This window comes from Streptomyces crystallinus (assembly GCF_039521265.1).
GTDB classification, from domain to species: Bacteria; Actinomycetota; Actinomycetes; order Streptomycetales; family Streptomycetaceae; genus Streptomyces; species Streptomyces crystallinus.
Map to the genome: position 1 here is coordinate 394,469 of NZ_BAAACA010000014.1, position 227,210 is coordinate 621,678.

A 227,210-nucleotide genomic window follows, 5' to 3' on the forward strand; every position below is an offset into this window, starting at 1 on the left:
CGCTCGGGGTGGCCCCGGCCGGCGCTCTCTTCGACGCGCCCGACTTCCTGCGCGCCCTCGCCCCGCACATCTCGGTCGAGCTGGGCGAGTAGAACCCGTCCTCACGGAGCGGTGAGGGCTCGCGTCTCGGCCGCGTAGAGCTCCGCGGGGTCGAGCCCCATCCCGGTGAAGTGGCCCGCGAGTTCCAGGGACAGTACGCCGTGGAGCCTGCTCCAGAACAGCAGGGCGCGGCTCAGCGCCGAGGGCGCGACCCGGTGTTCGGGCGCCCAGGTCCGGTGCTCGGCGAGGTGGCCGTCCAGCTGGTCGTCCAGGGAAGCCGCCGCGGCTTCCGGCGCGACGGCGGCGCAGGCGCCGAGGAGGACGTCCATGATCTCGGAGGCGATCGCGGTGGTGTCCTCGGGCGCCCGGTACCCGGGGACCGGGGTGCCATAGACCAGGAAGTACCGCTGAGGGTCGGCCAGGGCCCACTCCCGCAGGGCGCGGGCGAGTTCGGCCAGGTCGGCGCCGGTGGCGGCGCGGGCGCGGAAGGCGTCGGCGAGGCTGCGGTAGGCGTCCTTGACGAGCTCGGTGATCAGCTCGTCCCGGTTGGCGTAGTAGCGGTAGAGCGCGGGGCCGCTCACCCCGATCTGCTTGGCGATGGCGTTGAGGGACAGCGCCGAGGCCCCGGCGGCGGCGATCTGCTCCCACGCGTGCTTCTTGATCTCCTCGCGCACCTGGGCGCGATAGCGCTCCCGCGGAGTCCTCGCGTCCGACTCAGCCACGTACGCCTCCTGAGCTGCCGGTTCCTGCGCTTCACGGGTTACGGGCCGACACCCTCACCCTCCAGTTAGAGGCTATCACTTTCCCTCTTGACTCTCACCGAAGCTGCCAGTTATAACTTCTAACGAACACAACAGCTTCTTCCACTGAGCAGCTACCGAGAGGGGTCACCATGACCAGCGAGCGCCTGACCGAGGTCGTCCTGCCGGGCATCGTCGCGCCGGAGGGCCTGGAGATCCGCCACGGAGCCGTGCCGCGGGCCGGCCGGGGGCAGATCCTCATCGCGATGGAGGCGAGCGGCGTCTCCTTCGCCGAGCAGCAGATGCGCCGGGGCCGCTATTACGACCAGCCGCCCTTCCCCTTCGTGCCCGGCTACGACCTGGTGGGCCGTGTCCAGGCCATCGGAGAGGGCGTCGACCCCGGCCTGGCCGGCCGACGGGTGGCCGTGCTGGTGAAGGTCGGCGGCTGGGCCAGCCACGTGGTGACCGACGCCGAGGACGCCGTGCTCGTCCCGGACACCCTCACGGCGGCGCAGGCGGAGACCGTGGTGGTCAACGGCATCACGGCCTGGCAGATGCTGCACCGCCGGGCGCGGGTGCGCGCCGGGCAGACCGTCCTGGTGCACGGCGCCGGCGGCGGAGTGGGCTCCGTCCTGGCCCAGTTGGCGCGGGCGGCCGGTGCCGAGGTGATCGGCACGGCGTCGGAGCGCCACCACGAGGCCCTGCGCGAGCTCGGCGTGACCCCGGTCGACTACCGCACGGGAAAGGTGGCGGCCCGGGTCCGGGAGCTGGCGCCGGGCGGGGTGGACGCGGTCTTCGACCACGTCGGCGGGCGCAGCGTGATCGACTCCTGGCGGCTGCTCGCCCCCGGCGGCACGCTCGTCGCGTACGGCAGCGCCTCCACCCGCGACGACAGCGGGTCCAAGCAGCTGCCCGTGCTGAAGATCCTCACCCGCACCTGGCTCTGGAACACCCTGCCCAACGGCCGCCGCGCCTACTTCTACAACATCTGGGCCGGGCGCGCCCTCGGCAAGGACCGCTTCCGCGCCCGCCTGCGGGCCGACCTCACCGAGGTGTTCGCGGCCGTGGCCCGGGGCGACGTGAACGCCCGTATCGCCGCGCGACTCCCGCTCGCCCGGGCCGCCGAGGCCCTGCGTCTGGCGGAGTCCGGCACGGCCAGCGGCAAGGTCGTCCTGACACCCTGAAGCGGTGGCGGGCGGACCCCTGCCGAAGCCGGTACGTGCCGCACCCGGCCCCGCAGGACGGGTTCACACGGACGGCGCCGGCCTCCCGCGTCCGTTCGTGGAGGGCCCGCTCAGAACTCGCGGTCGATCCCCGTGACGGCGGCGGGCCCCAAGGGGGCGTCGTCCTCGGTGAATCCGCTGTCGCGCAGGGCGGCCGAGACCAGCCGCACCGCGTTCGCCTCGGCCTCGCTGCGGCTGGCGGCCTCCACTTCCAGGCGGACGGAGAACATGTCGCCCTCCTGGACGGTCAGCAGGCTCAGCTCCTCGTTCTCCCCGAAGTCGGTGTTGGCCGGGTCCTGCGGCCGCAGCCGCCGCTCCACCTCGGAACGCTGGGCGTCGGTGACGCCGTGCACGAACGTGCCCGGCACCGTGATGACGTAGTCGGTCATGAACACTCCTGCGTGCGGGCCCCCGCGGGTGCCAGGGGCATCCTCTTGGAATGCCCCGCGACGGGGATACCAACCACCCCGCTCCCCCACCCGGGTGGACACCGCGGCGAGCGCACATTGTGAGCCGAGTATGCTCAGCGGCCCATCTGAATGGAACAGCTTTCTAGAACGAACCTCTAGCTGGTGAGAGCCCCAAAGGCCGCTGCCGGGTCGACCGGCCATGGTGCGGCCTGGCGCGAAATCACCCTTGACTCCGTCGCGACGACGCGGCCACGCTCGATCCGGGTGTTCGCTGCGGCTGAGGAATCTCGCTGACCGGCAAGAGCGGCCACAGCGCATTTCGGCTCACTCACGGGGGTTGTTGTGCCGAGCTTGTCCGACGCTGCCCGCGCGGCGATTCAATTCACCGGCGACCAGCACATCCTGTTCTCCTCACCAGATCTCTCACTGCTCGGAGTCGAGCAGGTGGCCGAGTATTCCGTCCGCCCCGGCCAGGACGTTTCCGACCTCTTACGGGACGGGGACGGCGTCGGTTTCGTCGCCTTTCCCTTCCGGCGCGGCGAACCCGTCAGGCTCGCCGTTCCGGAACGCACCCTGCGTCTGGAACCCGGCTGCGACCACCGTATGCTCCTCGATTCCCTGGGCCCTCCACCGAAGCCGGACCGTGCGGCACGGACCTATTCCTTGCGGCCGGTCGAGCAGCCCGAGGAATGGTGCGGGAACGTCGCCGACGTGGCCGGTGCCGTACGGCGCGGCGAGCTGCGCAAGGCGGTGCTCGCCCGGCGGGTCGAGGTGGTCACCGACGCCGTCATCCAACCTCCGCAGGTTCTCGGCAGGCTGGCGCAGACCTTCCCCGGCGCCTATCTCTTCTCCGCGTTCGGCCTGGTCGGAGCCAGCCCCGAACTGCTGCTCTCCAAGCAGGGACGGTATGTGGAGTCCAAGGCCCTGGCCGGCACGGTCCGCCGCGGCGGTGACGAGGCGGCGGACCGCGAGCTCGCCCGCTGGCTCGTGGAGTCCCCCAAGAACCAGCAGGAACACCGCATTCTGCGCGACATGGTGCTGGAAACGCTCGCACCGCACGCACTCAGCGTGCAGGTCGCGAAAGAACCACAGATCCTCAAACTCGCCAATGTGCAGCATCTCATGACGCATCTGACGGTCGAACTGAAGCCGGATCACCCGCCTTTCCTGGAACTGGCGGATTCCCTGCATCCGACCCCCGCCGTCTGCGGCTGGCCGCGTGACGCGGCCTATGAAGTGATCGACCGCGTCGAGGACTGGGACCGCGGCCTTTACGGTGGCGCGCTCGGCTGGGTAGACGCGGAGGACAACGGGTGTTTGTGCGTGACCATCCGCTGCGCCGAAATAGACGGGGCACACGCGACGGTCTTCGCGGGAAGCGGCATCGTGGCCGATTCGGATCCCGCCGAAGAACTGGCGGAGACCCGCGCGAAACTCGACGCCCTGCTGCCCGCGCTCATCGCGCCCTGACCGGAGGAGTGAGTCATGGCATCGACCACTGCCGAATTCTCCGGTGCGCACGCCCCGGACCTCCCTTTCCCGGCCGATAGGCGAACCCCTCTGGACTGGTCGGTCGTCCCGGTCGCCACCCCTTCGCAGGGCGGCCCCACCGTCCTGGAGCCGCCCACGGGAGTGGCTGCCGCCGAGGGGCGCCTGCGGCTGACGGTCGCCTGCGATCTACGGGGAGCCGTACGCGTACACGTACGCTCGGCGAAGACGAACCGGCCCCTCGCGGCCTACGACATCCGCTACCCCGACTGCCACCAGCCCTACGACGCACCCCTGGACCGGGAGGCGACACGGCTCGCTCTCGCGGAAGGTGTGTCGCTGAGCCTGTCCGAACCGCCGCCGCACGACCGGGACTTCGCCGACGACTCGCCGCCGACACTGTGGATCTTCGCGGGCCCCAAGGCACCCCCCGAGCGCCGTCCCGTCCTGCTCCTCGACGGCGAGCCCGGCCCGGCCGCCCCCGCCACCGCACTCCACCGCACCCTGACCGGCATCGGCAGCCTTCAGCCGTTCGGCTGGATGGAGGGGTGTGTCCTGGACGCCCTGTACGACCTGACCGTCACGTTCCCCGGGGACGGCCGGGCGCGCCGCGCCCTCGCGGACCACCTCGCCGTCTACTTCCCCGACGGCACCCTGCGCTACGAGGATCCGCGCGGCCGCCCGGCCGACCACCGGCTCTACGGGATCGAGGCCACGCTCCCGTACGCGGTCCTGGCCAAGCGCAACCCGCTCGACCCGGCGCTCGCCCGGGCCGTGGAGTCCTGGCGGGTCCGGGCCGACGACGAAGGGTGCGTCAAGGACGCGCCGACGACCGCCGAAGGCTCGTACACCGTCGCCTACCCCATGGCGGTGATCGCGCGGACCACCGACGCCCCGCTGCGCGAGAGCGCCCTGCGGCAACTGCGGCTGCGCCAGGCCAGGTTGTGCAGGGGCGGGGACCTCTACCTGCGTCTGCTCCCGGACGGCTCCCGCGTCTACCGCAACTGGGCCCGCGCGTACGCCTGGTATCTGCTGGGTCTGGTACGCACGCTGACCGAGCTCGGCGAGCGGGCGGACACCGCCGGGCTGTGGGAGGAGGCCCGGCGCGTCGCGGCCCTGGTCCTCTCCCGCCGCACCCCCGAGGGCATCTGGGACTGCTTCCTGGGGGAGCCGCAGACCGGCACCGAGACCTGCGGGTCGGCGGGGATCGCGGCGGCACTGGCCCTGGGCACCGAGCAGGGCCGGTTCGACCCCGACCGCGAGGGCGCGGCGGCGCTGGAGACCTGGCAGGTGCTCACCGAGCGCCATCTGACCGACGACGGCTGGCTGACGGGTGGTTCACCCTCGAACAAGGGCGGCGAGGAACTGCAACGCGGCGGCTACCGCATGCTCTCCGGAGTCGGCAACGGCCTGATGGGGCAGCTCGGCGCCGCCCTGGTCCGGCTGGGCACGCTGGCGGACTGGACCCGGCCATGAAGATCTCCGAGACCTCTCCCCCCAGGCGCGTCGGCCCGGCCGCGGCCTCGCCCGCCGCCACCGGGAGCGCCGTCGCGGAGTCGGATGCCGGACGCGTCCAGGCCACCTTCGCCGCCACCCTGGTCGACGAGTGGGTACGGTTCGGGGTCACCGACGCGGTGGTCTCACCCGGCTCCCGGTCGACACCGCTCGCCCTGGCGCTCGCCGCCGACGGCAGGCTGCGGCTGCACATCCGGCTCGACGAGCGCTCGGCGGGTTTCTTCGCGCTGGGCCTCGCCCGCCGCACCGGAAGGGTGCCGCTGGTCCTCACGACCAGCGGCACGGCGGCGGCCGAACTGCACCCGGCCGTCGCCGAGGCCGATCTCGGCGGAGTGCCGATGCTGGTGTGCACCGCCGACCGGCCGCCCGAGCTCCAGCAGGTGGCGGCGCCGCAGACGATGCGGCAGCCGGGGCTGTACGGGTCCGCCGTCCGCTGGGCCGCCGACCTCCCCGTGCCCGAGCCCGGCCAGGGGGTGTACTGGCGGTCGCTGGCGGCGAGGGCGGCCGCCGAGGCCGGGTACGGCCCGGCGGGACCGGGCCCGGTCCACCTCAACCTCGCCTTCCGCGACCCCCTCGTCGCCGCACCGGGACCGCTGCCGCCCGCCCGCGCCACCGGCCCTTGGCACCGGGTCGCACGCGGTGTCGCCACCCCGCCTCCGGAGGCCGTACGTGACCTGGCGGCGCGGGCCGGGGAGCGCGGTGTGATCGTCGCGGGCAGTGGCGCCGGCGCCCCGGAAGCGGTCCGGGCACTGGCGGACGCGCTCGGCTGGCCGCTGCTCGCCGACCCGCGCTCGGGCGCCCGTACACCACACGGCGCCACCGTGGCCGCGGCCGACGCGATCCTGCGCGCCCCCGCGGCCCGCGAGCGGCTGCGGCCGACGACCGTGCTGCACCTGGGCGAACGCTGGGCCTCCCGCGTCATGGCCGACTGGCTGGCCCAGCCGGCCGTCGAGCATCTGTCCGTCGACCCGGACTGGCGTTGGCGGGATCCGCAGCGCACCACCGACACTTTGCTCCGCACCGATCCGACCACCCTGTGCCGTGCGGTGGCCGAGGCGGTGCCCGACGCGGCTCCCCCCGCCTGGCGGGCCGCCTGGGCCGCTGCCGAGGCCGCCGCGCAGCGCGCCATGGACCAGGTGCTCAACAGCTACGGGGACTGGACCGAGCCGCGCGTGGCGCGCCAGCTGTGGGCGGCCCTGCCCTCGCACACGGCGCTGGTCGTCGGATCCTCGATGCCGATCCGCCACCTGGAGTGGTTCACCGCACCACGGCACCGGCCGCCGTCCGTTCTGTCCAACCGTGGTGTCAACGGCATCGACGGAGTCGTCTCCACCGCGCTCGGCGCGGCGGCGGCCGCCACCGACCCTGTGGTCGCGCTGCTCGGCGACCTCACCTTCCTGCACGACGCCGGATCGCTGCTGGGGGCCGCGGACGCCGGGCTGAGCTGCACATTCGTCGTGGTAGACAACCACGGCGGCGGTATCTTCTCCTTCCTCCCACCGGCCCGCGAGCTGCCCGCCGCCACCTTCGAGGCGCTGTTCGGCACCCCGCAGTCCGCCGACATTCCGGCCATCGCGGCAGCGTACGGCGCCACGGTCCGCTCCGCGGGCGACCACCGCCAGCTCGACGCCGTACTGGCCGAACTCGTCGGAAAACAAGGGGTGTCGGTGATCCACGTCCGCACCGACCGCGAGGCGAACGTCGCGGTCCACGAGTGCGTCCACTCGGCCGTCGCCGAGGCCGTGGCCACCGCCCTCGAACGGCTCGGGTGACGCCGTGATCCAGATCGTGGACGGCGCGGCGCCCGGCGTCCGGACCCTTCTGCTCGACCGGCCCGGGTCCCGCAACGCGCTGACGACCGCGCTGGCCGACCGGGCCGCCGACGCCGTGGCGGACGCGGCTGCCGACACCGGCGTACGGGCCCTGGTCATCGCCACCACGGGCGAGGACTTCGGTGTGGGCGCGGACCGCCGTGAACACCTGGACGCGCCGGGGCGGGCGCGCCGGATGCGGGCCTTCTCCCGGCTGCACCAGGCGGTGACCACCGCGCCGAAGCCGGTGGTGGCGGCCGTCGAGGGGCGGTGTGTCGCGGTCGTGGCGGAGCTGGCCGCCGCCTGCGACATCCGGGTGGGAGGCGAGGGCAGCTCCTTCCGCTTCCCGGGCGCCGAGCTGGGCATCCCGATCGGGGCCGCCAGACTGGTCGGTGTCGTCGGACCGGCGGCCGCCAAGGACATCCTCCTGACCTCCCGGTGGATACCGGCCGAGGAGGCCTACCGGATCGGTCTGCTGCAACGTCTGGTCCCACGCGGCGAGGCACGGGCGGCAGCCGTCGAGGTGGCCGCCCTGACCGCTCGCGCCGACCCCGCTACGACCTCGTACCTCAAGCGGCAACTACAGCTGTTCTGCGGCGACTTGGAGCGCACGGAAACCGAGATGCGCACCTTGGAAGCCTTCTTCGGCCCGGAGGGCGGGCTCTGATGACCATGCAACTGACCGGCATAGCGGGAAGCACGGCCCTCGTCACCGGGGCGGTCGGCGGCATCGGCTCCGCCGTCGCCTCCTGTCTCGCCGCCGCCGGGGCAGCCGTGGTGGCGGCCGACATCGACGGAGCAGGGGCTGCCGCACTGGCGGAAACCCTGCGCGGCCAAGGGGCGTCGGCGCTCGGCCTGCGGCTGGACGTCACCGACCACGCCGAGGTGGAACGGGCCGTGGACACCGTCGAGCGTACGGTCGGCCCGATCGGCATCCTGGTCAACGCGGCGGGCGTGCTGGGACGGGTCGCCGCGCTCACCGAGTACGACGACGCGGAGTGGCAGCGGGTCTTCGCCGTCAACGCCCACGGCCCGTTCAACTGCATGCGCGCGGTGGGACGGCGGATGGCGGAGCGCCGGGCCGGCCGTATCGTCACCATCGGCTCGAACAGCGCCGCCATCGTCAAGACCGGCCAGGGTCTGTACGGCGCCTCCAAGGCGGCGGCCCACTACCTCACCAACTGCCTCGGGCTGGAACTCGCGGGGCAGGGTGTGCGCTGCGTCGTCGTGGCGCCGGGCACCACCGAGACGGCCATGTCCCGGGCCAACTGGCATGTCTCCGGGCGACGCGAGGCCCTGCTGCACGGCGAGCCGGACCGCTATCGCGTCGGCATCCCGCGCGGGCGCTTCGCCGATCCACGGGAGATCGCCTCCGTGGTGGCCTTCCTCGCCTCCGACCAGGCCGCGCACCTCACGGTCACGACGGTGACCGTGGACGGAGGCTCCTCCCTCAGACCGTGAGCCGCCGTCCCCCCTCCACCCCACGGCAGTCGTCCACCAGGCGGGAGCTTCCGTATGCGCATCGACCAGATCGACCTGTACGTCATCGAGCTGCGCCTCAACCACGTCTTCCGGGCCAGCACCCACGGCGCGGGCACCCTGCGCCACGTGGTGGTCCGGGCCGAGGCGGACGGGCTGGTGGGGTGGGGCGAGGCACCCACGCCGGTGGACCCCTACTACACGGGCGAGACCACGGACACGGCGTGGTCCGTCCTGCACGACTTCCTCGCACCCTCCGTACTGGGCCACACGTGGGACACCGTGGAGGAGTTCACGGCGCTCTACTCCCGGGTGAAGGCCAACAACTTCGCCCGCGGCGGCCTTGAGACGGCCGCCTGGAACCTGCTGGCCGCCGCCCATGAACGCCCGCTGTCCGCGCTTCTGGGCGGCGCCGCCCGCAGCGCCGTCGAGGCCGGTGTCAGCATCGGCATGGACCGCGATCCGGGGCGCCTGTGCGACACCGTCCAGCGCCATGTGGACCAGGGCTACCGCCGGGTGAAACTCAAGATCGGCCCGGGCGCGGACCTCGACGTGCTCGAAGCCGTACGGGCCCGCTTCCCCACCCTGCCGCTCATGGTCGACGCGAACTGCGCCTACACGCTCCAGGACACCCCCCACCTCCAGAAGCTCGACGCCTTCGACCTGATGATGATCGAACAGCCGCTCGCCTGGGACGACTTGGCGGACCACGCCGTGCTCCAGCGGAACCTGCGCACCCCGCTCTGCCTCGACGAGAGCCTCACCTCCGCCAAGCGGACCCGGCGCGCCCTGGAACTCGGCAGCTGCCAGGTCGTCAACATCAAACCGGCCCGGCTGGGCGGCCTGCGCGAGGCAGCCCTCGCCCATGACCTCTGTCTGGCGGCGGGCGTGCCCGTCTGGTGCGGCGGAATGCACGACTTCGGCATCAGCCGCGCCGCCAACATCGCCCTCTCCGCCCTGCCCGGCTTCACGCTGCCCGGCGACAACTCCGGCTCCGACAAGTACTTCGACCGCGACATCGTCACACCGGAGACCCGCGCCGAGCACGGCCTGATCGCCGTCCCCGACCGGCCGGTCCCGTACGAGGTCGACATGGGCTTCCTGGCCGCGCACACCCGCAGGCACGCGCGACTGACGGCTACGGACTCTCCTGCCGTACGCACTCGATGAGGTAGTCACCGGTGTCCGCGTCGACGACCACGCCGTGGGCCTCGCTGTGGAAGCCGGGGAAGGCGCGGTCGAAGGCCTCCAGGGCGCCGAGGTAGCGAAGCACCGGGCCGTCGGGGGCGCCTAGCGCCTCGCCGGGCATCAGGACGGGGATGCCGGGCGGGGTGACCGTGACCATGGCGGCGGCGACCCGCCCCGAGGCCTCGCTCAGGCGCAGTCGCTCGGTGCCGCCCCGGATCAGCTGCTGGTAGCAGCGCTGGGGCGGGGCGACGGGGTGGGGCAGATCGCGGAAGGCGGTGTCCAGGGCGTCGATCAGGTCGGCGTGCGTGAGGTGTTCGTGCATCTCCTGGCACAGGCCGCGCAGAGTGGTGTGGCCATAGCGCTTGGGGTGGCGCTCGACCAGGTCGGGCAGCACCCGCCGCAGCGGCGTCTCGGCGTCGTGGAACGCCTTGAAGTCCATCAGGGCGTCCATCAGCGTGCCCCACTTGCCCTTGGTGATGCCCATGGAGAAGAGGATCAGCGTGGTGTACGTGTCGGTCTTCTCCACCACGATGCCGCGCTCGGCGAGGTAGGAGGTGAGGACGCGGGCGGGGATGCCCCACGGCTCGCCGCGGCCCGACGCCGTCACGCCGGGGCAGGTCAGCGTCACCTTGATGGGGTCCAGCATGCACTGCCCCTCGCTCAGACCGGAGAAGCCGTGCCAGTCGGCGTCGGGGTCCAGCTCCCAGCACCCCGGCTCGGTGGCGAGCAGGGCCGGGGAGGCGTCGGCGAAGGGGGTAGGGGACCCGGTGTCCGGGTCGAGGACGGTCTCGGGCTGCCAGACGCCGAAGAACCAGGCCGGACGGTCACCGGCGGCGGCGATACGGCGCCCGGTGCGCACCACGGTCTGCCGGAAGCGGATGGCCTCGGTGACGGCCTCGGTGATCAGCCACTCACCCTGCGGGCCGTCCATCATCGCCGCGGCCACGTCGAGCGAGGCGATGGCGGGATACAGCGGCGACGTGGTGCCGTGCATCATGAACGCCTCGTTGAACCGGTCGTGTTCGACCGGGGCGCGCGGCGAGGACCGTACGTGCACCATGGCCGCCTGGGACAGGGCGGCCAGCAGTTTGTGGGTGGACTGGGTGGAGAAGACGGTGGGCCGCTCCTCCCCCTCGAAGGTGTCCGCGTCCACGGCCATGCCGTAGCGACGGGCGTAGAGGGGGTGGAAGCGGGCGTAGGCGAACCAGGCCTCGTCGAAGTGGAGGCGCGGTGTGCTGGGCGCCAGGGCACGTGCGGTCTGCACGGTGTCGTAACACAGGCCGTCGTAGGTGGAGTTGGTGATCACCGCGTACTGGGCATGGGACGAGACCGCCCCCGGGGTCAGGGGGTGTGCGGCGATCCGGGCGGCCACCGCGCCGGGCGCCGTCTCGCGGGCCGGGAGCGGACCCGCGAGACCGTAGCCGTTGCGGGTCGGCACGAGGTAGACGGGGCGGGCGCCGGAGATCACGAGTCCGTGCAGCACCGACTTGTGGCAGTTGCGGTCCACCAGGGCGATCTCGTCGGTGGTGACGCAGTAGTGGCCGACCATCCGGTCCGCGGTGGAGTCGCCGTGCAGGACGAAGTACGTACGGTCGGAGCCGAAGATCCTGGCCGCGTTGCGCTCCGCGTCGCCGATGGGCCCGTTGTGCTCGAAGAGGGAACCCAACTCCCCTACGGAGATGGAGAGATCCGTACGGAAGAGGCGCTCCCCGTAGTAGTCGAAGAAGGCCCGGCCCACCGGTGACTTCAGGAACGCCACCCCGCCCGCGTGCGCGGGGGTGTGCCAGGAGTATTCGTGGGCGTCGTCGAAACGCCGGAGCGCCTTGAAGAACGGGGGCAGGACGGACTCCCCGTAGGCGCGCGCCGCGTGGGCGACGCGGCCGGCGATGAAGGCGGGGGTGTCCTCCAGCGGCCAGATGTATCCGACGGCGGTCTCGGCCACCCACAGGGGCAGTTGCTCCAGGCCGTGCTCGGAGTCCTCCACCATGACGACGAAGACCGGCAGGTCCTTGAACCGGCGGGAGATCTGCCGCAGTACGGCGGCGCCACCGCCTTCCGCGCCGTCTCCAGCCGGCGGTTTGCCGTCGGCGCAGGGCAGCTCCCACGCCACCACGGCGGCGGCCAGCCCGGCTTCGGTCCGCAGGGCCGCGCAGGCGCCCTCGGAGGTCCGCGCCCAGCGCAGCTCCAGGCCGCGGTTCTCCAGTTCCTTGCCGATCCGGCGCAGTTGCTCGGCGCCCACCCCACCGCCGAGGGGATCCTCGCGCAAAGCCAGCAGGACACTACCGTTCGCCATGGCCGACTCCATCCGCTCGTGCTGGACCGCTCGGGTGGCAAGCATCCTGCGCGGACCGGGAGGAGGGCGGGTGACGGGAGTAAACCACCCGTACGGGTACAGCGCACTCGTCTTCGGCGCACGGGCTCGCCTGGCCGAAAGTCGTCGGCGCCGGCTCAGCGGCGCCCGTCCTCGAAGAGCCGGCGGACCGCGTTCCGGTCCGGCTTCCCCACACCCCTCATGGGCAGCTCGGCCAGCAGACGTACGGCCTTGGGCGCGGCAACCGCTCCGAGCGTGGCCCGTACGGCGTCCGCCAACTCACCGTGCGCGCCCGCCCCGAGGGCTCCTGGCTCGGCGGGCACGACGGCCGCGGCCACGATCTGCCCCCAGTGCCCGTCGGCCACGCCGACGACACAGGCGTCGCCCACCCCGGGCTGCTCGCGCAGCACGGCTTCCACCACCGCCGGGGAGACCTTCACCCCGCCCGTGATGACCACGTCGTCGGCCCTGCCGAGCACGTCCAGACGCCCGTCGGCACTCCACCGCCCCAGATCGTCCGTACGGAACCAGCCACCCGCGAAGGCCTTGTCCGTCAGCTCCGGCTCGCCCAGATATCCGGAGGCCAAGGTGGGCCCGCCGAGGAGTATCCGCGCACCAGGCGAATCCCCTGTCCCGGCCTGCCGATCCCCGCCCTCGACGATACGCACACGCACCCCGTCGAGCGGCACCCCGTCGTACACACACCCCCCGGCGGTCTCACTCATCCCATACGTGGTCACCACCCGCACCCCGGCCGCCCGGGCCCGTTCGACGAGCTCGGGCGGCGCACTGGCGCCGCCCAGCAGCACCGCGTCGAAGGCGCACAGCGCCTCGGTGGCCGCGCCGCCCGCGCGCAGCAGACGGACGAGCTGGGTGGGCACCAAGGCGGTGTACCGGCAGTCGGCCGGACGGAACGCCTCGGCGCGGAAGCCGTCACGCAGGTCGTGCAGGACCGGCGCGGCCCCCGCGAGCAGCGATCTCACCACGACTTGCAGTCCCGCGACATGGTGGAGGGGCAGTGCCAGCAGCCAACGGCCGGGTCCGCCCAGCCGGGCGTGGGTGGCCGTGGCCGAGGCGCGCAGGGCGTCCGCCGAGAGGAGCACGCCTTTGGGGTGGCTCGTCGAGCCGGAGGTGCCGACGACGGCCGCCGTCCCCGCGGGCACATCGGCGGTGACGTCGAACGACGGCGTCGCGGCGGCGGCCGCCACCGGCAGGACGGCGGGCCCCGTACCCTCCAACGCGGCACCGACCGCCGAGACCAGCCCGGCCGTCGACTCCGGCGACCCGTCACACGGCAGCGTCACCAACATCGTCGCCCCCCGTCGGGCGCCTGCGGACGCCCACCGTCACGCCGTGACTCATTCCACGCCCGAGTCTAACTCCCTGAGAAATAAAGGGCGTTGGGCGCACAAGCCAGCCCTGCGACAGCCGCCCTCCCTTGCGGGGGATCCCCTACCGCCCACCCACTGCTTGAACCTCGTCCACCAGCTCCGGCCCGTTGTTGCGTACGCTGTTCACCGCCGGGGACACCGGGCGGGCGTCCAGGTGGCCGCCCGCGGGCTGGGTCAGCAGGGCTCGTAGTTCGTCGGGGTCCTGGTGGTGGGGATCGAGCCAGGCGTCGTAGTGGTCCTCGGTCAGCACCAGTGGCATGCGCGGGTGCACTCGCCCGGCCGCGTCCGTTGCTTCGGTGGTGATGATCGTGCAGGTCACCAGCCAGGCGGCGGGGTCGTCGTCCTGCTCGACCGACCGGTCGCGCCAGTACGCGTACAGCCCGGCCAGCGCCATCACCTGGTCGTCCTCGGGGTGGATGAAGTACGGCTGCTTACGGGCCTTGCCCGTGGCCTCGTCCTTGACCTGCTGCCACTCGTAGAAGCCGTCGGCGGGCAGCAGACAGCGGTGCCGGAGGAACTCGCGGCGGAACGCGGGCTTCTCGTGCACGGTCTCCACCCGGGCGTTGATCATCCGGGCGCCCGCCTTCACGTCCTTCGCCCACGAGGGCACCAGACCCCAGCGCAGGGGCCGCAGCTGTCTGCCCCGCGACGAGCCGTCCCTCTTCCCGCGCGCGCCGCGCTCGAGGACCGCCCACACCTCGTCGATCGGCGCGACGTTCCAGCTGGGCGCCAGCCGCTCCTCGGTGCGCCAGTCGGTGACCTGGAAGAGCTGGACGAGGTCCTCGGGGCTGCGGGTGGAGACGTAACGGCCGCACATGAAACCACCGTGCCACACATGGGCGGGACTCGCGATCACCCTGACGCGTTCCCGGTCCCTTTCCGCAGGAGCAGGTGCTCCTGCGGAAAGGGGTTCCCGAATTACGGGTAGGTGAATATGGCGGTGGCCACCCAGGTGCCATTCTCCCGGTAAGCCGCCACATAGGCGTGGGATCCCGGCTTGGCGGGGCCGTAGCGATACGCCCCCTTCGAGACCTCGAAGGTCACCTCTCCGTCGGCGGTGGCCAGCTTGAGGTGACCGCTCTGGAATTCGATGACGCGGCCACTGAATCCGACGGTCTCGGCCGCCGTCGACACGACGCTGCCGCCGCTCACCTGCGCGGCATGCGATGCCGGCGCCGCCTGTGCCCCCGCTCCGCAGACGGCCAGCACGCCCGCTGTGGCGACGGCGAGGACCGCCACCTTGGCAAGCTTCCCAGAATTTCGCATGTGTATGCCCTTTCTTTCAAGCTTCAGGAGTATTCGATGCGGCGATGGCGAATCCGTCGGATCCGGCCGCCGCTCGGACGCTAGCAGCGCCCCGGACACGTACGCGATTTTCTTTCGCATTGCTTTCAGAATTCGCCGCGACGGATCGTGAATTATTCGCCGGCAGGCGGGGCGAGACGGCGCAGTTCCAGCCGCCCCGGGGCCAAGTTCCCCCCCCGGCCCGGGTGAGTTACGAGCGCGGTCCCGCCCGGACCCTGGTCTGCGTCAGGTGCCGCCGTCATAGTGGGACCACCGCGCGCCACGCGGTGGGGACGACGGGCATCGAAGGGGGACGGGGATGCCAGGTGCGGCAGCTTCGACGAACCTGCTCAACTCGACCACGTCGGGGGGATGCGCCTGCAAGATCCCCCTCGACCGGATGGAGGCCCTGCTGGAGTCGCTCGGGGCGCACCCGGCCGCGTTCGGCGGCCGTACGGACAACCTCGTGCCGGGCACACAGCGCGACGACGCGGCGCTCTACCGGCTCACCACGGACCTCACCCTCGCCTTCTCCACCGACTTCGGCACCCCCGTCTCGCAGGACGCGGAGATCTGGGGCCGTATCGCCGCGATGAACGCGGTGTCCGACATCTACGCGATGGGCGCGGAGCCGTTCCTCGCGCTCGGCATCCTCGGGTGGCCGCCCCAACTGCCCCAGGAGACGGTGGCGCAGCTCATGCGGGGAGCCGTGCGGGCCCTGGCGGAGTGCTCCACCCAGCTCGCCGGAGGCCACTCCATCGCCTCCGAGTCCCCGGTCTTCGGTCTGTGCGTGATCGGCGCGGCCCAGCCCGGCCAGGTCATGCTCCAGAGCAACGCCCGCCCCGGCCACCGGCTCATCCTCACCAAACCGCTCGGCACCGGCATCGTCATCGCGGGCCAGAAGGCCGAAGTGGCCTCCGCCGAGGCGGTGTCGGAGGCCGAGCGCGTGATGCTCGCCTCCAACCGCATCGCCTGCCGGCTCGCCCGCGAGACCGGTGTCGACGCCGCCACGGATGTCACGGGCTATGGCCTCATCGGCCATCTGCGCACCATGCTGGTGGCGTCGGACTGCGCGGCGACGGTGTTCCCCGAGACGGTGCCGATGCTGCGGCACGCGGTCGAACTCGCCGAGGAGCACGGGATCGTGGCCAACAGCGCCGAGCGGACGTACTTCACGCTGGAGGACCGGGTGGACTGGGCGGACCTGCCGGTGGCACGGCGCATCGCCCTGTGCGATCCGCAGACCTCGGGCGGGCTGCTCCTTTCGGCCTCGCCCGAGCGGGCCCGGATGTTCCTGGCCCGAGGTGCCGAGTACGGTCTGACGGCCGTCGAGATCGGGGAGGTCACCGGGGCCGGCTCTGCCGGGACGATCGCGATGAAGCCGCTGGGACGCGGCGCCGGGGAGGGGACGCCCTCGTGACGCCGTCCGTCGTGCACCAGAAGTTCCTCTACCTCTGCGCCGCGCTCGGGTTCGCCGTGCTGGTCTCGGGGCTCGCGGTCGGCCTCCTCACCGAGAGCAGGCTGTGGGCGCTGTCGGCGGTGGTTCTGGAGTCGCTGGGATCCGCTGTGCTCTTCCCGATCCTGGTGTCGTTCTCCTACGACCGGCTCAAGGAGAAGTGGCTCGGGGACGAGGTGTGGCGCATCTTCAACGAGCTGTCGGACGCCGGGATCAGCCGTGTCTACAAGGACCGGGAGATCTCGCCCCGCCGCGACAACGCGCAGACGCGGCTGTCGGAGGAGTTCCGCAGCTTCGAGAACGGGGAGATCCTGATGATGGGCGTCTCCCTACGGGTGTTCTTCAACCCCCTGGGGCCGTTCTACCGCGACATCGAGACGATGCTGCGCGAAACGGGCGGCCGGGTCCGTATCCGGGCGATTGTCTGTGACCCGGCCAACCCCGATGTCCCGGTGCGCGCCGCGGTCGAGGAGGCCGGCCGCAGCCCCGAGCACACCTCACAGCTGGAGCGCGACATCGAGTCGACGCGGGTGACCGTGGCCGGTCTGCGGGCCACGATGGGGCCGCACGTCGATCTGCGGCTGGCGACCTCCGCCCCGTACTGCACGACCGTCATCTTCCCGCACGTCTGCTACTACTCCCCCAACCTCCTCGCACCCAAGGCCCCGGTGGGTCTGCCGATGATCCTCTTCCGGTCCGGGGCCCACGGCTACAAGATGATCCACGCGTCGTTCGGGTACGTGTGGGAGCTGCCGTCGACACGTGATCCGGCGGGTCGGTAGTACTTGCGCGCGGCCCAACTCGCCCCGCCCACCCGTCCGGTCGGCCGGTCAGGTGGCGGAGCCTTCACCGGTGGCCTGGGAGGAGCTCCCTCTCACCTCACACGCCGCGAACCACGGACAGGCGCGGAGAGGTTTGACCTCAAGTCATATGGAGGTTTTACGGTCGCCGTATGACGATCAAGGAACACTCGCAGGAGACGCTCGCCGCCCAGCCCATCGGTTACTGGACCAGAGAGGCCGCGGGCCTGGTCATCGGTGGTCTGCGTACCGCCCTCGCCGAGGAGGGCCTCACCCAGCCGCACTGGTGGGTCCTGAACCACATAGCGGGCGCCCCGGGGGGCTGGACCCGGGCCGCGCTGGCCGGGAAGCTGGCCCGCTTCGACGACCAGGGCACCGACTTCGACGCCGTCTTCGCCGACCTGGCCTCGCGCGGCTGGACCGCCGAGACCGACGCCGCGTTGACGTTGACCGACGCGGGTGAGGCGGGCCGTCTGCGTGCCCGTGACCGCAACGCCGAGGTGCACGCGCGGATGCGGGTCGGCATCGACGACGCGGCCTACGCGGCCACCATCGACGTCCTGCGCCGCGTCGTCGACAACCTCGGCGGCGACGGCGAGCTCCCCTGAGCCGACGTCAGCCCGCCGCCCCGGCCCCGTGTGCGCTCACGCGGGGAGCCGGGCCGGGCGGCCGTTGAGCAGGGCCGCGCCCAGCGGGGTGAGGGTGTGCAGGGTGGTGTTGTGGTGGCGTCGGCTGTCGATGAGTCCCGCCTCGCGCAGGGCGGTGAGGTGGCGACTGGCGTTCGGCACCGTGGTGTGGACGCGTCGGGCCAGCTCGCTGGTGGTCGCCGTGCCGTCACCGGCGCTCTGGAGGAGCCGGGCCCGTACCGCGCCCAGCAGGTTCTTGAGCGGGCGCACCGTTTCGTCCGGGGCCGGGGAGGCGTGCGGGGAGGCCCAGTGCGCCGGGTGCTCGATGGGATAGACCAGCACCGGCGGCAGATCGGGGTCGAAGAAGCTGGTGGGCTGGTAGCGGCAGAAGAAGGACGGCTGGAGCATCAGGCCCCGGCCCTGGAGGTGGAGATCTTGGTCGACGGGGTAGTCCAGCTCCAGGACGGGATACCGCCAGCGTGCCGTGGGGTGCAGGCCGGCCAGGACCGATTCCCAGCCGCCCTGCGCCAGCAGCGCGGTGCGCCGCATGCGGTCCTGGGTGACCGCGCTCGCGATCCGCTCCCAATACGGGTGCAGACAGGCGTCGAAGTACGAGGTCGCCGCCTGGGCGAGACGGTTGAGCACCCCGGACTCGCCCGCGGCCAGCCGGGTCGTCCACGAGGGCAGGCGCCGGCCCGGGTTCTGGCGGCGGAACTCGTCGAGCTCGGCCCGTACGACCGTCCGGGGAGTCGAGCGCAGGACGTGCGTCTGGACGGCGAGGCTCTCGCCCGAGGGCGGTGGGGTCAGGAAGTCCAGGCAGTAGCCCTTGGGCGGCGCCAGCGGGGACAGCAGCCGGACGGCGGGCGGGATGTGGGGCAGCACCTGGGACCGCCACGGCCCGAAGACCACACTGGTGTCACGGCGCTGGAGCCGGTGCAGGCTGATCGACACCTCCCAGAGCGGATCGGGCGTGCCGGCCACGACGGTACGCGCCAGGTCCTCGCCGGTGAAGTGGATCCGTAGCACCTGTGCACCTCCGAAAAGGGAGTCTGCGCTCAGACGTACAGACGTACCGGGGTGGGGCCCGGTGGTCCGGATTTTCCGAGGCACCCGCGTGCGCGGGTCCGGCCGGGGGCACGGCGCGGGGCGGCGGACGCACCCAAGCTAGGAAGCGGGTGGGTGGCGCGGCAAGCGACGTCTCGGCCAATACGTGCCCCGGTCCAGACCTTCTCCCGGTGGCCGGCGGCCGGTGCCGCGAAGCCGCGCCCGTCGTGGACGGTGGAGCTGCCCGGCCCGGACCCGCACCCCCGTGGCGCGTCCGGGCCGGGTGGTCGGGGTCAGGGCCGCTGGATTTCCGCCGGGGGCGCGGGGTGCTTCAGCCGGGCGGCCAGGAAGGCGAGGATCTCGTCCCTGGCCCTGACGGTGGGGTGGCCGTCCTCGTCCACCAGGTGGGCGGTGACGACGCTGTGCGGGGAGGCGACCACCTCGGCGAAGAACGGCGGCGGGTCGGTACGGGCACAACCGCCCGCCAGCACCCGGCCGTCGAAGGCGTCGCCGAGGAGTCTGCGGTAGGCGGCGAACCGCTGACCCGTGCACCAGCGGTCGTCGTCGAAGCGGTAGGCGAGGACCGTGAGCCCGTCGCGTACGAGACGGTCGCGCACCGCCAGGGCGTCCTCGTCGCTGATCTCCAGCCCCGCGGGATCGTCCAGCGGCAGGGAGGGGTGGTTGACCACCGGTGCGACGACGGCGGGTTCCAGCGCCATGGTGAGGGCGAAGTTGCCGGTGAAGCACAGCCCGATCGCGCCCACTCCGGGGCCGCCGCACTCCGTATGGGCCTGGCGCGCGAGGCCGCGCAGCCATGCGGTGACGGGGCTGGTGCCGCCCCCCGCGAACGCCCGGAACTCGGCGCTCACACAGGCCCGGCGCACGATCTCGCGCCCGCGCTCGGCCGTGGGGTGGGCGCCGTCGACGCCGAACAGCGAAGGCACGTGAACAGTGAAGCCGGCCTCCCGGATCCAGCGCGCCAGCCGGAGGACGTCGGGGCTGATGCCGGGCATCTCCGGCATCAGCACGACGGCGGGCCCGGTGCCCGACGCGTACACCGTCTTCACCGTCCCGTCCACCTCCACAAGCCGGCGGGAGAAGTCCGTGATCGCGTCGTCATGGCGGGAGTCGGCAGTGTTCATGGGGAACAGCGTGGCCTGCCACCCCCTCACTCCCGCAGGGGCCGGATCGCCATGGACGAAGGTAATCTCGCCAGCAGCCGGTGCGCCGCGTCCGGCGGGGAGGCGAGCATGAGCGCGTTGCGTGTGGGCGTCCTGGCCTATCCGGGCTGTTTCGCGTCCGAGGTGTTCGGCGTGCCGGATCTGCTGACGATGGCCATGCACGTCGCCGGGCCGGACCACGCGGGATACGAGGTGGCGGTCGTCTCGCCGCGCCGTCGCGTCACCGCGTCGGGCGGCGCGGCCCTGGCCGTCTCTCCCCTGCGCGAGGTCGACGTCCTGGTGGTGCCGGGCTTCGAGCTCGTACCGGGCCTGGATCTGGACGACCGGCTCGCCGGCCTCGCCCCCGAGGTGGCGGCGATCCGCGCGCACACCGCCGAGGGCCACGCGGTGGTGTCGATCTGCGTCGGTGCGTTCCTGCTCGCCGAGGCGGGACTGCTCGACGGGCGCCGGGTGACGACGTCCTGGCTCTTCGCGGACGAACTGGCGCGGCGCCGCCCGGACGCCGACGTCCGGCCCGACCGTCTGGTCGTCACCGACGAGGGGGTGACGACGACGGCCGCCTTCAGCGCCATGTACGACTTCGCACTGGAGCTGATCCGCGGGCACAGCGGCGCCGAGGTGGCGCGCACCACCGCGCGGGTGGCGCTCGTCGACGACGCGCGTTCGTCCCAGACCCCGTACGTCGACGCGCGGCTGCTGCCGCGCCCCGGCGACGAGTTCTCCCACCGGGTCATGCGCCGGCTCGACCAGACCCTCGCCGCCCGGTACGACCTGACCGCGTTGTCGCGGAGCTTCAACGTCAGTACGCGAACGCTGCTGCGGCGCTTCGCCGAGGAGACGGGCCACAGCCCCCTCGCCTACCTCCAGGCCTCCCGCGTCCGGCGCGCCCGCCACCTCCTGGAGACGACGGAACGCACGGTCGCCAGCATCTCCACCGCGGTCGGCTACCAGGACCCCGCGACCTTCGCCGCCCTGTTCGCCCGTCACACGGGCCGCCGGCCGAGGGACTACCGGGCGGCGTTTCGGCGGGGCGGCGCGACGACGGGGGTCACGCGGCCCAGATAGGCGGGGTATGCCCGTACGCCCGTACGCCCGTGCGCCCTGTGGCACTCTCCCGCGCACACCGCCGCGCCGCGGCCCCGCCCATGCCGCATCGTGAAACACCCGAGCCCCACCTCGTACCCATGTGCGACACTCCCCGGCATGCTGGGTGTAACCGATCTTCCGACATACCTCGTGGGCCTGGTGCTGATCATCTTGGCGCCGGGGCCCAACTCCCTGTACGTCCTGTCCGTGGCGGCCCGGCGCGGTGTGCGTACGGGATACGTCGCGGCGGCGGGGGTGTGGACCGGGGACACGGTGCTGATGACGCTGTCCGCGCTCGGGGCCGCCTCGCTGCTGCAGACGACGCCACTGCTGTTCGCCGTCGTCAAGTACGCCGGCGCCGGGTATCTGTCGTGGATGGCGATCGGCATGCTGCGCCAGGCTCTCGGGATGTGGCGCAACCGCCACAAGGCGGTGGAGCCCGGTGCGGGAGACGACCTCCAGCCGGAAGCCTCCGTCGAGCGGCCCTACCGCCGCGCGCTGATGCTCAGCCTCTTCAACCCGAAGGCAATCCTGTTCCTGGTCTCCTTCTTCGTGCAGTTCGTGGACCCGGGATACGCCTATCCGGCGCTGTCCTTCCTGGTGCTCGGCACCCTGCTCCAGCTGGCGAGCTTCCTGTATCTGTCCACGCTGATATTCAGCGGCACCCGGCTGGCCGCCGCGTTCCGCCGTCGCAGGCGGCTGTCGGCCGGGGCCACCTCGGCGGCGGGCGTCCTCTTCCTCGGCTTCGCCGCGAAGCTGTCGCTCAGCGGGGTGTGAGCCGACCGGGTGTGAGCCGACCGGATACGAAACGGTCGGCTGCGGGACCGTTGGGTGTGAACGTGGTTACCCGCCGGTAAAGAATTGATCAAAGACCCTGGCGGGGCAGTGTGTGATGCGCGTAGATCTTCCTTTCATGCGCACTGTCACCAAAACCGCAGCAACCGCCGCCGCCCTGGCCCTCACCGGCGCCGCCTTCTACGGCGCCGGCGCGGCCACCGCCGGCGACGGCACGCCCAAGAGCGACAAGGAGATCCCCAACATCACCAAGGTCGAGGACAAGATCAACGCCTACTACGGCGGTGCTCCCGACTCGACCGGCGCCTACCAGGCCTCCCCGACCAGCAACTACGCCAAGCAGGTCGCCTCGATCGAGGCGCGCGCCAAGCGCCGGATAGCGCACGCCGCCGAGCACCCCGGGCGGGACGGCCGCAAGCCCGCCATCGTCCTCGACGTCGACGACACCACCCTGCTCACCTACGACTACGAGAAGAAGAACGGCTTCGCGTACAACGCCACCGCCTTCAACGCGTACGTCCAGAGCGCCCGGTCCATCGCCGTCTTCGGCATGCCCGACCTGGTCAACTACGCGGCCAAGAAGGGCGTCACCGTCTTCTTCCTCACCGGCCGCGACGTCTCGCAGCGCGACGCGAGCGCCACCAACCTCACCAAGGCCGGCTACGCCGTCCCGGTCGACAGCGCGCACTTCTTCCTCAAGGACAAGGCCAACCCGCCGGCCTACCTGAGCTGCGGCAAGCCCACCTGGACGTGCTCCACCGTCGACTACAAGGCCGGCACCCGCACGCACATCGAGAGCCTCGGCTACCGCATCGTCGCCAACCTCGGCGACCAGTACACCGACCTCGCGGGCGGCCACGCCGACCAGACGTACAAGATCCCCAACCCCATGTACTTCCTGCCGTAACCGTCCTGCCGGGGTGCGCGGCGCCGCGTCGGGCACCCCGGTATGCCGCACTCAGTTCGTGGCCGCGCCGAACCACCTGGGCAGTTGGGCCAGCAGCTCGTGCTGGTCATCGCCCGCCCACGCCACATGGCCGTCCGGCCGCAGCAGCACCGCGGGTACGTCCAGCTCCTCGCTGACGTCGACGACGTGGTCGACCCGGTCCGCCCAGCCCGCCACCGAGAGCCGCCCGGTCTGGTCGAGCAGCAGTCCGCGTCCGCCGTGCATCAGCCCGTACAGACGCCCCTGCTTCAGCGTCAGGTCCCGCAGCCGTCGGCCGAGCAGCTCATGGCCCTCGCCGAAGTCGTACGCGACGTCGACCGCGGTGATCATCCCGGTGATGTACCGGTTCACCTCCTCGAAGTCCATCAGCTTCGCGAACAGGTTGCGCAGCGCGGTCGGGCCCGGCTCGGTGCCCATCAGGGCGATCTGCGCCCGGGTGTTGTCCAGCACGGCGGCGCCCACCGGGTGCCGTTCGGTGTGGTAGCTGTCGAGCAACCCCTCCGGCGCCCAGCCCTCGACCGCGGCGGCCAGCTTCCAGCCGAGGTTGAACGCGTCCTGCACACCCAGGTTCATCCCCTGCCCACCGGTCGGCGGGTGGATGTGCGCCGCGTCCCCGACCAGGAACGCCCGGCCGACCCGGTACCGCTCGGCCTGCCGGGTGGCATCGCCGAACCGGGAGAGCCAGCGCGGCGAGTGGACACCGAAGTCGGTGCCCGCGAACGCCCGCAGCTGCCGCTTGAAGTCATCGAGGGTCGGTTCGGTCGCCCGGTCCTCGGCCACCCCCTCGGCGGGCACGACGACACGGCACACACCGTCCTCGTCCGGCGGGGTGACACCGAACCGCAGCTGGGTCCGGTGGACTTCCGCGACGGCCGCGGCGATCGTCGCCTGGTCCTCCGTCACCTCCATCTGGCCCACCAGCGTCTCGACCGTGGCGGGCTCGCCCGGGAAGCCGACACCGAGCAGCTTGCGCACGGTGCTGCGGCCGCCGTCGCACCCGACGAGGTAGCGCGAGCGCAGCCGTGTGCCGTCCGCCAGCTCGACGTCCACCCCCTCCTCGTCCTGGCTCAGACCGACCACTTCGCACCCGCGCCGGATGTCGGCGCCGAGCTCCAGCGCACGCGCGTGGAGCAGTTGCTCGGTGATCGGCTGCGGGGTGGCGACGCCGTACGGGTGCGCGGTGTCCATCCCCGCCGGCCACGGCTTGGCGATACCGCCGAAGAGGCCGCCGACCTGGTACTTCTCACTGACCGCCAGAAAGCGGTCCAGCAGCCCGCGCTGGTCCATCAGCTCGACGCTGCGGGCGTGCAGGCCCTGTCCGCGCGACTGCTTGGTCGGCTCCGTCAACTTCTCCAGCACGACCACCCGTACGCCGTGCAGACGCAGCTCACCCGCGAGCATCAGACCGGTCGGTCCACCGCCGGCAATGATCACGTCGATCGTCAAGGTCTTCTCATTTCCGCAGGTCCTGGCTTCGAAGAGGCATTCTGCGGGACGACCGGGGCCTTGCCGCAAGCCCCCCGGTGCGCTATACATTGAGAGTGGCGAGGAGCCGGTGAGCTCCTCGCCTTCGTCGTCTTCCGGCCCCGCCTCCGTCGTCACCGACGCCTGGCCCACGCCCTTTCCCGGCCGCTCGGTCAAGCGAGTGAACCTCCCGTCCCGGGCGCGCGGGATCGGACTCCACCGGTTTTCATGTCCATATGACCAACACCAAGAAGTATGTGCTCGCCGCCCTTGTCGGCACCGCCCTCACCTTCGGCTCCGTGGCACCCGCCATGGCGGCGGACCACGGCCCGGACCGCGGTTACGGCGACCACGACGACCGCTACCGCGACGGCTCCGACCGAGGGGAGTGCAGCAACCACGGCAGCGCCTACGCCGAGGGGTATGTCTCCCACTCCCCCGGCCTTCTCTCCGGCAACCTGATCCAGATCCCGATCAACATCCCCATCAACATCTGCGGCAACCACATCCTCTGAGCAGGCGAAACCCCGCTCCGACCCCCGTCAGTCCAGAAGAAGGGGGTTGGGCAGGACGGCCCCGGGGTGCATACGCAGAAGAGTGTGGAGCACCCCGGACAGGCCGGACATCAGGCTCGGCGAGAACGCCTCGCGGGCCAAACCCCCCACCGGGCCGCGCTGTTCGAGACCGGTGAGGATCTCGCCGTCGAGGTCGTCGGCGTCGCCGAGGCCCAGGGAGGTCAGGAACTCCCACAGGCCCAGGTCGCCGTGGCAGAGCGTATGGCTCCAGCCGAAGCCCTCGGCGGCGCAGGCGTGTCCGGCGCGCCGGGCCATGTCGAGGTGGGCCGGATCGCCGGTGCGCCGGTGCAGATCCAGCATGCCGATACCGATGCCCGCGCTGCCGTGGCACCAGCTGGTGAAGAAGTCCTCCTCGGCTCCGACGCGTACGTCCTGCCAGTTGCCCGCCTCGGGACGGTAGAGCGACTCCTGGAAGGCGAAGGCCCGTTCGGCCAGATGTCTCCAGTCGCGGCGCTCGGCGGCGGAGCCCGCCTCGCTCAGGGCGAGCCGGGTCAGCGCCCAGCCGATACCGGTGGCGCCGTGGGCGAAGCCGCCGATGCCCTCGGGGTTGAGCCGGGTGGTCCAGCGCGCGCCGCTCGCGTCGAGGGTGGCCAGGCCGGTGAGCCGGCGGCCGATGTGCGCGGCGGCATCGAGCCAGCGGTCCTGGCCGGTCGCCTCCGCCAGGCCGAGCAGCGGAACCACGCCCCCGGCCGCCCCGTTGAGCAGGTCCACCTCCACGTCGTCCTCGACCAACCGCCCCTGTGCGAGCAGCAGGGCGCGCTGGGCCGCCCGCTCCACCAGCCAATCCTCGCCGAGCACCCGGTGCAGCGCCAGCCACGTCCACACCTGTGAGGCCGCCCCGCTGAACGCACCGGCGGAGGGTGTGGGTGTGTGGTCCTCGGTGCTGATGAGGACCCGCAGCGCACCCTCGAACGCCTCGGTGACGCCCGGCACTTCGTCGGCGCGCCCCGCCCGCACCTCGGCCGCGTACTCCGCCAGTGTCAACGCCACACCGCCCTGCCCGGTGTACAGGTCGGCGGGCAGGACCCTGATGGACCAGCCGGCCGGGGTGAAGACCGGGCTGATCCAGGTGACCGTGCCGTCCTCGCCGCGCACCGCGCCGTCGCACAGCCGCCGCACCATCCGCGCGGCCAGCTCGCGGCGCCGCCGCTCCCGGTCGCGGGCGTGCGGCTCGCTGGCGCCCTCCTGCACCCGCTGGGGCAGCGAACGCTCGTTGAGGTACGCGCCCACCAGCGCGTCCTGGATGACGGACTCCTCCAGCGGCAGGTCGGCGGTGTGCCAGTCCTCCACCGTGGTCCGTACGGCAGCCGCGTCCACCACGAAGGTGGACATCGGTACGTCCCCGGCGAGCAGGTCAGCGATCTCGCCGTCGATGGCCGCACGGTCGGTGGGAGCGCCGGGCAGCACCTCGGCGTTGCGCCGCAGGATGTCCCGGGCCCGCTCGACCGCCGCCGCCTCGTCGTGCAGGGACGCGGGGTGCCACAGCATCCGGCCGATGTCCACGTACGCCTGGGTCGGCCGCAGGATCCGCCGCGCCTGCGCGCCCTCGAAACGTCGCAGCAGCCGGTACGGGTCGGTCCCGGGCCGGCGCAGGTGGGCGGTCATCTCGCGGAACCCGGCGAGGATCCGGTCCCAGTACGCGCTCAGCACCGGGGTGGGGCTGGGGTGGTTGCCCGCCGTGGGCATGGCCACCAGGTCCACCTCGAAGCGGGCCGCGGCCGTGCCGCCGTCCGCGATCACGGGGTTGGGGATCAGCGGCTGCTGGCCGGGCAGGGCCCCGACCCCGGAGATGTCCACACCGCCCAGCGCGAACCCGGTGCCGCGCACGGGCAGCAGTCCGGTGCGCAGTACCGTGCGGCGGATGGCCGCCGCGGCCACGTCCACCGCGTCGCCCCGGCCGCTGGCCGGGAAGGGCGCGGGGGCGTCGAAGAGGGTCTCCGCGTCGACGATCACCGGCACCGGCCCTGCCGCGATCATGTTCTCGGCGTGCATGTCGGTGCCGCCGGTGAAGCGCAGCACGGCCAGCCAGTGTCCGACGTTGCGGTAGAACGTGGCGAGTTCACCGTCGTCGGCGCAGTAGCGGTGGCGTACGAACGCGGACCAGCCGTATCCGTCGCGTACCAACGTACGCGGCACCCGGATGCGTTCGTCCGGCGCCGGCGCGTCCGGGAAGTCCGCGAACAGCTCGTCCAGCAGCTCGCCCAGCGCCACGTCCGCCTGGGACGGCCGGGGTTTGTACATCACGGTGCCGCCGTCGAAGTCGACCCTGCTCACCGTCAGGCCGCCCCGGTGGGTGTCACCCTCCCCGAAGGTGACGGCCCGTATCTCTCCCGCGGGCGCGCCGAGCAGGGGCCGCAGCAACTCCCGGTCCGCGGCGAGGCGTTCCGCGAAACCGGCCGTGGCCGCCACCGACAGCCGCGCCACCGACGCGACCCGCCGGCCGAGCGTCGGGTAACGGTCGGCAAGAGCGTCGAGATAGCCGTCGTCCTCGGCCTGCTCGATGAACGCGGCCCAGGTCGCCGTGTCGTCTCCGGCCCGCCCGCCGCCTTCCGCCATGCGCAGGGCGTGCAGTTCGATCAGGAACAGCCGCGACAGCTTCGCGTGCAGGGATCCGAGCAGGGCGGTGTGCCCGGCCTCCAGCACCACGTCCCGCTCGGCACCGCTCAGCGCGTCCACGGCGTCCAGCCGCCGGGCCAGCTCCTCCCGCCACGGCCGGGCGATGCTGCGTACCGGGCGGACGAACCACTCCGCCTCGTCCTTCGCCTCGTCCCTCTTCTCCGGCGCCGATCGGTCCACGGCCCGCCCCTCCCCAATCCGTCGCACGTCGGCGCCGTCGAGGCGCTCCCCTGGGTGCCGCGCAAGGCGTGGGGAACCGCGACCGACCTCGGCGGACACAGGCGGCCGGGGCGTGGTGAGCGGCTCCCCACTCGTCTTTCCGTACTCTCTGTCCGCACGGGACTGGATGTCCGCACGAGCTGTCCGCGACCGTCACTCAGCGGCGGTGCGCCGCAGGGGTGCCCTCCGCAGGACGGTCAGCAGGAGCGCCCCGCAGAGGGATCTCCGCGGCGGCACCGGCTGGTGGTCAGCAACACCAGCTTCCGCGCGAGCCACTCGGGCTGGAGCAGAAGCCGTAGAGGGAGTCGCTCGGGTCCGTGAGCGCTGCTTCGGCGGCGGCGCCACCGACGTACAGCGGGCCAGCGGGGTTGGACTGGCCGTACGCGCTCTCGGCGCCCGACAGCCAGGCGTTGAGCACGGCGGTTGCGGGAACACTGGTCTGGGGCATCTGCGGCCTCCGGACGTAGGAATCGGGACGGATTGCCCAGTGCCGAGTATTGCCGGATCCGAACACCTGTCAGATGACTAATCCGGCCACACTCTCGGGCTGTGTCTGCGCGGTATCGCGGGCCGTGGGGCGGGGTTTGACGGCAGTACGGCGAGCGAGCGGGCCCGCCCACGGCCTTCAGGGAGGCTTCTTCAGCCTTTGCCCTGATCAACTCGCGTGGCCGCATTGCGCCTTGACGCGGGAGGGCGGTCCGCCCATCACGGGCGTCTGTCCCTCCGCCGACGGTGCAGTCCACGTCATTCCTGGACCTCGCCTCCACCGCCGCCGGGACACCGGCTCGGTGAGCGATCTCGACGGCGGTACGAGGAGTGCGCAGCGGGAAGGAAGAGGGTGTCTGCCCGCCGCCCGATGGCGGGCAGACACCCGCGGTGTACGCCGAGACGGGGGACCTCCGCGTTCACCGCATCCGACGGCCGGGCCAGGAGAAAGCCGCGCCGCCGGAGTCACTGGGGCTGAAACGAGCGTGACAGCCGCCGTCCCCGCCTAAACAGCACCCCCTCGGCCAACAAATCCCCGGTCGTGGCCGACGCGCGCAAGGTGGCGCCGCTCATCCGCGTTCGGGGGGGCGTGACAGGGCGGTCACACCAGCTGCTGGGGCACCGGGCGTTCACCGAGCCAATCGGAGGAGCCCCCTCCAGCCGCCTCCGCGACGATTCCGCGGGAGCGCATGGTGAAGGATGGCCGTCATGACCTCTGTTTCGCGCGCTCTCTCCTTCAACTCCGCCGCCGCGCAGTACGCCGCGAATCGCCCCTCCTACCCGCCCAGCCTCTTCGACGCGATCGAGGAGGTCATGGGACGCCCGCTGACCGGCGCACGCGTCGCCGACGTCGGCGCGGGCACGGGTATCGCGACCGCGCTGATGCGGGAGCGCGGCGCCGATGTCCTCGCCGTGGAGCCGGGCGACGGCATGGCCGCCCAGTTCCGACGCGCCCTGCCCGAGGCGCCGATCGTCCGGGGCGATGGCAACGCCCTGCCGCTCGCCGACCTGTCCTGCGATCTGGTCACCTACGCCCAGGCCTGGCACTGGACGGACACGAGCCGTTCCGTACCGGAAGCGCTGCGCGTGCTGCGGCCCGGCGGCGCGCTGGCGCTGTGGTGGAACACCACGGCCGCCGACGTGCCCTGGGCCGCCGCCCAGGACGAGCGCATCGCGCACTGGTGCGGCGTGGCCCCCAAGGACCGCCGGCGCCCCGACGACGTCCGCGCAGGCCGCCTCGCGGGTCTGTCCGGTCTCTCCCACACCCGGCGCCTGCTGCGCTGGAGCCGGACCGTACCGCTCGACACCCACCTGGCGAACGTCACCAGCCACTCGGCGTTCCTGATGCTGGGCGAGGGAAGGACCGAGGAGTTCCTGACGGCAGAACGCGCGCTGCTGAGCGAGGCCTTCCCGGACGGGATGGTCGAAGAGACGTATGTGGTGGACCTGTTGGTGGTACCCAAGCCCTGACCGGCCGGGGCTCCCGGTCAAGGTCCCGGCCGCCTCGGCTCAAGCGCTCACGCCGCCCCCTCAGCGGACCGTCTGCATCACGAGCTCAACTGACCACCTGCTTCACGAGGTCAGCCGACCGCCTGCTTCACCAGCGCCGCGATCCGCGCCTCCACCGCGGCCGTCACCTCGGTCAGGGCGAAGGCGGACGCCCACATCGTGCCCTCGTCGAGCTTGGCCTGGTCGCTGAAGCCGAGGGTGGCGTAGCGGGACTTGAACTTCTCCGCGCTCTGGAAGAAGCACACGACCTTGCCGTCCAGCGCGTAGGCCGGCATTCCGTACCAGAGCTTCGGCGCGAGCGTGGGGGCGTTGGCGGTGACCACGGCGTGGACGCGCTCGGCCATGACCCGGTCCGGCTCCGGCATCTCGGCGATCTTCGCGAGGACGTCCTGCACCGCCTGCGCCGCCTTGTCCGCGCGCGAACCGCGCCGCGCGGACGTCTTCAGCTCCCGGGCGTGCTCCTTCATCGCGGCCCGCTCCTCGGCCGTGAACCCCTCGTACCCACTGCTGTTCGTGCTGCTCATGGCGCGTCTTCCCCTTGCCGATCCCGATGTTGCGGCTCTTGGAACGGACCTTAGCCGGGGGCACTGACAACGGGGCTCGACGCTGACCGGGACGGACACCGCGTGTCCGTCCCCGAGCCGGGTTCACGACGCGGCGAGCGCCTCGCGCCAGGCCGGGCTGTCGACGTAGTGGTTGTCGTAGCGCTCCGAGGACTCCGCGATCTTCTTCGGGTCGGTCTCGCCGCGCATCACACTGCCGAGCAGCCGCAGGTAGTCGAAGCGGCCCATACCGGGCGTGAAGGTGAACAGGACATCGGCCTCGCAGCCCGGCGCCGCGGCGAAGGCGTGCGGGGTGTGCGGCGGCACGGCGAGGAAGTCCCCGGCGTTCAGGGTGCTGATCTCCTCCCCCACCAGCACCTGGAGGGAGCCGCTGATCACGAAGAAGAGCTCCGTCGCCTTGGTGTGGAAGTGCGCGGGAGCCCCGACGGCCCCCTTGGCGAAGGTGGAGCGGTACGAGGTGAATCCGCCACCCGGCCCGTCCGTGTCGGCCAGCAGCGTCATCACGCTGCTCGGGTCGGCACAGGTCTCCGCCTCGGCGGCGCGGGTGACGAAGGCGTCGGAGCCGGTGTTCTTGCTGTTCATGGTGGTTCCCCTTCGGTTTCTCAGCCGACTCGGTGTCGCTGTGATCACTACTTTATGGAGCGGAAAGACCCTCCGTATGGTGCAATTCAGCGCTGGAAACAGAGGTCAATCAGGTCGCGTTTCCGGCCTCTGCGCCCCGTCATCGCCGTCTCCGACTGGCTGATTCGCGACCGTGGGCCGCCCGTCGGCGCGACTGCCCGGAGGTGGGGCCCTAGAGTGCGATGGGTCAGTGGAGTCCACGAAGGGGACACCCGATGACCATCGCGGTGACCACACCGACCGGACATGTGGGTTCACGCGTCGTACGGCTGCTGCTCCAGGCCGGCGTCCGCCCGCGCGTCCTGGTCCGCGAACCGGCCCGGCTCGACGAGGAGACCCGCGCGCGGGTCGATGCGCGCCAGGGCGATCTGACCGACGCCGGGTACGTCCGCGAGGCGTTGGCGGGTGTACGCACCGTTTTCTGGGTGGATCCCACGCCCCCCACCACGGCCGACCCGATCGAGGTCTCACTGCGGACGGCGGCGCCACTGGTCGAGGCCGCGCGGGCGGGCGAGGTGGCGCGTGTCGTCCTCTTGAGCAGCATCGGGGCCGAGAAGCGGCACGGGGTCGGGCACATCGACGCCCTGGCCGGGATCGAGGAACGGCTCGACACCACCGGAGCGGACGTACTGCACCTGCGCTGTGCCTACTTCTTCACCAACCTCCTGTTCGACCTGGAGGGGCTCGCCAAGGGCGTCCTGACCACGGCGTTCGATCCGGACCACCCCATGCCGTGGGCCGATCCGCGCGACATCGGCGACGTGGCCGCGGCCCGGCTGCTGAGCGACGCCTGGCGGGGGCGAGTGGTGCAGGCCGTTCACGGGCCACAGGACCTGACCTTCCGTCAGGTCGCGCGCATCCTCACGGAAGCGCTCGGACGCCCGATCCGGCTCAACCCCGTCAGTGACGACGCGACGCGGGAGACACTGCGCGCGGCCGGGCTGCCTGCCTCGGCGGTGGAGGGCATGGTGGGGATGACCGCCGGATCGCGCGACCTGGTGCCCGAACAGCCCCGGGACCTGCTCACCACCACGCCGACCCCGCTCAGCGGCTGGGCTCATGCCCATCTGCGTCCGCTAATGGAGAAGTGACAAGCCTGTTCTGCGTCTGCATCTGCGCCCGACTGATGGAGCGTCAGCCCTCGGCCCCCCTGCGGGCGCGGAACGCCGCCGCCTTGGTGCGGTTCTGGCAGGCCGTGGAGCAGAACTGGCGGGCGGCGTTGCGGGAGGTGTCGACGTACACCCGGTCGCAGCGCTCGGCCCGGCACACGCCCAGTCGGCTCGCGAGGCCGCCGCCCACCGCCAGGGCGAGCGCGGTGGCGCAGCTCGCGCTGCTGCCCGCCGCGAACGAGTCGTCCGGTCCGTGGAAGTGCATCTGCCAGGACCCGGATCCCGCCCGGTCCAGCCGGGGCCGGGCGCCGGTGTCGTACAGGAGGTCGTTGACGGTCTCGGCGGCAGCGTCCGCCCGGCCGTCCTGCATCGCCTGGAACACCTCGCGCATACGCCGTGCCGTCCCGGCCAGGTACGCGGCCTGGTCACCGTCGACGGACCGGGGCAGCGAGGACATGTCGCGCGGGATCGCGGCGTCGATGGCGTCCGCCAGCTCGGCACCCCGGGGCGCGGTGTAGGGGCGGCCGCGCGCCTGCCCGTCGGTCAAGGTGTTCACGAGCGAGACGGCTTGGTCGAGCAGCACCGCGACGTGACTGTCGAACATCACTTGACCGGTCACTCCTTCAATGGTTAGCGTCGGCGATGTCGGTAACTGACATTACTCGATACGACAGTTACATGGGGGTGGCGGCTGTGCCGCGAACGGTATGGCTGCTCGTGGCGGCACGGGCGATCAACCGGCTGGGCGCGTTCTCGCTGCCCTTTCTGACCGTCCTGATCAGCGACGACTTCGGTGCGAGCACCACGACGGCCGGGTTGCTCTCGGCGGCCTTCGGCCTCGCGACGATCCCCTCCCGCCTCGCGGGCGGCCATCTGGCGGCCCGCCTCGGACGCCGCCGTACGATCGTCGTCGGACTCACCGGCTGCGCGCTCGCGCAACTGGGCATCGCCTCCGCCGGTTCCCTGGCAGCGGTGGCCTTCTTCGCGATCCTGCTCGGTCTGGCCTTCGAGCTCTACGAGCCACCGAGCCAGGGGATCATCGCGGACACCGTCCCGGCCGCCGAGCGGGTCCGCGCGTACGGCCTGCTCAACGCCGCCCTCGCCGCCGGAGGCACCGGCGCCGGCCTCATCGCGGCCGGTCTGGGCCGCTACGACCTGCGCTGGCTCTTCGCCGTCGACGCGTTCACCTGTCTGGCGTGCGCGCTGACCCTGCACCTCGCCCTGCCCGCCGACCGGCCACGCCCAACGGCCGCAGGCAACCGCCCACTCGACCTACCGGTCCATCCCTGGCGGGACCGCGCGCTGTGGGCGATGTTCGCGTCCGGCACCGGGTTCGCGCTCGTCGCCATGCAGGTGGTCATGGCGCTGCCGCTCACCCTGGACCGGCGCGGATACGAGGCCGCCGACGCGGGGTTGCTCTTCACCACCTCGGCCGTGACGGTCGTCGTCGCCCAACCCGTTCTCCGTCTGCGCCGCCTCACCGCGCTCTCCGCCCCCGTGGCCCTCGCCCTCGGCTACGCCCTGCTGGCGGCGGGCCTGAGCGGATACGCGATCGCGCGCGGCCTGCCCGCGTTCCTGCTCGCGACCGCCGTCTGGAGCCTGGGCGAGGTCATCATCCTCGCCCGGGCCATGAGCGTCGTGGCCGACCTGGCCCCGCCCGGCGCCAGCGACCGCTATCTCGCCGTGTACGGAATCAGCTGGGGCATCGCGACCACCGCCGCGCCCGTCACCGCCACGCAGCTACTGGACCACACCGGAGTCACCGCGCTGTGGTCCGCCACCGCGGCTTTCGCCCTCGCCCTCGCGGCCGTACAACTCCTCGTCGTCAAACCGCTCATCGGGCCCGGGGGAGGCGGCGATGGAACTTTCCGGTCGACCACCGTTGGCACCCCCGCCACGGCGGAGGGACTGCCGCGTCCACAGGCGTGAGCGTCAGCGCCCGCCTGCCCGGGCCGGACGCGGCACCCGCCCCGCGGCGGTCCTCCGGCCCGTCCGCCGCCGCTCGGCGAGGTCGCGGGCGGCCTCGGGCCAGGTGCCGTGATCGAAGGTGAAACCCTCGTCGAGGAGGCGGCCGGGAACGACCCGGCGGCTCTTGAGCAGGAGTTCGGTGTCCGTGCGCAGGACGTACGCGCCGAGCTCGGCCATGCCCTTGGTGGCGGGCAGCCCCACCGGGACCCGCCAGGCGGCACGCAGGGCCCGCATGAAGGCGCGGTGCGGAAGCGGGGTGGGGGCGGCGAGGTTGACCGGGCCGGAGATGTCGTCGCGCTCGATCAGGAACCGCACGGCGCGGACGAAGTCGTCGTCGTGGATCCACGACACGTACTGCGCGCCGCCCGCGACGGGTCCGCCGAGGCCGAGCCGTGCCATCCACGACATCACGTCGAAGACTCCGCCCCGGTCCGGGCTCATGACCATGGCGGAGCGCAGCGCGACCTTGCGCGTGTGCGGGGCGTCCGCCTCCTCCTGGGCCCGCTCCCAGGCCTTGGCGATCTCGACGCTGTAGCCCCAGTACGCCGGGACACCGGCTTCGGTACCGCCGATCACGCCGGTGGCCTCGTCGTGGGGTGCGTCGTAGCGGTGGGCGTAGAGGGTGGCGGTGCTCATCTGGAGCCAGAGGCGGGGCGGCCGGGCGGCCGCCTCGACGGCGCCGCCCACGGCCTGCGTCGAGCGCACCCGCGAGTCCATCATGGCCTTCAGGTTGGCCGGGGTGTACCGGCAGCTGACACTGCGACCGGCCAGGTTGATCACCACGTCACTGCCGTCGATCTCCCGGACCCACTCCCCCGCGCTCTCCCCGTCCCAGTGGACCTCACGCTCCCCCACGGGCCGCCGAGTGAGGATCACGACCTCGTGGCCCGCGGCGGTCAGAGCACGGTCCAACACGGCACCGACCTGCCCGGTTCCACCGGGAATGACTATCTTCATCGACTTCCCCTCCTCTGTCGCACTGAGCGTAGAGGAGGGGTTGAACGCGTTCAAATTCGGGGTGGCCGCCGCCACGCGGGGCACCGCCCCCTGATGGCGGCCACCTCATCTCACCAGGTCTTACCCGCCTGCTCCCGCGTCGTCCGGTTGATCCGGTTGAAGAAGTTGGTCACCGCGATCTCCAGGATGAGCGCGGACAGCTGCTGCTCCGTGAAGTGGTCGGCGGCGTTGTCCCAGATGTCGTCGGTCACGCCCGGCGCGCCGTCCTGGACGCGGGTGGCCGCCTCGGTCAGTTCGAGGGCCGCGCGCTCCTCGTCGGTGAAGAAGGGCGTCTCGCGCCAGGCGACCACGCTGTGCAGGCGCTCCTCCGTCTCGCCCGCCTTCTTCGCGGCGGCCACACCGGCGAGCACGCACGGGCTGCACTCGTTGATCTGGCTGGCGCGCACATGGACCAGCGCCAGCAGACGCGGGTCGACTCCCCCGGCGTGGATCGCCTTGTGCAGATGCTGGATCGCGGTGACCAGATCCGGGTTTCCGGCGCCCTTCATACGTGCTTCCATCAGCTCTGCTCCCTCATCGGTTACGTGTGCCCCACCGGGCTCGTCATCCCCATGACGGAGCGGTTCTGAGGAAGGTAACAACGACATGTCCGACACCAGCCCGACGGATCCGGTGGCCGAGGTCTTCGAGTCCCAGCGCGACCGGCTGCGCGCCGTCGCCCACCGCATGCTGGGCTCGTACGCCGACGCCGAGGACGTGGTGCAGGAGGCGTGGCTGCGGCTCTCGCGCCAGGACGCGGGGACGATCCACAACCTGGCCGGGTGGCTGACCACGGTGGTCGGCCGGATCAGCCTCGACGCCCTGCGGGCACGCCAGAGCCGCCGGGAGGCCCCGTACGACGACCGGCTGCCCGAGTTCGTGGTGACGCTCGACGACGGGCTCGCGCCGGAGGACGACGTGCTGCTCGCCGACTCCGTCGGGCTCGCCCTCCTCGTCGTCCTCGACTCGCTCCGCCCGGACGAACGGCTGGCGTTCGTCCTGCACGACCTGTTCGCGGTGCCGTTCGCCGAGATAGGCCAGATCCTCGGCAAGTCCACCGACGCCACCAAGATGCTCGCCAGCCGGGCGCGCAGGAAGGTGCGGGCGACCGAGCGGCCCGCAGGCGTCGGGCGCGAGCAGCGCCAGGTGGTCGAGGCCTTCCTCGCGGCCGCTCGCCACGGGGACTTCGAGGGGCTGCTGCGCGTGCTCGACCCGGACGTCAAGCTGGCCGTCGACACCCCCGTCGGCCTGGTCGTCACCCTCGGCGCCACCGAGGTCGCCGCCGGGGCGAAGCTGTCCGCCACGGCGGCGGTACGCGGACACGCCGTGTTCGTCAACGGCCGCCCCGGGGTCCTCTCCTGGCACGAGGACGGCACCCCGTTCACCCTCCTCGCCTTCACCGTCGGCGGCGGCCGGATCACGGAGATCACGGCCGTGGTCGACCCCGCGAAACTCGCCCTGATGGATCTGCCGGTTCCGGTGTGACACGTGCGGGACGCCTCACCGCGACTCCATGGCGCACTCCTCCCGCACACTGGAGAAGTGACCAGTCAGCAGAGGGAGAGGATCGCACCGTGACGGAGCAGTCGGACGCAGTCGCCTCGGTCTGGGAGGACATCGAGCAGTGGTACGCGGCCCAGGGCGGCCCGCATCTGCTCCTGCCGCCCGCCCGCGACGAACAGATCGACTCCGTCGAGGCGACGCTCGGCGTCCAACTCCCCGAGGAGGTACGGACTTCACTGCGGCGGCACGACGGCACCGCCGACGGAGGGTGGCCGAAGGGCAGGCTGCTGTCCTGCGACGGCATCCTGAGCGAGACGGGCGTATGGCGGGAGCTCCTGGCCGACGGGACCTTCGACGACCTCAAGGGATTCCATTCCGGGGGCAAGGCGCTCAAGCCCGGGTGGTGGAACACCGGATGGGTCTGCGTCGACGCCGACGGCGCGGGGAACGGCTCCGCGCTGGACCTGTCGCCGGGGCCCGAGGGCAAGGTCGGCCAGGTGATCGACATGGATCACGAAGTGGGTCCGAGCGGGCCCATCGCGGGCGACTTCGTCGGATACCTGAGGGATATCGCAGCGCGGTTGGAGGAGTTCTCGGTGGTCGACGGGCAGTACGTGGAGGAACGGTAGCGCCCCCGCCGGAGCCCCTACGCGCCCACGGTCCCGGCCTCGACGCCGGGACCGGCCGGTCGTCTTCGAGGACCCGCCCCTCGACGTACTCCACTCCCCCGCGCCGAACGGCCTCGCCGGAGCCCTCCCGGTGAAGCCTTTCGATGACGCCCTACCGCGGGCCCTGTTCCCTCGGCACGAGCTCGGCGATGATCTCCATGCCGAGTGCGTAGGCCGGCACGCCCGCCGTGATCAGCGCGGTCTCGGCCACACCGACGAGGTCGGCGATCCCGGCTCCGGCGTGGAGTGCGCCCTGGGCGTGGATGCGGGCGGGGTGGTCGCGGCCGAGCGCCAGCAGCTGTCCGAAGTGGACGAGCTGCTGCACCCGCCCGCCCAGCGGACTGTCGGTCAGCACGATGTGCCGCAGGGCCGCCAGCGCCTCCTCGGTGGGCAGCCGGTCGAACTCCCCGGCCAGCCGCAGCCGTTCCTGCACCCCGCCGGGAACGGCGCCGAGGGTCGAGCGGTAGCGGTCGCGTACCGCCTCCGTACGCGCGTCGAGGCCGTCGTCGGTCATGACGCGACCCGCGCGATCGCGGCGCGTACGGCCTCCTGGGCACCCGGCGGGAAGTCCACGGCCCCGCCGATGGCCGCCGCGGCGATCTCGGCCTCGGCGCTCTCCTCGATCGCCACGATCAGACGGGCGGTGGCCGCCGAATCCGGGCCGAACGCCAGCAGACCGTGGTTGGCGAGCAGGGCGGCGGCCGTCGTCGGGCGCTGTCGCAGGATCTCGGCGATCCCGCGCACCGAGACGTCCGACCCGCGCGGCCCCCAGGGCACCACCGGCACCTCCTCGGCCTGTCCGGACCTCAACATCGGCTCGGTGCGGCACGGCAGCGGCCGGTGCGCCACGGCGAAGGCGGTCGCGGACGGCGAGTGGGTGTGGATGATCGCGCCCACATCGGGGCGGGCCCGGTACACCACGCTGTGCATGGCGATGATCTCGGCGCTGACGGACTGCAACTCGCCCTCCAGGACCTGCCCGTCGAAGCTGACGACGGCCAGGTCCTCGGGCCGTATCCCGCGCACGTATCCCGGGGTCAGCAGCAGGCGGTCGCCGTCGAGCCGGGCGCTCAGGTTGGCGTGCCCGGAGTGGGCCATCACCCCGGCCGCGAAGAGGCTCTCCGCGGCTGCCACCAGCTGGTCGGCTCGCTTTTTTGCTATGTACGCATCGCTCATGGCGGCATCTCCACATGTGCTGCCAGCGGCCGCTCGTCCGCCGCTGTCCTCGTGCCCACCACTCTTCAACTTGAACTAAGGTTCAAGTCAAATACCGGGTCGCAGAAGGAGCAGAAGGAGGAGCAGAAGGTGCGGAACGCGGGGATGACGATCGGCCGGCTCTCCGAGATCACCGGGGTGCCCGCCTCGGCCATCCGGTACTGGGAGCGCCACGGCCTGCTGCCCGCGCCCGAGCGTGAGAGCGGGCAGCGGCGCTATCCCCCGGAGGCGGCCGAGCGGATCACGGTGCTGCGCAAGTACCAGCAGGCCGGGCTGACGCTGGTGGAGATCAGCGAGTTCCAGCGCGAACAGCCGCGCCGGGAGGCGATGATCCGCGCCAAGATCGCCGAGATCGAGCAGCGGATGGTCGACCTCGACCACGCCCACCAGCTTCTGACCCACGCCCTCAAGTGCAGTGAGCAGGACATCGTCAGATGTCCGAAGTTCCGGGAGCAGATGGCGCAGTGGCAGACGCCGGAACAGGCGCCGTGAGCGCGGGTGGTGGGCCTGGCCGGATCACCGGCGAGGCCCACCACTGTTCCCTCACTTGCCGAAGGACAGGAGCGTGCGGTCCTTGTGCTGCGGCGTGGGGCTCTTGACGCGGCCGTTGAGCAGGAAGAACCTGCCGCCGGACCAGGTCATATGAGGGGTGAGGAAGAAGCCCTGCTCGGTGGCGGTCGCCGCGGCCGGGGTCTGGAGCAGGGTCCGGGGGGCGCCGCCGGTCGCCGCGATGGTGGCGATCCCCGCGGAGTCGCTGGGCCCCTTGCCCGGCTGGACGTACACCACGGCCTTGCCGTCCTCGACCGCCAACGGCCTCATGGCCCGGCCGCGCGGCTCCTTCGTACGCCACTTCTCCTTGCCGTTGCCCAGATCGATCGCGACGACCTCGTTGGTCTCCGGCTCACCGACCACCGCCCCGCCCGAGCCCGCCGTACCGAGGTAGAGGGTCGCCGAGTCGACGGCCGCGAAGGTGCAGGCGTGCAGGTCCCCACTGCCGTCGCCGAACCCGTCGCACGCACCGGTGACCTTGAACTTCGGCTCGACCTGCCAGCGGACCTTGCCGTCCGGGCCGAACGCCGTGATGTTCCACGTCATGGTGTCGTTGTTGTGCGCGGCGACGACCAACGGCTCGGTGGAGTAGACCCGCCCGACGGTCCACCCCGGCGCGTACTTGTAGTTCCACCTGGACTTGCCGGTGGCCGGGTCGAGTTCCTCGATCAGCTGCTGCGACTTGGTGGCGTCGCCCGAGCTCGTACAGAGGGCCACACCGACGAGTCTGCTGCCGCCGCCGATGGAGTAGGGGCTGCAACCGGACGTCTTCCAGGTGCCGAAGAGCTTCTTGCCGTCGGCGGCCGAGAAACCGGTCGCGTAGGCGCTGTGGGTGACGGCGACGGTGTTGCCGGTGACCGCCACCCGGAACTCGTTCGTGAAGTCGAACTGGTTCTCCTGCGGCACCTCCACCTTCCAGCCCGCCTTGCCGGTGGCCAGGTCGATCTGCTGGAGGTACTTGCAGTGGGCGCGTGCGGTGTTGTTCTCCAGGGTGGCGATGAACAGCTTGCCGCCCGCGCCCAGGTGGTGCGCGGCGCCGCACACCGGTGTCTCCAGCGCCAGGCTCCACTTCTGGGCGCCGTCGGCCACCGCGTGACCGGTGACCTCCTTGTACATGGCCCTCGCCACGATGTCACCGACCAACCAGGGGCCGTACTGCTGGCCGCCCGCGGACGTCAGCTGCGTCGCGTTCTCGCGCACCCAGATACGCGCCTCGCCGGGTTTGATCCCGTCGTTGAACCCGTCGCCGCCGCTCGCACCGCCGTTGCCGCTGCCGGTGCCGTCACCGAGGTCGGCCGTGGGAGACGCCGACGGTGTGGCGGGTTCACTGGCGAGCGCGGCGGGTTTGCCCGGCTTGCCGTCGTCACCGGAGGCGAGGTACACACCTCCACCCACGACCAGCAGCCCCGCGACGACGGCGGCCACGATCGCAGCCGGCCTGCGGTGGAAGGGCCGCTGTCCACCGCCGCCCGGTGGGGCGGGCGGGACCGGTGGTGGCATCTGGGGGTACGGGGACGGGCTCGGCGGGCCGTAGCCGCCGGGGTAAGGAGGTTGCGGTGGATGACCGGGGGCGGCTGCGGGAGGTTGGCCGTACCCGCTGGGCGGGCCGTACCCACCGGCCTGGCCGTACCCGCCGGCCTGGTCCGCGCCCGGCTGTCCGTAACCACCGGGCTGGGCATAAGGGTTGCCCGGAACCGGCTCCTGCGGCGGTTGGTGACTTGGCGGTTGGCTCACAGCGATATTCCCCCCGAATTCGCCAGCGACATCACTACGTTGAACACTCGGGGCCTTTCTATCACCCGCCCCCCGCGTCCCCGCTCGCCCGCCTCTTCTATACAGCGCTCGCCGGAGCTCAGCCCTTGCTGATCCGTACCGTGTCTCCCGCCGGGCCGCCCGCCAGGACGTCGATGCGGACGCCGGTTCCGAGGTCGGTGAAGCTCTGCCCCGGAGTACGGGCCGCCAGGTCCAGCGCGGTGCCGGGAAGCGGCGGCAGGACACGGACCGGGCCTTCGCCGGTGGCGGCGGACGAGTCGATTCTGTAGACGAGGACCCCGGTGGAGCGGGCGCCCCGGTCGTTGCCCTCGGCGCGGCGCGACTCCGCCACGTACGCGGTGGTCTCCCCGGTGCGCAGGACGGCGATCTTCGTGCCGCCGGGGCGTTCCACCGGCGTGAGGCGCACGGTGCGCCGGCCGAGGCCGGCCAGACAGGCGACCTGGCCGTCGTGGATCCAGCCGAGCTTCCAGGAGTGCCAGCCGAGGTACTGCGGGGCGGCCCCCGCGATGTTTCCCATGACGTCCCAGCCGCCCACGTACTGGTGGGTGTCCCCGGTGAAGGAGTACAGGTCCGGCAGGCCGAAGGTGTGGGCGGTCTCGTGGGCGGCGACCTTGAAGCCCCAGTGCCACATGTCCTGGCCGAAGGTGACGGCCCACTTCACCCGGGTGCCGTCCGCGGTGACGCCCCCGGTCGCCGGGTCGAAGAGATAGGTCGGCGAGAAGGGGATGGCCGTCGCCGCCTTGGTGGGGACGACATAGACCATGTCGTACCGCGAGAAGTCGGCGTAGGGGTCGGCCGCCGTGACCGCGTCGCGCAGGTACTTCTCATGGGCCTCGAAGGTCAGGCCGCGTGCGAAGTCGTACGAGGTGGAAGCGGCGGGCATCCGTATCCAGCGGCGCAGCGGGGTGACGGCCAGACGGGCGCGGCCGTGGCTGGCCGTCCGCATCCAGTCGGCGGCCGGGGCGAGTTGCGCGGCGTACGGATCGGTGGGGCCGGTCGCCGGCGCGTCGGGGAAGTCGACGAACAGGGTGAGGACGCGGTGGGTGCCGGTGGGTTTCTGGAACTGGGTGCGGTCGGTGTCGTGCCCCTCGTCGGTCCAGCCCGTGCGGCCGGGCAGCGCGCAGTCGGCGGGGGCCGTCCGCTGCGGCACGGGTGCGGCGGTCGCCGCGCCGGTCCCGGCCAGGCACAGGGTGAGGGCGACGGCGGCGGTGGCGAGGGGACGCGGTGACGGAACGGGCATGGCTCCTCCTGGAGGGTGGGCGGTCAGGCGCGGCCGGCGGCCAGATCCATCAGACGGGAGAGGACCCGGTCGCCGGAGGCGGTGAGTCCGTCGTGCTCCCACTCGTTGGTGACCCAGGCCCGGCAGGCGCCGACCGCGCGGGCGGTGCCCAGCGAAAGCCCCGCGTCCACGTACATGTCGTCGTGGTAGACGACCGCGGCGAGCGGGACCTCGTTGGCGGCGAGGCGGTCCGTGTCGTACAGCGGCGCCCAGTCGGTGCGCCGGGCCAGCAGGTCGGCGGCCTCGGCGAACGGCCGCAGGGCGGTGATCTCCTGGAACATCCAGGGATAGATCATCTCTCCGGTGAGGAGAAACGGGTCGGCGCGGTCGGCGAACGCGGGGAAGTCACCGAGGGCGCGGTCGGCGGCCCAGTTCGTCGCCCCGGCGCCCTGGCCGTAGAGGGTCTCCTGGAGAACGGCGAACAGCGGGTTGCCGGTGAAACCGGTCATCTCCGCCACCTGGTGGAGGAAGACATCACTCAACTCTCCCTCAGCGTCGCGGGCTTCGTCGAGCAGCCAGTGCACCCGCTCGAAACCGTCGCCCATGCCGAGGGCCAGACCGAGGGTGCGCAGCCGCCGGGGCGTCAGCCGGTCCCCGTCCGGCAGCCGTACGTCGGTGGCCGCGAGGAGGTCCGCGGTCTCGCGCAGCCGGGTGGCGTCGCCGGGATAGCGGGCGTAGAAGTCCAGGACGCGGTCGCGCACCCGGGGGTAGGTGCGGGCGTATACGTCGTCGGCGGTCGCGGTGAGGCCGGGCAGCCCACCGGCGACATAGCAGGCACGCAACCCCTCGGGGGCCCGGGACAGATAGGTGAGGGTGAGGAAACCGCCGTAGCTCTGGCCGAGGGTCTCCCAGGGCTCGTCGCCGCACAGCCTGCGCCGGATGAGTTCGGCGTCGGCGACGATCGCGTCGGCACGGAAGTGCGCCAAGTGGGCGGCGAAGGCGGCCGGGGAGGCGAACCGCGCGGCCGTACGGCCGGTCACGGGGGTGGAGCGGCCGGTGCCACGCTGGTCGAGCAGCAGCACCCGGTGGGTCTTGAGGGCGTGCTCCAGCCAGCCCGGCGAACCGGTGGACGGCCTGGGCGACTTGCCGCCCGGACCGCCCTGGAGGTAGAGGAGCCAGGGCAGCCGCTCACCCGCGCGGGAGCGGTCGACGACCTCGCGGGCGAAGACCTGGAGGGTCGGGCCGTGCGGGTCCGCGTGGTCCAGCGGAACGGTGAAGACGTGGTCGACGGTTGTGTACGCCGGGTTCATGGTTGCCTTTCGCGGCGCGGACGGGCGTGCGGAAACAGGCTCTGAGGAGCATGGCGCGGGCGGCCTCCGGCGAGGAGCCCTCGTCACGGCATGACACCGCGTCATGCGGAGCGCCGGAGGCCGTTCGCGCCGAGGGGCGCGAGATCACAGGGACCGTGCGGGCGCGAGGGTGTAGGTGCGGCTGGAGGTGTAGAAGTCCAGCGCGGCCCGGCCCTGTTCGCGCGGTCCGTGGCTGGACTCCTTGGTCCCGCCGAACGGCAGGTGGAAGTCCACGCCGGTGGAGGGCGCGTTGACGCGGATCATGCCGGTGTCCAGCCGGTCGCACCCGTGCAGGGCGGCGTCCAGGTCGGCGGTGTGCACCGAGGTGACCAGGCCGTACGGGACCGAGTTGGTGATACGTACCGCGTGGGCGAGGTCGTCGGCGGGCAGCAGGGCGGCGATGGGGCCGAAGACCTCTTCACGCAGCAGCGGATGCGCCGGGTCGGCCTTCTCCACCAGGGTGGGGGCCGTGTACCAGCCGGGGTGCCGGGGCGCCGTCCCGCCCGCGAGGACGCTCAGCCCGCGGGTGGCCTCGCCCACCCGGTCCCGGGCGCGCTCGCTGATGAGCGGGCCGCAGACGGTGCCGGGGGCGGCCGGGTCGCCGACCGGGAGCGCCCGCAGCGCCGCGACCAGGGCCTCACGCAGGGGGTCGAGCGCGGCGCCGACAGCGATGACACGGCTGGTGGCGGTGCACTTCTGGCCCGCGTACCCGGCGATCGCGGCGGCGATGTGGGCGGCGGCCTGACCGATGTCGGCGTCCGGCAGGACGATCGCGGCGTTCAGACCGCCCATCTCCGCCTGGACGGCGACACCCCGCTCGGTGGCGGTACGCGCCACCGACCGGCCGACGGCCGTCGAGCCGGTGAACGAGACGACGTCGGCACCGCGGACGAGCGCGTCCCCTTCGGCGGCGCCACCGGGCACCACCGTCAACACCCCTGCCGGAACGGCCTGTTGGATCACCTCTGCCAGTCGCAGAGCACACGCCGTCGCCTCCGGGGCGGGCTTGAGCACCACCGTGTTGCCCACGGCGAGCGCGGGGGCGGCCTTCCAGCTCGGGATGGCGAAGGGGAAGTTCCACGGGGTGACGAGCCCGGCGACACCGTGGGGCCGACGGCGGGTGAGCAGCAGCCCGGACCCGGCGGCGGGCTCGTGGACCGCGCCGACCGGCTCGTAGGGGGCCTGGGCGTAGTAGCGCCAGATGGCGACGGTACGGGCGACCTCGGCCCGGGCCTCGGCGAGCGGCTTGCCCACCTCGCGCACGGCGAGCGCGGCCAGTTCCTCGGCCGCGGCCTGGATCGCGTCGGCGGCGGCGCCGAGCGCGGCCGAACGCGCGGCCGCGCCGCCGTTCAGCCACCCCGGCTGAGCCGTACGGGCCCGCTCCACGGCGTCGGCGGCGGCACGGGCCCCGGGAGCCGGGATCCGGACGACGACGTCGGCGGGGTCGGCCGGGTTGCGGGAGATGAGGTCGGTGACGTCTGCGGTCACGGGAGGTTCCTCCAAGGATGGTGAAGTACGGGTCGGTTGGGGCCGGCGCGGGCAGGCGGCGGAGTTCGTCGCGCCGCCTGCCCGCGCGGTGGCGGCGTCCGGGACCGGCCGGGCCGCCGGAGGGATCAGCGGTGCCCCTCGGCCACCACCTTCTCGGTGGCCAGGCGCACCGCCGCCTCGATCTCCCCGACGAGGGAGGCGCGCGGTGGGCGGACGGGGCCGCCGGGCCGTCCGGCGATGTCCATCGACAACTTGATGGCCTGCACGAACTCGGTCTTGGAGTCCCAGCGCAGCAGCGGGTGCAGCGACTTGTACAGCGGCAGCGCGGTCTCCAGGTCACCGGCGACGGCCGCGTGGTAGAGGGTGGCGCAGGCGGTGGGCAGCGCGTTGGGGTATCCGGCGATCCAGCCCACGGCGCCGGCGAGGGCGAGTTCGAGCAGGACGTCGTCGGCGCCGATCAGCAGGTCGATTTCGGGGGCGAGTTCGGCGATCTCGTAGGCGCGCCGCACGTCGCCGCTGAACTCCTTGACGGCGACGATGCTGCCGTCGCGGTGAAGCTCGGCGAGGAGCCCAGGCGTCAGGTCCACCTTGGTGTCGATGGGGTTGTTGTAGGCGACGACCGGCACCCCGGCCCGTGCCACTTCGGCGTAGTGGGCGCGGACCGCGCGCTCGTCGGCGCGGTAGGCGTTCGGGGGCAGCAGCAGGACCGAGCCGCAGCCCGCCTCGGCGGCCTGTTCGGCCCAGCGGCGCGATTCGGCGCTGCCGTAGGCGGCGACGCCGGGCATCACCCGGGCTCCGTCGCCCGCCGCTTCCACGGCGACCCGCACCACTTGGGCGCGTTCCTCGTCGGTGAGGGTCTGGTACTCGCCCAGCGAGCCGTTGGGGACGACGCCGTCGCAGCCGTTGTCGATCAGCCAGCGCACATGCGCGGCATAGGCGTCGTAGTCGACGGACAGATCGTCACGCAGGGGCAGAGCGGTGGCGACCATGATGCCGCGCCAGGGGTGGGTGGGGTTCCAGGTGGTGGCCATGGTGGCGACCCTTCTATGCGATGTGACATTTCACTGATGGTTAAAGGTCTGTCCGGGCAACCCCGAGGGCTGGCCCGTGGGTCAATCTCCGGCTGCCGGGGGCGGGTCGGGTACGAGGTCGTCGAGCGAGGCGAGCGCGCGGAGCGGTACCGGCACGGCGAGCGGCCGCCGCTCGGCGGGGGGATCCGCCAGCGGGTCCGCGTCACCGTGCCGCGCGGCCAGGCAGGCCACGGCCGCACCGCACATACGGCCCTGGCACCAGCCCATCCCGGCCCGGGTGAACAGTTTGACCGTGCGGGCGTCGCGCGCCCCGAGGTCGTCGACCGCCTCCCGGATGCTGCCCGCGCTCACCTCCTCGCACCGGCACACGTCGGTGTCGTCGGTGAGCCACTGCGGCCAGCGGGTACCGGGCGCGTGCTCGACGGCCATGGCGTCGGCGAAGGCCCGCATCCGACCCCGGGCGCGCTCCAGTTCGCGGACCCGGCCGGGGAGGGCGGGGCCACCGCGCAGCCGGTCGGCGATCGCGAGTCCCGCCAACTCGCCCTCGACATAGGCCAGTCGGGCACCTCCCACCCCGCCGGTCTCCCCGGCCGCCCACAGATTCCGTACCGAGGTCTCCTGACCGGCGTCCAGGAGCAGGGCGGTGGTCCGGTCGGGAGTGGTGCGGGTGGCGCAGCCCAGGGTGGTGGCCAGTTCGATCTGCGGCGCCAGACCGTGGCCCACGGCCAGTGCGTCGCACGCGATCCGGCGGCCGCTGCCCGGCACCGGCCGCCAGTCGTGGTCAAGCCGGGACACCGTGACCGCCTCCACGTGGTCGGTGCCGTGCACCTCGGTGACGGCGCTGCGGGTGCGCAGCCGTACCCGGTGGCGCACCAGCGCCGTGCCGTGCACGGCCGCCTCGGCCAGTTTGCGCGGGTTGACCGCGAGCGCGTACGGGTGGCGGGCGTAGCCCAGGTAGCCGGCCGCCTCGACGACGGCGGGCACCCGCGCCCCTGCCGCGGCGAGCGAGGAGGCAACGGCGAGCAGCAGCGGGCCGCTGCCCGCCACCACGACCCGCCTGCCCGGCAGCACCAGACCCGACTTCAGCATGGCCTGCGCCCCACCCGCACCCACGACGCCCGGCAGCGTCCAGCCCGGGAACGGGAGTTGACGCTCGTACGCACCCGTCGCCAGCAGCACCGCCCGTGCCCGCACCCGTACCGGCCGATCCTCGCCTCCGTCGGCCCCGGTGGTGGCGTGCACCGACCAAGGGCCTCCGTCGCCGTCGCGGGTCACGGTCCACACATGATGGCCGCCGAGGAGGTCCACCGCGGTGGCCTCCAGGCGGTGGCGGAGCCCGGTGAAGAGGGACCAGTCGTGGTGCAGGGCCTCGGGGCGCGCCGCCCCGGTGGCCGGTGCCGGATGCCGGAAGAACTGCCCGCCGATCTGGGGCGAGGCATCCAGCAGGGCGACGCTCAGGCCGAGTTCGGAGGCGGTGACGGCGCCGGAGAGCCCGGCGCAGCCCGCGCCGATCACCGCGAGGTCGTACGGCTCGGGCGGGGTGTCAGCCGAGGGACGCATGGCCGTGTCCTTCCTGGGGAGTGACCGTGTCGCCGGGGCGGGCGGGCACCAGGCAGGCTCTGCGGTTGGGCTCCCCGTTGATCGTGGCGAGGCAGTCGTAGCACTGCCCGATGCCGCAGAACGCGCCGCGCGGACGGCCGGTGGCGCGGGTGGTGCGCCACGCGAGGATGCCCGCGGCCCACAGCGCGGCGGCGACGGACTGCTCCGGGCGTGCGGGCACGCGGCGGGCCCCGAAGGTGATCTCGAACGACGAGCCGGTGCGTACACCGACCAGATCGGCGGGGGTTCGGGGCACGGAAGCCTCCTTGTGCGGCGGAGCGGGGCCGATCGCGGGCAGGTGCCGGGGAGCACAGCAGTAATATTTCACATTGCACTGCGTTGACCAAGAGCCCGGTCTAGTCGAAGTCGAGCGCGAGGGGGGTGCGGAACGGCGGGTCAAGCACCCATCCGAGGAAGCCCGTTGGACACGAGTGGATAAAGGAGGGGCCAGGGGGTTGTCAGTACAATTTCACATTACTATGTTACAGGTCACATTCCAGCCGCTCTGGCTGTCGGACTGCTCTCGCGCTCTCGGAGTGACCACTGATGAACAAGCGCACCCTCACCGCCCTCGCCACCGCTCTGGCGGCGTCCCTCGCCCTCGGGGCCACCGGCTGCTCGAAGACCGAGCACTCGGACGCGGGCCCGGACGCCAAGGGCAAGAACCCGGCGACCGCCAACGCCGGCACCGTGGTGGGCGGCACCCCCCAGAAGGGCGGCACCCTGACCGTCCTGTCCAACCAGGACTTCACCCACCTCGACCCCGCCCGCAACTGGGTCATGAACGACATGGACTTCGGGACCCGGATGCTCTACCGCACCCTGGTCACCTACAAGGCGGCCCCCGGCACCGGCGGCGGTGAGCTGGTGCCCGACCTGGCCACCGATCTGGGCACCTCCTCCAACGGCGCGAAGACCTGGACCTTCCACCTCAAGCCGGGCGTCACATACGAGGACGGCAGCCCGGTCACCGCCCAGGACGTCAAGTACAACGTCGAGCGGTCCTTCTCCCCTGACCTGCCCGGCGGCGCCGACTACGCAGCCCGCTACCTCGCCGGCGCCGAGGGCTACCAGGGCCCCGCCCAGGGCAAGCACCTGGACTCCGTGAAGACGCCGGACGACCACACCATCGTCTTCGAACTGCGCAAGCCCTTCGCGGAGTTCCCCAACGCCACCGTGATGCCGACCTTCGCGCCGGTCCCCAAGGCCCAGGACAAGGGGCCCCAGTACGACAACCGGCCGTTCTCCTCGGGCCCGTACAAGATCGAGTCGTACGCTCGGGGCAAGAAGCTGGTGCTGGTGCGCAACACTCACTGGGACGCCGCCACCGACCAGGTGCGCAAGGCCTACCCGGACAGACTCGTCATGGTCATGGGGCTCAAGGCCAACCAGATCGACGACCGCCTCATCGCCTCCCAGGGCTCCGACGCCTCCGCCGTCTCCTGGGGCGCCCTGCGCCCGGAGAGCGCGGCCAAGGTGCTGCCGAGCGCCGAGGTCCGCAAGCGGCTGATCGCCGAGTCCACCAACTGCACGGACATGGTCCAGATGAACACGGGACATGCCCCGTTCGACGACGTGAAGGTCCGTCAGGCCGTGCAGTACGCCCTCGACAAGGACGCCGTCCTCACCGCGTCCGGCGGCCCCGCCTTCAACGACCCCTCCACCGCGTACATGCCCGCCTCCCTCTTCGGCGGCAAGCAGCCGGACACCGTGAAGGTGCCCGTGGCCGGTGATGTGGCCAAGGCCAAGCAGCTCCTCAAGGACGCCGGGAAGGCGGACGGGTTCACCACCAAGATGACCGTCTCCAGCGGCGACAAGGGGCGCGGCGAGGCAATCCAGCAGGCGCTCGCCAAGGCCGGGATCAAGGTCACCATCGAGACGGTCGACCCGTCCGCGTTCTACGCGACGATCGGCGACACCAAGAACCGCACCGACATCGTCTACACGGGCTGGTGCCCCGACTACCCCTCGGGCTCCACCTTCCTGCCGTTCGTCTTCGACGGCCGCTACATCAAGGAGAAGGGCAACTCCGGCAACCACTCGCTCTTCCGCGACGAGGCGACCATGAAGCGGATGGACGAGATCGCCGCCCTCACCGACGCCAAGCAGGCCAACACCGCCTGGCAGCAGCTGGACGGCGAGATCCTCGCCAAGGCCCCGGCCGTGCCGGTCCTGGTGCGCCGCTGGCCGCTGGTGCTTGGCACCAACATCGCGGGCGCCTATGGCCAGACGTCCTTCGGCGGTCAGCTCGACTACGCCACGGTCGGCCTCAAGGACCCCTCGAAGAGCCAGGGCTGAGGGCTTAGCCGACCATGACCACCACCCTCGCACCCGAGGCCGCCGCCAAGGGCCAGGGCCCCTGGCAGCTGGCCCGTACGGAGCTGCGCCGCCGCACCTCCGTCAAGATCTCCCTCGCGGTCGTCGCGCTCTTCGCCGTCATGGCGGCCGCCGCCCCGCTGCTGAGCAGGCTCGGCGGCTGGTCGCCCGAGGAGTTCGACAAGACCGCCGTCGACCCGTACCTGGGCGGCCAGCCGCTGGGCACCCTCGGCGGGATCTCCGCCGACCACTGGCTCGGCGTGGAGCCCGTCACCGGGCGCGACCTGTTCGCCCGGGTCGTGCACGGCGCCCAGGTCTCCCTGCTGATCGCCTTCACCGCGACCGCGATCGTCGTGGTCGCGGGCACGGCCGCCGGGATCGCGGCCGGCTACTTCGGCGGGCGCACCGACGCCGTCCTCAGCAGGCTCATGGACCTGACCATGTCCTTCCCCTCCCTCATCTTCATGATCGCGATGATGTCGGTCGCCAAGGACGTCAACCGCATCGCCCTGATGACCGCGGTGATCGGCCTGTTCGGCTGGCCCGGCATCGCCCGGGTGGTGCGCGGCCAGACCCTCTCGCTCAAGCACCGCGAGTACGTCGACGCGGCCCGGGTCAACGGCTCCGGCCCCTGGCGGATCCTCACCCGCGACATCCTGCCGGGCGTCGCGGGGCCCGTCATCGCGTACACCACCCTGATCATCCCCGGCATGATCGCCACCGAGGCGGCGCTGAGCTATCTCGGCGTCGGGGTGCGCCCGCCCACGCCCTCCTGGGGTCAGATGATCGCCGAGAGCGTCGCCTTCTACGACACGGACCCCATGTACTTCGTCATCCCGAGCAGCTGCCTCTTCCTCACGGTGCTCGCCTTCACCCTGCTCGGCGACGCGCTGCGGGACATCCTCGACCCGAGGGGAAGCCGCTCATGATCCTCTACCTCGGCCGCCGGCTGCTCGGCGTGGCCGGCGTCCTGGTCGCCATCGCCGCCGTCACGTTCACCATCTTCTACGTGCTGCCGTCCGACCCGGCCGCCGCCGCGTGCGGCAAGTCGTGCAGTGTCGAGCGGCTGGCGGCGATCCGCACCCACATGGGCCTGGACCAGCCGTTGTGGCGGCAGTTCTGGGACTTCGCCTCCGGCATCTTCACCGGCCGCACCATGGGCACCGGGCAGTACGCGCTGCACTGCGACTTCCCGTGCCTGGGCTACTCGTACGAGAACAGCGAGTCCGTGTGGGGCCTGCTGATGGACCGGCTGCCCGTGTCCGCCTCGCTGGCGCTCGGCGCGGCGGTCCTGTGGCTGGTGCTCGGGCTGTCCGCCGGGGTCACGGCGGCGCTGCGCAAGGACACGCTCACCGACAAGGTCCTGATGGTCGGCGCGGTCGCCGCCGCCTCGCTGCCCGTCTACTTCACCTCCATGATGCTGATCTACGGCCTGATCAGGACGGCCGGCCTGCTGCCCTATCCGCAGTACGTGCCCTTCGGCTCGGACCCGCTGCACTGGGCGTCCAACCTGCTGCTGCCCTGGCTGGCGCTGGCCGTGCTGTACGCGGCCATGTACGCGCGCCAGAGCCGCAGTTCGATGATCGAGACCATGGCGGAGCCGTATATCCGCACCGCCCGCGCCAAGGGCCTGCCCCGGCGCACGGTCGTCGTCAAGCACGGGCTGCGGGCGGGGATGACGCCGATCCTGACCATCTTCGGGATGGATCTGGGCGGGCTGCTCGCGGGCGCGGTGATCACCGAGTCGATCTTCGGGCTGCCGGGCATCGGACGGCTCTTCTACGGCGCCCTCTCCAGCGGGGACCAGCCCGTCATCCTCGGGGTGACGCTGCTCGCCGCCGCCTTCATCGTCGTCGCCAACCTGGTCGTCGACCTGCTCTACGCCGTCGTCGACCCGCGAGTGAGGTACTGATGGACGCGCCCCGCCCCACCGCGCCCGCACCCCAGCGGACCCGCGCTCCCCAGACGGGCGAACCCCTGCTGTCCGTACGGGATCTGAGTGTCACCTTCCCCACGCCACGCGGCCCCGTACGGGCCGTCGACTCGCTCGACTTCGACGTCCACCGGGGCCGCACCCTGGGCATCGTGGGCGAGTCCGGCTCCGGCAAGTCCGTCACCTCCATGGCCGTCCTGGGCCTGCACACCGGCGCCCGGGTCACCGGCTCCATCGCGCTGGAGGGCCGGGAGCTGGTCGGTCTGACGGAGCGTGAGCTGAACGGGCTGCGCGGCCGCCGGATGGCGATGATCTTCCAGGACCCGCTCTCCAGCCTGCACCCCTACTACACGGTCGGCGAGCAGATAGCCGAACACCACCGCGTCCACTTCCGTTCCGGCCGCGCGGTGGCCCGCCGCCGTGCGGTGGAGATGCTCGCCGAGGTCGGCATCCCGGAGCCGCGGCGCCGGGCGGGCGAGTACCCGCACCAGTTCTCCGGGGGTATGCGCCAGCGCGTGATGATCGCGATGGCGCTGGCCTGCGAGCCCGAGCTGCTGATCGCGGACGAGCCGACCACCGCGCTCGACGTCACCGTGCAGGCCCAGATCCTGGAGCTGATCGCCCGGCTCCAGCAGGAACACGGCCTCGCCGTCGTCATGATCACCCACGATCTGGGCGTGGTGGCCCGTGTCGCCCACGAGGTCCTGGTGATGTACGGGGGCCGGGCCGTCGAACAGGCCCCGGTGGACACCCTGTTCGCGGCCCCGGCCCACCCCTACACGCGTGGCCTGCTCGACTCGCTGCCCCGGCTCGACGACCCCGACGACGCACCGCTGCGGGCCATCCCCGGCAGCCCGCCGTCGCTGCTCGCCCCGGCTCCCGGCTGCGCCTTCGCACCCCGCTGCGCCCGGGCCGCGGCGGCGGGCGCGAGCGAGCGGCTGCGCTGCGAGACCGAGCCGCCGCTGCTGTCCGGGCCCGCCGGCCACGCGTCCGCCTGCCACCTCCCCACGTACGAAGGCGCTCCTTCATGACCACAGCGACCCAACCCCTGCTGTCCGTACGGGACATGACGAAGGTCTATCCGGCCCGGCGGCGCGGCGCGGCCCCCGTACGGGCGGTCGACGGCATCAGCTTCGACGTGGCACCCGGCGAGACGCTCGGCCTGGTCGGCGAGTCCGGCTGCGGCAAGTCCACCACCGGCCGCACCATCGTGCGCCTCCTGGAGCCGTCCGCCGGTTCGATCGCCTACGCCGGCCAGGACATCAGCCATCTCTCGCAGCGCGAGCTCAAGCCGCTGCGCCGGGAGATCCAGATGGTCTTCCAGGACCCGCACTCCTCGCTCAACCCGCGCCAGACGGTCGCCCGGATCATCTCCGACCCGCTGCTGGTGCAGGGGAGTTCGGCGGTGGACGCGCGTCGGCGGGCGGCCGAGCTGATGGAGCTGGTGGGGCTCATCCCCGAGCACATCGACCGCTTCCCGCACGAGTTCTCCGGCGGCCAGGCCCAGCGCATCGGCATCGCCCGCGCCCTCGCCACCGGGCCGCGGCTGGTCATCGCGGACGAGCCCGTCTCGGCGCTCGACGTCTCCGTGCAGGCCCAGATCGTCAACCTGATGGAGCGCCTCCAGCGCGAACTCGGTCTGGCCTACCTCTTCATCGCGCACGACCTGTCGGTGGTCAAGCGGGTCTGCGACCGGGTCGCCGTGATGTATCTGGGCCGGATCGTGGAGATCGGCGCGAAGGAGCGGGTGTACACGGCCCCGGCCCACCCCTACACCCGCGCCCTGCTCTCCGCCGTGCCCCTGCCGGACCCGGCCGCCGAGCGGGCCCGCGAGCGCATCACGCTCCTGGGCGACCCGCCGAGCCCGGCCGCGCCGCCGCCGGGCTGCACCTTCCACCCCCGCTGCCCCAAGGCCCAGGACCGGTGCCGCAGCGAGGCGCCGGTGCTGCGGATCGCGGCGCCCGGCGAGGCGCGCCAGGTCGCCTGCCACTTCCCCGAGGCGGCCTGACCAAGGGGTGTGCCCCGGGAGCCTCGAAGGCTTCCGGGGCACATCTTTTAGGGGCGCGGGGAACTGCGCGAGAAGCGGGCACGGTCCGCAGACGAAGACGGGTTTCAGGGCGCAGGGAACGGCACGGGCAACCCAGCGCGGTCCTCAGCTCACCGCGGCCCGCCCTTGCCTCCCTTCCCCTTCCCCTTGTCCGGTTCGCCGCGCTCGTTCGCCAGGCGGACCTCGACGCCCTGGTCGGCGTTGGCGGCCGTCACCGTGTACGGGCCGGTCACCGGCTGCGCGGGGAGGCGGTAGCCCTCGGGGACCGCCGTCTCACGCAGGTAGTAGGTGGCCGGTGCCAGGCCGGTGAAGGTGCAGTGGCCCTGGCCGTCGGTGGCGCAGGCCGCGCCGTGCTTGGTGTCGGGGGTGGCGCCGCCCGTCTGGAGTCCGGCCGTGCCGTTCGTCTCCTGCCACAGCTCGAACACCGCGCCCCGCAGCGGCTCCTGGGACGTGGCGTCCCGCTTGAGGATCCTGATCCTGCCCTGGACCGGCCGGTTGTCGACGGTGACCGAGACACCCTGCTCGGCGTTGCCCACCGTCAGGTGCAGCGGCCCGACGACGCCGGGCACGGGCAGGACGTGGCCGTCCGGAGCCTTGGTCTCCTGCCAGTAGTACGTCCCGAGCGGCAGGTCCGCGACCGTGCACGTGCCGTTCCCGCCCGTGGTGCACACGGCGCCCTGCCGGGTGTCGGGGGTGGCGCCGCCGGTCTGGAGTCCGCTCTGCCCGTTGGTCTCCCGCCACAGCTGGAAGACCGCACCCGGCAGCGGACGTCCCGTACCGGCCTCGTGCTTGACGACGCTCACCCGGCCCTTGGGCGGGATGTAGTACCCGGCGTCGTGGGTGTGGTCGTTGTCGCCCGCGGCCCCGGTGGTGAGCCGGTCGACCTGGGTGCGCGGGTCGGGGTCGGAGTCGATCGAGCGGTTGTGTCCCTGGTCCCGCTCGGTGGGTACGAGGTCGCCGGGCGCGGGCCGCTCGGGGATGCCGCCGGTGTTCGCGGTGGTCACATCGAACTTGATCCGGTACTCGGTGTGCGGCTTGACCTGGAAGTAGTACTCGCCGCGCCCATTGGTCCGGGTGCTGTCGACGACGTCGCCGTCCTTGTCGAGGAGCGTCACCGTCGCACCGGGGATGGGCTCCTCGGTGGGGCCCTGGATGCCGTCGCGGTCGCGGTCGAACCAGACCCGGTTGCCGATCTGCACCGGCGCCTCGTCGCACAGGAGCTCCAGGTCGCCCAGGCCGTTGGCCTTGCCGAACGAGCCGGTCCCGCCGTCCACCTGGTAGTCATCGGAGGGCGCGCCGGTGGCGTTGTCGAGCTTGCGCACCCCGCCGGAGAAGATCGTCAGCGGGTCGACGATGGTCGACACGGTCTTGGTGAAGCGGGGAGCGAACGCGAGGCCGCCCTGGAGCGACTCCGCGAGCTGGCCGAGGGTGGAGTCGCCGTAGTAGTACTCCCTGACCCCGTCCTGCTGCGGCGGCGCGCTGCCGTTGACGAAGTGGTTGGGGCAGTCCGGCGACTCGCTGTCCCACACCCACCCGGTGCCCTTCCTGCACACCCGGGTGAGGTCGCCCATCGCCGGGAACAGCGAGCGCTGCGCGGTGTCGTTGGTGGCTCCCTCGGGCGGCAGGGCCTGGTAGCCCGCCTGGTCGCCGAGCCGGTCCCGGAAGCCCAGCATCATCGAGCCGTCGCGGTCGAAGACGATGTCGGACAGCAGCGGCTGGGGGAAGTTGGCCTGCTGGAACCAGGCGTACGGGTCCCAGGTCCTGAGCCAGTGCCGCCAGTGGGTGTCGCCCTTGACCGACGAGTACCCCATGCCCCGCTCGAAGGCGAGGTCGTGCGAGACGACGGTGGAGAACGAGCCGCCGCTCAGCTTGAGCACATACGCCCGCAGGTCCGCGTCCTTCTGCGACGACTCGGCGCTGCACGTGCCGCCCACGTACAGGGCGCCGTCGTGGAAGCCCAGACCGTACGGACGCCAGTCCTCCGGGCCGCTCGGACAGCCGGGGTCGGGGATCGGGACGGTCCGCTGGGGCCGGGCCGCGGGCCTGCCGGGTCCGGCGCCGGTGGTGTCGTACACATACAGGCTCTTGGCCTTGAGCCCCACCGCGTACAGGGTGTGGCCGTCGTCGGAGAGGTCGAGGTCGCCCAGCCCCTCCTTGCCGACCGCGTCGTTGATCTCCATGGTGTCGCGGGTCAGGTCGGCGGAGTGCTTGGCGTCCCCGGCGTCCGGGACGGTCGCGAACAGCGAGGTCTGCTTCGTCCCGCGGTCCACGACGTAGATGCCGCCCGGCCCGGCCGGCCCGTACGGCATCAGCCGCTTGGTGAGCGCGCCGACGAAGAGCTGGTCGGTGTCGCGCTTGTGGGCGAGGCCGTAGGTGGCGCCGATCTGCTCGAACGTCGCCTCGTCGGCCGGTGGCGGGCTGTCGCCGGTGCGGTCGTAGGGCCAGGACACCAGCGCCTTGGTGCCCACCGCGCCGGGCGCGCTCTGGTGTGAACACGGCGTGGCCAGGGTCGGGTTGGCCTGGCAGTAGTCGGCCGGCACATGGACGCCGGTCACCACCGAGGCGTGCTTGCCGTCGGTCACGTCGACGAACTCGACCAGCGACGACAGCGCCGGGGCGGGCCCGCCCGCCTGCGCCGGGCGCAGGAACCGCTTGTCGGGCGGGATGACCGCCTCCACCCGGTAGCGTCCGCCGGTCAGCCCGAGGGCCGAGGGCGCGAAGTGCACCTTGCCGTCGTCCGCGGTGACCGCGGTACGGGTGGTGCCCGCCGCATCGGTGACCGTGACGGGGATGCCCCTCTCCCCAACCTCCAGGGCCGGGGTCCAGCTGCCGTCCGAGTCCACGTCCCGTACCACCGTGACGTCGACCGTCCCGTCGACGCGGCCCGAGGAGCCGTGCGCCGACGTGGTGGCGGCGAGGAGGGGGGCGGCCAGCATGAGGGCGGCGCCGCCTGCCGCCCAGTACCGGATCCGGCCCGAGGCGGACCGTGCGGGATGGTGCATGGTGATGTCTCATTTCGCCGTCACCTGATACGACGAATCGAATGAACATCACACCGCCGCTCCGGCCTGATCGACAGAAGTGATCATGCCGAGGGCTCACCCGTGTGCCACGGCGGATTCACCCGGCCGGTCCTTCACGTCGCCGGTTTGCGGCCCCAGATGAAGACGGCGTCGCCGACGTCGACGGTGTTCCACAGCAGCTGGGCGTCGGGCAGACGCAGATTGATGCAGCCGGCCGAGCCGCCGCCGTTGAAGAGGTCGCCGTAGACGCCGTGGAAGGCCTGCCCGCCGGAGAAGTACTGGGCGTAGGGCATGGGCGCGTTGTCGTACAGCTCGGAGTGGTCGTCGATACGGCGCTCGGTGATCTCGTGCCAGCCGTTGCGGGTCTGCTGGCCCCAGCGGCCGGTGCGGACCGCCACCGCCGGGTAGACGACCTGGCCGCCGCGCTGCACCCACAGGAGCTGGCGCCCCAGGTCGACGCAGACGAGCCGCTCTTGTCGGGTCGGGCACTCGCCCTTCTTGTTCGGGGCGCGGCGCTCCTCGATGACGAGGGTGGCACGGTAGGTGGCCAGACCGGCGAATCCGTCAGCGGGGACGATGCCGTTGCGCTCCTGGAAGGCGCGGATCGCCACGCAGTCGGCTTCGGACTGGCGGCCGTCGGCGGGCAGGTGCAGATACTGCTCCAACTCCCACTGGTACGGGCCGGTGTCCGCGGTGCACGCGGGTGCCGGCGCGGCGGCCGAGGAGGTCGGGGCGCCGACCCCGACGAGAAGGGCGGCGAGGGCGGCCACGAGTATCGGCACCCGCGGGCGGCGGCGTATGAGCGCGGTCACGGCGGCTCCTGCTGGCTGCGGCGACGGCATCGGGCACCGTCGCCCTGTCCGCCATTCGAGCACGCCGGACCCGGCGCCACCGTGGCGAAGGGGCCATCCGGGTGTCACCCGCGCCACGGCTGCCGCGCCTGAACGGCCCACCCGGCCGTGTCACGGCGCCGCGGCGCGCGCCGGCGGTGGTGTGCTGAGCCGGTGATGGGACATACGGTCCGCCGCGCCCTGCGCCACGGCGGAAGCGCCGCGCTGCTCGCGGCGGCGCTGCTGATGGGAACCACGGCGTGCGGCACACCGGACGAGCACCGGCCGCTCACGCCGGACGAGGCCCAGCGCCTCGCCCTGGCCCGGCTGTCGGTGTACGAGCGCGGCCCCGCCTCGGTCCGGCTGCGGGTGCCCGCGGCCGACACCGACGTGGGCGTGGACGCGGTCGTCGACTACGCGGCCCACCGCGCGCTCGGCAGCTACCGCGCCCTGGGCCGCGAGGGCAGGGTCGCCTGGGACGCGGCCGGGGTGTCGGTCGCACCGGGCCACGGCCATCCGGGGGGCCGGGGCGCCGCCACCCGCTGGTCCACCCGCGCCTACACCCGCGACCCGGTGGACCGCGCGCTGCGCCTGGTGCTCGCCCTGGGCAGCGACCGGCCCGAGAACGCCCAGCTCCTGGCCCAGTCCGGTCCCCGGTGGCTGGGCGAGCGACGGCTGCGGGGCCACACCTACACGCTGTTCGCCGGCCCCCGCCCCGCCCCCCACGGGCCCGGTCGTACGGCGCCGTCGGAGCCGCCCGTCTCCCCCGTGACGTACTGGATCGACGAGACGGGCGCGCTCGGCCGCGTCGAGGCCGTCCTCACCAGCGGGGCCGACCCGGTCACCGTCGACTTCACCGGGCGCCGCTCACCGCTGCCGCCGGGGCCCTGGCCCGCCCCGGCGGGCCCGGCGCGGCCCTGACGCCGTTAAGCGGACCCGGACGGCAGCAGGTAGCGCTGGGCGTCGGGGCGCCCGGGCAGGCCCACGGCCGCCCGGGCGGGCGCGGACGAGGCGTGCGGCATCGACCGCTGCGGCGCCGGGGCGGGCACGAGCCGGAAGGAGAGCCCCGCGGGCGCGGCGACGGCGGGCACCGACCCGGGCACCCGCCACCGCCCGGCGGGTCGCCCGCAGCGCGCGGCCTCGGTGAGGCCCGCCGGGGACACCCGCTCCAGCTGGTTGGCGTCGAAGCAGTTGCCCGCGAGGGCGGAGGTGGCGAGCACCAGGTCGGCCCCGTTGCCCGTGACCCGGTTGCCCCGTACCGCGTTGCGGGCGGCCGGATACCCGGTGACGTCGGAGAGCAGCACCCCCGCTCGGCGGTTGCCGCTGATGAGGTTGCGCTCGACGGTGTTGTCCGTGCCCCCGCCCACTCCGATCCCGATGCCGTAGCCGCCGTCGGCCTGCTCGGGGCTGCGGGCGTCGTTGTTGTCGGTGAGGGCGTTGCCCGCGAACACCGCGCGGTGCTGGGGCGCCAGGGACTCCAGGTCGTTGGAGTTCACGGTCGCCCCGACCCGGTTGTGGCGGGCCGTGTTCCCGAGGACGTACAACTCCTCGGAGGCGTTGGTGACTTCGATGCCCACGGCGTTGTGCTCGACGGTGTTGCGCCGCACCGTGGTGAGGCAGGGGCGGCACTGGCCCACATAGATCCCCGAGTCCGCCTGGCCGGAGGCGTACGAGTCCTCGATGAGCCCCTCGCGGGCGTCGAACGCGTAGATGCCGTACAGCGCGTTGTTGTGGGCCGTCACGAAGGACGCGCGGAAGCCCTTGAGCGGTGGGTACGCCTTGGTGTCCAGCCGTTCGTAGCCCGCTCCCCCGGCACCGCCGGTGTGCCGGGCCGCGTCGGTGACACCGGTGAACAGCACACCGTTGGCGAGGTGGTTACGGACCGTCAAATTCTCCACGGCCGAGCCCGCACCGGTCACGGTGACGCCGTTGGCGCGGCGGAACTCGCCGTCGATGACCGTACGGTTGCGGTCCGCGCCGCGCAGGACGACCCGGGGTGCGGCGACCGTGACGCTCTCCCGGTAGACGCCGGGCGCGACCAGCACCAGGTCCCCGGGGTGGGCGTGGTCGACCGCCTGCTGGATGGTCCGGAAGTCCCGCGGCACCCACAGGGTGGCGGCCGGGCCCCGCTTGGGCGGCGCGGAGTCGTCCACCGGGCCGGAACACGCCGGGACGAGCAGGAGCAGCGCGGCGAGGGGCAGGCCGAGCCGACGCCGCGGCAGAGCAAGACGAGAAGCGAGAGCGAACACGGTGCCAGGTGTATCGTGCCAAGCGCCGCGAATGCGAACTACACCCCTTATACGACTACTTGCCACGTGAGGGCGGGGAGGGGCCGGGGATGAACAGCGAGCCTGACGGTGTGACCCTGTCACCCGACCTGACCCAGCCAACGGATACATGCCGTCCAACCGGCCCGGCCCAACTGACCAGCCCGGCCCAGCCAACCGGCCCGGCCCGGCCAACCGGTCCGGTTGAGCCAACCGGTCTGGCCGAGCCACCCTGCCCGGTCCTGCCCACCGGTCCGGCCCAGCCAACCGGTCCGGCCCGACCAACCGGTCCGGCCGAGCCACCCTGCCCGGCCCTGCCCACTGATCCGGCCCAGCCCACCGACCCGGCCCGATCGGTCGGTGCCGGCGGGCCCGCCCGGCGCGGGCTGCTCGGTGGGCTGGCCGCTCTGGGTACGGCCGCCGCCCTGGCCGGCTGTCAGGGGTCCCGGTCCCCGGCCCCCGCCGCGCCCTCCCCTCCCCCTCGCCAGCCGGGCGTGACGGACCCGCAGCCCGCCCGGGCCCTGCTGCTGTCGTACGACGTGAGCCCCGGCGTCCACGGCCCGGCGGGCCGGGAGTCCGTACGCCGGATGTTCGCCGCCTGGACGCCCCTGCTCACCGCCCGCGACGGCCCGACCGTCACCGTCGGCCTCGGGCCCGCCCTCTTCCCCCGTCTCGGGGCGCACGCGCCGGAGGCGCTCCGCGATCTGCCCGCCTTCGCCGGGGACCGGCTGCGCCCCGAAGCCGGGGGCGGCCAGGTGTTCCTCCAGATCTGCGCGGCCTCCCCGGCGGCCTGCGCCGACCTCGCACGGCGGCTGGAGCGGACCGCGCCCGGCGTGCTGCGCCCGCGCTGGCAGCAGGCGGGCTTCCTCCCCGAGACGCCTCGCGGGGAGACCCCGCGCAACCTGTTCGGCTTCAAGGACGGCACCGCCAACCCGAACGCGAAACAGGCCGATCGGTGGGTGTGGCTCGGTCCGGGCCCCCACCACAACGCCACCTACCTGGTGGTACGCCGTATCCGCCTGGCGACGGCCGAGTTCGGTGAGCTGCCCGTGGAACGCCAGGAACGTGTGATGGGCCGCCGCAAGGCACACGGCGGCCCTCTCCAGGGCGGCCCCGAGCACGCCGAGCCCGATCTCTACGCCAAGACGAGCCAGGGCGGCTATCTGCTCCCGGCCGACGCCCACGTCCGCCTCGCCCACCCCCGTTTCGACGGCGGCGCCCGGATACTGCGCCGCGGCTACTCCTACGACAACGCCCCCGACGACCAGGGCCTGCTCTTCCTGGCCTATATGAACGACCCGGACCTGTTCGCCCGCGTACAGCGCCGCCTGGCGGGCCATGACGCGCTGGGCCCGTTCGTCGAGCACTACGGCTCGGCGGTGTTCTTCGTCCCGCCGGGAGCGGGGCCGCAACGGCCGTTGGCTGAGGGCGTGTTGTAGGAGCCGGCACCCGTGGCAGAGGTCAGGCGGGGAGGGCCTCCACCGTGGGGACCACGACGCCGAACAGGTCCGTGATGGTGGTCAGCGCCGCGGCTTGGAGGGTGGAGGCGGGCACGAGCGTGCCGTCGGGCGCGGCGAGCGGACGCGTCGCGGTGGCCTCGGCGACGACCGTGGGACGGTAGCCGAGGCAGAAGGCACCCTGGGCGGTGTAGTTGACGCACATGTGCGTCATGAACCCGGCCAGGATCAGATCCTTGCCACTGCCCGGCGCGGCGCCCAGGGCGGTGAGGGTCTTCTCCAGCTCGGTGGCGTGGAAGGCGTTCGGGACCTGCTTGACCACGACCGGCTCGCCGTCCACCGGTGCGACCTCGTCGACGATGGCACCGACGTGGGCGCGGATGTCGTACGGAGTGTTCTCACCGCCGTCGTTGACGATGTGCACGACCGGGATGCCCGCGGCGCGGGCCCGCGCCAGCAGACGGGCACCGGCCTCGACGGCCTCGTCCGCGCCCTCCAGGGCCATGACGCCGGTGCGGTAGGTGTTCTGGAAGTCGACCATGACGAGGACGGACTCGCTCAGCCGGGGCGGCTGGTCGTCCAGGCCCACCACCGCGCGCAGGGTCGCGGAGGGCTGGGTGGCCACGGGGTTGTTCGCGTTCATCAGAAGCCTTTCTGGGGTGAATCGGGCATGGCGCGGCGAGCCGTGTCGCGCTCGCGCGTCAGAGGGGGACGAGTGGAAGGGGCAGGCGGGTCAGGTGGTGCGGAACCGGCGGCGGTACGCCCCGGGTGTGGTGGCCAGTTGGCGTCGGAACGACCGGTGCAGGGTCTCCGCCGAGCCCAGTCCGGCCGTGGCCGCGACCTGGTCGAGCGGGCAGTCGGTGGTCTCCAGCAGCCGCCGGGCCGCCTCCACCCGCGCGGCTTCGACATAGGTGGCGGGACTGGCGCCCGTCTCCTGTGTGAAGATACGCGCGAAGTGCCGCTCGCTGAGGCACATCCGGGCCGCCAGGACGGAGGCGGACAGGTCCTCGTCGAGGTGCTCGGCGATCCACAGCCGCAGCTCGTCGATGTCACGGCGAGAGGCGGCGGGCCGGCTGAGGGGGACGGAGAACTGGCTCTGCCCGCCCTGCCGCTTGAGGTACATGACGAGTTGCCGGGCCACCGCCAGCGCCACGTCCTCGCCCAGGTCCTCGGCCACCAGGGCGAGCGCGAGGTCCAGGCAGGCGCTGATCCCGGCCCCGGTCCACAGCCGCCCCCGGTCGGCGCGTACGAAGATCGGGTCCGGGTCGACGGTGACCGCCGGGTGGTCGGCGGCGAGCTGGGCGGCGGTCGACCAGTGGGTGGTCGCCGTCTTCCCGTCCAGCAGCCCGGCGGCCGCGAGCACATGCGCGCCCACGCACACCGAGGCCACCCGCCGGGCGTACGGGGCGGTCTCCCGCACCCACGCCACGACGTCGGCGTCGATACGGGCGACGGGCCCCTCGTCGGTCACGTCGACCGCACCGGGCACCAGCAGGGTGTCCACCTCCGCGCCGACCTCGGCGAAGCCCAGATCGGCCAGCAGCCGCACCCCCGCCGACGTCCGCACCTCCCCCGCCACCGGCCCGGCCAGCCGCACCCGGTACCCGGCCCGCCCCGAGGTCTCCCGGTTGGCCAGGGCGAACACCTCGGCCGGGCCGGTGACATCGAGGAGGTCGACGTCGGGGAAGACCGCGATGACGACGCGGTGGGTGAGGGGCATGAACACATCCTCACCGGCGCCCCCGATGACCGCAATGACGATCCCCTGTCACATCCGGACACGCCGCCAGCCACAGGTGCCAGGCGATCCCGGGCGCCTGAATCACGGTCACATAACGAGTAATGCACGCGTGTGACATGTGCCATTGCACATGTCACATCATTCATCTCGGGCCCTTCGCCACCGTGGCGGGCCCGACCCCGTCGCGTCGCCCCGGCGCGCCGACTGAGGAGGGCACATGCGAAGACCTCTGGCACTGCTGGCCGTTGCGGTCTCGGCCGTTCTACTGGGCAGCGCGGTCCCGGTCGCCGCCGCACCCGACAGCCCCGAGGGCGACGGCGGCCGGATCGCGTGGACGTCCTGCGGCGACACCAGCACCCCGGCGCTTCAGTGCGGGATGCTCGAAGTCCCGCTGGACCACGCCCACCCGGACGGGCGCAAGATCAAGATAAAGCTCAACCGGCTGCCCGCCACCGCCCCCGAGAGCAAGCGGCAGGGGCCGATCCTGCTGAACCCGGGCGGCCCTGGCGACAGCGGGCTGTGGATGCCCGCCTACATCGCCGGGCAGATCCCGGCCGACGTCGCCTCGACGTACGACTGGATCGGCTTCGACCCCCGCGGCACCAACGGCAGCGAACCCCATGTGGTCTGCGACGCCCACTACTTCGACGGCGCGCGGCCCGACTACCAGCCCGGCCACGGCACCGAGAAGGCGTGGCTCGCCAAGGCCGCGACCTACGCCGCCGACTGCGCGGCGGACTGGAGCTGGATCCTGCCGCACATGACGACGGCGGACAGCGCGCGGGACATGGACCGCATCCGGGCCGCGCTCGGCGCCAAGAAGATCAATTTCTACGGCGGCTCGTGGGGCACCTCGCTCGGCTCCACCTACGGCCAGCTGTTCCCCTCGCATGTGCGCCGCATGGTCCTGGACAGCATCGTCGGGCCCACCATCTCCTGGTACGACCACAACATCCTCCAGGACAAGGAGCACGAGCGGCGCTTCAACGCCTTCGCGGAGTGGACCGCCAAGGCCGACTCCGTCTACCACCTGGGCACCGACGCGGACACCGTGGCCAAGAAGTACTACGCCGTGGAGGACGCGCTGCGCACCAGCCCGGTGTCCGCGGCGCCCGCCCCCGGCAAGATCGGCCCGGCCGAGTTCGAGGACACCTTCTACGGCGGCGGCTACAACTTCCTGCGCTGGCCCCGGATGGCCACGGTCCTCTCGGCCTACCTCACCCGCCACGACACCCGGCCGCTCGCCATCGCCTACAACCGGTACGCCGCGCCCGGCGCCGACGACGGGGCCTTCCCCAACTACAACGCCACACAGTGCACCGAGAGCGCCTGGCCCCGCGACTGGGAGTTCTGGAAGAAGGACCAGGCGAAGGTCAACGCGGTCGCGCCGTTCTACACGTACAACAACATGTGGTACAACGCCGCCTGTATGTTCTGGCCCTACCAGGGCGGCCCGGGCCGGATGAAGATCACCGGCAAGGGCCTTCCGCCGGTGCTGCTGTTCCAGGCCACCGAGGACGCGGCCACCCCGTACGAAGGCGGGGTCGCGATGCGCAAGGCGCTGCCCCACTCGAAGCTGGTCGTCCAGAAGGGCGGCAGCTTCCACGAGATCCTCTTCCACGGCAACGCCTGCCTGGACGACACCTTCGTGGCGTACTTGCGTGACGGAACCCTCCCCGGCGGCAAGGGACTCATCGCCAAGACCTGCGCCCCCGAGGCCGATCCGGCACCGCTCTATGTCGAGCCCACCCCGGCGGCCAAGGCGTCCGGGGCGGCGATCGCACCGACCGACCGGGAGGCCGTGCACGGCGGCCGCTTCTGACCATCCGGCGAACGGGGGGTGTGGGCTCCCGGGCAGACCCGGGAGCCCACACCGCGACGCCTCCGTGCTCAGACGGTGCCGAGCGGGTTGAGGAGAGCGAAGCGCCAGTCGCCGTCGGCGTCCCGGCGGGCGATGTTGGCGGTGGTGCCGGTCGGGGCGATCCGCTCGCCGCCCGGCCCGTCGATCTCCATCGTCCAGTCGGTGACCAGCAGGGCGGTCTCCGCGCCGATCAGCGTATGCCGCTGAACGTTCGTCAGCCTGCCGCCGGCGGCGACGGTTGTGGCGATCTCGGCCCGCAGCGCCTCGGCGCCGGTGAGCTGCTCACCGGTCACGGTACGCATGGCCGCACCGGGGGCGAACAGGGCCAGCACACCGTCGATGTCGCCGGCGTTCAACGCGTTCTGGAAGAGGATCGGCAGCTTCGCGGGGTCGGTGATGACAGGGGACATGGTCGGGTCCTTACTTTTCGCGGGTTCCGAAGGAATGTGGCTCCACCTTCTCCCTGCGCTGGCCCCTGGGACGAGGTAGAGTCCGGACCCGACATGGTCGAAAACGGACAGCGCGAGGTCGTCGACATCGCCTACGACAACCCCGACCGCCTGCACACGGGTATCGAGGTGCTGGCCTTCGACGCGCTCAAGCCGCGTCTGAAACGGTCGGTCGCCCGCCGCCCGAGCCGTCTCGACTTCCACCAGGTCATGCTCGTACGCGGTGGCGAGGGCACAGCGATGGTCGATTTCGTCACCTACCCGTGTACGCGTGGCACGCTGCTGCATCTGCGGCCCGGGCAGGTGCAACGGCTGCCGTACGGCACGGACGGTCACCCCGCCGACCTCGACGCCGTCCTGCTGATGTTCACCGCCGACTTCCCGCCACCGCTGTCCACGACGCGTCAGACGCTCGACGGCTTCGGCCCGGTGGCCCACCGGCTCGCGCCCGGCCGGTTCGACGTGTTCCAGCACGCCGTGACGGAGATCGACGCCGAGTACCGGGCCCTGCGGGATCAGCGCGCTCCCGATACCCACGGGGCCGACACCGAGCTCGCCCAAGCCCTGCTGCGCCACCTCCTCGGCGCGTTGCTCATCCGTATGGCACGGCTGCCGGACCCGGCCGCGGTCCCCGTGCCCGGCACCGAGGTGTACCTCGCCTTCCGGCGCGAGCTGGAGCGCTCCTTCGCCACCACCCGCTCCGTCGAGGAGTACGCGGCTCGGCTCGGCTACTCCGCCCGGACCCTGACCCGCGCCTGCCGGGCGGCGACCGGCCGCAGCGCCAAGCAACTCGTCGACGCCCGCGTCGCCTTGCAGGCGCAGCGGCTGCTCGCCCACACCGACCGGCCCGTGGCGGCGATCGGCCGCGCGCTCGGCTTCACCGAGGCGACCAACTTCGGCAAGTTCTTCACCCGGGAGACCGGCCGCACGCCCGGCGGCTTCCGCCGCGACACTTGGTCCTGAACACCCTCTCCACCCGCCTGGGAGCCCCGACATGCACCAGCTCACGTACGGCGACGTCAAAGCCGCCGCCGACCGCATCGCCGGACACGTCCGGCCCGTCGCCCTCGCCCAGGCGGACCCCGGTGAGGCCGGCCCCGCCCACGGCGACCGCGCGAAGGAGCCGTTCGAGCTGTGGCTGGCGCTGGAGTTCATGCAGCACACGGGCTCGTTCAAGGCCCGTGGCGCGCGCAACTTCCTCCAGGCCCACCGCGAGAGCGGGGCCCTCCCGGACGCGGGCGTGACGATCGCCTCCGGCGGCAACGCCGGGCTGGCGTGCGCCTGGGCCGCCCGGCAGCAGGGTGTCACCGCCACCGTGTTCCTGCCCACCACCGCGCCCGCCGTGAAGGTCGCCCGGCTGCGCGGCTTCGGCGCCGACGTCCGGCTGGTCGGCGCCGAGTACGCGGACGCCCTGGCCGCCTGCGCGGACTTCGCCGCCACGACCGGCGCGCTCGCCTCGCACGCGTACGACCACCCGCTCATCGCGGCCGGGGCGGGCACCGTGCTGGAGGAGATCCTCCAGCGGGTCCCCGGCCTGGACACGGTGGTGGTCGCGGTCGGCGGCGGGGGCCTGTTCGCGGGCGTCGCCACCGCCGCCCGCCACCACGGGGTACGCGTCGTGGCCGTCGAGCCGGAGAACTGCCGCGCGCTGAACGCCGCGATCGCGGCCGGTCACCCGGTCGACGTCACGGTCGACTCGGTCGCCGCGGACGCGCTCGGCGCGCGCCGCGTCTCACCCATGGCCCTGCACGCCGCCCAGCAGGGCGATGTGCGCTCCGTACTCGTCCCCGACAGCGAGATCGTGCGCACCCGGCGGGCGCTGTGGGAGCACCACCGGGTGGCCGTGGAGCACGCGGCGGCCACCGCGCTCGCGGCGCTCCCCGCGGCCGGACAGCGGGGGCCCGGCGAGGACGCCCCGGCGAGCGGTGGCTACCGGCCCGGCGCGGGCGAGAAGGTCGCCGTCGTCCTGTGCGGCGCCAACACCGACCCCGGCGACCTCGCCGACCGGGGCTGATCAGCAGGGGGTGTCGCTCACTCCTCGTCCAGCGCGAAGGTCCCGTACTCGGGCTTCCCCGTCCGCTCGTAGACGCCGTACCGCACGCCCGTGCTCGTGGTCAGGGAGTCCTTGAGCGCCCAGGCCGAGGGGCTGGCGCCCTCGCTGAACAGGCGCTTTCCGGTACCGATGATGACGGGGTTGACCAGCAGCCGGTACTCGTCGACGAGGTCGTGCCGCTGGAGGGTGGCGATGAGGTCGCTGCTGCCCTGCGTCATGATCACGCCGTCCAGCTCCTCCTTGAGCCGGGCGACGGTCTCCGCGGCCTCGCCCGCCAGCAGATGGGAGTTGTTCCACTCCAGCTCGCGCTGGGTGCGCGAGGCCACGTACTTCGGCATGGAGTTGAGCTTCACGGCGATCGGGTTGTTCTCGTCGGTGACGTGAGGCCAGTAGGAGGCGAAGAGGTCGTACGTCCTGCGGCCGAGCAGAAGGTGGTCGGCGGTCTGCTCGAAGATGTCGACCATGAGGCGCGAGAAGTCGTCGTCGGCGTACGGGACCTGCCAGCCGCCGTGCTCGAAGCCCGCGTCGACGTCCTCGCCGGGGCCACCCGGGGCCTGCATGACGCCGTCCAGCGTGACGAACGCGGTGACGATGAGGGTGCTCATGGCACTGCCTTTCCCCTGCGGAGTCTTTCTGGTTCCCGGTTGACTCCCGCGGGCGCGAAAACTCATCGCCCTGCCGCCCGGACGGCCTCGGTCCGTCCGGCCGCGCTCACCGGTGCTGAGGCTGCTGCCCGCGCTGCTGGTCGTGCTGGGCCAGGACCGCGAGCAGGGTCGCCACGGTCAGCCCGGCCTCGGCCGGGTGCCGCAGGGGGTTGCCCGCTTCGATGCGGTAGGTGTTCGAGCGCCCCTGCCGGGTGTGGGAGAGATATCCGGATTCCTCCAGGTCCGCGATGATCCGCTGGACAGCCCGCTCGGTGAGCCGGCAGTGCGCGGCGATGTCGCGGATCCGGATGGAGGGGTCATCGGCGATCGCGGCAAGCACACGGGCGTGGTTCGTCAGGAACGTCCACCCCGCGTGCGGTTCAGGTACAGCACCCATCCGCCCAGGATATGACGCTCGATTCACGCAAACAAATAGACGAAATTATTTTCATGTATCTCTTGACGTATCCGGAACGGAAGCGGAGTCTGAAGAGGACCCGATCAGGCCGGCGGACGCCTGGGAGCCACTGCCATGCCAGAGCACGCGATACCCGTACAGATCTGCGGGGGCGCCACCTACACGGCACCGCCGCACGCGCCGAGCGGCCGACCCCTGCCACACCTGGAGATCGAGGTGCGGCCGGCCGGCGAGCGCCAGCTCGTCAGAGTCAGCGGCGAGATCGACATCGACGCCGACCAGTTGCTCCAGAGCACCCTGGGCGCGGCGCTCCACCGCTCGCGCCGTGGGATCGACCTCGATCTGAGCGAGGTCGACTTCTGCGACTGCTCCGGCCTCAACGTGCTGCTGCGTATCCGCCGACGCGCGGTGCGCGACGGCAAGACGCTCCGCGTCCGGGCCACCAGCGCAGCCGTACGGAGGCTGCTGACCGCCACTCGCACGCTGGACGTGCTCGTCCCTTAGTCACAGCTTCAGGTGCTCCAGGCTGACACGGTGTGAGGGTCAACCGCCCCGTGCGCGGGGGATCATGACGCGTATGACCACCCACACCAGAAGATCCGACGTGCTGGCCGAAGACGGACCCCGGCGCAGGTTCAGCGGGCCGGCGACCGGCGAGGAGCGGCGTATACTCCTCGCCTTCCTCACCGATCAGCGCGTCACTTTGCAGCTCAAGTGCGCCGGGCTGGAGGAGGAGTTGGCGGCACGGGCCGTGGAGCCGTCCACGCTCTCGCTGCTCGGCCTCGTCCGGCACCTCACCGATGTGGAACGCCACTGGTTCCGCCGCGTCCTCGGCGGGCAGGACGTACCACGGCTGTACACCTCCGAGGACGCCCCCGACGGGGACTTCGACGGCGCCGCATACGACCCGGCGGCGGTCGCGGAGGCGTGGCGGGCCTGGCGGGCCGAGGTCGCGTACGCCGACGAGTTCGCGCGGCAGGCGCCCCATCTCGACGTCGAGGCCGACGACACCGCCTGGCGCGGCAGGGTCTCGCTGCGCTGGGTGCTCATCCACATGATCGAGGAGTACGCCCGCCACAACGGCCACGCCGACCTGCTGCGTGAGCGGATCGACGGCGTCAGGGGGGTGTGAGGCGGCGGCACCGGCGGCGCACCGTCCGGCCGGGCGCCGCCGGTTCACCTCTCGTTCGCTACCGCCGCCCGCCGCACTCCCAGTCGTGCACCTCGATGTCGGCGTACCGCTCGGCGCTCAACAGCGCGCGGGCGGTCTCCGCGTCCGGGGCCCGGACCAGGGCCGCCGTGCCCACCCAGGTGGCGCCGTCGTCGGAGAGCAGCGGCCCGTACGCGATCAGGTCCTCCCGGTCCGCCGGTACGACCAGGTCGGCGGGCTCCCCCGCACCCAGGCCGAGCACCAGATACCGGTTGCCGCCGGTCCGGCCGCCCGGGAACTCCCACATGGTGCGCCCCAGCAGATTGCGCCACCGGCGCACCAGCACGTCCCGGTACGCGCCGGCCTGGTAGTTGGGCTCGTCGAAGGCGAACGCGCGCGCCGCGGCGGGGTCCGGCAGGTCCACGATGTGCACACTGCCGGTGGGCGTCTCCCCGTCGGCGGCGAACGTCGGACCGCGCGCGATCAGCTCCTTCTCGTACCCGTCCATGTAGGACCAGTGGGCTTCGATCAGTTCGCCGCGCAGCTTGCCGGACCCGGGCCGGTCGCGGTGGTAGCAGAAGAACTCCATGGCCACGGAGTCTTGCCCACGGTACGCCACCACTTCAACGGGCTTTCGGCTCAGGCGGACGCCAGGACCCGGTCCAGCGTCGCCCGCCCGGCCGGGCCCCAGGTCTCCTTGCCCCCGGGCAGCCCCCGCTCCCAGGCCTGCCCGATCCCGATGAGGCCGAGACCCCGCAGCACCGCCCAGCCGCGCGCACGCCGGACGGTGGCCTCGTCCACGTCGCCGTACGCCGCGAAGAACCGGGCGGCCGCACCCGAGGGCAGCAGCAGCCACGCCGCCGCGAGGTCCGTCGCCGGCTCTCCGACGCAGAGCTCACCGAAGTCGATGACACCGGTGAGCGTTCCGTGTGAGCCGACGGCGTTCGCCGGATGGAGGTCGCCGTGCAGCCACACCGGCGGACCGTCCCAGGCGGGGGCGGCGACCGCCGCCTCCCAGACCTCCCGGACCCCGGCGGCCACCGGGGAGGAGACGACTTCGAGCTGTTCGTCGAGATGGGGTACGAGGTCGGTGAGGGGGACCCCGCGCCCGGGGTTGACCGGCGCCCCGGCGGGTGCGTCCCGGTGGAGTGCCCGCAGGAAGCCCGCCAGGGCGTCCGCCGCGTGAAGACCCTCGGTGACCGGAACACGGTCGAGCGGCTCACCGGCCACCCATCGCACCACCGTCCACACCGCCGGGAACAACGCGGACGGCTGTCCGACACGCAGGGGGACCGGCACCGGAAGCGGCAGCCCCGGAGCCAGCTCGGGCAGCCAGCGGCACTCCCTGCGCAGCAGATCCGGTGCGCGCGGGGTGCGCGGCAGGCGTACGGCCAGCTCGTCGCCCAGGCGCCACAGCTGGTTGTCCCAACCCCCGTCCACCGGGCGCGGATCGAGCCCGGCCAGGTACGGATGCTGCTCACGCAGCAGGGACCGCACCAGGTCGGCGTCGATGTCGATGTCGGTGTGCATGAGAGGCAGCATCTCCTACCCCCTCGCCGGGTGGGCCGTCAGGGGGGCTCTCGCCCGCCTCGGGCTCACGCCGAGGCCGGGAACCCCATTCGTGTGTGGCACATGGCCGACCCGGCAGTCACCTCACGGGACTTGATGGCTGGCCAGGGACGGGTGCGACGTCGTCGTTGGGTGTGCTCAACGGCGTTGTGTGCCCGACGCCTTCGGTTGGGCACCGCGCCCCCGCTACGCGCTGCGGATCGCCGTCACCAGCCCGGTCACCAGGTTCGCCCGCTCCGCCATCGTCTCCACCACCACATACTCGTGGTCCGCGTGGGCGCCGCCCCCGACCGCTCCCAGGCCGTCGAGTGTCGGCACTCCCAGCGCGGCCGTGAAGTTGCCGTCGCTGCCGCCGCCGACCGCCACCCCCTCGATGCCGGGGACCAGCTTCCGGGCCAGCGCGAACAACTCGGCCGACGCCGACTCGGGCATCGGCGGGCGGCCGACCGAGCCCTCCACCGTGATCTGTGCCCCGTCGAGGTGCGGAGCCAGCGCCGCGAACGCCGCCTCGACGCGCTGCTTCTCCTCGGCGGACTCGACCCGTACGTCCACGACCACGGTCGCCTGCGCGGGGACGACGTTGTCCAGGGTGCCCGCGGACGCCACGGTCGGGGTGACGGTCGTGCCGATCTCGGGGCGGGCGAGCGCCGCGATGTCGAGTACCTGGTGTGCCGCCTCGACCAGGGCGTTGACCCCGGCCGCGGGTTCGAGGCCGGCGTGGGAGGCCCGGCCCGCGATCGAGACGCGGAAGGTGCCGCAGCCCTTGCGGCCCGTCTTCAGGCCTCCGCCGTCCGCCGCGCCCTCGAAGACCAGTACCGCGCCGCAGGCGAGGGCGCGTTCCTCGATCAGCGCGCGGGAGGAGCGGGAGCCGACCTCCTCGTCGGCGGTCACCAGGATCTCCACGCCCGACAGGTCGTCGAGCGCCGCCAGACCGTGCACGGCCTGCACCAGGCCGCCGAGCATGTCGAAGACCCCGGGGCCGGTCACCCGCCCGTCCGCCACCCGGAACGGGCGGCGTTCGAGCGTGCCGAGGGGGAACACCGTGTCGTGGTGGCCGAGTACGAGTACGCGGGGGTCGCCGCCGCCGGACCAGTGGACGTGCGGCCCGGCCTCGCTCTCGACGAGAACGGCTTCGCCGCCCAGGCGGCGCTCGATGACCGCCGCGACGGTCTCGGCGGACGCCCGCAGGGCGTGGACGTCGCGGGAGGGCGACTCCACCTCGACGAGTGTGCGGAGGTCCTCGATCATCGCGTCGACACTCACGTCGACCCTGTGGTGCGTGGTCACCCGGTCAGCGTACTGGGGAGGCACCCGGCGTTCGGCTCGCATTTCCGGCGCCGGGGCGGCGCGGACGGAGGCCGGTCGGGGCCGGTTGGCCCCCACAGGCGCCCGGTCACCCCGATGCCATCGGGATGACCGCGCTGACCACGAAGCCGCCGGCGTCGTCCGGGCCCGCGCCGAAGAAACCTCCCAGGAGGTAGACGCGTTCGCTCAGCCCGAGCAGGCCGTGCCCGCCACTGGGCAGGTCCAGCGGGGCGGCGCCGGGCACGGCCGCCGCGTTACGGACCTCCACCCGCAGCTCGTCGCCCGTACACCGCACCCGGAGGCGGACCCTGGCTCCGGGCGCGTGTTTGCGTACGTTGGTCAGCGCCTCCTGGACGATTCGGTAAGCGGCCCGCTCCACGCCTTCCGGGCACGGGGCGCACGTCCGGTAGCCGATGTCGGCGTCCACCTCCAGGGCGCTCTCGGCGATGAGCCGGGGAAGGTCGCCGAGGCGGGGCTGGGGGCTGCGCTCCACCGGACCGCTGCCGCCCGCGGCCCGCAGCACACCGACCATGTGGCGCAGCTCCTCCAGGGTGCGCACGGACAGCGTCCGGATGGTCTCGGCGCTCTCCCGGGCGGCGGAGTCCTTGCTGCTCATGCGCAGCGCCCCGGCCTGGAGGCTGATCAGGCTCACCTGGTGGGCCACGACGTCGTGCATCTCGCGGGCCAGCTGCGTACGCTCGGCGGCCAGCACCCGCTCCGCCAGCAGCCGGCCCTCCCTGCCGCGCCCCTCGGTGAGCTCCCTGAGCCGCTGGGCGAGCTCGGCGCGCAGCGCGACGGCCCGGCCCAGGGCCAGTGCGGCGACGACCACGCCCAGACTGCTCTCCCACCAGATCGGGTCCCTGACAAGGTCGCGCAGTGCCGCCCCGCCCAGCGGGTACGGCAGGAACAGCGCGCCGAACATGAGCAGCGTGCACGCCGTGAGCAGCAAGCGGTTCAGCCTGAGACGGCTGACGGTGTACAGGGCGGTCAGCCCCGCGAGCCAGGCGGTGCCCATGTACTGACCCGGGAGGGTGAGGAGCAGGGTGATCACCGGCATCCGCAGCCGGGCCACCAGCGCCAGCGCCGCCCCGATCGAGATCGCCCACTGCACAGTGCTCTGGTGGCCCTCCATGATGAAGGTGTCACCGACCGCCATCACGACCGGGCCGACGACGACCAGCACACGCCGCTGAGCCGCAGTGAGCGTCATCGCGGCGGCCCGGGCCCTTCCCCCCGGCCCCCCACCAGCCCCGCCCGCTCCGCGATCACGGCCGCCTGTACGCGGTTGACTCCGCCCAGCTTGCCCAGCAGCGCGCTGACGTGGTCCTTCACGGTGCCGTGAGCCAGGTGCAGCCGGGCCGCGATCTCCGCGTTGGAGAGCCCCTGCCCCAGCAGCACCAGCACCTCGCGCTCCCGCTCGGTGAGCCCCGTCAGCGCCCGCTTGGCCTGTTCGGCGCCCCCGGCCCCGTCCACGTATCCGCCGATCACCGTACGGGCCACGGTCGGATCCAGGGTGCTTCCGCCGGCCGCGAGCACCCGGACGGCCCGGGCGAGCTGTTCCGGTTCGGTGTCCTTCAGCAGGAAGCCCGACGCGCCCGCGCGCAGCGCGGTGGCCAGGTACTCGTCGGTGTCGAACGTGGTCAGCATGGTGACGGCGGGCAGCCGGTCCCCCAGGGCTGCGGTGAGCCGGCTCAGTACGGTCAGCCCGTCCACGTCGGGCATCCGGATGTCCAGCATCACGACGTCGGGCCGCTGCGCGAGGACGGTGTCCACCGCCTGGCCGCCGGCGCAGTCCGCGACCACCTCGATGTCGGGCGCGGCTCCCAGGATCATCCGCAGGCCCGAGCGGACCAGCTGCTCGTCGTCGACGACGACCACCCGGATCGCCCGGTCTTCCCGTTCCGGTCCCACGCGTCCGACTGTAGGCCGCATCCCGGCGGGCCGCCGCGCGGCGAGCGCGCGTACCGGGCGCCGGGGCGCGGGCGGAGCTTCGAAGACCGGTGCTCACCCCCGCCGGGTGGCGGGGGCGGGAGCCGACAGCGGGCGGATCCGTCGGCGGGCGTTTGTGGGCCATGGTGGTGATGTGGTCCCGCACCGCCCTACGTATCCCTGTAGGACCTGATCAGCGGCCCCACCACCCCAGGCTCCCACCGCCCACCTCTCCTCGGGCTCCCCCGGCCTGGCAGCCTCCCGGCAAACGCCTCCCCACAGGGCAGGCGTCGACCGCCGGCCGAGGACCACCGCCCGCTCGGCGCCATACCTTTCAGGGCGCAGCGACGGGACGGCGAGGAAAGGCAGCCCGTATGTCGCACACAGGTGGCGCTCCGGCGACGGAGCACCGGCACGACGCGTTCCCGCTCTCCGGGCGCGCCGAAGAACTGCACGCACTGCGCGAGACCGTCCGCACCTCCGCCGCCGGGCACCCGGCCCTGGTCCACCTGGTCGGCGAGTCGGGCATCGGGAAGACGTCGCTGATCCAGGCCCTCACCGGCTCGGGCTTCGACGTGCCGGTCCTCGTGGGCAGCGCGTGCGGCGCCCCGCTGGAGCGGGACTTCTCCTTCGGCGTGGTCCGCAGGCTCTTCGGCGACCTCCTCGCGAAGACGGACGAGCCCACCCGGCGGGCCCTGCTGGACCATGCGGGCCCCCCGGCGCGGCTGGTGGTGGACGACGCCTCCTTCCAGACCCGGCGCACCAGCACGTACGCCACCCATCACGCGCTGTACAAGCTGGTCGTCAAGCTCGCCGAGCGCTCCCCGCTGCTCCTGGTCGTCGACGACGCCCACGCCGCCGACGCCCCCTCGATGCGCTTCCTCGCCTACGCGGCGCACCGGCTCTCCGGCCACCCCGTCACGGTGCTCCTGTCCACCACGGACGGCGAGCAGCCGTACGCCGAGGAGCCGCTGCTCGCGCTCACCGGCCGGGCGAGCGAGCTGCGGCTGGCGCCGCTCAGCGGCGCGGGCGTGGCCGAGGTCGTCCACCGGTCGGTGGGGCCCGCGAGCGCGGACGTGGTGGCGGCCTGCACCGAGGTGACCCGCGGCAACCCGTTCCTGCTCACCGAGCTGCTGCGCGTGCTGGGCCGGCCCGGCGCTTCCCCGGACGCGCTGCACGCCGACGAGGTGCGTCTGCTGGGCTCCCCGGCCGTCGCGGCACGGCTGCGGGCCCGCTTCCGGGCCCGCCCCGACACCGAGGCCCTCGCCCACGCCGTGGCGGTCCTCGGCGACGGCGCCGAGTTCGACGTCGCCGCCGACCTCGCGGGTCTGGCACCGGCCCAGGCCGCGCGTGCCCTGGACACCCTCGCGGCGATGTCCGTGGTGCCCAACGCCCACCCGCTCGGCTTCACCCACACCTTCGTACGCAACGCCGTCCTCGACAGCATCCCGGTCGGCGCGCGCCTGACCGCGCACGGGCGGGCCGCGCACCTGCTGCGCGCCGCCCACGCCCCGTCCGAGCAGGTCGCCGCCCATCTGCTGCGCTCCGGCTCCTCGGCCGCGCCCTGGGCCTGCGAGGAGCTGCGCCGCGCGGCCAAGCTCGCGGCGGGCCGGGGTGCCCCGGACATCGCGGCGACCTATCTGCGCCACGCCCTGAAGCAGCCGTCGTCACCGGCCGAGCACAGCGCCACGCTGTGCGAGCTCGGCACCGCCGAGCTGTCGTACGCGCCGCACGAGGGCATCGGCCATCTGCGCGCGGCCCTCGCGGCGGCCACCGACGCCCGCCAGGCCGCGCAGGCGGCGCTGAAGCTGGTGCCCGCGCTGGGCATGCTCGCGGCGCACGAGGAGGCGTCCGAGATCGCCGACACCGTTCTGGCCGACCTCGGCGACGAGGACCCCGACCTCGCGTGGCGGCTGGAGGCGGCGGCCATGATGCCGGAGTTCCTGCGGCTGTCGACGGCGCCCACCGCCCTGCGCCGGGTGGCGCGCATGAGCCGCCCGGCCCTGGGTGACCTGGCCCTGCGCCGCGCCCAGCAGGGGATGCTCGCCACCATGGCCGCCTGGCGCGGCGAGCAGCGGGAGAAGGTGGTGCGCTGCACCCGCGAGGCGATCCTCAGCGCCGACCAGAACTTCTTCCGGCCGCCGTCCTACTACACCCTGTTCGCCCTGGCCCGTACCGACGCCTCGGCCGCGGTCGACGAGGTGTACGCCGTCGGCGACCGGATCGCCGAGGGCAGCCGCTGGCCCCGGGCCGTCGCCATCATGTCCATGGCCCACGGGCTGAGGGCCCTGCACTCGGGCGACCTGCACGAGGCCGCCCGGCGCTTCGCCTCGGCCCTCACCTCCTTCGAGGACTACGGCGTCGACGTGCGCGGCGACCACTGCGCCGTCACCTGTGCCGTCTGGTTCACCGACGCCCTCGTCTCGCTCGGACAGCTCGACCGGGCGCGTGAGCTGCTGGCCCGCCATCTGGACGGGTCGGACGAGGTGCCGCAGACCCTGGAGCACACGTTCCTGCTGTACGCGCGAGGCCGTCTGCGGCTGGCCGAGGAGGATGCGCGGGGCGCGGTGGAGGATCTGGAGGAGTGCGGTCGGCGGGCCGAGGTGTGGCAGATGCACAACCCGGCGGTGGTGCCGTGGCGCTCCCGGGCCGTGGCGGCCCATCTGGCGCTCGGGCAGCGCGAGCGCGCCCGCGAACTGGCCCGCGAGGAGCTGGACCTGGCCCTGGCCTGGGGCACCGACGGCGTCATCGGCGTCGCCCAGCACGCGCTCGCCAACGCGGTGGGCGGCAGTGAGGGGCAGGAGCTGCTGACGGCGGCGGTCGCGCGCCTCGCGGCCTCGCCCCGCCGCCTCGGTCACGCGGCGGCGCTGCTCGACCTTGCGGCGCTGGCGCACCCGCAGGGCGAAGCCCGGGCCCTGCTGGAGCAGGCCGTCGCCCTGGCGTCCGAGTGCGGCGCAGAGCCGCTGGTACGGCGCGGGGAGCAGCTGCTCGCCGGGCTCGGCGGCGGTCGGCGCAAGGGGCGGCGGGCCCCCCACGGCCTCACCCCGCAGGAGCACCAGATCGCGCTGGCCGCCGCGCGCGGCGCCACGAACCGGCAGATCGCCCAGAGTCTGTGCGTGACCGTCCGCAACGTGGAGTTCCACCTCTCCAGCGCCTACCGCAAGCTCGGGGTGAAGCGGCAGGGGCTCGGTCCGCTGCTGCTCACCGGCGACGCCGTGGCCGCTGGGGGAGCCCCGGCGATGGCCGGGGCCGCCGCTCTCTGAGCTCCCTGGGCACGAGGGGCACCGCCGGCCGGGCGGTGCCCCTCGTGCGTCAGGCCGGCACTCGCCGGTCGACCACCGTGCGCAGCTTCCCGCTCGCCGCGCTGCGCTCGAAGTCCCCCGAGCGGACCGCCTCGACCGACAGGTCCAGCAGCCGCTCGGTGGTGACCGCCGCGTTCAGCTCCGGGTAGTGGGCGAGCAGGGTCGTGGCCACCACCTCCGGGTCGATGCCGCTGTGCTCCTCCATCCGGACGGTGATCCTCTCGCGCACCGGGGCCGCCTCCACGACCATCTGGAGTTCGCCGCAGTAGCCGAGGTGGTCCGCCGCGATGTGCCCGATGCGCCGGTAGTTGACGAAGTACGTGCCCGCGCGGACCACGTCCCCGGTGCGGCCGAGCAGTTCGAAGCGCGGTGTGGTGCGACCGCACGGGCAGGCGCCCTCGACCCACCGTCCGAGGTCGCCCTGTTCGTAGCGGGTGATGACCGGGGCGCCGCGGGTGTGCGGGGTGAACACCAGCCGGCCGGTGCCGCCCTCGGCGACCGGGCGGTCGGAGTCGACTTCGAGGATCTCCAGCGTGAACAGGTCGCTGAAGAGGTGGTGGACGCTGCCCTCGGCGTGCGAGCACTGGTGGCCCATGGTCCCCAGGTCCGTCCCGCCGTACACGAAGGAACGGATCAGCTCCACGCCGAAGCGCTCCTTGAGGTGGGCGCGCTGCTCGGCGCCGAAGTGCTCGCCACCGTAGAAGATCTTCTTGACGCCGCCGTAGTCGGCCAGGATGTCCCCGGCGTGCCGGAACAGCTGCCAGATGTACGAGGGCATCGCGAGCAGGGTGTTCGCGCGGTGGCGCACGATGAGCCGGGCGTCCCGTTCGTAGTCGCTGCCCGCGCAGATGGGCAGTTGGACGGCGTCGACCGCTTCGAGGAGCCCGTGGCCGTACAGGAAACTGGCGTACATGTCGCCCGCGTACAGCAGGTTGGCCACCCGGTCGGTGCGTACGTCCAGGCCCGCGGCCACCAGCCCCTCACCGGCGCGGCGGGTCTGGGTGCGGAAGTCCGCGTACGCGTACAGGGACACCGCCGGGGTTCCGCTGCTGCCGCCGCTGGCGAGGTGGAGCTGGGCCCTGTCGGATGGGACGGAGGTGTTGAGCCGCTGCACGTCGGCCTTGGTGAGGACGGGGCTCGCCGGGTCGGGGCGCTGCCACAGCGCGGGGACGGGCTCGGCGTCGGCCGGTGGGCGCAGGTCGTCGAGGCAGGTGTCGTGGGTGAAGCGCTCGTCGAGCCGGACGCTGACGCGGCGGCTGTAGCGCTGCAAGGGGTAGAGCCCGTCGTGCGGTTCACCGGCGTAGCTGTCCAGCATCGAGTCGACCGGGGTGACGCGCAGCGCGCCGGCCGTGAACAGCCGGGCCGACAGGTCGGGGACGTCGCCCCGGGTGGCGGCGAGGCCCGCCGTCTGGAGGAAGCGGCGCATGGGGCGCAGTGTCGCGACGATCCGCTCACGGGGCAGCGGCTTGATCCATACGGTGCGGTACAGCGGGGAGGCCCGCAGCGCGCTGCGGTGGTCGACGAGGATGCGCCAGGCTCCGGTGGGGCTCTCGTGGACGCGGGTGAGATCCAGGTGCTCCTCCGTCCTCGCGACGAGCACCGTGGTGGTGATCTCCGCCTGTTCGTGGACGGTGGGCTCGGCCGGTGGCTGCTCCCCCGCGCGCCGGTCCAGCGCCTCACCCAGACGCCGGGCGAAGGCGGACAGCTCCTCGCGGTCGGCGGTGTCCAGATAGACGACCTGCGGGCTGGAGCAGGCCTGCTGGTCGAGGCGGCAGACGCTGTCGGCGAGCCCGTCGAGCGTCTCACGGTCGCTCCACAGCTCGGGGGCCACATACGCGAAGGAGATCTTGTGGCCGAACGTGATGAGCCGGCACCCGGCCGGTATCTGCGCGGCCACCCCGGCGGTCGCCGCCTCTCCGCCCCAGGCCGCCACCGCGTCGGCGGGGGCGCACACCCGCCGCAGCCAGTCGGTGCGCGAGGAGGGGAACCGCAGCACGATGAGCCGCTCGGCGACGCGGCCGTCCGGGTCGCACGTGCCCAGGGCCTTCAGCAGGTGGTGGGTGAAGAGCGAGTCCTGGCCGCTGACCTTGAGGAGGTTCACATTGCCCGCGAGCAGCCCCTCGACGGCGCTGAAGATCCCCACGATCGGGTCGTTGCTGGCGGTGACGTGGGTCAGCAAGCCCACGGGCTGCCAGGACTCGAAGACGGGGGTGCGGAAGTCGGTGCGCGCCAGGCTCTGCGGCGCGGTGCCGCCGAGCTCCGCCGTGACCTTCCGCTCCAGGCCGTCGCGGCGCAGGAAGTCCGCGATCTCCGCCAGACTCCGCTCGGCCGAGGCCCGGTCCTGCCCGGCGGCCACGAGGTGGCCGGCCAGGTCGGCGCGGACGGGGTGGCCGGGTGTGGTCAGGGCGGTGCTCAACCGGTCGCAGGCCGCGATGACCTGACGGGCCGACAGCGGCCGGGTCAGCTCGTCGGCGACCAGCGCGGGAAGGTCCCCGAGGCGCTTGTCGGCCTCCGTGTCGTCGATCCAGGTGCCCTGCCAGAGGTGGTCGTGCGCGAGGCCGTTCACATCGCTCATCCCGTTCATGACGCTTCCTTGTTCAGCAGCTCGGCCGCGGCCACGGCGCAGCTGCGGTTGGTGCTGGTCCCGGCCCGGCCGTGGATCTCGAACCAGGGGGTGGCGAGGCCGCAGCCGCACTCCTCGCCCGGGTGGATCGACACCAGGTCCCCCATCACGACGCTGTGCACCGGCACCGAGGTCATGAACGGGGCGACGCAGTGGAGATACCCCCGCTCCCCGTACGGCAGGGGGGCCAGCGTCCGTACGTCGCGGGCGAACAGCCGCGACCACACCGGGGCGTGGAGGCGGTGCCGGGCGCACTCGGCGTAGGTCACCCCGTGCTCGACCGCCCCGTAGCTGTCCCGGACGCGGTGGTGGGGGATGCCGAGCTGCTCCTCGACGCGGTCGTACAGCTCCTGTTTGCCGATCTGGCGTCCGGTGTGGCCCTTCCAGCCACCGCCCAGGTACACGAAGGAGTCCGGGCGCAGTGTCAGCGGCGGCACGCCCATGGCCCGCATCCGTTCCAGGGTGAACCACAGGAAGGAGGGGAAGCCCAGCAGCCGTACGGGAAGGTCCTCCTCGGCGTAGCGGAGCAGGGTCTCGACACAGCCGAAGGAGTCGAAGACATGCTCGTCGCCGACCGCGCGCAGGGCGTAGGCGCGTCGGTTGACCGGGGCCAGGTCGCACAGGAAGTTGTCGGTGAAGGCGGTGCCCAACTGGAGCCGGTCGGTGGGCTCGTAGCTGTAGAGCAGGTAGTTGGCGGGCTGGTCGGGGGTGACGAACCCGTAGTGGTCGAGCACGAAGGCGGCCATCCGCATCACCGAGCCGATGGACCAGCGGTCGAAGAACATCTGCGACTTCTGGCCGCTGGTGCCGGAAGAGGTGAGATGGGCGGCGACGTCCTCCGGCGGGATCGACGTCACCTCGTGGGACTTGAAGAAGTTGGCGTGGATCAGCGGCAGGCCGACGGCGTCGTCCGCCGTCCGCAGCGGCGTCGCGCCCCGGCGCAGATGGTCCCGCCACACCCGCCCGTAGAACGGGGAGCGCTCGGCGTGCCAGGCAGTGACCTCGTTGACGGCGGCGGCGAACAGCTCGTCGACGGCGGGGCCCGTCGCGTACGGGTCGCGCAGGTCACCGAGCCGCTGCAACTGGCCGAGCGCGGTGGCGTCCGGCACCGGCAGCGGGTCGAAGTACTTCAGATGCGCGGGTCGCGCGTCCGGAGCCGTGGAGATGGTCATGACTCACCCTCACTTCACGGTGTCGGAGGGATCCGGGCCCACCGGGGTCCGGACATGGCTGTGCTGTCTGACGTACGGGGAGAAGCGCTCGTCGACGTCGAGCGCGTCCGCGTCCACGCGCGCGCTGGTGTGGCAGAGCAGCAGGTAGTCGTGCCACACCCCGTCCTCGCGCCGCATCGCGGGGTAGAGGGCGGTGGGGGTGAAGCCGTGGGCGAGGTGCTGCTCGATCCGGTTTCTGTCGTGCAGGGGGAGCACGGCCTCGATGTAGGAGGCCCCGCGGTCGGCCATCGCCCGCAGGACGCCCCCCAGCGCCTCCTCCGGGTCCTCGGGCGAGGAGCACCCGTCCAGGAGCAGACCGCTGCCCGCGACGGCGTCGATGACGGCGTACGCCTCGAAGCGGCCGTCGGCCGTCATGAGCAGGGTGTTCGGGCGGTGCAGCGGCAGGGTGCGGGCGGCCCCGGAGGTCGCCCGCGCGTAGCGGTCGAGGACGAGTCCGGCGTCGTGGCTCACCTCCAGGTCGGTGTCCGTCCGGGCCCGGGCGGCGACCAGTTCCGTCGCCACCTGGAGGCCGTCGAAGTCGACACCGTGGCCGCGCGCGGCCTCCAGCAGGGGCGCCACCTCGCGGGGTACGGTGCCCGGCGCCCGGCGGTGGGCGGGGATGCCGTCCCGGTAGCGGACGAGCAGGGCCAGGGTCTCCACCTCGCGCAGGGTGACCGCGCCCGGCAGCACGCCCAGGGCGTGGAAACCGTGCCGCAGCAGCAGCCGCTGCGGGGCCGGGGAGACGCACCGCGCGGTGGCGTACACCGACTCCAGCGGCCCCTCGGCGCCGAACGCCGGCTCCATCAGCGCCTCGAGCAGCGACCCGGCTATGCCGGCGCCGCCGTGGTCGGGGTGGACGGCGATGCCCTCGACCTTGCCGATGCGCAGGGGCATGTCCATGCGCAGCAGCGCGGATCCGACCACCTCTCCGGTGGCCAGGTCGCGCGCGACCCGCCACTGGACGGTGGGGTCGGCCATGGCGTCCGCCATGGCGACCGGGCAGGTGCCCAGGCGCAGCGGGTAGCAGTCGCCGTAGACGGCTCGGTACAGCTCCCGCAGCGCGGCCACGTCGTCGGCGACGGCCGTGTCGACGAGGACCCTGGTGTGCGTGGCGGGGCGCGCCAGCGTGGCGGTCATCGTGATTCCTTCGGGGTGTCGGTGGCCGGGCGGCCGGGGCTCACGGGGGCGGGGTGGGGGGCCGAGTGGCCGCGCAGCGCCAGGACGGCGGCGATCGGCAGCAGACCGGCCGCCTGGACGAGGAAGAGGGCCTGGGTCGGGACGAGGTCGCCCGCCAGGCCGAAGAAGAACGCGGCGACCGGGAAGCCGGCGCCGAGCAGCGCCAGCATCGCCGAGAAGAAGGCGGCCTTGGCGGCGGCCGGCACGGCGCGCTGGAAGGCGGCGACGAACACCACGTTGGTGGCGCCCACGGCCCAGCCCGCCACGGCCAGCGCCACCAGCACCGCGGTGCGCTCGGCGGTGAGCGCCGGTACGGCGACGGCCGCCCCGAAGAGCGCCACACAGCCGCTGCCGATGAAGGCGGGGTGGCCGGGCAGGTGCTTGCCGGTGAAGACACCGATCAGCAGGCCCAGCCACAGCGCGCCCTCCAGCAGCCCCAGCGTGAGGGCGGGGGCGTGCAGCACGTTCTTGGTGTACAGCGGGAGGATCACGAAGGTGGCCGTGATGAAGAAGTTGGCCGCGGCGAAGCAGATCAGCGCGAGCCGCACGAAGGGGAGCCCGGCGAGCAGCCGCCAGGCGCGCAGGATGCCGGTCTCCATGGCCTCGTCCTCGCCCGCCGAGTGGGCGCGGGGGCGGACGGTGGCCACGAAGGCGGCGGCGCCCACGTAGGCGAACGCGCTGACCAGGACCACACCGGTCAGGCCGATCCAGTCGACCAGGACCGCCCCGAAGAGGGCCCCGGCCATACCTACCAGGGAGTAGCTCGACTGCTCGAAGGCGGTGGCGTCCTCGATGTCGTCGTCCGCGACCAGCTCCGGGATGGCCTTGGTCAGGCACGGGTCGAACAGGGCCTGGCAGGCGGCCAGTCCGAACATCGCGGGATAGACGGCCAGGGTCGGCAGGTCGGCCAGTGCCCCGTAACCCGCCAGGACGGCCATCAGCACCGCGCCCCCGAGGACGGCGGCCCCCAGCACGGTCCGGCTGGGGCGGGCCGCTATCGCCCGTGCGACGAGCGGGGCGAGGGCGACGGGCGGGAGCGCCGCGCACACCAGGAAGAGCCCGGAGGCGAGCCCCCGGTCACCGGTGGCGACCTGTCCCAGGAGCCACCACAGGGCGCCCATCTGGTACATGCGTGTGGCGCTCTGGCTGAGCAGTTGCGCGGCCCAGGCACGGGCGAAAACGGTGTTGCGGGCGATCAGCGGCGTACGTGGGCGGCTGAGGGCGGAGCGAGGAGCGGTCAGCTCACGCGTCATGGGAGAACTCTTTCGTGGGGAGTCTGCGCCGGGCGGCGGGCCCGAGGAGCGTGTGCGCTTTCCACACCTCAGTCTCCGCCCGGAATGAGTTGATTTCATCCGCACACCGGCCGCAGTGACCCCGCCGGTCGGCGGGGGTGTGCGCGGCCGGAGCACCGGCCGCCACGGAGAGGCTGCCGTGGCGGGACCGCGGTGTCTTTACGGGTGCACCCCAGAGATTCGGGGCGCCGGGCGGGTGGTTCGCCTTCGGTACCCCAGGGCGGGCGGCCCTGAGTACCGAAGAACACCGGAGCGCGGACCCGCGTATCTCTGTGGTGGTGACCGTAGGGACATGGCGCACGGCCGCTGACAGGCTCGAGGACACGAGCTGCCGAGACCGGTCGGGGAGCAACTCCCCACCGGGCAGCACCACTCCCCTCCCCCCACGAGATGCGCCTGCCGATGTGCCCCACACGCAAGAGCCCGCTCACCCACCCGCTCGCCTCGCTGCGCAGGAAAGAGGGCCTCTCCCACGCCGGTTACGCCCAGCTCGTCGCCCGCAGGCACGCGGAACTCGGCTTCGGCAGCATGGCCGCCCGCCGCGAGAAGATCGCGCGCTGGGAGTCGGGAAAAGTGGTCCCCGAGCTCACCGCGCAGTTCACGATCGCCCGGCTGCACGGTGTGCCCCGCGCCGAGGTGCTGCGCCTGGGCTGGCCGCACTGGCTGCACATCGCGGCCGGAGAGTCCGTGCCGCTCTGCGCGGCCTGGACCGCCGAGGAAGCCCTGCGCTCGCTGCGCGCCCTCTCCCGCTCGCCGCGGACGGCCGCCCTCGACGACGGCTCCTTCACCGTCTGCGCGGGATCGGTGGACCAACTGCTCGCCCGCTGGCAGGAGTCGTCCCGTACCGCCTGCTCCCCGCTGGAACACGAGGGCCTGCCGCTCTCCGACGCCACCATGACCGCCCTGGAGGACCGCCACCGCCGGCTCCGACAGCTGTGCCGCGCCGAGGCGCCCGCAACCGGACGCGTCCTGGCGGACGCCGAGCTGCGCACGGTCACCGAGCTCCTCCACACGGCCCGCTACGGGCCGGAGTTGGGCGCCCGGCTGCTGGCGGCCGCAGCCCGTGCCGCGTGTCTCAGCGGCCTGCTCGCGTACGAACTCGGCGACCAGGCACGCGCGCAGACGGCCTATGTCGCCGCGCTGCGGGCCAGTGTCCCGGCGCAGGACGGCGAGCTCGGGCTCTGGGCGCTGCTGCTGCTCGCCGTCCAGCAGGCGGGCCAGGGCGCCCCGGCCAACGCGCTGCGGCTCCTCGCCCCGGCCGGCCGGCCGCCCCTGGCCCCCGTACGCGCCGGCTCCCCGCTGCCCGCCCTGGTGGACGCCACGCTGAGGGCGGCCCACACCCTGCTGGAGCGGACGGAACGCCTCCCGTCGGGAGAGGAGTTCACCGCGACCGAGCTGGGCGTCCTGGTCCGCCACACCTTCGCCGAGGACGCCCTGCCGGCCACGGGGGTGGGCGCGCAGGCACACCGGGGGCACACCCGTGCCTCTGGAATCCCCTCCCGCGAGCCGCTTGTGTAAGTCCTGTGCCGCGATGCCCCCCTTCCCTCCCGGCCACGCCCGGGTGGCCCCTCCCCTCCTCAACGGTCCAGCCGATCGCGTCTCCCGTCCAAGGAAGGCAACCGTGACTCTCCCGCTCACCCTCCCCAGCCCTCCCCGCCCCTCCCACCCGCCCGCTTCCGGCGTCGCCCCGGGCAGACCGCACGGCTCCGTGCGCATCCTGCGCTGGCCCGAGCAGTCGCACCAGCTCGACCAGTGCCGGGCCCAGGGCGTCCCCCGCCTGCTGCTCGTCGCACCGGCCGCGCCTCCCCCGCACTGCGTCGACCAACTGGAGGACTGGATCCGCACCCCGGCGGACCCCCAGGACGTCCTGGCCCGGCAGGCCGCCCTGCAAGTGCGGGCGGCCCCCCGCGACCCGGTCCTCGACCACCACGGGATCCTGCACTTCGCCGGCCAGGCCGTGCCCCTCGGCCAGGGCGAGGCCGACCTGGTCAGGGTGCTCCTCGCCTCCTACCGCGGGACCGTCGGCCGCGAGGACCTGACCCGGCTGATGTGGCCCGAGGGCGAGCTGCCCCGCCGCAACGCGCTCGACGTCCGCGTCCTGCGGCTGCGCCGCCGCCTCGCGCCGCTCGGCCTGGTGATCAGGACGGTGTGGGGCAAGGGCTACATGCTCGACACCCAGCCGGACGCCCAGGCCGCCCACCGCCGTACCCCGGGCGGGGAGTGAGCACCGTGGAGACGCCCAGCGCCCCCCTCACCCTCGCCGGCCTCACGCTTCGCGGCGCCGAGCGGTGGCCGCAGGCCCCGGCCCTGCGCTGGCGCACCGCCGAGGGCACCACGGACCAGCTCACCTTCGCCGAAGCCCACCGGGCTTCCGACGAGATCGCCCGGGGGCTGCTCGCCCTGGGGCTGGCCCCCGGCGACCGGGTGGCGATCCAGAGCCGGCTGCGCCCCGAGTGGACCCTCACACTCCTGGCCGCCGCCTCCTGCGGGCTGGTCCTGGTGTCGCTGCTGCCCACCACGGTCCCCGAGGAGATCGTCCATGTCGTCAACGACTGCGACGCCAAGGTCGTGATCTGCGAGGACGCCGAACAGCTCGACAAGCTGCGCACCGCCCTGCCCGGGCTGGCGGGGCTGCGCCACATCGTCGTGATCGACGAGGAGCCCGGCGTCGCCGACCCCCCGACGACGCTCGCCGCTCTCCGCCGCGCCGGGACCCACGCGGTTCCCGCCGCCGCGCTCGCCCGGCGGCGGGCGGCCGTCGTACCCGACGACCTGCTGGTCATCATCTACACCTCGGGGACCACCGGCCCGAAGAAGGGCTGCGCCCTCTCGCACCGCAACTATGTGGCGGTGCTACGGGCCCACCCCACGCCACCGGGCCGCCCACAGGAACCGGACGCCTCGCACGGCACGGTCTTCGTGGTCACCGGCCCCCACACCATCGCGCTCCTGATGCAGCTGCTCAGCTGGTGGTCCGGATACACCTTCAGCAGCTTCAACGGCGGCTCGCCCGACACCATGCCCGCCGAGCTGCGGGCCGCCGCGCCCGCCATCGTCCCGCTGGTGCCCCTGGCCCTGGAGATGATCCACCGCTCGGTCCTGGCCCCCCGTAGCGCCTGTGAGCGCGCCGAGCTCGTCGACGCCGCCCGCGAGGGTCTGCGGGTACGTCGGATGCGGGCGGCGGGCGAGCCGGTGCCGACGGTGGTCCAGGAGTGGTTCGACGAGGCCGACCGCACACTGTTCGCCGAGGTGCGTGAGCGGTTCGGCGGCAATCTGCGCCGCGCGACCGTGTCGGGAGCGCCGGTCTCCCCGGACATCCTGTCGTTCTTCGTCGGCTGCGGGGTCCCCCTGGTCGAGTGCTACGGCATGACCGAGACCGCCGCCGCCGCGACCTCCAACTCCCCCGAGACCAACCGTCTGGGCAGCGTCGGCACACCCCTTCCGGGGGTCGAGATCGCCATCAGCGACGACGGCGAGGTCCTCATCAGGGGCGACAACGTCTTCCCCGGCTACTGGGGGTACGACGAGGGCGAGTTCGGCGCCGTCCGGGACGGCTGGCTGCACACCGGCGACCTCGGCAGGCTGGACGCGGACGGCTATCTGCACCTCACCGGCCGCAAGAAGGAACTCATCCAGCTCTCCAACGGCATGGCGGTCACTCCCCATCCGCTGGAGCGGGAGCTGCGGGCCCACCCCCTCCTCTCCCAGGCGGTGCTCTACGGCGAGGCCAAACCGCATCTGGTCGCGCTGCTCACCCTGGACGCGGAGCAGGCCTCCCGGTGGGCCGCCGAACGCGGTCTGCCCACCGATCCGCGCGCCCTGGCCGCACACCCGCTCCTGCTCGACGAGGTCGGCAGGGCGGTGGACGACGCCAACGCCACCCTTCAGGAGTACTTCCGCGCCAAGGCGTTCCACGTACTGGACCGTGACCTCAGCATGGCGACCGGAGAGCTGACGATCTCCATGAAGGTGGCCCGCCCGGTCGTGCACGCCCGCTTCCGCGAGCTGTACGAATCGCTGTACGAGTAACCTCCGCGGGCATGCGGAAGGGCCCCGGTTCGGTTGTCACACAGACCGAACCGGGGCCCTTTCCCGTGCCCTGCGCGGGGCTACGGTCTCAGCCGATCTCCAGCTCCGGCTTGTACAGGTCGAGCCAGACGTGCAGGTCGAGGAGCTTCTCCAGCACAAGGCGCTGTCCGGGCGCGTTCCCCGAGGCGCCGCACGGCGTCTCGGCCGCTCGTCGCGCGGCCGCGCGGTCCACCAGGGCGAACACCGCCGCGTCCGGCTCCGCCAGGACGTCCTTGGTCTGCCGCTGCAACGCCTCGACGTAGCGGACGTCCCGCGTCATGGGGTACGGGCTCTTGGTACGGCGCTGGACGACCTCCGGCACGACGTGGCGGGTGGCCGCGCGCAGGATGCTCTTCTCCCGCCCGTCGAAGACATGCAGCGGCCAGGGGATGTTGTACGCGTACTCGACGATCCGGTGGTCGCAGAAGGGCACCCTGACCTCCAGGCCGGCGGCCATGCTGAGGCGGTCCTTGCGGTCGAGCATTCCGCCCAGGCTGCGGGTGAGGTGCAGGTGGAGGAGTTCGCGGGTGCGGCGCCGGGCCGCGTCCTCGCCGTCGAGGAAGGGCGTGGCGGCGACGGCTTCGCGGTAGCGGTGCTCGGCGAACTCCGGTATCTCCAGCGCCCTTCGCAGATCGGAGCGCAGGAAGCCGCGCTCCTGCCGGGCGGCCCCGGTGGCGGCGGTCAGCCAGGGGAAACCGGCGCTCGCGCTGACCGCCGGGTCGTGGAACCACCAGTATCCGCCGAACATCTCGTCGGCGCCCTCCCCCGACAGCGCGACGGTCGAGTGCGCGCGCACCGCGCGGAAGAGCAGCAGCAGCGAGTGGTCCATGTCGCCGCGCCCCACGGGCAGGTCCCGGGCCGCCACACAGGCCCGCCGCACCTCCTCGTCGGCGAGCGCCGCCGGGTCCAGGACCAGGTTGGTGTGGCGGGCGCCCACGTGCGCGGCCACGGCCTCGGCGTACGCGGTGTCGGGGCTGACGTTGTGCCCGTCGGGCACGAAGTGCTCGCTGTGGCCGACGAAGTCGACGGAGAAGGAGCGCAGCGGCTCGCCGCCGTAGGCGAGTTCACGGGCGGCGAGCCCGGTGACGGCGCTGGAGTCGAGGCCGCCGGACAGCAGGGAGCACAGCGGTACGTCGGCGACCAGCTGCTCGCTCACCGAGCCTTCGAGCAGGGCGGCCAGCCGGCCCGCGGTGGCCTCGCGGCCGTCGGTGTGCTCGGTGGCGCGCAGCTCCCAGTACGACCGCTCGCGCAGCCCCGAGCGGTCGAGCACGGCGATATGGGCGGGCGGCAGTTCGCGCATGCCCTTCCACACGGCGGCGCCGGGCGTCTTGACGCCCAGCATGATCTCCCGCAGCCCGTCGAGGTCCACGGCGGGGCGGACGTCCGGGTGCGCGAGGAGCGCCTTGGGCTCGGATCCGAAGAGCACACCGTCGGACGTGGGGTGGTAGTAGAGGGGTTTGATGCCGAGCCGGTCGCGGACCAGGAGCAGCCGTTCGCTGCGGCCGTCCCACACACCGAAGGCGTACATGCCGGTGAGCCGGTCGACGAGGGCGTCGCCCCACTCCAGATAGCCGCGCAGCACCACCTCGGTGTCGCTCGCGGTGCTGAACCGGTGGCCACGGGCGCGCAGTTCGGCGCGCAGCTCCCGGAAGTTGTAGACCTCGCCGCTGTAGGTGAGCGCCACCGTGCCGTCGGCGGTGGTGGCGGTCATCGGCTGGGCGCCGCCCGCCAGGTCGATGATGGACAGCCGGCGGTGGCCGAAGGCGGCGTGGCGTTCGACCCAGGTGCCGCCCGCGTCCGGCCCCCGGCCGGTCATCGTGGCGGTCATCCGCTCCAGCAGCTCACGTCGTCCGGTGAGGTCACCGTCGTACGACACCCATCCAGTGATTCCGCACATCTGTTGTCTCCGGGGTGGTTGTGCGGCACACCACCGGGGCGGGGCGGCGTCAGGGCGCGGCCTCGCCCCGGTGGCGGCTGCGGGGAGGGAAGGACTAGTCGACGAAGATGTGGTCGCCGCGCAGGGTGGTGCCGTCCGGGGTCGCCTCGGCCGGGTCGGACCCGAGGGAGACCACCTTGTTGTCCGCGTCGACGAAGACCACCCTGGGTTCGACCTTGGCCGCTTCCGAGGCCTCGACCTGCCCGTACGCGATGATGATCACCAGGTCACCGGGGCTGATGAGCCGGGCCGCGGCCCCGTTGATGCCGACCACGCCGGTGCCTCGGGGCCCTTCGATGAGGTAGGTGGACAGCCGGTTGCCGTTGTTGATGTCGACGATGTCCACCTTCTCGCCCGGCAGCAGACCGGCGGCGTCCATGAGGTCGGCGCACAGGGTGAGGGAGCCGACGTAGTGGAGGTCCGCCTGGGTGACGGTGGCACGGTGGATCTTGGCAGTGAACATGGTGCGGAGCATGGGAACGGTTCCTGTTCTGTGCGAGGGGGGTGGGGACAACGGGACAGCGGGTCAGAGCTGGAGCGACTTGACTTCGAGGAACTCCTCCAGGCCGAAGACGCCGTGTTCACGGCCGTTCCCGGACTGCTTGTAACCGCCGAAGGGCGCACGGGGGTTGAAGCCCCCGCCGTTCACCTCGACCTGCCCGGCGCGGATCCGCCGGGCCACGGCCAGGGCGCGCTCGCGGTCGGCCGACCACACGGCGGCGGCCAGGCCGTACGGGGTGGCGTTGGCGAGCGCCACGGCCTGGTCGTCGTCCTCGTCGTCGTAGCACTCGATCACCAGCACCGGGCCGAAGACCTCCTCGTGCTGGACGTCCATCGCCGTGGTGACGTCGGACAGGACGGTGGGGCGGACGTAGTAGCCGTAGGGCTGGTCCCCGGGGGGCTCGGCGCCGCCGGTGACGAGCGTGGCGCCCTGACCCAGGGCCCGTTGGACGTGGCGGCGCACCCGGTCGCGCTGACCGGCGGAGACCAGCGGGCCGAGCTGGGTGCCGGGCAGCAGGGGGTGGCCCACCCGGGTCGCCTCGGCGGCCTTCGCGGCGGCCCGCTCGACCTCCTCCTTGCGGTTGCGCGGCACCACCAGACGGGTCAGGGCGCAGCACGTCTGCCCGTTGTTGAGGAAGGCGGCGGCGACCGCACGCGGCACGACCTCGTCGACGTCGGCGTCCGGGAGCAGCACCGTGGGGCTCTTGCCGCCGAGTTCGAGCGAGACCCGCTTGACGGTGCCCGCGGCGGCCCGGGTGATGGTCCTGCCCACCTCCGTGGAGCCGGTGAAGGAGACGAAGTCGACGTCGGGGTGCGCGGCGAGCGCCTGCCCCGCCACCGGCCCCGTCCCGCTCACCAGGTTGAACACCCCGGCGGGCAGCCCGGCCTCGTCGATGACCTCGGCCAGGGCGAAGACGCTCAGCGGCGCCAGCTCACTGGGTTTGAGCACCACCGTGTTGCCCGCCACCAGGGCGTAGGCGGCCTTCGCCGCGACCTGGTACAGCGGGTAGTTCCACGGTGTGATCGCGCCCACGACCCCGAACGGCTCCCGGATGAGCAGCGACTGGGCCTGGTTCTGTTCGTACGTATAGGTCTCGCCCACGTCGGCCGCGGTACGGAAGGCCAGGGCCGCGAGGCCGACCTGGGCGATGCGGGCGAAGCCGATGGGCGTCCCCACCTCACGGGCGATCAGCTCGGCGAGCTCGGGCGCGCGGCGCTCGATGCCGTCGGCGACCTGGCGCAGATACGCGGCCCGCTCCTTGGCGGGGGTGTCGGCCCAGCCCGGGAAGGCCCGGCGTGCCGCCCGCACCGCGAGGTCGACGTCCTCGGGTGCGCCGCCCGGCGCCGAGCCGATCACCTTCTCGGTGGCCGGCTCGATCACGTCGATGACGCAGCGCGAGGTGGCGGCGGTCCAGGCGCCGTCGAGGTAGATGTGGCGGTGGTGCATACCGTTGCCCCTTCCTGAGGGCGGGGTGGGAGTGGTCATGACGCCGCGCCTTCGGTCCGGCTTCGCGGCGCGGCGGGCGGGTGGCTCCGCACGGCGTGCTCGATGTGGCGCAGCGCCGTGCGGAAGGCGGTGAGGTGCGGGAGCAGGAAGAAGATGTGCAGCGCACCGGGCAGTCGGCGCACCGTCGCGGGCACCTGGTCGCGCTCCAGCCGCCGCGCGTACTCCTCGGCCTCGTCCCGCAGCGGGTCGTGCTCGGCGGTGAGGACGAGGGCGGGAGGCAGCCCGGAGAAGTCGTCGGCGAGCAGCGGCGCGGCCAGCGGGCTGCGGGCCGCCTCGGGATCGGGCACGTACAGCTCCCAGAAGCGCTCCATCGCCGCGCGGGTGTTCAGATAGCCCTCGGCCTTCTCGCGGTAGGACGCGAAGGGGGTGTGCCGGGCGGGCGCCAGCGGAGGGCAGATGAGGATCTGCAGGGCGGGACGGGGGCCGCCCTCCTGGAGGGCCGTGCGGCAGGCGGCCGCGGCCAGGTTCGCTCCGGCGCTCTCCCCCGCCACGATCAGATGGCCGGGGTCGGCGCCGAGCTCGGCGGCGCGTGCGGCGAGCGCGCACAGGGCCGCGTACGCGTCGTGCGCGGGCCCGGGGAACTGGGTCTCGGGGGCGAGCCGGTACCCGGCTGCGGCGACGACCGCGCCGGTGGCGTTGGCCAGTTGGCGCAGTGGCCGGTCGACCAGGTCGACATCGCCCGCGGCCCAGCCGCCGCCGTGGAAGAACACCAGCAGCGGGCGCGGGCCCGGACGCGGCTCCGGCTGGTAGACCCGTACCGGCAGCAGGCCCGCCGGTCCCGGTACGAACGTGGCGAGGACGCGGGCCACCGGCTCCGGCTCCCCCTGCGCCTGGCGCAACCGGCCGACCAGCAGCCGCAGTTCGGGCACGTCGGCGCTCTCCAGCGGCGGGAACCCCTGCGCGCGCAGCGCGTCCAGGATGGACTGCGCGTCCGACGACGGGTGCGGGTGCGGTGGGGGGTGCGTGGTCATGGCGCTCCTTGCGGTGGGGCAGACGGGTGCGGCGTCACGGCCGGCGCTGCCGGGGCACGGCGGGGCGGAAGTGGCGGAGGTCGAGGCGCGCGGTCCTGCGGCGGTACTCCACCGTCTGGCCGGGCCAGTTGTTGGTCACCCGGCCCGAGGGGTGGCGGTACCAGCTGGTGCAGGTCGCCCACACCGAGCGCCGGGTCCGCCGGGTCATCTCGGCGTCGAAGGCCTCGGCGACCTCGGGCCGCACTTCGAGGTAGGCCCGGGTGCCCTTGACCAGTTCGCGGACCGCCGCCCTGATGTACCGGATCTGGCTCTCGATCATGTAGACGGCCGACCCGGCGCCGATGTTGGTGTGCGGGCCGTAGACGAGGAAGAGGTTGGGGAACCCCGGCACCGTCATCCCCAGATGGGCGCGGGCCCCGTCGCTCCACAGCCGCGACAGCTCCGCGCCGCGCCGTCCGCGTACCCTCAGCGGGCCGAGGAAGTCGGTGGTGGCGAACCCGGTCGCGTACACGATGGTGTCGACCTCGTGCCGGACGCCGTCGGCGGTGCGGATCGCCGTCTCGGTCAGCTCCGTGATGGGCTCGGTCACCAGGGTGACGTCGGGCCGTTGCAGCGCCGGGTAGTAGGTGCTGGAGATGCCCACCCGTTTGCAGCCGATGGCGGTGGTGGGGGTGAGCCGCGCCCGCAGCACCGGGTCGGTGAGCTGTTTGGTCAGCTGCGCCTCGCTGCCGCGTCGGGTCAGCCCGATGGTGGGCCAGCGCCGGGTCAGCCCGCTCACCAGTGACTCGTTGAAGAGCCACCAGCCCAGCCGCGCGGCCTTGTGCCGCAGGTCCCGCACCGGGCGGGGCAGGCTCCGGGAGGTGTCCAGGACGCGGTCCCACTTGGGGACGACATAGGGGGCCGAGCGCTGGAAGACGGTCAGGTGCTCCACCTCGTCGGCGATGGCCGGAACGATCTGGAGGGCGCTCGCACCGGTCCCGACCACCGCCACCCGCCGGCCGCGCAGCGCGTGTCCGTGGTCCCACCGAGCCGAGTGGAAGGCGCGTCCGGTGAAGCGTTCCGCGCCGGGGATGGCGGGCACGACCGGCCGGTTGAGCTGGCCGCAGGCGGCGACGAACACCTCCGCCTCGACGGTCTCCCCGGCCGCCGTGCGCAGCCGCCACACCAGCTGGTCCTCGTCGAAGACGGCCTCGGTGACCTCCTGCCCCAGCCGCAGATGGGGGCCGAGGCCGTGGGCGGCCACGCACGAGCGCAGATAGTCGAGGATCTCGGTCTGCGGGGCATACCTCCGCGACCAGGGGTAGCGGGGGCCGAAGGAGTACGAGTAGAGGGAGGCGGGCACGTCGCAGGCCGCGCCGGGGTAGGTGTTGTCCCGCCAGACGCCGCCGATCCCGGGCGCCTTGTCGAGGACGACGAAGTCGTGGTGGCCGGCCCGCTTGAGGGCGATGGCCACCCCCAGGCCACCGAATCCCGCGCCCACGACGGCGACCCTCACGCGCCGTCCGGCGGCTGCCGTGCTCACCGCTCGTCCCCGGCCGGGGCGGGCGGGATGTTGTGGTTGAAGCGGAGCAGGTTGTCCGGGTCGTACTGGGCCTTGACCTGGGCGAGGCGCCGCAGCCGGGCGTCGTTCCAGAACGCGCTGACCCGCATGTCCGCGTCGTCCTCGCTGAGCAGGTTGAGGTAGGCCGCGCCCGTCCCGAAGGCCCGCAGCCGGGCGCCCGCGTCACGCACCCAGGCGCGGCACCGGTCGTTGTCGGCCGGGTCCGCCCACTGGCCGACGATGTGGATCAGCCAGCTCTCCTCGCGGTGGGCGAAGGCGGTGGCGTCGGCGGGGATCCGGGTGGGCTCCGCGTCGAACGGGATCACCTGGAGCACGGTCTCGGGCGAGGGCAGGTCCGCGCCGATGCGCGCCACCGTCTCCCGCTCGGCGGGACCGAACTCCGGCAGGAACTCGCTGGTCCAGTACTGCTGGTGGTCCCGCGGGTTGGCGGGGTCCAGCATCGACTGGACGTGCACGAGCGGCATCGGGGCGATGGCGTCGATGAGCGGCTCGCCGAACTCGCGGAAGCGCCGCACCACTTCCCAGCCGTCCTCCACGTCACCGGCGTACCGCAGGAAGAAGCCGACGACGGGCCGGCCCTGGTGCTCCTCGGGGAAGAACTCCAGATGCGGCACCCGCAGGAAGACGACGTCGGTGCTCAGCTCGTCCGGTGTCTTCGCGATCTCCTGGTGCAGGAACTCCAGGACGGCGGGGGCCTCTTCGACCGGGTAGGCGACGATGCCCGCGAGCATCATCGGCCCCACCGGGTGCGCCCGGTACTCGAAGGAGGTGACGACGCCGAAGTTCCCACCGCCCCCGCGCACGGCCCAGAACAGCTCGGTGTGCTGTTCGGCGCTTGCGGTCACCAGCTCCCCGTTCACCGTGACCATGTCCACCGAGAGCAGGTTGTCGCAGGTCAGGCCGTACTTCCTCTGGAGCATGCCCATACCGCCGCTGAGGGTGAGGCCCGCGATGCCGGTCTCGGAGACCTGGCCGCTGGGCACCGCGAGGCCGTGGACCTGGGACTCGCGGTCCACATCGCCCAGCGTCGCCCCGGCCTGGGCCCGTACGGTGCGGCGCGCGGGGTCGACGTGCACCGCCCGCATCAGGGACATGTCGATGAGGAGGCCGCCGTCGCAGGTGCCGTGGCCGGCGATGCTGTGCCCGCCGCCGCGCACGGCGACCGGCAGGCCCGCCTCGCGGGCGTGGGCCAGGGCCGCGATGACGTCGGCGGTGCCGAGGCAGCGCACGATGAGCGCGGGCCGACGGTCGATCATCGCGTTGAAGACGCGGCGCACGGTGTCGTACTCCGGGTCGTCCGGGGTGATCACCTGTCCGCGCAGCGCGGCGCGCAACTGGTCGAGGGCGGGGGAGTTCATGCCTTGCCTCCTGGGGCGTTCGGCGTTCGGGGAGAAGGCGGGTGCCGCGGCGGCCCGCCGGTGCTGACGGTCAGGCGTGCTGGCGGTCAGGCGTGCAGGGCGGCGGCCTCGGCGCGGCGGCGCTCCATGAACTCCTCGAACTTGTCGTGGAGTTCGTCGGTGGCGCGCATCAGTCGGCCGGTGGCGGGGTCGACGAGCGAGTGCACCGAATGGGCCTCGGCGAGGAGGCGTCCGCCGTTGGTGCGGTAGATCTCGTAGTGGCACTCCAGATGGCGCCGCGGGGTGACCGCCCAGGTCCGGATGGTCAGGTCGTCCAGGTACTTGGCCGGCTCGTGGAAGCGCGCCCGGAAGTTCGTCGTGGTGATCGTGTAGTTCCAGAAGTCGACGCCCACGGCGAGGGCGAACGCCTCGCGCCCGAGGTCGAACCAGGGAACGTAGCTGGCGTAGTAGGCATGGCCCTGCACATCGCACTCGCCCCAGCGGACCCGGGCGGTCGTATCGATGTGATTCCAGCCCTCGATGGCGGAAACCGTTTCAACCCAGCGCGGCATGACGCCTCTCTTCTCTCACAGGGGTTCAGAAAAGGCACGCCCGGAGGAATGTTGAATTCCTCGACGAGCGCCGAAATGCGGAACCGAGCCGCATCGACATCAGCAGGCTATGCAGAGGAATACGAGCCCGTCAACAAGGCCTTGAAAGCATTACTCAACGCCTTCCATCATGACGCTGAGCTGCGAAATCTTACGCGTTTCTGTCATCCCTTACAGCCCTGGAAAAGAGGGCTTTCACGGCCGGTAAGAGAAAGGGACAACCGCGACAGATCGGTTGACACGCATGCCGGGCGGTCCCTAACTTCTTCCTTGTGACGGGACGCCGAACAGCACCCGGAAAGCCTGTTCTCCCTCCAGGAATTCCATTTCCTCTTGGGAAAACAATTCCTCCGGTCACCCCCGGTCCCGTCTTCCGTTTCTCCGCCATCGCGCAGCGACAGGAGTCGTCGATGGAAATGTCAGAAATTCTTCGCGCCATGCCCCGCGACGTCCACGCGGCGGGCATCGACCTCGTCGACCTGTGCCGCTGGGACCTGGCGGTCGCCCGCACCAAGGGGGAGCTTCTGCAGCGCGTCTTCACCCTGGCCGAGCGCCGGGCCGCCGAGGACGGCGCCGACGCGGACACACCGCACCAGCGGCTCCTCGGCAAGGCGTTCGGTGTCAAGGAAGGTGTCGTCAAGGCCGTCGGGGGGCTGCCGAAGGGCGCGGCGTTCAAGGACATCGAGGTCGAGGTCGCGCCCGGCGAGCCCGCCTGGCCGGTCCGCCTGCACGGCGAACTGGAGCGCTGGGCCACCGAACGCGGGGTGGAGATGGTGGGCGGCGCTCACGACATCGGCGACGACATGGCCGCCGCGTGGGCCGCCGCCCGCACCCCGGTCGAGCCGGAGGGCAGCACCCCATGAGCGGCGCCTGCACCGCCTTCGTCTTCCCCGGGCAGGGCAGCCAGTTCCCCGGCATGGGACGCGAGTCCGACCGGTTCGGGGACGAGGCCGCGAAGGTCGTCGCCCGCGCCGAGGAGGTGACGGGCCTGCCGGTCGCGGAGCTGATGTCCACGGCCGACGCGCACACCCTCACCGACCCCGAGATCGCCCAGGTCCTGGTCTTCGTCTGGTCGGCGGCCGCACTGACCCGGCTGTACGCCCAGGGGCTGCGGCCCTCGTACGTCGCCGGGCACAGCCTCGGGGAGTTCACCGCCCTGTACGCGGCCGGGAGCCTCGACCTGGACACCGCCCTGCGGCTGGTGTCCTGCCGGGGCCGGGCCATGCGCGACGCGGCCCGCCTCTCCCCGGGGTCCATGGCCGCGATCGTGGGACTCCCCCTGGACCTGGTCCGCGGGATGTGCCGGGAGGCGTGCGACGACACGGACCTGGTGACGGTCGCCAACGTCAACTCCCCCCGCCAGGCCGTCGTCTCCGGCAGCACCCCGGCGGTGCGGCGCGTCGTCGAGCGGGCGCAGGCCCTCGGAGCGCTGCGGGCACGGCAGCTGGCGGTCGGCGGGGCCTACCACTCCCCCCTGATGGCACCGGCGCTGCCGCCGCTCGCCGCCGAGCTGGCCCGGGCCCGGCTCCACCCGCCCCGCACCCCCCTCGTCTCCAGCACCACCGGCCGGGTGGTCGAGGACATCGAGGAGTACCACGACGAACTGCCCTGGCAGATGCTGCGCCCCGTGCAGTGGCGGCGCACCGTCACCACCCTGCGCGAGCGGGGAGTCGGCCTCTTCGTGGAGGCCGGACCCGGGCGGGTGCTGGCGGGGCTGGGGCGCGAGAGCGCCCGTGAGGCCACCCACCTGGGCGTCCACGACGCCCTGCGCACCTCCCCCCGCCACCCGGTCGACACCCACCTGACCACCGCGACAACGAAGGACAGCTCGTGACCGAACTCGAAGGACGCATCGCGCTTGTCACCGGGGCCACCAAGGGAATCGGACTCGCCGTCGCGACCGACCTGGCCCGGGCCGGCGCCACTGTCCTCCTCAACCACCGCGGCAACCCCGAACAGGCCCAGGCCGCCCTGCACACCGTGCGGGAGGTGCGGCCCGACGCGGAGCTCGTCCAGGCCGACATCTCCCGCCCGGACGACGTGGACCGTATGTACCGGGACATCCGCCGGCGGTACGGGCGCCTGGACGCCCTGGTCAACAACGCGGGCATCACCCAGGACGGCTACGCGGTCATGATGGGCGAGTCCAAGTGGCGGCAGGTGATCGACACCAACCTCACCGGCGCCTTCCTCTGCTGCCGGGCCGCCGGGCGGATGATGGCGAGCCGGCGCAGCGGATCCATCGTCACCGTCTGCTCCACCAGCGCCTTCAACCCGCCCGCCGGCCAGGCCAACTACGCGGCTTCCAAGGCCGGGGTCCTGGCGATGGTCAAGTCGATGGCCAAGGAGCTCGGCTCGTACGGCGTACGCGTCAACGCGGTGGTCCCCGGGTTCGTGGACACCGCGATGACCCGCCAGATGCCGGCCGACCGGCTCGCCGAGAGCCTCGACGGTATCCCGCTGGGCCGTATCGGCCGCCCCGAGGAGGTGGGCTCCGCCGTGCGGTTCCTGCTCGGCGACACCGCCTCGTACATCACCGGCACCTCACTCGTCGTCGACGGCGGACTCATCAGCTGAGCCACGGGCCCGCCCACCGACGATCCCCCTATCCCCTATCCCCACCCTCACCGGAATCGGAGACACCCCATGGTCATGTCCCTGGAAGAAGCCACCACCCACGCCGCGCGTCGGCACGAGCTGGCCCTGGAGGTCAAGACGCTGCTGGTGGACCGGCTGGCGCTGGACGTCGACCCGGCCGCCATCGGCGACGACCAGCCGCTGTTCGGCCGCGGTCTGGAGCTCGACTCGATCGACACCCTGGAACTGGCGATGGCCGTCGAGGACACCTTCGGCGTCACCATCACCGACGACGACACCCACAGCCTGCTCTCCCTCAACCGGCTGCTCGACCACATCCAGGCAGAGCAGTCATGAGCGAGCACTCCACCCCGGCGCGCGGCGCCGTCCTGAGCGCCGACGACATCGCCCGGCTGCTGCCGCACCGCCACCCGTTCTTCCTGCTGGACCGGGTCACGGCCCTGGAGCCGGGCACCAGCGCCGAGGCGATCAAGAACATCACCTCGTCCGACGCCGTCCTGGCCGGGCACTTCCCCGGGCGCATGATCTACCCCGGTGTGCTGCTCGTGGAGTGTGTGGCCCAGCTCGCCGCCGTCGTCTACGGCACCGCCGGCGCCCTGCGCGCCACCGGCGAGATCGTCGGCGACGTCGCCGACCGCGTCGGCTACCTCGCCGAGATCCGCCAGGCGAAGTTCCTCAAGCCCGTCGTCCCCGGCGACCAGGTGGTCTTCCGCCTCCAGAGCGGCCCCCGCGTCGGCGGCCTGATCTCGGTCACCGGCCAGGCCTCCGTCGGCAGCGAGCCGGTGCTCACCGTCCGGCTGGCCGTCACCGAACGCGAAGCCTGACTCCCCACCCCCACTTCACGTCGTCACGAATTCCCTAGGAGCACCCATGAAGACCGCCTACACCAACACCCCTGACGAGTACGCCGTACTGCGTGAGTCGTGCGGGCTGCTCGACTACGCGGACATCGGCCTGGTCCGGGTCTCCGGCCCCGGGGCCACCGACTTCCTCGGCCAAGTGGCCACCCGGGGCGTCGAGTTCCTCCTGGAGGGGCAGAGCATGACCGCCCTGCTGCTGCGCGCGGACGGCACGCTCCTGTCCGAGGTGCTCGTCCACTGCCACACCGGCCACTACCTGGTGGAGATCTGGCCCGCCCAGGCGGCGGAGGCCACCGAGCACCTGCTCACCCGTGGCGCCCTCGCCCCGGACACCACCGTGCAGGACGTGAGCGAGGAGTACGACGTGCTGGCCGTCGAGGGACCGGCGTCCTTCCGCATCGCGCAGAAGTACCTCCCCTTCCCGGTGGCCTCCATGGGGTACCGCAGCTTCGTCACCACCGACCACGACGGCCGCTCGCTGACCGTCTCCCGCACCGGGGTGACCGGTGAGTACGGCTACAAGTTCTTCGCCCCGGCCGGCGCCGGAGAGGCGCTGCGGGCCGAGTTCACCGGGCTCGGCGCGGTGGAGTGCGGCAAGGACGCGGTCGACGTGTGCCGGATGGAGGTCCGCTTCGCCAGCGTGGAGCACGAGGCCGCCGACGGCCGGGCCACCGCGTTCGACCTCGGTCTCCAGTGGATGATCGAGCCCGGCAAGGAGCCGGCGGGCGCAGCCGACCAGCCGCGCCGGCCCGTCTGCTGGGTCGGTGCCGAGGAGATGACCGAGCGCCCCGCGCACGGCGCCGTCCTGGCGGTCAGCGACGCGGAGGTGGGGGTGGTCACCCACGCGGTCTGGTCGCCACGTCTGAGCCGGGTGATCGGCACCGCCCAGGTCGACGCGGCGGTGGCCGCCTCCGGCCAGGAGTTCGCCCTCGCCGACGGCGGCACCGCCCTGCGCACCGTCTCCGCCCCCTTCCTCACCGCCACCAGCCTCGACGTCGCGCTGGACTGACGCGGTACGCGGGGCGGGCACCGGCCCGCCCCGCCCTCCCCCGGCGCCCCGCTCACGAGCACGCCGAGCCCTCGGCACACCACTCTCGGCACGCAAGGAGAAGTCATGAGCCTCAGCAACCACCGCCTCGAAGGCGTGGCCATCACCGGAATAGGCCTGAGCTGTGCGCTCGGCAACGGCGCACAGCACGTCTGGCGCGGCATCCGCGCCGGCGAGAGCGGCATCGCCAAGACCCAGCGGCTGGACGTGTCGACGCTCAGCTGCCAGTACTCGGGCGAGGCGGCCGCCGCCCCCTCCTCCCACCCCCGGCTGCGCGGGCGCGTGGACCGGGCCACCTCGCTGGCCCTGACCGCCGCCCAGGAGGCCGTCGACAGCGCCCGGCTGCCCGAGGACGGCCAGGACCCGTACCGCATGGGCATCGCGGTGGGGACCTCCGTGGGCGGTCTCGACCACGGCGAGCAGTTCCACTGGGACCTGCTCCGCGACGGCCCCGGGTCCACCCGCGCCGACCTGCTCTTCACCTACCCCCTGTACACCTCGGCGGACGCGCTCAGCATCGCGTTCCGGTTCAAGGGCCCCAAGGTGGTGATCTCCAACGCCTGCGCCGCCGGCTCCAACTCCATCGGGTTCGCCGCCGATGCGATCCGCGAGGGCCGGGCGGACGTGATGATCGCCGGGGGCGTCGACGTGCTCGACATCCTCTCCCTGGCCGGCTTCGACAGCCTCAACGCGCTGGACTCCGAGCCGTGCGCCCCTTACTCCCGCAGCACCGGCCTCAACCTCGGCGAGGGCGCGGCCTTCCTGGTCCTCGAATCGGAGTCGTACGCCCGCGGGCGCGGCGCCGACATCCTCAGCTATGTCCTGGGGTACGCGCTGACCAGCGACGCCTACCACGCCACTGCCCCCGACCCGGCGGGCGACGGCGCCAACCGCGCGATGCGCGCCGGTCTGGCGCAGGCCTGTCTGGGCCCCGAGCACATCGACTACGTCAACGGGCACGGCACCGGCACACCCACCAACGACAGCGCCGAGACCAAAGCGGTGGACGCGCTGTTCCAGGGCCGTACCGCCGCGCCCATGAGCAGCACCAAGTCGCAGGTGGGTCATATGCTCGGCGCCGCCGGGGCGATGGAGGCGGCCACCTGTGTGATGGCGCTGCGCGACGGTGTGCTGCCGCCCACGGTCAACGTCGACGAGACCCGCGAGCTGCCCCGCGACATCGTGCCCAACCGGTCACGGCCGCGCGAACTGAACGTGGTCGTCTCCAACTCCTTCGCGTTCGGGGGCAACAACTGCTCCCTGGTCCTGGGCAGCGGGCCCGCCCCGGCGCGCACCCCGGCCGCGCACCGCGTCGTCATCACCGGCGCGGGCCCGGTCACCGCGCTCGGCAGCGGCCGCCAGGCGTTCCTCGACGCGCTGCGCGAGGGCCGCAGCGCGGTGGGCCCGGCCAAGCTGAGCGACTTCAGCCGCTCCCGTACGGGTCTGGCCGCCGAGGTCGACACCGCCGAGTGCCGCCGCCACGTGGACCGCGCCTACGCCCGCCGGCTCGACCAGATCGGCCTGCTCACCCTCGCCGCCAGCCGACTGGCCCTGGACGACGCCGAACTGCGCGTCACCAAGGCGGAGGCGGGCCGGATCGGCATGGTGTTCGGCACCTTCAGCGGACCGGTCGAGACCGTGGAGCAGCTCAGCGAGACCATCGGCACCCAGGGCCCGCACCGCGTCAACCCCCGGCTCTTCCCCAACTCGGTGATGAACGCCGCCGCCGGACACGCCTGCCTGGCACTCCAGATCCGCGGTCCACTGTCCACCCTCGCCACCGGCTGCGCCTCCGGGCTCAGCGGTCTCGGGTACGCGGCCGACCTGATCCGCCGGGGCGAGGCGGACGTGATGCTCGCCGTCAGCGCCGACGAGCTGACCCCGCTGCTGCACTTCGGGTTCGACCGGGTCGGCCTACTCGCCGAGGACAGCCCGCGCCCCTACAGCGCCACCCCCACCGGCGCCGTCCTCGGGGCGGGCAGCACGGCCCTGGTCGTGGAGTCCCTGGAGCACGCGCTGGCGCGCGGGGCCACCATCCTGGCCGAGGTCAAGGGGCACGCCATCACCAGCGACGGCCACCGCGTCGCGGGCAACGACCCGTCCGGCGAGGCCTGGGCGGAGAGCTTCAGGCGGGCCCTGGCCGACGGCGGTGTCGCCGCCTCGGACGTGGGCACGGTCTTCGGCGACGCCCGTGGCACCGCCGCGATCGACCGCGCCGAGGCGGCCGCGGTCGCCCAGGTGTGGCAGCCCGGCACGGTCCGGCTGACCAACCTCAGCCCGTACACCGGCCATGTGCCCAGCACCTCGGCGCTGATGTCGGCCGTCTGCGCCACCGAGACGCTGCGCACCGGCTGGAGCCCGCGTCTGCCGGGCCTCGCCCAGCCGCTCGACGGGATGGGCCCCTACCTCGACTCCGCCCCCAGGACCGCCGGCAAGGCATGTGTCGTCACCGCCGCCAACTGGGGAGGGACCTACGTCTCCCTGGTCCTGGCCCCCTGGCAGCAGACGGACACCACCGAGGAGGCGGCATGAGCCACCCCGCCCCCGAGGGGCCCGTCGTCCGCGTCAGCCCGCCCCGGCACTGCCCCGAGCGGCACGACCCGCGCTGGAGCGACTGGCTGACCGACACCGAACTCGCCTACGCGCACTCCCTGGCCCGCGCCGAGGAGCACCTGTCCGCCCGCAAGGCGGCCAAGGAGGCGGCCGCTCACCTGCTGGGCTGGCCGGGCCGCCCGCCCTGGCAGGACATGGAGGTCCGCCGCGGCCCGGACGAGGCACCGGTCCTGCGCGTCCGTGGCGCACTGGCCCGCTGGATGGGCGAGCGCGGTCTGGCGACACCCCGGGTCTCGCTGACCCACGCCCGCGGATACGCGGCGGCCCTCGCCTGGTTCCCCACCGGCGGGGAGCGGTGATGCGCGCGCCGGGCCCCTACGCCCGGGTGGCGCTGGTCACCGGGGCGCTCGGCGGCATCGGCGGCGCCGTGACCCGGGCCCTGCTCGACCAGGGCATGGGCGTCGTGGTCACGGACCTGGACGGAGAGGCCTGCCGGGCGGCCGCGGTCGAGCTCAACGACGGCCGCACCACCGGCAACGCGGTCGGCCACCCCCTCGATGTCACCGACCCCGACTCCTGGCAGCGGGCCACCCGGTTCGCCCGCCGCCGCTTCGGCCACCTCGACGTCCTCGTCAACAACGCCGGAACGCTCGGTATCCACGGCCTGGAGGGCTGCACCCCCCAGGAGTGGGACCGTGTGGTGGACACCTGCCAGCGCGGCACCTGGCTCGGGATGCGGGCCGCCGCCCCCTGTCTGAGGTCGGCCGGGGGCGGCTCCATCGTCAACGTGAGCTCCATCTACGGCATGGTCGGCTCCGGCGCCGCCTTCGCCTACCACGCGGCCAAGGGCGCCGTACGGGCCATGACCCGCGCGGCCGCCGTCGAACTGGCCCCCTTCGGCATCCGCGTCAACACCGTCTCGCCCGGCATGGTCGCCACCCCCATGACGGCGTCGGTGCCCCAGGAGTTCGTGGGTGACGTGACCGCGCGCACCCCTCTGCGCCGCCCGGCGCGCCCGGACGAAGTGGCCGCGGCGGTGCGGTTCCTGGCCTGTGAGACCGCGTCCTTCGTCACCGGTACCGAACTCGTCGTCGACGGCGGCTTCACCGCCCTGTGACGCTTCCCCCGAGGAGTCGTGATGGAGCAGGACCACGGCCGCGCGCCCTGGGTCGCGCTGAGCGTCCTCTGCACGGGCTTCTTCATGATCGTGCTGGACACCACGATCGTGCACGTGGCCATCCCGGCGATGATGCGCGCGACGGCCGCCGACCTGGACCAGGTCCTCTGGGTCGTCAACGCCTATCTGATCAGTTACGCGGTCTTCATGATCCCGGCCGGGCGGCTCGGCACCCGCTACGGCCCCCGGCGGGTCCACCTCGTCGGGCTCGCCCTGTTCACCGCCGCCTCCGCCCTGTGCGGCTGCGCCGCGAGCGTGGGCCAACTCCTGGCCTGGCGCGCCCTCCAGGGCCTCGGGGCGGCCCTGGTGACGCCGCAGATCGGCGCCTTCATCGCCGCCCTGTTCCCCACCCGCCGACGCGGAGCCGCCTTCGGCGCCCTCACCAGCGTCATGGGCCTGTCGATCGTGGCGGGTCCGCTCCTCGGCGGGGTGCTGGTGACCCGCGTCGGCTGGCAGTGGATCTTCATGATCAACGTGCCCGTCGGCATCGCGGTGCTCCTCCTCTCCGCCACTCTGCTCCCGGCGCCGCCACCGACCGGCCGCCGCGGCACCGACCTGCTCGGCGTGGCCCTGGTGACCACCGGCCTCACCACCCTCACCTTCGCCCTCCTCGGCAGCGGACAGCCCTTGCGCGGACCGGCCCTCTGCGCGGGCGTCGCCTTCCTGGTCCTCTTCCTCGTACAGCAGCGCTGCAACAGACGCTCCCCGCTGCTGCCGCACGCCCTGTTCGCCCGGCGCGACTTCGCCGTGGCCAACGGGATCGGCGCCGCCGTCCACTTCGCGGTCATCGGCAGCGCCACCCCGATCGCGCTCCTGCTGCAACAGCAACTGCACCTCACCGCGCTGCGATCCGCCCTCCTCACCGCCCCCACCCCGCTCGCCGCCGCGGCGGCCGCCCACATCTCCGGCCGCCTCGCCGACCGCATCGGCGGCAAACCCCTCGTCATCGCCGGTCTGCTCACCTATGCGTACGGACTCGCCCTGCTGGGGGCGCAGGCCCGGCCGGGCATGGACCCCTGGGAGCTGCTCCCGGCGATGCTCCTGGCCGATCTCGGCATCGGCTCCGCGCTCGCCCCGCTCACCAAGATCGCGATGGACGCGGTCGACAGCCGGCACGCGGGCCCGGCGTCCGGCGTGCTCAACACCAGCCGCCAGGTCGGCGGCCTCCTCGGCGGCGCCGCCGTCGGAGCGCTGATCAGCCGTCAGAGCGGCCCGCCCACCGCCGAGTCCGCCCGGCCCGGCGGCGCCACGGACTACGCCTCGGCCCTGCACAGCACGACGCTCCTGACCTCCGGCGTCCTGTTCCTCGCGGCCGTCGCCGCCGCGACACTCACCCCCGGCGCACCGCGCACCCGGCACCCCCGCCGCACCGCCGTCCTGCGCCTCGACACCCTGCCCGCCGTCGTCCGGGGCGGCGACGGCTACCAGGCCGTGCAGATCCTCACCGCGACCCGGGTCGCCGCGCGCGGGCGCCGCGAGGTCATCGGCTTCGAGGTGGCCGGCCCCGACGGCTCCGCCGCGTGGTCCCGCCTGCTGGCCGGGCTGCGCTCCCACGGCCTGGGCCTCGCCTCCGTCCAGTACGTGGTGTGCGACGACTCCCCCGGGCTCGCCGCGGCCGTCGGCGCCGAACTGCGGCTGCCGACCCGGCCGACGGAGGGCACCCGCGACCCTACGGCCGAGCTGCGCCGGACCCTGCGACGCCACCTCGGCGCCGACGACCCGGCGCCCACACCCTCGGGGCTGGCCGACTCCGTCCGCGCGGCGATCGCCGCGCAGAACGAGCGGTGGGCCACCCCACACCGCTCCCGACGCAGGACCTGGCGCCCGCCGGTCCTCCCCTGACCTTCCGTTCCCGTGGCGGGTGCGTACGTATACGCGGCGCGGGAGCGGAACCAAGCACCACCCCCGGAGAAACCCCACCCCAACTCCCCGACAGACCAACCGTGGACAAGGAGAAACCCATGTCGCTTCCCCAGGAGCTCACCTCACCCGGCACAGCCCCAGCCGCACACGACAGCCCGGCCCGCAGGCTTCCCACGCTCACCGGAATGCGCTTCGTGGCGGCGGCCGCCGTCCTGCTCTGCCACTTCTCGCTCTACATCCGGGGGAACCCGGACTTCTGGCGCAACCTCGGTCAGGTGGGCGTCTCGTTCTTCTTCGTCCTCAGCGGCTTCGTCCTCACCTGGTCGGCCCGGCCCGGCACCCCGGCGCGAGCGGTCTGGCGGGCCCGCGCCGCGAAGATCTTCCCCAACCACCTGCTGGTCGGCGCGGCGCACGCGGGTCTCATGCTGCTGACGGGCAAGGCGATCGTCGCGGCCCAGATCCTGCCGACGGCGACGCTCACCCAGTCGTGGATCCCCGGCTTCGACCTCACCACGGCGGTCAGCCCGGTGAGCTGGACGCTCTCCTGCGAAGTGTTCTTCTACCTCGCCTTCCCCCTGCTCCTGACGCAGATCCGCCGCATCCCCCCGAGATACCTGTGGTGGGCGGCCGCCGCGCTGGTCGCGGTCATCTTCACCCTGCCGACCGTCGCCGAGCACTTCGTCCCCAACGGCAAGCCGATGTCCCCGCTGCTCCCCTACCTCGACAACGACGCCTGGTTCGTGGGCTTCTTCCCGCTCGCGCGGGCCTTCGAGTTCGCCCTGGGCATGGTCCTGGCCCGGGTCGTCGCGACGGGCAGGTGGGTCCAGCTCGGCATGGCGCCCGCCGCGGTCCTGTTCGTACTCGCCTACTGGCTGTCGATGGGATCCGGCCTGTACTCCTTCTCCGCCGCCACGGTCATCCCGATCGCCATGCTGATCTGCGCGGGCGCGGTCGCGGACGTCGAGGGACGCCCCTCCCCCCTGCGCCACCCGTACCTCGTCCGGCTCGGTGAGATCTCCTTCGCCCTGTATCTGGTGCACAAGCCGGTCATCGACTACGGCGCCAAACTGCTGGGCATCCCGCACTTCAGCGGTATGGCCCTGGTGGACCAGGTCGTCGTCCTGGGACCGCTGTTCGCCGTGGCACTGCTGCTGGCCTGGCTGTTGTACGTGGGGGTGGAACGCCCGATGATGCGGCACTGGGGCCGGCGCCGCCCCCGCCGCAACGCCGGCCACCGGGCGGCCTGCCGGGAGTGCCCGGCCCGTACGTGCCCGGGGCAGTCGGTCGGCGCGGACCGCCTCGACGGGGAGGGCGCGGCCGAGGCACGCTGAGCCCCCTTCCACAGCAACGGACCGCCGCCGATGAACTCGGCGGCGGTCCCTTTGCGTGCGGGAGATCAGGGTGTGTGCGAGAGGTCAGCGTGTACGGGATTCAGTGGCGCCCTCGTGGAGCCCGATGCGCCGGTGCACCCGTACGAGAGCGGCCGGCGCCCACCAGTTGAACCGCCCCGCCAGCCGCATGAACGCGGGGAGCAGCACCCCGCGCACCAGCGTGGCGTCCACCACCACCGCGAGGGCGAGGCCCAGGCCGAGCATCTTCATGTACGTGATGCCGGAGGTCAGGAAGGAAAGGAAGACCAGGGCGACGAGCGCGGCCGCGGCGGTGACGATCCCACCGGTCCTGCCCAGCCCCCGCACGACCGACCCCACGGTGTCACCCGTGGCGTCGTACTCCTCCTTGATACGGGAGAGCAGGAACACCTCGTAGTCCATCGAGAGGCCGAACGCCAGGCAGAACACCATGATGGGGGTGGTGGCGACGACACCCCCGGTGAGGGTGAAGTCACCGATGAGCCACCGCAGATGGCCGTCCTGGAAGACCCACACCAGGGCGCCGAAGGTGGCGGTGAGACTGAGCAGGTTGAGCACGATCGCCTTGACGGGCATCACCACACTGCCGGTGAGCAGGAAGAGCAGGACGAACGTGGTCACCGCGATGAGCAGCAGGCAGTAGGGCATGCGGCCGGTCAGGGCGTCCATCGTGTCGCGGAAGGCCGAGGCCGTCCCCGCCGTGGTGACGTCGAACGGCGCCTCGGCCGTACGGACGTCATGGACCAGCGCCTGTCCCTCCTCGCTGTACGGGTCGACGGAGCTCACCACCGACAGCCAGGTGCCCTCCTTGGCCGCGTAACGCTGCCGCGAGGCGGTGGGCGGGGCGATCCGGTGGCCGTCGGCGTAGGAGCCGGTCCAGCCGTCCACCCGCGAGACATGGCCGAGCGCCGACAGGCGCCTCGCGTACGCGTCGATGTCGTCGGCACGGCTGCGCGGCGCCCCGGAGTTCTCGGCGACGACCAGGAGCGGATCGGTCTCGCGGGCCGGGTAGTCGCGCAGGAGAGCGGCGTTGACCCGGTGTGCCTCGGCGTCTGCGGGCAGCGCCCGCTCGTCGGCGAGGTTGAGCTTGACGCCCAGGAAGGGAGCTCCGAGCAGCAGCAGGACGGCGATCGCGCCCGTCGCCATGGGCACCGGGCGGCGGACGACGAAGGCGGCCAGACGGGACCACAGGTTCTGCCCGCCGGGCGCCTTCCTGGGTTTGTTCCAGGACCACTTGTCGACGCGGGTGCCGAGGACGGCGAGCAGCGCGGGCAGCAGCACCAGGGCGGACAGCGCGGCGAAGGCGACGACGGCGATGCCCGCGTAGGCGAACGAGCGCAGAAAGTACATCGGGAACAGCAGCAGCGCCGACAGCGACAGGGCGACGGTGACCGCTGAGTACAGGACGGTCCGCCCGGCGGTGCGCACACTGGTGGCGATGGCCTCGCTCACGGTGGCGCCGGTGGCCAGCTCCTCTCTGTACCGGCTGACGACGAACAGGCTGTAGTCGATGCCCAGGCCGAGGCCGAGGCCCGTGGTCAGGTTCATCGCGAACACCGAGACATCGGTGAACTGCGTCAGCAGCCGCAGCACGGCGAGGGCGCCGATGATCGCGACGACGCCGAGGGCGAGCGGCAGCAGGGCAGCGATCACCCCCCGGAAGACGAACACCAGGAGGAGGAGGGTGAGGGGCAGCACCAGCGCCTCGGCGAGCATGAGGTCCTTCTGGATCTGCTCGTTGAGCTCCCGGGCGACTTCGGCGCGCCCGCCGAACTCCACCGTCAGCCCCTGATAGCCGTCCTCGTAGCGCGGTCGGAGCTGGTCGAGATACCTGCCCACCTGGTCCTCGTCGCCCTTGAGGTGGGCGAGCACGAGAGCCGAGGCCGCGCCCTCGCCGCGCAGCGAGGGGGCCTTGCCGAGCGTCCAGTACGACACCGCCTCCTGGACACCGGGCTCGGCGGCCAGCCGTGCGGTCAGCTCCTCTCCCTTGCGTACGGTATCGGGGCGATCGACGCCGCCCGGCGCCGTGACGAGCAGCACCAGGTCGGGTTCACCGCTGCCGAAGCGCCGGTCGAGGGTGGCGGCGGCCCGGGTGGACTCGGCGCCCGGTACGTCGAAGCCGCCTGCGGAGAGCTTCGTCGCGACGGAGGCACCCAGGCCGCCCGCCACCACGCAGAAGAGCACACTCACCAGGAGGACGAGTCTGCGGCGTACGGTCACCAGCGCGGCCAGCTTGTCGAGCATGGGTGTGCCTCTCGGTCGGAGCGGGGCAGCGCGTCACGGCTCCGGTGGCATGCCGGGAGGTCGTCAGGGGGCGCCGGGGATCCGGCGTGGTCCGACCGTGACGCGCCTTCGGCTGGTCAGGCGGGCTCGCCCACGGCCGCTGCCGCACGGGGAGACCGGGCAACGGCGTGGCCGGTGACACCTTCCCGTCACCGGCGGATTGACCAGGCACTCCGATCAAACCCTCGCGGCGAGGGACCGGGCAACGGTTCGCGGTGTGCCTCGGTGGTGCTTCGTGAACGCCGCGTCCTTGCGCGTCGGAGAAACAGGGGGGAGACACTTCCCGCAGACGGCGCCCGGAGAAACGAAAAGGCCCCGGGAGTGCCTGGGGCACTCCCGGGGCCACACCCCCGCCTACGGGGGGTGACGTCGCTACGGGGCTACGGGGCTACGGGCAGTTGGCGCTTGTGCTCGGTCAGCCGGTAGCGGCGGACGATCGTCTCGAAGGCCCGCTGGTCGACCGGCTTGCCCTCCAGGAAGTCGTCGATGTCGTCGTACGTGACGCCGAGCGCGTCCTCGTCGGCCTTGCCCGGGTCGAGGGTCTCCAGGTCGGCCGTCGGGGTCTTCCACACCAGCTCGGCGGGCGCGCCGAGCGCGTCCGCCACAGCGCGCACCCGGCGCTTGGTCAGACCGGTCAGCGGGACCAGGTCGGCGGCGCCGTCGCCGAACTTGGTGAAGAAGCCGGAGACCGCCTCTGCGGCGTGGTCGGTGCCGACGACCAGGCCGTCGTGCGCACCGGCCACCGCGTACTGCGCGATCATGCGCTGGCGGGCCTTGATGTTGCCGTGCACGAAGTCCTGGTGGCGGGGGTCGCGGAAGCTCACGTCGGCGGCCAGCGCGGCCTCCATGGCGGCGTCGCTCGCGGGCTTGATGTCCACGGTCAGCACATGGTCGGCCTGGATGAAGGCGAGCGCGAGCTGGGCGTCGTGCTCGTCGGCCTGGACGCCGTACGGCAGCCGCATCGCGTAGAAGCGCGCCTCGTGCCCGGCGGCCCGGGCCCGCTCGACGGCGAGCTGGCACAGCCGGCCGGTGGTGGTGGAGTCGACGCCGCCGCTGATGCCGAGCACGAGGGAGCGCAGCCCGGTCGAGGTCAGCCGCTCGGCGAGGAAGGCCACGCGGCGTTCGATCTCCCGCTCGGCCTCGAAGGTCTCGGCGACCTGGAGGTCCCGGGCTATCTCCTGCTGCAGGGCGATGGACGCCGGCTCGCTCACGTCTGCTCCTCATTGCGCTTCACGGGGTGCTGTCGCGACCACCCTACCCAGGGGGCGTGCGAGGGGCCGGGGCGGCCGCTGCCGTCCCACCGGCGGCGGCCGCCCGCCCCGCTCAGTCCCCCGCCCGGCTCACGGTCATGTACACCCAGGCCTCCCCCTCCCGGGGCTCCCGCAGCCAGGAGACCGTTTTGAAGCCGTCCAGGCGCCCGCGCAGCACGGCCTCCTCGGACACGCTCACCCCGAAGGCCTCGGCTGTCGTCTCGAGGGCCCGGCGCAGGTCGGAGCCGGTCCCGTCCGGTGCGAGATACGGGGGAAGGTGACCGGTGGAGATCACCTCGTCGCCGTGGACGGTGAGGGAGTGGACGAGCCGGCCGTCCTCGGCGAGGGAGAGGTGGAAGGTCTCCGGTCGGCCGTCGCGCTGGTCGCTCGCGCTGTCGGCGACGACCGTCAGCGCCCGGGTGCCGTGGGAGGCTGCCACGGCCGGGGAGACGAAGCGCGAGGAGCGAGCGTCTGTCCCGCACGCGGCATGGGCGAAGCTCCAGCCCGCGCCCGCGCTGCCGGTGCGGACGACCACCCTGTCCTCCCACTTCTCGGCATCCCGGGGTCGGTGCCGGAATCCGGCGTCAAAGCCGGTCAGGGCCGGGAGCACCGGCTCACCCGAGCCCATGCGCCCATGCAGCCCGGCCGGGTCGACCCCTTCCACCAGCACCAGCCGGAACCCGAGCCGCAGCGCTTCGGGGGCTGCGAGCCAGCCCAGGCCGTCGGCGTCCGGCGGGGCCGCCTCCGCCGCCGGGACGGCCGCCGGGCCGGGGCGGAGCGCGGCGGGCGCCCCGGCTCCGGCGCGTGCGGTCGCCAGCAGCGCACGCCCCCGGTCCGGGGTGAGGACCGGGCCGAGGAGCGAGTCGGCCAGCAGGCCCACGGGCGCGATGTGGTCCGGGGCGACGGGCAGCCAGGCGGGCACGGCCGCCGCCAGGGTCCGCCAGGCCGCCTCGGGCCGGGCCTGGCGGGCCAGCTCGCGGGCCGCGACGACCGCCTCGCCGAACGCGCCGGACGCCTCGTACGCGTACGTCCCCTCCCGTATCCGCTCCAGCACGCGCGCCACCGCCTCGCGGTCCTCCTCGGGATACCGGCTGAGGAACCACGTGTCGTCGCCGCGTCCCGAGCGCACCTGGTCCGCGCAGCTCAGCGGCATCGCCTCGCGGGCGACGTACGGGTCGTGCAGCGAGGCACCGTCCTCGGAGCCGCCGCCGGTCCCGGACAGCGTCTGGATCTGCCCGAGCATCCGCGCGGCCCGGGGGCGCCCGCACGCCATCGCCTCGGCCAGCGCCCCGGCCGCCGCCTCGTACGCACCGCTCAGGGCGTCCTCGCGCGCCCGCTCCACCCCGGCGTCCAGGGCCCGCGTGGTGTCGTTGGCGAAGCCGGGCCGGCCTGCGGACATGGCGAGGAACTCCTCGTACATGTCCTCCATGAAGTGCTTGAACGACCCGTGCCGCTGGGGTGGCGACCCGCGCCAGCCGGCGTACGTATAAACGGCCCACTCACCGCGCTCGTCCACGTCCTCCGGGTCCAGCAGGACGTCCACCATGTCGGACTCCGCCGCCAGTTGGAGCGAGCGCTCCCACAGCCCGGCTTCCCGGGCCTCCTCGTCGTCCGCGTCCTCGGCAAGCGACTCGCGCCAGATGTCGCCCAGCCCGTGCGGATCCCGGCACCAGTCGATCCGCTCGGCCCCGGCCAGCAGGTAGACGAAGTGCCCCGCGTTCCGCCAGCCGTCGCTGACCTGGAGGAACGACCTCAGCGACGGGGGCAGCGCCCGTCCGAGCCGCTCCTCGAGCGCCACGAGCCGCTCCTCGTCGACGGCCTCGAACCCCAGCCAGCGCGCCTCCCGGGCTGCCCGCTCACCGTCTCCCGGTTCGACGTCCGGGTCCTGCGCATCGGCCCACTCGGCACTCCAACGCTCTAGGAAAGGCCGCCATTCGAATCGCATCATGTCCCGATGGTGACACCCACCACTGACAACTCCCCCGGGAGCGGGGCGAGTACGGTGTCCGTCCCGGTCTCACCGCCCTGAGGCCCTCATGCCCCCACGCGTCTCCAGCTCCCCCGGGCCGCCAGCGCGAGCACGGCGCTGGTGACCAGGTCGCCGATCCGGCTCGCCTTGTCGACGTCCTTCACCGCGCTGATGAACCCGCCCAGCGCGAGCGCGGTGAGGGCGAGGGCGAAGAGGACCCAGAAGACTTTCACGGCGCCTCCATGGCGACTCCGGGATGCCGAATGGAGCGGCCAACATAGCGGCGGTGCGAGCGAGTTGCCCGCCGAAGGTGGAGAGGATGCCCCGTCCGGGTGGACCTGCCCCATCAGGACGGATGAGTTACCCGATCTTGTGCAGGGCAACCCGGCATCCGTACGTTGTCCCGATGGGCATTCTCGACAGACTCACCGGCACCAGATACCCCGACACCGGTGTCGCGGTGCGTTCGGCGGCCGAGGTGCGGGCCGCGCTGCTCGCGGTCAACGGGCCGGACGTGCCGTTCGTCGTGCGCAACGGTGTCCCGACCGAGCGGGCCGACCTGGTGGCGATGTGGCGGGTGCGGGAGCTGGGCATCACCGTGCGGACCCGGATGCGGCTGGTGCCGGAGCAACACGAGGTGCGGGCGCTCAACGAGCAGTGGGACGCGAGGACGCGGGAGTACTCGCGCGGGCAGCTGACCACCACCGCCCGCGACTGGACGATCGAGCGCGGCGAGGACGGACGCCTGACGAAGTCGGAGGGGGCGCGCTTCGACTTCGCGCGGATGAAGGACCCACTGCGGGGTGCGGTCCTGGGCGCGGGGTGGGTCTGGCGTGGAGTGGTGTTCCGGCTCTGACGGGGCTGATGGTGTTCAGGCGCTGACGGACCCGGTGGTCTTCAGAGTCTGACGGACCTGGCGGAGTCCTCCGGGCCGGGCCGGCGACCGCGACGGCCGGCCCTCAACCCCGCCGCGCCCAGGGCCTGTTGACTTATACGTCGGCCCTCGCGGCCGGGGCCATCCCCCAGTTTTCGGGATACGGCCCGTGTGACGGCCTGCCATAGCCTTCCGGGGACGCTTCGCAGCGTGCGGCGACATACGTATCTGACGTGAGCCGCGTATCCGAGAGGAGAACCCCATGATCAAGCAGGTCGAGTTCCAGCGGGCCCGCCGGATGTACCCGCCGGCACACCACCACTCCGGTATCGCTCCCGTGTTCACCTGGAAGAAGGACTGACCGCTCGGGCGGCCGGTCCCGGGAGCCGTCGTCCCCGGCGGCTCCCGGGACTTCTGGAGGTTGGAGGAAGTCGTGACAGAGGTCCTGGCAGTCAGTCATACACCGCGGACCGGTGGGCTCCGTCTGGTGAACTGCGAACTACGGCCGCTCGTACCACCCGGCCCGGGTGCACCGCGGCACACCCTGGCCATCGCCCCCCGGGGCGGTCTCTTCGAGATCAAGGCGTCACCCGAGGACGTGGCCGCGGTCCTCACCCGCTGCGACGGTACGAGGACGGCGGAGGAGGTCACCGAGGCCACCTCGGACCCGGCCGGGTACCGGGAGGTGCTGGAGAAGCTGACCGAGCTCGGCGCCCTGAGCCGCGGCACCCCCCTCGACGGCGAGGGGCGCTGGCTGCGCTTCGCCGACGGCACCCGGCCCGAGCCCGACCGGGTGGCGGCCACCCCGCTGATCCTGACCGGCGACGCGGAGCTCACCGAGGTCCTCCAGCAGTGCCCGGCCGCCGCCCACTTCGCCTCCGTCGAGGTCACCACCACCGGCGGGCTCGCCCGGGCGCTGGAGGCGCACTCGGGCCGCGACCCGCTGGTACTGGCCCTGCGCGACCGCTTCGACCTGGACTATCTGGAGTACCTCAACGACTTCTGCGCCGAGCAGGGCGTCAACTGGTCCTCGTTCCACCTCAGCCAGGGCCGCGGCTGGGCCGGTCCCACCGTCGCGCCCGGGCGCACCCCGGACTACCGGGACCTGCTGGGGCGGCGTCTGACCGTGGCCGAGCGGGTCGACGTGCACACCGCGCTCACCGGCGACGCGGTGTTCGGCGAGGCGGCCCGCCCCACCCAGTCCGAACTGCTGTGGATGCTCTCGTATCTGCTCATCGACGTGGAGCGGTGGATCGCGGGGGTCACCGCGCTGACGCTGTGGGCGGAGATCGAGCTCGACCCGGTCGAGCTGACCACCTCCCGCCACCCCCTGCTGCCGCTGCCGGACCGCCCCATCGACGACGACACCCCGCCGCTGAGCGAGCGCTACCTCCTGGACGACCGCACCGGTCTCATCGCCACCCACCAGGTCTTCGACCACCACCCCTCGGTCCCGGACCAGTTGGTCACCGTACAGACCAACGTCGCCGACATGCGGCGGCTGTACACCTGGTCCAGCAACGTCGTCTGCGGCGGCACCTCCTTCCGCGACTTCCGGGCCGCGCGCGGCGCCGCGATCGGCGAGGCGGTCGAGCGGTACTGCGGGAACTGCGTCACGGACTCCGTGGAGGTGCGCGAGGCCTCCTACCGCGAGCTGCGGCGCTCCGGCGAGCGCGCCCTGGACCCCGAGCGGCTGGTCCTCTACTCGGACCGGCTCTACGACAGCCCCGGCTTCCCGTTCGTCCGCTTCACCCACGACCGGACCACCCACTGGGTGCGCGGCCACTCCCTCTCCCAGGACCGCCCGATGTGGGTGCCGGCCAGCCTGGTGTACGTCAACTGGTACATGGACCAGTACGCCCAGGTGCCGCCCACCAACTTCCTCTACTACCCGGGCCTGGCCGCGGGGCGCAGCCTGGAGCACGCCCTGGTCTCGGGAATCGAGGAGATCATCGAGCGGGACGCCACCATGATCTGGTGGATGAACCGGCACCCGCTGCCCAAGGTCGAGCCCACCGCGGAGCTCGCCGCGCTCTGGGCCGGGCGCCCCACCGAGCTCGGCCAGCGGGGCTGGCTCATCCACCTGGACAACGAGTTCGACATGCCGGTGATGGCCGGGGTGGTCGAGAACGAGGTGGAGAAGCTGTTCTCCATCGGCTTCGGCGCCCGCCCCGACCCGGTGGAGGCCGCCCGCAAGGCCTGGGGCGAGGGCCTGACCCTCCAGGACGGCACCCGCGACTTCGACGACCCCCAGGGGCTGTTCCGGGAGGCGGTCGCGGCGGGCTGGACCAGCGCCCGGGTCAAGCCGTGGCGCGAGGACCGCGCCTACCTCGACGACTACGCCAGTGACTTCCACGACGTCAACGACCTGCTCTGCCAGGAGCAGATCTTCCTCGACCCGCGCGCGGCCGACATCGTGCGCCCCTGGGTCGACGCCCCCACCAGCCGCTCGATGGACTCGCTGCCCCGCCTCGCCGACCGGGGCCTGGACACGTACCAGAAGACCGTCGAGCGACGCGGCTACGAGATCATCTACGTCGACATCACCACCCAGGACGTCGCCAAGACCGGATTCCGCGTCCTGCGCGTCCTCATCCCCGGCCTCGTCCCCAACTTCCCCGCGGCCTTCCCGTTCCTGGGCCGCAGGCGCATCCAGGACATGCCGGTCAGCCTCGGCTGGCGCGAACACCCCCTGGCGGAGGAGGACCTCAACTACTTCCCCCTCCCCCACGCCTGACACGTCGGGCAACCCGTGGGCACCGCCACCCCGGCGGTGCCCACCCGCGCGTACGAGGGCCGATCGGGTGGATCGCCGTGATTTCACCCGTATCACCCGCCCGAACGACACGGAGGCGAGCCTCTCATCGCGGACGATCTGCTCGGCAGACGAACGGAAGAACGAGAGGCCCGACCATGACAAGACCCTCCCTGTCCCGCCGGACGAAGGCGGCCCTCGGGCTCGCCGCGGCGACGCTCACCGCCGTGGGACTGCTGCCGGCGGCGGTCGCCCCGGCCCAGGCCGCCCCGCCCGGCGGCCCCTTCGCCCGGGCAGGCGAGGACTATCTGTACCCGCGCGGCGAGCTGAGCCCGCAGCTGCGGGCCAGGCTCGACAGGGCGGTGCGGGACGCCATGAAGAAGGCGGGCATCCCGGGTGTCCAGGTCGGTGTGTGGCTGCCCGGCAAGGGCAGCTACGTCCGTGCGTTCGGCGTCGCCGACAAGCGCACCGGCGCGCCCATCACCCGTGACATGCGGTTCCGCATCGGCAGCGAGACCAAGACGTTCACCGCCACGGCGGTCCTCGAACTCGTCGACGACGGCCGCGTCCGTCTGGACGACCCGATCTCCACGTACATCAAGGGCGTCCCGAACGGGCACCACATCCGGGTGCGCGATCTGCTCGACATGCGCAGCGGACTGTTCCCGTACAGCATGGACAACGGCTTCATCCACGACTTCCTCAGCAACCCCCAGCGCGTCTTCACACCGAAGGAGCTGCTGGCGTACGGGTACCGGCACCCCAACGTGTTCGCGCCGGGCACCAAGTTCCAGTACTCGAACAGCAACTACATCCTGCTGGGTCTGCTCGTCGAGAAGGTGACCGGCAGGAGCGTGCGGGACGTCATCGAGCACCGGGTCCTGGCGCCCAGCCACCTCGACCACACGCTCTTCCCCCGGGGCAAGGAGTTCCCCCGCCCGTACCCGCACGGCTACACCAACCAGACGCTCTCCGGCAAGGTCGAGGACAGCACCCACTGGAACCCGAGCTGGGCCTGGTCGGCGGGTGCGATGATCTCCGACCTGGATGACCTCAAGCACTGGGCCAGGGACCTGGCCACCGGCACCCTGCTCTCGCGCGCCACCCAGGCGGAGCGGCTCAAGGTGCTCCCCACCGGCACTCCGGGCGCGGGCTACGGGCTGGGCATCGTCAACGTCAACGGATGGACCGGCCACAACGGCTCACTGCCCGGGTACGAGAGCCTGACCATCTATCTGCCGGAGCAGAAGGCGACGCTGGTGGCCCTGCTCAACACGGACATCCTCTACAAGGGCCAGGAGCCCAGCACCGTCCTCGGCACGGCCATCACACAGGTCATCACCCCGAAGAACATCTGGGGCCTGGAGCCGCAGCGCTAGCGACGGACGGGGCGGGCGGGCCGGGCGCACCGCCCGGCCCGCCCGCCCCGGTGAAGCCCCCCTCGGGCCGGTCAGTCCAGCCGGGCGTCGGCGTAGACGTCCATCGCGTCCCGCTGGTAGGCCGCGAGCCCGTCAGCGATCTTGTCGAAGTTTGCCCGGAACCGCGGGTCGTCGACATAGGTCCGCGCCAGGCCTTTGTACGCGGCCGCGTTCGGCGTCCAGAAGCGGCATACGCCCTGGTAGTGCAGCTCCACCTCGGCCTGCACCGCCGGGTCGCCGACCGGTGTGCCGGCCACCATGAACTCCGCGAAGCGGATCATCTGCGCCGTCACCTCGCGCTGCCAGCGCTCGGTGTCGTCGGCGGTCATCGTCTCGACCGCCCGCCGGGACTGCTCCCAGGCCTGCGGCCACTTCTCGCGCACCTCCGCCTCCGTCTCGGCGGTGGTGGGCTCGAACCCCTCGAACAGGTTCTCCGGCCTGTTGATCCTCGTCACGGCGTCGTCCTCGCTTTCCTCCAGTTCGGCGATGGTGCGCCCGACCGTCCGGGCGAGCGTCTCCAGCCGGTTCCGCTCCGCGAGCAGCCGCCGGTGGTGCTCGCGGAGCACCGCCACCCGGTCGACCTGGCTGTCCAGGACCGCCTGGATCTCACGCAGTCCGAGGCCCAACTCCCGCATCAGCAGGATCTGTTGGAGCCGCAGCAGGTCGGCCTCTTCGTAGTGGCGGTGCCCGTTGGAACCGATCCACGCGGCCGGCAGCAGCCCGATCTCGTCGTAGTGCCGCAGCGTCCGGGACGTCACTCCGGACATCCGGGCCACGTCCGCGATCGACCAGGCCATCGCCGTGCCTCCCTTCACCGGGCCGGTCTTTCCGGCCACACCGAGGACACTAGAAGTTGACGTTGCGGCAACCGCAAGCCGCAACCGGAGCGGGTCAGGACAGGGTGAGCGTGCCCCACACCGCCCGGTGGTCCGAGGAGCCGGTGTCCGTCGCGACACCGCAGCCGCTCCAGGTGCCGCCGCCGAACAGGTAGTCGATCTTGCTGCTGCCCGCGGTCGGCCGGTTCGGCGTCGCCGAGTGCGCGTCGCACTCCTCGTACGAGGCGTACAGCGCGGCCGGCACACCCGTGGCGGGCGCGGCGTTCAGATCCCCGCCGAGCAGCGGCCGGTAGCCGGGCAGCGACGCGGCCCGGCGCAGCGCGTCCGCCTGCTGGGGCTGGTAGGTGCGGTCGGGGTCGTCGTAGGTGGGGCCGCCCGTGCTGAAGTGCGCGGCGCACACCTCGGCCGCCCAGGACACCACGGTGGCGCACAGCCCGGTGCGCTGCTCGACACCGGGCGGCGAGGGCAGCTCGACCGCCCGGTACCAGGTGTTCTCCTCCGGCACGGCCAGCGCCACACCGTAGGCTCCCCGGTCCGCTCCCGCAGCGTCCGGCCGGCAGTTCTTCTGCGCCTTGACCTTCGTGCCGGGCACCTCGTACTGGACCGGCGCGAACCGCACGTCCCAGCCGCCGCCCAACTGCGTCTCCAGGGCCAGCTCCACGGGCTTGGCGAACTTCTCGCAGAACTCCTCAAGCATGATCACATCGGCGTTTCCCGCGGTCTTCGCACGGGCCACGATCTGGTCCGCCAGCGGGCCCGCGGCCGTGTGGTAGAAACCGCAGGCGTTGTTGTTGTCGCCGCACACGTTCCAGGTCATCGCCTTGATCGCGCGGGGAGAGGCGGCCGGCGGCGGCGACGGGTCGGCGGGCGGCGCGACGGCCACCAGACGGAAGAGCTCCCACGAGGCCACCGCCGTGGCCCGGGCCTGGAGCAGCCCGTCGCCGGTCGCCGAGGCGTCGGCGGTCACATAGCGCTCCTGAGTGCCGTCGTGGTAGCGCAGGGCGTAGACGTCGGCGCCCGCCTGGGGCTGCGGCACGAGCTCCAGCTTCTCCCACCCGGCGGGCGGACCGTCGGTGCGGGCCCGCAGCTTTCCGTACCGGCCCTCGGCCCCGGCGCCGAACTCCGCGGCCACGTACTCGCCGTTGGCCTGTGAGCGCAGGGAGACCGTCGCCCCCTTGGCCACGTTGTCGGTGTGCAGGGTGAACTGCTCGGTGACGCCGGGGGTGCCCGCCCGGGCGTGCAGTTCGTCGCCGTTGGCCGCCTCCACCGAGACGTACTTGGCGGTGGCGAGCGAGAGCAGCTCCCACTGCTGTCCGGCCGACTTCGAGGTGTTGGGCAGCGGGGGCGCGGCCGCCGTGGCGGGCGCGCCGAACAGGGCCGGCAGGACCGCCCCGATCAGCGCGGCAGCCAGCAGCCGCGGGAGGCGCAGACGATTTTCCATACCGGGAGGATAGAGAACCGCTGATGTGGACCTGCCAGGGGTTCGGGGTCCCCGCCGCCGGGCCGCCACGGCCACCTCCGCCCCCGTCGGACCAGGGGTTGCTGTCCGTCCCGGCCGCGCCCTCGCGGGCTGCTTCGCGCCGGGTTCCCGTACGGGTGCGTGGGGAGGATAGTCGGAAGCCGACGGCCTGCCACGCCCGGCGTCCGGCACGTTCCCACGGAGGTGTCCTGCTGTGACCACCACCCCCTCACCGGCGCGCGCCGGTGTGGCGCCCGGCGGCCTGCCGCTGCTCGGCCACGCCTGGCAACTCCACGCCCGTCCGCTGGAGTTCCTGTCCTCGCTGCCGGCCCACGGGGACCTCGTACGGATCGGGATGGGGCCCTGGCCGGCCTATGTCGTCTGCCGCCCGGACGCGGCGCACCAGATGCTCACCGACTCGCGGACCTTCGACAAGGGCGGCCCGTTCTTCGACAAGGCGCGGGTGCTGTTCGGCAGCAGTCTGCCGATGGCCCCTTGGCGCGAACACCGCTGGCAGCGCCGTCAGATGCAGCCCGCCTTCCAGCCCGGCCGCATCGAGGGGTACGCGGTGGTGATGGGCGAGGAGGTGAACCGGATGACCACCTCCTGGCGGCCCGGACAGCGCCTGGACGTCACCGCCGCGCTGACCACCCTCACCCTGCGCATCGTCACCCGCAGCGTGCTGGCCGCGGAGGCGGAGGACTCGGCGGTGGCCGAGGTCCTGGAGAGCCTGCACACCGTCATCGACGGCATCTACCAGCGGGTGATGCTGCCGCTGGGACCGCTCTACCGGCTGCCCACCAAGGCCAACCGGCGCTACCGCCGCGCCTGTACGCGGCTGCACCGCGCCATCGACGCCATCATCGCCGAGCGCCGGGCGAAGCCGGGCGAGCACGACCTGGTGTCGATGCTGCTGAACGCCCACGACGACGACACGGGCGAGCCCATGTCCGACGAGGACGTCCGCGACCAGCTGATGGTGATGATCGGCGCGGGCTTCGAGACCACCGCCAACACCCTCGCCTTCGCCCTGTGGTTGATCAGCCAGGACACCGGGGTACGGGAGCGGCTGCACGCCGAGGTGGACGCGACGCTGGCGGGCCGCACCGCCACACCCGCCGACCTCGACGGGCTCGCCCACACCCAGCGGATCATCCACGAGGTGATGCGGATGTACCCGGCGGGCTGGTTCTTCACCCGTGTCACCACGGCCGACACCACCCTCGCCGGGCACCCCCTGCCCAAGGGCACCGCGCTGCTCTACAGCGCCTACCTCCTGCACCACCAGCCCGATCTGTTCCCCGATCCCGAGCGCTTCGACCCGGACCGCTGGGCCGCCACCGAGGTGGACGCCCTGCCCCGGGGCGCCCATGTGCCGTTCGGCGGCGGCAACCGCAAGTGCATCGGGGACCAGTTCGCGCTGACCGAGATGACGCTGGCCCTGGCCACGGTGTGCGCCCGCTGGGAGCTGACCCCCGACCCGGAGGCCACGCTGCGCGTACGGGTGCGCGGCACGCTGGGGCCGGGCCCGCTGCACATGACGTGCACGGCCCGCAACACACCGGCCGGTACGGAGGCGTCAGGCTGACGGACTCACACCGTCAGCCAGCTCTCCAGTACGGCCTCGCGGTCGCGGGAGCGCAGGACTTCGCCGGGCCGGACCTCGTTCCACCAGGCCGTCAGGGTGGCGGGCGAGGCCTCGCCCCGGGTGAACCGGGCGAGCAGCCCCAGCGAGAGGTCGACCTCCCGCTGGGTGTAGGCGGTCGCGGCGGCCGCGTACACCGGCGTCTCGGTCCGCTCCCCCTCCGCCGTGGTGAGGGCCACCGTCATCTCCGGCGGGCCGTCGGGCACCCATGCGTCGAGGGCGGCGGCGGCCACCGACGCGGCCCGGCTCGCCCACCGCACGACCGCGGAGCGGACCGGCACGTCCTCGACCCGCAGGTCCAGCACGGCCGGCCAGGGCCACTCCCGCGAGGCATCCCCGGTGATCCGCACCCCCGCCGGGGTGAGCAGCACGCCCGATCCCTCCGCCGCCGGCGGGGTGCCCAGGTATATCTCTTCCCCGTTGATCCAGAAGAGTCCGACCATGCTGCCGACCCTGCGGTCGGCACCAGGGGATGGTGACGCTTCCACTACGCAACTCCCTCTTTCCGGCCGGTGCGGCGCACCCGGCCCACGACACCGTACCCAGACACGCCTTGGCCGGACGACTCCGCGCCCGCCCTCGCACCACACACCTCACCGGGACCGGTCCTGCCGCTGGTCGTTCAGCCCGGGGTGACGGTCGGCCGCTGCCACAGGCGGCCCACATGGGTGTGGAGCACGTCCTGGGCCTGGCGCGCGGTGAGATGGCCAACTAGGACGTGCGCGGTGAGGCCGTCGGCGAGGGCCAGCAGTACCCGGGCCTCGTGCTGGGCATCGAGGGGCTCCACGTGACCGGCACTCTCGTCGGCCTCCGCGATGAGGCGTACGAACGCCTCGTGCAGCGCCGCGTAGTTGGCCTTCAGTGTGCCCGCGAGCGCCTCGCTCACCGCCGCCTGCGCGACGAAGGCGAGCCACACCCTGGCCTCGGCCCGGTGCTCCTCCCCCAGCAGCGAGACCTCGGTGACCGCGTGGCCGAGGGCGGACGCGGCCGACTGCGCCGGGCTCGCGACGAGGCGGGCCCGTACGCGCGCGGTGACGCGTTCGCCGACGGCGCCGAGGGCGAACACCAGCATCTCCTCCTTGGTGCGGAAGCAGCGCTGCACCGCGCCCATCGACACCTGCGCCCGGGCGGCGACATCGCGCAGGGTCACGGCCTCCAGACCGCGTTCGTCGGCGAGCCGGCACACGGCCTCGGCGATCTGGCGCCGCCGGCCCTCGTGGTCCACCTGTCTGGGCATGCCCCGCTCGCCTCCGTCAGCCGTGCTCAGCGCGCCCGTCGCGCTCCGCGCAGTTTATTCGATGCGATTGCATCGGAACCCGGGTTACTGTTTCGATGCAACCGCATCGGAACGAGTACGGGAGAGTGCGCACCATGCAGGACGCTTTGTGGCGGAGGTCGGCAGCGGCGCAGGCGGCGGCCGTACGGAGGGGGGAGGTCTCCGCCGTCGAGCTGGTGGAGAGCCATCTGGAGCGCATCGCCGAGGTGAACCCGCGGGTGAACGCCGTCACCCAGCTCCTGGCCGGGCGCGCCCGCGAGGCCGCGCGGCGGACCGACGCCGGGCGGGCCGAAGGAAAGGTGCTGGGGCCGCTCGCGGGCGTACCGTTCACGGTGAAGGAGTCCACCCCGATCGGGGGCGTGCCGACCACCTTCGGCGTGCGGCGCTTCGCCGACCTGGTCGCCGCCGACGACGCGCCCCCGGTGGCCCGGCTGCGAGCGGCGGGCGCGATCCCGATCGGCCACAGCAACATGCCGACCCTGATCCTGGCCGGTATGCACACCCGCAGCGAGCTGTTCGGCGACACCGCCAACCCGTGGGACCGCGCGCGGACGCCCGGCGGCACCAGCGGCGGCGACGCGGTGGCCGTCGCCACGGGTATGGCGGCGCTGGGCCTCGGCAACGACTCCGGCGGGTCCGTGCGTATCCCCGCCCAGTTCTGCGGGGTGACGGCCCTCAAGCCGACGCCCGGCCGCTTCCCCGCCGACCACCGCGTCCTCGGCCCGGACGACCCGGGCCCGGCCACGCAGATGCTGGTCACCGACGGCCCGCTGGCCCGGACCGTGGCCGATCTGCGCCTGGCCTACGAGGCGTTGGCCGGGACCGACCCCCGCGACCCGCGCACGGTTCCGGCGCCCGCCCACGGCGCCCCGCTGCCCGGACCGGTGAAGGTGGCCGTCGTCGCGGACCCGGGCGGCCACGGCGTCCACCCCGCGATCGCCGCGGCCGTCCGGAGCGCGGCCGAGGCGCTGCGGGACGCCGGGTACGACGTGCGCGAGGTGGCGGACGTACCGAGGCTGGACGAGACGCTGGAGGCGTACAACCGGATCACCGTGACCGAGTTCGCTCCCAACTGGCCGGTGGTCCGCACGCTCCTGGGCGACGGCGGTCACCGCTATATCGCGATGGCGATGGAGCGGACCCCGCCGGTCACCGATGTGGACCAGCTCATGAAACTCATGGGCGCCTGGATGAACATCCGCCGCTCGTGGGCCGAGTTCCTCGACGCCTACCCACTGGCGCTCGGCCCGTCGTTCACCGAGCCGCCGGTAGAGCCGGGCCTGGAGTCGCGGGACCGGGCGGGCCGGGACCGGGTGGCCTCGGGCATGCGCCTGTGCACGGCGACGAGCTTCGTCGGCGTACCGGCGGTGGCCGTGCCGACCGGGCTGAGCGACGGGCTGCCCTGCGGGGTGCAGATCATCGGCCGCGCCTTCCGCGAGGACCTGTGCCTGGAGGCGGCGCAGGCGGTCGAGGACCGGCTCGGGGTGCTGACACCGGTGGATCCGCGCGGCAGCGGAACCATCGGGCGCTAGCGCTCCCGTCAGGGCGGAACCATCGGGTGCCCGCGCTCCGGTCGGGGCGGTGACCGCGTCGTGGCGCGGGGGCCCGGTCCGACCAGGGCGGGGCGGTGAGGCCGCCCCTGGGGGGTACACGTTCTAGGCTGCACTCACCCGGTACCGGCCCGGCAGCCGACCCCGACCCCAGGAGCGCACCCCGTGTTCGACCCCGTACTGGACAACCCGTACCCCGACAGCCGGCGGATCGACGACGTGCCCGCGCCGCACGAGTTGCTGGCGCCGGTGCTCGGGCTCCTCGGCACCTGGCACGGGCGGGGCCAGGGCGAGTACCCGACGATCAGCGGGACCTTCTCCTACGCGCAGGAGGTCACCTTCAGCCACGACGGCCGCCCGTTCCTGCGCTACGAGGCCCGGGCCTGGCTGCTCGGTGTCGACGACACCCCGCTGCGGCCGTCCGCCCGGGAGAGCGGCTGGTGGCGGCTCCAGCGGGACGGCCGGGTCGAGGCGCTGATCACCCAGCCCACCGGCATCGCGGAACTCGCGGTCGGCCACGCGGGCGAGAACACCATCGACCTCTCCACCGACCAGGTGGCACTCACCCCCACCGCCAAGGAGGTGAACGCGACCCGGCGCCGCTACACCCTGACCGACGAGGACACGCTCACCTTCGTGCACGACCTCGCGGCGGTGGGGCAGCCGCTCCAGCACCACCTCTCGGCCCGGCTGCGCCGCACGGCATAGCCGGGCCTCCGATCCACGTATCAGATCTGCGGCCAGTCCCAGCCCAACTGGAGGAAGAGGCCGAGCCGGTCGCTGACCGCGCGGATCTCCGTGATCTTCCCCTCGGCCAGGGTGAAGATCCAGATGGCCTCCACGTCGAAGCCGCGGCCGGTCGGCTCGGGCATCCGGGGGTGGGCTCCGCCGTGGACTCCGCGCTGGGTGACCCGGGCGACCACGCGGTCCCCCTCAGCGATCAGTTCGTCGATGTGCACGGTGAGCGGGTCGAACGCGGCGAGCTGCCGGCGCAGACCCTCGAAGGCCGCGCCCGGCTCGTCGGCCTCACCATGGATGATCTTGTTGTGGTCCACGACGTCGTGCGCCATGAACCGTGGCAGGTCCGCCGGCCGACGGTCACTGACCGCCTCGAAGAACCCCCGTACCGCCTGCTTGTTGTCGTCCACCACGACAAACCCCCCGCATGATCGTTTGTTGGCGGGGGTGAGCCTAGACGCAGCACCGCCTTCCCCGTCAACTCCGGTGGACGGGACGGTCGGGACGGTCGGCGGTCCGCTTCCGCCCGTGGGGAGCACCCGGGCGGTCAGTTGTGCCTCAGTTGTGCCCGAACTTCCGCGACTGCTTGTGGGAGACCTCCTGCGGGGCCGGACGCGCCGATTCCGGTGCGGCGGGCGACCTCGTCGGCTGCTTCGTCTCCGTCGTCGCACTGCGCTCATGGCCGCCGGTGCGGGCGCCGCGGTTCTGCCGGGTCTGCTTCTTACCCACGACGATGCCTCCTTCAGAGAGACCTGAGACCTCGGAGGATGAACCTCACCAGGGTCGCACATACGTACGAAGATCGCATTCCGGGCAATCAGTGCAGAGCTGGGCGTTTGGTTCACGGTCCGGCGGGCCCGCGAAGACGGCGTCGGGCCGGGGGGGAGACTTCCGGACAGGGGGCCCGGCGGACGGCGCCGGCCGGGCTCCGCGCCGTTCCGGCCAACCGGCCGCCGGGCCCAACGCGCCCGTCGCGGACGGCTTTCGGCCACACACCCCTCCCCACGACCTCACCCTCCGCGTCATTTTGCAATCCCTAAACTGCGGGATTACGCAGCGCCGAAATGCGCCCTAGCGTGTGCGGGACGGCACCCGCCCCTTTTCCCGACCACCTGCCCCCCCACTCCCCCGTAGCGGCACCTCCACGCCACCGGGGACGGTACCCGCGGTCCGCGCACGATCAGGCCACCACCGTGCACGCATCGTCAAGGCGATTCCCCTGCCGTCGCCCGTTGAATGAGGCGTCAGTCGACCGGAAGTCACAGCGAAGGGCAGGCAGTTGAGCACCCCATCCCCTTTTCCCTCCCCTTTACCGTCGTCGCCCGCCGCCGCGGCCGTACCACCGGAGCTCGCCACCGGGCACCTCGACACCTTCGTCCAGGACCACTTGCCGCCCCCGGAACTCCAGCCCGACACCCTGCTCGACCTGCCCACCCTCCGCTTCCCGCCCCGGCTGAACTGCTCGACCGAGCTCCTCGAAGGCCCCTCGGGACCGGCGGACCGCGCGGGCCGGCTCGCCGTGCTGTCACCGCACGGGGTGCGCTGGACCTACGCCGAACTCCTCGCCACCGCCTCCCGCATCGCACACGTACTCACCGAGGACATGGGCCTGGTGCCGGGCAATCGGGTGCTGCTGCGGGGCACCAACACCCCGATGCTGGTGGCGGCCTGGCTCGCGGTGATCCGCGCGGGCGGGGTGGTCGTGGCCACGATGCCGCTGCTGCGCGCCAAGGAGCTCGCGTACGTCATCGACAAGGCGCGCATCACCCACGCCCTGTGCGAGACCGCCCTCCGCGCCGAGCTGGAGGCTGCGCGGGGCGACGGCGGCGGGCCGCGCACGATGTACTTCCAGGGCGGGGCGGACGACGGCGCGGCCCCGGACACCGGCGCCGACCTCGACCGGGCCATGGCCGGACGCCCCGACCGGTTCGCGCCCGCCGACACCGCCGCCAGCGACCCCTGTCTGGTCGCCTTCACCTCCGGCACCACGGGAATGCCGAAGGCGACCGTGCACACCCACCGCGATGTGATGGCGGTATGCCGCTCCTTCCCCCAGCACGTGCTGCGGGCCGGCAGCGACGACCGCTTCATCGGCACCCCCTCGCTGGCGTTCACCTACGGCCTGGGCGGACTGCTGCTCTTCCCGCTGCACATCGGCGCCTCCGTGGTGCTGCTCGACCGCGCCTCCCCGCCGCAACTGGCCCGCGCCATCGACGAGTTCCGCGCCACTGTCTGCTTCAGCGGCCCGACGGCGTACCGGGCGATGTGCATGGACCCGGCGCCGTACGGCCTGTCCTCGCTGCGCGAGTGCGTCTCGGCCGGTGAGCCGCTGCCTCCGGTCACCCGCAAGATGTGGAAGCAGCGCACCGGCCACGACCTCATCGACGGGCTCGGCTCCACCGAGATGCTGCACATCTTCATCGCGATGCGCGGCGAAGAGGCCGCCACCCGGCCCGGCGCGCTGGGGCGCCCGGTGCCCGGCTACCTCGCCGCGATCGTCGACGAGGCGGGCCGCCCCCTGCCGTACGGCGAGGTCGGCGCACTCGCCGTCAAGGGGCCCACCGGCTGCCGCTACCTCGACGACGAGCGCCAGGTGGACTACGTACGCAACGGCTGGAACCTCACCGGCGACGCCTGCTGGGCCGACAAGGACGGCTATCTCCACTACCACGCCCGCCTCGACGACATGATCGTGTCGGCCGGGTACAACATCTCGCCGGTCGAGGTCGAGGCCACGCTGCTGAGCCACCCGGCGGTGCGGGAGTGTGCGGCGGTCGCCGCGCCCGACGACGAGCGCGGCACGGTGGTGCAGGCGCATGTGGTGCTCGCCGAGGGATACACGCCGTCGCATGAAATGGTCCTGGAACTCCAGCAGTTCGCCAAGACCGAGATGGCGCCCTACAAGTATCCGCGGCTCATCGTCTTCTGCGCCGAACTCCCCCGGGCCGGCACCGGGAAGGTGCAGCGCTTCCGGCTGCGCGGCGCCGTCGCCTCCGAGCCGGCCGGACGGGAGGGGGTGGGCGGTGACTCCGCCTCCGTCTGAGCCCGGCCCGGCCGGTTTCACCCAGCGCAAGCGCGTCTTCTTCCACCACTGCGACCCGGCGGGGATCGTCTTCTACCCGCAGTACCTGCTGCTCGTCAACGAGGTGCTCCAGGACTGGTTCGAGACCGGGCTGCACGTCGGCTACGCCGGGCTGTTCGCCGAGCGCCGGATCGGCATTCCCACCGTCCGCCTCGAATGCGACTTCCTCGCCCCGAGCCGGCTCGGCGACCCGCTGGACATCACGCTGACCGTCCAGCGCATCGGGAAGTCCTCGTTCGAGCTGCGGTACGAGTGCGCCGGGCCCGGCGGGCAGGACGTGCGCGCCCGGATCCGCGCGGTGCTCGTGACCACGTCACTCGACGGACACGGCCCGATCCCCATCCCTCAGGACATCCGTACAGCGATGGAGCGTTACACATGACGACCGACCGCAGGGACGTGGCCGCCGACCTGATCGGCCTGATCGAGACCGATGGGCTCGGCGCCGGAAACTTCTTCCGCCTGGCGGCGGCGGCCGCGAGCGAGACGACCGAGACCGTGATCGAGCTCGACCAGCCCTATCGTGCTCCCTCCGGAGCCCTCCACGACAGACTCACCCTGTCGGCGCTCGACGAGCTCACCGACCGGGTGGCCGCCGGGTACTACGCCGACGGCATCCGCCCCAAGGACCCGGTGGCGGTCTTCGTGGCGGAGAGCGTGCGCTACCTGGTGCACTACATCGCGCTGACGAAGATCGGCGCCATACCCGTCTTCGTGAACAGCTCGCTCGCCCCGGAGATCGCCGCGCGGTTCATCGAGCACGTCGGCGCGGCCGCCGTCGTCTCGGACCCCGAGCGGCTCGCCGAGGACCGGCTGCCGATCACGTACTACACCGAGGAGCCCTACGGCCAGGGCGACTTCAAGCTCTTCACCCACGAGGACGACGACCCGGTCCTGATCGCCCACACCTCCGGGACCACGGGCATCCCCAAGGCCGTGCAGTTCAACCACATGGGGTTCTTCTTCGGGGTCAGACAGCAGATAAGGGCGGACCTCGGCACCCGCATCCTCTCCGCCCTGCCGCAGAGCCACGCGTCGGCGATCTCGGTCCTGATGTCGGCGGTCGCCCGGCGCGCCACCACCCTCCTGGCGACCCGCCGGGGCCCCGAGGACATCGCCCTCGCCATCCAGGAGTTCCGGCCCCACCTGGTCGCGGGCTTCCCGAAGACCTTCGTCGACCTGTGCCGGGTCGACCTGGACGCGTACGACCTGTCCTCGGTCTCCCGGTGGATGTCGACCGGCGACGCCAACCACGAGCGGCACATCCGCCGACTGGTGGCGCGCGGCAACCACGTCGACCGGGACGGGACCCCGCGCCCCGGTTCGCTGTTCATCGACAACTTCGGCTCGTCCGAGTTCGGCTTCGCCATGTTCCGTACGGTGCACACCCCCACCAGCGACCGCTACCAGCGGTGCATCGGGCGGCCGTTCGACTGGGTGGAGGTGGAGATCTTCGACGCGGACGACGAGCCCGTGGCGCCCGGGACGGTGGGCCGCCTGGCCCTCAAGTCGCCCACAATCACCGGCGGTTACTGGAACAACAGCCTGCTCAGCGAGAAGAACCGGATCCAGGGCTACTGGCTCACCGGCGACCTCGCCTACCGCGGCGCGGACGGCCTCTACTACCACGTCGACCGGACCACGGACCGGATCACCACCGTCAACGGCGTCCTCTACAGCGCCCAGACCGAGGAGCTGATACTGCGTCACTTCCCTGACCTCGTCGACTGCTCGGTGGTGGGAGTGGACAGCGGGGACGGCTCCCACCAGATACCCGTCCTGACCATCGACGTGCCGTCCTCCGACGCCGAGTTGGCGGAACTGCGGTCACGGGTCAACGCCCTGCTGGCCGAGCGGAGCTGGCCGCCCGTCGAGAAGGTGCTGGTCAAGGGCGCCGAGGAGCACGTGGGCGTCACGGGCAAGGCGCTGAAGCGCAGTATGCGGGTGGCCTTCGCGGACGAGCGCTGAGATGTCGATGACTGAGGTGTCGGGCGCGGAGATGTTGTCGAGCGCTGGGGTCTGTCGCTGATCCGGCGCCCCGCCCCCCCGGCCCGGTCCCACCGCTCGGGGCGGGGCCGGGGCGTCGCCCCGGGGGGGCGGATCAGCGGTCGCGCTCCGCGAACACCTCACGCGCGGCGGCGACGCCGTTGAGCGCCGCCGGGAATCCGGCGTATCCGGCCATCTGCGTGATGACCTCGACGACCTCCTCGCGGGTGCCGCCGACGTTGAGGAGCCCGTGGATGTGCACCCGCAGCTGCGGGGCCGCAGTGCCGAGCGCCGTGCACAGGGCGACGGTGGCCAGCTCGCGGGACTTGAGGTCGAGGCCGGGGCGGGAGTAGATGTCGCCGAACGCGAACTCGATGATGTAGCGCCCCAGGTCGGGGGCGATGTCGCGCAGCGAGGCGATCACGGCGTCGCCGGCGTGCCCGTCCACCTCGGCGAGCTTGGCGAGCCCCCGCTCGTACCGCCGCTCGCGCTCGCCCGTGTCGGTCGGCTCGTAGCTGAGCCCGGGCCGGTCGCCGAAGGCCTCGCGGGCCACGGTGAGGCCGTTGAGTGCGGCGGGTATGCCCGCGTAGACGGCGGTGTGCAGGATCACCTCGACGACCTCGGCCGGGGTCACTCCCACGTTCAGCGCGCCGTCGATGTGGAAGCGCAGCTGGGGAGCGGCCGTCCCCATCGCGCACAGCGCGGCCACGGTGGCCACCTCGCGCTGCCGCAGGGTGAGCCGGTCGTTCGCCAGGAGCTCGCCGTATCCGAAGGACACCGTCATCCGGCCGAGGTCGGGGGCGATGTCCGCGAGGCTGTCCAGCACGGCGGGCCTCTCCTCGCCGCCGACCTCGCGCAGCAGCTTGAGCCCGCGCTCGAAGCGCTCGTCGGTGTCAGCGGTGGCAGCGGCGGCGGGGGAGACGGAGGATGCGGTCGTGGAGTTCTGTGCGCTGTTCATATGACCGAAACTAGATCCTGGAGCGCACTCCAACGCAAGCGCACCGCCCCCGGCACGGATTCAGAGGCAAGGAAGAGCACCCCATGGCAGACGAGATCGCGACGGGCGAGCGGTATGTGGAGCTCTCACCACCCGCCCCGAGGACCACGGCCGGCACGGTCGAGGTGTGGGAGTTCTTCTGGTACGGGGACCCGCTCTCGTACGCCCTCGACCCGGCCGTACGCCGCTGGGCGGGGCGGCAGACGGGGGTGACGTTCGTCCGCGTCCCGGCCCCCTTCGGCGGCCGGTGGGACGCGCACGCGCGGATGCACTTCGCGCTGGAGGCCCTGGCGCACGCGGACAGCGAGACGATGGGCGCGGTGTACGAGGCCGTGCAGCACCGGGGGCAGCGGCTGGCCGAGCCGGAGGAGCAGGCGGACTTCGTGGCCGGGCTCGGCGTCGACCGGGCCCGCTATCTGGCCGTCCTCGACTCCTTCGGCGTGCAGGGCCAGTTGGCCTCCGCCAAGGCCCAGGCGAGCCGGGCCGGGGTGCAGAGCGTGCCCGCCTTCCTCGTCAACGGGAAGTACCGGACCGACCTCAAGTCGGCGGGCGGCCCCACCGAACTGATGCGGGTGGTGGACCGGCTCGTGGCGACGGCGCGGGAGCGGTAGCCGCGGCTCACCGGCGGGCCCCGCGGTGAGCAGGACCGATACTGCATCGCCCAGGGGAGTGATCCTCCGCCCCACATGTCGGATACGCGGCGGCGGTGGGCATGGCAGCTGCGAACCAGTGGCCACAGCGGCACCCGAGAGACGGGAACACCTCCATGCCCCTCCCCCGCGAGCTCAGAGCCGGTCACGTCGTCCTGACCCGCGGCACGGGACACCTCTCCCGTGCCATCTGTCTCCTGGACGGCTCCGAGGTCAGCCATGCCGCGCTCGCCGTCGGGCCGGACGCCCTGGCCGAGTGCGTCGGCGAGGGTCTGCGCACCATCACCTACGCCAAGGCCCTCGACGCGCACGACCTCGTCGTCGGACGCACGCTGACCCACCCGGCCGAGATGTCCCCGGTCCTCAACGTGGCCCACCGCTACCTCGGCTCCCGACACGCCTACGCCCACCAGCAGATCGTGCTGCTCGCGGTGCTCGCCGTCACCCGCCGCATCCCGCTGCCGCCGGGCGGCAAACGCATGGTGCGGGCGGTCCTCGACCAGGCCGCCGGGGTCCTCAACACGATGGCCGAGCGCGGCCAACAGCCGATGATCTGCTCCGAGTTCGTCTACCGCTGCCATTCGGAGGCCCAGCCCCCGGCCCCGTACGCGCTGCGGCTGCGGACCAGCGCCGCCCTCGACCGCGCCGAAGGGCCGACCCTCCTCCAGTGGGCCGAGGCCCACCCCCTGCTCCCCTTCGTCCCGCTGACGGCTCCCGCCGCGCTGGGAGCGTACGACGACGTCGGCGTCGAGGCGGCCCTCGCCCCGGTGCTCTCCGCCTACCGCGCGGCCGTCGGCGAGGCGAACGGCGTTCCCACCGCCCCGCGCCTGCCCGGCGTCGGCGCCTTCACCGACCCCAGCGACGAGGAGCTGCTGGCGTCCATGACGGCGTTCGGCACCGCACTGCACCAGGCCGCCGGTGCGGACACCGAGGGCGCCGAACCCCTCACGCCCCACCAGTCCCTGGAGCAGATCCGCCTCACCGAGGCCGACCCGAACTTCGTCACTCCGGGCGACCTGCTGCACAGCCCCTCGCTCACCGAGGAGTACCGCGCGCCCGGCGCCGGAGTGACGGCGACGGCCTCCGACCGGTATCAGGGCCGTTCCGGCAAGGGCACCGAACACGACACCTGACGTGCGGTATCGGCCACATACCTACCACCACCGTCAACGATCCGTGTTGTTCATCGACAAGTTGCCGACTGTTCACCCTCCGTACTCCTAGAGTCTTGGCGTCCCACCCCGAACTCACAGGGAGCGGAGCCATGGATTCGTTGCGCCACCTCACCGCCCACCTCGGTCTGGACCTCACCGCGATATGTCTGCTGACCTTCGCGATCTACTACCCGAGACACCGGCGACGCGACCTGGTGCCCGCGTATCTCGCCCTGAACGTGGCCCTGTTCACCATCGTCGCGGCCCTCGCGGAAGTCGGCGGCAGCGGCGGCACGGCGCTCGGGTTCGGTCTCTTCGGCGTGCTGTCGATCATCAGGCTGCGCTCGGACGCCGTGCAGCACGAGGAGGTGGCGTACTACTTCACCACGCTCGTCCTGGGCCTGCTCTGCGGGCTCCCGCACCTGGGCCTCGGGCTCGCGGCAGCGCTGAGCGCCGTGCTCCTGCTGGTCGTCTACACGGCGGACCACCCGAGGCTGCTGTCGGGAGTGCGGCGCGCGGTCATCACCCTCGACGTGGTGCACACCGAACCCGACGCGCTCCGCGCGGACCTGGCGCGGCGGCTGGGCGAGCCGCTGCACTGGACGGTCATGGAGATCGACTTCGTACGCGACCTGATGGTCGTCGACGTCCGCTACCGCGAGCCGCGCGCGAGCGCGGTCCGTCGGCGTGGCGGCGAGACCGTGCGCCGCCCCGAGCCCGTGCTGGACGCGGCATGACCGACCTGCGCACACCGACGCGGACAGCCGCCGCCCGGGCCATCGAGGAGGCGGCCCACCGTGCCGAGCCGCTCTCGCTCGACGAGCTCAACGAGCGCTCCGCGCTGCTCTCCCGCTTCGACCGCAGCTATCTGGTGCCGACCGGCACGTTCCTGCGTGTGATCGGCCATCTCACCCGGCCGTCCCCCCACGCGGTGCCGTTCCGGGCGCTGGCCATCGACGGCCGCCGCGCCTTCCGCTACCACTCGGTCTACTACGACACCCCCGAACTCCGCTCCTTCCACGACCACCGCCAGGGCCGCCGCCTCCGCTTCAAGATCCGTGAGCGGCTCTACGCGGACAGCGGTGAGCGGCAATTCGAGATCAAGCTCAAGGGCCGCCGGGGCGACACCGTCAAACACCGCAGACCTCTGACGGGCGCCGACACCCCGCTGGACACCGCCGCCCGGGCGTTCCTCGCCGACACCCTGCACCACGCCTACGCGATCGCCCCGCCCCTCGTACTGGGGCCCTCGCTGAGCACCGACTACCTCCGCTCGACGTTCGTGGCCGACGGGCAGCGCATCACCTGCGACGCCGGGCTGGTCTGCGTCGACCCGCGCACCGGGCGGACCGTGCGCTGCGACGGCGGCCTCGTCCTGGTCGAGACGAAGTCCGCCGAGCACCTCACGGAGGCGGACCGCCTGCTGCACGCCCACCAGGTGCGGCCCGCCGTCTTCACCAAGTACTGCGGCGCCCTCGCCGTACTGCGTCCGTCGCTGCCCGCCAACCGCTGGCGCCGGGCGGCCCGCCGGGCGTTCACACCCGAGGGGGCGAGCGCTCCCTGAGAGGGCCCCTTCCCGTGACACCAGAAGCCGATGACGCCAGAAGCCGGCCGGTGACACCGCGCTCCCGCGCCATCGCGGGGGCGGCCACCGGCCGGCCTGGTCCTGCGCATGAACCCATGCGCGGCGGCGTCACATGGGGTCGATGCCGCCACTGCCCATCTGGTTCGTCTGCTTGCTCTCCTCCTGCAGCCGGCGCGCCTTCTCCTTCAGCCGGTCACGCTCGGCCGGGTCGGTGGCGCGCTCGGCGGCCTGCTCCAGCTGCTCCGCCTTCTGGCGCATCTGCCGGGCGCGGCCGCCGGTCTCGTCTGCAATGCTCATGATCACTCCTGGGATCTGTGGTGGAGCTGACCCCCACAGCGAATCAGCACCGCGCACCGAGCGCATCCGGAAGCGTCACTCACCGCTATCCCCGCAGGACAGGCCACCCGTACGGAGCCGGGCGGGGCGTAGCAGGCCCCGGGGTGACGCGCGGGGTCAGAGCATGGCCAGATGCGCCTCCACATACGGGACCGCCACGGACTCCGCCGGGTGGGCCGCGCCGAGCATCGGGTGCACATTGACCTCGAACACCGCGCCGCCGTTCTCGACGGCCAGGTCGACGCCTCCGAAGCGCAGGCCCACGGACTTCGTGGCGGCGACCGCCAGTTCGCAGAGGTCCACCGGCAGGTCGTCCACCGGCATGGGGGTGCAGGCCGCGCCCTGGGCCTCGTTGCACGGGGCGTCCGGGCGCGCCTGGACGTGTTCGCACGCCTGCACCGCGCGCCCGTCGAGCACGGAGACCCGGAACTGGTGGCGCTGCCCGGCGGCGTTGAAGTTCCGGGCGTCGCGCGAGATCAGCCAGTCCTGCTCCGACTCCGCGTAGCGGGCGAGCGCCTGGAAGAGCTGGGCGTACGTGGTGATATGCATGACGTCGTCGCCGCAGGTCCCCACCGCGGGCCGGGCCCAGACGTCCCGGCCCAGCCGGTCGAACGCGGCGGCCGCCGCGTCCAGACTCGGCCGCGTCAGGGTGACGGTCTCCATGTGCGGGATGCCGTGCAGCGCGAAGCGCGCCGTCGTGAGGTTCTTGTCGGTGGCCGCCCGCCAGGCGTCGGCATCCGTTCCCAGCGAGACCGTCCCGTACCGTTTGAGCAGCCTCTGGAAGGGCTCGAAGCGGCGGCGTTCGGGTGGCTGCACCTCGTAGACGAGCACGGCCGACGGGGTCACCGCGAGGCCTTCGGAGGGCACCTCCAGCCGGACCTCGGAGTCCACGACGTGCGTACGGCCCGGGCCGCCCGTCAGGAAGTGCCGCGCGTCGACCTGCACCGGCGGCCGTCCCGTCAGCAGCTCGACCGCGGCGGCCAGGGCGGCCCGACTGCCCTCCGTGGAGCTGTGGTCGGTCATCAGAACGATCTCGCGGTCAGTCATTCCGGCTTGGTCCCCTTGCCCCCTCGCCCAGAATCGCCCCCCGAATCTACGGAGGCACCGGCGCCGCGCCACAGTAGGCTTTCCGTCAACCTGGAGAGGTGCGGCCCTCGCTCCGGGGGACCGCCCGCGTACGCCTGATGCCGCCCCCGCCCCTTCGGCGTCAACAAGCCTGCCGGAAACGGCACTTGCTACAGCCGCGCCTCCTGCGCCCCGTGCCCGCGCGGCGGCGCCGGGCGGCTCCGGCTCCACCCCGTGTAGGCCTCCGCGAGATACGTGGAGCCCGCCGCGGAGTCGACCACCGCGGCCAGTTCGCCGAGCTGGCGGCGGACGTCGAAGTCGGTGGCGCCGGGGGTGCGGTGCAGCATCGTCGTCATCCAGTACGAGAAGTGCTGGGCGCGCCAGACGCGGCGCAGCGCACGCGGGCCGTAGGTGTCCAGGGCGCCGCGGTCGCCCTTGGCCAGCGCGGTCTCCAGGGCTTCGGCGAGCAGCCGTACGTCGGCGAGCGCCAGGTTGAGGCCCTTGGCGCCGGTGGGCGGGACGGTGTGGGCGGCGTCGCCCGCGAGGAGCATGTTGCCGTAGCGCATCGGCTCGCAGACGAAGCTGCGGAAGGGCAGGACCGAGCGGTCGGTGACCGGGCCCTCCTTCAGGGTGAAGCCGTCCGTGCCGCGCACCCTCTCCTGCAGTTCCGCCCAGACGCGGTCGTCCGGCCAGGCCGCCGGGTCCTCGTCCGGGTCGCACTGGAAGTACATGCGCTGGACGGACTCCGTGCGCTGGCTGATGAGGGCGAAGCCGCGTGCGGAGTGGGTGTAGACGAGCTCGGGGGCGCTGGGCGGGGCGTCGACGAGGACGCCGAACCAGGCGTACGGGTACTCGCGGAAGAAGTGGGTGCGCGCAGCCTCCGGCACCGCGGACCGGCACACCCCGCGCGAGCCGTCGGCGCCGACCAGGATGTCGCAGCGGATCTCCCGCGCCACCCCGTCGGCGTCGGTGAACAGGATCCCGGGGTGTTCGGCGGTCAGGTCGACCACCCGGGTGTCCGAGACACCGAAGCGTATGTCACCTCCGTCGCGGGCGCGGGCGTCGGCGAGGTCGACGAACACATCGGTCTGCGGGTAGAGCCACACGCTCTCGCCGACCAGGGCGCGGAAGTCGACGCGGTGGCTCTCGCCGCCGAAGCGCAGCGCGATGCCGTCGTGCGGGCGGCCCTCGCGCAGCACCCGGTCGCCCACCCCGGATTCGGTCAGCAGCCGGGCGTTGTCGGCCTCCAGGATGCCCGCGCGGCTGGTGCCCTGGATCTCGGCGCGGGTGCGGTGGTCGACGACCACCGAGTCGATCCCGGCGCGGGCGAGCAGCTGCGAGAGCATCAGGCCGGCCGGGCCCGCGCCGACTATGCCGACGGCGGTCCGGGTGGGGGCTTGCGGCATGGCTCGTCCCTTCGTGTCGCGCCTCGGCCGAGCGCGTCGCGCAAAAGGTTAACTTCCTTCGGCCGCCGTCCAGTTGTCCCCGGGCGAACAGTGCCGGGCCTGACCCGCTCCACCGGCCGTACTGGTCCCCACCAGCGGCCGAAAAGAATCCGGTTGCCCGGATGATCAGGACTGTCCGAATCGGAACTTGCGCCTCCTCTACGCCCTCGGGAAAGTTGAATGTAGTACTCACCGATGCGAAAGGGGAGCTCAGTGGTCTCCACTGCCTCCACGGGTCGCCCCCGCGGGCGTGGCAAGCACCGGTGCGAGGGCACCCGGTCCCATCACGCCGGAAGACGACCGCCCGCACTTGCCATGGCCGAAATGACACCGTCACCGACACCGTCGTCACCATCGCATGGGGGATCATGTCGACAGTTCCTGACTTAGCGAACGAGGACCGCGCCGATCACTTCCTTCCGCTCCAGCGCTATATCAGCGAGCACTGTGTGTCCCTTCCCATCGGATCGCTGCTGCCCGCCGACTCCCCCCGCCTCAACGGCGAGAGCATGGAGCACATACGGCTCCTCGCGGAGCTGGACGACGAACCGCAACCGATCATCGTGCACCAGCAGTCCATGCGGGTGATCGACGGAATGCACCGTCTGCGGGCCCGGGCCGAGCGCGGTGACACCACCATCCGGGCCCGCTACTTCACCGGAAGCGACAGCGAGGCCTTCCTCTTCGCCGTCCAGTCCAACACGAGACACGGCCTCCCCCTGAGCCGGGAGGACCGCAGAGCCGCCGCGGAGAGGATCATCCAGTCCTTTCCCTCGATGTCCGACCGGGCGCTGGCGAAGTTCACCGGACTCGCCCAGCAGACCGTCGCCCGGATCCGGCAGCGACTTCCCCCCACCAGGTCCGGCGAGGCCCGTATCGGCGTCGACGGTCGCGTCCGGCCCGTGAACCCCAAGGAGAACCGCCGAATCGCCGAAGAGTACCTCCGTGAGAACCCCCACGCCTCACTGCGGGAGATAGCCCGAGCGGCCAACATCTCCCCCTCGACCGCGCAGGACGTACGGCGGCGCGCCACGCTCCGGCCCAGTGCCCCGGACCCCCAGTCCCGGCAGCCGCCGGCGCTGTCGGCGGTGGACGGGGCGGGCTCCGGCCCGGAACAGCTGCGCCATCTGGAGCTGCTGGCCCGCGACCCGTCCGTACGGCACACCGACACCGGCCGCATGCTGGTGCAGTGGCTCCGGCTGACCACGGCCGTCAGCAAGAACCACACCCTCATCGTGGACAGCGTCCCCGAACACTGCTCCGCGATCGCGGCGCGCGCCATGCGCGTATGCATGGCGCATCTCGAGGAGTTCGCGACGAAACTCGAGCAGCGCTAGACCGGTTACCGGACCGGTTTTCGCGAGGCGTTCCCGGTGTTCGACTGCACAACTCTGTGCAGTCGAACACCGCTTGACCCTCCACTTCCCCGGCTCTTAGCCTTTTGGCACTTGATCATCGAAGAAATCAGCAGTGCGACTCACGTTTTCTGGTCCGCCTTTCGGCGTGGAACGGTCGTGATATGACGGAACGGCTGAATCAATTCTCCTCGGCTCCGCCGCAGACGAGAATGCTCGTCTGCGCGGACGGATCGACGACCCTGCTGCTCGACGCCCTGGTCGGCGAGCGGCTCAGCGTACGGGTCGACCACCAACAACAGGTGCCCGCCGCCCAGGTCCGGCGCATCGGGTGCCACATCCTCGGCGCCGCACCCGACGCCCTGGTGGTCGACCGCCAGACCAGGATCCTCACCCCCGGCAAAGAAGTCATCAGCGTGAACCGGGTCGTCATAGCCGGACGCGAGAGCGACCGCCTGGTGCCGCCGCCCGAGGAACTCCTGGGCCCCTATCTCAAGAAGGTGGGGCTGGCACTGAAACGCGAACCGCTCGCCGTGTCACGGGACACCTGGCCACTCGGCGGCGATTCTCCCGCCTGCGTCAGCAAGGAATACATCATCGACTGCGGCGGCTCGGGCCGGGTGTACGTACACGAAAGGTTCAACCCCCGGTTCGTACCGCTGGAATCCCGTGAATCTCTGGAACCCGAGGAAAAGGACGGCTGACGGACATGAATTCCTTCCGCACATCCCCGTTCCGGAGCGAGTCGGCGTGAAGCGCGCACTGATCACCGGAATCACCGGCCAGGACGGCTCCTATCTCGCCGACCTGCTGCTGGACAAGGGCTACGAGGTCCACGGCATAGTCCGGCGCAGCTCCACCTTCAACACCCGCCGCCTGGACCACATCTACCGCGATCCGCACGACGCCGGGCGCCGGCTCATCCTGCACTACGGCGACGTCAGCGACGCCAGCCGGCTGGTGACCCTGCTGGCCCGCATCCGGCCCGACGAGGTCTACCACCTGGCCGCGCAGTCACATGTGCGGGTGAGCTTCGACGAGCCGGAGAACACCGGCAACATCACCGGGATCGGCACCACCCGGCTGCTCGAGGCCATCCTCATGAGCGCCCGGGACATCCGCTACTACCAGGCCTCGTCCTCGGAGATGTTCGGCGCCACCCCGCCGCCGCAGAACGAGCACACCGCCTTCCACCCGCGCAGCCCGTACGGCGCCGCCAAGGTGTACAGCTACTGGATGACGCGCAACTACCGTGAGGCGTACGGGCTGTTCGCGGTCAACGGCATCCTCTTCAACCACGAGTCGCCCCGGCGCGGCGAGACCTTCGTGACCCGCAAGATCGCCCGGGCGGCGGCGCGCATCAGGAACGGCCTGGAGAAACACCTCTACCTCGGCAACATCGACGCCGTCCGGGACTGGGGATACGCGCCCGAGTACGTCGAGGGCATGTGGCGGATGCTCCAGCGCGACGAGCCCGACGACTACGTCCTGGCCACCGGAGTCGGCTCCACCGTGCGGGAGTTCGCCGAGCACTGCTTCTCCCACGTCGGCCTCGACTGGCGGAGCCATGTGCGCTACGACGAGGCGTATCTGCGCCCCACCGAGGTCGACTCGCTCATCGGCGACGCCTCCAAGGCCCGTACCGCCCTGGGCTGGAGCGCGCGCACCTCCGTCGAGCGGCTGGCCCAGATCATGGTGGACGCCGAGCTCGCCCGGCTCGGGTCGAGCGGCCGGGAACCGGTGTCCGCCCTCCCCTTCGCGGATTCCCGGGCCCACCACGAGCAGACACGGAGCCGGCTGTGACCCCACCACCCGACCGCGCCGCCTGGCGGGCAGCGCTCGACCGGCGCGCGCACACCTCCGGCGTCCGCGGCCTCGCCCAGCGGCTGCGCCACCCGGTCAGGACCACCTTCCCCACCACCCGCGCCCTGCGCGAGCGTCGCCACCGCGGCGAGGGCGCGCCCTCGACCGCGCGGACCTTCTGGGGCCGCGAGATGTCCATCGCGCTCCCCGAGGAGGTGTCCATCTCGCTGCACCGGTACGGGTTCGTGGACTACGACCTCACCGCCTTCCTCCTCTCCCATCTGCGGCCCGGCTCGACCGTGCTCGACGTCGGCGCCCACATCGGCTACTACACGATGTGGGCGAGCGACCTGGTCGGCCCCACCGGCACGGTGGTCGCCTTCGAGCCAACCCCCTCCACGCTCTCGGTGCTGCGGGCCAACGCCGACCGGCTGCCCAACGCCTCGGTGGTGGCCGCGGCGGCCTGGTCCAGGAAGGAGGAACTCGTCTTCTTCGACCACGGCCTCGGCTACAGCGCCTACAACTCCGCCTTCGAGGCACGGCTGCCGGACGCGGTACGGGCCCGGATCCCCTCCGAGCCCTTCACGGTCGAAGCGCTCAGCCTCGACGCCTTCGTACGGGCCGAGGGCCTCGCCGTCGACTTCGTGAAGATCGACACCGAGAGCGCGGAGGCCCACGTCCTGACCGGCATGCACGACCTGCTCCACGAGCAGCGGCCCGTCATCTCCCTGGAGGTCGGCGACCTCGACGTGGCCGGCGCGCCCTCCAGCCGGGAGCTGGTCGACACCCTGACGGCCGCCGGGTACGAGCCGTGGGAGCTGCGCGGCGGAACCCCCGTGCCCCACCGGCCGCAGAAGCACTACGAGTACCAGAACCTGCTCTTCGCACCGGCGGGCCAGTGGCACTCACCCGACACGAGGAGTCCGCATCACCATGCATGACCTGATCATCCGCAACGGCTCGGTGTGCGACGGCTCCGGCATCCCCGCGCGCACCGCCGACGTCGCCGTGGACCACGGTGTGATCACCCGGGTCGGGCGGGTCACCGACCGGGGCCGCACCGAGATCGACGCCGAGGGCCACCTCGTCACCCCCGGCTTCGTCGACATCCACACCCACTTCGACGGGCAGGTCAGCTGGGACCCCCAGCTCACCCCGAGCTGCTGGCACGGTGTCACCTCGGTGGTCATGGGCAACTGCGGGGTGGGGTTCGCCCCGGCCCGGCCCGACCGCCACGACTGGCTGATCGGTCTGATGGAGGGCGTGGAGGACATCCCCGGCGCCTCGCTCTCCGAGGGCATCACCTGGGAGTGGGAGAGCTTTCCCGACTACCTCGACGCGGTGGAGCGCGTGCCCCGGGTGCTCGACGTGGCCGCGCAGGTCCCGCACGGCGCCCTGCGCGCCTATGTGATGGGCGAGCGGGGCGCGGACAACGAGCCGCCGACCGAGGACGATCTGCACCGGATGCGCGCGCTGGTGCGCGAGGGCCTGGACGCGGGCGCCATCGGCTTCTCCACCTCGCGCACCCTCACCCATCTCGCCATCACCGGCGCCCCGGTGCCCGGCACCTTCGCCGCCGAGGACGAGCTGTTCGCGCTCGGCGGGGTGCTCGGCGAGGCCGGGACGGGCGTGTTCCAGCTGGTGCCGCTGGGGGCGGGCGGCGAGAAGGTGGACGACCCGCTCGGCGAGATCACGTGGATGCGCCGCCTGTCGGCCGCCGTCGGCCGCCCGGTCACCTTCGGGCTGTTCCAGAACGACAACGACCGCGACGGCTGGCGGGAGTTGCTCCAGATCGCCGAGGACGCGGTGGCGGACGGGGCCGATCTGCACCCGCAGGTGGCCGGGCGCCCGTTCAGCGTCATCATCAGCCTGGACTCCACCCACCCCTTCCACAAACGGCCCTCCTACAAGAAGATCGCCCATCTTCCCGCTCCCGAGCGCCGGGTGGCGATGCGCGACCCCGCGCTGCGCGAGCGGATCCTCGCCGAACAGCCGGAGAACGCCGACCCGCGCTCCGCGCTCTTCCCGCAGGGCTACGAGCGGCACTTCCCGATGACCGCGACCGCGCCCGACTACGAGCCCGCCGCCGACCAGTCCTTCCACGCCCTCGCCCGGCGCACCGGCCAGGACCCGGAGGCGCTGATCTACGACTTCCTCACCTCCGAGGAGACCAGCGGCATGATCTTCCGCCCGCTCCTCGGCTACACCGAGTACACCCTCGACCCGATCCGCGAGATGCTGCTGCACCCCCAGGCGGTCCTCGGCCTCAGCGACGCCGGCGCGCACTGCCGGCTCATCTGCGACGCCAGCACACCGACGTCGATGCTCACCCACTGGGCGCGCGACCGCAGCCGGGGCGCGCGGCTCCCGCTGGAGTACGTCGTCAGGAAGCAGACCTGGGAGCCCGCGCGGCTGTACGGGCTGCGCGACCGCGGGCTGCTGCGCCCCGGCTACCGGGCCGACGTCAACGTCATCGACCTCGACGGGCTCAGCCTGCGCTCCCCCGAGTTCGTCCACGACCTGCCCGCGGGCGGCGGACGGCTGATCCAGCGGGCGGACGGCTACGCGGCGACGGTGGTCGCGGGCGAGATCACCTTCCGCGACGGCGAGGCGACCGGCGCACTGCCCGGCAGGCTCGTGCGCGGCACCCGCTCGGCCCGGACCGCCCGGTGAGCGCGCCCGGGCGCCGTACCGGTCAGAGGGACAACGAAGGACGTCAAGCTACAGAGGGGACCACGCCGTGACCGACGTTTCCGAAGCGCTCCGGCTCGACAATTCCATGAAGTTGCTCGCCCGCGGCCGTCTCGTGGACGCGACGCTGTCCGAGAAGGACTATGTGATCGAGCGGGACCGGCTGGTGGACGGCGCCTACCCCGTCTACGGCGAGCGGGCCAGGGGCGCCCGCATCTGGGACGCCGACGGCAACGAGTACCTCGACTACATCCTGGCGTACGGCACGATCATCCTCGGGCACGCGGACCCGGTGGTCACCGAGGCCGCGCTGCGCGAGATCGAGGAGGGCTTCTCGATCACCCTGCGCAAGCGGACCCAGATCGAGCTCGCCGAGCGGCTGGTGCAGATCGTCCCGGGCGCCGAGCGGGTGTTCCTGCTCAAGACGGGCTCGGACGCCACCAGCGCGGCGGTGCGCCTGGCCCGTGCCTTCACCGGACGCGACCGGGTGGTGCGCTGGGGCTACAACGGCTGGCACGACTGGGCCGCGCAGCGCCCCGGAGGCATCCCGGACACCGTGCGCACCCAGGTCGACACCTTCCGGTACAACGACCTGGACAGCCTGCGCGAGGTCTTCCGGGCGCACCCCGGCGAGGTGGCCTGTCTGCTGCTGATGCCGTTCGAACTCGACAGCCCCGAGCCCGGTTTCCTCCAGGGCGCGGTCGACCTGGCGCACGAGCACGGGGCGCTGGTGGTCTTCGACGAGATGCGCTCCGGTTTCCGGGTGGCCCTCGGCGGCGCCCAGGAGCTGTTCGGGGTCCGGGCCGACCTGGCCACCTTCAGCAAGGCCATGGCGAACGGCTGGGCGGTGTCCGCGCTGACCGGCCGGGCCGATGTGATGGCCATGGTCGGCCGCACCCACATCTCCTCCACCTTCTACTCCAACACCGTGGCGATGGCCGCGGCGGTCGCCACCATGGACCGGCTCGCCGACGGCAGCGTCCTGGAGCACGTACGGCGCCTGGGCGTCCGGCTCCAGACCGGCCTCGGCGAGCTCATCGGGCGCCACGGTGTCCCGGCCCAGGTGCGTGGCGTGCCGCAGATGCCCTTCCTCACCTTCACCCACCCCGACCCGGCCCGCGCACGGCTCACGCAGGACACGTTCTTCACCAACACCACCCGCAGGGGCGTGCTGCTGCACCCCACGCACCACTGGTTCATCTGCGGCGCCACCACCGACGCGGATCTCGACCACACCCTGGCGGCCTGCGACGAGGCCTTCCGCGCCGCGGCGAAGGTGGCCTGAGCATGGACGCCCAGCAGGCGATGCGGGCCCGGGTACGGGCCGAACTCGCGCAGCAGTTGCAGGAGGAGCCGGGCCTGCCGTGGCTCAGCGACACCGAACCACTGGCACCGGCGGGAGTGGACTCGGTGCAACTCATCGCGGTGATCGGCCAGTTGGAGCAGGAGCTGGGAGTGGCACTGCCCGACGACGCCGTACTGGAGTCGGCGAGCATCAGCTCGCTCGCCACCGCGCTGGCCCGGGGAGCGCGCCGATGAGCGGCACAAGCGCGGTCGCCGTCACCGCACTCGGTGTGTGCGGCCCGGGCGGCGTGGGCGTACCCGCGCTGTGGGAGGCGCTGGCCACCGGGCAGGCGCACCACCCGCCGATCACGGACTTCGACGCCACCGGGGCCACCCTGACCGCCGCGGGCCGGGTGCCCGGCCACACCGGCGGGGACGGCGTCTGGCGGACCCTCGACCTCGCCGAGACGGCCGTCCTGGAAGCCCTGGACGGCGTCGACCGCGAGCGCGTCGCCCTGGTCCTCGGCACCACCGACCCCGGGGTCGTGCCGCCCAGGCCCGGGCACCTCACCGGCGATCTGGCCGGGGCCTGCGCCGAGCGGACCGGGCTCGGCGGCGAGGCCCTGACCATCACCAACGCCTCCGCCTCGGGCGCCGCCGCCATCGCCGTCGCCCGCGACCTGGTGGCGCTCGGCGAGGCGCCCGCGGCCGTGGTCGGCGGCGCCGACGCGGTCACGGACATGGCCTTCCTCGGGCTCAACTCCCTGCGCACGCTCGGCCCGCAGGGCTGCCGGCCCTTCAGCACCGAGCGGCGGGGCATCGGCGTCTCCGAGGGCGCCGCGGTGCTCCGCCTGGAACCGCTCGGCGACGCCGGGCCGGACGCCGCACCCCTGGCCGTCCTGGCCGGCTGCGGGATGACCAACGCGACCGGCCACCTCGCCGCCCCCGGCGCCGACGGCATCGAGCTGGCCGCGCGGCTCGCGCTGGCCGACGCGGACCTCTCCCCCGAGGACATCGACTTCGTCAACACCCACGGGCCGGGCACCCGCCGCGGCGACACCGCCGAGATCGAGGCGCTGCGCGCGGTGTTCGGCCCCCGGCTGTCCGCGATCCCGGTCAACAGCGTCAAGGGCGTCCTGTGGCACCTCCAGGGCGGCGCGGGCGCGGTCGAGGCCATGGCCTGTGTGCTGTCACTGGCGCACGGCGCGGTCACCCCGACTTGGGGCGCCGAGCCGGTCGACCCGCTCTGCGCCGGCCTCGACCTGGTCCTGGAGGACGGCCCCCGGCCGCTGCCCGGCCTGCGGACCGCGCTCAGCGTGTCCTGCGGTCTGGGCGGGATGAACACCGCGCTCGTCTTCCGGAGGCCCTGATGGACGACCAGGTCGTGATCACCGCCGTGGCCTCGGGCGAGGTCGAGACGGCCCAGCTGTGGGAGGCGCACGCGGCGGGCGCCGAGGGCCGGCAGGACGTCAACAAGTGGACGCGGGAACTGCCCGAGCGCATCGCCGAGCTGGCGGGCCACGCCCTCGCCGGGGCGGGAGCCCCCGACGCGGAGGGGACCGCCTGTGTCATCGGCTCGGGGTACGGGGCGGGGCACGTGGCCGAGACCATGCGCGCCCGGCTCGACGCGGGCGCCCGCTCATCGCTGGCACCCGAGTCCTTCCTGTACTTCAACGCGCACGGCGTCACCTCGCTGATCTGTCTGCGCCACCGGCTGCGCGGCTACTGCGCCACCGTCCTCGGCCCGGGCGCGGGCCTCCAGGCCCTCGCCGTCGCACAGCGCCGGCTCCGCCTCGCGGACGAGGGCCCGGTGCTGTGCGGCGCGTACGAGATGCTCAGCCCGGCCGCCGCGCGTGCCATGGGCGGCGGCCCGGTGACCGGCTGGGCGGCGTTCCTGGTCCTGGAGCGGGCCACGCGGGCCCGGGAGCGGGGCGCCCGCGTGCTGGCCCGGCTCGACCCCGTCCGGACGTGCCCGCCGCCGAGGGAGTCGGCCGACGTCCGCGCGACCGCGCCCCTGGCGGAGCTTGCCGAGCTGCTGACCGGCGACGGCGCATCCAGCACGGCGACCGTGACGGTGGCGGGGCGCCGGCACGGCTACCGCTGCACCGCGTACAAGGAGGGATGACCGTGGACGACACACTGGCGGACGTCCTCGCGGGCCACCGCCGCGCCGGGCGCGGCGAGCGCCCGGCCCTGGTGGACCAGCGGCGCACGGTGACATACACGGAGCTTGAGCGCGAAGTCACCCGTCGTGTACGGGAGTTGAGGGGGGCCGGAGTCGGCGCCGGTACCCGGACCGGCGTCGTGCTGACCTCCTCGCTGGAATCGGTGGTCGACTTCGCCGCCGCGACCTCGCTGCACGCGGCCGTACTCGTCCTCCAGGAGCGCGCGGGCGAGGCGGAGCGCTCGGCCGCGCTGGCCGACTTCGGCGCCGAACTCGGCATCGACGCGCTCGGGGTGACCCGGCTGCGGCCGTCCGCGCCCGGCACGGGCGAACCCGCCTTCGCGGTCACCAGCTCCGGCACCAGCGGCCGTCCCAAGGTGATCGCCCGCGAGTGGTCCGGCACCCTGCACAACTCGGCCACGTTCGCACGGGGGCTCGGGATCGACGCCGACGACGTGGTGCTCACCACCAGCCCGCTGGGCCACAGCTACGCGATCGAGGCGGGCACCCTGGCCGTGCTGTCGGCCGGGGCCTGCCAGCTCATCCCGTCCGGGCCGCTCACCCCGGCCCGGGCCGCTGCCCTCGTCGAGCGCCACCGGCCCACCGTCCTGCAGAGCGTTCCGCTGGTCCTGGACTGGTGGGGCCGGGGCGGGGTGGCGCGCGCGGGCTCCTGGAAGCGGTGCGTCAGCGCGGGCGAGGCCCTCCCGGCCCAGGCCGTGGCCGCCTGGCACGCCGCGGACATCGCCGTCCACGACCACTACGGCAACTCCGAGCTCGGCCAGCTCACCCTGCACCCCGCCGGAGGCGGCGGCAGCGTCGGACACCCGCTGTCCGGCGTCAAGCTCAAGGCGGGTGGCGACGAGCCGGGGCCGGTGCTCGCGTGCTTCCCCGGGCTGTCCCCCGTACGGATGGAGGAGGGGCAGGCGGTGCCGCTCACCGACGAGGAGGGGTGGGTCGCCACCGGCGACCTCGGGGTGCTCGACGACGACGGGCTCCGGCTCACCGGCCGCAGCGACCTCCTCATCAACATCGGCGGGAACAAGGTCTCCCCGCTGGAGGTGGAGAACGTCCTGCGGACCCTGCCCGGCGTCGACGACTGCGCCGTGGTGGGGCGGCCGGGGCCCTCCGGCGAGAACCAGGTGTGGGCCTTCGTCGAGGCGGGCGCCGAGGAGTTCGACGCGGCGGCGCTGCGCCGCCGGGCGGCCGAGCACCTGATGACGGTGAAGGTGCCCACGGTGATCCGCCGGGTCGACCGGCTGCCCCGCACGGGCAGCGGGAAGATCCGCCGCGGCCTGCTGATCGAGGAGGGCGCCTGACACACCGCCGGGGTGCTCGTACGCCCCCGGGCGCCGCACCCCCACCCGGCCCACCGACACACCACCGCGCGACAGCAAGAGGGAGAGAAGGACATGACCCACAGTGCCGACGCACAGCCGATCGACCGCGAGCGCGTCATGGAGCTCATCACGACCGTCCTCGCCGAACGCCCCCATCTGCCCGACCGGCTCGACGAGACCACCACGCTCGACGAGATAGGCATGGACTCGCTCGACCTGATCGTGGTCCTCTCCCGCTTCGAGGAGAAGTGGGGTGTGCCCTACAGCGGCGAGGAGACCGACGGAACGGCGTTCGCCAACCTGGGGCACCTGGCCGACACCCTGGTGGCCCGCGCGCGCACGGCGGGGCGAGAGCTGCGGTGACCGCCACGACGACCCCGCGGTTCGACCAGCTGGGGGCGCTGGGGTGGCAGGACCGGGCGCTGGACGGGCTCAACTGCGTACTGCGCTGCGTCGAGTCCGTACTGCACTTCCGGGGCCTGGACCCGCTGGCGGTCGCCCGCGCGCTGAACGGGCCGCTCGACCCGGTGGGCCGCGACCTGGCGAAGGACTTCGACGGCTGCCGGGTGGAGTACCGCACCGAGTTCGACGACGGCGGCCGCAACGTTCCGTTCGTCCTGGAGCGCCTCGGCGCGGGCGAGCCGGTGATGGTGCTGCCGGACCGCTTCCACCTGCCGGGCGATGTGTACGAGGGACGCTTCCACTTCCACGACCACGCGGTCCTGGCGGTGGACTGGTCGGCGGCCGACAGCGTGATGACGGTCCTGGACACCGACGCCGACCCGGCCGACGGCTTCCGCAGGCGCTGGACGCTCACGCCCGACCTGCGGGCCCTGTTCACCTGGGTGGGCACGGTGACCGTCACCGACGCGCCGGATCACCGCGACCCGGGGGAGTACTTCGCCGAACGACTGCACCGCGACACCGCCCTGCTGTCGGTGGGCGCGGACGCCTTCGGCGCCCTCCTCGACGAACTGACCGCGACCGGCCTCGAAGCGGTGACCGCCAGAGCCCTGCACGTGCTGGTACTGGGCGACATCCAGCCGCAGCTGTTCATCTACGCCAACGCCCTCGCCGTGGCCCCCGCACCCGGCGAACCCCTGGCGCTGCCACCGGAGTTGGCGGCGGTGCGGCAGGCGGCCCTCGACGCCCGGGTGCACGCCAAGCGGCTCGGCATCGCGCTGATCGCGGCGCACGAGAAACCGGATCCGCTCGCGGTCTACCCACGCGTCCTGGAGCTGGGCCGGCCGCTGCGCGCCGCGCTCGACCGGTTGCACGCGGCCCTGGTCGCCGCGGGCGGCCGGGAGGGGCCGGCCGATCCGGGTGCGGCCGGCCGGCTGCGCGACCGGTTCGCGCAGATCGAGAGCACCTGCTTCCCCGTACGCGAGGAAGCGGCGCCATGAGCGCCCGGGCGGCCCTGGTGACCGGGGGCTCCGGCCCCCTCGGCCGGGCGATCGCCCACTCCCTGGCCCAGGCGGGGTACGCCGTCGGGGTGCACGCGCACCGCAACGAGGAGGCAGCGGCGGCCGTGGTCGAGGAGCTGCGCGAGGCGGGCGCCGCCGCGCTCGCCCTGACCGCCGACCTGTCCCGCCCGCACAGCGGCGAACACCTGGTGGAGAAGGTCGTGGAGGAGTTCGGCCGGCTCGACGCGCTGGTGGTCAACTCCGGGGTCCACCGCGACCGGCTGCTCCTGAACGTGGCCGAGGACGAGTGGCACGACCAGCTCGCGGTCAACCTCAGCGGCGCCTTCCGCTGTCTGAAGGCCGGGGTGAGGGCCATGACACGGCACGGCGGCGGCCGGGTCGTCCTCGTCTCCTCGGTGGCGGGGCTGCGCGGCCAGCCGGGCCAGGCGGCGTACGCGGCCACCAAGTCCGGGCTGCACGGGCTGGCCTGGACGACCGCCAGGGAGTACGGCCGGTACGGGATCACCTGCAACTGCGTGGCGCCCGGGCTGATCGCCGACACCCCCGCCCACGACGGCCTCAACTCCCGGGCGCGGGAGGGGGTGCTGGAGCGCACCCCGCTCGGCCGGGCGGGCCGGGCCGACGAGATCGCCTCGGTGGTGGCCTTCCTGTGCTCTCCCCCGGCGTCCTACGTCACCGGGCAAGTGATCGCGGTGGACGGCGGGCTGACGACATGAAGGCGACCGACGAGCAGGAGGACATGTGACCGAGCGAGTGTTGTTCTTCCCCTGGGGCTGGGGCGGCGGCGCGGCCTACACCGGCCGCTGTCTCGCCCTGGCCTCGGCGCTGGCCGCGGCGGGCGACGAGGTAGCGTTCGCGGACTGCGGCATCACCACGATGGTGCGCGAGGCCGGCTTCCCGGTCCTGGACTCCGAACCGGAGGCACCCCGCCCGCCCGACCGGCACCCCATGCCGCCGTATCTGCCCTTCGCGGACGTGGAGCGCGTGTTCGCGGTGGCCGCCACCTACCACCGCGCCGAGCGGGTGCGGCGCCGGGTCGCCGCGGACGCCCGGCTGATCGAGGCGTACCGGCCGACCCTCGTCGTCATTGACATGTGCCCCACCGCGGCCCTCGCCGCCCGGGCCGCGGGCATCCCCGTGGTCTCCCTCGCGGACGCCGACTTCATCACCCCCCGGGGGAACGGCTGGATGCCGTGGTCCACGGTCGCGCCGCGCGACCTGCTGCCGCACCCCTCCAGCCTGCCGGTGTGGGACCGGGTCTCGCGCGAGCTGGGGCTCGGCCCGGTGGAGCGCGCCGAGCACCTGCTGTGGGGCGAGGTCACCCTGGTGTCCAGCCTGTCCGCCCTGGAGCCGCTCGACGGGCCGCCGCACCGGGGCACCCTGCACTACGTCGGACCGATGTACTGGAACCCGCCTGCGGTCTCCGACGCACCTCCTCCCCCGCACACCGACCGGCCCAAGGTGTACGTCACCATCGGCAGCGGCGGGACCGTGGGCCGCCAGGCGCTGCAGAACGTCCTGGACGCCTGCGCCGACCAGCCGTGGAGCGTGTACGTGTCCAGCGGCTTCGCCTTCGAGGGCGGCCTCCAGGTGCCCGGCAACGTCGTGGTGGCCGGCTTCACCGGTCTGGACACACCGCTGGAGTGGGCGGACGTGGTGGTCGACCACGGCGGCTCGGCGACCGTGCTCGCCACGCTCCTGCACGGCAAGCCGCAGGTGGTGATGCCGTTCATGTCCGAACAGGAGATGAACGGCCGGCAGTTGGTCGAGGACACCGGCTCCGGGGTGCTGCTGCGGACCAGTGAGACCACCCCGTACGGCCGGCTGGCCTTCGGCGACCGCTACTCGGGCCCGTCCGACCAGCCGTGCGTGCGCACCGGCGACATCCGCAAGGGCATCGCCGAAGTGCTCGGCGACCCCACCTTCACCCGGAGGGCCGAGCACTGGGGTGCCCGGCTGCGCGAGTGCCGTCAGGCGGCGGACCTGGTGGCCCTGGCCCACTCGGCCGTACGGGACACGACGGAGGCGGGCCGATGAGCGCGCAGACGGTCGTCGGGATCGTGGGCTGCGGTCAGATCGGCGCGATGTACGCCGACCACCTCGACACACTGGGCCCCTACCGGGTGGTCTGCGTGGACGCGGACCGCGCCCGCGCCGAGAAACTCGCGCGGGGCGCGGCTTCGCGGACCGTCGCCGACTCGGTGGAGGAGTTGCCGGCCCTCGGCTGTGGCGCGGCGCTGGTGACGGCCGCCACCACCAGCCACCCGGAGCTCGTGGGCGCGTTGATCGACGCCGGGGTGGCGACCCTGTGCGAGAAACCCCTCACCATCGACCTCGCCCGCACCGAGGCGCTGGGCACTCGCGCCGAGGAGCGCGGCGTGCCGCTGTGGGTGGGTTTCCAGCGCCACTTCGACCCGGGCTTCGCCGACCTGCGGGCCCGGACCGCGAGCGGGGAGCTGGGACGGGTGCAGTTGCTCCGGCTGGTCTCGCACGACGTGTCGATGCCGCCCCTGGCCCGGCTGCGCGAGAGCGGCTCGATCTTCACCGATCTGATGCTGCACGACTTCGACATGGTGCGGTGGCTCACCGGCCGCCGGATCGTCCAGGTCGTCGCGGACGGCTCGGCGCTCTCCGGCCCGGGCCTGGCCGACATCGGTGACTTCGACACGGTCACGGCGGCGGTCCGCCTCGACGACGGCACCCTCGCCGCGCTCTCGGCGGGCCGCTGGCAGCCGGTGGGCTATGACGTACGGGCCGAAGTCCTCGGCGAGAAGGGCAATCTGGAGGCCGGGCTGACCGGCGCGCAGCCGCCCGGGGCGGGCAGTGTGGAGACCTCGCGGTTCCGGGGCTACTGGGACCGGTTCGCCCTCGCCTACCGCGAACAGGTCAGGGCGTTCCTGGCCGAGGCCGCGGGCGGCCCCGCCAGCTCGTCGGCGGGCGGCTGGCGCGACTCGTACGAGGCGTTGCGCTGCGCGCTCGCGGCGGAGCGCTCGGCCAGGACGGGTTCGGTGCCGGTGGCGCTCTGACACAGGGGCCGGGGCTCCCTCACACCAACCCCCGCTCGACCCACGGCTGTCGATCCCTGACGGCTGACCCACCACCGCTGGTCCTCGACACCTCCGCGAAGGGAAAACCATGGGCAAGATCCGCGTGGCCATCGCCGGCATCGGCAACTGCGCCGCCTCGCTCGTACAGGGAGTGCACTACTACGCGCAGGCGGACCCCGCCCTGCGCGTCCCCGGTCTGATGCACGTCGAGTTCGGTGGCTACCACGTGCGCGACCTGGAGTTCGTCGCCGCGTTCGACGTGGACGCCAAGAAGGTGGGACAGGACCTCTCCGCCGCCATCACCCGCTCGGAGAACAACACCATCCACATCTGCGACGTCCCACCCACCGGAGTGGACGTCCAGCGCGGGCCCACCCTGGACGGGCTCGGCCACTACTACCGCGAGGCCGTCACGGAGTCGGCCGAGGACCCGGTCGACGTCGTCGCCGTACTGCGCGACACCCGGGCCGACGTCCTCATCTCCTATCTGCCGGTCGGCAGCGAGGAGGCCGACCGCTTCTACGCCCAGTGCGCCCTCGACGCCGGTGTCGCCTTCGTCAACGCCCTTCCGGTCTTCATCGCCTCCGACCCGAAGTGGGCGGCGAAGTTCACCGAGGCCGGGGTGCCGATCATCGGCGACGACATCAAGTCGCAGGTCGGCGCCACCATCACCCACCGGGTGCTGGCCCGCCTCTTCGAGGACCGCGGGGTCCACCTCGAACGCACCATGCAGCTCAACGTCGGCGGCAACATGGACTTCCGCAACATGCTCGAACGCGAGCGGCTGGTCTCGAAGAAGACGTCCAAGACCCAGTCGGTGACCTCGCAGCTCGACCGCACCCTGGGCACGGGCGATGTGCACATCGGCCCGTCGGACCACGTGCCGTGGCTCGACGACCGCAAATGGGCCTATGTGCGCCTGGAGGGGCGCGCCTTCGCGGACGTACCACTGTCGCTGGAGTACAAGCTCGAGGTGTGGGACTCGCCCAACTCGGCGGGTGTCATCATCGACGCCGTGCGCGCGGCCAAGATCGCCCTGGACCGGGGTATCGGCGGTCCGCTGCTCGCGCCGTCGTCGTACTTCATGAAGTCACCGCCCGAGCAGTACCGCGACTCGGAGGCCCATGACGCGGTCGAGGCCTTCATCTCCGCGCCCCCTGCATGACCGAGGAGGAAGAAGGCACCCGTCATGTCCGCTCCCGCCGCCCTGGCGACCGAGTCCGTCCGCGAACGGGACTTCCGGCTGCTGTGGATCGGCAGCGGCATCAGCCAGCTCTGCGGGATGTCGACGGTGGTGGCGTTCCCGCTGCTCGCGGCCCAGACGCTGGGGGCGTCGGTGGGCGAGGTCGGTCTGATCACGGCGGCCGGGTATCTGCCCTGGCTGATCCTCACCCTGCCCGCCGGGGTGTACAGCGGACGGCTGCCGCCACGGACCATGCTGCTGCTCGCCGACCTCGGCCGCGCGCTGATCGTCACCATGGTGCCGATCCTCGCCGCGGCCGGGCAGCTGGCCCTGTGGCACCTCTATCTGTCCAATGTGCTGGTCAGTTGCGCGACCGTGTTCTACGAGATCGTGTATCTGTCCATGCCGCCACGGATGCTGCCGAAGGACAAACTCGTCTACGGCAACATCCGCCTCCAGATCGCCCGCGCCGTCTCGCTCGCCTTCGGTCCCACCCTGGCGGGGTTCACGGTGCAGGTGCTCGGCCCCGAGCACGCCCCGCTGCTCAACTCGGCCGGCTTCGGCGCGTCCGTGACGTGCAACCTCCTGATGCGCACCCACTTCGAGGCCCGCTCCTCGTCGTCCGCCGTCCAAGGCATGTGGGCCGAACTGTCGGAGGCCGTACGGTTCGTCACCCGGCGGCCCGTGATCCTCGCCTCGATCGCCGGCTCGGCCGTCGGCAACTGCTGCTTCGCCGCGTACGAGGCCCTCGTCGTCATCTTCCTGGCCCACGACGTCGGGGTGGCCCCGGGCACCCTGGGCATGCTGCTCGGTTCGGTGGGCATCGGCGGGCTGATCGGGGCGTTCGGCGCTGGCCGCGTCAGCCGCCGCCTCGGCACGGCACGCGCGGTGTGGATCCCGGCCGCCGTCCTCGCCCCGGCGGGGCTGCTGCTGCCGCTCACCCGGCCGGGCCCCGGGCTGGTCCTGTTCATCGGCGGCGCCCTGCTCTTCCACGCCGGCTTCTCCGTGTTCACCGTCGGCCAGGCCACCCTCGTCCAACTGCTGACACCGCCCGACCTGCTGCAACGGACCGTCGCCTGCGTCCGGTTCATCAGTCGCGGCATGCTCTTCTTCGGCGGCCTGGTCGGCGGCGGCCTGGGCACCCTGTTCGGCCCGAGACTCGGGCTGGCCGTCGTGATGTTCCTCTGGCTCAGCGCCCCGCTCATCACCGCGTCCTCGCGACTGCGGTCCTGGCGGGACATCCCTACCGTGGAGTGACCACTCATGTCTGAGACGACCGACATCGTCATCACCACCATCGGTTCCGGGTCGTTCCTGGAGCACTACGCCGACACGCTCGCCGAGACCGGCGCCCGGCTCGTCGTCATCCCCGACCGCAAGACACCGAAGGCGTTCTACGAGGCCTGCGAGAAGGCCCGTGCCCGAGGCGCCGACGTCGTCTCCCCCGACATACCGGAACAGGACCGGCTGCTGGCCCGACTCGGTGTGCCCGACCTCATCCCGTACGACTCCGACAACCGCCGCAACATCGGGTATCTGCTGTCCTACCTCAACGGCAGCGCGATGGCGGTCTCCATGGACGACGACAACCTGCCGGTCGACCGCCCCTTCTTCGACGAGCACCGGGTCGTCCTGCAAGGCCCGGTGCCCCACCGTACGGTGTCGGCGCGCAACGGCTGGTTCAACGCCTGCGACCTGCTCGAAGTGAGCCCCTGCCGGGTCTTCCCGCGCGGTTTCCCCTACGGCCCCCGAACGGCCCCGGCCGAGGTCACCACCACCGAGGAGACGGCCGACGTACGCGTGAACGCGGGGCTCTGGCTGGACGACCCCGATGTGGACGCGGTGACCCGCCTCGCGGTGCGGCCCAGGGTGACCGCCTACCACGGCCAGCCCGCCGTACTGGCGAAGGACACCTGGTGCCCGGTCAACTCCCAGAACACCGCCGTGCACCACGACGCCCTGCCCGCCTACTACTTCCTGCGGATGGGCCAGCCCATCGGCGGAGCCGCGGTCGAGCGCTTCGGCGACATCTTCAGCGGCTACTTCGTCGCCGCCTGCGCCAAACACCTCGGCCACTCGGTCCGCTTCGGCGGCCCCCTGGTCAACCACGAGCGCAATGAACACGACCTGCTCGACGACCTCGCCATCGAACTGCCCGCCATCCGCTTCATGGACGAACTCCTGGCGTGGCTCACGGAGTTCCGGCTCGAAGGCAGCGACTACCGGGAGGCCTACGAGTCCCTCAGCCACGGCCTGGAGGACTTCGCCGAGCAGGCGAGGGGCACGGCCTGGTCCCAGGAGGCGAGGGCGTTCCTGCACCGCAGCGCCTATCTGATGCGGACCTGGCTGAGCGCGGTGCGCCGCGTCGACGGCGGCTGAGGATACGGGTGCGGCGCGGGGGTCCCCTCCAGGGACCGCCCGCGCCGGACCGGTTCGGCTGCCGCTCAGCCCTTCGCGAGGATGGCGTCGACCGTCTCCTCCAGGGTCAGGTCGGAGCTGTCGAACCAGGTGCCCTCACCGGCGAGTTCGCCGCGCAGCGCCTCGTCCAGGAACGACCAGTCGTCCGCAAGCACCTTGTCCCGCTCGGCGACCCGCCGCGAGACGACCTCGGCCGCCGGGGCGAGGACGATCAGCCGCAGCGGCAGGCCCTTCAACTGCTCCCGGTAGTACTCCAGATGGGCCCGCCGCACCACCACGTCGTCGATGACCGCGACGACACCGGCGGCGTGGAAACTGCGGGCCAGCACCGACGCGTTACGGGCCCGCAGCAGCAGTTGGCGGTCCGCCTCCAGGTCCTCCTCCGGCGAGGGCAGATGGCCGCCCGCGACGATGAGGTCCTGGAGGTGGTCGCCCTCGATGTGCGCGCCGAGGGGGAACCGGCGGGCCAGCGCCGCCGACACCGAACTCTTCCCGGACCCGGGAATGCCGATGACGAGAAATACGTCGGAGGCGGGTTCGGAGTCAACGATCTGGCCCTGGAAGGAGGTTTCCGGCATGCTTCCTCTACTCCTTTGTCGCGTTGTCGGCCAACGGCCCGTACGACGGTCCGATATTGCCAGCCCGGTGATCGTAGCAACTGCCGACGATCTGTCCGATCCCCCTTTTCCGTAACCCAGGGAGTTACCGTGCCTCTTACCGACGCCGTACCGCCTCCCCCGCCGTGGTTGCTGACCTTTTCCGCCACCGACAGGGCCGCGTTGACGGATTCCGCCCGAACAGCGGCAGCGTTACTGGCCGATGGCGCGCGGCCCGAAGCGCTTTCTTTCGCGGGAGACGATGCAGAGCGGCTCGCGGTCGCCGCCGCCGATCCGGCGGGGCTGATCGAGGGGCTGTCGTTCTTCGCGGACGGACTGCCCAGCCCGCGCTGGACGTCGGGCCGGGCCGACGGCGCCACCGACCGGGTCGCCTGGTGCTTCGGCGGCCACGGCAGCCAGTGGCCGGGCATGGGGAACGCCCTGCTGGACTGGTCGCCGGAGGCGGCCGCGGTACTGGGCGAACTCGACGCGCTGCTGCCCCACGGGGTGCTCGAACCGCTGAGGAGCGCGGCCGACGGGGAGCTCGGCCCGCCCGACACCACACAGCCGCTCATCTTCGCCGTGCAGGTCGCCATAGCCGCGTGGCTGCGGTCGCTGGGCCTGTGGCCGGACGCGGTCGTCGGGCACAGCCTCGGCGAGGTCGCCGCCGCCCATGTCGCCGGCGCCCTCACCCTCGAAGACGCGGCGCGGGTCGTCTCCGTACGCTCCCGGCTGCTCGCGAAGGCGGCGGGCGGCGGGGCGATGGCCACGGTCAGCCTCGACCGGCACACCGCCGCGCGCCGGTGCGAGCGGATCCCCGGGACGGTGGTCGTCGCCGCCCACAGCGCGCCGAACCAGACCGTGGTCACCGGCGACAGCGAGGCGACCCGGGCGCTGGTGGCCGAGCTGGAGGCCGAGGGGGTGCGCTGCCGGCTGATCCGGATCAACGCGGCCTCGCACAGCCCGTTCGTGGACAGCGTGCTCCCGCGCCTCCGCGCCGAGCTGGCCGGCCTCGCCCCGGCGGCGCCCCGGGTCCCGTGGATCTCGACGGTCGACGCCGACCCGGACCCGGCCCGGCTCGCCACCGCCGACTACTGGGCGCGCAATCTGCGCCGCCCGGTCCGCTTCACCCAGGCGGTGTCGGCGCTGGCCCGCCGGGGCGTCAGGGCGTATGTGGAGATCGGGCCGCACCCGGTCCTGATCCCTGCGCTGCGCGAGACCCTGCGGGCCGAGGGCATCGACGATCCCCTGGTCATCGCCTCCGGACAGCGGGCCACGCCCGAACCCGTGTCGCTGCTGCGCCTGCTCGGGGCGCTGCACTGCCGGGGCCTCGAACTCCCCTCCCGCGCCCCCGTCACGTCCCCCGCCCCCGCCACGTCCGCCGACCGAGGATGAGAAGGCCCATGCCCGTCGCTCTCCCCGCCCTCGACCCCTCCGCGACCGTGCTCGTCGCGGGCTCGTCCGGGCTCGTGGGCTCCGCCGTCCTGCGCCGGCTACGCGCCCAGGGGTTCACGTCCGCCGTCGGCATCCGCTCCTCCGACGTGGATCTCACCGACGCCCGGGCGGCCTTCGACTACGTCACCTCGCTGCGCCCCGCCGTGGTGATCGACGCCGCCGCGCGGGTCGGCGGGATCGCCGCCAACGACGCCGAACCGGTGGAGTTCCTCGACGACAACCTCCGCATCCAGACCAACCTCTTCGCGGCGGCCCACGCGGCGGACGTGGACCGGCTGCTGTTCCTCGGCTCCTCCTGCATCTACCCCAAGCACGCCCCCCAGCCGATCCCGGAGTCCGCCCTGCTCACGGGCCCGCTGGAGGAGACCAACACCGCGTACGCCATCGCGAAGATCGCGGGGGTGACCGCGGTGCGGTCGTACCGCAGGCAGTACGGCCGCCGGTGGATCTCCGCGATGCCGACCAACGTGTACGGCCCGGGCGACAACTTCCACCCGACCCGCTCGCACGTCCTGCCCGCCCTGATCCGCCGCTTCCACGAGGCGGCCGGCTCCGGCGCCGAGGAGGTCGTCGTCTGGGGCACCGGCACGCCACGGCGGGAGTTCATCCACGCCGACGACCTGGCGGCGGCCTGTCTGCATCTGCTGGAGCACTACGACGACCCGTCGCCGGTCAACGTCGGCGTCGGCGAGGACCTCACGATCGCGGAGCTGGTGGCGCTGGTGGCCGAGGCCACCGGCTTCACCGGCCGGATCACCTGGGACACCAGCAGGCCCGACGGCACCCCGCGCAAGCTCCTCGACGTCTCCCGGCTGCTCGCCACCGGCTGGAAGCCGCGGATCGGGCTGGCGGAGGGCGTACGGAGCACGGTCCGCTGGTACGCGGACGCCCTGGCGACGGCGGACGGCCGGCCTCGTGCCCACTGACCCGCGGAAACGGCCCGCCGCTCAGTCCGTCTCTCAGTCCGTCGCCGAGCCCGCCGCTCAGTCCGTCGCCGGGCCGGTGCCGCGCCGCACGAAGACGCCCCGGTCCACCACGGCCCTGCCGTGGGAGCGCACGTCGAAGAGCGCTCGCTCGCCGCGCTCCCAGATCCGTACGTTGAGCTCCTGGCCCGGGAAGACGGGCGAGGTGAAGCACGCGGACATCGTCCCGAACCGGGCCGGGTCGCCCCCGCAGAGCGTGTGCAGCAGCGCCCGGCCCGCGAACCCGAACGTGCACAGCCCGTGCAGCAGAGGCCGGCCGAAGCCCAGCCGGGCGGCGATCGCGGGGTCGGAGTGCAGCGGGTTCGGGTCGCCGCTGAGCCGGTACAGCAGAGCCTGGTTGGGCGCGGTCCGGTAGTCCACCGTGTGGTCGGGCGCCTCCTGCGGGCGCTGCCACGGCTCGTCCTCGCCCGGCTCGCCGCCGAAGCCCCCCTCGTGCCTGATGGTCAGGCCGGTGCGGACCTCGGCGAGCGGCCGGCCCGTCGCCGGGTCCACACAGGAGGACTCGATCACCGCGAGCGCGCTGCCGCCCCGGTCCCGCAGCGCGGTCAGCCGCGAGGTCGTGGCGGCCTCGCCCTCGACGGGGAGCGGGCCGTACAACGTCAGGGACTGCTGGGTGTGCAGCAGCCGTGAGACATCGAAGTCGCCCAGGGCGGGCTCGGTCCGCCGGGAGACCAGGGTGGCCGCGAAGGTGGGCAGTACCGAGGGCAGCACGCCCGCCGAATTCTCCGTGGTGAACTCCAGCTCGCGGCCCGGGTCGTCGCCGCCCGCGCCCACTCCGAGCGCATAGAGAGAGGTGTCCGAAAAGGTCCAGTGGCGGGTTCCTGAATCCCAGGTCCGCCCGACGAGATCGTGATAGAGCGCCATCACTCAGCTCCAAGAAATTACCTACGCGGAAACTACCGAGACGGGACAGAGGAAATGATGCGCGTGCTCCTGGTCGACGCCGGCGGAATTCTGTTCAACAACATCAATGAGGAGACCTCCTTCATAGCGGACATCGCCCGCCGCTATGCCGTCGACGAGAACCGGCTGCTGGTCGGCGTACTGGCGTCGGCCCACCTGTACGAGAGCGGCTCCGCCCACGCGCACGACGTCCTGCGCCAACTCCTGGAGGAGGCCGGCAGTCCCCTCGCGGACGCCTTCGACGGGGAGTGGGTGGACCGCCTGTACGCCTCCCACGTCCACTGCCACCGCGCCAACCTCGTGGAGCTGGCCGAGGTGGCCCGCGCCCGCCCGGAGCTCACCCTGGTGCTGGCCAACAACGAGGCGGAGCACTGGGACCACCTCAAAGACCGACACCACGGCCACTACCGGCTGTTCGACCACCTGTGCTCGTCGTGGCGCGTCGGCCAGGTCAAACCCTCCGCCGCCTACTTCGCCGAGACGCTGGACCGCTGCGGGGCCGGTCCGCACGAGGCGCTGATGATCGACGACCGTCCGGCGGTCGTCGCGGCGGCGCGGGGCCTGGGCATGCGTACCCTGCACGTCACCCGCCCCGAAGTACTGCGTACACACCTGCGGGCGACCGTCGAGAACCTGGTGCCCTCGGGCAGGAGCTGAGCAGCCGTACCGGTCAGAACTCGCTGACCCCGGCGTCGACGGCCATGGCGTGCGCGGTGACATGGCGGGAGGCGTCGGACACCAGGAACAGCACCGCGTTGGCCACGTCCTCGACCGAGATGCCCTCCACCGGCTGCATGTTGACCAGCATTCCGCGCAGCCGTGGATCGGCCATGCTCGCCTTGGCCACCTGGGTGAGCATGGCCCGGCTGCCCATCGCGGTGTCGACGCCGGTCGGGTGCACACTGTTCACCCGGATCCCGAACCGCGCGAGCTCGGCGGCGAAGGCCTTCGCCATCCCGCGCACCGCGAACTTGCTGGTCGTGTACGGGATCATGAACGGCTGCACCTTCAGCCCGGCCGACGAGCTCATCAGCACGATGGAGCCGCCGCCCGCCGTCACCAGATGCGGCGCGGTCGCCATCACGGTGTTCCACGTACCGGTGACGTTGACGTCCATGGTGTCGCGGAAGATCTCCTCGGTGACCTCGTCCCAGGCCCGGGGTATGCAGATGCCCGCGTTGGCCACGACGGCGTCCAGACGGCCCAGTTCCTCCACCGCGCCGTCGATGGCGTCGCGCAGAACGGCGAGGTCACGGACGTCGGCGAGCACGGGCAGGACCCGCTGCCCGGATTGCTGCGCCAGCGTGACGGTGGTGTCGAGGTCGGTCGGCTCCGACGAGGCGTAGGCCACGCCGGGCAGGGTCGCGCACAGGTCGACGGCGATGACGTCGGCGCCCTCGCCCGCCATCCGCACGACGTGCTCACGGCCCTGGCCGCGAGCCGCGCCGGTCACCAGAACAACCTTGCCCCGCATCAGTCCACTCACGTACAAGTCCTTTCCCGACAGGCGCCCCGAGGGGTCCTATCTGACCCACGCTAGCGAGGCGGGCGGCATTGTTCACGGTGTCCAGTTCCGTCAACTCAGGCTGTTCAGACGGCGTTTGTGATGTGCGGCGCGGACGCTAAGATCGAGAAAACCACCTCGCATCTCGCCCGCATCCGCAATGACGCCATCGGCTCGCACCTCTCGTCGTGCCGAGCCGTACGAGGGGGATCGTTGAACGGACAAGCGCCCACGGCTTCTCGCCCGGCCACGGCCCGGCCGCTGCCGGTCCCACCGTCACCGCCCCGGCCGCTGCCGGCCCGCCTCGGCGCCGCCGTGGACCGCGCGCTCGCCCGCCCCGCCGCCCAGCAGCCCGAGTGGCCCGACCCCGAGGCCGTACGGGGGGTTCGGGCCGTGCTGGAGCGGGTGGCGCCGGTGGTGAGCGCCGAGGAGGTCGACCGGCTGCGCGCCCGGTTGGCCGCCGTGGCGAGCGGTACGGCGTTCCTGCTCCAGGGCGGCGACTGCGCGGAGACCTTCGCCGCCACGACCGAGCAGTCCATCGCGGGAACCGTCGACACCCTGCACCGCATGGCGGCGTCACTGGAGAGCGCGTCGGGGCTGCCGGTGGTGACCGTCGGCAGGCTCGCCGGCCAGTACGCCAAACCCCGCTCCTTCCCCACCGACGCCTCGGGGCTGCCCACCTACCGGGGCGACATCGTCAACGGCCGCGAGGCGACCGCCGAGGCCCGCGTCCCCGACCCGGACCGCATGCTCCGCGCCTATGTGAACTCGGCCTCGGCGATGGCGGTGGTACGCGCGCTGCACGCCACCGGGGCGTTCGACCCGAGCGGCGCCTTCTTCACCAGCCACGAGGCCCTGCTGCTCGACTACGAGCGGGCGATGTCACGGGTGGTGGAGGGCCGCGAACGCGGCGAGCCGAAGCCGTACGACCTCTCCGCACACTTCCTCTGGATCGGCGAGCGCACCCGCCAACCGGGCGGTGCGCACATCGCGTTCGCCGAACTCCTCGCCAACCCGATCGGCGTCAAGATCGGCCCGACGACCACCCCGGAGCAGGCCGTCGCGTACGTGGAACGCCTCGACCCGTACGACGAGCCGGGCCGGCTGACGCTGATCAGCCGGATGGGCAGCGCGGAGGTGCGGCGCGTGCTGCCGCCGATCGTGGAGAAGGTCGCCGCGTCCGGGCACACCGTCATCTGGCAGTGCGACCCGATGCACGGCAACACGGTACGGTCCCGCAACGGCTACAAGACCCGCCACTTCGACCGCGTCCTCGACGAGATACGCGGCTTCGTGGAGGTGCACCGCGTCCTGGGCACCCACCCGGGCGGTCTGCACGTGGAGGTCACGGGGGCCGATGTGACGGAGTGCCTGGGCGGCCCCGGACACCTCACCGCCCCGGACCTCCCCCACCGCTACACCACGGCCTGTGACCCCCGCCTCAACCGCGCCCAGAGCCTTGAACTCGCGCTGCTGGTAGGGGAGTTCCTGCGGTCGGCGTAATTGAGTGGCGCTCGCCCCGGCCCGCCGGGATCATCCGAAGTGTCCGGGCCGGCGCGCACCTCCGTGGCCGTGCTCCGGCCTGCCCAGAGAGGGAGTCGTGATGAGCGTGGACGCGTCCGGGCCGTGGCCCGAGGTCCGTACGGGGGCCGGGGCGGTGCGCGGTGGCCTGGAGACGGGAGTCGCGGTGTTCCGGGGCATCCCTTACGCCGAGCCGCCCGTAGGCGCGCTGCGTCTCGCCGCGCCCCGGCCGGTCCGGGGGTGGGACGGGGTGCGTACGGCAGCGGCGTACGGCCCACCGCCTCCTCAGGGTGGCCACTTCGGCATGGACGCGCTGGCTCGGGACACCGTGGGCGACGACTGGCTGACGGTGAACGTATGGTCGCCCGAGCCGGGGCCCGGCGCCGGGCTGCCGGTGATGGTGTGGATCCAGGGCGGCGCCTATGTGATCGGCATGTCGGGGCTGCCCGAGTACGACGGCGGTCGCCTGGCGCGCGAGAACGGCGTCGTCGTGGTGACGTTCAACTACCGCGTCGGGCCCGAGGGTTTTGGGCATTTCGAGGGAGCACCCGCCAACCGGGGCCTGCTCGATCAGGTGGCCGCGCTGGAGTGGGTGCGGGACAACATCCGGGCCTTCGGCGGCGACCCGGACCGCGTCACGGTCTTCGGCCAGTCGGCGGGCGGCGGGTCGGTCGCCGCGCTGCTGGCGATGCCGAGCGCGGCCGGGCTGTTCCGGCGGGCCGTCGCACAGAGCGTGCAGGGCACGTTCTTCTCGCCGGAGCTCGCCGCCGACATCGCCTCCGCGTGCGCGGCCGAGCTGGGGCTGCGGCCCACGGTGGCCGACCTGCGCGCGGTGGAACCCGTCCGGCTCTCCGGCGCCGGTGACGCGGTCGGCGCCAAGATGACCCAGTGGGCCCACCGCTGGGGCGCGGTCGCGCACAAGTCCATCCCGTTCGCCCCGGTCGTCGACGGCGACACCCTGCCGGCCACCCCCTGGCAGGCGCTGGCCGAGGGCGCGGGACGCGGCATCGAGCTCCTCGTCGGCCACACGCGCGACGAACAGCGGCTGTTCACGGCGCTTGAGGGCCTGCTCGGCCAGGTGACCCAGGAGCAGGCGGCGGCCGCCCTGGACGTCTACGCCCCCGGCGAGGACGGCGCCCGCCGCTACCGCGACGGCTTCCCGGCCGCGAGCCCGGACGAGCTGTACGAACTGGTCCAGTCGGACTGGACATTCCGTATGCCCAGCCTCCTCCTCGCCCAGGCCCAGACCACCGGCGGCGGGCAGGCCCACGTCTACGAGCTGACCTGGGACGCCCCGGGCATGGGCGGCGCGCTCGGTGCCTGCCACGGCCTCGACGTACCGCTCGTCTTCGGCAACCTGGACCGTGGCCAGCCCGCCCTGCTCATCGGTGAGGAACCGTCTCAGGAGGCCGAGGAGCTCTCCGCCCGGATGCGCGCCGACTGGACGGCGTTCGCCACCCATGGTGATCCCGGTTGGCCCGCGTACGAGAACGGGGAGCGCCTGGTGCGGCTCTTCGACACCCGGCCGGTCGTCGCGCCGTACCCGGAGGAGACCTCCCGCCGGATCTGGCAGGACCACACCCTGCCCGTACTGCCGTTGAACGAACGGTGACACCGAGGGACGCTCGATCCGAGGGCCGTCAACTGGGCCCGTTGACGGCCGACTTGGTGCGTCCTCGCATCCACACGTGGAAGACCACGACCCCCAGCGCGGCCCCCAGCAGCGGTGCCGTGAGGTAGGCCCACAGTGCCGTGGTGTTCCCCGAGAGCAGCGCCGGGCCGAGTTGGCGGGCCGGGTTGGCCGCCCCGCCGCTCACCGGGCCGAGCAGCGCGATGATCAGGCCCACCGCCAGCCCCACCGCGTACGGCATCGGCCGGGTGAGCGCCGGGTGAGCCACGAAGAAGCCGATGAGCAGGGCCAGCGCCGCGAAGCTCGCCGCCTCCAGGACGAAGACCGACAAGGCGGACCGGCCGGGCTCGGGGCGGGCCAGTCCGTAACTGACCGCCGCCGACCGCACCACCGGCCCCCACACCAGCCGGCCCAGCGCGGTCCCGGCCAGACCGCCGAGCAACTGGCCGACGGTGTACGGCAGTACCGCCCGTCCCGGGAACGCCCGCATCAGCCACAGGGTCACGCTGACCGCCGGATTGAGGTGCGCACCCGAGCGGCGGCCCGCCGGGCTCAGGATCAGCCCCACCAGCATCACCGCGACGAGGGCACCGACAGCGCCCAGCGCCGGACGCAGTTCCGCGACGAAGACGGGCGAGGCCGGATCGAGAAGCCAACGCACCATCGTCACCACGAGAAACATCATGACCGCGGTCAGCGCGCACTCCACCGCGGCGCCGCGCCAGGGCGCACTGCCCGGTTCCGGCCGTGGCGGTCCGCCCACCGCCGCGGACACGGCCGGAGCCCGCCCCGTACCCACTCCCCCGTCCGCCACCGACTCCCCCTCGTACCGGTCCGCCCCACCGCGCCCCTGACAGCATCCGGCCGGGCGGCCCCGAGCAAACCGCCGTTTCCAGCCATTGACGCGGCCCCGCCAGCGCTCTACGGTTCTCCGAGTTCACATCACCACACGACGGTCAAGGATGTGAATATCCGTCATCGAGAACGAGAGCACTGAGTGCACTGAGCCGAGCAACTTCCCCCCACCCGACAGGAATCCCCCCATGCGCCTTCGCAAGCTGCTCATATACGTGACCGCTGCCGCCGCGTCCGGCGGTCTCGCGCTGCTCGCCCCCACCTCGTCGGCCACGGCGGGGAGTCTCGCCGACCCGTCCGTCGCGCCGGGTGGCAACTTCGACCTCTCCGTGTGGCAGCTCCAGGAGCCGGTGGGCTCCCCCGGCTCGCCGACCACCATCCCGCCCTCCCGCCTCAAGGGCGCGGACGGCTTCCAGGACGCGTACTTCTTCACGGACTCCCGTGACGGCGCGATGACGTTCTGGGCGCCGGAGAAGGGCGTCACCACGCCCAACTCCCACTACGCCCGCTCCGAGCTGCGCGAGATGAACCGCGACGGCAGCGCCGCCAACTGGTCGCTGAACGGCACGCACCGGCTCGACGCGACCCTGCGCGTGGTGTCCGTGACGTCCAACGTCTGTGTGGGGCAGATCCACCTCGGCACGGGCGGCCCCTCCACCAAGCCGCTGCTGGAGCTCTACTACCGCGCGAGTGGCGACATCGTCCTCGGCACGGAGAACTCACCCTCGGGTGGCCAGACCTCGCACACCGTGGGCCATGTGGCGGTCGGCAGGACATGGAGCTACACCATCGGCGTCTCGGGCGGACACACCATCGACCTGACGGTCAACGGCACGACGACCCACTACGCCATACCGTCGTCGTTCAACGCCTACAAGCAGTACTTCAAGGCCGGTTCGTACAACCAGTCGTCGTCCGACAGCACCACCAGGGGCGCCCGCGTCGGCTTCTACAAGCTGACCGTCTCCCACGGCTGAACGGGGGCGGCGGCCGGGGACAGGGAGCGGCCCCTACTCCCGGCAGTCGCCCAGCAGCTCCGCCCGCCCGCGCACCCTCAGTGGTCGACCGCGACGACGATCTTGCCCACCTGGGCGCCCGCCTCCATATAGCGGTGGGCCTCGACGACCTCGTCCAGCGCGAAGACGCGGTCCACGGTGGGCACGAAGGCGCCGCTGCGCAGGCCGGAGGTGACGAAGGCCTCGGCCCGGCGCAGCCGCTCCGGGTCGGTGGTCGTCTCCAGGGCGGTGTAGGTACGCATGTTCAGCGCGGGCATACCCAGCGCGAACCCGGGGTACGGGGTGGGCTCGCCGCTCAGCGCCCCGTACGCGAAGAGCGTGCCGCCGGGGGCGACCACCCGGGCGAGGTCGAGGACGCCGGGCCCGGCGACGGCGTCGAAGACGAACTCGGCGCCCCGGCCGCCGGTGAGGCCGAGCACGCGCTCCACGACGTCCTCCTCGGCGGTGGCTATCACCGCGGCAGCCCCGGCCTTGACCAGCGCGTCCTTCTTGACGCTCGTCCGGGTGGTGGCGATGGGCACCGCCCCGACCCGGTGCGCGACCTGGATCGCGGCCAGGCCGACGCTGCTGGACGCGGCGGTGAGCACGACCGTGTCCCCGGCCTTCATCCCGCCGACCTCCACCAGCGCCCCGTACGCCGTCAGATACGGCATCCACACGGCGGCGCCGCCGACCGCGTCCAGCGTCTCGGGCCGGTGCACCACCGCGGCCGCCGGGACGATCGCACGCTCACCGTAGACCCCGTACGCGTTCATCGAGAAGGCGGGCACCACGCTCACCGGCTGACCCGGTTCGAAGCCCGTCACCCCGGCGCCGACGGCCTCGACCACTCCGGCCGCCTCGGCGCCCAGCCGGGCGGGGAACTCCTTGGGCTGCTCGATGTAGGTGCCGCTGCGGAACAGCGCCTCGGCGCGGTTGACGCCGAACGCGTCCACCCGGATCAGCAGCTCACCCGCCCCGGGCGCACCGACCTCCACCTCCTCGATCCGCAGCACCTCGGGGCCCCCGAGCTCATGGAACCGCACCGTCCTGGCCATCATGCCTCCCCTGTCAGCGAGTTGACGGCGACGCGGTGACCACATCGCCGGGCCCCAGCCAAGCAGGAAGTACGATCGCCGTCAAACTTCGACCGCGATCGTACTTTGATGGTGGCCGTACTTCGATGGCTGTCGTACGCTGTGGCCTCTGGAGGTCGTAAGCCGATGACAGCAGCGCGACAGAGCGAGCGGGGGCGCGTTCCGCCCCACCCCGACGTCCGGGCGATCAGCACCCAGCAGGTGCTCGAAGCCCTCGTCGACCCCGTGCGCCGACGGATCGTCGGCGAGCTCCACGCCGCCGGCGAGGACCTCAGCTGCGGCACGATCGACCTGCCGGTCAGCAAGTCCACGGCCACCCACCACTTCCATGTACTGCGTGAGGCCGGGCTGATCCGCCAGTACTACGTCGGCACCTCCCGGATGAACGCCCTGCGCCGCGAGGAGTTCGAGGAGGTCTTCCCCGGGCTGCTGGGCGCGCTGGTGACCGGCCACGCCAGGGAGTCCGACGTCGGCGACCGGGCGTAGACCTCACGGGTATCGCCCCACGGCCACCGGCGAGGAGCCGCCCGGTGCCACCAGGCGGGGAGCGCCCGTGCCGTCCGCCGGGACGGACCAGACGTCGCTCGCGCGTCCGTCGCGCCCCGGCAGCGCATAGGCCAGGGTCCTGTCGTCCAGCCAGGCGGCCTGGTCGTCGACGCCGCGCCGCTCGGCCAGCGCGTGCTCGCGCATCCCCGCGAGGTCGAGCACGTACAGCCGCCAGGGCGCCCGGGGGTCGCCGGAGACCTTCTTCTTGAAGGCGATACGGGTGTTGTCCGGCGACAGCGACGGGCATTCGACGTTCTCGCGCACCGCCCTGGCCGACCAGTTCCGCAGGTCGCCCTCGACGAGATGGGTGCGGCCCCGGCTGGAGACGGTGGCGTAGAACCGGTTGTCGTCGCGGGCGAAGGTGACGCCCCAGTAGTTGACGTCCGGCGCGTGGTAGCGGGTCCCGCCGATCGTCAGGGGGATGTCCTCGATCGACTTGATCAGATAGCCGGTGCGCAGGTCCAGGACCGAGGTGCGGGTGGAGAAGCCGGAGGCGGCGTACGAGTCGCCCACGGCGAACGCCGTCCAGGACAACAGATGCCCGGAGGCGGAGACGCGGGCCCGGTTGGGGATGCCGGGGACGGTCACCCGGCGCACCTCGCGCAGCCGCCGGTCCAGGACGAGCGCCTGGGTGCGGGCGGGCAGCCCCGGCAGCTTCCGCAGGCACAGGGCGCGCTCCCCCGCCGCGTGGAACCGCTCGCAGGAGGGGCCGCCGACGACGCGCGGCGCGCCGTCGCCGGGCAGCCGCGCGACCCTCCCGGTGGCCGAGTCCCGGAAGTACAGGCCCGGCACGTCCAGGCCGAACGAGTCGTCGGACGCGGCCTGTTCGGCGGGGCGTTCGCGCTGGCGGGCGTGCAGCACGTAGCCGAGGGAGCCGCCGGCCAGGACGAGCACGGCGGCGACGACGAGGGCGAGCCGCAGGCCGCGGCGGACGGGCTTCACGACGCCTCCAGGGCGGGTGCGGGAGCGGGCAGGACACGCCAGGCGGCCGCGAGCGCGGCGGCCAGCGCACACCCCGCCAGCCACAGCGCGGGCCGCTGCCCCCACAGGGTCCAGGCGGCCCCGAACCCGGCCGCGCCGACCAGCCGGGCCAGCGCCTGACCGGTCTGGAGCACCGCGAGGCCGCCGGCCCGGCCGCGCGCGGGCAGCAGGGGCCCGGCGAGCGCCATCAGCACCCCGTCCGTGGCGGCGTAGAAGACGCCGAGCAGGGCGAGCACGGCCACGGCGGTCGGCCAGGCGAGCGGAGCGAGCAGCAGGGCGTACGCGCCGAGCAGGGCGGCGTGCCCGAGCAGGAACGGCAGCCGCCGCCCGGTGCGGTCGGCGATCCGGCCCACCGGGACGGCGAGCAGCAGATAGCCCGCGGCCGGGCCCAGCGGCAGCAGCGGGAACAGCGTGGCCGGCAGGTCCAGGTCGCGCTGGAGCAGCAGATAGACGAAGGCGTCGCCGATGGTGGCGGCGCCGAGCAGGGCGGCGGCGTACAGGACGCGGCGGAAGGCGGGGTCGCGAAGTGCCGTACGTGGACGGGGAGTTGCGGGTTCGGGCAGCGCCGCCCCGGGCGCCGAGGGGACGTACACCGCCAGCAGGAGCACGCCCAGCAGCCCGGTGCAGAAGCTGACGACGAACACCGCGTCGTAAGCGTCGGTGGTCGCCTGGAGGACGGCGAAGGCGGCGAGCGGGCCGAGGAGCGCGCCCGTGGTGTCCATGGCCCGGTGCACACCGAAGGAGCGGCCGAGCGTCTCCGGCGGGCCGCTGAGCGAGATGAGGGCGTCGCGCGGGGCGGTGCGGATGCCCTTGCCGAGCCGGTCGGCGGCGAGGGCCGCGGCGATGCCCGCGGTGGCGCCCCCGGCCAGCAGCAGGGCGAGCCGGGAGAGCGCGGAGAGCAGATAGCCGGTGCCGGCGACCCGCTTGTGCCGGCCGCCGCGGTCGGCGAGCCGCCCGCCGAGCAGCCGCACCAGGGCGGTGGCGCCGTTGAACATGCCGTCCAGGAAGCCGAACTGGAGCGGCGAGAGGCCGAGGCCCAGGACGAGGTAGAGCGGCAGCACCGCGGTGACCATCTCGGAGGAGACGTCGGTGACGAGGCTGACCGCGCCGAGCGCGAGCACGGTGCCCGGGACGCGCCGCCCCGCCCCGAAGGTGCGGGGCGGCGCGTCCGGACGGCCGGTGGTGGCCAGGTACATCAGTGGCAGCCGTACTTGGGGCTGGTGTCCTTGACCTGCCCGTCGGTGCCGACGTAGGTCCATCCGTAGCCGGAGTCGGTGAACTCCAGCTTCAGCACGCCGTACTGGCCGCTGATCCGCTTCTGGCTGTTGGGCTGGACCTGCTCGATCGGGTACGGCTCGGCGCCGCCCATCCCGCCGACGACCTCCACGATGCCGTCGGCGGTCGCCTTGCCGTCGGGGTCCTGCGGGGCGAACCGCTCGTAGTGGTGGTCGTGCCCGTTGAGGACCAGGTCGGCCTTGGCTCCGTAGAGGATCTTCCACACCGGCTTGGAGACCGGGTCGTTGCCGTGGCCGCCGGAGGAGTAGAGGGGGTGGTGCCAGTAGGCCGCCACGCACTGCTTGCGGTTGGCGGCGAGGTCGGCCTTGAGCCAGTCGATCTGGGCGGACTGGTCGAAGGAGTTGGAGTCCAGGGCGACGAAGTGCCAGTTGCCCTCGTCGAAACTGTAGTAACTCTTGCCCTGGGGGTAGGCGACACTGCCGAAGTAGGCCTTGTATCCCGCGAACGCGCCTGCCGGGTCGTACGTCTCGTGGTTGCCCGGGACGGGGTGGGTCTTGCCCTTGAAGGCGCCCCACGTCTTGTCGTAGTAGGCGCGGTAGTCGGCTATCCGGGCGTCGTCGTACTGGTTGTCGCCCATCGTCAGATAGAACTTCGGGTCGATCCGCTGCGCGAGCGCGGCGGTCTTGGGGTGGGCGCAGCCGCTGTCGGAGGCCGTGCACTGGGCGGCGATGTCACCGGCCGCGACGACGGTGAAGGCACCGCCGGGCGGCGGCCCGTCGTCGACGGTGCCGTACACCTCGGCCTCGTAGAGCGAGTAGCCGTACGAGGTGGCGCGCGCGGTGCCGTAGACGCGCAGGTACCTCCCCTTGCCGGAAAGCCCGGTCCACTCGTCGGTGCCGCCGTTGCCCGCCTTCTCCTCTGCGAGCGGTGTCCAGGACGCGCCGTCCTGGGACACCTCGACGCGGTAGGCCTTGGCGTAGGCGGCCTCCCAACTGAGCCTGACCCGGCTGATGGTGGCCGTGGCGCCGAGGTCGACGCGGATCCACTGCGGGTCCTTGCCCTCGGCGCTGGCCCAGCGGGTGGCGGGGTCGCCGTCGAAGGCGTTCTTGGCGGCGAGGGAGGAGGTCTCGGTGGAGGAGGCGGTGGCGGGCTTCCCGCGCGAGATGAGCGGGTCGGCGGCGGCCCCGGCCCGCCCCGGCCAGACGAGCAACAGCCCGGCCAGGAGGGCGAACACGGCGAGGAGAGCAAGGTTTCTGCCGCGCGAGAGGCGCGGTGGTGCGGGGATGTTCAGGCGCATACCCGGACTCCGTGGGCTGGATGACGGCGAGAGCTGGACACCGTTGCGCGACCCCACCGGCTGCCCGCGCGGGCAGCCGGCAGCGCCACGGCAGCCGGGTCAGAGCTCTCGCTGAGCGCGTCATGCCCACGGGGGTGGGGCACCGCGCCAAGCCACCGCCGGGGAGCGTAGCGGATGGGAAGGTTTCCTACCAGTAGTCCGGCCAGGGGGGATCGAGGCCTCTGGGGTGGCCTTTCACGGGTCCCCGTCGGACACCTTCCTCGCGCGCCCCGTTCAGCTCGGACGCGCGGACGGGCGGCCGCCGCCAACACGACCGGATAGCGCCGTACCCGGCGTGCTGGCCGGGTTCTACCGTGCCTCATTGGCCAGTTCCCATCGGAGGGAGACCGATCCATGAGGGAAAATCGGCGGCTGCGGCGTGTGCGTTTTCGGCGGTGGGCGGCTGCCTGCACCGTCACCTTGTTGCTCGGGTCGCTGGCGGGCGTCGCCTCGGCCGAGCCCACGCCGGACCGGGCCCCGGCCACGGCGCGGGCGTTCGACTTCGACCACGGGAACGCCGCGCTCGAAGTGGTGTACCCCGCGCTCCAGCAGCAGGAGCGGACCGCCATCTCGAAGGACGGCTCCGACATCACCCTGATCGTGGACTACGGCATGCTCCTGGAGACGTCCTGGTTCGACTCCATCGCGCCGTACCACCGCTCGGCGGTCGGCATCTACTCCAATCTCGGCCGCCGTCCCTTGGCCGAGCGCACCACCCGGAACAAGAACACCGCCATCCTCTACACCTCGTACCGCATCTTCAACACCCGTATCCCACAGGCCGCCAAGGCCTGGCGGGAGATGATGGTCTCGGTCGGGCTCGACCCGGACGACCGCCGGGAGAACACCCGTACCCCGGCCGGTATCGGCAACCTGGCGGCCCGGCGCGTCCTGGAAGCCCGGTGGCACGACGGGATGAACCGCTACGGCGACGAGGGCGGGCGGCAGCGGGCGCCGTACGCGGACTACACCGGGTACCAGCCGGTCAACACGGCGTACGAGCTGCGCGATCCCTCCCGTTGGCAGCCCGCTGTCGTCACCCACGACGACGGCACCTTCGAGATCCAGAAGTTCGTGACCCCGCAGATGCGGCTGACCACCCCGTTCACCTACAAGGACCCGACGCGGTTCCACGTGCCGCCGCCGGTCAACAGCGACTACCACCACCGGCGCGCCTACAAGCGGCAGGCGGACGAGATCCTCGCCGCGTCCGCGGGGCTGAACGACTACCGGAAGATGGCCGCCGAGTTCTTCGGCGACAAGTTCATGGCCCTCGCGGAGGCCCCCGGCAACGCCGTGATCCAGGACGCCCACCTCGATGTCGAGGGCTTCGTGCAGTTCATCGCGACCATCGAGATCGCCCTCTTCGACACCACCATCGCCGTGTGGCAGCAGAAGGCCGTCTACGACTCCGTACGGCCCTTCAGCGCGATCCGCCATCTGTACGGCGACACCCCCGTGACCGCGTGGGGCGGCCCGGGCAAGGGCACGGTCCACGACATCACCGGCAACCAGTGGCGCAGCTATCTGCCGGTGACCAACCACCCCGAGTACCCGTCCGGCTCCACCGCGGCCTGCTACGCCTACGCGCAGGCGGCCCGGCTCTTCCTCGGCAGCGACAAGGTGCACATCGCGATCCCCCGCAAGGCGGGTTCCTCGGTGATCGAGCCGGGCGTCACCCCGGCCGAGGACCTGACGCTGACGTACGAGAACTGGACGGACTTCGCCACGACCTGCGGCAGGACACGGGTCTGGGCCGGCGTCCACTTCCCGTCGGCCGTACGGGCCGCGGCCGACTTCGGCCCGCAGTTCGGCACGCGCTCCTACGACTTCGTCCAGCGCCACATCCACCCGGAGACCGCCGTCCGGTGACCTCCGTCGGCCCGGCGCCGCCCATGGGTACGGGCGGCACCGGGCCCCCGCGCGTCAGCCCGGCTCGGCCGGCGCACTTCCCGGCACCCTCCGCGTCAGCCCAGCTCGGCCGGCGCGCCTCCCGGCCGTTCGAACTGGGTGCGGTAGAGCTCCTGGTAGCGGCCTTCGAGCGCGAGCAGTTCGTCGTGGGTGCCGCGCTCCACGATCCGCCCGCTCTCCACCACGAGGATCAGGTCGGCGGCCCGGATCGTGGAGAGGCGGTGGGCGATCACCACCGCGGTGCGGCCCTCCAGCGCCTCGCCGAGGGCCTCCTGGACCGCCGCCTCGGACGTGTTGTCGAGGTGCGCGGTGGCCTCGTCGAGGATGACGACCCGCTGGCGGGCCAGGAGCAGCCGGGCGATGGTCAGCCGCTGGCGCTCACCGCCGGAGAGCCGGTATCCGCGTTCACCGACGACGGTGTCGAGCCCGTCGGGCAGCGAGGCGACCAGTCCGTCGAGGCGGGCCCGGCGCAGGGCGTCCCAGAGGTCCTCCTCCGAGGCGTCCGGCCGGGCGAGCAGCAGGTTGGCGCGGACCGACTCGTGGAAGAGGTGGCCGTCCTGGGTGACCATGCCGATGGTGTCGCGGATCGAGTCGGCGCTCAGGTCCCGTACGTCGACGCCGCCGAGGCGTACCGCTCCGGCGTCCGCGTCGTACAGCCGCGGCAGCAGCTGGGCGACCGTCGACTTGCCGGCGCCCGAGGAGCCCACGAGTGCCACCATCTGGCCCGGCTCGGCCCGGAAGGAGACGCCGTGCAGCACTTCGGCGCCGCCCCGGGTGTCGAGGCTCGCGACCTCTTCGAGGGAGGCGAGCGAGACCTTGTCGGCGGAGGGGTAGCCGAACCGCACATCGTCGAACTCCACCGCGACCGGCCCCTCCGGCACCGCCTTGGCCTGCGGCTTCTCGGCGATCAGCGGCTTGAGGTCGAGGACCTCGAAGACCCGCTCGAAGCTCACCAGAGCGCTCATCACCTCGACGCGGGCCCCGGCGAGCGCGGTGAGCGGCGCGTACAGCCGGGTGAGGAGCAGGGCGAGGGAGACGACCGCGCCCGCTTCGAGCTCGCCGTGCAGGGCGTAGTAGCCGCCGAGCCCGTAGACGAGGGCGAGCGCGAGGGCCGAGACGAGGGTGAGGGCGGTGATGAAGGCGGACTGCGCCATCGCCGTACGGACGCCGATGTCACGCACCCGCCCGGCCCGGGCCGCGAACTCGGCCGACTCGTCGGCGGGCCGGCCGAACAGCTTGACCAGGGTGGCGCCGGGCGCCGAGAACCGCTCGGTCATCCGGGTGCCCATGGCGGCGTTGTGCTCGGCGGCCTCGCGCTGGAGCCGGGCCATCCGGGTGCCCATCCGGCGCGCCGGCAGCACGAACACGGGCAGCAGGACCAGGGCGAGCAGGGTGATCTGCCAGGAGATACCGAGCATCACGGCGAGCGTGAGCAGCAGCGTCACCAGGTTGCTGACCACCCCGGAGAGGGTGTTGCTGAAGGCCCGCTGGGCGCCGATCACATCGTTGTTGAGGCGGCTGACCAGGGCGCCGGTGCGGGTGCGGGTGAAGAAGGCGACCGGCATGCGCTGGACGTGGTCGAAGACGGCGGTGCGCAGGTCCAGGATGAGTCCTTCGCCGAGCGTCGCCGACAGCCACCGCCCGACCAGCCCCAGGGCCGCCTCGGCGAGTGCGATGGCGGCGATCAGCAGGGCCAGCCGGGTGACGGTCCCCGTCTCCTCGCCGCCGACGACCGCGTTGACGACCCGGCCGGCGAGGAGCGGGGTGGCCACGGCCAGCAGGGCCGTGGCCACGCTGAGCAGCAGGAACAGCGCGATCCTGCGGCGGTGGGGCCGCGCGAACACAGCGATGCGCCGCAGGGTGGCTCGGTTGAACGGACGTCGGTCCTGCTGCGCGGTGATGACGTTGTGGAGCTGTGTCCACGCGGTGGCTTCCATACTCATACGAGGAACGTACGACCTCCAGTTAAGTTGAGGTCAACAGTTCCCCCTGATTCGAGGGCGCGGGTTTCCTCTGTCTCCAGGTCGCCGGCCCCCCGCGTCACCCCACCTTCACCAGCTTCCAGCACTGGTTGGCGCCCCCGTTCGCGGGCCACTGGATCACCTGGGCGCCCAGGACGAGCGAGCCGCCGCTGACGTCCACCAGATGGCCGTCGAGCCGGGACTCCAGGGTGTGGCAGCCGCCCGCGCCGGGGGTGACGCGCCACTGCTGGTTGGCCCCGCTGTTCGCACTCCACAGGTTCAGCTGGGTTCCCGGTACGACGCTGCGGTCGGGCACGTCGAGGCGCTTTCCGCTGGCCACGCCGGTGACGGTGTAGTAGCCGTCGCCCGTCGAGGCGAGCCGCCACTGCTGGTTGGTGCCGCCGTTGCCGGCCCACTGGATGACCGGGGTCCCGTCGGCGGTGCCCTGCCCGGAGGCGTCCAGGAGCTGGCCGCTGTGGGCGTTGACGAGTTGGTACGTGCCGTCGAGCGGCGCCGTCGTGCCGGGGGTGACGCTGAGGTTGGCGAACTGGGCGCCGTAGTAGCCCGCGGTGCCGAGGCCGACCTGGCCGGCGCCGTATCCGGTGTCGGTGACCGTGGCCAGGGTGGTCGCGTCGAGCTTGGCGGTGATGGTGGCGCCCTGGAAGGTGAGGGCCAGGGTGTGCCAGGTCCTGAGGCCGGGAGCGGTGACCGTGCCGCTCGCGAGCGTGGTGGAGGACCAGGCGGTGTCGGTGCGCAGCAGTGACCAGGCGCCGGTGTCGGCGACGCGCAGATGGTAGGCGTTGAGGCCGTTGTTGTTGCGGCCCTGGGTGCCGACCCGGCCGAGCAGTTCGACCGCGCCCTGCTGTTCGAGCAGCGCGTCCGAACGGACGGTGTAATCGGTCCAGTTGACGTCGCCCATCAGCGCGTACGGCTGCGGTGTGGACTCGTCGGTCCAGCGGATCGGGGTGGTCGGCGCCTGCTGGCGCAGACAGCGGCCGCCGCGGCCGCCCGCGCACGGCGCCGTCTCGAAGGCGCCGTTCATCGCGGCGACATACCGCGCCTCCTGCCCGGTGGCGGTCCCGGCCAGCGAGTCCGCGTACGGCAGGGAGAGCGGGGCGCGCTGCGGCGAGGCGGCCGTGCCGGCGCCCTGCCCGGTCGTGGTGGTGACCGTGTAGAGGTGCCCCGGCTGAAGGGTGAGGCGGTACGTGCCCGAGGTGGCCGTGAGATCGGGTCCGGGCACCAGGTGTGCGGTGGCGCTGTTGCTGGAGAAGTCGGTGGACCACACGTGCAGGGCGCCGGACGGCAGCCCGCCCGCGACCTTCAGGGTGACGCTCTGCGCGGCGGTCGCGTCCATCGTCTCGAACACGGTGGACCACGCCGTCCGGCCCGGTGCGGCGTAACTGACGTAGCTGCCGTTGGAGCGGTTGCCGCCGAGGTAGCCGGAGGCGGTGTCGAGGTACTGCCAGCCGGGCGCGGTGAACTGGGTGGTCTGCGCGGTCGCCCAGGCGCTGCGGTCCACGCTGTACGCGCCCGACCAGGGCTGGTTGGCCGTCACCAGGCCCATGCTGTTGAACACGAGGTTGGGGTAGAGCGCGGCCACCACCGGCCAGTTGATGAAGGCCGTCATTCTGGCGTCCAGATAGCCCCGGTTGATGGCGCGGGCCATCGGGGCGGCGCCGGTCGCCGCGTCCTCGGAGCCGTTCTCGCTCGCCCACAGCTGTTTGCCGGTGGCCAGCGCGTCCGGGGTGGTCGAGCAACTGGTCATGGCGGACATATAGCCGCACGGGTAGTGGGCGCCGACGATGTCCACGGCGTCGTTGAGCGCGCGGTCGGAGCGCATGGCGGTGGCGATCTGCCAGCCGTCGTCGGCCCCGACGACCTTGGTGGCGTATCCCTTGGCGGCGAGGGTGGCATGCAGGTTCTTGTACCAGGCGGCGTTGAAGCCGCGTTCGTTCCAGCCGCCGAGGTAGTCGATGGTGAGGTTGTGCTGCTTGGCGCAGCCGAGCCAGTCCATCAGGTAGTCGATCATGTCCTGGGACCAGAAGTTCCCGTTGCCCACCCACCCGGGCGCTCCCCAGGAGAGCGCGGCGAGCCGGATGCCGGGGTTGCGGGCCTTGGCCTGCTCCATGAGCCACCACTCGTACCCGTTGGAGCAGTTGACCGCACCCCGGGTGTGCTCGATGGAGGACTCGGCGCCGTCCGTGGAGTTGGTGTCGCCGCCGACCTCGACCTTGAGGATCTGTAGGGCGGCGCCGTAACCGGGCTTGAAGAGATAGTCGAGGATCTGGCCGCGCTGCGGCTCGGGGTAGTCCAGCAGCAGCCGGGTGTTGCCGCCGCCTCCGCTGATCGCGCCCACGCCGTCGAAGAGGCGGCCCGGAGAGGCCCCGTCGACGGTGATGTCGGTGGTAGTGGTGTCGGTGGTGATGTCGGTGGTGGTTTCCGCAGCGGCCCTCGGCTCGGCGGCCACTTGCGGAACGGTGGCCAGCGACAGGCACAGCAGGAGGACGGCCAACAAGGCACGGGGAAGGGATCTCATCGTGGTGCGACCCTCTCTGAGAGGCAATCACCTACAAGCACGCACATTTTCGATCACAAGCGAACTCAACTGAGCAGCATCAAACAGTAGGAAGGTCACCGGGAGGCGTCAAGGCCCCTGACTGGACCGGGTGGTTGGGGGCCTCGGCGGATCCGGGCCAGGGCGTGGGCACGCGAAAGGGCCCGCCGAGCGGCGGGCCCCTGCGGTCGGCGGGCCCCGGACGCGGCGCGGTCGTCGCGGCCGGGGAGACCTGTCAGGCCTCCGGGTCGCGCAGCCCCACGCAGTCGAGGGCCCAGAAGGTGTCCGAGTAGACGAGGGTGCCGGTCATCCACGGCTCGTGGGCGGACAGCGGGGCGACCTGAAAGGCGGGGTCGGGGATGCGCAGGGACGGCGAGCGGAAGCCCAGCGGGCTCGCCGCCTGGAAACCGCGCGTGCGGTAGTACACCGGCGAACCCTCCAGGAACACCAACGGCACCCCCTGCTCGTCGGCCGCCGCGAGGGCGTGCGCGATGAGGCGGGCGCCGATGCCCCGGCGTTGCGCGTCGGGGTGGACGCCGAGCGGCGAGAGGGTCATGACATCCACGATCCGGCGCGGCGCGTCCAGGCGCGCGGCGCTCAGCAGCACGTGCCCGACCACCCGGCCGCCGAGTTCGGCCACGAAGGACATCGGCGCCAGCGCGGCCGGTGCCGTACGCAGCGCCTCCACCAGCGCGGGGACCGGCTCGGGCCCGAACGCGCGGACGTGCACCTCGCGTACCGCCGGGTGGTCCGCGGCCGTCTCCTGACGGATCACCAGCTCCTCGTCGGCGGCGGTAATCGGGGAGCTTTCTCGCTGATCATGTGATGTCATGGCCGCGAGCGTAGGCCGCGGGGCGCCTCGCACGCACGCGGATATACGACGGGGGCGGGGGACCGACGTGGTGGCCCTGCCCTGCCCGCGGCCGGCCGCCGGGCGACGCGGGCGCCCCCGGACCGGCCTCCTTCCCACCCCTCTCGCGATGGAGACACCTTGTCGCTGCGCATCACCGCTCTGTCCGACCCCGCCGAGAACACCGCGGGCCGCCGACTCGTCTGGCTGGCCTCGGGGGCCGACGGCGCTCCGGTCGGATCCGCTTTCCTGCGGCTGTTCACCCGGCCCGGCCAGGACCACCTCGCCGAACTGGACATCCAGGTCCACTCCGCCGAGCGCCGCGCGGGCGTGGCCTCGCGGCTGCTGGAAGCGGCCGTCGAGGCGGCCCGCCAGGACGGCCGGCGCAGCATGATCGCGCAGGCGGAGGCGGACTCCCCCGGTGACGCGTTCCTCGCCGCCCGCGGCTTCGCCAAGGTGCTGACGCTGACGTACGCCCGGCTGGTGCTGGCCGACGCGGACCTCGCGGCCCTCACCGAGGCCGTGGAGGAGCCGCACCCCGGCTACCGGCTGACGTCCTGGGACGGGACGGTGCCCGACGAGCTGGCCGACACGTTCGTGGCCTCGCGCCGGGCCATGGACGACATGCCGATGGGCGCCACCGACTTCGGCACCGTGGTGTGGGACCTGGAGCGGGTGAGGGCGGCGGCCGCGGCCGTCGCCGGGCGCGGCGAGAAGCTGCACACCGTGGCCGCCGTCGACGAGTCGGACGGCTCGATCGTCGGCTTCACCGAGCTCGTGGTCCCGGGCGACGGCACCGGCGACGGCCAGCACTACGGCACGGCCGTCCTGCCCGAGCACCGCGGCCACGGCCTCGCCCGCTGGATGAAGGCCGCGTCCATCCGACAGGCCCGCGAAAGCCACCCCCGCCTCGCCGGACTGCTGACCGACACCGCGGACAACAACCCGCACATGCGGCACGTCAACGACGCGCTGGGCTATCTGCCGACGCACGCCGCGCACGAGTACCAGCTCGACCTGTAGCCGCCCGCCCGCCGCCCGGGGCCGCACAACAGCCTGGAGCCGCATCCTGACCGCCAGGCCCGCACCACGCCGTGCCCGGTGGGCGCCCCCGCAGGGAGCCGGGCCGTCGGTGCCCGCCCCGCGCGCGGCGGGGCGGGCGCCGGGTGCCGGGGACGCAGTGGGAGGGGAACCCTGCGTCCCCGGCACGCGCGCGGCCGTACCCACGGACGGGTGCGGCCGCTTGGAAGCCCTGTCGCCAGCATCGCAGGCCGAGCGCGTCCGGCGACAGTGAACCCCCGGCCACAATCGCCGCCCCGGCCACGTACAAAGAGGCGGAGAACGCTCTCGTGTGCGGCCCCTCGGCGGTGCCCGGTGGCAACGATTTGATCGCGAAACGGACGCGCGCATTCCCCGTGGCCGCGCTCCGCCGTTGAACCGGGCATGGACAGGGACGCTGCACAGAGCCCGGAGACCGCGCACCGGGCCGAACTGACCGGGGCCTACTGGCTGTCCACACCGGCACGGCCCGGGGCCGACTGCGAATGGTGCACCCGGCTGCGCGAGGCGGACCGGCGGGCCCACCAGCGCGCCGGCGGCTCGGGCACGGGGTGGGAGGGCGACCGGATGAGTTCGGCGCGGGCGGCCATGATGAGCCTGGCGCTGATGACCATCGTCCTCGCCATGGCGATGACCGCCGCGCATCTCTGACGCGGCTGGGAGGACGAAAGGAAGGCGGCCAGGCAGAGCGTGAACCGGACGCCCGAGCCGCCCCCCGTATGCCCGTATGCCCGTGAGCCTACGCCGTGCCCTCGCCGCGCCAGAACGCGTCGGGCAGCGCCTCCACTTCGGTGGCCGCCTCGCGCAGCTCCGCCGCGACGGGCAGCAGCGCCGTGTAGACGGGGTCGCCGCCGGCCGCCATACGGTCGATCACCTCGGCGTTGGTACGGGCCCGCTGGGCGACGACCGCCCCGAAGGCCGCCCGGTCGCCCTCGTAGCCGTACGCGTCGAGGAAAAGATGCAGTCGCCGGGCGCGGTCGTCGAAGTCCGTGAAGCCGGTGCGCCGGGCGAACCGGCGGGCGTGCAGCGGTACCCAGGTCAGCGCCATGAACGCCAGGTCGAACTCGCGCGAAGACGGCCCGGCGGTGTCCCAGTCGAAGAACCCGGCCAGGTCCCCGTCGCGCCACACGGCGTTCCACGGAGCGGCGTCGTGGTGGCCGATGACCAGGCCGGGTCGCCAGGTCTGCCCGGCCAGCCAGCGCGCGCCGGGCGGCGGTTCGAACGTCTCGGTGGCGTCGTGCAGCCGTCGGGCCCAGCGGCCGACGCTCCGGAGGGCGGCGTCGTCGTACACCCACGAGGGCCAAGGGAGCTCCTCCCCGGCCGTCTCCCCCGCGAGGTGGGTCAGCATCTCGCGGCCGTGCTCGTCCGTGCCGAGCACGCGGGGCGCGCCGTCGAACCCCACGGCCTCCAGATGCCGCAGCACCGCGTGCACGGCGGGTGTCCAGGGCTGGGCGTCCCGGTGGACCGCGTCACCGATCCGCACCGCGCCGACGGTCCGGCCCCCCGGCAACCGCTGCTCTTCCATGCTCCCGTTGTATCCCATCACCGAGGTCCGCCGCACCGGCATTTCCCGGCGGCGGCCGGGCTCCCGCCTCCGGCCCGTCATCCCCCTCAATACGCTTGCCGGTCCGGGCAGGGCGCGGATAGCGTCCCCCCTCGTGACTTCGCCCTCGCCCTCGCCCTCGGCTCCGACCCTGCGCACCGACCGTCTGCTGCTCGACCGGTACACGCCGGCCGACGAGGAGGCCTTCGTCGCGCTCTTCCAGGACACACGGGTGTCCCGGTGGATGGGTGACGGGACCACCTCCGAGGCCGAGGACCGCGCCCTGTTCGGGCGGGTCTTCTCGAAGGTGTACGCGCGGGACCTGTTCGACGTGTGGGCGGTCCGCCAGGACGGGCGGCTGGTCGGGCACGCCGAGATCAAACGGACCGACGAGGTCGACGGGCACGAGATCATCTACGCGCTGGCGCCCGAGGTGTGGGGCCGCGGCCTCGGTCTGGAGCTGGCCGCTGCGATCGTCACCCACGGCTTCGATACCCTCGGCCTGACCGAGGTGCACGCCACCGTGGCCGAACCCAACAGGGCGTCGCTGGCGCTCCTCGAACGGCTCGGCTTCGCGCACGTCCGCGACATCACCGAGGACGACGGCAGCACCACGCGGGTGCTGACCCGCACCCGGAGTTGACCGCCCGTCAGGAACGCACGGGCACCGGCGCGGCGACCGGCTCCGGCGTACGCGCCGGTGCTGCTGCGACGGTTATGGCGTGAACACGTCGGCCCGCACGGGTTGCCCTCGGCGGGGCCCGGGTACCCGGCCGGTCCCGCTACGCAGGCGCGACGACAGGGAAGGGACGCCGATGAGGGCTGTGACGTGGCAGGGCAGGCGGAACGTCCGGGTGGAGACCGTGCCGGACCCGGTGATCCAGCAGCGCACCGACGCGATCGTGCGCGTCACCTCGACGGGGCTCGGCGACTTCGACCTCCGTATGTACGAGCGGCACGCCACGCTCGCCCCGTTCATGAAGCCGGGCGACGTCCTCGGCCACGAAGCCGTCGGGATCGTGGAGGAGACCGGCTCGGAGGTCACGGAGCTGAAGCCCGGCGACCGGGTCGTCGTGCCCTTCCACATCGCCTGCGGGCACTGCTGGATGTGCTCGGCGGGCCTGCCCGGCCAGTGCCTGACCACCCACGACCCCGACCACGACACGGGCGCCGCGCTCTTCGGCCACGCCGGGCGGTACGGGTCGGTGCCGGGCGCGCAGGCGGAGTATCTGCGGGTGCCGCAGGCCCAGTTCGGGCCGATCCGGGTGCCCGAGGGTCCGCCGGACGACCGCTTCATCTATCTCTCCGACGTCCTGCCGAGCGCCTGGCAGGCGGTCCAGTACGCGGACATACCGCCCGCCGGGACGGTGGCCGTGCTGGGTCTGGGCCCCCTCGGCGACATGGCCTGCCGGATCGCGCTGCAACGCGGCGCCTCGCACGCCATCGGCGTCGACGTGGTGCCCGAGCGGCTGGCGCGGGCGCGCAAGCGGGGCGTGGAGGTGTTCGACCCGGGTGACTACGAGAGCCGGGACGAACTGATCGCCGCGATCGGCACCCACACCTTCGGCCGGGGCCCCGACGCGGTGGTGCACGCCGTGGGCACCGAGGCCCACGACGGCCTCCTCAACAAGCTGGCCCAGTACCAGCGGGCGTCCCGGCCGCACGGCGGGCGCACCCCGGAAAACGGCGCCGGCCGGCTGGCCGCCCTCCACCTCGCCATCGCCCTGGTCCGCCGGGGCGGCACGGTCTCGCTCGGCGGCGACTACGGCGGCACGGCCGACCCCCTGCCGCTGATGACGCTCGCCGAGAAGCACGTCCAGCTGCGCGCGGGCCGGGCCAACATCCACCGCTGGAGCGCGGACATCATGTCCTTCCTCGCCGACGACGACCCGCTCGGCGTGGACGACTTCGCCACCCACCATCTGCCGCTGGAGCAGGCCCCGTACGCGTACGACATCGTCGAGAGCGGGGCGGACGGCGCCGTCAAGGTCCTCCTGCGGCCCTGACCGTTGCCCCGTCTCAGCCGCCCTCCCCCCTGGACGCCTCCGCCCCGTCGAGCAGCTCCTGCACCCGCTCTCCCAGGCAGCGCCCGAGGGTCTGGTACGCGTAGAACTGCTGGTGGTCGAACCACTGGTCGCTGGTGCTGTCGTGCGGGAAGACGGGGTGGGAGGCCGCGTAGGAGAGCAGTTGGTAGGGCAGGTCCCTGGTCAGCGTGGTGCGGGCCACGATCAGCGTGCCGTGGCGGCTCCGCTCGCCGTCGATGTCCAGGTCCTCGGGGTAGGTGATGTCCCCGGTGACCACCGACGTACGCGACAGACGGGCGTTGAGTTCGGAGAGGACACCCGGGGGCTGGAGCGGTTCGCTGCCGCCGGGGACGAGTTCGGTCGGCTCGTGCAGGGTGATGGTGATGCCCAGCTCCTCGTGGGCGAGCGCGATGGCCTGCGCCAGGGTGGTGGCGAAGGGCGGGATGTCGCCGCTCGCGTCGATGCACACCGCCGTACGGACGCCCTGCCGCAGCAGTTCGACGAGCCCGAGGTTCTCGTAGTGGCCGCCGTCGGTCACCAGCAGCAGCCGGTCGTCCATCGGGTAGCGCCCGAACACCTCGCGCAGCAGATACGGCAGCCGGCGGATCAGCGGCGCCGGGGGTGAGGGCCAGCGCGGCGCGTTCCACTGCTGGGCGAGGGCGCCCGGGTTGGGCAGCCAGCTGCCCAGCCGCGCGTTGGAGAGCGCGAACAGCGTCTGGAAGGCGCGGGCCTGGGCCCCCATCGCCGAGGCGAAGGCGGCGCCCGAGACCGCGACGGCCGACTGGACGGTGAGGTCGCGCGCGATGTGCCGCCGGGAGCGTTGCTCCAGGCAGGCGGTGCAGGCATACCCCACGTCGGGGCCGCCGACGTAGTCGTGGGAGAGCGAATAGGAGACCGCCTTGCGCCCCGGCGGGGTCCGGTCGCTGCCGGAGAGGTTCGCCGCTCCGGCGAAGATGACCTGGGGGAAGTGCTCCTTGCGCGCCCCGTACACGCTGAGCGAGGTGGTCTCGTTGGCGAAGTCGTACGGCCGGGCCACCTGCGTACCCGCCGTACCGGGCAGGATCTCCCGGCGGACCGCGAACGCGGAGGCCAGCCGGCGGCGGTAGAAGGGGTGCAGGCTCATCCACGTCTGGTCCAGGAGCGCGCCGATGGACAGCAGCACGGCCGGGACGCAGATCTGCAGCCACAGCGGCCACGCCCAGCCGGTGGCGGTCGCCCAGCCGAGGACGGCCAGGAAGGCGGCCAGGAGGAGGATCAGCACGACCCACACCGTCAGATACTGCAACAGGCCGTTGGGGACCGCCCGGCTCAGGCCCGACCGGCCGCGCACCACGTCCATCACCTTGGACAGGCCCCGGCGCACGGTCTGGCGCCGCCGCCACAACGTGCCCACCAGCGCCGCGACATAGGTGACCAGGACGGTGAGCCCCGCGCCCACCGTGGCGTCGGGGCGGCTGAGCTGGAACCGGGTCTGGAGGTGGACCGCCGCCCAGGCGAGCATCGGGACGACGACGACCACGGCGGTCAGCGCGAGCGTCAGCACCACGAACGCCTGGAAGGCCCGGGCCAGCCAGCGGGCCGTACGGTCGGCGCGGTCCCAGACGTAGACGCACAGCCACAGCAGCCAGATCCCGGCGGTGGCGACGAGTGTGTACGCGAGGGTCCACAGCGCCGGGTCCCGGAAGGACGGCCGCGGGGGCGTGGCCGTGCAGTGGGCGCAGAAGCGGATGCCCGGCTCGGCCAGATGGGACAGATCGGTCACCGGCACGTGGTGGTAGGCCCAGCTGAGCACGAGCCCGATGGTGGCGGTCGCGGCGGCCAGCAGGAGCAGGGACGCCAGCAGACCGCGCAGCAGCACCCCGAGGGCGACCATCCACTGCCCGGTGCCGTCCGCCACGTACTTGGAGTGGCGCCGCAGATGGTCCTCCTCGGGCGAGCCGGGCACGAAGGCGTCCTGGGAGGTGAGGTCGCCGTTGAGGGCCAGTTGCATCGCGCCGACCGTGTAGCCGCCGCCGGAGACGGAGACCAGGTACCGGGCCTCGCGCAGCGAGCGGCGCAGGGCCTGGAGGGCGCCGAGGGTGACGGTGGCCGAGCGGATACCGCCTCCGGAGACGCAGAAGCCCAGCTTCGCGTGCGGGCGGCCGGGGGCCGTCGTGCTGTGGTAGCGCCAGTGGGCGGCGGGGATCCCGGGCTCGGCGTGCGGATGGACGACACCGGTCGGCCAGACCCGTCCGTCGGCCTCGGCGACCGGCCACGGCGGGACCAACGCCGGGGTGGCGGGCGGGTGTCCGGGGTGCGGCGGCGACTCTGCGCGCTCGTGGTCCGCGTGGCCCCCGCCGTCATGGCCGGTGTCGGCGCCGTCACCGGGGCCGGTGCCATCCCCGTCACCGGGGCCGGTGTCGGCCTCGGGGGCCGCCGCCCGCTGCACCAGGCCCCGGCCCGCGCGGGAGACCGTGGTCGCCCACACCATCGCGCCGACGACCGTGGAGGCTCCGAGCAGCGGCCACTTGACGGTCTCCAGCGCCGCGGCCGTGGCGAAGGGCCAGTCGCCGACGTCGCCGCGCACGTTCAACGCGCCGACGAGCAGACCGTTCTCGACGAGGCCGAACACGGCGGCGGCGAAGGTGGCCACGATCGCCCAGTGGGCGACCTGGCGGCCGCGCAGCCCCGAGTACGCGTGGTGCCCGATCTGGAACACCAGCAGCAGCGTCGCGGCGCCGCAGGCGACCCACACCATATGGGCCACCAACGCGTCCTGGAAGGCGGCGGCGTGCCCGTCGTACGCCTTCTGGGCCGCGTCGGCCGTCCCCGCGAGCTGGAGGCCGGCGAGGTCGACGTCCGGGGCGCGCCACAGGAAGTAGGCGCCGCCGAGCGCCGCCGGGACCAGCGCCACCCAGGCCCGCAGGAACCCCTGCCTGGCGGTCACGGGCCGGGCTGCCGTCAGGACAGGCGGCGAGGAGTGAGGCATCGGGTCACCTCATGAGGTCGGTGGTCATGCCTACCGCCCCGGTGGTCCACCGTCCCCGCCGGTGTGCCACCGGGACCGTACGCGCGGGTCAGTCCGGAGGTTCCTCCGGTTCCACTTCGTCGGCCGGTTCGTTCTGGTCGTCCGGGGCGGCTTCCCCGGCGCGGCCGTCGCCCTGCTCGCGCGGACGGCGGCGGGGGTCCTCGCGCCCATGCTCCTGGCCGGGTTTCGGTGACGTCGGCGGCGGCAGGTCGGGCGTCTTGGGCTCGTCCTCCTGCGAAGAGCCCTCCGGGCCGTCCCGGTCCTTGCGGTTCTTGTCGCTGTCGGCCATCTCAACCTCCTTGCGCGAAAGGCCGGTACGCGGGGTGCCCCGGGTCAGGTCAGCAGACGGGACAGCGCGTCGGCGTAGTCGGCGGGCAGGTTCTTCTCGTCGGCCAGGGTGTGCAGGAAGGTGTGGTCGCCGGACGCGGTCAGCGCGTCCAGCACCACCGGCTCCAGCTCGGCCGGGGCGGCGGCGGTCGCGCCGATGCCGGGGCCGGTCGGGTGCGCCTCGCCGCCGGCGCCCACCAGCGGGAGGCGCGGGCGCAGTTCGGCGCCGGTGGGCTCGATCTCGTCCAGGGCCAGCTGCCACCGCACCCCGCCGTCCGGGGACGCGGTGAGCGCCGGGGCCGGGGCGGCGGCGAGCGCCGGGAGGTCGGCCAGCGCGCCGGTCAGCCGGTCGGTGGCGTCCGCCAGGGTCAGCCCCGCGACGATGGTGTCGGCGGTGCCGTCGTGCAGATGCAGCACGTGGTCCGCCGACATCCCGGGGACCGGCTCCAGCGTCTGTCCCGGGGCGAGGGCGTGCATGAGCCGCTTGGAGCCGCAGCGGGCGACGCCGTCGACGACGACCAGCCGGATGTCCTTGTCGCGGGCGTCGACGAGGCAGGTGTACGGGTCGCCCTCGGCGCCGTCGACGACGACCAGGTCCGCGCGCTTCCCGGCGCCCAGCGACCCGAGCGCCGACTCCCAGCGCAGGATGCGGGCCGCGTCCCGGGTGACCATGGCGACCAGCTCCTGGTCGCTGAAGACGGATCCGGCGGCGGTGGAGGCGAGCCGGGCCGCCTTGAGCTCACCGAGCAGCCCCTTGCTGCCCGACACCGACCAGTCCGAGCCGAGGCCCATCAGCACACCGGCCTCCTTGGCGGCGGCGATGTCGGCGGTCTTCCCGTAGAGCAGGAGGTTGGAGAACGGCGACCACACCATGGAGCCGCCGTGTGCGGCGAGGACGGTGAAGTCGTCGGCGGTGAGACCGGTGCAGTGGATGCCCACCAGGTTCTCGGTGATCGCCCACTTGCCGGGCTTGAACTGGAGGGCCTGGAAGTGCGCCCGGGCGGCCGCGTCGGTGCCCTCGGCCAGATGCAGCAGCAGCCGGTGCGGCTGGTGGAGCCGGGCCAGGAACTTCTCGGCGTCCGCCGCCTCCACGTCGGCGATCCGGGAGGCCGCCTCGGGCAGGTCGGGCGCGTCGGTCTGCTCGACGTTGCGGACGATGCCCCGGTACATCCGGCGGGCGCCCGCGTTGCTGAACAGGGCGATGCCCTGGCTGGTGGTGGTGCCGTTGACCAGGGCCTTCGCCTCGACATACCGCACCACGGCGGGCATGAGGCGGGGGTCTTGGCCGAGCACTTTCATCGGGCCCGTCACCAGGGTGTGGTAGGCGGGGTTGGAGCTGCCGCCCCACTGCGCCCGGTTGCCGTACTGCTTCGGCACCTGCCACAGCGGCAGCACGTCGTACGGCAGGTGGTTGTGCAGCTCGATCAGCCCCGGGTAGACCGAGCCCCGGGTGTCCACGGGGTGGATGTCTTCGAAGCCGGGCGGTGCGGGTGCGTCGGCGGGCAGCACCGCCTCGATGAGGGTGCCCGACACATAGAGGACCCCGTCGTCGAGCACGGTGTCCGACGGGTCGAGGGTGACGATCCGGCCGCGCAGGGCGAACCGGCCGGTATCCGGGGCGTCTGCTCCAGGCGACATCGCGGCATCCCTTCTCGCCACTTCCGAGGCGGACGGATGAACACCACATATCGGATGAACATCACTTAATAGACACCATGCCGTAATGTCATCCGTTGATCACCTTCTGTCATGACTGATCGCCCGCATGGAGTAGGAGCACCGCATGCACCCCTTCGACCCCGGTTACGCGCAGGAGCCGTACGCCTCACTCGTGTGCGACTACCCCGGCCCCGAGGTCTATCCGGCCGCCCACTTCCGCGTGGAGTGGGGGCCGATCTTCCATCGGGGGCGCCTCGACGGCACGGCCCGGGTGCTGGTCATCGGGCAGGACCCGGCCGCCCACGAGGCCGTCACCCGCCGGATCCTCGTCGGCACCGCGGGCCGCCGCTTCCAGGGCTTCCTGGCGAAACTCGGCATCGACACGAGCTATGTGATGGTCAATACGTTCGTGTACAGCGTCTTCGGGCAGCAGGGCGGCAACGTCCACGCCAAGGACGAGCACATCGCCGCGTACCGGCACGGCTGGCTGGACGGCATCGTGGGCCATCAGCCCATCGAGGCGGTGATCGCGCTGGGCGGGCTCGCGGACACGGCGTACCGCACCTGGCGCGAGACCCCCTCGGGCGCCGCGTTCGACGGCGCCTACCAGCACATCCTGCACCCCACCTTCCCCGACAGCGCGGCGAGCTCCGGGACCGACCCCGCAGAGGCCATGGCCAGGCTGCTGACGAACTGGAACAGCGCGCTGGAGGCGCTGCACGGCGTCGTCACCCCCGACACCGAAAGGCCGCTCGCGCTCTACGGCAGCACGCTGACCCCGGCCGACCTCGCCACCATCCCCTCGGCCGACCTGCCGCCGGGGCTCCCGGCGTGGATGCGCTCGGACGAGCCGTGGGCGAGCCGCCAGGGGGCGACCCCGGCCGAGAAGCGCGCCACGATCGTGGTCCAGATCCCGCCGGACCAGCGCCCCTTCTCCTGAGGGACGATCGGCGAGCCGCGGCTACTTGGCGCCGACCGGGCTCACATAGGTGCCCGGGTGGGTGGCCCCGTCCTGGAGGAGGATCGAGCCGACCGGCCACCGCAGGGTGTGGGAGTGCGTCTCGCCCGGCGGGGTGACCACCATGCGGGTCGGCCGGAACTCGTTGCCGCTGCCCTGGGTGTACGGCAGGTAGTAGATGGTGAAGGTGGTGGTGGCGCCCGGCCGTACGGTCACCCGGTGCGGGCGCTCGGCGGTCTGCCGCACCAGCGACCAGGTCAGCGGGCCCACCAGGTCCACGCCCGGATACCCGTTCAGCACACAGGTCGTGGCGCCCTTGTTGGTGAGCGTCACGGTCAGCGCGTACTGGAGGTTGGGGTTCTTGGCGCGGCTCGCCGGCACGATCGCGAAGCCGAGGCCGGCGGTCCGGCAGCGCCCGTCGGAGGCGGCACTCGCCCCGGCGCTCCCGGTGGCGGCCGGTTTCGACGGCGACGGCGCCGTGCCGCCGGAGGTGCCCCCGGCCCCGGAGGCGGACGCACTCGGGGCGGCGCCGGTGGCAGCGGTCTTCCCCGAGCCGCCGTCGCCGCAACCACTCAGCATGAGAGCGGCCGCCACGACGGCGACGGCGGGCGGAAGAATTCGAGGACGCGACACGGTGGGCTCCTCACCCTCGTACTCCACATGACGGCTCTGGCCGCACACAGAATGACGCGTACCACCCTGACGCGGTTTCAGGCCCGCCGCTCCTGTGCCGCCGGACGCCCTCCTGGCCGCTCAGCCGGGGTGCACCAGCCGGACCTCCTCGCTGCCGGCCCGGTCGTGCTCCTCCGCCCAGTTCCGCAGCGCGCTCAGACAGGCGTGGTCGAGGTGGCGCAGACCGGTCAGATGCAGGTGTACGGCCCGGTCCTTGGGGAGTTTCTCCAGTGTCTCCAGGATGCGGGGCAGCCGCAGGAAGGTGGCGTTGCCGACCACATGGGCGCTCACCGGGCCCTTCCCGTCGTCGGTGACCTCGATGTGGACATGGGAGGTCTCCCAGGCGGCCTTCACCACGGCCAGCAGCAGACCGATGAGGACGCCCTCGAACATGTTGGTCAGCAAGATGGCGAGCGCCGTCGCCGCCAGCACCACCGCCTCGCCCCGGTGGGTGTTCCAGAGCGCCGACAGGCCCCTCACCGGCAGGAGTGTGACACCGGCGTGGACGAGGACACCGGCGAGCGCGGCGGTGGGCACGTAGGTGAGCGCGCCCGGCAGCAGAGCCGCGAAGAGCAGCAGCCAGACGCCGTGCAGTACACGGGACGCCTTGGTCCGCGCGCCCGCCTGCACATTGGTGGCGCTGCGCACGATGACCGCGGTCATGGGCAGGGCGCCGAGCAGCCCGCACACCGTGTTGCCCATGCCCTGCGCCATGAGCTCCTTGTCGTAGTCGGTGCGCGCCCCGGTGTGCAGCCGGTCGACCGCGGCCGCGCTGAACAGCGACTCCGCGGAGGCGATCAGCGCGAACGCCAGCACCGTGGCAAGCAGCCCCGTGTCCGCGAGCTTCGCGAACTCCGAGGAGCCCGGCGGCTGCACGGCCGAGGTGAGTCCGCTCACCCGCACCCGTGCCACCGGCAGGTCGAGCAGCACGGTCAGGGCGGTGGCACCGCCCACCGCCGCCAGGGCGCCGGGCAGCACCCGGCAGCGGTCGGGCAGCCGCTTCCACACGGCCATCACGACGAGCGTGCCGCCGCCGACGGCCAGCGCGGTGAGCGCGGTCGCCGACCGCGCCACCTCCGCGACGAGACCCGGCAGACCCGCGATGTTCGGCACCCCCGCGCCCGGGCCCTTGCGGTCGGCGAGGATGTACAGCTGGCCCGCGATCAGCAGCAGACCGATGCCCGCCAGCATGCCCTCCACCACGGCCGGCGAGATGGCTCGGAACCAGCGGCCCATCCGCAGCGCGCCCAGGGCGAGTTGGATGAGTCCGGCCAGGAGGACGACGACGCCGAGGGCGGCGAGGCCGTACTCGGTGACGGCGCTGTGGACGAGGACGGTGAGACCGGCGGCGGGGCCGGACACCTGGAGGCTGCTCCCGGGCAGCACCCCGGCGACCAGCCCGCCGACTATGCCGGTGACCAGGCCGAGTTCGGCGGGAACGCCGGAGGCGACCGCCACGCCCACACACAGGGGCAGCGCGACGAGGAAGACGACGAGGGACGCGGCGAGGTCGGAGCGCAGCGCGCGGGCCGGCACGGGGCGTGGGTTCATGGCGTTCCGTTCTGTCAGTGGGGAAGGAACGTCGCGGACTGTCGCGACCGGGCGAAGGGCCCATGGTGCGGCGTCGGGGAACGTACGGCAGCAGCGGACAGAGCCGGGCCGGGTGCCGTCGGAAAGGTAGGTATGAGCATGGTCGGCGCTCTGCCGCGACGGGTAGGGGCGGCAAGGAGCACGCCGAGAGCGCACCGGGATCATGACCGGCTCATATCGGGGCGCGGGCGCCGCTGCCGATCCTGCCGGGGCGCTCGCAGGTGACGGCGAGGGCTGCCGTGCCGGCCCGGACCCACTGCCCGGGCGGGCACGGGAGCGACCACTAACCGCGCAGGTCCACCACCGAACGGAGTTTGCCGCTGGTGGGGCTGCGGTCCAGGGACGCGCCGTCGACCGCCTCGACCGCGAGGTCGAGCAGCCGCTCGCTCACGGCCGAGCGCAGCTCGGGGTAGTCGGCGAGGAAGGCCTCGCGCAGTTGGTCGGGCCGCGCCGCGCCGGCCCGTTCCACCCGCACGGTGAGCCGCTCGCGGGTGTCCTGGCGGGTGAGGACGGTCTGGAGTTCGCCGCTGTATCCGGCGCGCTCCTGGGCGATGGCCACTAGGCGCCGGTGGTTGAGGAAGTACGTGGCCACCCGCATCACGTCACCCGTACGGCCGCGCAGCTCGAAGCGGGTGGCGTGGCTGCCGCAGGGGCAGCGGCCGTCGACCGCGCGGCCGAGGTCGCCGATCACATAGCGGCCGAGGTGCTGGCCGCGCCGGGCGTGCGTGGTGAAGACCAGCCGGCCCGTCTCCCCCGGCGCCACCGGCCGGTCGGCTTCGAGGTCGAGTATCTCCATGGTGTGCAGATCGGCGTGCAGATGGTGGACACCGCCGACGCTCTCGGCGCACTGGTAGCCGAGCGGGCCCAGGTCGGTGCTGCCGTACGTGATGGACCGCACGACCTCGATGCCGAAGGTGTCGCGCAGGGTGCGCTGCTGGGCGTCGGTGAAGTGTTCGCCGCCGTAGAAGACCTTGCGGATGCCGCCGTACGCGCGCAGCGCGTCCGCCTCCTCGTGCAGCAGCTGCCACAGGTAGGAGGGCATACCGAAGAGGGTGTCCGCCCCGTGGGCGATGAGTGCCTGTGCGGTGGCCCGGTGGTCGGGGCCCGCCGACAGGGGCAGTTGGACGCCGCCCAGGCGCTCGAGGATGGAGAAGAAGCTGATGAAGCTGCCGTACATGCCGCCGCAGTAGAAGAGGTTGGCGGTGCGGTCGGCCGTCGGGTCGTAGCCCGCGGCGAGCAGACCGCGGGCGGCGGCGTGCATCTGGGTGTCGTAGTCGTCGTAGCTGAACAGCGAGAGCGCCGGGTCGCCGGTGCTGCCGCCGCTGCGGAAGTACAGCTCGGCGTCGGCCCTGGACACCTGGCGGTTGAGCTCCTGGACCTCCTCCTTGCCGGTCAGCGGGCCGGTCGGCGGCGGCAGGACGACGGGCCGGGCCAGGTCGTCCAGACAGGCGGTGGTGGCGAACCGGGCGTCGGCCTGGACCGCGACGCGCCGGCTGTAGCGCTGGAGCGCGTACACGCCGTCGTGCGGCTCGCCCGAGTACCCGTCGAGCATGGCGCCCAGCGGGGTGACCCGGGTGACGCCCGCGGCGAACACCGCCCGGGAGAGCTCGGCGGTGTCGGTGGGGCTCGCCGCGACGCCGGCGGTCTGGAGGTAGCGGCGCATCGGGCGCAGGGCGCCGATCAGCTTCTCGCGCGGCAGCGGCTTGACCCACACACTGCGGTGCAGCGGCGAGGCGGTGAGGGCGGGCCGGGTGTCGGCCATGACCCGCCAGGAGCCGTCGGCGGCGGCGAACACCCGGGTGAGACCGAGGTGTTCCTCCAGGCGGGCGACGAGTTCGGTGGTGGTCAGCTCGGCCTGCGCGGCGAGGTCGGGAGCGCCGGGCGCGGGCGCGGCGGCGGGCCGGGCGGCCAGCACGTCCGCGAAGCGCTGAGCGAAGGCGAAGACGTCCTGCTCGTCCTCGGTGTCGAGGTAGACCACCTGGGGGCTGGAGCAGGCCTGCTGCTCGTACAGGCACACATCGTCCGCGAGGGCTTCCAGCGTCGCGCTCTCGTGCCAGGTGTCTCGGGTGAGGTAGGCGAAGGAGATGCGGTGTCCCCACTCCACCAGCCGGCAGCCCGGCGGCACATGCGCGGAGACACCCTCGACGGCGCTCTCGCCGCCCCAGACCGCGACGGCGTCGGCGGGCGCGCACATCAGCGCCAGCCAGTCCTGCCGGGAGGAGGAGAAGCGCAGCACGATGACACGGGCGGCGAGGGCGCCGGTGGTGTCGAGCGCGACCAGCTCGGCCAGCAGGTACTGGGTGAGCAGGGTGTCGCCGCCGCTGGTCTTGAGGATGTTGACGTTCCCGGCGAGCAGGCCCTCGACGATGCTGAGCGGGGCGACGGAGGCCGCGTTGCCCGGCGCGATGTGCGCGACCAGGCCGACCGGCGCCCAGGCCTCGTAGACCGTCTCGCGGGCGTCGGGCCGGTTGAGCCGCCCCGGGGCGGTGCCGCCCAGTTCGCGGCGGAGCTTGCGGGTGAGCTCGGTGCGGCTGAAGTAGGTGCCCAGCTCGTCGAGGAGCGCGGGGTCCTCGCCCTCGGCCAGCTGCCGGGCGAGCCGTTCGCGTACCGGGTGCGCCGGATCGCGCAGGGCCGTGGCGAGCGCGTCGCAGGCGGCCAGCACCGTCTCGGTCTCCAGCGGGTTCGCCAGCGCCTCCTCCACGGCGGCGGGCAGGTCGGCCAGGCGCCGCCCGGCCTCCTCGTCCCCGATGAACGCGCCCTGCCAGTAGTGGTGTCGGTCAGCCCGGTCAGCCCGGTCCATGGTGTCCTGCACGGTCACGACATGCCCTTCATCAGTTCGGCGGCGGCCACCGCGCAGCTCTTGTTGCGGCTCACTCCGGCGCGCCCGTGGACGGTGAACCAGTCGGTGCCGAGCTCGCAGCCGCACTCCGCGCCCGGGTGCAGCGAGGCGAGGTCGCCCATGACGACGCTCTGCGCCGGTACGGAGGTGATGTACGGGGAGACGAGGTGCAGATAGCCGGTCTCGCCGTACGGGAGGGGTTCCAGCGTGCTGGTGGAGAGGATGGCGACCCGCGACCAGACGGGGGCGTGCAGCCGGTGGTGGTCGCATTCGATGTACGGGACGCAGTGCTCGACGGAGCCGAAGGTGTCGCGGATGCGCTCGCCCGGGATGCCGAGTTGTTCGGTGACGCGGGCGTACATCTCGTCCTTGCCGATGCGCTGGTCGGCGTGGCCCTTCCAGCCGCCGCCGAGGATGACCAGGGAGCCCTCGGGCAGCCGCAGCGGCGCCATCCCCATGGCGCGCATCCGCTCCAGGGTGAAGTAGAGGAAGGCGGGGAAGCCCAGGATCCGGACCGGGGCGCCGTCGCTCTCGAAGCGGCGCAGCGCGGCGACGCAGCCGAACGGGTCGAACTCGTGGCCGGCGCCGGTGTTGCGCAGCGCGTATTCCACACTGCGGGCGGGCGCGAAGTCGCAGAGGTAGTTGTCCGTGAAGGCGGTGCCGAGGTTGAGGGCGGGGGCCGGCTCGTAGCTGTAGAGGAGGTAGTTGACCTCCTGGTCGGGGGTGATCCAGCCGTTGCGCTCGAAGATGCGGGCGACCATGCGCTGGGCCGAGCGGATGGTCCAGGTGTCGAAGAACATCTGCGACTTCTGGCCGGTGGTGCCCGACGAGGTCAGATGCAGGTCGACGTCCTCGCGCGGGATGGACAGCACTTCGTGGCGCTTGAAGAAGTTGGCGTGCACCAGCGGGGCGCGGTACGGGTGCGCGGGCGGCGTCGCCTCGTACAGCGAGCGGAAGAACGGGGAGCGCTCCGCGTGCCAGGCGTTGGTCTGCGCCATGGCCGCGGCGAACAGCTCGTCCTCGGCGGGCCCGCAGGCGTACGGGTCACTCAGGTCGCACAGCTCCTGCACATGCGACAGCAGGGCGGGGTCGGGGACGCCGACCGGGGCGAGATGGGGGTTCATGAGGCAACCTCTAGGGTGGGCAGGTAGGTCGACGCCCAGGCCGACAGATAGCAGTCCAGATAGGGCTGGAGGGGCGGCTCGACGACGACGCCGCGGAAGTCGATCTGCTCGGTGGTGCGCGAGAGGACGACGTAGTCGTGGAAGCCGTCGCCGTCCGCGCGCATCGCCGGATAGAGCGCGCCCGCGACGAACCCCTGGGCCAGGAACGCGGAGAGCGCCTGGTGGTGCGCGAGCGGCACCAGCGCCTCCACATAGCCCGCCCCGGCCCGGGTCAGGGCGCGGGTGACGGGTTCGAGGTGGTCGGCCGCGGCGGCCGGGTCGGGGTGGGCGGTCAGCAGCGAGCAGTAGCCGCCGGTGCGGTTGAGGTACGCGTACACCTCGAACCGGCCGTCGTCGGGGGTGAGCAGCACGTTGGGCGTGTGCAGCGGGTAGAACCAGCCGGCCGTGTCGGGGAAGCGCTCGTGGAAGCGGCGGCGTACGAAGGCGGGCGCCTCGATCATCTCCAGGCGCTCGACGGGTCCGGGCCCGGCCGCCGGGAGCGGGCTGGTGGCGCGGACGTCGCCGTAGCTGACGCCCAGACAGCTCTCCACGGCCTTCAGGAGCGGCAGCAGCGGCGCGGGCACCTCGGTGACCGGTACACGGCGCTCCAGCACACCGGTCGAGTGACGCGCGTAGAGTGCCAGGCTCTCGCGGCTGCTGAGATCCACGGCGTTGGGCAGGACGCCCAGCGGGCGGAACCCGTTGCGGGCGACGACGCGCTGGGGCCCGGCGCTGACCGTGCGGACCGTCGCGTACACCGAGTCCAGGCGCCCGCTGTCCAGCATTCCGGCGCACAGTGCCTCGGTCAGGGTGGCGGCGAGGCCGCCGGCGCGGTGGTCGGGGTGGACGGCGAGGCCTTCGAGGCGGCCGATCCGGCTGCCGGGCTCGCCGTGGATGGCGGCCGACGCGGCCAGTGCGCCGGTGTCCGGGCAACGGGCCACCAGCCACAGGGAGTCGGGGTCCTGGATGAGGCGGGCCATCTCGGCGGGGTCGGTGCCGAGCCCGGCGGGGTAGTGGGGGCCGTAGACGGCGTAGTAGAGCTGGCGCAGCTCTGCGATGTCGGCGCCGGTGGCCGGTGCCACCAGGGCGCTCATCGCTCGCTCCCCACGGTCTGCGGAGCGCGCTCGGCCGTGTCGCCCGAACTCGCCTCCAAGGTCGGCGGGTTGGGGTCTCCCAGCAGCGCCAGGGCGACGGTGGCGGGCAGCAGGCCGGCCGCCTGCACCAGGCAGAGGGTCTGCGCGCTGAGGTGGTCCCCCGCCAGGCCGAACAGCAGCGAGGCCACCGGGAAGGAGGCGCCGAGGACCGCCTGCATCACCGCGAAGAAGCCCGGCTTGTCGGCGGCGGGCACCAGCCGCTGGAACAGGGCCACGAAGCGCACCCCGATCACGCCGACGCACCAGCCCGCCACCACGAGGCACCCGGCGAAGACCAGCCGCCCCGCGAACAGGCCGGGCAGCGCCAGGGCGCACGCCATCAGCGTCAGACAGCAGGCACCGGTGACGGTGGGCCGCCCCGGGACCCGGGCGCCGGTGAACGAGCCGATGAGCGTGCCGCACCCGAGCGACGCCTCCAGGAGGGCCACGGTGGAGCCGCCGTCGTCGAGGACGGTCCGGGTGTAGAGCGGGATGACGACGAAGACGGCGGTGGTGAAGAGGTTGGCCGCGGTGAAGCAGACCAGGATCCTCCGTACGTACGGGAGGTGGCCCAGGATGGCGCGGAGCGTGCGCTGTCCGGGCGCGTCCGTCGCGGCGGCATCGCCGTCGGCGCCGGGCGCGGTACGGAAGCGGACGCCCGCGACGAGCAGCGCGGCGGCGAGGTAGGCGGCTCCGCAGCCCGCGCCGAGACCGGCCACGCCCGCGCGGTCGACGGTCACCGCGCCGAGCAGCGCGCCGCCGAGACCGGCCAGGGACTGGGTGGACAGCTCGAACCCGGTGGCCGCCTCGATGTCCTCGTCGTCGACGAGTTCGGGCACCGAGGTGGTCAGACAGGGGTCGAAGAAGGCCTGGCAGGTGGCGAGGGCGAGCGTGGCGGCGTAGACGGCGGCCAGCGGCAGCCCGCTGGTCCAGGCCCAGACGGCCAGGGCGAGGGCGACGGCCCCGGCCACGGCGGCGGCCGTACGCAGCACCGAGCGGTGGGCGCTGCGGGCGACGACGCGGGCCACCACGGGCGCGAGCGCCACGGCGGGCAGGGTGCTGACCGCCATGAACAGGCCCGAGGCCAGGCCCCGTCCGCCGTCGACGGCGTAGGCCACCAGCCACCAGGAGACGCCGACCTGGAACATCCGGACGGCGGCCTGGGTCAGGACCTGGCTCAGCCACACGGCGCCGAAGGCGCGGTTGCGCAGGACGAGCGGCCTGCGGCGACCCTCGTCCACGAGGGGGGTGCTCATTCGGTCGGCCTCTCGTCCAGGACGCGGACGAGCTTGCCCGTACGCGGGTTGACGACCAGGTCGCGGTGGCGTGCCCACTCGACGGAGAGCGGGTGCACGAACCCGGCGCTCACACTGTCCGGGTACAGCGGCCGGGCGCTCTCCAGCTCGGTGACGACGGCCTTGGTGAGCACGTCGAGCGCGGCCGGGTCGTCGTCGCCCGGGGCGGTGGCGAGCCGCAGCACCAGTCCGTCGCGGCCCTGCCAGCGGCGGACGACCAGCTGCATGCCGACGATGCGGCCCTCGGTGTCCGCCTGGGCGACGGCGTCCTGCGCGTCCTGCGCGTACAGGGACACGGGTCCCACCCGTACGCCTTCCTCGGCGCGGCCGAGGATGCGGAAGTGGCCGAGGCCGGTGTCCGTCCACTCGGCGCGGTCGCCCGCGGGGTAGCGGATGACGGGCATCAGCCGGCGGAAGAGGCTGGTCACCACGACCCGGCCGGGGCGGCCGGGCTCGGTGAGGGGCTCGCCGGTGGTGTCGTCGAGGATCTCGACGACGGAGTACGGGGTGAAGGCGCGGTGCACCCGGGGGTCGGCGCCGGGCACCGGGCGGCCGAGCAGCCCCGCGTCGACGCTCGCGTAACCGACCGAGCGGACGGCCGCGTTGGGGAAGGCGGCGGTCAGCAGCCGCCGCTGGTCGGCGAAGAGGGCCTCACCGCCGAAGAGCACCAGCTCCACCGCGTCCAGCCGCAGGTCCGCGGCGAGGACGTGCTCGGCGAGGCGGCACAGCGTGGAGGTGGTGCCCGTCAGGACCTGGGCCGCGAAGTCGCGCAGGGTCGCCACCGTCGACTGGAGGGGCGCGGCGCCGCCGATGGGCAGCCGTACGTTGTCGACGGGGGCGTGGGCGAGCGAGTCGAGCACGAAGAGGAAGCTGGCGTAGAGCTCGCCCGCGTAGAAGAGGTCCGCGACGCGGTGGCCGGGGCGCAGACCGGTGTCCACCAGGCCCTGGCCGAAGGCGGTCACGAAGGTGCGCCACTCGTCGCGGGTGTAGACCGAGAACTTGGGCGCCCCCGTGGTGCCGCCGGTCTTGTAGACGGTCGCCTCGCTCAGGGGCCCGGTCAGGACCCGGTTGTCGTCGAGGGTGTTGGCCGCCCAGAACGTCTCCTGGTCCACGACCGGCAGGTCGGTGAGACGGTCGGCGTCCGGCGGCAGGGACGCGTAGAGCTCCTGGTAGAAGGGTGAGTTGTGACGGGCGAACCGGATGAGGTCCGAAAGCTGCTGGGCGGACATGCGGCCTTTGCCTAGGTGAACGGAAACTGGTCGGGAGTCACCGCGGCAAGGCGAGACCGTGTGCTCGCCGCCTGCGGGATCGTGCGGTGTACAGGGGATTCCCCGTGCCCCTGACACCTGGAGGCGCGTCGAGAACTGACGCGCGGTCACGATGATGGGACATCGGCGCGCGAATCGCAAAGTTGGCCGCACATCCACCGGTCTTCCTGGCCGAAAACAACGATTCTTGCGCCAATAGCAGTTGAGAGTGCAACTATCGAAGGCGGCGAAGCCGGATCTGGGCACTCTTCTAAGGTGGAGTCATGCACACCGTGGCCGTCCTCGCCCTCGACGGGGTCATCCCCTTCGACCTGTCCACGCCGATCGACGTGTTCCGGCGCACCCGGCTGCCCGACGGCCGTTGCGCCTACCGCGTCCGGGTGTGCTCACCCGTCGAGGAGGTGGACGCCGGGGCGTTCACGCTGCGCGCCCCCTGGCGCCTGGACGCGCTGGCCGAGGCGGACACGGTGGTGGTGCCGGGCTGCGCCGACCCCGTCGCCCCGGTCCCGGACGAGGCACTCGACGCGCTGCGGCGGGCCGCCGCCCGGGGCGCCCGGATCGCCTCCATCTGCACGGGCGCCTTCGTGCTCGCCGCCACCGGCCTCCTGGACGGCCGGCGGGCCACCACGCACTGGGCCGCCGCCGCGCTGCTGGCCGAGCGCCACCCCGCCGTCGACGTCGACCCGGCCGTGCTCTACGTCGACAACGGCCGGGTGCTCACCTCGGCGGGCGCCGCCGCCGGTCTCGATCTGTGCCTGCACATGATCCGCCGCGATCTGGGCTCGGCGGTGGCGGCCGACGCGGCACGGCTGTCGGTGATGCCGCTGGAACGCGAGGGCGGGCAGGCCCAGTTCATCGTCCCCGAGCATCCGCCCGCCCCGCGCGGCTCGACGATGGAGCCGCTGCTGCGCTGGATGGAAGAGAACGCGGGCGAGGACCTCACCCTCGACGACCTCGCCGCGCGCGCCGGGATGAGCGCGCGCACCCTGCACCGGCGCTTTCGCGAGCAGACCGGCACCTCGCCGCTCCAGTGGCTGCACCTGGCGCGGATCCGCCGGGCCCAGCACCTCCTGGAGACCACCGCCCACCCCGTGGACCGCATCGCCCGCCAGGTCGGCTTCGGCTCCCCCACCGCCTTCCGGGACCGCTTCAAGCGCCTGACCGGCACCAGCCCGCACGCCTACCGACGCAGCTTCCAGCGGGTCTGACCGGCCGGACGCCGCCGCAGCACAGCCGACCGTCCGCGCCCCGGTCAGTCCTGGCCCAGCTCCGCCGTCAGCGCGTCGAGGTTCTCCAGTCGCCCGGGCGACTCGGTGAGCAGCGGGACGGTCGCGACCAGGATCAGCTCGGTCACCGCGATCTCGTGGGTGAGCGGCGCGATGGGGCCCGCCGCGTCCCGGGGCAGCCGCAGGAGCACCTCGGCCTGGGCGGCCAGCGGGGACTCCCAGGCGTCGGTGACCAGCACGAGCCGCGCGCCCCGCGCCCGGGCCGCGCGGACGAAGCGCGCGGTGGTGTCGCTGTAGCGGCGGAAGTCGTACGCGACGACCAGGTCGCCCGGGCCCAGGTCCAGCAGCACCCGGGCCCGCTCGGCCGCCCCGTCCGGCACCCGGCGCACCCCCGGGCGCAGGCTGGCCAGCTGGCGGACCAGGTAGTCGGCGGCGAGTTCGCTCAGCGGGCCGCCCATGCCCCACACCCCGCGCGCCTGGGAGAGCAGCGCGGCGATCCGGCCGAGCAGCGGTTCGCCGGCCGCGGCGACGGTGGCGTCGAGTCCGGCCCTGAGCTGCTCGGCGGCCCGGCGCGGGCCGTCGGGGGCGGTGGCGACGAACTCGCGCAGCCGGGAGCGGTCGTGCTCGCGGCCCTCGGCCCGTACCGCGGCCTGGAAGTCGGCGAAGCCGGACCAGCCGAGCCGGGCGAAGAGCCGGGAGGCGGTCGGCGGGCTGACCTTCGCCCGGTCCGCGAGGGAGCGCAGCGAGCCCAGCGCGGCGAAGGGGTAGTCGTCGAGCAGGACGCGCACGATGGCCTGCTCCCCGCGCGGCAGCTCCGGATAGACCGCCCCGAGCCGGGCCGCCACCTCGTCGTCGTTCGCCATGCCACTCCCCCGCCGCCGTCGCCGATGAAGAAACGATTGTTACGCAACCTCTAAAAATCTCGGGTTAGAGTAACGTTCGTGACTATAGACGAGCGCTCCTCCGCAAGCACCGCCGTACGGACCCGGCCCTGGCGCGGCCTCATCGACGGCTACCGCTCCTGGCTGCCCGTCACGGACGCCACACCCGTCGTCTCGCTGCACGAGGGCAACACCCCGCTCGTCCCGGCCACCCATCTGTCAGCGCTCACCGGCTGCGACGTCTGGCTGAAGGTGGAGGGTGCCAACCCCACCGGCTCGTTCAAGGACCGGGGGATGACGGTCGCGGTCAGCAAGGCCGTGGAGGCGGGCGCCCGCACGGTGGTGTGCGCCTCGACCGGCAACACCAGCGCCTCGGCCGCCGCCTACGCGGCCCGCGCCGGCATCACCGCCGCCGTCCTGGTCCCCCGGGGCCACATCGCGCTCGGAAAGCTCGCCCAGGCGGTCCGCTACGGCGCCGAGATCGTCGAGGTGACCGGCTCCTTCGACGACTGTCTGCGCATCGCCCGCGAGCTGGCCGAGCACCACCCGGTCGCCCTGGTGAACTCGGTCAACGACCACCGTCTGGCGGGCCAGCAGACCGTCGCCTTCGAGATCGTGGACGCGCTGGGCGACGCGCCGGACCTCCACTGCCTGCCGGTCGGCAACGCCGGGAACATCACGGCCCTGTGGCGCGGCTACCAGGCGTACGGCACCGCCGGTCTCACCACCCGCGCGCCCCGGCTGTGGGGCTTCCAGGCGGCGGGCGCGGCCCCGCTGGTGCACGGCGAGGTGGTGGCCGCGCCGGAGACGGTGGCCACCGCGATCCGTATCGGCAACCCCGCCTCCTGGGCGGGCGCGATCGCGGCGCGCGACGGCTCCGACGGGCTGATCGGCGCCGTCACCGACGAGCAGATCCTCGACGCGTACCGGCTCGTCGCCCGCCACGAGGGCGTCTTCGTCGAGCCCGCCTCGGCGGCCGGTGTCGCCGGTCTGCTGGCCGAGCACCGCGCGGGCCGCCTCGACGCCGGACAGCGCGTGGTGGTCACGGTCACCGGCAACGGCCTCAAGGACCCGGACGCCTCGATGCGCGGTGGCTACGAGTCCACCACGTCCTCGGCCCGCACGGCCGATGTGGCCCAGGCCCTGCGCCTGACCGTCTGACAGCCGCGCGGGGGCGGGCCCGTTCAGCGGGCCGCGCCCACTTCGGCCACGAACGCGAGGATCGCCGGTCCCGCCTCCGCCAGGTTGGTGAAGTGACGGTGCACACCCTCCACCGCCACCGGGGCGTTCACGCCCCACACCGTCATCCCGGCCCGCAGCCCGGACAGCACTCCCGACGGCGCGTCCTCGACCACCAGGCAGTCCTCGGGCCGGGCGCCGAACCGCTCGGCCGCGAGCAGATAGGGCACCGGTGACGGCTTGCCCCGCGCCACCGCGGCGGCGTCCACCAGGACCTCGGGCACCGGCAGCCCGGTCCGGGCGAACCGTCCGCGCACCCGGTGCTCGTAGTTGGACGTCACCAGCCCCCAGGACCCGGCCGGGAGCGCGGACAGCAGCTCCGCCGCCCCGGCGAACGCGTCGTACACCCCGGAGCGGACGTCCTCGTCCTCCAGCTCGTGCAGCGCGGCCAGACACTCGTGCGGGTCGCGCTCCGGGGCCACCTGCGCGAACGTCTCCAGCGGACGGGTCCGCAGCGCCACCCGGTACACCTCGTCGCCGTCCAGTCCGTACCGCCGCGCCCACGCGCGCCACACCCGGCGCTGGTTCTCGACGGCGTCGATCAGCGTGCCGTCGACGTCGAAGAGGACGCGCCTGCCGACGGGATCCGCGTTGTCCATGAGAGTGCTGGTCACACCGTGATCATTGCACCACTCCGACGAGTGAACGGCCGCCCCCGGCCCGCTCGCGGCCCGGCCCGTAGACTCGGCGGATGGCGAAGTACTTCGACGTGCACCCCGACAACCCGCAGCGGCGCACCATCAGCAGCGTGACCGACAGCATCCGCTCCGGAGCGCTCGTGGCGTATCCGACGGACTCCTGCTACGCCCTGGGATGCCAGCTCGGCAACCGTGACGGCATCGACCGGATCCGGGCGATCCGACAGCTCGACGACCGTCACCACTTCACCCTGGTGTGCGAGAACTTCGCGCAGCTCGGCCAGTTCGTCCAGATCGACAACGACGTCTTCCGCACCATCAAGTCGGCGACCCCCGGCAGTTACACCTTCATCCTGCCCGCCACCAGGGAGGTGCCGCGCCAGCTGCTGCACCCCAAGAAGAAGACCGTCGGGGTGCGCATCCCGGACCACACCGTGGCCCAGGCCCTGCTCGCCGACCTGGGTGAGCCGCTGCTCTCCAGCACCCTGCTGCTGCCCGACGAGGCCGAGCCGATGACCCAGGGGTGGGAGATCAAGGAGCGCCTCGACCACGTGGTGGACGCCGTGATCGACTCGGGCGACTGCGGCACCGAGCCGACCACCGTCATCGACTTCTCCGGCGGCGAGGTCGAGATCGTCCGCCGCGGGGCGGGCGACACCTCCCGCTTCGAGTAGCGCGGGTCCGGCGGCCCCGGTCAGTCCAGGTCGTAGTGGTACTGGCCGGCCTTGAAGTCCGCGAAGAGGGTGTACTCCACGTCGGCGTGCGGAGCGCCGGGCGCGACGGGCCCGGCGTCGTCCTTCTCCACCGGCTCCAGGTTGACCAGCGCGTACTCGGAGTACCCGGCGAAGTCGCCCGGCCCGTCCGCGACACCGACGTGGATGGGGGTGTCGTCCGGCAGCCCCTGGAGGGCCTCGCGCAGACGCGCCGCGGTCCACACCCGGGGGTTGTGCTCAAAGGTGTCAGTCATGCAGCGAGGCTAGCGGCGGCCAGGGGCGCGGCCACGACACCGCGCCGAAAACGGGCGCGAAGCGCACGCTGACACACGCGACCCGCGCGCCCGCCGTGCCCGCGCGCCCCGCGTCGGTGGCGGTGGCCTGCTCGTGGAAGACCAGCGAGCGCGCCTCGTCCGGCCGGATCTGCCAGGCGACCTGCGTGGCGGACTTCCCGGCGCCCGTGGCGTCGGTGGTCAGGTCGAGCCAGACCTCGTTGGCGGGGTTGGCGTACACGGGGTCGGTGGACGGCTGCCGGGGGTCGGGCACGTTCTGGTAGTGGGCGCCCGAGTCGTCGGGGTTGGCGCCGCACGGCAGCCGGTGCGCATGGACACCGTAGGTGTGGCCGGGCAGGGCGCCCTCGAGGCTCAGCTCGAACTGGGAGGCGCCGGCGTTCGCGGACCGCTCCTTGAAGGTGACCTTCGCGCCCAGCGGCATCTTGGCCTGGTCGTAGGTCACCGCCCGGGGCAGGCCGGGACCCGTGGCCGCGTCGAAGCCGGTGATCACCCCCGCCTCCAGGCTGTCGGCCGCCGCCGCGGGCTGGGCGGCGAAGGAGAAGGAGAGCGCGGCCGCGGCCGAGGCGGCGCCGATGGCGTGTCCGATGCGCATGGGGAGGTCCGTTCAGTCGGTGGGGGTGAGGGCGGCGGACGCGGTCGGCGCGCCGTTCGCCACCGGGGCGATGGGTACGGCCGCGGCGCTCGGCCGGGCGGGCTGGGTGGCGGCCGGGGGCACGGTGGTGGTCGTCGCCGGGAGCCGGGCCAAGGTGGCCGCCGCCCCGATGAACCTCGCCGTCACGAGGTGGTCGCCGTCCATGGTGACGGCCAGCTCGTTCGCCCGGGTGGGCTGGATCCTGCCGTCCACCGCCCAGTAGTCGAGCTTGAAACCGGCTTTGGCCGCGGCGGTCACGGTGACCTGGTCGCCCTTGTCGAAGAGTCCGCTCTGGGCGACCGCGACCGTGCCGCGGTCCGGGGTGTCGGGGGCGGCGGCGAGGGCGTACCGGGCCGCCGGACCCGAAGCGCCAGCAGGCGTACGGTAGTTGGCGAGCACGGGCCCGGTGAGGTTCATGACGCGTACGCAGTCGGCGGGGCCGGGCTGCCCCAGCGGCACACCCCGGGGCGCGTTCCCGTACGTCTGGCGGGGGTTGGAGAACCACAGCTTCGTCTCACACCGGGCCGCGTCGGCGCACGCCATGGTGTATCCCATGATGTCCGTCCAGGTGCGGTCGGCGGGCAGATACCCGTGGTTGTCGGGGTAGTACGGGTTGAGGTTGCCGCTGCGGTAGTTGGGGTCGCTGCGGTCGACCGGGTCGGTCAGATAGTCGTGGTTGAGGCCGAAGTTGTGGCCGATCTCGTGCGCCAGGTGATAGGTGCCGAGCGTGTCGACCTGCTGGGCCCCGAACGCCTCGCCGTCGCTGCGGTACGAGGCGCTGGCGCCGGGGACGATCCGGGGCAGCGCCGGGGTGTTGCCGGCTCCGGCGGTGTAGACGGTGCCGGGCTGGGGGGTGAACTGGGTGAGCACGTGCAGCAGGTCCGCGCCCTGCTCGTCGCGGCGGCGGCGCGCGTCGGTGGCGAACGCGCCGGAGTAGCGCGGGCTCTCGGGGTCCGACAGCGCGCTGGTCATGCCGAAGGGGTCGCCGTCGTCACCGGCCCACTCCTTGGTCGTGAAGGTGCCGAGGAGGTTGAGCCGGGCGGTGACGGTGCTGTCGGCGTAGGCGGCGTTGGTCCCGGCGACCGCGGCCTTCACCTTCAGGTCGAGCGCCGCCACCCCGCCCTGGGTGTTGCGGACGGTCTGCGGGGTGTAGCCGATGAGCAGGTCGATGACGGGCGCGGTGACGGCGGCGCGCGGCCGCGGCTTCGGTTCGGATGCCGGGTGGGGCGTCGGACGCGGCGCCGGCTGGGCGAGGTGTACGGAGAGGGGCCCGCGCGGCGCCCCGACCCGGACGGCGTCGTCGTGCGGGTGCCCCGCTCCGGCGAAGGGCAGCTCGCGCACGGTGGAGGCGCCCGGCCGGTCGGCGTCGATCACATACCGCCTGCTGCCCAGATGCACCTCGCCGGCCACGCGCGGCACGCCCTGTCCGCACGCCCCGTCCACGGCGAGGGTGACGGGCCGGTCGGGGCGGTCCGCCAGGTGTCCGGTCCACAGCACCGTGCCCTGCCGGTCCCGGGTGATGCGCGAGGCGACCGCCTCCACCGGCGCGTCGTCGAAGAACCGGAGGGCGCGGCGGTCCGGGGCCGCGCCCCGGCGGGGACCGCACAGCGAACGGAAGGACCCCTCGGCCCACTCCACCTGGCTGAGCCGCGCCGCCCCGGGCGTGGGACCCTCGGCCGCGGCCGTCACGGCGGGCAGCGCCGGGGTCAGGACGGCGGCGGCGAGCACACCGTGGAACAGACGTCGGGGACGGGGCACGGCGTTCTCCTGGAGAGGTTGTCGGTCGGCACCACCCAGGCTCGCGCCCGGCCGAGCCCTTGGCGCGCCGACAGCCGCTGGACGGGTGGCCGCCGGTCCGGGTGGCGCCAAGGCAGCCACCCGTCCGGGTGATGGCCGGACGGGCGGCCCCGGGGGCGTGCGGCTCCCCCGTGTGCTCCCGCACGCTGCCGCACGCCCTCGGACAAGGTGTCCAGAACCCGACCCCCACGGCGAGAATTGCCCCGCCCGGCCCAAGAGGCGGGCGAGACCGGGAGAAGGGGTAAGTGATGGCGGTTGTCCTGTCGCTGAGCTGGGCCGGGGTCACCCCCGAGCAGTACGACGCGGTGCGTGACGCCGTGGGCTGGGAGGAGCAGGCGCCCGACGGCGGCTGTCTGCACGTGGCGTGGTTCGACTCGGGCGCCCTGCACGTCACCGATGTCTGGGAGTCCCAGGAGGACTTCGAGCGGTTCTTCGCCGAACGGCTCGCGCCCGCCGTCGAGAAGATCGGCATCGTGGGGCAGCCGGACACCCAACTTCTGCCGCTGCACCGGCGGTTCGTGATGCCGGGGGTGAGCGGCGCGGCCTGACCGGCGCTACGCTTTCCGGCGAGCGACGTGGTGACGTCCTGGATGCGACCCGGGGGGCGCCTTGGAGGCGTTGGAGCCTGACGACCCGGCCGCCGTGGGGCCGTACCGCCTGGTCGCACGGCTGGGCAGCGGTGGCATGGGCCGGGTCTACCTCGGGTACTCCCCCAGCGGCCGCAAGGTCGCGATCAAGGTCATCCGGCCGGAGTACGTCCAGGACCCGGCCTTCCGGCAGCGGTTCGCCCGTGAGGTGATCGCCTCCCGCGCGGTGAGCGGCTTCTACACGGCCGGGGTGGTCGACGCCGACCCGGAGGGGCCCCGGCCGTGGCTGGCCACGGCGTACATCGCGGGCCCCTCCCTCCAGCGGGCGGTGCAGAAGAGCGGCCCGTTCCCCGAGCGGTCGGTCAGGGCGCTGGGCGCGGCGCTGGTGGAGGCGCTCACCGCGATCCACGGCGCGTCCCTGGTCCACCGGGACCTCAAGCCCGCCAATGTGCTGCTCGCCCAGGACGGGCCGCGCGTCATCGACTTCGGGATCTCGCGGCTCTGCGAGCACACCGGGCTCACCCTGACCGGCACCACGATCGGCTCCCCGGGCTATATGTCGCCCGAGCAGATCCAGGGCCTGCGGGTCGAGCCGCCGTCCGACGTCTTCTCGCTCGGTTCGGTCCTCGCCTACGCGGCGACGGGCAGCAGCCCGTTCGGGGAGGCCTCGGTGCCGGCGCTGCTGTACCGGGTGGTGAACGAGCAGCCCGATCTCCAGGCGGTGCCCACGGGGCTGCGCGACCTGATCGCGTGGTGTCTGGCGAAGGGGGCCGCCGACCGCCCGGAGCTGCCGGCCCTGCTGCACGCCCTGACCGGCGGGCGGCCGCCGGGCGAGCTGCTCGCGCCGGGCTGGCTGCCCGAGCCCTGGCAGGGCGAGGAGACGGAACCCGCTCTTCCGGACGCGCCGACCTCGACGTTCGGGCCGCCCGTCCCCGTACCGCCGTCGCCCGAGCAGCCGCCCACCCGGGCGGTGGGCCGTCGGCGCGTGCTGTACTCGGCGGTCGGCGCCCTGGTCGCGGGCGGCGCGGCGGCGGCCGGCTGGGCGCTCTCGCGGGGCGGTGGCCCGTCCGGCGCGGGCTCGACGCGCTGGCGCTTCGCGACCACCGGCACGGTCCTGTCGTACCCCCGGATCGCCGGTGACCTGGTCTACGCGGCGAGCAACGACGGCACGCTGTACGCGCTCGGCGCGGCGGACGGGAGCCGTCGTTGGGCGTACACGACCGGCGCGGCCATCGGCTCCGCGCCCGCCGTGCTGGGCGGCGCTGTCTATCTCGGGAGCGACGACCGCGTCCTCTACTCCTTCGACGCCCGCTCGGGCGCGGTCCGCTGGCGGTACACGACGCAGGGCATCGTCCACACCCCGGTGGTCACCGGGGGTGTCGTCTACGTCGGCAGCGCCGACCACCGGCTGTACGCGGTGGACGCGGCCTCCGGCGAGCGCCGCTGGGCGTTCACCGCCGGAAACGACACCCACTCCCCCGCCGTGTCCGGTGAGTCGGTGTACGTGGGCAGCAGCGACACACGTCTGTACGCGGTGGAGGCGGCCACCGGCGCCAGACGGTGGTCCTTCACCACGCGCGGCGCCGTCTCCGGCATCCCGGCCGTGGCGAACGGCCTGGTCCACTTCGCCAGCACCGACGGGAGCCTGTACGCGGTGGACGCGGGCAGCGGTCGGCAGGTCTGGCGCTTCGAGGGCGCGTCGGTCGGCGCCGGGCCCGCGATCGCGCGGGGTCTCGTGTACGCGGGAGGCGGCAAGCAACTGCACGCCCTGGAGGCGGCCACCGGGAAGACGGTCTGGACGTTCATGGCCGCGGGCGATGTGCACACCCCCGCGGTGGCGGGCGCGGTGGTGTACGTGGGAAGCGACGACAGCAGGCTCTACGCGCTGGACTCCGCGACGGGCCACGAGCTCTGGAGCCATCTCGCCCCGGCTCCGGTGCACGCCCCGGCCGTCGCCCAGGACACGGTGTACTTCGGCTGCGACGACAGCGCGCTGTACGCCGTACGCCTCTGACGCGCGCCCGAACACCCGACCACGACCGAGAGGCGGGAACCGGACAGCGGACGGCGGCTGTCCTACTCACCGCACGTAGCGGCCATTTCACGCCAGAGTGATGTCTGTCGGTCAGCGAGGGGGGGACATGTCCAGAAATCCATCCCGGCTGGACCTGCGCGCCGAGAAGAGGAAGCGCCGCAACGCCGCGGCCGTCACGGCCTACCGGCGCGCGGCCCGGGGCTGCGGTCCGCTGGCCAACCCGCGCCGCAAGGTGGGGTACCTCTCCGTGCTGCGCACGGGTGACCGGATCTCGCTCACGGCGCTGGTCACCGCGACCGCGCTGGCCGACGTCGTCTTCATCGCCTGGCTGCTGCTGCCCGAGCATGTGCCGGGCCCCGGCGTGACGGGTCTGGGCGGCTGGGGGCTGTGTCTGGCCCGGATCGGGTTCTGCCTGGTCATCGCGGTGGAGGCGATCAAGGTCGTCCAGGCGGTGGCGATCTGGGTGTTCGCCTTCCGGGCGCGCGACCCCATCCCCATGACCCCGCCCGCGCGGCTGCGGGTCGCCATGCTGACGACGATCGTGCCCGCCAAGGAGCCCCTCGCCGTCGTACAGCGCACCCTGCGGGCCATGCTGGAGGTGGAGCGCTGGGGGTGCGCGGTGGACGTGTGGATCCTCGACGAGGGCGACGACCCGACGGTCCGTCAGATGGCCGCGCGCCTGGGCGTCCACCACTTCAGCCGCAAGGGCCGCCCCGAGTACAACCAGCCGTCGGGCCCCTTCCGCGCCCGTACCAAGTCCGGCAACCACAACGCCTGGCGCGCCGAGCACGAGGGCCGCTACGACGTGGTCGCCCAGATGGACCCCGACCATGTGCCGCTGCCGTGCTTCCTGGAGCGCACCCTGGGCTACTTCCACGACCCCGACACCGCGTTCGTGGTCGCCCCCCAGGTGTACGGCAACGCGTACGACAACTGGGTGGCGCACGGCGCCTCCGTACAGCAGTACCTGTTCAGCAGCATCGTCGAGCGCGGCGGCAACGGCCTGGACGCCCCGCTGCTCATCGGCACCAACCATCTCTACCGGGTGGGCGCCTGGCGGCAGATCGGCGGCTACCAGGACTCGATCATCGAGGACCATCTGACGAGCATGCGGGTGCACGGCACGGTCAACCCCGCCACGGGCAACGGCTGGAAGGGCGTCTACACCCCGGACGTGGTGGCCGTCGGCGAGGGCCCCACGACCTGGACCGACTACTTCAACCAGCAGAAGCGCTGGGCGTACGGCATCTGGGAGATCAAGCTCAACCACGGGCTGCGCCACGGCATCCGGCTGCGGCCCCGCCAGCGGCTGCTGTACGACCTGGTGCAGTTCTACTACCCGAGCATCGCGGTGAACCTGGCGCTCGGCACCCTCGCCACCGCCCTGTACATGCTGCTCGGGGTCTCCTCCATCCAACTGCCGGGCCTGCCCTGGTTCCTGCTGTGGTCGGCCGGCATGGCCGGGTCGTTCGGGCTGTGGCTGTGGCTGCGCCGGTTCCACCTGGCCGAGCACGAGCGGCGGGAGATCGGCACGGCGGGGATCCTGCTCACGCTGTTCGCCGGGCCCGTGTACATCGCCGCCGCGGTGAACGCGCTGCTGCGCCGCCCGCTCGCGTACGTCGTCACCGCCAAGGGCGAGCTGCGCAGCGCCGAGTCGCCGCGCACCTTCCGGCTGCATCTGCTGTGGGCGCTGCTGGCCGGCGGCCTCCTGGCCGCCTCCTTCCTGCACCACCACGACTACACGGGCATGCGGGTCTGGACGCTGCTGTGCCTGGCGGCCGGTTCGGCGCCGCCGCTGCTCGCCCTGGCCGAGGGGCTCTCCACGCGGCTGCGCACGGCGAGGGCCGAACAGTGAGGATCACCGCGCCCCGGGTACTCGCCCTGCTCTGCGCCGTCGTGCTGTGCTGGTACACCTTCCAGGTGGCCCCGGACCTCGCCGACCGGGGCCGCCGGGCGGCGGCCGCCCGCGCCGACGCCGTACTGCCGCCGACCACCCGGCTGCCCGGCGCCGAGAGCTCCGCGCCTCCCGCCACCCCCTTCCCCGCCGCCGGAAAGGCGTTCCTGGGTGTCTTCACCTCCCAGGGCACCCATGACTTCACGGAGGCCGCCGACTTCACCCGCCAGACCGGGCACCGGCCACAGGTCTTCGAGTTCTCGGCGGACTGGGCCCACGACCGCTTCGACGCGGCGGCGGTCGACGAGGTGGCCAAGCGCGGCATGCTGCCCATGGTCGCCTGGGAGCCGTGGGACCACCGCGAGGAGGCGAAGGAGCCGAGGCTGCGCGGCGAACAGCCCGACTACCGGCTGTCGCGGATCGTCGACGGGGACTTCGACGCGTACGTACGCTCCTGGGCGCGGGGCATCGCGAAGCTCGGCTACCCGGTGGCCATCCGGTTCGCCCATGAGATGAACGGCTACTGGTACCCGTGGTGCGAGCAGTCCAACGGCAACAACCGCGGGGAGTACGTCCAGGCGTGGCGCCACGTCCACCAGATCTTCGACGCGGCGGGCGCGCACAACGCGGTGTGGGTGTGGAGCCCCAACATCAGCTACGCCAACTCCACCCCGCTCAAGCGGCTCTACCCCGGCGACGCCTACGTGGACTGGGTGGGTCTGTCCGGCTACTACGGCACCGTGGGCAAGGAGAACTACCAGTCCTTCGACGCCCTGTTCACCCCGTCCCTGCGCGAGCTGCGCCGCTTCACACGCGAGCCACTGGTCATCACCGAGGTGGGTGCCACCGACGCGGCCGGGCGCAAGGCCGAGTGGATCACCGGGATGTTCCGGGCGCTGCCGCGCCACCGCGACATCATCGGCGTCGTCTGGTACCAGGCGGTCAAGGAGATCGACTGGCGGGTGGGCACTTCGTCCGCCGCCTCGGCCGCGTTCACGGCGGGCGCCTCGGCGAGCCGCTACCAGCAGCGGTGGCAGCCGGGCGCGCCGCCACGGCTACGGTGACCGGCAGCCACACCGAGAGCATCCGTCGGCGAGACGCTGGGACATATAAGTGAGACGGAAGACTATTCTCCGGCTCGTTCGATCTTCCTAGAGTGAAGGACATCAAGCAAGAGAACACCACTCAGGGAGCGTTACCGTGCGCGCAGTCATCCAGAAGTCCGTCGGCGGCCCCGAGGTCCTGGAGGTCGTCGAGACCGAGCGGCCCACCCCGCGGGCCGGGGAGATCCTCGTCAAGGTCCACGCCATGGCCATCAACCCGGTGGACGTGGCCGTCAGGGCCGGTGCCTTCCCGCTGCTCGGCGAGCCGCCGTTCGGGGTGGGCTGGGACGTCTCCGGCGTAGTCGAGGAGGTCGGCCCCGGCGCCGGGTTCGCGGTGGGCGACGAGGTGTACGGGATGCCACTGTTCCCCCGCGCGGCGGGCGGATACGCCGAGTACGTCGCCGTCCCCGCCGACCACATGGCCCGCAAGCCCGCCTCGCTCGACCACGTACACGCCGCCGCCCTCCCGCTCGCGGCCCTCACCGCCTGGCAGGGCCTGGTGCGCGAGGCGGACGTCAAGGCGGGCGACCGGGTGCTGATCCAGCGTGCGGCGGGCGGTGTCGGGCACTTCGCGGTGCAGATCGCCAAGGCGCGCGGCGCCCATGTGACGGCCCTCGCGAGCGCGGCCCGCCACGACTTCGTCCGCGGCCTCGGCGCCGACGAGGTCATCGACTACCGCACCACCGACTTCACCGAGGCCGTCAAGGACGTCGACGTCCTCCTCGACTCCACGGCCCAGTCCGACCTCTCCGTCGGTGCCGTACGCCCCGGCGGTGTGCTGATCAGCATCCTGGAGCACCACGACCCGGAGGTGGCCGCGCGAATCGAGGCGGCCGGGCGGCGCTTCGCGGGCGTCTCGGTCGTACCGGACGCGGCGGCGCTGGAGGCGATCGCCGAGCTGGTGGACGCGGGCCGGATCCGTCCGTACGTCGAGGAGACCTTCCCGCTGGCGGAGGTCGCCAAGGCGCACGAGCTGGTCGGCTCGGGACGGGTACAGGGCAAGATTGTCCTGACGGTCTGACCGGAGAGGGCCGTGAGGGAGAGGGGCGGGGCCGTATGGACATCCTGACCGAGGCGCTGGCCTCGATGCGCACCGGGCACCCGGCGTCCGTACGGACCAACGGCCGCGCCCCCTGGGGCCTGCGGCTGCCGCCGGTGGCGGGCGCGGGATTCCATGTGGTGCTGTACGGGACGTGCTGGCTGGTCCCGTTGGAGGACGCGCCGGCGCATCTCGAGCCCATTCCGCTGAACCCGGGCGACGTGGTCTTCCTGCGCGACGGGCGGGGCCACATCCTCGCCGACCACCCGTCCACGGTGGCGCAGGAGGCCAGGGCCGAGCCGTGCGGGGGGAGTTCGCCGATCGGGTCGGTCTCGGTCGGCGGCGACGGCCCCGAGACGAGCCTGCTCTGCGGCAACTACCACCTCGACCAGGGCCGCGCGCACCCCTTGGTGCGCCAGCTGCCCGAGGTCGTCCATCTGGAGACGCGGCACGGGCGCCACCCCGAGCTGAGCGCCGCCGTCCAGCTGCTCGGCTCCGAGCTGGAGAACCCGCGGATCGGCTCGCACGGCATCGTGCCCGCTCTGATCGACTCGCTGCTGCTCTACATCCTGCGGGCCTGGCTGGAGGAGCAGCCCGGGGCCGCCGCCCGTGGCTGGGCGGCGGCCCTGGGCGACTCGGCGGTGGCGCCCGCCCTGGCGGCGATCCACGAGGACCCGTCGGCGCAGTGGACGGTGGAGTCGCTGGCCGAGCGGGCCGGGCTGTCGCGGGCCGCGTTCGCCCGGCGGTTCACCGCGCTGGTGGGCGAGCCGCCGATGGCGTATCTGACGCGCTGGCGGATGACGACGGCCGCGCGGCTGCTGCGCGAGTCCGACGCCCCGCTGACCACGGTCGCGGCCCGCACCGGCTACGGCTCGGAGTTCGCCTTCGCCAAGGCCTTCAAGCGCGAGTACGGCCAGGCTCCCGGCGGCTACCGCCGCCAGGCGAGGGCCGCCTGAGCCACGCGACTCAGTCGCGGCGGGCGGCCGGGGCGAACTCGTAGCACACATCGGTGAGTTGCTCCGACACCTCCCACAGGCGGCGCCCGGTCGCGGCCGAGACCGCCTCGGCGGAAAGCTCCACCCGGGTGGGTCCGCCGCGCAGCTCGCCCATGCCGTCCGGCCCGAGGAACTCGCCGCCCCGCACGTCCGGCGCGGTCGCCGCGTACAACTGGGGCAGCGCGCCCTGGTCCGGGCGCTGGGCGAGCGGCGTGAGGAGGCGGCCGAAGAGCAGCTTCACCAGGCCGACGGGCGCGCTCGTCTGGAGGTTGGTGGCTGTGTACCCGGGGTGGGCGAGCACGCTGCGCACCGGGCTGCCGGCCTCGGTCAGCCGCCGGTGGAGCTCGTGCCCGAAGACCGCGTTGGCGAGCTTCGACTGGTCGTAGAACGCCATGGGCGAGTAACCGCGCTCCCCCGCGAGGTCGTCGAACCTCAGCCGCCCCTTGCGGTGGTTGACCGAACTCACCGTCACCACCCGGGGATCGCGCCCGGCCGCCAGCAGGTCGAGCAGCAGGCCGGTGAGGGCGAAGTGGCCGAGGTGGTTGCCGGCGAACTGGAGCTCGTGGCCCTGGGCGCTGAGCGTGCGGGGCGGCGCCATCACCCCGGCGTTGTTGACGAGGACGTCCAGCCGCGCGTGGTCGGCCCGTATCCCCTGGGCGAAGGCCCGCACCGAGTCCAGGTCGGCCAGGTCGAGCCGGCGCACCTCGCAATGCGCGCCCGGCTGTCCGGCGGTGATGTCGGCGGCCGCCCGGTGGCCCTTCGCCACATCCCGTACGGCCAGGATCACGTGCCCGCCCCGGCGAACGAGCGCCCGGGTGGTCGCAAGGCCGAGGCCGCTGTTGGCTCCGGTGACGACGAAGACCCGGTCGGTGAGGTCGGGGATCTGCTCGGTGGTCCAGTGCTGCTTCTGCGTCATATGACATACGCTGCCGCTCGTGTCACTCGGTGTCAAGATGCTGCTGAGTGCCATCCGAGGCATGGGGTTACCATGGCCGGGTGAGCACCCGTACCGAAGGCAGCCTGGCCCAGCGCAAACGTCAGCTCGTCGCGAACGAACTGACCGAAGCCGCCCTCCAACTGCTGGCGACCAAGGGCTTCGACGCGGTCACCATCGACGAGATCGCCACCGAGGCGGGCGTCTCCAAGCGCACGTTCTTCCGGTACTTCGCGTCCAAGGAAGACGTGGTCGTCCAGTTCCTGGCCGGGATGGGCGCCGGGATCCGCGCGGAGCTCGCGACGCGCGCGGCCCGGGAACTCCCCTCCACGGCCCTGCGGCACGCCGTGTCCGTACCGCTCGCCGAGTGCGCCGGGCACGCCGACCGGGCGCTGCGGGTGGTCCAGCTGATCCTCGGCACCCCCGCCCTCAACGCACGCTTCCTGGAGCACCAGGCCCAGTGGCGCGACGACCTCACGGCCGAGCTGGCACAGCGCCTCGGGCTCGACCCGGCCACCGACCTGTATCCGCCACTGGCCGCCGGGATGACGCTGACCGCCTTCGACTCGGTGCTGCGGCGGTGGAGCGCCGGCGACGGCGGCGAGGACCCGGCCGAGCTGATCCGACGGGCCTTCGAGGTGATCGGCCCCGCCCTGGACACGGCGGTACGGAGATAACGGGCCCGCCCATGGGCGGCTCCCGGCCACTCACCGAGGCGATCCCCTCCCACCCCTCGCATGCCACGCACCCCAGCGGGCAGGATGAGGCGGCCATGACACACCCGGCCACGACACACCCGTTCCTGTGTCGATCCGAAAGGGAACCGTCTCGTGCTCCGTAAGCCGTACGCCCTGCTCGCCGCCGCCGCCCTGCTGCCCCTCGGCGCCGCGACGCAGGCCGCAGCCGCCGCCCCGGCCGCCCCCGCTCCCGCGACCGCCTGCACCTACACGCCGGCCGTGCCCGCGGACAACTTCAAGGGGATCCCGGTCTTCGACCCGGTGAAGGCCGCCAAGCCGTACAGCGCCACCCTGCGCACCGGCCAGGGCGCCATCACCTTCCGGGCGCTGACGGACAAGGCCCCGTGCACCACGTACTCCTTCAAGTTCCTCGCCCAGCGCGACTACTTCGACCGCTCGCACTGCCACCGGCTCACCACGGCCCGTATCTTCGTGTTGCAGTGCGGCGACCCGACGGGCACCGGGAGCGGCGGCCCCGGCTACTCCTTCCCCGACGAGAACCTCACCGGCGCCACCTACCCGGCCGGTACGGTCGCCATGGCCAACGCCGGGCCGAACACCAACGGCAGCCAGTTCTTCTTCGTCTGGAAGGACACCAAACTCTCCCCGGCCTACACGCCGTTCGGAAAGGTCACGGCCGGTCTGGACGTCCTGCAGAAGATCGCGGCGGGCGGCGAGGACGACCAGAACGGGCCCGGTGACGGGTTCCCGACCCTGCCGGTGAACATCAAGCGCGTACAGATCAAGAACCGCTAGCCGCCGGACCCGCCGGGAGCCTCAGCGGCGGCCGCGGAACGTGCGGCGCAGGTCCTCGACCCATGCGTCGGGGACCTCCCACGGGATGAAGTGGCCGCCGCTGTCGTGAGCGGTGAGGTTGACGTGGTGGTACCAGCCGGCCCGGTCGCTGCCCAGCCAGCTCTGGACGCGCTGCTCGGCGGTGGTGACACCGGGCGGGTTCTCATGGCCGACAAAGGTGATGCCGGTGGGCGCCTCGATCACCGGCCGGCGGTCGTGGGAGGGCGTCCACGGATAGCGGTTGGCGTTGGCGTAGTAGCGCATCGAGGTGCCGATGGCGTTGTTCACCCAGAAGATGGTGGTGTGGGTGAGGAGTTCGTCCTTGGAGAAGACGCTCTCCACGTCGCCGTGGCTGTCGCTCCAGGTGGCCCACCGCTCCAGGATCCACGCGAGCAGCCCCACCGGCGAGTCGGAGAGCCCGTACGCGAGGGTGGCGGGCGCGAGGAGCTGCGCGGCCAGATGGACGGCGAACCGCCGCTCCAGCGACAGGAACCGCGCCCGGTCGGGCCCGGACAGCCCCTCGGGGATCGGCCTGCCTCCACTCAGGTCCCAGGCCCGGTCCCCGTTGAAGAAGTCGAGCCGCAGACCGGAGCCGATGTGGATGCCGAGGAGCTCGTCGGCGTACTTGTGACCGAGCTGGCCGGTGACGAGCGCGCCGACGTCACACCCTCCGGCGGCGTACTTCTCGTACCCGAGGGTGTCGGTCATCAGGGTGTGCCAGAGGTCGGCCACCTTCCAGAAGTTCATGTCGGGGTGGTCCGGCAGCGGGGCGGAGAAGCCGAAGCCGGGCAGCGAGGGGACGATGACGTCGAAGGCGTCGGCCGCGTCACCGCCGAAGGCGGCCGGGTCCGCGAGCGGGTCGACCACCTTGGACCAGTGCCAGAAGGTCCACGGCCAGCCGTGTGTGAGGATCAGCGGCGTCGGGTCGGGACCGGCGCCCGGCCTGCGCATGAAGTGGACCGGAACGCCGTCGACCCGCACCCGGTAGTGCTCATAGGCGTTGATCGCGGCCTCGGCCTTGCGCCAGTCGAAGTGGTGGAGCCAGTGGTCGGCGAGCTCCTGGAGGTAGGCGCGGCCGACGCCGTAGAACCAGTCGTCGTTGCCCACGTCGTCGGGCCAACGGGTCAGCCGCAGCCGCGCCTTGAGGTCGTCGAGGACGGCGTCCGGGACATGGAGGGGCGCGGGTTCCAGCGGGAAGGGCTCGGTGGCTGCCATGGGGGTTCCTTCCGGGTGGTGGGGCGCGGCGGGCGGGTCGGCGCTCGGCATCGATGAGCGCGGCCGTCCGCGCCGACGGCTCGTTCACTGTACGAGGCGGGGGAACGGCCCCGCCCGGTGCGGGCGGGGCCGTTGGTGTGGTGCCGGTGCCTGTCGTCGCGTTCGCGTCGGCGCCCCAGGCCCTGGGACTCCTCGGCGAGTCCCGTCCGGCTAGCGGGGCAGCAGGGTGTCCGTCACCCCGGCCGGAACCGGGGCGTAGCCCGTGGGTCGCGTGGTGAAGGTGCCACGGCCCTGGGTGCGGCCGCGCAGCCGGGACGCGTAGCCGAACAGCTCGGCCAGCGGCACGGTCGCGGTGACCACGGCGGTGCCCGCCCGGGCGGCCGACCCCGAGACCCGGCCGCGCCGGGCCGCCAGGTCACCGAGGACCGCGCCGACCGCGCTGTCCGGCACCGTGACGGTGACCTCGATGACCGGTTCGAGCAGCGCCATCGTGCTCGTCCGCAGGGCCTCGCGCAGCGCGAGGCGGCCCGCCGTACGGAACGCCATCTCCGAGGAGTCCTTGGAGTGGGTGGCGCCGTCCGTCAGCGTGACCCGCAGCCCGGTCACCGGGTGGCCGCCGAGCGGACCCGCGGCCAGCGCGTCCCGGCACCCGGCCTCGACCGCGCGGACGTACTCCTGCGGCACCCGGCCGCCGGTGACGGTCGAGCGGAACACGAAACCCTGGTCGCCGTCCTCCTCGAGCGGCTCCACATCCAGCACCACATGGGCGAACTGCCCTGCTCCTCCTTCCTGTTTGACGTGTCGGTACAGCAGTCCGGACACCCCTCGGGCGACCGTCTCGCGATAGGCGACCTGGGGCCGCCCGACGCTCAGTTCGAGGCTCTGGGCGCGGCGGATCTTCTCCACCGCGACCTCCAGGTGCAGCTCACCCATGCCGGACAGCACCGTCTGCCCGGTCTCGGCGTCCGTCCGCACGGTCAACGAGGGGTCCTCCTCGGCCAGTTGGGCCAGCGCCGAGGCCAGCTTGTCGGTGTCGAGGCTCCTGCGGGCCTCGACCGCCACCGACACGACCGGTGCCGCGGTGGTCGGCGGCTCGAAGACCACCGGCGCGTCGGGAGCGCACAGGGTGGCGCCGGCGCGGGCGGACTTGGGTCCGATCACGGCGACGATGTCCCCGGCGACCGCCCGGTCCAGCTCGGTGTTCCGGTCCGCCTGTACGCGCAGGATCCGCCCGACGCGCTCGGTGCGCCCGGCCGTGGCGTCCAGCACGGTGTCCCCCTTTCCGACGGTTCCCGCGTACACCCGCACATAGGTGAGACGGCCGGTGGCGGTCGCGGTCACCTTGAAGACCAGCCCGGCGAAGGGCGCGGCCGGGTCGGCGGGCCGCTCCCGCACCTCCCCGTCCAGCGTGCCCCGTACCGGCGGCACGTCCAGCGGCGACGGCAGACAGGCCACCACGGCGTCGAGCAGCGGCTCGATCCCCCGGTTGCGGTACGCCGAGCCACACAGCACCACGACGCCCTCGCCGCCCTGCGTGAGATCGCGCAGCGCCGACGCCAGGGTGGCATCGCGCAGCCCCTCCCCGGCGCAGAACTCCTCCAGCGCGCCCGGGTGGAGCTCCGCCACCGACTCCTCCAGGAGTCGGCGCCGCCGCAGCGCCTCCTCGCGCAGGCCGTCCGGGACCGGGTCCTCCTGGTGCGCCTCGCCGCCCGCGCCCCAGACGAGCGCGCGCATACGCACCAGGTCCACCACGCCCGTGAACCCGTCCTCCCGGCCGATCGGCAGCTGGACGACGAGCGGCACGGTGTGCAGCCGGTCCCGGATCGACGCGACCGCCGTGTCCAGGTCGGCCCCGGCCCGGTCCATCTTGTTCACGAACGCGATCCGCGGCACCCGGTACCGGTCGGCCTGGCGCCACACCGACTCGCTCTGCGGCTCGACGCCCGCGACCGCGTCGAACACGGCGACGGCGCCGTCCAGCACGCGCAGCGAGCGCTCCACCTCGTCGGCGAAGTCGACATGGCCGGGTGTGTCGATGAGGTTGATCCGATGGCCGTCCCAGTCGCAGCTCACGGCCGCGGCGAAGATGGTGATGCCGCGGTCGCGCTCCTGCGGGTCGAAGTCGGTGACGGTGGTGCCGTCATGGACCTCGCCGCGTTTGTGGGTGGCGCCGGTCGCGTACAGGACGCGTTCGGTGACGGTGGTCTTGCCCGCGTCGACGTGGGCGAGGATGCCCAGATTGCGTACGACGGCGAGGGGACGGGTGAGGTGGGGTCGAAGGTTGGTGCGCACGGCCCGAGGCCTTTCAGGATGGGGCGAAAAAAGGGGCAGCGCGATTCCCGGACGAGTGGAACGTGCCTGGATGCGGGCAGGGGTGCCCGGACCGTCCGCGGGTTCCGTACGGCGCATGGCTCAGGCGCATGGCTCAGGCGCATGGCTCAGGCGCATGGCTCAGGCGCATGGCTCGCCGCAGGACTGCGGAACGGGCAGAGGTCAGGAGTTCGTCGCGGGCGTCCGGTGGCGGCCGCGCAGCCGTCACCGGGAAGAGGTGGACACCAGGATCACGTCGTACCGCGACGGGAGAACGACGACAGCGGGGTGCTCGCCCATGCCGCGCTCCTCTCAACCGGTCCACTGAACGGCCAGGGGTTCCGTGGCCGCCGCGGTGTGAGTGTAGGGGGCGGGCCGAGTTGGCGGCACCGGATTATTCGGGAGGCCAGGGCACCTCGCCGTGGCCCGACTTCGCCGTACACGGACACACCGCGTGGGGCGGACAGATGGATTCCGGGCGGGGGTGCGCCGGCGCGGCGGTCTGGGTCGCCACCGCGGTCGCCCCAGGGTGGGGGAATCCTACCAGCTCAGCACAGTGATCGTGGAGCAACCAACCGCCGTTCCGGGATGGTGAGTTCCGCTCTTGCCACGACCTGCCACCTTCGAATGAGACAGATCATGAAAGCAACGGGGACTTTCAACCAGCCCCATTGACGAGTAGTCAGATCCACCGCGACTCTCTCGATAGGGGCGGGCCACCATCACAGCGCGATGACGCCGACGGGCCAACCCGTGCGGGCGCGGCGGCCTCCCACTCCCCATAGGAGCGAAGGACGGTTGGCATGAAGCAGCTCAAGCAGCCCACGGCCGGAATGAAGAAGTTCAGGATCCGCAAGACCGGTCCGGTCCGGTTGACGAGCGGTACGTCGGTCTACGACTGGTGGTGCTGAGCACCAGGGCACGGCGTGTGCGGCCCGCTGACACCGGGCCGCACACGCCCGTTTCCCCGAGGGGAGGGCTGTGGAAGGCGTCCGTGTCGCACTCCATCCGCTGACGTTCGTCGAGGAGGGCGAGGACGTCGTCATCGGCCGCTCGGACATCGACTCCTTCGCGGTGTTCCCCGCCGACGCCGCCGCCGTGGTCGGCTGGCTGCGCGACGGCGCCACGATCGCCGACGCGGCGCGCCGCTACACCGCCGCGTACGGCGAGGAAGCCGACATCCAGGACCTCGTCGACACCCTCGACGAGCTGCGGTTCATCCGCCGCGACGACGAGAGCGGGCCATCGCCGCAGGCCCCGCGGACCGTGCCGCTCCAGCGTCTGGGCAGCGCCGTCTTCTCCGCGCCCGCCTGGGCCCTGTACGCGGTCCTCACCTCGGCGGCCGTCGCCGTGGCCGTCGGCCACCCCCAGCTGCGCCCGGGCCCCGCCAAGGTGTTCTTCAGCCCGTCGCTGCTGCTAGTCGAACTCGCCTCGTTCCTGGGCCAGTTCCCGGGCATCGCGCTGCACGAGTCCTTCCATGTGCTGGCCGGGCGGCGGCTCGGGCTGCCCAGCCGGCTCAGCCTCGGCCGCCGGCTGTACTTCGTGGTGTTCCAGACCACCCTGGTGGGACTCATGGGGGTGCCCAGGCGCAAACGCGTCCTGCCGGTCCTGGCGGGGCTGCTCGCCGACGCCCTGGTCGCCTCGGTGCTCGTCCTGGCGGCGCAGGCCGATCTGCTGGCGCACGACGAGGTGACGGTGTGGGGCGGTCTCGCCCTCGCGCTCGCCTTCGGCGCGCTGATGCGCATGGCCTGGCAGTGCCTGTTCTTCCTGGAGACGGATCTGCACCATCTGTTCGCCCATACGTTGGCCCTGCCCGACCTCCAGGAGCTCGCCCGGGCGTATCTGCGTGAACGGACTGCCCGGCTCCGCCGCCACACCCCCGCCACCACCGTCACCGCCCGGGCCACGGACCGCGAACTGGCCGTGCTGCGCTGGTACGTTCCGCTGCTCGTGCTCGGCAGCGTGGCGCTCTGCGTCCTCGCGGCGACGGCCGCGCTGCCCGTCCTCGTCGGCTTCGCCACCCGCTTCCACTCGGCGCTGTCCTCGGGGTCGTTGGACCAGGGTTTCTGGGACGCGGCGGTGGCTGCCCTGATCATGTGCACCCAGTTCGGTGTGGCCGCGTGGATCGCGGTACGGGACCGGCTGCGCCGGGCCGCCGCGGCGCGGGGCGCCATCGGATCGCCACCATCGGCCCAGAAGGAGACCCCGCGTGCGTGAGGCGACGGCACACCTGTGGATCACCGGCCCGACCCGGGCCGCGCGGCAGGCGGCGGCCGCCGCGCTACCGTTCCCGGACCCGGTGGGCGTGGACTGCCACCGCGGGCTGCGCGGCCCCTACACCGGGGCGGGCGAACTCATGCGGCACCTCGTCCCGCGCGCCCACGCACGGGGTTCACTGCCCGAGGGCGGCACCCGCCTCGCGATCCTCGCCGCCGCGCCCGAACTCCGCGCCCTGCTCGGCGCGGCCGAGGCCACGCTCACCTCCGCCGCCCCGCCCGGGGAGCGCACCCGCTGGTACGGCCACGAGCGCACCCGGCGCATCGCCAACGGCCTGGTGGACCACCTCGCCGCCCACCCCTGCCCCCTCACGCTCGTCTTCCACGACGTCCACGAGGCCGACGCGACGGACGCGGAGTTCCTGGCCATCGCGCTGCGCCGGCTGGACCCGGACCGCGTACGGATCGTGGTCTGCTCCGACGACGACACTCCCGAGAGGCCCGCGTCACCCGGCGCCCCCCACACCCCCGGCTCCTCGCTCGCCCCCGCCACCGCCGCCGAGCTGCGCCGCCGCGCCGAGCGCCGTACGGCGCCGGAGGTCACCGCCCCGTACCCCTCGGAGTTCGTCGACACCGACGGGACCGGTGAACCCGACGAGGTCTACCGCCGGTTGGACCCCGCCGCCCGGGCCAAACTCCACGACAGCCGGGCCGACGAGCTGGAGGCCTCGCACGCCTGGTCGTGGCGGCTGGGTGCCATCCCGTACCACCGCGCGCACGGCAGCTCGCCCGAGGCGGCCCACGCGGCCCATGAGAGGGCCGTCGAGTACTGCCTGGGCATGGGCTACTACACCGCCGCCCTGGAGCTCAACGCGCGCATGGACGAGCTCCTGGGCCCGGACGCGCCCTGGGCCGCCCGCTACCGCCAACTGCGCCAGCGGGGACTGTGTTTGGCGCTCCTGGACCGGCCGGCCGAGGCGGAGGCGGCGTACTACGACGTGCTCTCGCGCACCACCGACCCCAAGGTGCACACCACCGTCAGCTATGCGCTCTCCGTCCTGTTCACCCGGCTCTACGACGCCCCCCGCAAGGATCACGTCCGGGCGCTGGCGCACATCAACACCGCCATCGCGTTCATCGACATGCTCCCCGACGCCGAGGACCGCGCCTTCCACACCGCCTTCATGCACAACGGGAAGGCGCTGGTCACCATGCACCTGGGCGATCTGGCCGAGGCCCTGCGCCTGGTCGACACCGCCCTCGCGGCGGTCGAGGACGGTCTGCCGCCCGGCCGCCACCAGCTGCACAAGTCGGTCCTGCACCACAACCGCGCCCAGCTGCTGGCCCGTCTCGGCCGGGGCGCCGAGGCGCTCGCGGAGTACGACGCGGTGGTCGCCCAGGATCCGCACCACCCCGAGTACCGCTTCGACCGGGCCGTCCTCCACCACCAGCAGGGGCGCTTCGCGCAGGCGCTGGCGGACTACGCGGAGGTGGAGCGGATCAGTCCGCCCTTCGCCGAGCTGCACTACAACCGGGGTGACCTGTACAGCGCCGCGGGCGGTGGCGACGCGGCGGCCGAGTTCGCGCGGGCCCTGGAGCTGGAGCCGGCCCGGGCCGACGCGCGGATCGCGCTGGCCGAGCTGTGGCTGGACGAGGACCGCGCCGCCGAGGCCGCCGCCCTGGCCCGCGAGGGGCTGGAGCTCGCCCCCGACGACCCGCTGCTGCACTGCGTCCACGGCACCGCCCTGCTCGCGCTCGGCACCGCCGACACCGCGCTGGACAGCCTCGGCCGGGCCCTCGCCCTGGCCCCCACCGCCGAGGCGTACGCCACCCGCGCCTCGGCCCACCTGGCCCTCGGCCACCACGAGGAGGCGCTGCGCGATCTGACGGCGGCGCTCGCCCTCTGCCCCGAGGACCCCGACCTGCTGCACAACCGGGGATATGTCCACGAGAGCGCCGGGCAGTGGGCGAAGGCGCTCGACGACTACACCCGCGCCCTGGAGCTGCCCGGCGCCGACCGCGAGGCCCTGGAGCAGCGCCGGGCCGAGTGCCGGGAGCGGATCGAGGCGCCGGGGAGCGGCGACCTCAGCTGACGCCCTGGGGATACGGGTAGGACAGGAAGTCGGCGTCCTGCCGCTCCAGGCTGCGCGGCAGCCAGTACGCCGCCTGGCGCAGGACCGTGCGGGGCGGCAGCGGCGGGTTGGGCAGGTGGGTGGACGGTTTGGCGATGCTCTGGAGCGCCCAGGCGAAGCCCACCAGCGGGCCGATCTCCTCCCACCGCCGCCGGTCGATGCCGAGCAGGGCCATCGCGCGGGCGTACACATGCCAGGCGTGGTAGCCGGCCTCCCCGTTCATGGTGTGCACGAGGAGGGCGTCGACCGGGCGGCGCGGGTCGTACAGCGTCCCCTGGCCGAACCCGGCGAAGGCGGTGACGAGCCGGGGGTCGTGCCGCCGGTAGAACCGGTCGACGACACCGAGCTGGACCTGCGAGACGAGCCGTAACTGCTCGGTGATCGGCGCCATCCAGTCACGAAAGGTGCCCGGGTAGCCGGGCTGTCCGTATCTGTCGGCCCAGGCCTCGATGATCGGTCGCTCAAGGCCGCCCGCGTACGTTCTGATGGCCGTGTAGGCGTCGTCCAGCTCCTGGGCGCGGCTGAAGAGCGTGACGTCGTCGAAGACGTACCAGAACTCGTTGGCGAGACGGTCGCCGAGCATCCCCGGGACCGGCGGCAGCTGCCCGCCGGGGCCCCCGGTGCCTGGCCCGGCGGCTCGGGCGACGCCGGTGCCGGCGGTCCCCACCCCCGCCACCAGGCCCGCGGCGAGCGCCGCCCTCAGCGTCTGCCGCCGCCCGATGTGGTGTGCCATGGTTCCCCCTCTTGGTGTGTACACCCCTGGCGTACCCACCCACGCTAGGCGCGCGCCGGGCCGCGCCGCCAGAGGTGTGCGGTCCGCTCAGCGGAACGCGGCTTGGTCCGGCGGCGACCCGGGTGCCACGCTCAAGTCCGTTCTGGAGAACGGCTGTTGGCGCGGCCGAAGCCCGCAGGCCTGGTGTCCGCGCGTATACGGGGGAGGAATGGGTCCGGTGAAGACAGATACGTCGTCGCCCGAGGGGCGGCTCGTCGAGGGGGGCGCCGGTGCGGTGCTGCTGGCCGCGGCGGGGCAGGTCGGTGTCCACGAGGGGCGCGAGAACGGCCACTGGAACAACGTCCAGCGCTACAGCAGGGAGGTCCCGGGGCTCGAATGGTCGCAGGGCCAGGCCTGGTGTGCGACGTTCGTGTCCTGGGTGGCGATGCGGGCGGGGGCGGCGGGCCTGTTCCCGCGCACCGCGTCCTGTGCCACGGCGGTCGCCTGGTTCCGGCAGCGCGGCCGTTTCTCCGAGTATCCGGCGGTGGGCGCCCAGGTGTTCTACGGCCCGGGCGGCTCGGAGCACACGGGCGTGGTCGAGCGGTACGACGACACCACCATCCACACCATCGAGGGCAACACCAACGTGAACGGCTCCGCCGAGGGCGACGGGGTGTACCGGCGGGTG

200 protein-coding genes (2 of these 200 running past the window's edge) are annotated in these 227,210 nt (G+C 72.8%); 106 read left to right on the forward strand and 94 right to left on the reverse strand.

Annotated features, from left to right (window positions below; all coding sequences use genetic code 11):
- On the forward strand, nt 1–92 hold the final stretch of the coding sequence (locus ABD236_RS12405; protein WP_344073573.1) for a saccharopine dehydrogenase NADP-binding domain-containing protein. Its footprint begins 940 nt before the window's first position; 92 of the gene's 1,032 nt are visible here — the last part of the coding sequence; its start codon lies off the left edge, out of view; the stop codon is at nt 90–92.
- A 9-nt stretch (nt 93–101) separates the two neighbouring features.
- Here ABD236_RS12405 and ABD236_RS12410 read toward each other — a convergent pair whose 3' ends face one another.
- Nucleotides 102–761, reverse strand: a complete 660-nt coding sequence (locus ABD236_RS12410; protein ID WP_344073574.1) for a TetR/AcrR family transcriptional regulator — start codon at nt 759–761, stop codon at nt 102–104.
- Nucleotides 762–931: 170 nt separating this feature from the next.
- Between ABD236_RS12410 and ABD236_RS12415 the strand changes: the two genes are divergently transcribed.
- Nucleotides 932–1,963 (forward strand): medium chain dehydrogenase/reductase family protein, encoded by a 1,032-nt coding sequence (locus ABD236_RS12415; RefSeq protein ID WP_344073575.1) that lies wholly within the window; start codon nt 932–934, stop codon nt 1,961–1,963.
- Between the two features lie 110 nt (nt 1,964–2,073).
- On the opposite strand, the gene ABD236_RS12420 is transcribed toward ABD236_RS12415, so the two are convergent.
- Nucleotides 2,074–2,391: a hypothetical protein gene (locus ABD236_RS12420; RefSeq protein ID WP_344073576.1), complete on the reverse strand. Its 318-nt coding sequence runs from the start codon at nt 2,389–2,391 to the stop codon at nt 2,074–2,076.
- A gap of 372 nt (nt 2,392–2,763) precedes the next feature.
- On the opposite strand from ABD236_RS12420, the gene ABD236_RS12425 reads away from it, so the two are divergent.
- From ABD236_RS12425 to menC, 6 genes are read left to right on the forward strand one after another with little or no spacing between them, the layout of a single operon-like run.
- Nucleotides 2,764–3,882, forward strand: coding sequence for an isochorismate synthase (locus tag ABD236_RS12425; RefSeq protein WP_344073578.1), 1,119 nt, complete (start codon nt 2,764–2,766; stop codon nt 3,880–3,882).
- Nucleotides 3,883–3,897: 15 nt separating this feature from the next.
- Nucleotides 3,898–5,376: a glycoside hydrolase family 88 protein gene (locus ABD236_RS12430; RefSeq protein ID WP_344073580.1), complete on the forward strand. Its 1,479-nt coding sequence runs from the start codon at nt 3,898–3,900 to the stop codon at nt 5,374–5,376.
- Nucleotides 5,373–7,187: a 2-succinyl-5-enolpyruvyl-6-hydroxy-3-cyclohexene-1-carboxylic-acid synthase gene (gene menD / locus ABD236_RS12435; RefSeq protein WP_344073584.1), complete on the forward strand. Its 1,815-nt coding sequence runs from the start codon at nt 5,373–5,375 to the stop codon at nt 7,185–7,187. Before ABD236_RS12430 ends, menD begins: the two co-directional genes overlap by 4 nt.
- A gap of 4 nt (nt 7,188–7,191) precedes the next feature.
- Nucleotides 7,192–7,893: an enoyl-CoA hydratase/isomerase family protein gene (locus ABD236_RS12440; RefSeq protein WP_344073586.1), complete on the forward strand. Its 702-nt coding sequence runs from the start codon at nt 7,192–7,194 to the stop codon at nt 7,891–7,893.
- Nucleotides 7,893–8,687, forward strand: a complete 795-nt coding sequence (locus ABD236_RS12445; protein ID WP_425543859.1) for an SDR family oxidoreductase — start codon at nt 7,893–7,895, stop codon at nt 8,685–8,687. Before ABD236_RS12440 ends, ABD236_RS12445 begins: the two co-directional genes overlap by 1 nt.
- A 54-nt stretch (nt 8,688–8,741) precedes the next feature.
- The gene (gene menC, locus ABD236_RS12450) at nt 8,742–9,875 is read left to right on the forward strand and encodes an o-succinylbenzoate synthase (protein WP_344073588.1); all 1,134 of its coding nucleotides are present in this window, start codon (nt 8,742–8,744) and stop codon (nt 9,873–9,875) included.
- On the opposite strand, the gene ABD236_RS12455 is transcribed toward menC, so the two are convergent.
- The 4 genes from ABD236_RS12455 to ABD236_RS12470 form a co-directional block, all read right to left on the reverse strand.
- The gene (locus ABD236_RS12455; RefSeq protein WP_344073590.1) at nt 9,844–12,186 is read right to left on the reverse strand and encodes an Orn/Lys/Arg family decarboxylase; all 2,343 of its coding nucleotides are present in this window, start codon (nt 12,184–12,186) and stop codon (nt 9,844–9,846) included. The two genes, menC and ABD236_RS12455, sit on opposite strands and share 32 nt — an antisense overlap.
- Before the next feature lie 155 nt (nt 12,187–12,341).
- Nucleotides 12,342–13,514: an o-succinylbenzoate--CoA ligase gene (gene menE / locus ABD236_RS12460; protein WP_344073591.1), complete on the reverse strand. Its 1,173-nt coding sequence runs from the start codon at nt 13,512–13,514 to the stop codon at nt 12,342–12,344.
- 142 nt (nt 13,515–13,656) lie between these two features.
- Nucleotides 13,657–14,412 (reverse strand): SOS response-associated peptidase, encoded by a 756-nt coding sequence (locus ABD236_RS12465; RefSeq protein WP_344073592.1) that lies wholly within the window; start codon nt 14,410–14,412, stop codon nt 13,657–13,659.
- 101 nt (nt 14,413–14,513) lie between these two features.
- Nucleotides 14,514–14,834 (reverse strand): hypothetical protein, encoded by a 321-nt coding sequence (locus ABD236_RS12470; RefSeq protein ID WP_344073594.1) that lies wholly within the window; start codon nt 14,832–14,834, stop codon nt 14,514–14,516.
- 364 nt (nt 14,835–15,198) lie between these two features.
- Here ABD236_RS12470 and selD point away from each other — a divergent pair, with 364 nt between their 5' ends.
- The 3 genes from selD to ABD236_RS12485 all read left to right on the forward strand — a co-directional run bounded on the left by selD (nt 15,199) and on the right by ABD236_RS12485 (nt 17,743).
- The gene (gene selD, locus ABD236_RS12475) at nt 15,199–16,299 is read left to right on the forward strand and encodes a selenide, water dikinase SelD (RefSeq protein ID WP_344073595.1); all 1,101 of its coding nucleotides are present in this window, start codon (nt 15,199–15,201) and stop codon (nt 16,297–16,299) included.
- Nucleotides 16,296–17,117: a hypothetical protein gene (locus tag ABD236_RS12480; RefSeq protein ID WP_344073596.1), complete on the forward strand. Its 822-nt coding sequence runs from the start codon at nt 16,296–16,298 to the stop codon at nt 17,115–17,117. The genes selD and ABD236_RS12480 overlap by 4 nt, the downstream gene beginning before the upstream one ends.
- Nucleotides 17,118–17,287: 170 nt before the next feature.
- On the forward strand, nt 17,288–17,743 hold the full coding sequence (locus ABD236_RS12485) for a MarR family winged helix-turn-helix transcriptional regulator (RefSeq protein WP_344073597.1): 456 nt from the start codon (nt 17,288–17,290) through the stop codon (nt 17,741–17,743).
- 36 nt (nt 17,744–17,779) lie between these two features.
- Here the strand turns inward: ABD236_RS12485 and ABD236_RS12490 are convergent, their stop codons facing one another.
- The gene (locus ABD236_RS12490) at nt 17,780–18,787 is read right to left on the reverse strand and encodes an ArsR/SmtB family transcription factor (RefSeq protein ID WP_344073598.1); all 1,008 of its coding nucleotides are present in this window, start codon (nt 18,785–18,787) and stop codon (nt 17,780–17,782) included.
- Between the two features lie 311 nt (nt 18,788–19,098).
- Nucleotides 19,099–19,947: a dienelactone hydrolase family protein gene (locus tag ABD236_RS12495; RefSeq protein WP_344073599.1), complete on the reverse strand. Its 849-nt coding sequence runs from the start codon at nt 19,945–19,947 to the stop codon at nt 19,099–19,101.
- A gap of 108 nt (nt 19,948–20,055) precedes the next feature.
- On the opposite strand from ABD236_RS12495, the gene ABD236_RS12500 reads away from it, so the two are divergent.
- From ABD236_RS12500 to ABD236_RS12510, 3 genes are all read left to right on the forward strand, one after another.
- Nucleotides 20,056–21,051 (forward strand): GlxA family transcriptional regulator, encoded by a 996-nt coding sequence (locus ABD236_RS12500; RefSeq protein ID WP_344073601.1) that lies wholly within the window; start codon nt 20,056–20,058, stop codon nt 21,049–21,051.
- 138 nt (nt 21,052–21,189) lie between these two features.
- Nucleotides 21,190–21,849 (forward strand): leucine efflux protein LeuE, encoded by a 660-nt coding sequence (gene leuE / locus ABD236_RS12505; RefSeq protein WP_344073602.1) that lies wholly within the window; start codon nt 21,190–21,192, stop codon nt 21,847–21,849.
- Nucleotides 21,850–21,985: 136 nt separating this feature from the next.
- Nucleotides 21,986–22,774, forward strand: a complete 789-nt coding sequence (locus ABD236_RS12510) for an HAD family acid phosphatase (protein WP_344073603.1) — start codon at nt 21,986–21,988, stop codon at nt 22,772–22,774.
- Between the two features lie 51 nt (nt 22,775–22,825).
- On the opposite strand, the gene rox is transcribed toward ABD236_RS12510, so the two are convergent.
- Entirely contained in the window at nt 22,826–24,259 is a 1,434-nt protein-coding gene (rox, locus tag ABD236_RS12515) for a rifampin monooxygenase (protein ID WP_344073605.1), read from the reverse strand.
- A gap of 254 nt (nt 24,260–24,513) precedes the next feature.
- Here rox and ABD236_RS12520 point away from each other — a divergent pair, with 254 nt between their 5' ends.
- The gene (locus ABD236_RS12520; protein ID WP_344073606.1) at nt 24,514–24,792 is read left to right on the forward strand and encodes a chaplin family protein; all 279 of its coding nucleotides are present in this window, start codon (nt 24,514–24,516) and stop codon (nt 24,790–24,792) included.
- Between the two features lie 27 nt (nt 24,793–24,819).
- On the opposite strand, the gene ABD236_RS12525 is transcribed toward ABD236_RS12520, so the two are convergent.
- The gene (locus ABD236_RS12525; protein WP_344073607.1) at nt 24,820–27,648 is read right to left on the reverse strand and encodes a type 2 lanthipeptide synthetase LanM family protein; all 2,829 of its coding nucleotides are present in this window, start codon (nt 27,646–27,648) and stop codon (nt 24,820–24,822) included.
- Between the two features lie 286 nt (nt 27,649–27,934).
- Nucleotides 27,935–28,135: a DUF6229 family protein gene (locus ABD236_RS12530; RefSeq protein ID WP_190087684.1), complete on the reverse strand. Its 201-nt coding sequence runs from the start codon at nt 28,133–28,135 to the stop codon at nt 27,935–27,937.
- Between the two features lie 746 nt (nt 28,136–28,881).
- Here ABD236_RS12530 and ABD236_RS12535 point away from each other — a divergent pair.
- Nucleotides 28,882–29,643: a methyltransferase domain-containing protein gene (locus tag ABD236_RS12535; protein ID WP_344073609.1), complete on the forward strand. Its 762-nt coding sequence runs from the start codon at nt 28,882–28,884 to the stop codon at nt 29,641–29,643.
- A 110-nt stretch (nt 29,644–29,753) separates the two neighbouring features.
- Here ABD236_RS12535 and ABD236_RS12540 read toward each other — a convergent pair whose 3' ends face one another.
- Complete coding sequence (locus tag ABD236_RS12540) at nt 29,754–30,206, reverse strand: iron chaperone (RefSeq protein ID WP_344073610.1); 453 nt, start codon at nt 30,204–30,206, stop codon at nt 29,754–29,756.
- 123 nt (nt 30,207–30,329) lie between these two features.
- Nucleotides 30,330–30,827, reverse strand: a complete 498-nt coding sequence (locus tag ABD236_RS12545; RefSeq protein WP_344073611.1) for a cupin domain-containing protein — start codon at nt 30,825–30,827, stop codon at nt 30,330–30,332.
- A 254-nt stretch (nt 30,828–31,081) separates the two neighbouring features.
- On the opposite strand from ABD236_RS12545, the gene ABD236_RS12550 reads away from it, so the two are divergent.
- On the forward strand, nt 31,082–31,957 hold the full coding sequence (locus tag ABD236_RS12550) for an NmrA family NAD(P)-binding protein (RefSeq protein WP_344073612.1): 876 nt from the start codon (nt 31,082–31,084) through the stop codon (nt 31,955–31,957).
- Between the two features lie 43 nt (nt 31,958–32,000).
- On the opposite strand, the gene ABD236_RS12555 is transcribed toward ABD236_RS12550, so the two are convergent.
- Nucleotides 32,001–32,579 carry a CGNR zinc finger domain-containing protein gene (locus tag ABD236_RS12555; RefSeq protein ID WP_344073613.1) on the reverse strand — a complete coding sequence of 193 codons (579 nt, stop codon included), beginning with the start codon at nt 32,577–32,579 and terminating at the stop codon, nt 32,001–32,003.
- Nucleotides 32,580–32,668: 89 nt separating this feature from the next.
- Between ABD236_RS12555 and ABD236_RS12560 the strand changes: the two genes are divergently transcribed.
- Nucleotides 32,669–33,904, forward strand: a complete 1,236-nt coding sequence (locus ABD236_RS12560; RefSeq protein WP_425543860.1) for an MFS transporter — start codon at nt 32,669–32,671, stop codon at nt 33,902–33,904.
- A gap of 3 nt (nt 33,905–33,907) precedes the next feature.
- Here the strand turns inward: ABD236_RS12560 and ABD236_RS12565 are convergent, their stop codons facing one another.
- Together ABD236_RS12565 and ABD236_RS12570 are read right to left on the reverse strand one after the other, a co-directional pair.
- Nucleotides 33,908–34,900: a TIGR01777 family oxidoreductase gene (locus ABD236_RS12565; protein WP_344073615.1), complete on the reverse strand. Its 993-nt coding sequence runs from the start codon at nt 34,898–34,900 to the stop codon at nt 33,908–33,910.
- 110 nt (nt 34,901–35,010) lie between these two features.
- On the reverse strand, nt 35,011–35,460 hold the full coding sequence (locus ABD236_RS12570) for a carboxymuconolactone decarboxylase family protein (RefSeq protein ID WP_344073617.1): 450 nt from the start codon (nt 35,458–35,460) through the stop codon (nt 35,011–35,013).
- 85 nt (nt 35,461–35,545) lie between these two features.
- Here ABD236_RS12570 and ABD236_RS12575 point away from each other — a divergent pair, with 85 nt between their 5' ends.
- Both ABD236_RS12575 and ABD236_RS12580 read left to right on the forward strand, forming a co-directional pair.
- The gene (locus ABD236_RS12575) at nt 35,546–36,424 is read left to right on the forward strand and encodes a sigma-70 family RNA polymerase sigma factor (RefSeq protein WP_344073618.1); all 879 of its coding nucleotides are present in this window, start codon (nt 35,546–35,548) and stop codon (nt 36,422–36,424) included.
- A gap of 89 nt (nt 36,425–36,513) precedes the next feature.
- Nucleotides 36,514–37,071: an SMI1/KNR4 family protein gene (locus tag ABD236_RS12580; protein WP_344073619.1), complete on the forward strand. Its 558-nt coding sequence runs from the start codon at nt 36,514–36,516 to the stop codon at nt 37,069–37,071.
- Between the two features lie 151 nt (nt 37,072–37,222).
- Here ABD236_RS12580 and ABD236_RS12585 read toward each other — a convergent pair whose 3' ends face one another.
- Both ABD236_RS12585 and ABD236_RS12590 read right to left on the reverse strand, forming a co-directional pair.
- The gene (locus tag ABD236_RS12585) at nt 37,223–37,624 is read right to left on the reverse strand and encodes a carboxymuconolactone decarboxylase family protein (RefSeq protein WP_344073620.1); all 402 of its coding nucleotides are present in this window, start codon (nt 37,622–37,624) and stop codon (nt 37,223–37,225) included.
- Nucleotides 37,621–38,286, reverse strand: coding sequence for a class II aldolase/adducin family protein (locus ABD236_RS12590; RefSeq protein WP_344073621.1), 666 nt, complete (start codon nt 38,284–38,286; stop codon nt 37,621–37,623). Before ABD236_RS12590 ends, ABD236_RS12585 begins: the two co-directional genes overlap by 4 nt.
- Before the next feature lie 129 nt (nt 38,287–38,415).
- Here ABD236_RS12590 and ABD236_RS12595 point away from each other — a divergent pair, with 129 nt between their 5' ends.
- Nucleotides 38,416–38,817, forward strand: coding sequence for a MerR family transcriptional regulator (locus ABD236_RS12595; protein WP_344073622.1), 402 nt, complete (start codon nt 38,416–38,418; stop codon nt 38,815–38,817).
- Nucleotides 38,818–38,868: 51 nt separating this feature from the next.
- Here the strand turns inward: ABD236_RS12595 and ABD236_RS12600 are convergent, their stop codons facing one another.
- From ABD236_RS12600 to ABD236_RS12630, 7 genes are all read right to left on the reverse strand, one after another.
- A complete protein-coding gene (locus ABD236_RS12600) occupies nt 38,869–40,299 on the reverse strand; it encodes an outer membrane protein assembly factor BamB family protein (RefSeq protein ID WP_344073623.1) in 1,431 nt (476 codons plus the stop codon).
- A gap of 427 nt (nt 40,300–40,726) precedes the next feature.
- The gene (locus ABD236_RS12605; protein ID WP_344073624.1) at nt 40,727–41,887 is read right to left on the reverse strand and encodes a M6 family metalloprotease domain-containing protein; all 1,161 of its coding nucleotides are present in this window, start codon (nt 41,885–41,887) and stop codon (nt 40,727–40,729) included.
- A 23-nt stretch (nt 41,888–41,910) separates the two neighbouring features.
- Nucleotides 41,911–43,176: an alpha/beta fold hydrolase gene (locus tag ABD236_RS12610; RefSeq protein ID WP_344073625.1), complete on the reverse strand. Its 1,266-nt coding sequence runs from the start codon at nt 43,174–43,176 to the stop codon at nt 41,911–41,913.
- A gap of 144 nt (nt 43,177–43,320) precedes the next feature.
- Nucleotides 43,321–44,703: an aldehyde dehydrogenase family protein gene (locus ABD236_RS12615; RefSeq protein ID WP_344073626.1), complete on the reverse strand. Its 1,383-nt coding sequence runs from the start codon at nt 44,701–44,703 to the stop codon at nt 43,321–43,323.
- 125 nt (nt 44,704–44,828) lie between these two features.
- On the reverse strand, nt 44,829–45,734 hold the full coding sequence (locus ABD236_RS12620) for a dihydrodipicolinate synthase family protein (RefSeq protein WP_344073627.1): 906 nt from the start codon (nt 45,732–45,734) through the stop codon (nt 44,829–44,831).
- An 81-nt stretch (nt 45,735–45,815) separates the two neighbouring features.
- Nucleotides 45,816–47,294 carry an FAD-dependent oxidoreductase gene (locus ABD236_RS12625; RefSeq protein WP_344073628.1) on the reverse strand — a complete coding sequence of 493 codons (1,479 nt, stop codon included), beginning with the start codon at nt 47,292–47,294 and terminating at the stop codon, nt 45,816–45,818.
- Nucleotides 47,278–47,589: a (2Fe-2S)-binding protein gene (locus ABD236_RS12630; RefSeq protein WP_344073629.1), complete on the reverse strand. Its 312-nt coding sequence runs from the start codon at nt 47,587–47,589 to the stop codon at nt 47,278–47,280. Before ABD236_RS12630 ends, ABD236_RS12625 begins: the two co-directional genes overlap by 17 nt.
- A 290-nt stretch (nt 47,590–47,879) precedes the next feature.
- Here ABD236_RS12630 and ABD236_RS12635 point away from each other — a divergent pair, with 290 nt between their 5' ends.
- Genes ABD236_RS12635 through ABD236_RS12655 form a run of 5 tightly spaced genes read left to right on the forward strand, consistent with a single transcriptional unit; the run spans nt 47,880 to nt 53,590 of the window.
- Nucleotides 47,880–49,631, forward strand: a complete 1,752-nt coding sequence (locus tag ABD236_RS12635) for an ABC transporter substrate-binding protein (RefSeq protein ID WP_344073631.1) — start codon at nt 47,880–47,882, stop codon at nt 49,629–49,631.
- A 14-nt stretch (nt 49,632–49,645) separates the two neighbouring features.
- Nucleotides 49,646–50,578 (forward strand): ABC transporter permease, encoded by a 933-nt coding sequence (locus tag ABD236_RS12640; RefSeq protein WP_344073632.1) that lies wholly within the window; start codon nt 49,646–49,648, stop codon nt 50,576–50,578.
- Nucleotides 50,575–51,561 carry an ABC transporter permease gene (locus tag ABD236_RS12645; RefSeq protein WP_344073633.1) on the forward strand — a complete coding sequence of 329 codons (987 nt, stop codon included), beginning with the start codon at nt 50,575–50,577 and terminating at the stop codon, nt 51,559–51,561. Before ABD236_RS12640 ends, ABD236_RS12645 begins: the two co-directional genes overlap by 4 nt.
- Nucleotides 51,561–52,613: an ABC transporter ATP-binding protein gene (locus ABD236_RS12650; protein ID WP_344073634.1), complete on the forward strand. Its 1,053-nt coding sequence runs from the start codon at nt 51,561–51,563 to the stop codon at nt 52,611–52,613. Before ABD236_RS12645 ends, ABD236_RS12650 begins: the two co-directional genes overlap by 1 nt.
- Nucleotides 52,610–53,590: an ABC transporter ATP-binding protein gene (locus tag ABD236_RS12655; protein ID WP_344073635.1), complete on the forward strand. Its 981-nt coding sequence runs from the start codon at nt 52,610–52,612 to the stop codon at nt 53,588–53,590. Before ABD236_RS12650 ends, ABD236_RS12655 begins: the two co-directional genes overlap by 4 nt.
- A gap of 149 nt (nt 53,591–53,739) precedes the next feature.
- Here the strand turns inward: ABD236_RS12655 and ABD236_RS12660 are convergent, their stop codons facing one another.
- Nucleotides 53,740–56,631: an MSCRAMM family protein gene (locus ABD236_RS12660; RefSeq protein ID WP_344073636.1), complete on the reverse strand. Its 2,892-nt coding sequence runs from the start codon at nt 56,629–56,631 to the stop codon at nt 53,740–53,742.
- 134 nt (nt 56,632–56,765) lie between these two features.
- Nucleotides 56,766–57,464, reverse strand: coding sequence for a L,D-transpeptidase family protein (locus ABD236_RS12665; protein WP_344073637.1), 699 nt, complete (start codon nt 57,462–57,464; stop codon nt 56,766–56,768).
- A gap of 195 nt (nt 57,465–57,659) precedes the next feature.
- Here ABD236_RS12665 and ABD236_RS12670 point away from each other — a divergent pair, with 195 nt between their 5' ends.
- A complete protein-coding gene (locus ABD236_RS12670; protein WP_344073638.1) occupies nt 57,660–58,403 on the forward strand; it encodes a hypothetical protein in 744 nt (247 codons plus the stop codon).
- Nucleotides 58,404–58,408: 5 nt separating this feature from the next.
- Here ABD236_RS12670 and ABD236_RS12675 read toward each other — a convergent pair whose 3' ends face one another.
- The gene (locus ABD236_RS12675) at nt 58,409–59,731 is read right to left on the reverse strand and encodes a right-handed parallel beta-helix repeat-containing protein (RefSeq protein WP_344073639.1); all 1,323 of its coding nucleotides are present in this window, start codon (nt 59,729–59,731) and stop codon (nt 58,409–58,411) included.
- 512 nt (nt 59,732–60,243) lie between these two features.
- Here ABD236_RS12675 and ABD236_RS12680 point away from each other — a divergent pair.
- Nucleotides 60,244–61,188 (forward strand): Dyp-type peroxidase, encoded by a 945-nt coding sequence (locus ABD236_RS12680; RefSeq protein ID WP_344073640.1) that lies wholly within the window; start codon nt 60,244–60,246, stop codon nt 61,186–61,188.
- A 22-nt stretch (nt 61,189–61,210) separates the two neighbouring features.
- Here ABD236_RS12680 and ABD236_RS12685 read toward each other — a convergent pair whose 3' ends face one another.
- Both ABD236_RS12685 and ABD236_RS12690 read right to left on the reverse strand, forming a co-directional pair.
- Nucleotides 61,211–61,849: an isochorismatase family protein gene (locus ABD236_RS12685; protein ID WP_344073641.1), complete on the reverse strand. Its 639-nt coding sequence runs from the start codon at nt 61,847–61,849 to the stop codon at nt 61,211–61,213.
- A 90-nt stretch (nt 61,850–61,939) separates the two neighbouring features.
- Entirely contained in the window at nt 61,940–62,926 is a 987-nt protein-coding gene (locus tag ABD236_RS12690; protein WP_344073642.1) for a GlxA family transcriptional regulator, read from the reverse strand.
- Nucleotides 62,927–63,164: 238 nt separating this feature from the next.
- On the opposite strand from ABD236_RS12690, the gene ABD236_RS12695 reads away from it, so the two are divergent.
- Nucleotides 63,165–64,769, forward strand: a complete 1,605-nt coding sequence (locus ABD236_RS12695) for an alpha/beta hydrolase (RefSeq protein ID WP_344073643.1) — start codon at nt 63,165–63,167, stop codon at nt 64,767–64,769.
- Nucleotides 64,770–64,837: 68 nt separating this feature from the next.
- On the opposite strand, the gene ABD236_RS12700 is transcribed toward ABD236_RS12695, so the two are convergent.
- Nucleotides 64,838–65,218: a YybH family protein gene (locus ABD236_RS12700; RefSeq protein WP_344073644.1), complete on the reverse strand. Its 381-nt coding sequence runs from the start codon at nt 65,216–65,218 to the stop codon at nt 64,838–64,840.
- A 93-nt stretch (nt 65,219–65,311) separates the two neighbouring features.
- Between ABD236_RS12700 and ABD236_RS12705 the strand changes: the two genes are divergently transcribed.
- Both ABD236_RS12705 and ABD236_RS12710 read left to right on the forward strand, forming a co-directional pair.
- The gene (locus ABD236_RS12705) at nt 65,312–66,220 is read left to right on the forward strand and encodes a helix-turn-helix domain-containing protein (protein ID WP_344073645.1); all 909 of its coding nucleotides are present in this window, start codon (nt 65,312–65,314) and stop codon (nt 66,218–66,220) included.
- A 31-nt stretch (nt 66,221–66,251) separates the two neighbouring features.
- Complete coding sequence (locus tag ABD236_RS12710; protein ID WP_344073646.1) at nt 66,252–67,271, forward strand: serine/threonine dehydratase; 1,020 nt, start codon at nt 66,252–66,254, stop codon at nt 67,269–67,271.
- A 17-nt stretch (nt 67,272–67,288) separates the two neighbouring features.
- Here ABD236_RS12710 and ABD236_RS12715 read toward each other — a convergent pair whose 3' ends face one another.
- Nucleotides 67,289–67,915, reverse strand: a complete 627-nt coding sequence (locus tag ABD236_RS12715) for a dihydrofolate reductase family protein (protein WP_344073647.1) — start codon at nt 67,913–67,915, stop codon at nt 67,289–67,291.
- 106 nt (nt 67,916–68,021) lie between these two features.
- Complete coding sequence (locus ABD236_RS12720) at nt 68,022–68,351, reverse strand: helix-turn-helix transcriptional regulator (protein WP_344073648.1); 330 nt, start codon at nt 68,349–68,351, stop codon at nt 68,022–68,024.
- A 135-nt stretch (nt 68,352–68,486) separates the two neighbouring features.
- Here ABD236_RS12720 and ABD236_RS12725 point away from each other — a divergent pair, with 135 nt between their 5' ends.
- Together ABD236_RS12725 and ABD236_RS12730 are read left to right on the forward strand one after the other, a co-directional pair.
- Complete coding sequence (locus ABD236_RS12725; RefSeq protein WP_344073649.1) at nt 68,487–68,876, forward strand: STAS domain-containing protein; 390 nt, start codon at nt 68,487–68,489, stop codon at nt 68,874–68,876.
- 73 nt (nt 68,877–68,949) lie between these two features.
- A complete protein-coding gene (locus tag ABD236_RS12730) occupies nt 68,950–69,504 on the forward strand; it encodes a DinB family protein (RefSeq protein ID WP_344073650.1) in 555 nt (184 codons plus the stop codon).
- A 58-nt stretch (nt 69,505–69,562) separates the two neighbouring features.
- Here the strand turns inward: ABD236_RS12730 and ABD236_RS12735 are convergent, their stop codons facing one another.
- The 5 genes from ABD236_RS12735 to ABD236_RS12755 form a co-directional block, all read right to left on the reverse strand.
- Nucleotides 69,563–70,111, reverse strand: a complete 549-nt coding sequence (locus ABD236_RS12735) for a YciI family protein (protein WP_344073651.1) — start codon at nt 70,109–70,111, stop codon at nt 69,563–69,565.
- Nucleotides 70,112–70,161: 50 nt separating this feature from the next.
- Nucleotides 70,162–71,052 carry an aminoglycoside phosphotransferase family protein gene (locus tag ABD236_RS12740; RefSeq protein WP_344073652.1) on the reverse strand — a complete coding sequence of 297 codons (891 nt, stop codon included), beginning with the start codon at nt 71,050–71,052 and terminating at the stop codon, nt 70,162–70,164.
- A 225-nt stretch (nt 71,053–71,277) separates the two neighbouring features.
- Nucleotides 71,278–72,339 carry a M20 family metallopeptidase gene (locus ABD236_RS12745; RefSeq protein ID WP_425543874.1) on the reverse strand — a complete coding sequence of 354 codons (1,062 nt, stop codon included), beginning with the start codon at nt 72,337–72,339 and terminating at the stop codon, nt 71,278–71,280.
- Between the two features lie 145 nt (nt 72,340–72,484).
- Nucleotides 72,485–73,606: a sensor histidine kinase gene (locus ABD236_RS12750; protein WP_344073655.1), complete on the reverse strand. Its 1,122-nt coding sequence runs from the start codon at nt 73,604–73,606 to the stop codon at nt 72,485–72,487.
- Nucleotides 73,603–74,229 carry a response regulator gene (locus ABD236_RS12755; RefSeq protein WP_425543875.1) on the reverse strand — a complete coding sequence of 209 codons (627 nt, stop codon included), beginning with the start codon at nt 74,227–74,229 and terminating at the stop codon, nt 73,603–73,605. Before ABD236_RS12755 ends, ABD236_RS12750 begins: the two co-directional genes overlap by 4 nt.
- A 470-nt stretch (nt 74,230–74,699) precedes the next feature.
- Between ABD236_RS12755 and ABD236_RS12760 the strand changes: the two genes are divergently transcribed.
- Nucleotides 74,700–77,588: an ATP-binding protein gene (locus ABD236_RS12760; protein ID WP_344073657.1), complete on the forward strand. Its 2,889-nt coding sequence runs from the start codon at nt 74,700–74,702 to the stop codon at nt 77,586–77,588.
- Nucleotides 77,589–77,637: 49 nt separating this feature from the next.
- Here ABD236_RS12760 and ABD236_RS12765 read toward each other — a convergent pair whose 3' ends face one another.
- From ABD236_RS12765 to ABD236_RS12780, 4 genes are read right to left on the reverse strand one after another with little or no spacing between them, the layout of a single operon-like run.
- Complete coding sequence (locus ABD236_RS12765) at nt 77,638–80,211, reverse strand: acyl-CoA reductase (RefSeq protein WP_344073658.1); 2,574 nt, start codon at nt 80,209–80,211, stop codon at nt 77,638–77,640.
- Nucleotides 80,208–81,422 (reverse strand): LuxE/PaaK family acyltransferase, encoded by a 1,215-nt coding sequence (locus tag ABD236_RS12770; RefSeq protein ID WP_344073660.1) that lies wholly within the window; start codon nt 81,420–81,422, stop codon nt 80,208–80,210. Before ABD236_RS12770 ends, ABD236_RS12765 begins: the two co-directional genes overlap by 4 nt.
- 9 nt (nt 81,423–81,431) lie before the next feature.
- Complete coding sequence (locus ABD236_RS12775) at nt 81,432–82,598, reverse strand: GNAT family N-acetyltransferase (RefSeq protein ID WP_344073661.1); 1,167 nt, start codon at nt 82,596–82,598, stop codon at nt 81,432–81,434.
- Nucleotides 82,595–83,890 (reverse strand): MFS transporter, encoded by a 1,296-nt coding sequence (locus ABD236_RS12780; protein WP_344073662.1) that lies wholly within the window; start codon nt 83,888–83,890, stop codon nt 82,595–82,597. The genes ABD236_RS12775 and ABD236_RS12780 overlap by 4 nt, the downstream gene beginning before the upstream one ends.
- Before the next feature lie 441 nt (nt 83,891–84,331).
- On the opposite strand from ABD236_RS12780, the gene ABD236_RS12785 reads away from it, so the two are divergent.
- From ABD236_RS12785 to ABD236_RS12795, 3 genes are all read left to right on the forward strand, one after another.
- The gene (locus tag ABD236_RS12785; protein ID WP_344073663.1) at nt 84,332–85,447 is read left to right on the forward strand and encodes an NsdA family TPR-like regulatory protein; all 1,116 of its coding nucleotides are present in this window, start codon (nt 84,332–84,334) and stop codon (nt 85,445–85,447) included.
- 103 nt (nt 85,448–85,550) lie between these two features.
- Entirely contained in the window at nt 85,551–86,153 is a 603-nt protein-coding gene (locus ABD236_RS12790) for a helix-turn-helix domain-containing protein (protein WP_344073664.1), read from the forward strand.
- A gap of 5 nt (nt 86,154–86,158) precedes the next feature.
- Nucleotides 86,159–87,958 (forward strand): AMP-dependent synthetase/ligase, encoded by a 1,800-nt coding sequence (locus ABD236_RS12795; RefSeq protein ID WP_344073665.1) that lies wholly within the window; start codon nt 86,159–86,161, stop codon nt 87,956–87,958.
- An 88-nt stretch (nt 87,959–88,046) separates the two neighbouring features.
- Here ABD236_RS12795 and asnB read toward each other — a convergent pair whose 3' ends face one another.
- The 7 genes from asnB to ABD236_RS12830 all read right to left on the reverse strand — a co-directional run bounded on the left by asnB (nt 88,047) and on the right by ABD236_RS12830 (nt 96,382).
- Complete coding sequence (gene asnB, locus ABD236_RS12800) at nt 88,047–89,894, reverse strand: asparagine synthase (glutamine-hydrolyzing) (protein ID WP_344073666.1); 1,848 nt, start codon at nt 89,892–89,894, stop codon at nt 88,047–88,049.
- Between the two features lie 94 nt (nt 89,895–89,988).
- The gene (panD, locus tag ABD236_RS12805) at nt 89,989–90,408 is read right to left on the reverse strand and encodes an aspartate 1-decarboxylase (protein WP_344073668.1); all 420 of its coding nucleotides are present in this window, start codon (nt 90,406–90,408) and stop codon (nt 89,989–89,991) included.
- 51 nt (nt 90,409–90,459) lie between these two features.
- On the reverse strand, nt 90,460–91,920 hold the full coding sequence (locus tag ABD236_RS12810) for an aldehyde dehydrogenase family protein (RefSeq protein ID WP_344073670.1): 1,461 nt from the start codon (nt 91,918–91,920) through the stop codon (nt 90,460–90,462).
- A complete protein-coding gene (locus ABD236_RS12815) occupies nt 91,917–92,912 on the reverse strand; it encodes an alpha/beta hydrolase (protein ID WP_344073671.1) in 996 nt (331 codons plus the stop codon). The genes ABD236_RS12810 and ABD236_RS12815 overlap by 4 nt, the downstream gene beginning before the upstream one ends.
- Before the next feature lie 34 nt (nt 92,913–92,946).
- Entirely contained in the window at nt 92,947–94,434 is a 1,488-nt protein-coding gene (locus tag ABD236_RS12820; RefSeq protein ID WP_344073673.1) for a flavin-containing monooxygenase, read from the reverse strand.
- Entirely contained in the window at nt 94,431–95,831 is a 1,401-nt protein-coding gene (locus ABD236_RS12825; RefSeq protein ID WP_344073674.1) for an FAD-binding oxidoreductase, read from the reverse strand. The genes ABD236_RS12820 and ABD236_RS12825 overlap by 4 nt, the downstream gene beginning before the upstream one ends.
- Nucleotides 95,832–95,917: 86 nt before the next feature.
- Nucleotides 95,918–96,382: an acyl-CoA thioesterase gene (locus ABD236_RS12830; RefSeq protein WP_344073675.1), complete on the reverse strand. Its 465-nt coding sequence runs from the start codon at nt 96,380–96,382 to the stop codon at nt 95,918–95,920.
- Nucleotides 96,383–96,837: 455 nt separating this feature from the next.
- On the opposite strand from ABD236_RS12830, the gene ABD236_RS12835 reads away from it, so the two are divergent.
- The 11 genes from ABD236_RS12835 (at nt 96,838) to ABD236_RS12885 (ending at nt 107,851) form a co-directional block, all read left to right on the forward strand.
- Entirely contained in the window at nt 96,838–97,284 is a 447-nt protein-coding gene (locus ABD236_RS12835) for a holo-ACP synthase (protein ID WP_344073676.1), read from the forward strand.
- Nucleotides 97,281–98,255, forward strand: coding sequence for an ACP S-malonyltransferase (locus ABD236_RS12840; protein ID WP_344073677.1), 975 nt, complete (start codon nt 97,281–97,283; stop codon nt 98,253–98,255). The genes ABD236_RS12835 and ABD236_RS12840 overlap by 4 nt, the downstream gene beginning before the upstream one ends.
- Nucleotides 98,252–98,998: an SDR family NAD(P)-dependent oxidoreductase gene (locus ABD236_RS12845; RefSeq protein ID WP_344073678.1), complete on the forward strand. Its 747-nt coding sequence runs from the start codon at nt 98,252–98,254 to the stop codon at nt 98,996–98,998. The genes ABD236_RS12840 and ABD236_RS12845 overlap by 4 nt, the downstream gene beginning before the upstream one ends.
- Nucleotides 98,999–99,073: 75 nt before the next feature.
- Nucleotides 99,074–99,355, forward strand: coding sequence for a phosphopantetheine-binding protein (locus ABD236_RS12850; protein WP_344073679.1), 282 nt, complete (start codon nt 99,074–99,076; stop codon nt 99,353–99,355).
- Nucleotides 99,352–99,843: a 3-hydroxyacyl-ACP dehydratase FabZ gene (gene fabZ / locus ABD236_RS12855; protein WP_344073680.1), complete on the forward strand. Its 492-nt coding sequence runs from the start codon at nt 99,352–99,354 to the stop codon at nt 99,841–99,843. Before ABD236_RS12850 ends, fabZ begins: the two co-directional genes overlap by 4 nt.
- 46 nt (nt 99,844–99,889) lie before the next feature.
- Entirely contained in the window at nt 99,890–100,888 is a 999-nt protein-coding gene (locus tag ABD236_RS12860; protein WP_344073681.1) for a glycine cleavage T C-terminal barrel domain-containing protein, read from the forward strand.
- A 105-nt stretch (nt 100,889–100,993) separates the two neighbouring features.
- Entirely contained in the window at nt 100,994–103,459 is a 2,466-nt protein-coding gene (locus ABD236_RS12865; protein WP_344073682.1) for a beta-ketoacyl-[acyl-carrier-protein] synthase family protein, read from the forward strand.
- Complete coding sequence (locus tag ABD236_RS12870; RefSeq protein WP_344073683.1) at nt 103,456–103,839, forward strand: holo-ACP synthase; 384 nt, start codon at nt 103,456–103,458, stop codon at nt 103,837–103,839. Before ABD236_RS12865 ends, ABD236_RS12870 begins: the two co-directional genes overlap by 4 nt.
- Nucleotides 103,839–104,597 (forward strand): SDR family NAD(P)-dependent oxidoreductase, encoded by a 759-nt coding sequence (locus ABD236_RS12875; RefSeq protein WP_344073684.1) that lies wholly within the window; start codon nt 103,839–103,841, stop codon nt 104,595–104,597. The genes ABD236_RS12870 and ABD236_RS12875 overlap by 1 nt, the downstream gene beginning before the upstream one ends.
- 21 nt (nt 104,598–104,618) lie before the next feature.
- Nucleotides 104,619–106,499, forward strand: coding sequence for a DHA2 family efflux MFS transporter permease subunit (locus ABD236_RS12880; RefSeq protein ID WP_344073685.1), 1,881 nt, complete (start codon nt 104,619–104,621; stop codon nt 106,497–106,499).
- Between the two features lie 119 nt (nt 106,500–106,618).
- Complete coding sequence (locus tag ABD236_RS12885) at nt 106,619–107,851, forward strand: acyltransferase family protein (RefSeq protein ID WP_344073686.1); 1,233 nt, start codon at nt 106,619–106,621, stop codon at nt 107,849–107,851.
- An 84-nt stretch (nt 107,852–107,935) separates the two neighbouring features.
- Here the strand turns inward: ABD236_RS12885 and ABD236_RS12890 are convergent, their stop codons facing one another.
- The 4 genes from ABD236_RS12890 to ABD236_RS12905 all read right to left on the reverse strand — a co-directional run bounded on the left by ABD236_RS12890 (nt 107,936) and on the right by ABD236_RS12905 (nt 113,625).
- Nucleotides 107,936–110,134, reverse strand: coding sequence for an MMPL family transporter (locus ABD236_RS12890; protein ID WP_344073687.1), 2,199 nt, complete (start codon nt 110,132–110,134; stop codon nt 107,936–107,938).
- Nucleotides 110,135–110,553: 419 nt separating this feature from the next.
- Nucleotides 110,554–111,384, reverse strand: a complete 831-nt coding sequence (gene nadE / locus ABD236_RS12895; protein ID WP_344073688.1) for an ammonia-dependent NAD(+) synthetase — start codon at nt 111,382–111,384, stop codon at nt 110,554–110,556.
- Nucleotides 111,385–111,496: 112 nt separating this feature from the next.
- Nucleotides 111,497–113,371, reverse strand: coding sequence for an SMI1/KNR4 family protein (locus ABD236_RS12900; protein ID WP_344073689.1), 1,875 nt, complete (start codon nt 113,369–113,371; stop codon nt 111,497–111,499).
- An 86-nt stretch (nt 113,372–113,457) separates the two neighbouring features.
- Nucleotides 113,458–113,625 carry a hypothetical protein gene (locus ABD236_RS12905; RefSeq protein ID WP_344073690.1) on the reverse strand — a complete coding sequence of 56 codons (168 nt, stop codon included), beginning with the start codon at nt 113,623–113,625 and terminating at the stop codon, nt 113,458–113,460.
- Nucleotides 113,626–113,798: 173 nt separating this feature from the next.
- On the opposite strand from ABD236_RS12905, the gene ABD236_RS12910 reads away from it, so the two are divergent.
- The 3 genes from ABD236_RS12910 to ABD236_RS12920 all read left to right on the forward strand — a co-directional run bounded on the left by ABD236_RS12910 (nt 113,799) and on the right by ABD236_RS12920 (nt 118,400).
- Entirely contained in the window at nt 113,799–114,248 is a 450-nt protein-coding gene (locus tag ABD236_RS12910) for a hypothetical protein (RefSeq protein WP_344073691.1), read from the forward strand.
- A gap of 505 nt (nt 114,249–114,753) precedes the next feature.
- Nucleotides 114,754–117,003 carry a YcaO-like family protein gene (locus ABD236_RS12915; RefSeq protein WP_344073692.1) on the forward strand — a complete coding sequence of 750 codons (2,250 nt, stop codon included), beginning with the start codon at nt 114,754–114,756 and terminating at the stop codon, nt 117,001–117,003.
- A 176-nt stretch (nt 117,004–117,179) separates the two neighbouring features.
- The gene (locus ABD236_RS12920; RefSeq protein WP_344073693.1) at nt 117,180–118,400 is read left to right on the forward strand and encodes a serine hydrolase domain-containing protein; all 1,221 of its coding nucleotides are present in this window, start codon (nt 117,180–117,182) and stop codon (nt 118,398–118,400) included.
- Between the two features lie 71 nt (nt 118,401–118,471).
- Here the strand turns inward: ABD236_RS12920 and ABD236_RS12925 are convergent, their stop codons facing one another.
- Together ABD236_RS12925 and ABD236_RS12930 are read right to left on the reverse strand one after the other, a co-directional pair.
- Nucleotides 118,472–119,236, reverse strand: coding sequence for a MerR family transcriptional regulator (locus ABD236_RS12925; RefSeq protein WP_344074220.1), 765 nt, complete (start codon nt 119,234–119,236; stop codon nt 118,472–118,474).
- Nucleotides 119,237–119,330: 94 nt separating this feature from the next.
- Complete coding sequence (locus tag ABD236_RS12930; RefSeq protein ID WP_344073694.1) at nt 119,331–120,716, reverse strand: endonuclease/exonuclease/phosphatase family protein; 1,386 nt, start codon at nt 120,714–120,716, stop codon at nt 119,331–119,333.
- 232 nt (nt 120,717–120,948) lie between these two features.
- Here ABD236_RS12930 and ABD236_RS12935 point away from each other — a divergent pair, with 232 nt between their 5' ends.
- Entirely contained in the window at nt 120,949–122,322 is a 1,374-nt protein-coding gene (locus ABD236_RS12935; RefSeq protein WP_344073695.1) for a cytochrome P450, read from the forward strand.
- 5 nt (nt 122,323–122,327) lie between these two features.
- Here the strand turns inward: ABD236_RS12935 and ABD236_RS12940 are convergent, their stop codons facing one another.
- Nucleotides 122,328–122,822, reverse strand: coding sequence for a hypothetical protein (locus tag ABD236_RS12940; protein ID WP_344073696.1), 495 nt, complete (start codon nt 122,820–122,822; stop codon nt 122,328–122,330).
- A gap of 179 nt (nt 122,823–123,001) precedes the next feature.
- Nucleotides 123,002–123,616: a TetR/AcrR family transcriptional regulator gene (locus ABD236_RS12945; RefSeq protein WP_344073697.1), complete on the reverse strand. Its 615-nt coding sequence runs from the start codon at nt 123,614–123,616 to the stop codon at nt 123,002–123,004.
- A gap of 134 nt (nt 123,617–123,750) precedes the next feature.
- Here ABD236_RS12945 and ABD236_RS12950 point away from each other — a divergent pair, with 134 nt between their 5' ends.
- Both ABD236_RS12950 and ABD236_RS12955 read left to right on the forward strand, forming a co-directional pair.
- Nucleotides 123,751–125,187: an amidase gene (locus tag ABD236_RS12950; RefSeq protein WP_344073698.1), complete on the forward strand. Its 1,437-nt coding sequence runs from the start codon at nt 123,751–123,753 to the stop codon at nt 125,185–125,187.
- A 183-nt stretch (nt 125,188–125,370) separates the two neighbouring features.
- The gene (locus ABD236_RS12955; protein WP_344073700.1) at nt 125,371–125,913 is read left to right on the forward strand and encodes a nitrobindin family protein; all 543 of its coding nucleotides are present in this window, start codon (nt 125,371–125,373) and stop codon (nt 125,911–125,913) included.
- A 20-nt stretch (nt 125,914–125,933) separates the two neighbouring features.
- Here ABD236_RS12955 and ABD236_RS12960 read toward each other — a convergent pair whose 3' ends face one another.
- Both ABD236_RS12960 and ABD236_RS12965 read right to left on the reverse strand, forming a co-directional pair.
- The gene (locus ABD236_RS12960; RefSeq protein ID WP_344073701.1) at nt 125,934–126,356 is read right to left on the reverse strand and encodes an ester cyclase; all 423 of its coding nucleotides are present in this window, start codon (nt 126,354–126,356) and stop codon (nt 125,934–125,936) included.
- Nucleotides 126,357–126,501: 145 nt separating this feature from the next.
- Nucleotides 126,502–126,672 (reverse strand): hypothetical protein, encoded by a 171-nt coding sequence (locus ABD236_RS12965; RefSeq protein WP_344073703.1) that lies wholly within the window; start codon nt 126,670–126,672, stop codon nt 126,502–126,504.
- A 550-nt stretch (nt 126,673–127,222) separates the two neighbouring features.
- Between ABD236_RS12965 and ABD236_RS12970 the strand changes: the two genes are divergently transcribed.
- The 3 genes from ABD236_RS12970 to ABD236_RS12980 are packed head-to-tail and all read left to right on the forward strand — an operon-like array spanning nt 127,223 to nt 130,993.
- A complete protein-coding gene (locus tag ABD236_RS12970) occupies nt 127,223–128,986 on the forward strand; it encodes an AMP-binding protein (RefSeq protein ID WP_344073704.1) in 1,764 nt (587 codons plus the stop codon).
- Nucleotides 128,967–129,407, forward strand: a complete 441-nt coding sequence (locus ABD236_RS12975; protein WP_344073705.1) for an acyl-CoA thioesterase — start codon at nt 128,967–128,969, stop codon at nt 129,405–129,407. Before ABD236_RS12970 ends, ABD236_RS12975 begins: the two co-directional genes overlap by 20 nt.
- Nucleotides 129,404–130,993 carry a class I adenylate-forming enzyme family protein gene (locus ABD236_RS12980; RefSeq protein ID WP_344073707.1) on the forward strand — a complete coding sequence of 530 codons (1,590 nt, stop codon included), beginning with the start codon at nt 129,404–129,406 and terminating at the stop codon, nt 130,991–130,993. Before ABD236_RS12975 ends, ABD236_RS12980 begins: the two co-directional genes overlap by 4 nt.
- A gap of 133 nt (nt 130,994–131,126) precedes the next feature.
- On the opposite strand, the gene ABD236_RS12985 is transcribed toward ABD236_RS12980, so the two are convergent.
- Complete coding sequence (locus tag ABD236_RS12985) at nt 131,127–131,969, reverse strand: carboxymuconolactone decarboxylase family protein (RefSeq protein WP_344073708.1); 843 nt, start codon at nt 131,967–131,969, stop codon at nt 131,127–131,129.
- An 83-nt stretch (nt 131,970–132,052) separates the two neighbouring features.
- On the opposite strand from ABD236_RS12985, the gene ABD236_RS12990 reads away from it, so the two are divergent.
- The 4 genes from ABD236_RS12990 to ABD236_RS13005 all read left to right on the forward strand — a co-directional run bounded on the left by ABD236_RS12990 (nt 132,053) and on the right by ABD236_RS13005 (nt 135,376).
- Nucleotides 132,053–132,619, forward strand: coding sequence for a thiol:disulfide interchange protein DsbA/DsbL (locus tag ABD236_RS12990; RefSeq protein WP_344073709.1), 567 nt, complete (start codon nt 132,053–132,055; stop codon nt 132,617–132,619).
- A gap of 155 nt (nt 132,620–132,774) precedes the next feature.
- Nucleotides 132,775–133,791 carry a C40 family peptidase gene (locus ABD236_RS12995; RefSeq protein WP_344073710.1) on the forward strand — a complete coding sequence of 339 codons (1,017 nt, stop codon included), beginning with the start codon at nt 132,775–132,777 and terminating at the stop codon, nt 133,789–133,791.
- Nucleotides 133,792–133,922: 131 nt separating this feature from the next.
- On the forward strand, nt 133,923–134,549 hold the full coding sequence (locus tag ABD236_RS13000) for a DUF4956 domain-containing protein (RefSeq protein WP_344073711.1): 627 nt from the start codon (nt 133,923–133,925) through the stop codon (nt 134,547–134,549).
- Nucleotides 134,546–135,376 (forward strand): polyphosphate polymerase domain-containing protein, encoded by an 831-nt coding sequence (locus ABD236_RS13005; RefSeq protein WP_344073712.1) that lies wholly within the window; start codon nt 134,546–134,548, stop codon nt 135,374–135,376. Before ABD236_RS13000 ends, ABD236_RS13005 begins: the two co-directional genes overlap by 4 nt.
- Before the next feature lie 129 nt (nt 135,377–135,505).
- Here ABD236_RS13005 and ABD236_RS13010 read toward each other — a convergent pair whose 3' ends face one another.
- The 3 genes from ABD236_RS13010 to ABD236_RS13020 all read right to left on the reverse strand — a co-directional run bounded on the left by ABD236_RS13010 (nt 135,506) and on the right by ABD236_RS13020 (nt 138,204).
- On the reverse strand, nt 135,506–135,694 hold the full coding sequence (locus ABD236_RS13010; protein ID WP_344073713.1) for a DUF6381 family protein: 189 nt from the start codon (nt 135,692–135,694) through the stop codon (nt 135,506–135,508).
- A gap of 156 nt (nt 135,695–135,850) precedes the next feature.
- Nucleotides 135,851–136,780, reverse strand: a complete 930-nt coding sequence (locus tag ABD236_RS13015; protein ID WP_344073714.1) for an ATP-grasp domain-containing protein — start codon at nt 136,778–136,780, stop codon at nt 135,851–135,853.
- A 188-nt stretch (nt 136,781–136,968) separates the two neighbouring features.
- Nucleotides 136,969–138,204: a 4-hydroxybenzoate 3-monooxygenase gene (locus ABD236_RS13020; protein ID WP_344073715.1), complete on the reverse strand. Its 1,236-nt coding sequence runs from the start codon at nt 138,202–138,204 to the stop codon at nt 136,969–136,971.
- A 407-nt stretch (nt 138,205–138,611) separates the two neighbouring features.
- Here ABD236_RS13020 and ABD236_RS13025 point away from each other — a divergent pair, with 407 nt between their 5' ends.
- From ABD236_RS13025 to ABD236_RS13110, 18 genes are all read left to right on the forward strand, one after another.
- A complete protein-coding gene (locus ABD236_RS13025) occupies nt 138,612–139,580 on the forward strand; it encodes a ParB/RepB/Spo0J family partition protein (protein ID WP_344073716.1) in 969 nt (322 codons plus the stop codon).
- A gap of 182 nt (nt 139,581–139,762) precedes the next feature.
- Nucleotides 139,763–140,302 (forward strand): hypothetical protein, encoded by a 540-nt coding sequence (locus ABD236_RS13030; RefSeq protein ID WP_344073717.1) that lies wholly within the window; start codon nt 139,763–139,765, stop codon nt 140,300–140,302.
- A 46-nt stretch (nt 140,303–140,348) separates the two neighbouring features.
- A complete protein-coding gene (gmd, locus tag ABD236_RS13035; protein ID WP_344073718.1) occupies nt 140,349–141,401 on the forward strand; it encodes a GDP-mannose 4,6-dehydratase in 1,053 nt (350 codons plus the stop codon).
- On the forward strand, nt 141,398–142,342 hold the full coding sequence (locus tag ABD236_RS13040; protein WP_344073719.1) for an FkbM family methyltransferase: 945 nt from the start codon (nt 141,398–141,400) through the stop codon (nt 142,340–142,342). The genes gmd and ABD236_RS13040 overlap by 4 nt, the downstream gene beginning before the upstream one ends.
- Nucleotides 142,335–144,074, forward strand: coding sequence for an N-acyl-D-amino-acid deacylase family protein (locus ABD236_RS13045; protein WP_344073720.1), 1,740 nt, complete (start codon nt 142,335–142,337; stop codon nt 144,072–144,074). Before ABD236_RS13040 ends, ABD236_RS13045 begins: the two co-directional genes overlap by 8 nt.
- 67 nt (nt 144,075–144,141) lie before the next feature.
- Nucleotides 144,142–145,377 carry an aspartate aminotransferase family protein gene (locus tag ABD236_RS13050; protein WP_344073721.1) on the forward strand — a complete coding sequence of 412 codons (1,236 nt, stop codon included), beginning with the start codon at nt 144,142–144,144 and terminating at the stop codon, nt 145,375–145,377.
- A gap of 2 nt (nt 145,378–145,379) precedes the next feature.
- Nucleotides 145,380–145,631 carry an acyl carrier protein gene (locus tag ABD236_RS13055; RefSeq protein ID WP_344073722.1) on the forward strand — a complete coding sequence of 84 codons (252 nt, stop codon included), beginning with the start codon at nt 145,380–145,382 and terminating at the stop codon, nt 145,629–145,631.
- On the forward strand, nt 145,628–146,746 hold the full coding sequence (locus ABD236_RS13060; protein ID WP_344073723.1) for a beta-ketoacyl synthase N-terminal-like domain-containing protein: 1,119 nt from the start codon (nt 145,628–145,630) through the stop codon (nt 146,744–146,746). The genes ABD236_RS13055 and ABD236_RS13060 overlap by 4 nt, the downstream gene beginning before the upstream one ends.
- Nucleotides 146,746–147,501 (forward strand): 3-oxoacyl-ACP synthase, encoded by a 756-nt coding sequence (locus ABD236_RS13065; protein ID WP_344073724.1) that lies wholly within the window; start codon nt 146,746–146,748, stop codon nt 147,499–147,501. Before ABD236_RS13060 ends, ABD236_RS13065 begins: the two co-directional genes overlap by 1 nt.
- Complete coding sequence (locus ABD236_RS13070) at nt 147,498–148,856, forward strand: class I adenylate-forming enzyme family protein (protein ID WP_344073725.1); 1,359 nt, start codon at nt 147,498–147,500, stop codon at nt 148,854–148,856. The genes ABD236_RS13065 and ABD236_RS13070 overlap by 4 nt, the downstream gene beginning before the upstream one ends.
- Before the next feature lie 93 nt (nt 148,857–148,949).
- On the forward strand, nt 148,950–149,240 hold the full coding sequence (locus ABD236_RS13075; protein ID WP_344073726.1) for an acyl carrier protein: 291 nt from the start codon (nt 148,950–148,952) through the stop codon (nt 149,238–149,240).
- Entirely contained in the window at nt 149,237–150,280 is a 1,044-nt protein-coding gene (locus ABD236_RS13080; RefSeq protein ID WP_344073727.1) for a cysteine peptidase family C39 domain-containing protein, read from the forward strand. The genes ABD236_RS13075 and ABD236_RS13080 overlap by 4 nt, the downstream gene beginning before the upstream one ends.
- A complete protein-coding gene (fabG, locus tag ABD236_RS13085) occupies nt 150,277–151,017 on the forward strand; it encodes a 3-oxoacyl-ACP reductase FabG (protein WP_344073728.1) in 741 nt (246 codons plus the stop codon). The genes ABD236_RS13080 and fabG overlap by 4 nt, the downstream gene beginning before the upstream one ends.
- A gap of 25 nt (nt 151,018–151,042) precedes the next feature.
- Complete coding sequence (locus ABD236_RS13090) at nt 151,043–152,338, forward strand: glycosyltransferase (protein WP_344073729.1); 1,296 nt, start codon at nt 151,043–151,045, stop codon at nt 152,336–152,338.
- Nucleotides 152,335–153,327: a Myo-inositol dehydrogenase Hyg17 gene (gene hyg17, locus ABD236_RS13095; protein ID WP_344073730.1), complete on the forward strand. Its 993-nt coding sequence runs from the start codon at nt 152,335–152,337 to the stop codon at nt 153,325–153,327. Before ABD236_RS13090 ends, hyg17 begins: the two co-directional genes overlap by 4 nt.
- Before the next feature lie 109 nt (nt 153,328–153,436).
- Nucleotides 153,437–154,513 carry an inositol-3-phosphate synthase gene (locus tag ABD236_RS13100; protein WP_344073731.1) on the forward strand — a complete coding sequence of 359 codons (1,077 nt, stop codon included), beginning with the start codon at nt 153,437–153,439 and terminating at the stop codon, nt 154,511–154,513.
- A 24-nt stretch (nt 154,514–154,537) separates the two neighbouring features.
- Nucleotides 154,538–155,788: an MFS transporter gene (locus ABD236_RS13105; protein WP_344073732.1), complete on the forward strand. Its 1,251-nt coding sequence runs from the start codon at nt 154,538–154,540 to the stop codon at nt 155,786–155,788.
- A 6-nt stretch (nt 155,789–155,794) separates the two neighbouring features.
- Entirely contained in the window at nt 155,795–156,910 is a 1,116-nt protein-coding gene (locus ABD236_RS13110) for a hypothetical protein (protein WP_344073733.1), read from the forward strand.
- A 65-nt stretch (nt 156,911–156,975) separates the two neighbouring features.
- Here ABD236_RS13110 and ABD236_RS13115 read toward each other — a convergent pair whose 3' ends face one another.
- Nucleotides 156,976–157,527, reverse strand: a complete 552-nt coding sequence (locus ABD236_RS13115; RefSeq protein ID WP_344073734.1) for an AAA family ATPase — start codon at nt 157,525–157,527, stop codon at nt 156,976–156,978.
- 129 nt (nt 157,528–157,656) lie between these two features.
- On the opposite strand from ABD236_RS13115, the gene ABD236_RS13120 reads away from it, so the two are divergent.
- Nucleotides 157,657–158,940 carry an acyltransferase domain-containing protein gene (locus ABD236_RS13120; RefSeq protein ID WP_344073735.1) on the forward strand — a complete coding sequence of 428 codons (1,284 nt, stop codon included), beginning with the start codon at nt 157,657–157,659 and terminating at the stop codon, nt 158,938–158,940.
- Between the two features lie 8 nt (nt 158,941–158,948).
- A complete protein-coding gene (locus tag ABD236_RS13125; RefSeq protein WP_344073736.1) occupies nt 158,949–159,926 on the forward strand; it encodes a GDP-L-fucose synthase family protein in 978 nt (325 codons plus the stop codon).
- Nucleotides 159,927–159,983: 57 nt separating this feature from the next.
- Here ABD236_RS13125 and ABD236_RS13130 read toward each other — a convergent pair whose 3' ends face one another.
- Nucleotides 159,984–160,847, reverse strand: coding sequence for a MaoC/PaaZ C-terminal domain-containing protein (locus ABD236_RS13130; protein WP_344073737.1), 864 nt, complete (start codon nt 160,845–160,847; stop codon nt 159,984–159,986).
- A gap of 54 nt (nt 160,848–160,901) precedes the next feature.
- On the opposite strand from ABD236_RS13130, the gene ABD236_RS13135 reads away from it, so the two are divergent.
- Nucleotides 160,902–161,543 (forward strand): HAD family hydrolase, encoded by a 642-nt coding sequence (locus tag ABD236_RS13135; protein ID WP_344073738.1) that lies wholly within the window; start codon nt 160,902–160,904, stop codon nt 161,541–161,543.
- A 13-nt stretch (nt 161,544–161,556) separates the two neighbouring features.
- On the opposite strand, the gene ABD236_RS13140 is transcribed toward ABD236_RS13135, so the two are convergent.
- A complete protein-coding gene (locus tag ABD236_RS13140; RefSeq protein ID WP_344073739.1) occupies nt 161,557–162,372 on the reverse strand; it encodes a mycofactocin-coupled SDR family oxidoreductase in 816 nt (271 codons plus the stop codon).
- Nucleotides 162,373–162,681: 309 nt separating this feature from the next.
- Here ABD236_RS13140 and ABD236_RS13145 point away from each other — a divergent pair, with 309 nt between their 5' ends.
- Both ABD236_RS13145 and ABD236_RS13150 read left to right on the forward strand, forming a co-directional pair.
- On the forward strand, nt 162,682–163,893 hold the full coding sequence (locus ABD236_RS13145) for a 3-deoxy-7-phosphoheptulonate synthase (RefSeq protein WP_344074221.1): 1,212 nt from the start codon (nt 162,682–162,684) through the stop codon (nt 163,891–163,893).
- Nucleotides 163,894–163,993: 100 nt separating this feature from the next.
- Nucleotides 163,994–165,523: a carboxylesterase/lipase family protein gene (locus tag ABD236_RS13150; protein ID WP_344073740.1), complete on the forward strand. Its 1,530-nt coding sequence runs from the start codon at nt 163,994–163,996 to the stop codon at nt 165,521–165,523.
- 28 nt (nt 165,524–165,551) lie between these two features.
- Here ABD236_RS13150 and ABD236_RS13155 read toward each other — a convergent pair whose 3' ends face one another.
- Nucleotides 165,552–166,355, reverse strand: coding sequence for an MIP/aquaporin family protein (locus ABD236_RS13155; RefSeq protein WP_344073741.1), 804 nt, complete (start codon nt 166,353–166,355; stop codon nt 165,552–165,554).
- A gap of 229 nt (nt 166,356–166,584) precedes the next feature.
- Between ABD236_RS13155 and ABD236_RS13160 the strand changes: the two genes are divergently transcribed.
- Nucleotides 166,585–167,373 (forward strand): polysaccharide lyase family 7 protein, encoded by a 789-nt coding sequence (locus ABD236_RS13160; protein WP_344073742.1) that lies wholly within the window; start codon nt 166,585–166,587, stop codon nt 167,371–167,373.
- Between the two features lie 77 nt (nt 167,374–167,450).
- Here the strand turns inward: ABD236_RS13160 and ABD236_RS13165 are convergent, their stop codons facing one another.
- The gene (locus ABD236_RS13165) at nt 167,451–168,449 is read right to left on the reverse strand and encodes a zinc-dependent alcohol dehydrogenase family protein (protein WP_344074222.1); all 999 of its coding nucleotides are present in this window, start codon (nt 168,447–168,449) and stop codon (nt 167,451–167,453) included.
- A 165-nt stretch (nt 168,450–168,614) separates the two neighbouring features.
- Here ABD236_RS13165 and ABD236_RS13170 point away from each other — a divergent pair, with 165 nt between their 5' ends.
- Nucleotides 168,615–168,974, forward strand: a complete 360-nt coding sequence (locus ABD236_RS13170; RefSeq protein WP_344073743.1) for an ArsR/SmtB family transcription factor — start codon at nt 168,615–168,617, stop codon at nt 168,972–168,974.
- Between the two features lie 3 nt (nt 168,975–168,977).
- Here the strand turns inward: ABD236_RS13170 and ABD236_RS13175 are convergent, their stop codons facing one another.
- From ABD236_RS13175 to ABD236_RS13185, 3 genes are read right to left on the reverse strand one after another with little or no spacing between them, the layout of a single operon-like run.
- A complete protein-coding gene (locus ABD236_RS13175) occupies nt 168,978–169,976 on the reverse strand; it encodes a TolB family protein (RefSeq protein ID WP_344073744.1) in 999 nt (332 codons plus the stop codon).
- A complete protein-coding gene (locus tag ABD236_RS13180) occupies nt 169,973–171,211 on the reverse strand; it encodes an MFS transporter (protein WP_344073745.1) in 1,239 nt (412 codons plus the stop codon). Before ABD236_RS13180 ends, ABD236_RS13175 begins: the two co-directional genes overlap by 4 nt.
- Complete coding sequence (locus ABD236_RS13185) at nt 171,211–172,548, reverse strand: discoidin domain-containing protein (RefSeq protein ID WP_344073746.1); 1,338 nt, start codon at nt 172,546–172,548, stop codon at nt 171,211–171,213. Before ABD236_RS13185 ends, ABD236_RS13180 begins: the two co-directional genes overlap by 1 nt.
- A 462-nt stretch (nt 172,549–173,010) precedes the next feature.
- On the opposite strand from ABD236_RS13185, the gene ABD236_RS13190 reads away from it, so the two are divergent.
- Nucleotides 173,011–174,459, forward strand: coding sequence for a DUF6851 domain-containing protein (locus ABD236_RS13190; RefSeq protein ID WP_344073747.1), 1,449 nt, complete (start codon nt 173,011–173,013; stop codon nt 174,457–174,459).
- 95 nt (nt 174,460–174,554) lie between these two features.
- Here the strand turns inward: ABD236_RS13190 and ABD236_RS13195 are convergent, their stop codons facing one another.
- From ABD236_RS13195 to ABD236_RS13205, 3 genes are all read right to left on the reverse strand, one after another.
- Nucleotides 174,555–176,441 carry an ABC transporter ATP-binding protein gene (locus ABD236_RS13195; protein WP_344073748.1) on the reverse strand — a complete coding sequence of 629 codons (1,887 nt, stop codon included), beginning with the start codon at nt 176,439–176,441 and terminating at the stop codon, nt 174,555–174,557.
- 97 nt (nt 176,442–176,538) lie between these two features.
- A complete protein-coding gene (locus ABD236_RS13200; protein ID WP_344073749.1) occupies nt 176,539–178,995 on the reverse strand; it encodes an RICIN domain-containing protein in 2,457 nt (818 codons plus the stop codon).
- Between the two features lie 253 nt (nt 178,996–179,248).
- A complete protein-coding gene (locus tag ABD236_RS13205) occupies nt 179,249–179,788 on the reverse strand; it encodes a GNAT family N-acetyltransferase (RefSeq protein WP_344074223.1) in 540 nt (179 codons plus the stop codon).
- A gap of 216 nt (nt 179,789–180,004) precedes the next feature.
- Between ABD236_RS13205 and ABD236_RS13210 the strand changes: the two genes are divergently transcribed.
- Both ABD236_RS13210 and ABD236_RS13215 read left to right on the forward strand, forming a co-directional pair.
- Entirely contained in the window at nt 180,005–180,886 is an 882-nt protein-coding gene (locus tag ABD236_RS13210; RefSeq protein WP_344073750.1) for a GNAT family N-acetyltransferase, read from the forward strand.
- A 420-nt stretch (nt 180,887–181,306) separates the two neighbouring features.
- Nucleotides 181,307–181,573, forward strand: coding sequence for a hypothetical protein (locus tag ABD236_RS13215; protein WP_344073751.1), 267 nt, complete (start codon nt 181,307–181,309; stop codon nt 181,571–181,573).
- Between the two features lie 88 nt (nt 181,574–181,661).
- On the opposite strand, the gene ABD236_RS13220 is transcribed toward ABD236_RS13215, so the two are convergent.
- Nucleotides 181,662–182,447 carry a phosphotransferase gene (locus ABD236_RS13220; RefSeq protein WP_344073752.1) on the reverse strand — a complete coding sequence of 262 codons (786 nt, stop codon included), beginning with the start codon at nt 182,445–182,447 and terminating at the stop codon, nt 181,662–181,664.
- 133 nt (nt 182,448–182,580) lie between these two features.
- Here ABD236_RS13220 and ABD236_RS13225 point away from each other — a divergent pair, with 133 nt between their 5' ends.
- The gene (locus tag ABD236_RS13225; protein WP_344073753.1) at nt 182,581–183,108 is read left to right on the forward strand and encodes a GNAT family N-acetyltransferase; all 528 of its coding nucleotides are present in this window, start codon (nt 182,581–182,583) and stop codon (nt 183,106–183,108) included.
- 172 nt (nt 183,109–183,280) lie between these two features.
- Nucleotides 183,281–184,471: an alcohol dehydrogenase catalytic domain-containing protein gene (locus tag ABD236_RS13230; RefSeq protein WP_344073754.1), complete on the forward strand. Its 1,191-nt coding sequence runs from the start codon at nt 183,281–183,283 to the stop codon at nt 184,469–184,471.
- A gap of 13 nt (nt 184,472–184,484) precedes the next feature.
- Here the strand turns inward: ABD236_RS13230 and ABD236_RS13235 are convergent, their stop codons facing one another.
- The 3 genes from ABD236_RS13235 to ABD236_RS13245 form a co-directional block, all read right to left on the reverse strand.
- Nucleotides 184,485–187,415 (reverse strand): hypothetical protein, encoded by a 2,931-nt coding sequence (locus ABD236_RS13235; RefSeq protein WP_344073755.1) that lies wholly within the window; start codon nt 187,413–187,415, stop codon nt 184,485–184,487.
- Nucleotides 187,416–187,545: 130 nt separating this feature from the next.
- Entirely contained in the window at nt 187,546–187,785 is a 240-nt protein-coding gene (locus ABD236_RS13240; RefSeq protein ID WP_344073756.1) for a hypothetical protein, read from the reverse strand.
- 44 nt (nt 187,786–187,829) lie between these two features.
- On the reverse strand, nt 187,830–189,461 hold the full coding sequence (locus ABD236_RS13245) for an amidohydrolase family protein (protein WP_344073758.1): 1,632 nt from the start codon (nt 189,459–189,461) through the stop codon (nt 187,830–187,832).
- A 145-nt stretch (nt 189,462–189,606) separates the two neighbouring features.
- Between ABD236_RS13245 and ABD236_RS13250 the strand changes: the two genes are divergently transcribed.
- On the forward strand, nt 189,607–190,422 hold the full coding sequence (locus ABD236_RS13250) for a uracil-DNA glycosylase family protein (protein ID WP_344073759.1): 816 nt from the start codon (nt 189,607–189,609) through the stop codon (nt 190,420–190,422).
- 21 nt (nt 190,423–190,443) lie between these two features.
- Here ABD236_RS13250 and ABD236_RS13255 read toward each other — a convergent pair whose 3' ends face one another.
- The 7 genes from ABD236_RS13255 to ABD236_RS13285 all read right to left on the reverse strand — a co-directional run bounded on the left by ABD236_RS13255 (nt 190,444) and on the right by ABD236_RS13285 (nt 200,361).
- Nucleotides 190,444–191,073, reverse strand: a complete 630-nt coding sequence (locus ABD236_RS13255) for a DUF4232 domain-containing protein (protein ID WP_344073760.1) — start codon at nt 191,071–191,073, stop codon at nt 190,444–190,446.
- Between the two features lie 120 nt (nt 191,074–191,193).
- Nucleotides 191,194–192,663 carry a SulP family inorganic anion transporter gene (locus tag ABD236_RS13260; protein ID WP_344073761.1) on the reverse strand — a complete coding sequence of 490 codons (1,470 nt, stop codon included), beginning with the start codon at nt 192,661–192,663 and terminating at the stop codon, nt 191,194–191,196.
- Between the two features lie 322 nt (nt 192,664–192,985).
- Nucleotides 192,986–195,520, reverse strand: coding sequence for an acyl-CoA reductase (locus ABD236_RS13265; protein ID WP_344073762.1), 2,535 nt, complete (start codon nt 195,518–195,520; stop codon nt 192,986–192,988).
- The gene (locus ABD236_RS13270) at nt 195,517–196,665 is read right to left on the reverse strand and encodes a LuxE/PaaK family acyltransferase (RefSeq protein WP_344073763.1); all 1,149 of its coding nucleotides are present in this window, start codon (nt 196,663–196,665) and stop codon (nt 195,517–195,519) included. The genes ABD236_RS13265 and ABD236_RS13270 overlap by 4 nt, the downstream gene beginning before the upstream one ends.
- Nucleotides 196,662–197,798: a GNAT family N-acetyltransferase gene (locus ABD236_RS13275; protein ID WP_344073764.1), complete on the reverse strand. Its 1,137-nt coding sequence runs from the start codon at nt 197,796–197,798 to the stop codon at nt 196,662–196,664. Before ABD236_RS13275 ends, ABD236_RS13270 begins: the two co-directional genes overlap by 4 nt.
- Nucleotides 197,795–199,093: an MFS transporter gene (locus ABD236_RS13280; RefSeq protein WP_344073766.1), complete on the reverse strand. Its 1,299-nt coding sequence runs from the start codon at nt 199,091–199,093 to the stop codon at nt 197,795–197,797. Before ABD236_RS13280 ends, ABD236_RS13275 begins: the two co-directional genes overlap by 4 nt.
- Nucleotides 199,090–200,361, reverse strand: a complete 1,272-nt coding sequence (locus ABD236_RS13285) for a phenylacetate--CoA ligase family protein (RefSeq protein ID WP_344073767.1) — start codon at nt 200,359–200,361, stop codon at nt 199,090–199,092. The genes ABD236_RS13280 and ABD236_RS13285 overlap by 4 nt, the downstream gene beginning before the upstream one ends.
- Nucleotides 200,362–200,663: 302 nt before the next feature.
- Here ABD236_RS13285 and ABD236_RS13290 point away from each other — a divergent pair, with 302 nt between their 5' ends.
- Nucleotides 200,664–201,608, forward strand: coding sequence for a GlxA family transcriptional regulator (locus ABD236_RS13290; RefSeq protein WP_344073768.1), 945 nt, complete (start codon nt 200,664–200,666; stop codon nt 201,606–201,608).
- A 44-nt stretch (nt 201,609–201,652) separates the two neighbouring features.
- Here the strand turns inward: ABD236_RS13290 and ABD236_RS13295 are convergent, their stop codons facing one another.
- On the reverse strand, nt 201,653–202,489 hold the full coding sequence (locus ABD236_RS13295; RefSeq protein ID WP_344073769.1) for a MurR/RpiR family transcriptional regulator: 837 nt from the start codon (nt 202,487–202,489) through the stop codon (nt 201,653–201,655).
- 84 nt (nt 202,490–202,573) lie between these two features.
- Between ABD236_RS13295 and thrC the strand changes: the two genes are divergently transcribed.
- Complete coding sequence (thrC, locus tag ABD236_RS13300; RefSeq protein WP_344074224.1) at nt 202,574–203,668, forward strand: threonine synthase; 1,095 nt, start codon at nt 202,574–202,576, stop codon at nt 203,666–203,668.
- A 23-nt stretch (nt 203,669–203,691) separates the two neighbouring features.
- On the opposite strand, the gene ABD236_RS13305 is transcribed toward thrC, so the two are convergent.
- Nucleotides 203,692–204,345, reverse strand: a complete 654-nt coding sequence (locus ABD236_RS13305; RefSeq protein ID WP_344074225.1) for an HAD family hydrolase — start codon at nt 204,343–204,345, stop codon at nt 203,692–203,694.
- Between the two features lie 92 nt (nt 204,346–204,437).
- Between ABD236_RS13305 and ABD236_RS13310 the strand changes: the two genes are divergently transcribed.
- Nucleotides 204,438–205,058: an L-threonylcarbamoyladenylate synthase gene (locus ABD236_RS13310; protein WP_344073770.1), complete on the forward strand. Its 621-nt coding sequence runs from the start codon at nt 204,438–204,440 to the stop codon at nt 205,056–205,058.
- 20 nt (nt 205,059–205,078) lie between these two features.
- Here ABD236_RS13310 and ABD236_RS13315 read toward each other — a convergent pair whose 3' ends face one another.
- The 3 genes from ABD236_RS13315 to ABD236_RS13325 are packed head-to-tail and all read right to left on the reverse strand — an operon-like array spanning nt 205,079 to nt 207,779.
- Nucleotides 205,079–205,351: a DUF6225 family protein gene (locus ABD236_RS13315; protein ID WP_344073771.1), complete on the reverse strand. Its 273-nt coding sequence runs from the start codon at nt 205,349–205,351 to the stop codon at nt 205,079–205,081.
- On the reverse strand, nt 205,344–205,982 hold the full coding sequence (locus ABD236_RS13320; protein ID WP_344073772.1) for a superoxide dismutase family protein: 639 nt from the start codon (nt 205,980–205,982) through the stop codon (nt 205,344–205,346). Before ABD236_RS13320 ends, ABD236_RS13315 begins: the two co-directional genes overlap by 8 nt.
- Before the next feature lie 12 nt (nt 205,983–205,994).
- A complete protein-coding gene (locus tag ABD236_RS13325; RefSeq protein WP_344073774.1) occupies nt 205,995–207,779 on the reverse strand; it encodes a reprolysin-like metallopeptidase in 1,785 nt (594 codons plus the stop codon).
- Nucleotides 207,780–208,066: 287 nt separating this feature from the next.
- Between ABD236_RS13325 and ABD236_RS13330 the strand changes: the two genes are divergently transcribed.
- The 6 genes from ABD236_RS13330 (at nt 208,067) to ABD236_RS13355 (ending at nt 215,432) form a co-directional block, all read left to right on the forward strand.
- Nucleotides 208,067–208,366 carry a hypothetical protein gene (locus ABD236_RS13330; RefSeq protein WP_344073775.1) on the forward strand — a complete coding sequence of 100 codons (300 nt, stop codon included), beginning with the start codon at nt 208,067–208,069 and terminating at the stop codon, nt 208,364–208,366.
- Nucleotides 208,367–208,436: 70 nt separating this feature from the next.
- Entirely contained in the window at nt 208,437–210,419 is a 1,983-nt protein-coding gene (locus tag ABD236_RS13335) for an outer membrane protein assembly factor BamB family protein (RefSeq protein ID WP_344073776.1), read from the forward strand.
- Between the two features lie 127 nt (nt 210,420–210,546).
- Nucleotides 210,547–212,295 (forward strand): glycosyltransferase family 2 protein, encoded by a 1,749-nt coding sequence (locus ABD236_RS13340; protein ID WP_344073777.1) that lies wholly within the window; start codon nt 210,547–210,549, stop codon nt 212,293–212,295.
- Nucleotides 212,292–213,398: a glycoside hydrolase family 26 protein gene (locus ABD236_RS13345; protein WP_344073779.1), complete on the forward strand. Its 1,107-nt coding sequence runs from the start codon at nt 212,292–212,294 to the stop codon at nt 213,396–213,398. Before ABD236_RS13340 ends, ABD236_RS13345 begins: the two co-directional genes overlap by 4 nt.
- A gap of 136 nt (nt 213,399–213,534) precedes the next feature.
- Nucleotides 213,535–214,458 carry an NADP-dependent oxidoreductase gene (locus ABD236_RS13350; RefSeq protein ID WP_344073780.1) on the forward strand — a complete coding sequence of 308 codons (924 nt, stop codon included), beginning with the start codon at nt 213,535–213,537 and terminating at the stop codon, nt 214,456–214,458.
- Nucleotides 214,459–214,493: 35 nt separating this feature from the next.
- Nucleotides 214,494–215,432 carry an AraC family transcriptional regulator gene (locus ABD236_RS13355; protein WP_344073781.1) on the forward strand — a complete coding sequence of 313 codons (939 nt, stop codon included), beginning with the start codon at nt 214,494–214,496 and terminating at the stop codon, nt 215,430–215,432.
- A gap of 10 nt (nt 215,433–215,442) precedes the next feature.
- Here ABD236_RS13355 and ABD236_RS13360 read toward each other — a convergent pair whose 3' ends face one another.
- Nucleotides 215,443–216,387 (reverse strand): oxidoreductase, encoded by a 945-nt coding sequence (locus ABD236_RS13360; protein WP_344073782.1) that lies wholly within the window; start codon nt 216,385–216,387, stop codon nt 215,443–215,445.
- Between the two features lie 80 nt (nt 216,388–216,467).
- Here ABD236_RS13360 and ABD236_RS13365 point away from each other — a divergent pair, with 80 nt between their 5' ends.
- Together ABD236_RS13365 and ABD236_RS13370 are read left to right on the forward strand one after the other, a co-directional pair.
- Complete coding sequence (locus ABD236_RS13365; protein WP_344073783.1) at nt 216,468–217,082, forward strand: TetR family transcriptional regulator; 615 nt, start codon at nt 216,468–216,470, stop codon at nt 217,080–217,082.
- 153 nt (nt 217,083–217,235) lie between these two features.
- Nucleotides 217,236–217,898: a peptidylprolyl isomerase gene (locus tag ABD236_RS13370; protein WP_344073784.1), complete on the forward strand. Its 663-nt coding sequence runs from the start codon at nt 217,236–217,238 to the stop codon at nt 217,896–217,898.
- A 21-nt stretch (nt 217,899–217,919) separates the two neighbouring features.
- Here ABD236_RS13370 and ABD236_RS13375 read toward each other — a convergent pair whose 3' ends face one another.
- Nucleotides 217,920–219,152, reverse strand: coding sequence for an epoxide hydrolase family protein (locus ABD236_RS13375; protein ID WP_344073785.1), 1,233 nt, complete (start codon nt 219,150–219,152; stop codon nt 217,920–217,922).
- A gap of 210 nt (nt 219,153–219,362) precedes the next feature.
- Nucleotides 219,363–221,444 (reverse strand): elongation factor G, encoded by a 2,082-nt coding sequence (gene fusA / locus ABD236_RS13380; RefSeq protein ID WP_344073786.1) that lies wholly within the window; start codon nt 221,442–221,444, stop codon nt 219,363–219,365.
- 999 nt (nt 221,445–222,443) lie between these two features.
- Here fusA and ABD236_RS13385 point away from each other — a divergent pair.
- Nucleotides 222,444–223,679: a hypothetical protein gene (locus ABD236_RS13385; RefSeq protein WP_344073787.1), complete on the forward strand. Its 1,236-nt coding sequence runs from the start codon at nt 222,444–222,446 to the stop codon at nt 223,677–223,679.
- Nucleotides 223,672–225,771: a tetratricopeptide repeat protein gene (locus ABD236_RS13390; RefSeq protein ID WP_344073788.1), complete on the forward strand. Its 2,100-nt coding sequence runs from the start codon at nt 223,672–223,674 to the stop codon at nt 225,769–225,771. Before ABD236_RS13385 ends, ABD236_RS13390 begins: the two co-directional genes overlap by 8 nt.
- On the opposite strand, the gene ABD236_RS13395 is transcribed toward ABD236_RS13390, so the two are convergent.
- A complete protein-coding gene (locus tag ABD236_RS13395) occupies nt 225,764–226,543 on the reverse strand; it encodes a hypothetical protein (RefSeq protein ID WP_344073789.1) in 780 nt (259 codons plus the stop codon). The two genes, ABD236_RS13390 and ABD236_RS13395, sit on opposite strands and share 8 nt — an antisense overlap.
- 217 nt (nt 226,544–226,760) lie before the next feature.
- Between ABD236_RS13395 and ABD236_RS13400 the strand changes: the two genes are divergently transcribed.
- Nucleotides 226,761–227,210: the 5' portion of a peptidoglycan-binding protein gene (locus tag ABD236_RS13400; protein ID WP_344073790.1), read on the forward strand. The gene runs 360 nt beyond the window's last position; 450 of the gene's 810 nt are visible here — the first part of the coding sequence; its start codon is at nt 226,761–226,763; its stop codon lies off the right edge, out of view.

What these genes read in the sequence shown, in the direction of transcription:
- ABD236_RS12430 (WP_344073580.1), top strand. Translation starts at nt 3,898, where the DNA reads ATGGCATCGACCACTGCCGAATTCTCCGGTGCGCACGCCCCGGACCTC.
- ABD236_RS13105 (WP_344073732.1), top strand. Translation starts at nt 154,538, where the DNA reads ATGTCCGCTCCCGCCGCCCTGGCGACCGAGTCCGTCCGCGAACGGGAC.
- ABD236_RS12510 (WP_344073603.1), top strand. Translation starts at nt 21,986, where the DNA reads ATGCGCACTGTCACCAAAACCGCAGCAACCGCCGCCGCCCTGGCCCTC.
- fabZ (WP_344073680.1), top strand. Translation starts at nt 99,352, where the DNA reads ATGAGCGAGCACTCCACCCCGGCGCGCGGCGCCGTCCTGAGCGCCGAC.
- ABD236_RS12770 (WP_344073660.1), bottom strand. Translation starts at nt 81,422, where the DNA reads ATGACCATCTCCACGGCTCCGGACGCGCGACCCGCGCATCTGAAGTAC.
- ABD236_RS12880 (WP_344073685.1), top strand. Translation starts at nt 104,619, where the DNA reads ATGGAGCAGGACCACGGCCGCGCGCCCTGGGTCGCGCTGAGCGTCCTC.
- ABD236_RS12830 (WP_344073675.1), bottom strand. Translation starts at nt 96,382, where the DNA reads ATGCCGCGCTGGGTTGAAACGGTTTCCGCCATCGAGGGCTGGAATCAC.
- ABD236_RS12760 (WP_344073657.1), top strand. Translation starts at nt 74,700, where the DNA reads ATGTCGCACACAGGTGGCGCTCCGGCGACGGAGCACCGGCACGACGCG.
- ABD236_RS13245 (WP_344073758.1), bottom strand. Translation starts at nt 189,461, where the DNA reads ATGTCGCCTGGAGCAGACGCCCCGGATACCGGCCGGTTCGCCCTGCGC.
- ABD236_RS12930 (WP_344073694.1), bottom strand. Translation starts at nt 120,716, where the DNA reads ATGGAAAATCGTCTGCGCCTCCCGCGGCTGCTGGCTGCCGCGCTGATC.
- ABD236_RS12640 (WP_344073632.1), top strand. Translation starts at nt 49,646, where the DNA reads ATGACCACCACCCTCGCACCCGAGGCCGCCGCCAAGGGCCAGGGCCCC.
- ABD236_RS12570 (WP_344073617.1), bottom strand. Translation starts at nt 35,460, where the DNA reads ATGGAAGCACGTATGAAGGGCGCCGGAAACCCGGATCTGGTCACCGCG.
- ABD236_RS12545 (WP_344073611.1), bottom strand. Translation starts at nt 30,827, where the DNA reads ATGAACAGCAAGAACACCGGCTCCGACGCCTTCGTCACCCGCGCCGCC.
- ABD236_RS13240 (WP_344073756.1), bottom strand. Translation starts at nt 187,785, where the DNA reads ATGGCCGACAGCGACAAGAACCGCAAGGACCGGGACGGCCCGGAGGGC.
- ABD236_RS13170 (WP_344073743.1), top strand. Translation starts at nt 168,615, where the DNA reads ATGACAGCAGCGCGACAGAGCGAGCGGGGGCGCGTTCCGCCCCACCCC.
- asnB (WP_344073666.1), bottom strand. Translation starts at nt 89,894, where the DNA reads ATGTGCGGAATCACTGGATGGGTGTCGTACGACGGTGACCTCACCGGA.
- ABD236_RS13295 (WP_344073769.1), bottom strand. Translation starts at nt 202,489, where the DNA reads ATGGCGAACGACGACGAGGTGGCGGCCCGGCTCGGGGCGGTCTATCCG.
- ABD236_RS13025 (WP_344073716.1), top strand. Translation starts at nt 138,612, where the DNA reads ATGTCGACAGTTCCTGACTTAGCGAACGAGGACCGCGCCGATCACTTC.
- ABD236_RS12610 (WP_344073625.1), bottom strand. Translation starts at nt 43,176, where the DNA reads ATGAACCCGGCGTACACAACCGTCGACCACGTCTTCACCGTTCCGCTG.
- ABD236_RS13055 (WP_344073722.1), top strand. Translation starts at nt 145,380, where the DNA reads ATGGACGCCCAGCAGGCGATGCGGGCCCGGGTACGGGCCGAACTCGCG.
- ABD236_RS13275 (WP_344073764.1), bottom strand. Translation starts at nt 197,798, where the DNA reads ATGAGCGCCCTGGTGGCACCGGCCACCGGCGCCGACATCGCAGAGCTG.
- ABD236_RS12815 (WP_344073671.1), bottom strand. Translation starts at nt 92,912, where the DNA reads ATGACCACGCACCCCCCACCGCACCCGCACCCGTCGTCGGACGCGCAG.
- ABD236_RS12685 (WP_344073641.1), bottom strand. Translation starts at nt 61,849, where the DNA reads ATGAACGCGAACAACCCCGTGGCCACCCAGCCCTCCGCGACCCTGCGC.
- ABD236_RS13340 (WP_344073777.1), top strand. Translation starts at nt 210,547, where the DNA reads ATGTCCAGAAATCCATCCCGGCTGGACCTGCGCGCCGAGAAGAGGAAG.
- ABD236_RS12590 (WP_344073621.1), bottom strand. Translation starts at nt 38,286, where the DNA reads ATGAGCGATGCGTACATAGCAAAAAAGCGAGCCGACCAGCTGGTGGCA.
- ABD236_RS12710 (WP_344073646.1), top strand. Translation starts at nt 66,252, where the DNA reads ATGCACCAGCTCACGTACGGCGACGTCAAAGCCGCCGCCGACCGCATC.
- ABD236_RS12885 (WP_344073686.1), top strand. Translation starts at nt 106,619, where the DNA reads ATGTCGCTTCCCCAGGAGCTCACCTCACCCGGCACAGCCCCAGCCGCA.
- ABD236_RS12900 (WP_344073689.1), bottom strand. Translation starts at nt 113,371, where the DNA reads ATGATGCGATTCGAATGGCGGCCTTTCCTAGAGCGTTGGAGTGCCGAG.
- ABD236_RS13130 (WP_344073737.1), bottom strand. Translation starts at nt 160,847, where the DNA reads ATGGCGCTCTATCACGATCTCGTCGGGCGGACCTGGGATTCAGGAACC.
- ABD236_RS12520 (WP_344073606.1), top strand. Translation starts at nt 24,514, where the DNA reads ATGACCAACACCAAGAAGTATGTGCTCGCCGCCCTTGTCGGCACCGCC.
- ABD236_RS13305 (WP_344074225.1), bottom strand. Translation starts at nt 204,345, where the DNA reads ATGGACAACGCGGATCCCGTCGGCAGGCGCGTCCTCTTCGACGTCGAC.
- ABD236_RS13355 (WP_344073781.1), top strand. Translation starts at nt 214,494, where the DNA reads ATGGACATCCTGACCGAGGCGCTGGCCTCGATGCGCACCGGGCACCCG.
- ABD236_RS12565 (WP_344073615.1), bottom strand. Translation starts at nt 34,900, where the DNA reads ATGAAGATAGTCATTCCCGGTGGAACCGGGCAGGTCGGTGCCGTGTTG.
- ABD236_RS13230 (WP_344073754.1), top strand. Translation starts at nt 183,281, where the DNA reads ATGAGGGCTGTGACGTGGCAGGGCAGGCGGAACGTCCGGGTGGAGACC.
- ABD236_RS13180 (WP_344073745.1), bottom strand. Translation starts at nt 171,211, where the DNA reads ATGTACCTGGCCACCACCGGCCGTCCGGACGCGCCGCCCCGCACCTTC.
- ABD236_RS12575 (WP_344073618.1), top strand. Translation starts at nt 35,546, where the DNA reads ATGTCCGACACCAGCCCGACGGATCCGGTGGCCGAGGTCTTCGAGTCC.
- ABD236_RS12635 (WP_344073631.1), top strand. Translation starts at nt 47,880, where the DNA reads ATGAACAAGCGCACCCTCACCGCCCTCGCCACCGCTCTGGCGGCGTCC.
- ABD236_RS13315 (WP_344073771.1), bottom strand. Translation starts at nt 205,351, where the DNA reads ATGACTGACACCTTTGAGCACAACCCCCGGGTGTGGACCGCGGCGCGT.
- ABD236_RS12485 (WP_344073597.1), top strand. Translation starts at nt 17,288, where the DNA reads ATGACGATCAAGGAACACTCGCAGGAGACGCTCGCCGCCCAGCCCATC.
- ABD236_RS13060 (WP_344073723.1), top strand. Translation starts at nt 145,628, where the DNA reads ATGAGCGGCACAAGCGCGGTCGCCGTCACCGCACTCGGTGTGTGCGGC.
- ABD236_RS13100 (WP_344073731.1), top strand. Translation starts at nt 153,437, where the DNA reads ATGGGCAAGATCCGCGTGGCCATCGCCGGCATCGGCAACTGCGCCGCC.
- ABD236_RS13135 (WP_344073738.1), top strand. Translation starts at nt 160,902, where the DNA reads ATGATGCGCGTGCTCCTGGTCGACGCCGGCGGAATTCTGTTCAACAAC.
- ABD236_RS13215 (WP_344073751.1), top strand. Translation starts at nt 181,307, where the DNA reads ATGGACAGGGACGCTGCACAGAGCCCGGAGACCGCGCACCGGGCCGAA.
- ABD236_RS12825 (WP_344073674.1), bottom strand. Translation starts at nt 95,831, where the DNA reads ATGAACTCCCCCGCCCTCGACCAGTTGCGCGCCGCGCTGCGCGGACAG.
- ABD236_RS12860 (WP_344073681.1), top strand. Translation starts at nt 99,890, where the DNA reads ATGAAGACCGCCTACACCAACACCCCTGACGAGTACGCCGTACTGCGT.
- ABD236_RS12750 (WP_344073655.1), bottom strand. Translation starts at nt 73,606, where the DNA reads ATGACGCTCACTGCGGCTCAGCGGCGTGTGCTGGTCGTCGTCGGCCCG.
- ABD236_RS13285 (WP_344073767.1), bottom strand. Translation starts at nt 200,361, where the DNA reads ATGTCCGCCCAGCAGCTTTCGGACCTCATCCGGTTCGCCCGTCACAAC.
- ABD236_RS12725 (WP_344073649.1), top strand. Translation starts at nt 68,487, where the DNA reads ATGCCAGAGCACGCGATACCCGTACAGATCTGCGGGGGCGCCACCTAC.
- ABD236_RS12670 (WP_344073638.1), top strand. Translation starts at nt 57,660, where the DNA reads ATGGGACATACGGTCCGCCGCGCCCTGCGCCACGGCGGAAGCGCCGCG.
- ABD236_RS12530 (WP_190087684.1), bottom strand. Translation starts at nt 28,135, where the DNA reads ATGCCCCAGACCAGTGTTCCCGCAACCGCCGTGCTCAACGCCTGGCTG.
- ABD236_RS12945 (WP_344073697.1), bottom strand. Translation starts at nt 123,616, where the DNA reads ATGCCCAGACAGGTGGACCACGAGGGCCGGCGGCGCCAGATCGCCGAG.
- ABD236_RS13200 (WP_344073749.1), bottom strand. Translation starts at nt 178,995, where the DNA reads ATGAGATCCCTTCCCCGTGCCTTGTTGGCCGTCCTCCTGCTGTGCCTG.
- ABD236_RS12745 (WP_425543874.1), bottom strand. Translation starts at nt 72,339, where the DNA reads ATGATCGAGGACCTCCGCACACTCGTCGAGGTGGAGTCGCCCTCCCGC.
- ABD236_RS12645 (WP_344073633.1), top strand. Translation starts at nt 50,575, where the DNA reads ATGATCCTCTACCTCGGCCGCCGGCTGCTCGGCGTGGCCGGCGTCCTG.
- ABD236_RS13280 (WP_344073766.1), bottom strand. Translation starts at nt 199,093, where the DNA reads ATGAGCACCCCCCTCGTGGACGAGGGTCGCCGCAGGCCGCTCGTCCTG.
- ABD236_RS12605 (WP_344073624.1), bottom strand. Translation starts at nt 41,887, where the DNA reads ATGCCCGTTCCGTCACCGCGTCCCCTCGCCACCGCCGCCGTCGCCCTC.
- ABD236_RS12625 (WP_344073628.1), bottom strand. Translation starts at nt 47,294, where the DNA reads ATGCGTCCCTCGGCTGACACCCCGCCCGAGCCGTACGACCTCGCGGTG.
- ABD236_RS13375 (WP_344073785.1), bottom strand. Translation starts at nt 219,152, where the DNA reads ATGGCAGCCACCGAGCCCTTCCCGCTGGAACCCGCGCCCCTCCATGTC.
- ABD236_RS12455 (WP_344073590.1), bottom strand. Translation starts at nt 12,186, where the DNA reads ATGGCGAACGGTAGTGTCCTGCTGGCTTTGCGCGAGGATCCCCTCGGC.
- ABD236_RS12870 (WP_344073683.1), top strand. Translation starts at nt 103,456, where the DNA reads ATGAGCCACCCCGCCCCCGAGGGGCCCGTCGTCCGCGTCAGCCCGCCC.
- ABD236_RS12445 (WP_425543859.1), top strand. Translation starts at nt 7,893, where the DNA reads ATGACCATGCAACTGACCGGCATAGCGGGAAGCACGGCCCTCGTCACC.
- menE (WP_344073591.1), bottom strand. Translation starts at nt 13,514, where the DNA reads ATGTTGGTGACGCTGCCGTGTGACGGGTCGCCGGAGTCGACGGCCGGG.
- ABD236_RS13030 (WP_344073717.1), top strand. Translation starts at nt 139,763, where the DNA reads ATGACGGAACGGCTGAATCAATTCTCCTCGGCTCCGCCGCAGACGAGA.
- ABD236_RS12540 (WP_344073610.1), bottom strand. Translation starts at nt 30,206, where the DNA reads ATGAGCAGCACGAACAGCAGTGGGTACGAGGGGTTCACGGCCGAGGAG.
- ABD236_RS12495 (WP_344073599.1), bottom strand. Translation starts at nt 19,947, where the DNA reads ATGAACACTGCCGACTCCCGCCATGACGACGCGATCACGGACTTCTCC.
- ABD236_RS12920 (WP_344073693.1), top strand. Translation starts at nt 117,180, where the DNA reads ATGACAAGACCCTCCCTGTCCCGCCGGACGAAGGCGGCCCTCGGGCTC.
- ABD236_RS13015 (WP_344073714.1), bottom strand. Translation starts at nt 136,780, where the DNA reads ATGACTGACCGCGAGATCGTTCTGATGACCGACCACAGCTCCACGGAG.
- ABD236_RS13270 (WP_344073763.1), bottom strand. Translation starts at nt 196,665, where the DNA reads ATGAACCCCCATCTCGCCCCGGTCGGCGTCCCCGACCCCGCCCTGCTG.
- ABD236_RS12840 (WP_344073677.1), top strand. Translation starts at nt 97,281, where the DNA reads ATGAGCGGCGCCTGCACCGCCTTCGTCTTCCCCGGGCAGGGCAGCCAG.
- ABD236_RS12720 (WP_344073648.1), bottom strand. Translation starts at nt 68,351, where the DNA reads ATGGGTGCTGTACCTGAACCGCACGCGGGGTGGACGTTCCTGACGAAC.
- ABD236_RS12865 (WP_344073682.1), top strand. Translation starts at nt 100,994, where the DNA reads ATGAGCCTCAGCAACCACCGCCTCGAAGGCGTGGCCATCACCGGAATA.
- ABD236_RS12775 (WP_344073661.1), bottom strand. Translation starts at nt 82,598, where the DNA reads ATGACCGCCACGCTGGCGCGCCCCGCCACGCACACCAGGGTCCTCGTC.
- ABD236_RS12660 (WP_344073636.1), bottom strand. Translation starts at nt 56,631, where the DNA reads ATGCACCATCCCGCACGGTCCGCCTCGGGCCGGATCCGGTACTGGGCG.
- ABD236_RS13020 (WP_344073715.1), bottom strand. Translation starts at nt 138,204, where the DNA reads ATGCCGCAAGCCCCCACCCGGACCGCCGTCGGCATAGTCGGCGCGGGC.
- ABD236_RS12925 (WP_344074220.1), bottom strand. Translation starts at nt 119,236, where the DNA reads ATGGCCTGGTCGATCGCGGACGTGGCCCGGATGTCCGGAGTGACGTCC.
- ABD236_RS13070 (WP_344073725.1), top strand. Translation starts at nt 147,498, where the DNA reads ATGACCGTGGACGACACACTGGCGGACGTCCTCGCGGGCCACCGCCGC.
- ABD236_RS12555 (WP_344073613.1), bottom strand. Translation starts at nt 32,579, where the DNA reads ATGTTCGACAGTCACGTCGCGGTGCTGCTCGACCAAGCCGTCTCGCTC.
- ABD236_RS12755 (WP_425543875.1), bottom strand. Translation starts at nt 74,229, where the DNA reads ATGATCCTGGGAGCCGCGCCCGACATCGAGGTGGTCGCGGACTGCGCC.
- ABD236_RS13125 (WP_344073736.1), top strand. Translation starts at nt 158,949, where the DNA reads ATGCCCGTCGCTCTCCCCGCCCTCGACCCCTCCGCGACCGTGCTCGTC.
- ABD236_RS12740 (WP_344073652.1), bottom strand. Translation starts at nt 71,052, where the DNA reads ATGCACACCGACATCGACATCGACGCCGACCTGGTGCGGTCCCTGCTG.
- ABD236_RS13330 (WP_344073775.1), top strand. Translation starts at nt 208,067, where the DNA reads ATGGCGGTTGTCCTGTCGCTGAGCTGGGCCGGGGTCACCCCCGAGCAG.
- ABD236_RS12890 (WP_344073687.1), bottom strand. Translation starts at nt 110,134, where the DNA reads ATGCTCGACAAGCTGGCCGCGCTGGTGACCGTACGCCGCAGACTCGTC.
- ABD236_RS13110 (WP_344073733.1), top strand. Translation starts at nt 155,795, where the DNA reads ATGTCTGAGACGACCGACATCGTCATCACCACCATCGGTTCCGGGTCG.
- ABD236_RS12980 (WP_344073707.1), top strand. Translation starts at nt 129,404, where the DNA reads ATGACGACCGACCGCAGGGACGTGGCCGCCGACCTGATCGGCCTGATC.
- ABD236_RS12995 (WP_344073710.1), top strand. Translation starts at nt 132,775, where the DNA reads ATGCCCCTCCCCCGCGAGCTCAGAGCCGGTCACGTCGTCCTGACCCGC.
- ABD236_RS13010 (WP_344073713.1), bottom strand. Translation starts at nt 135,694, where the DNA reads ATGAGCATTGCAGACGAGACCGGCGGCCGCGCCCGGCAGATGCGCCAG.
- ABD236_RS12620 (WP_344073627.1), bottom strand. Translation starts at nt 45,734, where the DNA reads ATGGCCACCACCTGGAACCCCACCCACCCCTGGCGCGGCATCATGGTC.
- ABD236_RS12690 (WP_344073642.1), bottom strand. Translation starts at nt 62,926, where the DNA reads ATGCCCCTCACCCACCGCGTCGTCATCGCGGTCTTCCCCGACGTCGAC.
- hyg17 (WP_344073730.1), top strand. Translation starts at nt 152,335, where the DNA reads ATGAGCGCGCAGACGGTCGTCGGGATCGTGGGCTGCGGTCAGATCGGC.
- ABD236_RS12655 (WP_344073635.1), top strand. Translation starts at nt 52,610, where the DNA reads ATGACCACAGCGACCCAACCCCTGCTGTCCGTACGGGACATGACGAAG.
- ABD236_RS12420 (WP_344073576.1), bottom strand. Translation starts at nt 2,391, where the DNA reads ATGACCGACTACGTCATCACGGTGCCGGGCACGTTCGTGCACGGCGTC.
- ABD236_RS12850 (WP_344073679.1), top strand. Translation starts at nt 99,074, where the DNA reads ATGTCCCTGGAAGAAGCCACCACCCACGCCGCGCGTCGGCACGAGCTG.
- ABD236_RS13220 (WP_344073752.1), bottom strand. Translation starts at nt 182,447, where the DNA reads ATGGAAGAGCAGCGGTTGCCGGGGGGCCGGACCGTCGGCGCGGTGCGG.
- ABD236_RS12835 (WP_344073676.1), top strand. Translation starts at nt 96,838, where the DNA reads ATGTCAGAAATTCTTCGCGCCATGCCCCGCGACGTCCACGCGGCGGGC.
- ABD236_RS13195 (WP_344073748.1), bottom strand. Translation starts at nt 176,441, where the DNA reads ATGAGTATGGAAGCCACCGCGTGGACACAGCTCCACAACGTCATCACC.
- ABD236_RS12500 (WP_344073601.1), top strand. Translation starts at nt 20,056, where the DNA reads ATGAGCGCGTTGCGTGTGGGCGTCCTGGCCTATCCGGGCTGTTTCGCG.
- ABD236_RS13360 (WP_344073782.1), bottom strand. Translation starts at nt 216,387, where the DNA reads ATGACGCAGAAGCAGCACTGGACCACCGAGCAGATCCCCGACCTCACC.
- ABD236_RS12735 (WP_344073651.1), bottom strand. Translation starts at nt 70,111, where the DNA reads ATGGAGTTCTTCTGCTACCACCGCGACCGGCCCGGGTCCGGCAAGCTG.
- ABD236_RS13290 (WP_344073768.1), top strand. Translation starts at nt 200,664, where the DNA reads ATGCACACCGTGGCCGTCCTCGCCCTCGACGGGGTCATCCCCTTCGAC.
- ABD236_RS12730 (WP_344073650.1), top strand. Translation starts at nt 68,950, where the DNA reads ATGACCACCCACACCAGAAGATCCGACGTGCTGGCCGAAGACGGACCC.
- ABD236_RS12910 (WP_344073691.1), top strand. Translation starts at nt 113,799, where the DNA reads ATGGGCATTCTCGACAGACTCACCGGCACCAGATACCCCGACACCGGT.
- ABD236_RS12990 (WP_344073709.1), top strand. Translation starts at nt 132,053, where the DNA reads ATGGCAGACGAGATCGCGACGGGCGAGCGGTATGTGGAGCTCTCACCA.
- ABD236_RS12715 (WP_344073647.1), bottom strand. Translation starts at nt 67,915, where the DNA reads ATGAGCACCCTCATCGTCACCGCGTTCGTCACGCTGGACGGCGTCATG.
- ABD236_RS13165 (WP_344074222.1), bottom strand. Translation starts at nt 168,449, where the DNA reads ATGGCCAGGACGGTGCGGTTCCATGAGCTCGGGGGCCCCGAGGTGCTG.
- ABD236_RS12765 (WP_344073658.1), bottom strand. Translation starts at nt 80,211, where the DNA reads ATGAACGGGATGAGCGATGTGAACGGCCTCGCGCACGACCACCTCTGG.
- ABD236_RS13160 (WP_344073742.1), top strand. Translation starts at nt 166,585, where the DNA reads ATGCGCCTTCGCAAGCTGCTCATATACGTGACCGCTGCCGCCGCGTCC.
- ABD236_RS13260 (WP_344073761.1), bottom strand. Translation starts at nt 192,663, where the DNA reads ATGAACCCACGCCCCGTGCCGGCCCGCGCGCTGCGCTCCGACCTCGCC.
- ABD236_RS13250 (WP_344073759.1), top strand. Translation starts at nt 189,607, where the DNA reads ATGCACCCCTTCGACCCCGGTTACGCGCAGGAGCCGTACGCCTCACTC.
- ABD236_RS13115 (WP_344073734.1), bottom strand. Translation starts at nt 157,527, where the DNA reads ATGCCGGAAACCTCCTTCCAGGGCCAGATCGTTGACTCCGAACCCGCC.
- ABD236_RS12940 (WP_344073696.1), bottom strand. Translation starts at nt 122,822, where the DNA reads ATGGTCGGACTCTTCTGGATCAACGGGGAAGAGATATACCTGGGCACC.
- ABD236_RS13000 (WP_344073711.1), top strand. Translation starts at nt 133,923, where the DNA reads ATGGATTCGTTGCGCCACCTCACCGCCCACCTCGGTCTGGACCTCACC.
- ABD236_RS13320 (WP_344073772.1), bottom strand. Translation starts at nt 205,982, where the DNA reads ATGCGCATCGGACACGCCATCGGCGCCGCCTCGGCCGCGGCCGCGCTC.
- ABD236_RS12875 (WP_344073684.1), top strand. Translation starts at nt 103,839, where the DNA reads ATGCGCGCGCCGGGCCCCTACGCCCGGGTGGCGCTGGTCACCGGGGCG.
- ABD236_RS13005 (WP_344073712.1), top strand. Translation starts at nt 134,546, where the DNA reads ATGACCGACCTGCGCACACCGACGCGGACAGCCGCCGCCCGGGCCATC.
- ABD236_RS12780 (WP_344073662.1), bottom strand. Translation starts at nt 83,890, where the DNA reads ATGACGCGTGAGCTGACCGCTCCTCGCTCCGCCCTCAGCCGCCCACGT.
- ABD236_RS12550 (WP_344073612.1), top strand. Translation starts at nt 31,082, where the DNA reads ATGACCATCGCGGTGACCACACCGACCGGACATGTGGGTTCACGCGTC.
- ABD236_RS13310 (WP_344073770.1), top strand. Translation starts at nt 204,438, where the DNA reads ATGGCGAAGTACTTCGACGTGCACCCCGACAACCCGCAGCGGCGCACC.
- ABD236_RS12465 (WP_344073592.1), bottom strand. Translation starts at nt 14,412, where the DNA reads ATGTGCGGCCGTTACGTCTCCACCCGCAGCCCCGAGGACCTCGTCCAG.
- ABD236_RS13065 (WP_344073724.1), top strand. Translation starts at nt 146,746, where the DNA reads ATGGACGACCAGGTCGTGATCACCGCCGTGGCCTCGGGCGAGGTCGAG.
- leuE (WP_344073602.1), top strand. Translation starts at nt 21,190, where the DNA reads ATGCTGGGTGTAACCGATCTTCCGACATACCTCGTGGGCCTGGTGCTG.
- menC (WP_344073588.1), top strand. Translation starts at nt 8,742, where the DNA reads ATGCGCATCGACCAGATCGACCTGTACGTCATCGAGCTGCGCCTCAAC.
- ABD236_RS13150 (WP_344073740.1), top strand. Translation starts at nt 163,994, where the DNA reads ATGAGCGTGGACGCGTCCGGGCCGTGGCCCGAGGTCCGTACGGGGGCC.
- ABD236_RS12650 (WP_344073634.1), top strand. Translation starts at nt 51,561, where the DNA reads ATGGACGCGCCCCGCCCCACCGCGCCCGCACCCCAGCGGACCCGCGCT.
- ABD236_RS12585 (WP_344073620.1), bottom strand. Translation starts at nt 37,624, where the DNA reads ATGACCGACGACGGCCTCGACGCGCGTACGGAGGCGGTACGCGACCGC.
- panD (WP_344073668.1), bottom strand. Translation starts at nt 90,408, where the DNA reads ATGCTCCGCACCATGTTCACTGCCAAGATCCACCGTGCCACCGTCACC.
- selD (WP_344073595.1), top strand. Translation starts at nt 15,199, where the DNA reads ATGCCAGGTGCGGCAGCTTCGACGAACCTGCTCAACTCGACCACGTCG.
- fabG (WP_344073728.1), top strand. Translation starts at nt 150,277, where the DNA reads ATGAGCGCCCGGGCGGCCCTGGTGACCGGGGGCTCCGGCCCCCTCGGC.
- ABD236_RS12695 (WP_344073643.1), top strand. Translation starts at nt 63,165, where the DNA reads ATGCGAAGACCTCTGGCACTGCTGGCCGTTGCGGTCTCGGCCGTTCTA.
- ABD236_RS13185 (WP_344073746.1), bottom strand. Translation starts at nt 172,548, where the DNA reads ATGCGCCTGAACATCCCCGCACCACCGCGCCTCTCGCGCGGCAGAAAC.
- ABD236_RS13045 (WP_344073720.1), top strand. Translation starts at nt 142,335, where the DNA reads ATGCATGACCTGATCATCCGCAACGGCTCGGTGTGCGACGGCTCCGGC.
- ABD236_RS12985 (WP_344073708.1), bottom strand. Translation starts at nt 131,969, where the DNA reads ATGAACAGCGCACAGAACTCCACGACCGCATCCTCCGTCTCCCCCGCC.
- ABD236_RS12810 (WP_344073670.1), bottom strand. Translation starts at nt 91,920, where the DNA reads ATGACCACTCCCACCCCGCCCTCAGGAAGGGGCAACGGTATGCACCAC.
- ABD236_RS13075 (WP_344073726.1), top strand. Translation starts at nt 148,950, where the DNA reads ATGACCCACAGTGCCGACGCACAGCCGATCGACCGCGAGCGCGTCATG.
- ABD236_RS12700 (WP_344073644.1), bottom strand. Translation starts at nt 65,218, where the DNA reads ATGTCCCCTGTCATCACCGACCCCGCGAAGCTGCCGATCCTCTTCCAG.
- ABD236_RS12705 (WP_344073645.1), top strand. Translation starts at nt 65,312, where the DNA reads ATGGTCGAAAACGGACAGCGCGAGGTCGTCGACATCGCCTACGACAAC.
- ABD236_RS12785 (WP_344073663.1), top strand. Translation starts at nt 84,332, where the DNA reads ATGTGCCCCACACGCAAGAGCCCGCTCACCCACCCGCTCGCCTCGCTG.
- ABD236_RS12415 (WP_344073575.1), top strand. Translation starts at nt 932, where the DNA reads ATGACCAGCGAGCGCCTGACCGAGGTCGTCCTGCCGGGCATCGTCGCG.
- ABD236_RS12535 (WP_344073609.1), top strand. Translation starts at nt 28,882, where the DNA reads ATGACCTCTGTTTCGCGCGCTCTCTCCTTCAACTCCGCCGCCGCGCAG.
- ABD236_RS12950 (WP_344073698.1), top strand. Translation starts at nt 123,751, where the DNA reads ATGCAGGACGCTTTGTGGCGGAGGTCGGCAGCGGCGCAGGCGGCGGCC.
- ABD236_RS13395 (WP_344073789.1), bottom strand. Translation starts at nt 226,543, where the DNA reads ATGGCACACCACATCGGGCGGCGGCAGACGCTGAGGGCGGCGCTCGCC.
- menD (WP_344073584.1), top strand. Translation starts at nt 5,373, where the DNA reads ATGAAGATCTCCGAGACCTCTCCCCCCAGGCGCGTCGGCCCGGCCGCG.